The following is a 225,928-nucleotide window of genomic DNA, read 5'->3' on the forward strand; positions in this document are numbered from 1 at the left end:
GCGCCCGGCCCGCGCCGGCGCCGGGCGCGGGCGGGGGCGGGCGCCACGGCAACGCTGCCGTGCCGCGGCGAAGAGAGGCAGGACCGGAGAGGAGACACCCATGACGGGACAAGCGACGGGTCGAGCGACCACTCGCGCGCATCCCGGGCGGCCGGGCCGCCTGACGCGCAACCTCAGTGCCAAGATCGCATCCATCCCGATGATGCTGACCGCCGTCGTCGTCTTTCTCGGCGGGACGCTCTGGACGGTGCTCTATTCGTTCACGAGCTCGAAGCTCCTGCCGCGCCTCAAGTTCGTCGGCCTCGACCAGTACGAGCGCCTGTGGGCGGCGCCCCGCTGGCTCGTGTCGATCGAGAATCTCGCGATCTACGGCATCTTCTCGCTGATCTTCAGCATGGTGATCGGCTTTGTGCTGGCCGCGCTGATGGACCAGAAGATCCGCTTCGAGAACACGTTCCGGACGATCTTCCTCTATCCTTTCGCGCTGTCCTTCATCGTCACCGGGCTCGTCTGGCAATGGCTGCTGAACCCCGAGCACGGCGTCCAGTCGGTGGTGCGCGCCATGGGCTGGGCCGGCTTCTCCTTCGATCCGCTCTATAATTCCAGCATCGTCATCTACGGCATCCTGATCGCCGCACTCTGGCAGGGGACCGGGCTCGTCATGTGCCTGATGCTGGCCGGACTGCGCGGCATCGACGAGGACATCTGGAAGGCGTCGCGGGTGGACGGGATCCCGATGTGGAAGACCTATCTCTTCGTCGTCATCCCGATGATGCGGCCAGTCTTTGTCACTACGCTTGTCATCATCGCCAGCGGCATCGTCCGCGTCTACGACCTCGTCGTCGCCCAGACCAGCGGCGGGCCGGGCATCGCCTCGGAGGTGCCGGCGAAATACGTCTACGACTACATGTTCCAGGCGCAGAACCTCGGCCAGGGCTTTGCCGCCTCCACCATGATGCTGATCACGGTTGCGATCATCATCGTGCCCTGGGCCTATCTGGAATTTTCGGGAGGGCGCAAGCGTGTCTGATCGTGGCCAACTGAAGAAGACCGCTCACCTGTCGGAAATGCCCGCCGCGTGGGAGGCCGGGCCGAGGGGCGCGAAGCCCCGCCGGCTGGTGTCGACCCGCACCATCGTCGTCTACGGCACGCTGTTCGTGGCTGCGGCCTACTATCTACTGCCGCTCTACGTGATGATCGTCACCTCGCTGAAGGGCATGCCGGAGATCCGCGTCGGCAACATCTTCTCGCCGCCGCTGGAGATCACCTTCGAGCCCTGGGTGAAGGCCTGGTCGAGCGCCTGCACGGGGCTGAACTGCGACGGGCTGTCGCGCGGCTTCTGGAATTCGGTGATGATCACCGTGCCGTCGACGATCATCTCGATCGCTGTCGCCTCGATCAACGGCTATGCGCTGTCCAACTGGCGATTCAAGGGCGCCGACATCTTCTTCACGATCCTGATCGTCGGCGCCTTCATCCCCTACCAGGTGATGCTGTATCCGATCGTGATCGTGCTGCGCGAAATCGGGCTTTACGGCTCGCTCTCCGGCCTCGTCATCGTGCACACGATCTTCGGCATGCCGATCCTGACGCTTCTGTTCCGCAACTATTTCGCCGGCTTGCCGGAGGAATTGTTCAAGGCAGCGCGCGTCGATGGCGCCGGGTTCTGGGGGATCTACTTCAAGATCATGGTGCCGATGTCGCTGCCGATCTTCGTCGTGGCGATGATCCTGCAGGTCACCGGCATCTGGAACGACTTCCTGTTCGGGGTCGTGTTCACAAGGCCGGAATACTACCCGATGACGGTGCAGCTCAACAACATCGTCAACTCCGTCCAGGGAGTGAAGGAATACAACGTCAACATGGCCGCGACGATCCTGACGGGCGCCGTTCCGCTCCTCGTCTACTTCGTCTCCGGCCGGCTGTTCGTCCGCGGCATCGCCGCCGGCGCCGTGAAAGGCTAAGCGCATGACCAGCGTTTCCGTGAAAGACCTGAGACTGAGCTTCGGCCAGGTCACCGTCCTCGACCAGCTCAATCTCGATATCCAGGAGGGCGAGTTCCTGGTGCTGCTCGGCTCGTCGGGCTGTGGCAAGTCGACCCTGCTCAACTGCATCGCCGGGCTGCTCGACATCACCGACGGGCAGATCTTCATCAACGGCCGCAACGTCACCTGGGACGAGCCGAAGGACCGTGGCATCGGCATGGTGTTCCAGTCCTATGCGCTCTATCCGCAGATGACGGTGGAGAAGAACCTGTCCTTCGGCCTGAAGGTGGCGAAGATGCCGCAGGGCGAGATCGACAAGCGGGTGGCGCGCGCCGCCGAGATCCTGCAGATCGCACCGCTGCTGAAACGCAAACCCTCGGAGCTTTCCGGCGGCCAGCGGCAGCGCGTGGCGATCGGGCGGGCGCTGGTGCGCGACGTCGACGTGTTCCTGTTCGACGAGCCGCTCTCCAACCTCGACGCCAAGCTGCGCTCGGAGCTGCGCGTCGAGATCAAGCGGCTGCACCAGTCGCTGAAGAACACCATGATCTATGTGACGCACGACCAGATCGAGGCGCTGACGCTCGCCGACCGCATCGCGATCATGAAGGGCGGCGTCATCCAGCAGCTCGCCGATCCGAACACGATCTACAACGCGCCCGACAACATGTTCGTCGCAGGCTTCATCGGCTCGCCGTCGATGAACTTCCTGAAGGGCGAGATCGCCGCCGGCGCGGACGGCAAGCCCGTTTTCGCGGCCGGCGGCGTCACGTTCTCGCTTCACGGGTACAAGGCCGGCGAGGCGCTTGTGCCCGGCCGCAAGGTGGTCCTCGGCGTGCGGCCGGAGCATGTGGCGGTGGACGAGGCGGCAGCGGGCGGAGAACTGCACGAGGCCGTGGTCGACATCGAGGAGCCGATGGGGGCGGACAACCTCCTGTGGCTGAAGCATGCGGGGCATACGATGGCCGTGCGGACCGCCGGCGCGCGCCGCTTCAGCCCGGGCACGAAAGTGCGACTGACGTTCGACATGACGCTCGCCTCGCTGTTCGACGCTGCGACGGAGGAGCGGATCTGAGGGGGAGAATTACCCCCCCTCTGCCCTGCCGGGCATCTCCCCCTCAAGGGGGGAGATCGCGAGAGGCGCGCGATCACCGCTCCTTCTCATTATCGACGCGTGGCGAGGCAGTGCCACAGTCCGATCTCCCCCCGTGAGGGGGAGATGCCCGGCAGGGCAGAGGGGGGCGGACTTCCGCAGGAAAACAAGATTCTTGAGACCGAACCGATGACCGTAAGACCTGACATCACATCCATCGACCTCTCCGGCACTTGGCGGCTCTCGACGGTTGCGGGCGAGCATGCGGCTGCGATTGCCGTGCCCGGCGACGTGCATTCGGCGCTGATGGCCGCCGGGATCGTCGCCGACCCCTATGTCGGACGCAACGAGCTGGAGGCGCGCTGGGTGGCGGAGGCCGACTGGGCGATGGAGCGGACCTTCCTGGTGCAGCCGGAGATGCTGGAGGCAGGCTGGTATCTCGACATCGGCAGCATCGACACGGTGGCTTCCGTCTATATGAACGGCGTTCTGGTGCAGGATACCGACAACTGCTTCCGCCGCTACCGGCCCGACGTGACCGAGGCGCTGAAGGCCGGCGAGAACCACGTCCGCGTCGTCATCCACTCGGCGGTGGCGGCAGCGGCGGCCCGGCAGGCGGAACAGCCCTTCTTCGTGCCCTGGCACGAAGGCAATTCGCCGATCGCCAACGGCAATATGCTGCGCAAGCCGCAATGCCATTTCGGCTGGGACTGGAACCTCGCCATCGCCCCGCTCGGCATCTACGAGCCGATCGTGCTGCGCAGGCTGGAGATCGCGCGCATCGAGCACGTGACCACCCGGCAGTTCCACCATGCCGATGGTTCGGTCGATCTTTACGTCACCGCCACCTTCCATGCCGAGGAGCCCGGCATCCTGCCGGTGCATTTTTCGCTCGACGGCGAGCGGGTACGGCTCGACATCGGCGTCAATGCCGGCGAGACGGTGCTGACGCACCTCTTCCACGTCGACGATCCGGACCTCTGGTGGCCGGCCGGCAGCGGCGGGCAGCCATTGTCGCGCGTCACGGTGGAGACGCCGACGGAGACGGTGTCGCGCACCGTCGGCTTCCGCCAGGCCGAGCACCTGACCGACCGGGACGAGGCGGGGAGCCGTTTCGCCCTGCGGATCAACGGCCGCGAGGTCTTCTGCCGCGGCGCCAACTGGATCCCTGCGGACGCGCTCTTTTCCCGCGTCACCCGCGAGGGCGTGCGCGACCTGCTGCAATCGGCCGTCGATGCCAACATGAACATGATCCGCGTCTGGGGGGGCGGCTTCTACGAGCCCGACTGGTTCTACGATCTCTGCGACGAGATGGGGCTGATGGTCTGGCAGGACTTCATGTTCGCCTGCAACCTCTATCCCTCGACGCCGGAATTCCTCGACAACGTGGCCGCCGAGGTCGACTACCAGGTGCGCCGGCTGTCGTCGCATCCTTCGATCGTGCTCTGGTGCGGCGACAACGAGCTCGTCGGCGCGCTTGGCTGGTTCGACGTCTCGCGCAGGGACCGCGACCGCTACCTCGTCTCCTACGACCGGCTGAACCGCACGATCGAGCTGGCGCTGAAGAAGGCCGCGCCCGGCGCGACCTGGTGGCCGTCGAGCCCGGCCTCGGGCCCTATCGATTTCGGCGACGCCTGGCATGCCGATGGTTCGGGCGACATGCACTACTGGTCTGTCTGGCACGAGAACAAGCCGTTCGAGGACTATCGCAGCGTCCGGCCGCGCTTCTGCTCGGAGTTCGGGTTCCAGTCCTACACGTCGATGCCGGCGATCCGGACGTTTGCCGCAGATGGCGACCTCAACATCGCCTCGCCGGTGATGGAGTGGCACCAGAAGAACGCCGGCGGCAACGAGCGGATCGCGGCGACCATGTTCCGCAGCTTCCGGTTCCCGAAGGATTTTCCGGGCTTCGTCTATCTGAGCCAGATCCAGCAGGGGCTCGCGATCCGCACCGCGGTCGAATACTGGCGCTCGCTCAAGCCCCATTGCATGGGCACGCTCTACTGGCAACTCAACGACACCTGGCCGGTCGCCTCCTGGTCGAGCCTCGACCACGGCGGGGGATGGAAGGCGATGCACTACATGGCGCGCCGCTTCTTCCAGCCGGTGGCCGTCGCCGCCATCCCGTCGAAGGACGGCAAGCGCATCGATGTCTCGGTGGTGAATGACACGGCAGAGGCGGTCGAGGTGTCGTTCGTAAGCCGGCTGGTCAGCCTTTCCGGAGAGGCGAGCGCCTTCCGGACCGTTTCGGGGACCTGCGGGCCCGACCGGGCGGAGACGCTTCTTTCGATCGATGCGAGCGACATACCTCAGGACGCGGTGCTGTTCTGGTCGTTCCAGGCATCGAACGGCATGAGCGGCAGCGGACACCATTCGCCGGTGCCCTACAAGGCGCTCGACCTTGTACCGTCCGGCCTGGCGCTCACCGCCGCGCCGGGCGTGGACGGAACCTTCGACGTCACGGTCTCCGCGCAGGGGCTCGCCCTTCATGTGATGGTCGAGGCAAACGTTGCAGGGCGCTGGTCCGACAATGCCTTCGATCTTCTCGCAGGCGAGGAGAAACGGCTGGCCTTTTCGCCCGCGCAGCCGCTTGCGGCCGGCGAGAGACCCGCCTTCCACGCCTTGGATCTTCATTCCTGCCAGTCCGGTTCGGACGGCTAGACTTCAACCTGTGCCGCGTCCCCGCGTGCCATTCCCAGGAGCAAACCCAGTGCAGAAAGTCAGCTTCCAGCTCTATAGCGCCCGCAATTTCCAGCCCTTCTCGGACGTGTTCCGCCTCGTCTCGCAGGCGGGCTACAGCCAGGTGGAGGGATACGGCGCGCTCTACGCCGCGCTCGACAGCGCCGCGATCGCCTCGACCAAGGCCGAGCTCGACCGGAACGGGCTCGCCATGCCGACCGCCCATTTCGGCATCGACATGCTGGAGAACGAGCCCGAACGGGTGCTGGAAATCGCCCGCACGCTCGGCATCAAGGCGATCTACTGCCCCTATCTGATGCCGGAGGATCGCCCGAGCGAGGCGAAGGGCTGGCGCGCCTTCGGCGAGCGGCTGCAGAAGGCGTCGGTGCCCTACCGCAAGGCAGGGCTCGATTTCGGCTGGCACAACCACGATTTCGAGTTCGTCGCGCTGCCGGACGGCAGCTTTCCGCAGGACCACATCTTCGCCGGCGGGCCGGACCTCTCCTGGGAGGCCGACATCGCCTGGATCGTTCGCGGCGGCGCCGATCCGGTGGCGTGGATCAGGAAATATGCCGACCGGATCACGTCCGTCCACGTCAAGGACATCGCACCGGCGGGCGAGAACGCGGAAGAGGACGGATGGGCGGATGTCGGCCACGGCACGCTGCCCTGGGGCGAACTGATGAAGGTGCTGGCGGGAACCACGGCGCGGTACTTCATCGTCGAGCACGACAATCCGAAGGACCTGAAGCGGCTCGCCGAACGGTCCATCGCAACGATCAAGGCATTCTGAGGATGGACACCATGACCCAACAATCCGGGACCCAACAATCCGGGACCCAGCAACACGGGACGGAAGAGTACGGCGTCGGCATCATCGGCTGCGGGAACATCTCCGGTGCCTATTTCAAGCTGATCCCGCTCTACCGGAACCTGAGGCTCGTCGCCTGCGCCGACATCAATCCGGCGGCGTCGAAGGCCCGGTCGGAGGAATTCGGCGTGGCCGCGCAGGAAATCGACGATCTCCTGTCGAACCCCGCCGTCGACGTCGTCGTGAACCTGACGGTGCCGGAAGCGCACTATCCGGTCTCCCGGCGCGCGCTGGAGGCGGGCAAGCACGTCTATTCGGAGAAGCCCTTCGTGCTGACGCTGGAGCAGGGCGAGGACCTGCGCCGCATCGCCGAGGCAAAAGGCCTGAAGGTGGGATCGGCGCCGGATACCTATCTCGGCGGCTCCCATCAGTTTGCCCGCTACCTGATCGACAGCGGCAGCATCGGCAAGATCATGTCGGGTACGGCGCATGTGCTCGGCCCGGGCATGGAGAGCTGGCACCCGAACCCCGACTTCTTCTTCGCACCGGGCGGCGGGCCGATCCTCGACATGGGACCCTACTACGTCAACAACCTCGTCAACCTCGTCGGACCGGTCAAACGCGTGGTGGCGCTCGCCAACAAGGCGCGGGAGGAGCGGACGATCGGCAACGGTCCGCGTGCCGGCGAGAAGGTGCCGGTGATCGTTGCGACGAACATCCATGCGGTGCTCGAATTCGAGAACGGTGCGCAGATCTCCCTGATGAGCAGCTGGGACGTGTGGGCGCACCGCCACCAGAACATGGAGCTCTACGGCACCGAGGGTGCGATCTTCGTGCCGGATCCGAATTTCTTCGGGGGCGCGGTCGAGGTTGCGGGCATGGACCGCGAGCCGAAGGCGGTCGAGGTCTGGGATCATCCGCTGACGGCGAAGAACTATACCTTCGACTGGGGCGTGCAGGCGAACTACCGCGGTATCGGACTTGCCGACATGATGGCGGCGGTCGCGACCGGGCGCGACTATCGCTGCTCGCTCGACCGTTCGCTGCATACGATCGACGTGCTGACGGCGATCCTGCGCTCTGCGGAGGAGGGGCGGGCGATCGACATCGTCACCACCTGCACCCAGCCGGAAGCGCTCGGCATCGAGGAGGCGCGTGCGCTCCTTCGCGACGATATCGCCGCGCCGGCCGTCGAAGCGGCGGCGGAATAGCCGGGCTGCCAAGTCTGCATCTTGCGGGAACGACACGGGCGGGAGTATCCATTCCCGCCCAAGACATGAAATGGAGGACAGCCATGGCCTGGCAGCCCGCGGAAAACCGCTACGAGACCATGAAATACAACCGCCTCGGACGCTCCGGCCTGAAGCTGCCGGCGATCTCGCTCGGCCTGTGGCACAATTTCGGCGGCGACACGCCGCACGAGCGCAAGGTCGAGATGTGCCGCACCGCCTTCGACCTCGGCATCACCCACTTCGATCTCGCCAACAATTACGGGCCGCCGCCGGGTTCGGCGGAAACCGCCTTCGGCGAGATCCTGCGCACCGACTTCGCGGGCTATCGCGACGAACTGGTCATCTCGTCGAAGGCCGGCTACGACATGTGGCCCGGGCCCTATGGCGAGTGGGGCAGCCGCAAGTACCTGATCGCCTCCTGCGACCAGAGCCTGAAGCGGATGGGGCTCGACTATGTCGACATCTTCTATTCGCACCGCTTCGATCCGGAGACGCCACTCGAGGAGACCTGCGCCGCGCTCGACCATATCGTCCGCTCGGGGCGCGCGCTCTATGTCGGCATCTCGTCCTACAATTCGCAGCGCACGCGCGAGGCGGCGGCGATCCTGAAGGCGCTCGGCACGCCCTGCCTGATCCACCAGCCGAGCTATTCGATGCTCAACCGCTGGATCGAGACGGACGGGCTCGTGGATACGCTGGACGAACTCGGCATCGGCTCGATCGTGTTCTCGCCTTTGGCGCAGGGCATGCTGACGACGAAGTACCTGTCCGGCATCCCCGGCGACAGCCGGGCGGCGCAGAACCATTTCCTGAAGAAGGACTTCATCCGGCCGGAGACGATCGAGAACATCCGCAAGCTGAACGCGATCGCCGAGCGTCGCGGCCAGACGCTGGCGCAGATGGCGATCGCCTGGGTGCTGCGTGGCGGCCGGATCACCTCGGCGCTGATCGGAGCCAGCCGCGCCGCGCAGATCGTCGATTGCGTCAGGGCGCTGGACCGGCCCGACTTCACCGCCGAGGAGTTGGGGGAAATCGACACCTACGCCCGCGAGGCGGACATCAATCTGTGGGCGCGCTCGGCCGAACTGGTCTGACGGAAGCGAGAGGCCGCCCGGAACAAGTCGGGCGGCCTCTTTCAAAGACATTTCTGATGTACGTACAGCAGGCCGCATGTTGCCTGCCGGGGAGGAGAACCACGTGATCTGCAATCCGATCCTGCCGGGCTTCAATCCGGATCCGTCGATCTGCCGCGTCGGCGAGGACTATTACATCGCCACCTCCACCTTCGAATGGTATCCGGGCGTGCAGATCCACCATTCCCGCGACCTGGTGAACTGGCGGTTGGTACGCCGGCCGCTGGAGCGGGCGAGCCAGCTCGACATGCGCGGCAATCCCGACAGCTGCGGCGTCTGGGCCCCCTGCCTCTCCCATGCCGACGGACAGTTCTGGCTGGTCTACACCGACGTCAAGCGCTTCGACGGGAACTTCAAGGACGCGCACAACTACATCGTCACGGCGCCGACGATCGATGCGGAATGGTCCGATCCGGTGTACGTGAACTCCTCGGGCTTCGATCCGTCGCTGTTCCATGACGATGACGGGCGCAAGTGGTTCCTCAACATGCAGTGGAACCATCGCACGGAGAGCTACGGCGGCATGCCGAAGTCTCCCGCCTTCGACGGCATCCTGCTGCAGGAATGGGACCCGGCGGAAAGGCGGCTTGTCGGACCGGTGAGGAACATCTTCGCCGGAAGTCCGCTCGGGCTGGTCGAGGGGCCGCATCTCTTCAAGCGCAACGGCTGGTACTACCTGACGACGGCCGAGGGCGGCACCGGCTACGACCACGCCGTCACCATGGCCCGTTCGCGCAGCATCGACGGGCCCTACGAGATGCATCCGGACGTGCACCTGATCACGTCCAAGGACCATCCGGAGGCGGAACTGCAGCGGGCGGGGCACGGCCAGTATGTCGAGACGCCCGACGGGCAGGCCTATCACACGCACCTGACCGGGCGTCCGCTGCCGCCGAAGGGGCGCTGTACGCTGGGGCGAGAGACGGCGATCCAGAAATGCGTCTGGCGCGAGGACGACTGGCTCTATCTCGACGGTGGCGGGCCGGTGCCGCAGGTCGAGGTTGTGGCACCGTTCGCAATGCCGGCTGCCGGGCGGGCGTCCGAGGTCGCCTATCGCTTCGACGAAGCCGCGCTGCCGGACGATTTCCAGTGGCTGCGTACACCGAAGCCGGAGCGGCTGTTCTCGCTTGTCGAGCGTCCCGGCTTCCTCCGGCTGTTCGGCCGCGAGAGCATCGGCAGCTGGTTCGAGCAGTCGCTCGTGGCCCGGCGGCAGGAACACCACGATTTTTCCGCCGAGACGGTGCTGGCGTTCCGGCCGGCCAGCTACCAGCAGGTCGCTGGCCTCGTACACTACTACAACCGCCACAAGTTTCATGCGCTCGGGCTGACGCTGCATGAGACCCTCGGGCGCGTCCTGACCATCCTGTCCTGCCCGGGCGACCATGTGAACGGGCGGCTGGTGTTTCCTCTCGCCGGCGGCGTGCCGGTCGGCGAGGGTGCCGTCGCGCTCTCGATGGACGTGCGGGGAAACGATCTGCAGTTCTTCTGGCGGCAGGCCGACGATGGCGGCTGGAACGAGATCGGTCCGGTGCTGGATGCGGGCGTGGTATCGGACGAGGGCGGGCGCGGCGAGCACGGGTCCTTCACCGGTGCCTTTGCCGGCATGTTCGCCTTCGACACGTCCGGTCGCGCGCAAGTCGCCGATTTCGAGCGCTTCACGTATCGGGGCGGGGCGGCCAACGGGTAGGTATCATGTTTGTTCTCTACTCTATTTTCTGCTCGTAAACGGCTGATTACATTACATAAGTTTAATCTTATTTTCAGTTTCCGTTCATCGGCCGAGCCGTATCAAGGGGGTGTCCAGACGAAAGGAGACACCCATGAAAAAGCTCTTTGCAGCCCTGATCGCGACCTCGGTTCTCGCCACGTCTTTCTCGGTGGCGGAGGCCCGTGACAACCGGTATCCGGCCCAGCATCACCATGTCGACAAGCGCGTGGTGCATAAGAAGGTGGTGGTCGAGAAGCGGACGGTCGTCCGCAAGCGTCATTGGGCGAAGGGCAACAAGCTGTCGCGCGCCGAACGGCGGCAGATCATCAACGCCCGCGACTACCGTCGCCACCACCTGCATGCGCCGCGCCGCGGCGAGCAGTGGGTACGGGTCGACAACCAGTTCCTGCTGATCAGCGCCGCGACCGGCCTGATCGTCGGACTGGTCGCGGCGAACTGAACGGTCTGAATATTCGAGAGGGAAGGGCGGCTCAGGCCGCCCTTTTCCGTTTGTCAGCCCACCCGTTCCTTCGGCACTTCCTCTTCCTTCCGTCACCCCGGATTTGATCCGGGGGCCGGCAGTGCCGCGTCTGCGGCGCAAAAGATCTCTTCCTCACGCAAGGACTTGCGCGCACTGGAGTCCGGATCTCGTCTGGCATGACGCACACTATGCGGTCGGTGCGAAGGATAGGACGACTGGAACAAGGTTCTGCCAGCGGCCTGGGGAGACGGCACGTGCTGTCCCGTTCTCGCTGTCACGTCCTCTCAGCACTGCCGGCCTGTTCCGGCAAAAAGGGAGGGCGGTTCAGCGGCCGTGCCGATGCCGGTCAGCTTGCGGCGCCGACCACGCCGGCGTGGGCGGGGAAGAAGCGGTCCAGGCCGCGGCGCTTGCCGAACATGATGTCGTGCTGCAGGAAGCGGTAGTCGCGGACCAGCGGGTCGATGGTCTTTTTGCGCGACCAGTCGGTCGTGGCGTTGCCGTCGCTGCGGATCAGCTGGTAGCGGTCGATTATGTCGTAGCGCTCCTGCACCCGGCCGAGGAAGCCGGTGTAGTAGGGATGCTCGTAACCGGCTTCCTTGAGGATGTGATAGGGCAGCAGCGCAGGGCTGATCGTGCCGATCTCCTCCCTGACGCCGGTCTTGTTCGACCAGACGACGAGCGGCGTCTCGTGCTCGCGCTTCATCTGCTCGACCGGGCCGCGGCGCTCGGCCGTGATGTTGTTCATGTAACCGGTGGAGGTGTAGACCGTGTTGAGCGGCGGGAGGTGGTCGCCGAAGACCACGATGATCGTCTCGCGGTCGCGGTTCTTCGCCCAGTCCATCAGCATCTTCAGGCTGTCGTCGGCTTCCTTGACGCCCTGCGCATAGGTCGAAAGGATCTGGTTGTCGGCATAGGGAAGGCTGCCTTCGACCTTGATCGTGTTCTTCGCGTAGCGGTTGGCCTCGTAGGGGCCATGGCCTTGCAGGGTGACGGTGAAGAAGAAGAACGGGTCCTGCTGGGCATCGGCCTGGCGGATGATCTCCCGGGTCAGGTCCTCGTCGGAGGCGAAGATCCCGCGCTTGGTCATGGGCGGCATCGTCTCTTCGGTCTTGAAGGTCTCGAAGCCGAAGGACTTGTAGACGGAGGTGCGGTTCCAGAACCAGCCGGCGAAGGGGTGGATCGCGCGGGCCGTGTAGCCCTCGCCGCGGAAGAAGGTCGCAAGCGAGGGGATCGGGTCGCGCACATACTGCTGGTAAGGAATGCTGCCGGTCGGCAGGAAGGCGTTCGAGAAACCGGTCAGCGCCTCGAACTCGACATTCGCCGTCAGGCCGCCGAATTCCGGCGAGAAGATCGCCCCGGATTCGCTCTTGCGGATGAGCGGCATCGGATCGGGGCTGAGCTTGACGTTGGACAGCCGGGTCGGATCCCAGAGCGATTCGCTCATCACCACGATGACGTCCGGCTTGCCGCGGTGGCTGGTACCGGCCGGCAGCGGTTCCTGGTTGATGTGGTCGATCGCATCGGCGGAATAGCCGGCGGGCGCCTTCACGTTCGCCATCGGCACGTTGATGGCGAAGGCGAGCATGAAGCCGTTGTGGCGGTAGTTCTCGGTCTGGTCCCACATGATCGGGAAGACCTGCAGGCGGTCGCGCACCGGGGAATACTGGTTGTAGTCGAGGATGGAGCCGAAACCGGCCAGCAGCGGAACGGCGAGCGCCAGCCTGAGGGCGCGCTGCGTCAGGGTCAGCTGTCGGAAACGCTTCCAGGCGAAGACCCACAGGGAGATCAGGGCGCCGGCCGCCGCGATCGCCCCGATGACGATCCCGACGGCGGTCCAGGGCCGGTCGCGGACCAGCGCCGGCATCAGTTCCATGATCTGGCGGCCGAACAGGAGGTCCGTCGGATAGAGCGGGTCGGTCAGGAAGATCTGCTTCTGCTCGGAGGTCAGCGCCAGCAGGATGGCGAGCGGCCCGAGGATCAGGATCGCCTTGTGCTGGCGGCCGATCAGGCCGTCGAGCGCCAGGAGCGCCAGGAAGAACAGGCCGCAGGTGGTCCAGCCCGGCTGCGCCAGGGTGGTGAGGAAGGTGAACGTGGCGCCGGTGGACTGGCGCGTGATCAGTTCGACGGCGGCAACGGTGACGAAGGCGAAGACGAAGGTCAGCGCGACCGAGCGGACGGCGGTCGCTGCAATCGCAAGGCGGCGCGCGTCCGCGACCTCGGAAACGACCGTCTCTTGCACTGCTGTCACCGAAACGGCCGGGGCTGAGGTTCTCACGCGCTACTCCGAAATGTCATAAAACTTTCGCTCAATTGTCATATCGTTGTGATCTTGAACAGGGGATGAATGCCCGTTGTGTGGGGATAGCCGCCCCGGGCGGGCACGCCGCGAGGCCCCTCTGGACGCGGTCGCCGTCCGCGCGCGGCAAATCGAAAATCCCTTCATTTTCAAACCGCCCGTCATCATCTAAAGAACAGCCTTGCCCGAATGAACTTCGGACGATGCGGATCGAGGATCGACATGAACGGACAAAGCGACAGGACCACGCTTCGAATTGCGGTCGGCCAGCTCAACCCGACGGTGGGCGATGTTGCCGGCAACCTCGCCAAGGCGCGCGCGGCCCGGGCGGATGCCGCTGCGCAGGGGGCGGACCTCCTGCTTCTGACGGAGCTCTTCATTTCCGGCTATCCGCCGGAGGACCTGGTGCTGAAACCGGCCTTCCTGAAGGCGTGCCAGAAGGCGGTCGAGACGCTTGCCGAGGATACCGCCGATGGCGGGCCGGGCGTCGTCGTCGGCTTTCCCCGGCAGGGCGAGGCGGGGCGGCACAATTCCGTGGCCGTCCTCGACGGCGGGCGGATCCTCGTCTATCGCGACAAGCTGGATCTTCCGAACTATGGCGAGTTCGACGAGAAGCGCGTCTTCGTCGAGGGCGCCATGCCGGGCCCGGTCAATTTCCGCGGCGTCAGGCTCGGCATTCCCATCTGCGAGGAGATCTGGAACGACCTCGGCGTCTGCGAGACGCTGGCCGAGAGCGGAGCGGAGATCCTGCTGGTGCCGAACGGTTCGCCCTACTATCGCGGCAAGGTCGACGTGCGCCACCAGGTGGCGCTGAAGCAGGTGATCGAGACCGGCCTGCCGCTCGTCTTCGCCAACCAACTCGGCGGCCAGGACGAACTGGTCTTCGACGGCGCGAGTTTCGGGCTCAATGCCGACAAGACGCTGGCCTTCCAGATGAGCCAGTTCGAGGAGACGATCGCGCTCGTCACCTGGAAGAAGAACGCGGACGGCGACTGGTTCTGCGACGGCGGCCCGATGTCGAAGATCCCGGAGCGCGAGGAGGCGGACTACCGCGCCTGCGTTCTGGGCTTTCGCGACTACGTCAACAAGAACGGGTTCAAGAACGTGGTTCTCGGCCTTTCCGGCGGTATCGATTCGGCGATCTGCGCGGCGATCGCCGTCGATGCGCTCGGCGAGGAGCGCGTGCGCTGCGTGATGCTGCCCTACCGCTATACCTCCGAGGAATCGCTGAAGGATGCCGCCGCCTGCGCCAAGGCGCTCGGCTGCCGCTACGACATCGTGCCGATCGAGGCGCCGGTGACCGGTTTCCTCGACGCGCTCTCGGACATGTTCGAAGGCACCGAAGCCGGCATCACCGAAGAGAACCTCCAGAGCCGCACGCGCGGCACGATCCTGATGGCGATCTCCAACAAGTTCGGCTCGATGGTGGTCACCACGGGCAACAAGTCGGAAATGTCGGTCGGCTACGCTACCCTCTACGGCGATATGAACGGCGGCTTCAATCCGATCAAGGACCTCTACAAGATGCAGGTCTATGCGCTGTCGCGCTGGCGGAACACGACAGTGCCGCCGGGCGCGCTCGGGCCTTCGGGCGAGGTGATTCCGCGCAACATCATCGACAAGGCGCCTTCGGCCGAGTTGCGGCCGAACCAGACCGACCAGGATTCGCTGCCGCCCTATCCGGTGCTGGACGATATCCTGGAATGCCTGGTCGAGAACGAAATGGGGACGGAGGAGATCGTCGCGCGCGGCCATGACGAGGCGACCGTGCACCGCATCGAGCACCTGCTCTACATCGCCGAATACAAGCGCCGGCAATCGGCGCCGGGCGTGAAGATCACCAAGAAGAACTTCGGCCGCGACCGGCGCTACCCGATCACCAACCGTTTCCGCGACCGATAGGGGCAAGCATGCGCAGTTCGGTCGAGATCTACGACGTTGCAAGCGGGCAGGCCCGCGTGGTCTGGCAGACCGGGCAGCTCGTGGAGGCGCCGAACTTTGCGCGCGACGGACGCTCTCTGGTCATCAACGGCGACGGACTGGTCTATCGCCTGCCGCTCGACGGCGGTGCGCCTTCGCGCATCGACACGGGCTTTGCCGTCCGGTGCAACAACGACCACGGGCTCTCGCCGGACGGGCAGTGGCTCGCCGTCACCGACAAGACCGAGTTCGGCCGTGCGGCGATCTACATCCTGCCTGCGGACGGCGGCACGCCGCGGCTGGTGACGCCGCGGCAGTCGTCCTACTGGCACGGCTGGTCGCCGGACGGCAGCAGGGTCTGCTACTGCGGCATCCGCGACGACGTCTTCGACATCTACACGATCCCCGTCGAGGGCGGCGAGGAGATGCGGCTGACCTTCGGCGAGGGACGCAACGACGGGCCGGACTGGTCCTGCGACGGCTGGATCTACTTCAATTCGAGCCGCAGCGGGCGCATGCAGATCTGGCGGATCCGGCCGGACGGGACGGAGTTTGCCCGGATCACCGACAGCCCCTTCGGCGACTGGTTCGCCCATCCGACGCCCGACGGACGCGCCCTGCTGGTGCTGTCCTACGACGGCGATGTCTTCGATCACCCGCGCGACCATCAGGTCCGGATCCGGATGATGGATGCGGACGGGCGCAACGACCGGGTCCTGTTCGAGCTCTTTGGCGGGCAGGGGACGATGAACGTCCCCAACTGGTCGCCCGACGGATCGCAGTTCGCCTTCGTCCGCTACGCGCCGTAGGTTTCCGTCTTTGCGTGCAGCCGCCGCACGGTCTTTTCGGCCTGGAATATCCCCAGATTTGCACGGGTTAATTGTTTGGATACCAGTCCGGTTAAGTGAATATTCCTGCTTGCGCAATAACGTCCCTGCCAAGAACAACGCGGCGAACGGCCGCTAGCCTGTCAATGGGGATCGACATGGCGAATGCAGGGGCCGGCGTTCCGGCCACGCCCCGGGGGGGTGTCAGACTGGGGATCGGCATCGCATCGGCGGTGATCGTCCTCCTGTTCGCCAGCGCCAATTTCCTGGTCCTCGACTATTCCATCCGCCAGGCGAACGATTTCGTCGCCGAAACCGAAAAGACCCTGGTCAAGAGCGAGTTCCGCAACCAGATCGAACAGGTGGTGCTCTACCAGAGCGGCTTGTCGGTCTGGGACAAGAGTTTCGACGAACTGGCAAACGGGCGGCTCGGCGAGGACTTCATCCGGCGCGACCTGAGGGACTGGCTGTGGCGCGAGTCCGGCTTTTCCTGGCTCGTCTTCGCACGGCCGTCGGGAGAGACGGTCCTTGCCATGCACAACGGGATCGTCGTGCCGGGCGAGGAGGCCGACGGCGTCCGCTACTGGATGAGCGACCTCGTGAAGCGGGCCACGGAGAACTACTACGCCGCCTTGCGTCGTACCCGCGACGGCTGGATCGTGGCGAAGTCGATGTCCAACGCCAGCGCCAGCCATGGCGGCGTGCCGCAGATCAGCGCCACGGGCATGCGCGTGATCGAGCGGGTGATGAGCATCGTCGTGGTGCAGGCGGTGGTGCCGCGGCGGCTGTTCATTCCCGACGATCGCCGGAGTCCGGTCCTGATGATCACCGTGAAGCCGATCACGGCCGCCATGCTGGCGGATTCGGAGCGGCGCCTGGGGCTCACCGGCCTCGGCTTCTCGCCGATCACGACCGACGACGACAACCTGCTGACGACCGGCGTGGGCGGCGATGCCTATAACCCGATGGTGGCCTCCTGGCACCCCAACCGCCCGGGATCGTTCGTCTGGACCATGGCGGTGCCGCACATCGCCGCGCTGATTGCGATCTTCGTCGTGGTGATGGGTTTCGGCGCGCTCAAGTTCTCCTCGCTCGTGCGCGCGCTCGAGCGCAGCGAGGCGAAGAACGCCCATCTGGCCCGCCACGACGCGCTGACCGGGGTGCTCAGCCGTTCCGGGTTCGACCTCACGGTCAACGACCTTTCCGCGAAGGGGCAGAGGCCGTTCTCGATCATCGCCATCGACCTTGACCGGTTCAAGGCGGTCAACGACCGTCACGGCCACGCGGCCGGCGACGAGGTGCTGCGGGTCATGGCCGCCCGGTTCATGGCCCGGATTGGCGACCGCGGCGTCGTCGCGCGTCTCGGCGGCGACGAGTTCGCCGTCCTGCTGCCTGATATCGCCGACCGGGAGGACACCCTTCCGCTTGCGGAGAGCTTCGTGCGCGACGCGCAGGTCCCCGTACCCTTCGAGGGGCAGTTGCTCCAGCTCGGCGGCAGCGCCGGCATCGGCGCCTTTCCCGAACACGGCCGGACGCCGCATGCGATCATGCTCGCCGCCGACGCGGCCCTCTATGCGGCGAAGAACGCCGGCCGCAATCGCGCCCAGTACGGCGTGGCCCGCGCCACCGATGCGGCTTCGGACATCGAGGCCGCCTGAACGAGCGTCCCCACGAACGTCTCCTATGAACGCTCCCGCGGCACTGTCCGGCACACGCCGTCGTTCCGTCGCTCGCAGCCCTTGCGTCGCGGCCTGCGGCGTGTGCAAATGTATCTGCCAGGTGCCCCGCGAGAGAGCCGGGGAGAATCGGGAATCCGGTGGGGCTGCGGACGACGTCCGTGTCCTGAAGCCGGAACGTGCCCAACGCTGTGACGGGGACGGCAAGGCCGCGAGGGAGGGACCCTCGCCAGATCGCCACTGGTCGAAAGACCGGGAAGGCGGGCCCGGCCGGACGAACCGAAGTCAGAAGACCGGCCTGGCGCAATGGACCTGTCCGCGCGGACGGCGGAGGGGTCGCAAGCATTGTTGGGGAGTTGACGATGCGACCGTTCAAGCGGGACGAGCCAGTTCCCGTCCAGCCATTCACGCCGGCCGAACGGGCGGCCGTCTACCGCGCCATCGAGACGCGTCGCGACGTGCGCGACCAGTTTCTCGCCGATCCCCTGCCGGACGATCTGCTGGAGCGCCTGCTCGGGGCTGCCCACAACGCGCCGTCGGTCGGCTTCATGCAGCCCTGGAGTTTCATCGTCATCCGCGACCCGCAGGTGCGCGCCGGTGCGCACCTGGCGTTCCAGCGTGCCAACGAGGAGGCCGCCATGCTCTTTTCCGGCGAGCGGCAGGAACGCTACCGCACGCTGAAGCTCGAGGGGATCCTCAAGGCGCCGGTCAGTCTCTGCGTCACCTGCGATCCCGACCGGGCCGGCAGCGTCGTTCTCGGGCGCACGCACAATCCGCGCATGGACGTCTACTCGACGGTCTGCGCGGTGCAGAACCTGTGGCTTGCGGCGCGGGCGGAGGGCGTCGGCGTCGGATGGGTCAGCATCTTCCACGATGCCGATATCCGCGCGCTTCTCGGCATTCCCGAGCGGATCGAGATCGTCGCCTGGCTGTGCCTCGGCTTCGTCGACGCGCTCTACGAGGAGCCGGAACTGGCGGTGAAAGGCTGGCGGCAGCGGCTGCCGCTCGAGGATCTGGTGTTCGCCGACCGGTGGGGGCAGCGGCGCTGACACCGGCAGCGGATCGGCGGTTCAGTTCGTCCCGGCGGGATTGCGCAGGTCCAGCGCCGGCTGGTCGTCGGGCAGGAAGCTCGGCCCGACCATCCGCACCTTGTCCTTTACCGGATCGTAGGGCCGCTCGATGACCACCTTCTCGGAGGCCGTGGCGCTTGTGACGGGATGCATGCGGATCGTCGTGACCGACCCGACGTTCTTTCGGGTCGTGCCCGGCGCCGCGCCGGCGGTCGCTTCGGGCACGTTGCCGCCGCCGGCACCGGCCATCCTGCGGTGGTAGCCCGCAAGGTCGCAGCCGCAGGCCTTGTCGGCGGACCGGTCGCGGCTCTGGTAGGCATAGGCATTCGGCAGGGCGGAATAGGGCCGGCCGGTCAGCGTCGAGATCATGTCGCCGCTGCCCGGCGACTGCAGCGGCTGGTAGAAGAGTTCCGTCTCCGTCTGCGGGCACATCATCGAGCAGGTCCGCTGGTCGCGGCGGAAGTCGAGCGGGGTGGCGGCGGACGATATCGGGAAGAAGCCGCCGTCGCAGGTGCGCACGCACACCGTCCGCAAGGGACCCTCCTGCGGCGCTGCGCCCCAGTTGCCGAACGTCGTCGGCATCGCCGCATACGGATCGTCGGCCTCCGAAAGGTCGCCGCCCTCCAGGGCCAAACCGGCCTCCGTGGACGCCTCGAGCGCGACGGCCTGCCCGCAGCCGTTCTCCGACAGTTCAGCCAGAATACGGCTGCGCTCGGCCGGATCGCCGCCGACAAACGACATCTCGTTGCGCTTCTTCATCAGGACCTGGAGGTTGCGGTCCATCTGGTCGATCGTGGAGATGATCGAGGCACAGGCACCGGCGTTCTGGCCGCCGAAGACGGTGACGCTGCCGTTGCTGCAGCCGAGCCGGCGAAGGTCGCCTCTCGCCCGGCGAAGCTCCATGTTCTGCCGGGCGATCGCGCTCGAATAGCTGCGTACCTGCTCTGCGCTGTCGATCGCGCGCGGCAGGCTTGCAAGCTGTGACCGGAGATCGCCGCAGATCGCGGCCGTCGGGGACTGTTCCGCCGTCTGGGCTCGGGCCTGCGCGTGCGGCAAGGCGATCGCCAAGGCAATCGGCAGGGCCGTCGCAACAGCCCGAAACGCCACTTTCCCCCATCCCCACGGCACGTCGTCAACTCCTGTCGCGTTTCCTCTCGCGGCTCGGGTAACGCCGAATCGGTCCCTCGGTTCCGGCGGCGGACGGCAATCGGACGTTCCGCCGCAGCTCGGCGCTCCTGCCGGGCAAACCCGCTATCGATCATAGCTTCGAGGGGCGAATGAGCAATGTGCTCGTCGAAAAGTGATTAACGTCAATTATAGTTGAATTTGTCTTTCATGTTTTATGCACCGGAATTGCTATCGCCGTGCCCATGGTGTAGCAAATTGCTGGCTGCGGCGGCCCTGGGGCGGGTCATTTCGCCCGCCTTCCGGCGCCGCCATTCCGTCGAAAGCACCATAGGTTCCCGCATGCGCCTTTCCTCCGTTCTGCTCAGTCCGTTCTATGCGCTTCAGCTCGCCTCGGGGGCCAAGTCCTTCGCGGACAACCCGATCATCGGCAGCAAGACCCTGAACAGGATGGGCCTCCATGCCAAGCGGGTGTCGATCGCCATGGACATGGCCGACTGGCGGCGCAAGTCGCTGGCGCGGCTGGTGACGGCCGAACAGCGGCGCGAATACGACGAGAACGGCTTCGTGAAGATCGAGAACTTCCTGCCGCCGGAGGTGTTCGCGCAGGTGACGTCGGAGCTGGAAAACAGCGACTTCGACCGTTACGACATGCTGCAGGGAACGACGGTCACGCGGCGCGCGCTGATCGACGACAGCGACGTGGAACGCCTGCCGGGCTTCAAGGCGGCGCGCAACGACCCGCGCATGACCAATCTTCTGCGCTACGTCTCCTCCAGCGACGGCCAGCCGCTGCTGGTGGTGCAGGTGGTGATGGCGCTCGCCTCGACGCCGTCGAAGGAAGCGTCCGCCGACCCGCAGACCGCGCTCCACAGCGACACCTTCCAGCCGACCGCGAAGGCCTGGTTGTTTTTGAAGGACGTCGGCGAGGAGGATGGGCCGTTCTCCTACGTGCCCGGTTCGCACAAGATCACGCCGCAGCGGCTTCTCTGGGAGCAGCGCATCAGCGAAAGCGCCGATACGATCGAGAACAAGTATTCTGCCCGCGGCTCGCTGCGCATCATGCCGCACGAACTGACCGCGCTCGGCTACAGCCAGCCGGTGAAGATGGTGGTGAAGGCCAATACGCTGATCGTCGCCGACACCCACGGCTTCCACGCCCGCTGCCCGAGCTACAAGCAGACGACGCGCATCGAGATCTACGGTTCGCTGCGCCGCAACCCGTTCCTGCCGTTTACCGGCCTGCACGTCGCCTCGCTGCCCGTCATCAAGTCGCAGATGAACCGCCTGATCATCGGCGCCATGGGCCTGCGCGGCAAGCTCGGCCTCAAGGGCTCGCCCTGGGTCAAGGCCGGCCTCGGCAAGGCCGGCGAGTGGTCGAAGCGGCTGAAGCAGCCGGGCGGCTGACAGGCGCAGTTGCGGGGCGCGGCTGCCGGCACGGAACACGTGCACTGCGACCGGTCATCAAATTTTGTTCATCGGGAAAATTCAACGGGAGAGGGGCGTGCGCTTTTCCATACGGCGCCGTTGTGCTATCAGCGCGGCCGATAGAATTTTCTGACCGGACCGGAAGCAAACACGCCGATGCCTGACGAAGGCGACAGTACCAGCGAAAGTCGATACCGATCCGGGCTGGCATCGTTCCTGCGATGCCAGCGGAAATACAGTTCAATTCATTCTCCTAGATGCGCCGCTCGCCCTGGATCTTCCGTCCGGGGTTTTCGGCGTTTCCCCGTTATTCTCTGACAGGTCTCATCATGGAATTCCTCGCAGATCCCAACATTTGGATCGGCCTCGTTACCCTCATCGTGCTCGAGGTCGTCCTCGGCATCGACAATCTCGTCTTCATCGCGATTCTCGCCGACAAGCTGCCGCCGCATCAGCGAAACACCGCAAGGCTGGTGGGGCTTTCGCTGGCGCTCGCCATGCGCATCGTGCTGCTGTTTTCGATCTCCTGGATCGTGACGCTGACCCAGCCGCTCTTCAGTGCCGGCGGCCTGTCGTTCTCGGGGCGTGACATCATCCTGATCCTCGGCGGCGTGTTCCTGCTGGCAAAGGGCACGATGGAACTGCACGAGCGGCTGGAAGGCGCGCACAAGCCCAAAAACGGCAAGATCGCCCACGCCGTCTTCTGGCAGGTAATCGTCCAGATCGTCGTGCTGGATGCGGTCTTTTCGCTGGACAGCGTGATTACCGCCGTCGGCATGGTCAACAATCTCTGGGTCATGGTCACCGCCGTCTGCGTGGCGATGGCGGTGATGATGCTGGCCTCCAGGCCGCTGATGGCCTTCGTGTCCAAGCATCCGACGGTCGTCATCCTCTGCCTGGGCTTCCTGCTGATGATCGGTTTCAGCCTCGTGGTCGAGGGTTTCGGGTTTCATATCCCGAAGGGCTACCTTTACGCGGCGATCGGCTTCTCTGTCCTGATCGAAGCCGCCAACCAGATCGGCCGCCACAATCGCGAGAAGCGCATCACGACGGGGGACCTGCGGGAGCGCACGTCCGAAGCCGTGCTCCGGCTGCTCGGCGGCCGGGTCGGGGAGGAGACGCTCGGCGAGGCTGCCGACGTGATGGCCGAACAGTCGGCCCAGGGCGCGCTGTTCAAGCCGGAGGAGAAGGAGATGATCCGCGGCGTGCTGGACCTCAGCGACCGCCCGGTCAGCTCCATCATGTCGCCGCGCAACGAGGTGGAATGGCTCGACCTCAATGACGATCCGGAAGAGCTGAATGCTGCGATCCGGAAGTTGACGCACAGCCGGGTCATCCTGGCGCGCGATACGGTCGATGAGTTCGTGGGCGTCGCGATCACCAGGGAACTGCTCGATGCGCAGATCGACGGCAAGGCGATCGACTGGGCGCGCGTCGCCCGGCAGCCGGTCATCGTGCACGAAACCACGGACGTATTGCGGGTGATGGAGCAGCTTCGCCGTTCGCCGGTCCAGATGGCGATGATCGTCGACGAGCACGGCGCTCTCGAAGGCATTGCCACCCCGACCGACGTGCTCGAGGCGATCGCGGGTGAATTTCCCGATATCGGGGAAGAGGCTGCGATGCTCGAAGAGCAGGATGACGGCAGCTGGCTCGCCGACGGTTTCATCGACATCCGACAGTTCAGCAGCGCGATCGGCCACGATCTCGTCGACGAGGCGAACCGATATTCCACGCTTGGCGGCGACGTGATGACGCAACTCGGCCATCTGCCCGTCGCCGGCGAGACGGTTTGGCCGACGGGCTGGATTTCGAGATCGTCTCGCTCGACAAGCGCAGCATCGGCAAGATCCGGGTACGGGCCGTGGAAGAGGTAGTCGGCTGAGGATGGCTGCCCTGCCTCGCCCGGGTCGGGTCGGGCAGGGCGCCACGACGACGGCAAGGGCCGTGGCCGTTTGCTCAGCGTCCGTAACGGTCGATGACTTCCCCCAGCGGCACATGGCCTTGGCAGGCGCCTGAGCCTTCCGCCGCTTCGCCGTTCTCCAGTGCAAGTGCGTAGCGGACGGCGGGATCGTCCTCGAGCCGGCGTCGGAGGGCTGCGATTTTCGGCCAGCGATCCGGCGATGCCGCCTGATGGACCTCAAGCCACCGGGCAACGCCGACGAACAGGCCATCGGCGAGCGTCGGCCGGTCGCCGACGAGGTATGGCGTCTCGCCGATCATCGCCTCCAGCATGTCATGCCGCTGCAGCACCGCCTCCCGGCCGAAGCGGCGCAAGGCCGCCTCGTATGCCGGGTCGGGCCGGCCCAGTTCCAGCGCCGTCCAGAGCGGGCTGAAGGCGCCGGTGAAGCCGGTGTTGACGAAGGCCATCATCTGGAACATGCGGTCCGCTTCCTGCGAGCGCGGCGCGAAGCTGATGCGGTGGTCCTCGTCGCGCGCCGCCAGCCAGTGGGCGATCGCCATGGTTTCGGTAATGACACGGCCGTCGTCGGTCACCAGAGCCGGTGTCTCATGCCTGCCGTTTATCCGGGCATAGGATGGATCGCGCATCTCGCCGAGCATGTCGACGCGGCAGAGGCGATAGGGTTTGCCGAGCCATTCGAGCGCGGCGACAAGGCCCATGGAGCTTCCCGCGGGGAAGCCGTAGATAAGGATCGGTTCCATTGTCTTTCTCCGTGATTTCTGTCGATCACGCTGCGCAGCGACACTGGACCTATCCCCTGCCATTCCCCATGTAAATTACGCACATTTTTGTCACCATGCCGGAGAACGCCATGAAGGATCTCGTCTCGCGCTGCCCGATCGAGGAGGTCATGCAGGTTCTGAGCGGCCGTTGGCCGACGCTTTTGATCTACTACCTGAAGGATGGCACGAAGCGTTTTGCGGACCTGCGTCGCGACAATCCGACGGTCTCGCACCGCATGCTGACGCTGGAACTGCGCAAACTGGAAACCGCGGGGATCGTGCAGCGCACGGCGTTCGAGGGCTATCCGCTGCGTGTCGAATACGACCTGACGCCGGCGGGCCTTGCGCTGGTGCCGCTGATCGATGCCATCTCCGACTGGTGGGAGCAGACAGAGCCGGCCCGTACCAGGGCTTCGGGCGTGGCCGAGGTGCCCGCGCCGCAGGTTGCTTCTTGAGCATGGACGTCCGTGGTGGTCATAAAGACAAAAGGCGCGCCTGCTTGTGACGCGCCTTTTCATGAATGCCAGATGCGGCGTTCAGGCCGGGTAGGACGCCTCGACCACCGCCAATGCCGCCATGTTGACGACGCCGCGCGACGTCACCGACGGCGACAGGATGTGCGCGGGCATGGCGGCGCCGAGCAGGATCGGGCCGACGTGCAGGCCATCCGTCATCGTCTTCAGGATTCCGAGCGAGATGTTGGCGGCGTCTAGATTGGGGAACACCAGCAGGTTGGCCTCGCCGGTGAGCGTGCTGCCCGGCATGACGCGCTGGCGCAGCACCTCGGAGATCGCCGAATCGCCGTGCATCTCGCCGTCCGCTTCCAGGTCCGGCGCCTGTTCGCGGACAATCGCCATCGCCTGGCGCATCTTGAAGGCGCTGACGGAATCGCGCGAGCCGAAGTTGGAATGGGAGACCAGTGCTGCGCGCGGGGTGATGCCGAAGCGGCGGATTTCCTTGGCGGCCATCACCGTCATCTGCGCCACTTCCTCGGCGGTCGGGTCGAAGCTGACGTAGGTGTCGGTGAAGAAGGTGGCGCCGCGCTGGGAGATCAGCAGGCTGAGCGCGGAGAAATCGGTCACGCCCTCGCGCAGGCCGATGATCTGGCGGACGTCGCGCAGGTGCCTGGCATAGCGTCCCTCGACGCCGCAGATCAGCGCATCGGCCTCGCCGCGGCGTACGGCGAGCGCCCCGATCACGGTCTGGTTGGTACGCACGATGGTGCGCGCGGCTTCCGGGATCACGCCCTGGCGGCCGACCAGCTTGAAGTAGTCGTCGACGTAGTCGCGGTAGCGCGGGTCGTCCTCGGGGTTGATCACCTCGAATTCGCTGCCCGGGCGGATGCGCAGGCCGTAGCGCTTCAGGCGGGTCTCGATGATCTGCGGGCGGCCGATCAGGATCGGCCTGGCGGTGCCTTCCTCGAGCAGGACCTGGGCTGCCCGCAGCACGCGCTCGTCCTCGCCCTCGGCGAAGATCACGCGCTTCTTCTCGGCATTCCTGGCGGCGACGAAGATCGGCTTCATGATGAAGCCGGAGCGCCAGACGAAGCGGTTGAGCTGGTCGAGATAGGCGTCGAAATCGGCGATCGGGCGGGTGGCGACGCCGCTTTCGGCGGCCGCGCGGGCGACGGCCGGCGCGATCCTGAGGATCAGCCGCTGGTCGAAGGGCGAGGGGATCAGGTAGTTCGGGCCGAACACCGGCGTCTCGCCGGAATAGGCGCGCGCGGCGACGTCGGAGACTTCCTCGCGGGCCAGCGCCGCGATCGCACGCACCGCCGCCATCTTCATCTCCTCGTTGATCGTCCGGGCGCCGCAATCGAGCGCGCCGCGGAAGATGTAGGGGAAGCAGAGGACGTTGTTGACCTGGTTGGGGAAGTCGGAGCGGCCGGTGCAGATCATCGCATCGGGACGGGCCGCACGCGCCTCTTCCGGCATGATTTCCGGGTTCGGATTGGCCAGCGCCATGATCAGCGGCTTTTCGGCCATGCGGGCCAGGAGTTCGGGCTTGAGCACGCCGGCGGCGGACAGACCGAGGAATACGTCGGCGTCGTCGATCGTGTCGGCGAGGGCGCGCTTGTCGGTCTCCTGCGCGTAGACGGCCTTCCACTGGTCCATCAACGCCTCGCGGCCCTTGTAGACGAGGCCTTCGATGTCGTGGACCCAGATGTTCTCGGGCCTGGCGCCGAGGGTAACGAGCAGGTTCAGGCAGGCGAGGGCTGCAGCGCCGGCGCCCGAGGCGACGATCTTCGCCTTGGCGATGTCCTTGCCGGCGAGTTCCAGGCCGTTCAGGATCGCGGCGGCCACGATGATCGCAGTGCCGTGCTGGTCGTCGTGGAAGACGGGAATGTCCATCTTCTCGCGCAACTGGCGCTCGACCTCGAAACACTCCGGCGCCTTGATGTCCTCGAGGTTGATGCCGCCGAAGGTCGGCTCCAGCGCCGAGATGACGTTGACCATCTCGCCGACGCCCGCCGCGTCGATCTCGATGTCGAACACGTCGATGCCGGCGAATTTCTTGAACAGCACCGCCTTGCCTTCCATGACCGGCTTGGAGGCGAGCGGGCCGATATTGCCGAGGCCGAGGACGGCGGTGCCGTTGGAGATGACCGCGACGAGGTTGGCGCGGGCGGTGTAGTCGGCGGCCGTCTCGGGATTGTCGCGGATGGCGAGGCAGGGGGCGGCGACACCCGGCGAGTATGCAAGCGCCAGGTCGCGCTGGTTGCCGAGCGGCTTGGTCGGCTGGATCTCCAGCTTGCCGGGGCGGGGATGACGATGGAAGAACAGGGCCTGCTGGTCGATGTCGCCGCTCGCAGGCGTGGGTTTCGCTTTCGGTTTGTCGCCAGTCGTCATTTTCTTCCTGCCCGATTCCAGTCGATGTGGCCTTCTGGCACGGATGCGACGCGCCGTGAAGTTTGCCGTAGTCATAAAGCCTCAATTGCCGGTGCATGCAACCGCCAAATGCCGGGGTGGCCCGGACGCGGCACGCGGGGCGATCCGATTGTAAACAGGCCCTGTCATTCCCCTGAAACACGAGTCTGGTTTTGAGCTAGCGCGAAAGGCACCCAGACCGAAGCTCGATCGCCGGAGTAGACGACCATGAACGCCCACGCCCCAGAAGCGAATGTCCGGCGCGTCCGGACCCTGTTCCTGTCGGACGTGCATCTCGGCTCGAAGGCCGCGAAAGCCGACTTCCTGCTCGACTTCCTGCGCCATCACGAGGCAGCGACGATCATCCTCGTCGGCGACATCGTCGATGGCTGGCGGCTGAAACGCAGCTGGTACTGGCCGCAGAGCTGCAACGACGTCGTCCAGAAGCTCCTGCGCAAGGCCCGCAAGGGCACGCGCATCATCTACGTGCCCGGCAATCACGACGAATTCCTGCGCGACTTCCCCGGCGTGCATTTCGGCGGCATCGAGGTCGCCCAGCAGATCGTCCACGAGGCGGCGGACGGAAAGCGGTATCTCGTCCTGCATGGCGACGAGTTCGACGTGGTGGTGCGCAATGCCCGCCTGCTCGCCTATCTCGGCGACTGGGCCTATGACGCGGCGATCGTCGTCAACATCGCGCTGGCGGCCGTGCGGCGGCGGCTGGGCCTGCCCTACTGGTCGTTCTCCGCCTGGGCGAAGCTGCAGGTCAAGCATGCGGTCAACTTCATCGGCGCGTTCCAGAAGGTGGTTGCCGAGGAGGCCCGCAAGCATGGGGCGGACGGCGTCGTCTGCGGCCACATCCACCATGCCGTCATCGAGGACATCGACGGCATTCGCTACATCAACACTGGCGACTGGGTCGAAAGCTGCACGGCGGTGGTGGAGCATTGGGACGGGACGATGGAACTGATCACCTGGCAATCGCCCGCGGTGCCCGCGCCGATCACGGTCCTTCCGCGCGGCCAGGGCGTGCCGGAGGCGGCCTGAAAGCCGCGCTCACGGCACGGAAACAGGGGCAATGAAAACGTGATCCGGCGACATCGTACCGCTGTCAATTGACGGATTGGCGTACGTGCCTCGCCGTGCTAGGCGTGCTGCGTCCCTCTGTTCAGGTTTTCCGGAAATGAATGCGCCTTGCGGCATGGTCGGGAGCGGCGCTGCGCCGCGCCATTTCGTCCTGCGGACCGCCATCGTCTTCTGCGCGCCGATGCTGGTCAACGGCATCGCATTGCCCTTCTTCCCCGTCTGGCTGAACTCGCTGTCGATGAGCGACTGGGAGATCGGGGTGGTTCTGGCCGTGCCGCTGGTGGTGCGGGTGATCGCAGCCCCGATCGCCGGCATGATCGCCGACAGGATCGGCGACCGGGCGATCGTCCTGGTCTGGTCGGGGCTGATGTCGCTCGCGACGGCGATCGCGCTCCTGTTCGTGGAGCACTTCTGGCCGGTGCTGCTCCTCTATACGCTGCAGGGCATCGTCTACGCACCCTACCTGCCGATCACCGATGCGATCGCGCTCAGCGGCGTCCGTCGCTGGAATTTCGACTACAGCCGGATGCGCTTCTGGGGCTCGCTCGCCTTCATCTTTGCTACGATGGCCGGCGGCTGGCTTTCCGGAATCTTCGGCGGTGCCATGGTGCTGCCGGCGATGACCGTGGGGTTCGTGTCGACGGTCGTGTGCGCCTTCATCGCGCCGCGGATCGGCAAGCCCCGGCGGCCGTCTCCCATCTCCGCGCTGGCGGTGGCGCCGGCAGCACCCGTCAGGCAGGTCGACGTGCAACTGATGATGATCGGCGCGGCGCTGGTCAATGCCAGTCACGGCATGTTCTACGCCTTCGCCGCGATCCTCTGGGGCGCGGAAGGCTATTCGGGCACCGAGATCGGCCTGCTCTTCAGCGTCGGAGTGGCCGCCGAGATCGCCTTCTTCATCTTCTCCGCCCGCCTGCTGCGGCGCTTCAGTCTGTGGGCGCTGATCGTCTTCGGCAGTTCGGTCGCGGTCTTCCGCTGGATCGTCTTTCCGCATGCTTCGGGGTTTTCGGGATATGTCGCGCTGCAATGCCTGCATGCGCTGACCTATGCGAGCGTTCATGTCGGGGTGCAGGGGCGGATCGTCGAGCGCGTCGCCGAGGAGCGGGAGGCCTCCACGCAGGGGCTTTATTTCTTCTACAACGGCATCCTGATGGCGCTGACCACGTTTCTGTCCGGCACCCTGTTCTCCTGGTACGGGGTCGACGGCTTCCATGCGATGTCGGTGGTGGCGGCGCTCGGACTGTCGCTGACGGTGCTGGCGCGGGCGCTTCAGCCCCAGAGGCTGGCCTTCGGCGGGAACACCAGCGAGCCTTCGTAGCGCAGCGCCGGTTCCCGGTCGCGCGCAAGCAGCAGCGGCCCGTCGAGATCGACGAAATCCGCACCCTGCGCGAGGAGGACCGCGGGCGCCATGGCCAGGGACGAGCCGACCATGCAGCCGACCATGACCTTCAGGCCGAGGCGGCGGGCCTCGTCGCGCAGGGCCAGCGCCTCCGTCAGGCCGCCGGCCTTGTCGAGCTTGATGTTGATGGCGTCGTAGCGATCGGCAAGGGCAGCGAGATCGGCGCTGAGATGCACGCTCTCGTCGGCGCAGACGAGGACCTTGCGCTCGACGTGGCGCAGCGCTTCGTCATTGCCGGCGGGAAGCGGCTGCTCGACGAGGGCGATGTCGCATTCGGCGCAGATTGCCAGGTGGCGGGCGAGCGTTTCCTCGGCCCAGCCCTCATTGGCGTCGAGGATGATCCGCGACGCCGGCGCCGCGGCACGGACGGCGCGGATACGCGAGGTGTCGTCCGCCGTGCCGACCTTGACCTTCAGAAGCGCGCGATGGGCGTGCTGCGCCGTCTGCGCCGCCATCGCCTCAGGCTCGCCGAGCGAGATCGTATAGGCCGTGACCTGCGGTTGCGGTTCGGCGTCATTGATCCGCGTCCAGGCCGGCTCGCCGGCGCGCTTCGCCTCCAGGTCCCACAGCGCGCAGTCGACGGCGTTGCGGGCGGCGCCGGCACGCATGGTGCGGCCGAGTTCCTCGCGTGACAGCCCGGCCTCGATCGCCGGGCGCGCCGCCTCGATCTCGGCGAGCACGCTTTCGACCGATTCGCCGTAGCGCGGGTAGGGCACGCATTCGCCCTGGCCGGTGTATCCGTCCGCCGTGAGCCTGCAGGTGACGACGACGGCTTCGGTCTTGGAGCCGCGCGAAATCGTGAAGCTGCCGGCAATCGGGAAACGCTCGGTGGAAGAGGCGAGTTGTCGGCGCATATCTTTCGGTTTCCTCGCAAATTCGCGATCGGCGTGGTTGTGTTCCGGCTTCCGGCGGTGACAGATGACGGTCGAGCCGGTATGAGTCGCGATCGACGGTTCAGGACATCATTGGTTACATCGCCCGGGAAGAAGCAAGAGCATTGAAGCCTTCGGCCATCCCCTCCGCAGAAATCGAGGTCGCAGACGATCCGCAACACGGCTCGGTCTGGCGGCTCACGGGCGCGTGGCGGGCGCAGACGGCCGTCAGCGCGAAGCGCAGGCTCGATCAGCTCCAGGCGGGCAATTCCAACCAGGCGCTCCAGATCGACCTCAGCGGGATCGAGGGCATGGATACGGCCGGGGCCTGGCTCATCCGCCAGGCGATCGGCGAGCGGCAGGAGAAGGGCGCGCAGGTGGATCTCGTCGATCCGCAGGGGCGGTTTTCCGACCTGATCAATGCACTGCCCGCCGAAATTTCGGAGCCGGAGCCGGAGCGCGCCCCCCAGAGCCTGTTCGTCCGCTTCTTCACGCCGATCGGCCGCAACGTTGTGGAGATCTGGGGTGATCTGGTCGCGTCGATGTTCATCCTCGGCTCGGCGGTCCGCGGGGCACAGCTGAAGCTTGGCCGCCGCAGCGGCGTCTCGCCGGCGGCGATCATCAACCAGATCGACCGGATGGGCGTCAGGGCGGTGCCGATCATCGTTCTGATGTCGTTTCTGATCGGCGCGATCATCGCCCAGCAGGGCGCCTTCCAGTTGCGCTATTTCGGTGCCGAGGTGTTCGTGGTCGACCTCGTCGGCATCCTGCAGTTGCGCGAGATCGGCGTGCTCCTGACCGCGATCATGATCGCCGGCCGGTCGGGCAGCGCAATCACGGCCGAGATCGGCTCGATGAAGATGCGCGAGGAGATCGACGCGCTGAAGGTCATGGGGCTGTCGCCGGTCGGCGTGCTGGTGTTCCCGCGGCTGGTGGCGCTGACGATCGCCCTGCCGCTCCTGACCATCATCGCCAATTTCGCCGCCCTGCTCGGGGCTGCGGTGGTGGCCAATGCCTATTCGGGCATCACCTACGACACGTTCCTGTCGCGGCTGCGCGAGGCGATCGACATATCGACGATCGTGTCGGGAATGATCAAGGCGCCGTTCATGGCGCTGGTGATCGGCATCGTCGCCTCGGTGGAAGGGCTGAAGGTCGGCGGCAGCGCCGAATCGCTCGGCCTGCACGTCACAGCTTCGGTGGTGAAGTCGATCTTCGTGGTGATCCTGATGGACGGCCTCTTTGCCATGTTCTATGCGGCGATCGATTTCTGATGGGCGGGGCAGGCGTGGACGAGAGCGGGGTTACGGGCACAGGCGCCGGCAAGGAGGAAGCCGGGACGGACCGGGAAGTCATCCTGTCGGTCAAGGACCTGACCGTCGGCTTCGGCGACCATCTGGTGCTCGACAAGTTGAACCTCGATATCTATCGGGGCGAGATCCTCGGTTTCGTCGGCGCCTCGGGTGCCGGCAAGTCGGTGCTGATGCGCACGGTGCTTCGGCTTTTGCCGCGCCGCGGCGGGACGATCCACATCCTCGGCGCCGATTTCGACCAGGCGAGCGAGGCCGAGCGCCTGGCGCTGGACATGCGGCTCGGCGTGCTGTTCCAGCAGGGTGCGCTGTTCTCCTCGCTGACGGTTCTGGAGAACATCCAGGTGCCGATGCGCGAATATCTCGACCTGCCGCAGGCGATGATGGACGATCTGGCCCGGCTCAAGATCGAACTGGTCGGTCTTGCGCCCGAGGCGGCCGAGAAGTTTCCCTCCGAGCTTTCCGGCGGCATGATCAAGCGCGCCGCCCTTGCTCGCGCGCTGGCCCTCGATCCCGACCTCGTCTTCCTGGACGAGCCGACATCGGGCCTTGATCCGATCGGTGCTGCCGAATTCGATGAATTGATCGCCAAGTTACGAGACACCCTGGGGCTGACGGTCTATATGGTGACCCACGACCTGGACAGCCTGTTCTCCGTCTGCGACCGGATCGCGGTCCTCGGCAAGAAGCGGGTGCTGGTGGAAGGCACCATCGAGGACATGCTGGCCTTTGACGATCCCTGGGTGCAGTCCTATTTCAGGGGCAAGCGCGCGCGGTCCATCGTCCGAAACTGACGGGGCGGCTGGACGTGAGGGGCAGGGTACGGTTGAATTGACGGGTCCGGGGACCGATTCCCGGCTGTAGGATGTAGAGATTGTCGGGGCGGCGCAGGGTGCGCGTCTTCGACGAATGCGGGTGGACTGAGAGAACCATGGAGACCAAGGCCAACTACGCAATCGTCGGCTTCTTCACGCTGCTGGTCATCGCGGCCGCCTTCGGATTCGTCTACTGGATGTCGCAATACGGCCGCAGCGGCGAGATGGCGCCGCTCGCCATCCGCATCCCGGGCTCGGCGAACGGCCTCAGCGTCGGCTCGCCGGTCCGCTTCAACGGCATTCCCGTCGGTTCCGTGCGCAGCCTCGCCATCGATTCCGACGATCCGCGCTATTCGATCGCGCTGACGGAGGTGTCGACCGAGGCGCCCGTTAAGCAGTCGACGTCGGCAGTCCTCGAGGTGCAGGGGCTGACCGGGGCCGCTTATATCGAACTGTCCGGCGGCCGGGCGGAGGACCAGAACATCCTCAAGCTGGCGCTGGAATCCGAAGGCACGGCAGTGCTGATCGCCGAGCAGTCGAGCGTCACCAACCTGCTCGCCACCGCCGACAAGATCCTCAAGCGTGCCGACAGCGCGATTTCCGACGTGCAGGGCTTCGTCGCCGATGCTCGCGGGCCGCTGACGAACACGATCCGCAATGCCGAGAAATTCTCCGACGCGCTGACGCGCAACGCGGACAATATCGACAAGTTCCTGCAGAGCGTCGGCGGGCTTTCCGATACGTTCAGCAGCGTGTCCGGGCGGCTCGATTCGACGATGGCGGCGATCGATTCGCTGATCAAGGCGGTGGACGCCCAGAAGATCGACCGCGTGGTCTCGAACGTCGACAAGGTGACCTCCGACCTCGCCTCGGCCTCCGGGGACGTGAAGGGGACGATCGAGAGCTTCAAGCGGACGGCCGATACCTTCGAGGCCGTCGGCCGCAACGCCACGACCACGCTCGACAAGGTCGACAAGCTGGTGGCTGCCGTCGATACCCAGAAGGTGCAGCTGACGATCAACGACATCAACGCGGCCAGCGCGGACGCCCGCGAGGCGATCGCCTCGATCCGGCAGGTGGCCGACAGGCTCGGTGCGCGCCAGGAAGACATCGACCAGACCATCACCGACGTCCGCCAGATGGCGAGCAAGCTGAATGCGGCCTCGACGCGGGTGGACGGCGTGCTGGCCAAGCTCGACGGCTTCCTCGGCGAGGGCAACACGCAATCGCTCGTCACAGAGGCGAAGGCCACGCTGGAATCGTTCAAGCGGGCGGCGGATTCGCTGAACGCGCGGATCGGCCCGATCGCCGACAACCTGCAGCGCTTCTCCGGCGGCGGCCTGCGCAACGTCGAGGCGCTCGTCAGCGAGACGCGGCAGACGGTCCAGAGCCTGCAGAACACGATTTCCGACTTCGACAAGAATCCGAGCCGGCTGATCTTCGGTGGCGAGACCGTCAAGCAGTATGACGGCCGGACCCGGCGATAGCACGCAGGCGCAACCGCGCGCCTCTCGGCGTGCTGTGGTGGCGGACTGTGGCGGCAATTCCACAACCTTCGAAGCGATTGGCTTTCCTTGTGATTTGTGCCGTCCGTGAGCGGTGACAGCCCTGCGCGCCGCTGCTACAGATTGCACATCGGAGAGATTCGCACAGCATGACGACGAGTTCAGACAAGGCGCGGCGGGGTTACGGATGGGCGACGACAGTCGCCGTCGCACTGGTGTCGGCATCGGTCCTGTCCGCATGCGGGACCAAGGCGGTGAACGATACGTTCAGCCTGACCTCGGTGCCTGTGGTGGACGGGCCTTCGGCGCGCAACCGCCAGATCTTGGTGCCGGAGCCGACGGCGCTCAAGGCGCTCGGCAGCGACCAGGTCGTGGTGCGGCCGGCGACCTCCGAAATCCAGTATCTGGGCAAGGCCCAATGGGGCGATACCCTGCCGAAGATCGTGCAGTCGAAGCTGGTGCAGGCCTTCGAGGCGAGCGGCAAGCTCGGCGGCGTCGGCAAGCCGGGCGAGGGGCTGGCGATCGACTACCAGGTCCTGACCACGCTGCGCACCTTCGAGGTCCGCACGAACGGTCCCACGACCGCGGTGGTGGAGATCTTCGCCAAGATCGTCAACGACCGCAACGGCACGGTGCGGACCCAGCAGGTGTTCCGCGCCACGGCGCCGGTGAGCGGCCCCGGCAACACCGCCTTCGTCGCCGGCCTCGACGCGGCTTTTGCGAAGGTGACCGCCGATATCGTCGCCTGGACGCTCAGGTCCATCTGACGGCGCAGCCCGGCGCTCTGGTGCGAAGCACCGATCCCTGACGTTTGCAGGGACGCGTGCGGCTCCCCCATTTCTGTTCATGGACAAGCGAGTGTATCGCAGTCCTCCGGCCCGGCGGTTGGAGACGGGCCGGAGGTTCGTTGACGGGTTCGCGCGGGAGCATGCCGTTTCGGCGGCTACCCCGGAACGTGAGTCTCAGAGTCCGGTGGCGGCGATTTCCGCGTCGAGGCGGTCGCGCGCCTTCTTCGGCAGCTTCGCCGTCTTGACCGCCTCGGCATTGGCGGGGGCGTCATCGACCACGACGAGCGCGATCATGCCCATGCCGAGATGCGGCGTGCACTTGACGACATAGGCGCCGGACACGTCGAAGGTGACCTTGATGGTTTCGTTGATCTTGCCCTTGAACGGCTTGGCGCCCTCAGGGATGAGGTCCTTGACGCTTTCGGCGTTGTGGGACTTGTCGGTCGCGACGAAGGTGACGGTGTCGCCCTTGGCGATCTTCAGGGATGCCGGTTCGAAAACCATCGCCCCGTTCTGTCCCTTGTTCAGCATCTTGATTTCAAAGTCGGCGGCGGCGGCGGAACCGCCGAGAACGGCGGTGATGGCGAGGGCACCCGCCAGGGAACGAAGGATCATGCTCATGGTCTTTTTCTCCTGGTCCGGAAGCATCCGGCTTCTCCTGGAAGCAGGCGAGGCGGGCTCCGGAAACGCCCCTGATATAGCGCACCGGAGCGGCCGCTTCTGCACGCGACGGCTGCGGCATTCCTTCGCAGGTTGTGCGTAGCCGGGAGAGCCGCAGGGGCGGGGCATGCAACCGGCGTGTGCATAGGCTAATTCTTGCACTTGAAAACGGCCGGCACAGTGAATACGTCATTCATTCATTGTTAACCAACTGCCTTTTGATGGATCAATTTCGTGTTGCAGAGCCCAAAAGCCCGCCACTATCTCGCCGATCTCTATCCGGGCAACGAGACCGCCACCAACGAGCGCAAGGTCAATCTGGTCGCCCGCGCGCTGTTTCCGGCGCCGGGGTTGAAGTCGCTCCACAGCATACAGGTGCGTATCGTCCGGATTTCGGAGAGCGGCGCCTTGCTGGAATCGCGTGCGATCGACTATCTGCCGGATCACTTCTATCTCTGCTTCGGCGCGCGCGAGATCCTGATTACCTGCGCGAGGAAGTCTCTGGTGAAGGGCAGCGCCGCCGTCAGCTTTGCGCGAAACGAGAAGCCCGCCTTCATCGACGCACTGGCGCGGATCACCTTTCCTCTGGCGACGCTGAAGAAGCTCGGCGGCATCTGCCCGCTGGCGATCGAAGAGCGAATCACTCGGCCGGTCGCCACGAAATAGCGGCAGCGGGGCGGAGGTGCGCCTCGGACGATGCTCGGCTCCTGCACCATTCTGGTTCGCCTGGCGGGCCATTCGGGCCCGGGGTTGTGGGTGTCAATCTTTTGTTAACCCTGTCGGTCCCGCTTCCTGCGGTTCGGGTTGCGGCCCGCTGCGGTCATTCCTAACGCTACCCATCGCGGTAGTTAATTTTCTTTTCAGAGGAATGATGTGTCTTGAGCGATAATGGTGACGATAGTGAACGCGCATTCGCATGGGCTCCCTTCCAGGCAGGAGATTCCGGGCCTGATATGTCGGGCGGGAAAGACCCGCTGGGAGACGATCTGCCCTCCGGCGCCGCCCGCCAGGGCCAGGTGTTTCAAAGCGACCGGTCGGCGGACGCTTCCGTCTCTCGCCTGACCGAGGTGCCGCTTCACGTTGAGGCGGTGATCGGCGGCGTGAGCCTTTCGGTGGCGGACCTGACGCGCGTGCGCGAAGGGGATGCACTGGTGCTGGATCGCCGGTTCGGCGATCCGATCGAACTGCGCCTGAACGGACGCACGATCGGCTACGGCGAGATCGTCGCGGACAATGACGACAATCTGATCGGCATCCGGATGACCAAGCTGACGGGCATGCGGTAGGGCGTCGCCGGCCGGGCTTGCCCGGGCGGTCCCGCGTCCGCGCGCCAAAACGGCGCATCGTCGCACACTCCATGGCGGAGCGGGAACGGTCGCCACCTCTGCCGAACGTCGGAGCACTGGTGCAAAGACCCCCGAGACCGGCCGGCAGGAAATTCCCGGGCGATCATCTGCCAAACGAAAAGGGCCGCCTGCGCAGAGCGAAGGCGGCCCTTTCTCATTGATGCAAGCGCCTCAGTTGAAGCGGCCGGCCGCGTGGGCGAGCATGGTGTAGACCTTGCCGGTGTCCGAGGTCAGGTAGGACTGGGTCAGCACCTTGTCGCGGTCGTTGCGGGCCACGTCGGCGAGCAGCTTCTCGAAATCGCTGATGTAGCGGTCGACGGCGGTGCGGAACTCCGGCTCGCGCTCGTACTTGCGTTTGATTTCGTCGAAGGTCTGCTGGCCCTTGAGGGTGTAGAGGCGACGGGTGAAGACGTCGCGCTCGCCGCGCTGGTAGCGCCGCCACAGGTCGACCGAGGCGTCGTGGTCGATGGCGCGGGCGATGTCGACCGACAGCGAGTTCAGCGATTCGACCACATGGTGCGGGTTGCGCGTGTCGGTGCTGCGTTGCGGCTGGTTCTCTGCCCGCGGCTGGCCGAACTGCTGCTCCTCGCGCGAGGCGCCGCGCAGGAGATCGCGCATCCAGCCGCCACCTTCGGGCGCACGCGCCTGTTCGGTGATCTGCGAAGGCTGGGCCTCGCGGGCCGGCTGGGCCTCGCGGATTGTCGGGGCGGCCGGGCGTTCGATGCCGAGCGTTCCGCGCAGCGCCGGCGCGCTGTCTTCCTGGCGCTGCGGCGGCTGGGGTGCGGGCTGCGAGACCTGCTGGATCGCCTGGGCGACCGCCTGGGCGGCAGTCGGACGATGCTCGGCCGGCCGCGAGACCTCGAGGCTGTTGGCGGACTTGCCGATGATGTCGGACAGGTCCTGCAGCGCCTTGATCTGTTCGGCGACGGCGCGGCGCATGCTGGCCGCGTTTTCCTTCGCCTCTTCCGGCAGGTCGAAGGCACCGCGCTTCAGCTCGGTGCGGGTCTGGTCGAGCTCGCGGCGGATATCGGTCGCCGCGCGGCGGATCTCGTCGGTGGCGCCGGAGAACTTGCCGAGCGCGTCCTCGACCGCCTGGCGCAACTGCTCGCCCATCTGGCGGGTCGTGGCGTCGGACTTCTGGCCGGTCTCGGTCACGAGGCGATCGACGTCGGAGAGGGTCGCGCCGACACTGCCGCGCAGGCGGTTGGCAACCTCGCGGCTGCGCTCCTCCGCATTGGCGAAGGCGCCCTCGACGGCCTTGCCTGCCTCCTCGCCGGCTCGCGAGAGCGTGTCGCGGAGCGAGTTGGACGCGGACTGGGCGCGCTCCTCGGTCTCGCCCAGCAGGCGGCCGACATCGGCGAACGATGCCTGGATGCCGCTGCGCAGGTTGGCCGCGACCTGGTTCGAACGCTGCTCGGCGCGGGAGAAGGTCCCCTCGACCATGCCTTCCAGCGAACGCATGGCGTTCTCGATGTCTTCCGAGCGCTGGACGAGGCCGACGGACAGGTTGCGCAGCGCATCCTGGCGTTCCTCGAGCGTGCTGACGAGATTGGACTGGGCCGCGCCGAGGAGGTCGGAGGCCTGCGACAGGAGCTTGGAGTGATCCTCGAAGCGCCCGACGATGCCGCCGATCTGCGAAAGCGTGCCGCTGGAGATGTCCGAGAGGCGGTCGATCCTGCCTTCCAGCAGGCGCGACGCGGTCGAAACCATGTCGGCCGATGCGGTGAAGCGTTCGCTGGAGGTGCTGAGCTTCTCGTCGACCTGCGACAGGTTGGCCGTCGCCTCCTGGACGAGGGCGGAGATGGCGCTGTTGCTGCCGGACAGGCGCTCGATGAGGCTGAGGACGCTGCCCTGCAGGTCGGATTCGACCTGTTGCAGCGCGCTGGCGGCCTCCTGCGTCCGGCTGGCGATGGCGCCGAGCGTGTCGTTGGTGCGGGCGGAGATCGCTTCGAGCAGGGCGGCATTTTCCGAGCGCAGGCGCTCGCCGTTCTCCTGGGTGGCGGCCACGATGCGGTCCGCAGCCTCGCGACCCGTCGCCGCATATTCCTCGATGATCGGCTTTGCCTTCTCGTCGATCAGGCGGCCGAGCTCGGCCGAACGGCTCGACAGCATCGAGTTCAGCTCGCGGGTGCGCTCATCGAGCGTCGAGCGGATCGCGTTGCCGCGGGCGTCGAGCGCCTTCTCCATGTCGGTAAGGCCGGCGCGGATGGCCTGGCCGTGGCCTTCCAGGCGACCTTCGACCTCGGCGAAGCGGCTGAGCGTGCTGCCGGTCGTCTCCTCGACGGAGCGGGCGAAGGCCTCGTTGCGGGCGGCGAGCGCTTCCGTGAAGGCCTCGCCGGTCTTGGCGATGGTCTCGGCGGCGCGCTGCGCCTCGGAGCCCATGTCCTGGGCGGCGCGGGAAACCGCTCCGCGCAGCGACGTGCTCAGGCTTGCGAAATCCTCGCCGGTCTTGGCGAGCGACTGGGCCGAGCGAACGGCTTCGGCGTCCATGTCCTGCGCGGCCTGGGTGACCGCCTCGCGCAGGGTGTGCGCCAGGCCGGCCGCCTTGCCGTCGATGGTCCTGTGGACGTTCTCCAGGCCGATCGACAGCGCCTTGTCCATGGTGGACAGGCGTTCCTCGATCCGGCCGGTGCGCTCGTCGATCGTGCCGGCGATGCGGTTGGCCGCTTCCTCGGTGACGCGGTCGATCTCGGCGGTGCGGCCGGACAGGGTCGCGGCGATGCGCTCGGCGACGTTCTCGCTCGCGTGCTCCAGCGTGCCGATGCTGGTCGAAACGGCGAGGCCGAGGGCGTTGGCCGTTTCCGTCGAGGCGCGTTCGATCTGGTCGACATTGCCGGAGATGGCGAGGCTGATCGCGTCGGCCGACGACCGGGAGGCGCGCTCCAGGTCGCCGACGCTGCTGGCGACAGCGGTGCTGATGGTCTCGGAGGCATCGCTTGCGGCCCGCTCCAGGTCGCCGATGCGATCGGAGAGGGTCTCGGCGATCCGGTTTCCGGCGGAATCGACGAGGCCCGCCACATGCTCCACGCTATGCTGGATGCGGCCTTCGAGTGCGCCGAGATTGCTCTCGATCCGGCTACCGGTATCGTCGAGGCGGGTGTTGACGGTGTTCAGCGTCGCGTCCATGCGGCTGCCGAACGTATCGGCGGCACGGGCGATCTCGTCGGAGGTGGTGCTGAGGCGGTCGGCAATAGCGCCGGCGCCGTCGCGCATGCGCTTGTCGAGGGCCGCGGCACTGGTATCGATCGCCTTGCGGAAGTTCTCTTCCTGCTGTTCGAGGCTCATCTCCAGCATGCCGGCGCTGGTGGCGATCGAGGTGCCGATCGCGGTTGCCTGGTCGGAGAGGGTATCGGACAGCTGCTTCTGGCCATCGGCGATCGCGACGTTGATCGCGTTGATGCGGTCGTCGAGCGTCGAGCGGATCTGGTCGTGGGTGGTGACGAGCGAGCCGGCCAGTTCGGTGGCGCGCTCGGACAGGGTGCCGGCGATCTCGGCGGCGCGGCCGGAGAAGGCATCGGCGAACTCCGCGACCTGGCCGGAGAGCACGCCGCCGATCTGCCGGGTGCCCTCGGCGAGAACGCCTTCGACGCGGTCGGCCGCGGTGCGGACCGAGCCTTCGAGGGCGCCGCTCGTCTCGGTGAGCATGGTGGACAGGGCCGCCGTCCGTTCGGACAGGGCGGTGTCGATCCGGTTGTGGCTCGCCGCGATCGACGAGGTGATCTCGTCGGCCCGGGTCGCCAGCGCCTCCTCCATGCGGCTCTGGGCCGAATCGAGGCTGACGGCGAAGCCGAGCGTGCGGGTGTCGAGCGTGTCGATCAAGCGTTCCTCGCTGGCTGCCATGGTCGCCACGAGTTGGTCGGCCCGGGTGACGAAGCCGCTCTCGAGGCGCTCCTGTGCCTGCGACAGGCCGCCGATCAGGGCATCGGCACGCTGGTTCAGCGCCGACTGCATCTTCTCCTGTGCGTCGCTGAGCGAGCCGTGCATGCGCTTTTCGGCGTCGGACATGACGCCGCGCATCTGGTCGTGCGCGCCGTCGACGGATGCGCGGATCGAGGCCGCATGGTCCTTGACGGCGCTCTCGAACACTTCCTGGCCAGTACCCAGCGCCGTGGTCAGGGCGAAGGCCTGGTCGGTCAGCGTGGCGCCGATCCGTTCGATGCTGCTGTTGAGAATGCCCTCGATCGCCTCGTTGCCGCCGCTGACGGTTTCATTCAGGCGGCCGAGGCTTTCCATCAGCTTTGTGTCGAGCGAGCCGGCGCGCTGGTCGAACGCCTCGGCGAAGTCGACCAGCCGCTGGTCGAAGGCGCTTGCCACATGGCCGATCGTCGCCTGCAGCTTCTCGTCGAAGAAGCCGGAGCGGAGATCGAGGTCCATGATCGTGTCGTCGGTCGCGTTCTTGAGGTTCTGGCGGAACTGCGCGCCCTTTTCGTCCAGCGTCGCGTTCATCGTCTGGATGACGTCGTCGAGGCCGCTGGTGATGGCCTGCTGGCCGACCGTCAGGCTCTCGCTGATCTCGCGCGTGCGGGCGATCAGGGTTTCGTTGAGCTGGCGCGCGCGCTCGTTGAGCGCGGCATTGAGCTTTTCCGTGTTCGCGTCGAGCGAGGAGGCGCGGGTCTCGAACTGGTTCAGCAGCGTCTGGCCCTGCCGTTCGAGCGCCTCGGACAGGCCTTCGAGGCGGCTGTCGAATTCGTTCGCCAGCGCGAAGCCGGAGGAATTGAGCGTCGACAGCAGCGAATCCGTGCGGGCGGAGAGCATGGCGCCGATCGTCTGGGTGGCGCCGTCCGATTTCTCCATCAGCATCGCGGCCCGGGTGTCGATCATCGAGGCGAAGGCCTCGCCGGAGGTGGCGATGCGGGTGGCGATGTTCTCGCTCGCCGCTTCCAGGTCGTGCCGCAGCTGCTCGTTGGCTCCGGAGATCGTGGTGCGGATGCGCTCGGAATGGTTGACGATCGCCTCCCGCTCGGTTCCCAGTTCCTGCACGAGCGTGCGCACGCGGATCTCGTTGTCGGCGTAGCTGCGCTCAAGCGCGTTGACCTCGGAATGGACCAGGGTCTCGAGTTCGGTGGCACGCGCGATGGTGCGCTCGATGCCCTCGTTCATGGCGGAGACTTCGCGGCGGACGGCCTGGCCGACCGACATGATGCGTTCGGAGGCGACCGTTTCCGGCTCTGACAGGCGAAGGGCGACCTCGGCCATGGAGCGGGCGGCATTGCGCAGCTCCTGGGCGCGCGAAATCATCGTGGCGAAGGCGAAGAAGAGCATGATCGGCATGACGATCGCGACCAGCATGCCGATCGCGCCCGGCAGGGCGACGAGGTCGGCGACGGAGCGGATCTGCCAGATCTGCGGTGCATAGAGAAGGTTGGCGACGCCGACGCCGCCGATCACCCAGAGCGCCGAAATGATCGCCGCCATGCGGATGGCGGACCGGCTGGAACGCATCTCCAGCGTCCGCAGGATGGCGGCCGGCGACTTGCGCGAGGCGTCGTTGGCGGGCGTGAAGGCCGGGCTCTTCGGCGCGGGTTCGGGCGCGCTCTTGCGTTCGGGCTTGTCGGTTTTGTCGGGCTGTGCGGATGCGCGCGCCGTCGGCTTCGCGCCGCCTTCGGGGCCGCTGGCGGCAGCCGCTTCGTTGGCGGCGTTCGCGGGTGTCGCCGGTGCGAGATCGTCGAAGTCGATCTTCAGCGCTTCCTCAAGGGCCTGGAAAGCGGTGTCGTCGATCGACTCTGTGGTTTTCTTCGTCGCCATGCGAATACGCCTCGTTACATTGTACGGACGCTTTCCGGATGGGCCTGCCGCCAGCACAGGTTACCGGATCGCTTCCGATCGCGACGGCGCCCGGGCAGAGGCATCATGCCGACTGCGGGGCGGAACCGTCACTTCCTACTCCAAACGCGTTTGATAACCCCAAATCCTAAAGGCGCGTTACCCCAGGACACGGTTATCCACCAGGACCGGTCGCCGGTTCGGCACAATCCGTCCCTGATCGTATCGTAGTGACACATTCCCGTGTTCCACACAATTGACAGGCCCGCCGGCAGGCGCGGTTCCTAACAGAAAGTTAACGGCGATCCCCCCGGTATCATAGCGGAAAGACAGGAAAATCCCACATTTGGGTTACCGTTAACCATAGTTGGCGATTCTGGCCGCGATCGGTGCGGGATTTACTTCCTTCGGCGGGTCTCGGGACCACAATCGCCACCCGGTGGCGCAGGTTGCCGGGCGAGAGGCGTCCGGCCCGCATGGCGCCGTGCAACCCGCCCCGGGGAGGGCAAAGCCGATGAAGTCGCAGCCGATCGATCTCGAACACCTGTCCCGCCAGACCATGGGCGACCAGGAGGTGGCGGGCGAGGTGCTCGATCTCTTCGTCCGGCAGGCCGGCCGCTGCCTGGCCGAACTCGGCGCCGGTGGCGAGGATGAGGCCCAAAAGGCGGTCGCGCATCGCCTGCTGGGGGCTGCGCGGGGGATCGGCGCCGATGGCGTCGCCCGTGCGGCGCAGGCGCTGGAGGCCCGGCCGGCGGATGCCGGCGCGCTGGCCGCCCTGCGGATCGCCGTCGCCGAGGCCGAGGAATTCATCGCCGGCCTGGACCGCTGAGCCTGCCGGAATGCGTCGCCGTCGTCGGGGCGCAGACCGGCGGCGCGGCGGCGGATGAAGCGGACCCATCGCTGCTGGCGCTGTTGACTGTCCCTGGGATTTGTTGGAAGTAACCGGCAACGTGCAAACGCGCCCGACAGAGGGCGTTTGATGCAGATATTGAACAATCTCGTTCCGGAAATACACGATGACCAAACTTACGATCGTCGCATTCGATGGCACACCTCATGACCTGGAGGTCGCCAACGGTTCCACGGTGATGGAGAATGCGGTGCGCAATTCCGTCCCCGGGATCGAGGCGGAGTGCGGCGGCGCCTGCGCCTGCGCCACCTGTCATGTCTATGTCGACGATGCCTGGACCGCTGCAGTCGGCACGCCGGAGGCGATGGAAGAGGACATGCTCGACTTCGCCTACGACGTGCGGCCGACTTCGCGGCTGAGCTGTCAGATCAAGATGTCCGATGCGCTGGACGGGCTCGTGGTCCACGTTCCCGAGCGTCAGGGCTGATCGCAAGGCCGCGATCGCCGGCCGTTTCGGCCGGTGCGCGGCGGTGAGGAACGGTGAGGGGATGGCGAACCGCGGAAATGCCGATGTCCTGATCGTCGGAGCCGGCCCGGCCGCGCTGTTTGTGATCTTCCAGCTCGGCATCTACGGCTTTCGCTGCCATCTCGTCGACCGTCTGGACCGCGCCGGCGGCCAGTGCGCGGTGCTCTACCCCGACAAGCCGATCTACGACGTTCCCGGCTTTCCCGAAATCAACGGCGGCGAGCTGACGGAGCGACTGATGCGGCAGGCCGCGCCGTGCGCCCCCCGGTTCACCTTCGGACGCTCGGTCGTCGCGCTTGCGGCGACGGACGGCGGCGCCTGGCGGGTCGGCCTTGACGACGGTACGCCGATCGATGCGGGCTGCGTGATCCTTGCCACCGGGCTCGGACTGTTCGACAGGCCGCCCGGGGCATCCGCGGAAGAGCTCGTTCCCGGGCCCGTGGCGCAATGGCCGCTGGAGCGGAGCCGCGGCGGCATTGGCGTCGATCCGTCGACGTTCCAGGCTGCGCACGTCCAGACCGCGCAGCAGGGCCTCTTTGCGATCGGCGATGCCTGCGACTATCCGGGCAAGGTGAAGCTGATCCTGTCGGGCTTCCACGAGGCGGCACTGGCAACGCAGGAGATCCGCAGGCATCTCACCGGCAAGCGGCCGACGGTCGCCTACTCCACCACGTCGAAGCGCGTGCGCGAGCGTCTCGGGCGCGGCTGATCCGGATCATGGCTTTGAGGGGCAAAAAAGTGCCTCGCCGTCCGATGGACAAGCGAGGCGAGGAGGGCGCATCGCTAGCGGGCGAGGGAGGTTACACCTGCTGCATAAAGGGGACGCGCCAGGAGAAACTGCTGCATTTGCGACAGGGAAGTCTGTCTCAAGAACCTGTCATAAAGTTGCAATATAGATAGGCCGATTCCCGGCGCCGCGCCATCGCTAGATTTCACCATTCATTTGTGGTGGAAGGCTTTTCTGTTTGGCAACCCCTGGGATATACATCCGCCGCGCTTGCCGATTGGCCGGAGCTATTTCGACCGTTCCAGTCGATGGGTGAGGAGGCGCAGCATGCGCTCGTTGAAATTGTAGGATTCGACCCGGTCGAAGCGCGCCTGGTCCTTGTCATGCGCCTCCACCGCCGCCGCGGTGACGCGATCCACCTTCGCCTGGAGGCGGTCGCAATCCTTGTCCGGCCGCAGCGCCTTCAACTGCTTTTCCAGGTCGCGCGCATGGTTGCGGGCGATCTCGGCGTGGCGTTCCTCGTGCCGCTTGATGTCGCTCGAGAGCGTGTCCCACACCAGCCCGAGCGACTTGCTGGCGGTGCGGCGATGCTTCCAGCGCGGCAGGATGATGTTGGTGGACAGCGTCACCTTGGCATCGCCGACGTGGCATTTGCCGCCCCGCCTGACATAGGTGACGGAGCCGCCGAAGCGGATGCGTGTGGCGCCGGGATGGCGCGAGCCGGTGTTCTTCATCTTCGGACCGCGCTTGCTGAGCTCGTCGTCGAGTTCCGCCGCGGTCTTGCCGCCGACGGAGAAGTAGGAAAACGTCTTGTTGGTGAGGGTTTCCGCACGGGCGGTCGCTGCAGTGGCTGAAACGATCAGGAGCAGAAGGAGCGTCTTGGCGATGGCTGGCATTGTCTTCCTCGAGGTCCGCTCCATTTTGCGGACTGGTCCGGTGCAAGTCTAGGCTAGTTTGTTGCGAAATGGTTTAACGCAGGCGATGAAACCGCTTCCGGCCCGGGATGGCAAAGGCGGTTGAACTCGCCACGAGGTTCGGGCATAGCCCTGTCATGTGGCGCGGCGCTTTCCTGCGGTGTGCGCGCCCGCTGCCGATGGATGGTCCCATGTATTCTGCCTTTGCCCCGTTCCAATGGTCGCTTGCGCACGGTCGCAGCCTGCTACTGGGGCCTCAAGGCCTGATCATGGCGATCGTCAACGTCACCCCCGATTCCTTTTCCGATGGCGGCCTGCATGACACGGCGGCCAAGGCCATCGAGCATGCCCGCTTCTGTCTCGCGCAGGGTGCGCACATCGTCGACATCGGCGGCGAGTCCACCCGGCCGGGGGCGGCCATGGTCTCCGCCGCCGAGGAACAGGACCGGGTGCTGCCGGTGATCGAGGCGCTGGCGCGGGACGGCGAGGCGGCAATTTCGATCGACACCTATCGCGCCGAGACGGCCCGGCTGGCGGTGGCGGCTGGTGCGCACATCGTCAACGACGTGCATGGGCTGCAACGCGAACCGGCGATTGCCGGTATCGCGGCCGAGACGGGCGCGGGCCTGTGCATCATGCACACCGGCCGCGACCGCGAAAAGCTGCCCGACGTCATCGAGGACCAGTTCGCCTTCCTGGAGACCTCGCTTGCGATCGCCCATGATGCGGGCGTCGCCGACGAGACGATCGTGCTGGACCCCGGCTTCGGCTTTGCCAAGAACACCGAGGAGAACATTGCGCTGATGGCGCGCTTCGAGGAACTGCAGCGCTTTGAGCGGCCGTTGCTTGCCGGCACCTCGCGCAAGCGCTTCATCGGGTCGGTGACAGGGCGGGACACCGTCGAGCGCGACGTCGGCACGGCGGCGACGACGGTGCTGCTGCGGCTGGCAGGCGCGGCGATTTTCAGGGTGCACGATGTCGCATTCAACAGGGATGCGCTGCTCATGGCGGATGCTATGGTGGAGGCGCGGCTCGGGCGTGCAGCGCGCGCCGGCGATTGAGGACATAGCGGACATGACCACGACCTACACCATCACGATGAAGAACTGCGCCTTCTTCGCCCGGCATGGATTGCACGACGCCGAGGAATTTCTCGGCCAGCGCTTCTTCGTCGATGCGGAACTGGAGGTGGCGCCGTCCAGGCCGCTTTCGGACGACCAGATCGGCTCGACCGTCGACTATGGCGTCGCCTTCCAGGAGATCGAGGCGATCGTGACGGGGCGGCGACGTTTCCTCATCGAGGCGCTGGCCCAGGAGATCGCGACCGCGCTCTGTACCCGCTTTCCGCAGATCCGGCGTGCCCGGATCTCCGTCCGCAAGCCGAATGCGCCGGTCGTCGGCGTTCTCGACTATGTGGAGGTGACGGTCGACCATGCCGTCTGAACCCCTTCGCCATCGTGCAGCGCTGGGACTCGGGGGCAATATCGGAGATCCCGTGGCCGCGATGCGCCAGGCGCTGGCCGGGCTCGACGCCCGCGCCGACTGCGCGGTGACCGCGGTCTCCCGCCTCTACCGGACTCCACCCTGGGGCAAGACCGACCAGGCCTGGTTCTTCAACGCCTGCGCGCTGGTCGAGACCGCGCTTTCGCCGGAAGACCTGCTGGAGGCCTGCCTATCGATGGAGCGCGAGATGAAGCGGGAGCGCATCGAGCGCTGGGGGCCGCGCACGATCGACATCGACATCCTGACCTATGACGATCTGGTGCAGGCCGGCGAGAGGCTGGAAATTCCCCATCCGCGCATGACCGGACGCGGGTTCGTGCTGATGCCGCTTGCCGACATCGCCCCGGACGCGATCGTGCAGGGCAGGGCTGTGTCGTCCTGGCTGGCGGCGGCGGATGTCGGGGGCATCGAGCGCGTCGGCGATGACGGCAACTGGTGGCGGGCCGGCTAGCGCGCGTCCGTGCGCGCGGTTCGGCAACAAGGGCGACCCGCCGAATTCGGTCCTACTTGATCGAGCCGACCGCCATGGTATCGACCTTGCGGTTGAGCGACAGTCCGATGACGGGGATCATCTGGTCCTCGACCTTCACCGAGATGGTGATGTTCATGGTGTTGTCGTCCTGCAGGCGCGCGATCATCGCGCCGTTCAACTTCTGCCGGTTGATGGCGACGACGACCTTGTCGCCGGAGACCTTGCCGGAGAGGATGTCGAGGCCCTTGCCGGCCGCGCCGTCGAGGAACTTGCCCTTGTAGGTGCCGCCGGCGCGGGTGATCAGCGCCGACATCGGCTGCTTGAACACGCCGACGCGGCAATGGCCGTCGAGCTTGATGCCCTCGCCGCCGGCCGCCGCCGGGTCGCCGCTGAGGTTGCAGGTGAATTTCGTGCCCTTGTACTTACCGGCGACGATCTCGCCAGGACCCTGCCAGGTGCCGCTGACCTGGTCGAAGAAGGCCCTGTCGTTCGGGGCAGCCTGGACCGGGCTTGCGACGGTGGTTGCGGCGAGGAGTGCCGCTGCGATGCCGCGGGCGATCAAAGAGGTGCGCGAGTACATGAACGATCCTTGACGGGCTGGTCTGTTGGTCGCGTTCAGCCTTGCGCTAAAATGGTTAATGAAGGGTTTCCCGCCTGTGCCCGACGACCTGTTTTGGAGCGGGCCGCAGGGTTTCTCCACCGCTTTGGCGGTGGCGTCACGACGGGTCCTTGCCCTTGCCGCCGAGCGCGCCGGGTGCGAGGTCGGAGAGGAAATCGCCGATGCCCGGCCGCTTCAGCGCCCGGAACGGCATCGGCCGGCACAGGTCCATGGCGGCGATGCCGATGCGCGCCGTCATCAGGCCGTTGATGACGCCTTCGCCGAGGCGGGCGGAGAGTTTCGAGGCGAGGCCGTGGCCGAGCACCTGCTGGACAAGGCTGTCGCCGACGGCGATCGAGCCGGTGACGGCGAGATGGGCGATCACGTCGCGCATCAGCCGCAGCATGCCGAGGCTGCCCGGCCGCCCGCCATAGAGCTCGGCCATCGCCCGGATCAGCCGGCTGCTTTCGAAGAGGACGTAACCGAGGTCCACGAGCGCGCGCGGCGAGACGGCGGTGACGATCGAGACGCGCTTCGATGCGGCGAGGATCAGCGCCCGGGCCTCGCGGTCGAGCGGCGCGAGCATCTCCCGCTCCGCAAGGTCCAGAAGATGCGGGCCGTCGATGATGTCGCCCTCGGTCTCCTTCAGCCGGGTGCGGCCGCGCGCGGTCTGCGGGCGATCGGCAAAAAGATGCAGCAGGCGCGCGATTACCTTGCGGGCGGGGGCTGCGGCCGGTGCTGCGGCCGCCTCGAGCGTCTCCTGCTTGATGTCCTGGACGACCGCCAGCCGGCGCAGGCCGAAAAGCTCGCGGGCGACGACGCCGAAGAGGGCCGCGACGCCGATCCCGGCGGCACCCGCGGCCAGGTAGCCGAGCCAGTCGCTGCGGGCGAAGAGATCGCGGATCAGGCTGTCCAGCCAGAGCCCCAGCGCCAGCGACACCAGGATGCCGAAGGCGGTCGCGGCGATGCCGCCGAGCGTCAGCCGCCGGCGGCGCGGCTGCGCTTCCTCGACGGCCGGCAGCAGGGCCGGGTCGATCGTCGTCGCCGCAAAGGGATCTTCCGCATCCGTCGTGAGAACGACGCCCTCGTCGAATTGCGCGGGCGCGCGCGGAACCGTCCGGGCGGGGCGATCCGGCCCTTTCGGTTCGTCGGGGAGCTGGAAGGCCGCGGGGCGCCTGCCGTTTGGACGCTTGTCGTTCATGCCAGCCGGTCTCCGATCAGATACTGCATCGCGCGGTCGAGCCTGATGTGAGGGATCGAGAGCTTGAGCTCGCCGCCGGGGGCTTCCATCTCCGGCGGACGGAAGCGGACGAAATTGAGGGTGGGGGCGAGAGGAGCCTGCGAATCTGATTCAACGGCTTGAAAAAGTGAATCCGGATTCTCCGGCAAGTCCCCGGGAAATATGGCCGTTTTCCGGTTGCCGTCGAAGGTCTCGCCGTCGATGGTCTCGCCGGCGATCGGCGTGCCGACGATGACGGGCAGCGTCGCTCCGTCCTGCCGCACCGTCGCCTCGCGGGTGGCGCGGACGGAGGCGAGCGCCATGACCTCGACGCCCGCGCCGGAAAGGCCGATGCGGGCGATGGCGCGCTCGACGAGCCGCCGGGTCAGTGCCTCCAGGTGCGGATGGCTTTCGTGGTGCAGGTGATCCGCCTTGGTCGCCGCCACCACCACCCGGTCGATTCGCCGGGTCAGGAAGGAGGAGAGGAAGCCGTTGGCGCCGGGTCGGAAGCAGGCCATGACGTCACCGAGCGCGCGCTCGAGGTCCTGCACCGCCTCAGCACCGCGATTGACGGCCTGGAGCGCGTCGATCAGCACGATCTGCCGGTCGAGCCTGGCGAAATGCTCGCGGAAGAACGGCTTGACCACATGCGTCTTGTAGGCCTCGTAGCGCCGCTCCATCATCGCCCAGAGCGACCCCTTGGGGGCGCGGCCTTCCGGCAGGTTCGGCAACGGCGCGAAGGTCAGCGCCGGCGAGCCCTCGAGGTCGCCCGGCATCAGGAAACGGCCGGGCGGCAGGGTGGAGAGCGAGCGCTCGTCGGACTTGCACGCCCTCAGATAGGCGGTGAAGGCGTCGGCGAGCCGACGGGCATCGCCTTCGTCGGCGGCAGAGCGCGGATCGAGGAGGCCGTTCGCGGCGCGCCAGCCGGCGGAGAGGACCCTGCGGATGCCCGACTGCGCCAGCCCGACCGTGGCGGCGCTGAATTCGCGATAGTCCTGGCCGAGCAACGGCAGGTCCAGCAGCCATTCGCCGGGGTAGTCGACGATATCGACGGAAAGGCGCCCGGGCGACCACAGCCTGTTCCAGCCGCTGGCGCTCTCATAGTCGAGCGTCAGGCGCAACTGCGAGATGGCGCGGGTCGAATCGGGCCACAGGCGATCGCCGATCAGCGCACGGATATGGTCCTCGTACTGGAAGCGCGGTACGGCATCGTCCGGCTGCGGTTCCAGCCGGACGCGGGAGATCCGGCCCGAGCGCATCGGCTCGAACAGGGGCAGGCGGCCGCCGTTCAGGAGATTGTGGACCAGCGAGGAAATGAACACCGTCTTCCCCGCGCGCGAAAGGCCCGTCACGCCGAGCCGGATGGTGGGATTGACGAAGCTGGCGGCGCGATCGCCGAGATTGTCGAGGGCGATCAGCGCATCGTCTGCAAGGGTGGTGAGGGTCGGCAATCGCATTTCCCGCTTCGGTCAGGTCCAGTTGCGATATAGGTCGCGGCCCCGGCCGGAAAAAGACGAGGCGGTGAAATTGGCAAGGTGCCGTGTCTCAATGGCCCGAGCGCGGCGTCATGAAGCAGGAAAGCCGGCCGCCGGTATAGCTCCGGTCGCTCGGCTTCATGTCGAAGTCGATCGTCGCCAGGCCCGCGGTCGGGAAACCGTTCGGGGCGGCGGCGTCGGCGACGGGCTGGCCGACGACCAGCCGGAAGAATTCCTCCACCATCGGATTGTGGCCGACGATCAGGATGGAGGCCTCCGTTCTCTCGGCGAAGGCCACCTCCGCATAGGTATCGACCGAGCCGCGGTAGAGCGTGTCGACATATTCGATCGGCAGGTCCTCGCCGAAGGCGCGGCGCAGCGGCTCGGCGGTCTCGCGGCAGCGGACGGCGGTGGAGGAGACGACGAGCTGCGGCTGGTAGCCCTGGTCGGCCATTTCCGCGGCGATCAGCTCGGCCTCGGCATAGCCCTGGTCGTCGAGCGCCCGGTCGAAATCGGAACTTCCGGGGGCCGCCCAGCCGGCCCGGGCATGCCGCAGGAGGAAAAGTCGATAGACCCCAGTCGTCACCGTTGCCAAGCGTGAGCCCCCTTCGTCGCGAATGCTTCCTGCAAAGCCGTTTTCCATGGCCGTGCGGCAAAGATCAACCGAATTCGCCGGGGAGGCAAGCCAGGCAATCGAATTGGCCGCTCATCCGTTACTTGGGAAGATACCCGGATATTGCTTGCCCGGATCGCAACGAAGGCGGGTACGGAGAGAGCCGTCTATCGCACAGGCTGCCGGTAGGCCCAAGGGCGCCGGGCGGTGCGGCCCGGCGCGGCAGATGCCGGGAAGGGTCGGAACGCACGATCGTTATGTTGATGAAATATTAGCCGGATAGTCTCCGAAATGGGCAGATTCAAAATTCGGTGTGGCAAGTTTTGGCAGGCTTGAATCAGCCCATTCAGAGGGATATACAGCGCCCTTGAGATGTTCTTCAGGAGAATCGCGTTGAGTGAGAAGATCGATCTTAGTACCTTTGTCCTCAATGAAGACGAAGAATTCATGAGTGCCAGCCAGCGTGCATACTTCCGAGCGAAGCTTAACGCATGGAAGAACGACATTCTGCGCGAAGCGCGCGAGACGCTCGACCATCTGGCCGAAGAAAGTGCCAACCATCCGGACCTCGCCGACCGGGCTTCTTCCGAAACCGACCGTGCCATCGAACTGAGAGCCCGCGACCGGCAGCGCAAGCTGATCTCCAAGATCGACGCGGCCCTGCAGCGGCTCGATGAGGGCACATACGGCTATTGCGAGGAAACCGGGGAGCCGATCGGCCTGAAGCGACTGGACGCCCGTCCGATTGCGACCCTGTCGATCGAGGCCCAGGAGCGCCATGAGCGCCGCGAGAAGGTCTATCGTGACGAGTGATCGTCGCCGGGGGTCGTGATCCCGGGCGGCGATGCCCGCCGGGAACATGGTCCGGGCCTGGCATGGCTGCCATTGCTGGCGCCGTTTGAAACATCTGGCCTGCCGGCACCGTTCGGCAGGCCTTTTTTGTGCGTGGGATCGTACACCGTTCGAGGTCGGCGCCCGGACGAGTTGCTGACGCGCCTTGCGAGCGGAGCGCCGGAACAGGTCCTCAGGGCTTGCGGTTGGCGGAGAGTTCGCCGAGCAGCCTGCTCATTTCCGCCTCGGTTTCCTCGCGGGTCTTCGGCTGCTCGCCGGCCGGCTCGATTCGCAAGGCGGTGGCGCCGGGCCGGGTCGGGGATGGCGCAATCTCGGCCTCGAGCATCTTCTCGAATTCGCTGACGAGGGCGGCGTTGTCCGGCACGCTGCGCTGCGGCAGTCCGGCGGAGGCCCTGGCGGGGTTCCGGCCGGTATCGCCCACGGCCGTGACCTGTTCGCTGCCGATGCCGACCGGGTTGGTCAGGACACGGTCGCGGGCGCGGTCGAGCGCATCGATGGCATCGCGTTCGACGGGCGAGGGCGCCGGGGTGGCGGCCGGGACGGCACGCGCGACCGGCAGTTCCTGCGGCGGCGCAGGGCGCGCCGATGGTGTGACGGGGGCAGTCGGCGAAGCGGTCTCCCCTCCGTAAAGCACGCTGCCCATCGAGGAAATGCGGCTTGCCGGCGGCGGTTCGGCCGGCGCTGCTGTGGTGTGGCGCGCCGCGGGGACGGGCATGGGGATGGCGACCGGCGTGGGTACGGCCGGCGGCTCGATGGTGGCTCTCGGCGCAGGCGTCACGGTGGCGTCAGCGCGTTCGGCGGCCGCGGCCGGAACCGTGTGGACTGGGGCGGAGGGGGCCGGTTCGTCGGCCGCTTCGGTGACGGCGTTTCGGGACAGGGGCTGCGCTGCCGGCGCCTGTTCCGGCTGGTCGGCCGGTGCGGCGCTGACGATGCGGCTTTCGACGACGATGTCGGTCGGGCCGCCGATCATCAGGAGATGCTCGACGTCGTCGCGCCTGACGAGCACGAGCCGGCGACGGGTGTCGACGGCGGCCGCATCCAGCACCGACAGCCGCGGCTGCCGGTTGCGCCCGCCACGGATGAAGGGCGAGGAGGGACGGCGGCGGACGATCCAGAGCACCAGCGCCAGGCAAGCCAGGCCGAGCAGAACGGCCAGCGCGGCCACCAGGAACTTCGTGCCGTGTTGAGCGAGGATCTCATCGAACATGAAGGTCTACTCCTTGGCGAGAGGTTGCGTTCATTTGACGGCTTTTTTCGGGCCCGCACAAGCGCTGCGGCGGGCCTGTCGTGTACCGGCTGGGGGCGGGCGGCGCAACCGTTCGTGGCAGACAGGGGGTGCTGCCGGGATATTCCCTGTGAATTGGGGCCTTCCGCTTTCATTCCATTGCTTTTTGGGTTTCCCTCAAAACGCTAATAGTGATTCTGCACATGGCTGACGCGTCGCGCGGCCTTTGCGAATTCAGGCCAAGAGAGAGGGCGATGTCCAAGATCCGGCAGGACGTTCAGTATCACGCGCCGATCGTCGAGCGGAGCAGCCGCCCGGGCGTGATCCTGCGGATCGTGCTGCTCGCGATCGTGCTCACCGCATCGGCGGGCGCCTTCATCGTCTTCAAGAACCAGCTCGACAACGAGTTCGTGCTCGGCCTGCTCGGCGTGCTGGCGATGGTTGGCATCTTCTTCTTCGTCTCGGCGATGATCGGCTTCATCGAGATCATGCCGGCCTCGCGCCCGGACGAGCTCTCCCGCACCTTCGTCGACAGCCAGCCCGAAGGCACGCTGATCACCGACCGCAAGGGCCGCATCGTCTATGCGAACGCGGCCTATGGCGCCCTGACCGGGGCCACGCGCGAGAACGAGGCGCAGACGCTGGAGACGCTTTTCTCGCGTGACCGGGAGGCGACCGAATCGGTCTACCGGCTGACCAACGGACTGCACGAGGGCAAGGAGGGGGCCGAGGAATTCCGCCTGCTGAAGCCCCTTGCCGCTGCGGCCGGCGGCGGTGCCCGCTGGTATCGCCTGAAGGCGCGTGTGTTGCCCAGCCGCGAGAGCGGCGGTCCCGCTCTCTATGTCTGGCAGATCGCCGACATCACCTCGGAGCGCGACGATCAGGAGCGCTTCTTCAAGGAATTGCAGAACGCCATCGACTATCTCGACCATGCGCCGGCCGGCTTCTTTTCCGCCGGCCGCATGGGGGAGATCGTCTATCTCAACGCCACCCTTGCCGACTGGCTCGGGATCGACCTGACGAAATTCCACGCCGGGCAGCTTTCGATCGGCGACCTCGTTGCCGGCGAGGGGCTGGCGCTGGTGCAGTCGGTGCAGGCCGAGGCGGGGTCGAAGAAGACGGAAATGCTCGACCTCGACTTGCGCAAGTCGAACGGCCAGAGCCTGCCCGTTCGCCTGGTCCACCGGGTCAGCGCCGCGCGCGACGGGGCGCCGGGCGACAGCCGGACGATCGTCCTGGCCCGCGATGCGGCCGACGACGGCGACCAGTCCGCCTCCGCCGCGACGATGCGCTTCACCCGCTTCTTCAACAACACGCCGATGGCGATCGCGTCTGTCGACGGCGAGGGCCGGATCCTGCGCACGAACGCGCCGTTCCTCAGGCATTTTTCGGGTGTCGTCTCGCGCGACGAGATCGACAGGGGCGCGCGGCTGGAGGCGATCGTCCATCCGAGCGACAGGCTGCGGCTGGAGGCGGCGCTCGAGGCGGCGCGGGACAGGCAGGGAGACATCGCGCCGATCGATTCGCTGCTTCCGGGCGACGACGGCCGGCATTTCCGCTTCTATGTGAACGCCGTCATCGACCAGTCCGACCAGGCGCCGGAAGAGGCCGCGATCGTCTATGCCGTCGAGATTACCGAGCAGAAGGCGCTCGAAAAGCAGATGGCCCAGACGCAGAAGATGAACGCAGTGGGGACGCTCGCCGGAGGGATCGCCCACGACTTCAATAACGTCCTGACCGCCATCCTGCTGTCGTCCGACCACCTTCTTCTCTCCGCCCGCCCGTCGGATGCGAGCTTCGCCGACCTGATGGAGATCAAGCGCAACGCCAACCGCGCCGCCGTGCTCGTGCGCCAGTTGCTGGCGTTCTCGCGCAAGCAGACGATGCGGCCGACCGTGCTGCAGATGACCGACGTGATCGGCGACCTGCGCATGCTGGTCGACCGGATGACGGGCACGAACGTCAAGATCGAGGTCGACTACGGCCGCGACCTCTGGTCGGTGAAGACCGATCTCGGCCAGTTCGAGCAGGTGCTGATCAATCTCGCGGTCAATGCCCGCGACGCCATGCCCGATGGAGGCACGATCACTTTCCGTACCCGCAATGTCGCAGCCGGCGAGGTCTCAGCGCTCGGCTATCGCGAACTGCCGGTACAGGATTACGTCGAGATCGACGTGGTCGACCAGGGCACCGGCATTCCGCCGGAGATCCGCGACAAGATCTTCGAGCCCTTCTTCACCACCAAGGAGGTCGGAAAGGGCACCGGCCTCGGCCTGTCGATGGTCTATGGCATCATCAAGCAGACGGGCGGTTACATCTTCGTCGATTCGGAACTCGGCGAGGGCACCACCTTCCGCATCTTCATGCCGCGGCAGGTCGAGGAGATCGTCGTGGCCGAACCCGCGCCGGACGGCAGCCAGGACGTGTCCGCGGCACCTGCCGCTCCGGTGGCAGCGCCGCCGCAGGAGCCGCGCGACCTTACCGGCGGCTCGGCCGTCGTCCTTCTCGTCGAGGACGAGGAGGCGGTTCGCCGCGGCGGCAAGCGGATGCTGGAGACGCGCGGCTATACCGTGCACGAGGCGGGTTCCGGCGTCGAGGCGCTCGACATCATGGACGAACTCGGCGGCGCGGTGGACATCGTCGTCTCCGACGTGGTGATGCCGGAGATGGACGGCCCGACGCTTCTGACGGAACTGCGCAAGCGCTATCCCGACCTGAAGTTCATCTTCGTCTCCGGTTATGCCGAGGATGCGTTTGCCCGCAATCTGCCCGCCGACGCCAAGTTCGGCTTCCTGCCCAAGCCGTTCTCGCTCAAGCAGCTTGCCGAGGCCGTGCGGGAGATGCTGGACGGGTAGGCCTGCCGTCCCGCCCTCGACCGGGGGGACGTCAGGCTCTGCCCGGAAATCTGCCCTATCGGGTGGCCAAGGCTTCAGATGGCCAGGGCAACGGCGATCTCTGCCGCGAGACGGGCATTGTTCTCCACCAGCGCGATGTTCGTCGCCAGGCTGCGGCCGTCGGTGAGGCGGAAGATCGTATCCAGCAGGTAGGGCGTGACCGCCTTGCCGGTGATCTCGTCGCGCTCGGCGTGGTCGAGGGCGCGCTGGATGTAGATCTCCATCTCGCGGCGCGGGATCTCGCTCTCTTCGGGGACCGGATTGGCGATGAGCATGCCGCCGTCGATGCCGAGTTGCTCGCGCACCGTCTGGAAATGGGCGATGGCCGCAGGGCTGTTTAGCATCAGCGGGCTCGACAGGCCCGATTCGCGCGACCAGAAGGCGGGGAAATCGGGGCTGTCATAGGTGACGACCGGGACGCCGCGGCTCTCCAGAACCTCGAGCGTCTTGGGAATGTCGAGGATCGCCTTGGCGCCGGCGCAGACGACGATGACGCCGGTGCGGGCGAGTTCGTCGAGGTCGGCGGAGATGTCGAAGCTCTCCTCGGCCTTGCGGTGCACGCCGCCGATGCCGCCGGTGGCGAAGACGCGGATGCCGGCGCGGGCAGCAGCGATCATCGTCGCGGCCACGGTGGTCGCGCCGGTGCGCCGCTCGGCGATGGCGAAGGCGAGATCGGCGCGCGACAGCTTCATCGCGCCGGACGTCTGTGCTAGCGCCTCGAGTTCGGCATCGTCGAGGCCGACATGCAGCACGCCCTCGATCACCGCGATCGTGGCCGGGACGGCGCCTTCCTCGCGGATGATCCGCTCGACGCTGCGGGCCATTTCCAGGTTGCCCGGATAGGGCATGCCGTGGGTGATGATGGTCGATTCCAGCGCCACGAGCGGCGCGCCGCGCTCTTTTGCGGCCGTGACCTCGTCGGAATAGGCAATCGGCAGGAGAGGGGCTGATCTGGTCATCTTCTGATCCTCGGAAGGTGTCGGCTGGTGGTGCGGGCGGTCGCTTGCCGCCCGCACCGGTGTCATGACAGCATTTCGGCGTCCGGGACAAGTCCCATGACACGTGCGAGCAGGTCCGGTTCGAGCTCCTCGGCCACCGCCAGCGGCGAGCGAACGGCGATCAGGGCGGCTGCCGCCCCCTGGCGCAGCGCTTCGCCGAGCGGCCGGCCGGCAAGCTGCGCGGAGATGAAGCCCGAAGCGAGCGCGTCGCCGGCCCCGGTGACGTCGCCCAGAACCTCCAGCAAGGGCGGGGTCAGCATGGCGATCCCCGTCTCGTCGAAGGCGATGGCGGCGTGCCGGCCGCGGGTGACGACGCCGCGGGCGAGGCCTGCCGCGCGCAGCAGGTCCGGCCAGCGCCGCGGATCGTCGGGCTCAGAGCGGACCAGCGCGCGCGCTTCCGCCTCGTTCATGAACAGGCCCGACAGGTTCGGCAGGCATTCCTTGAAGCGCACCACCTTGGCCGGCGAAATGGCGATGCCGAAGGCCGGCCTGGCGCTGCTGCGCGCCGCGTCGGCAATCGCTGCGACCGTCTCGGCCGGCAGATTGGCGTCGGTGATGACGGCATCCGTCGCCGCAAACGCCTCGCGGACCGCGCGCTGCTGGATGCGGCGGGGGGAGAACAGGCGGTAGAGCTCCATGTCGGCGAGCGCGATCACCAGGTTGCCGTCGCGCTCGATGATCGCCGTGTAGCTCGGCGTGGTCCGGTCGAGGAAGGTGAAGGGCGTGTCCTCGACGCCGGCCTTCCAGGCCGCGGCGGCGACGATCTCGCCGTCCGGATCACCGCCCCGCGGGGAGATCAGGCGCACCGCATGGCCGAGCCGGGCAAGGTTGCGCGCCGCGTTGAAGGCGCCGCCGCCGGCCTCGACGAACCAGCTGCCCGGATTGCTGGCGCCGGGCGCCGTCTCGGCATGGATGCGGCCGCGCCGATCGACATGGGCGCCGCCGAGCGCGAGGATCCTGCTTGCCGTCATCGTGCCTGCCTCCCTGCGGTCCGATTCGCTGTGCGATTGCCGTCGCAACGGCGGGCGACATGGTGATACAATGTCGCAAGGGATCGCGGAAACGAAAACGGAACACGCCCTCGAATATCGAAACTATTCAATTGCATGGTGTGCTGTTGCCAAAAGAGAACAAAAAGTGTACATAGCTTCCATCGGCAGCTTCATTGCCTGTCTGGCCCCAATAACCTAAAGGTGGAGCAAATGGCACAAAACTCTTTGCGGCTCGTAGAGGACAAATCGGTGGACAAAAGCAAGGCACTCGAAGCGGCACTTTCTCAGATCGAGAGGTCGTTCGGCAAGGGCTCGATCATGAAGCTCGGCTCGAAGGACAGCGTCGTCGAGATCGAGACTATCCCGACCGGTTCGCTCGGCCTCGACATCGCGCTCGGAATCGGCGGCCTGCCGAAGGGACGAATCATCGAGATCTACGGTCCGGAAAGCTCGGGCAAGACGACGCTGGCGCTGCAGACAATCGCGGAAGCCCAGAAGAAGGGCGGCATCTGCGGTTTCGTCGACGCCGAGCACGCGCTCGATCCGGTCTATGCCCGCAAGCTGGGCGTCGACCTGGAAAACCTCCTGATCTCGCAGCCGGACAATGGCGAGCAGGCGCTGGAGATCACCGATGCGTTGGTGCGTTCCGGGGCGATCGACGTGCTGGTGATCGATTCGGTCGCAGCCCTGACGCCGCGCGCCGAAATCGAGGGCGAGATGGGTGACAGCCTTCCCGGCCTGCAGGCCCGCCTGATGAGCCAGGCGCTGCGCAAGCTGACCGCCTCGATCTCGCGCTCGAACACCATGGTCGTCTTCATCAACCAGATCCGCATGAAGATCGGCGTCATGTTCGGCTCGCCGGAAACGACGACCGGCGGCAACGCGCTGAAGTTCTACGCCTCCGTCCGCCTCGACATCCGCCGCATCGGCGCGGTCAAGGAGCGCGACGAGGTGATCGGCAACCAGACGAAGATCAAGGTCGTCAAGAACAAGATGGCGCCGCCCTTCAAGGAGGTCGAGTTCGACATCATGTATGGCGAGGGCGTCTCCAAGACCGGCGAACTGATCGACCTCGGCGTCAAGGCCGGCATCGTCGAGAAATCCGGTTCCTGGTTCTCCTACAACAGCCAGCGCCTCGGCCAAGGCCGCGAGAATGCCAAGCAGTTCCTGCGCGACAATCCCGATGCCGCACGTGAGATCGAGATGGCGCTGAGGCAGAATGCCGGGCTCATCGCCGACAAACTGCTTGACGGCAAGCCCGAGGATGACGACGGCGACAGCGCCGCCGAGATGTGATCGGCGCAGGCTTTTCCGATTTCCATTCGAAAGCCGGCCTTCGCGCGCGCGAAGGCCGGCTTTCTCGTCTGGACAGGGGAGAAGGCGGGCGATAAAAGCCATCAGTTTTCCAAGGTCCGGGGCAGGGCCGCCGAGGCCGATTGTGGGTGAGGCGGCGTGCGAACACGGTGGGCCGGCCGGCGATCGACCGCGACGTCGTCCGTCGGCGGTTCGGGACCGGGGAGCCGGATGACCGGGGGCCGGTGTCCAGGGGCAGGGTGTCCAGGGACAAGGGGACCGGAGGACGCGGCAGTGCCGCGGCGACGGGACCGATGACGCGGATGCCGGTGCCGGACAAGGGCCCGGACCGGCGGCGAACCCGTCGAAGTGTGGTTTATGGCGGGGCGCGCGGCCCTAACGCCTGCAAGTATGATAGGACGCAAGATGAGCGGCGTGAATGAGATCCGGTCGGCCTTTCTCGACTATTTCCGCAAGAACGGACACGAAGTCGTTTCGTCCAGCCCGCTGGTGCCGCGCAACGATCCGACGCTGATGTTCACCAATGCCGGCATGGTGCAGTTCAAGAACGTCTTCACCGGGCTCGAGCAGCGTCCCTATTCGACGGCGGCGAGCGCGCAGAAATGCGTGCGCGCCGGCGGCAAGCACAACGACCTCGACAATGTCGGCTATACCGCCCGCCATCACACCTTCTTCGAGATGCTCGGCAACTTCTCGTTCGGCGACTATTTCAAGGAGCGCGCGATCGAGCTCGCCTGGGGGCTGATCACCAAGGAATTCGGCATCGACAAGGATCGGCTGCTGGTCACCGTCTACCATACCGACGACCAGGCGTTCGACCTGTGGAAGAAGATCGCCGGCCTGCCCGACAGCCGCATCATCCGCATCGCCACCAGCGACAATTTCTGGGCGATGGGCGATACCGGCCCGTGTGGCCCGTGTTCGGAGATATTCTACGACCACGGCGACCATATCTGGGGCGGCCCGCCCGGTTCGCCGGAAGAGGACGGCGACCGCTTCATCGAGATCTGGAACCTCGTCTTCATGCAGTTCGAGCAACTGACGAAGGAGGAACGGATCGACCTGCCGCGGCCGTCGATCGACACCGGCATGGGGCTGGAGCGGATCGCGGCCCTGCTGCAGGGCAAGCACGACAATTACGACATCGACCTGTTCCAGGCGCTGGTCGCAGCCTCGGTCGAGGCGACGGGCGTCGACGCCAACGACCCGGAGCGCCGTGCCAGCCACCGGGTGATCGCCGATCACCTGCGCTCGTCCGCTTTCTTGATCGCCGATGGCGTGCTGCCCTCGAACGAGGGTCGCGGCTACGTGCTCCGCCGCATCATGCGCCGGGCGATGCGCCATGCGCAGCTGCTCGGCTCGCGCGAGCCGCTGATGTGGCGGCTGCTGCCGGCGCTGGTGCAGCAGATGGGCCGGGCCTATCCGGAGCTGGTCCGGGCGGAGGCGCTGATCTCCGAGACGCTGAAGCTGGAGGAGACCCGCTTCCGCAAGACGCTGGAGCGCGGCCTGTCGCTGCTCTCCGATGCGTCCGGCAACCTCCACAAGGGCGACATCCTCGACGGCGAGACGGCGTTCAAGCTCTACGACACCTATGGTTTCCCGCTCGACCTGACCCAGGACGCGCTGCGCAACCGCGGCATCGGCGTCGACCTTTCGGGCTTTTCGGATGCGATGGAGCGGCAGAAGGCGGAGGCCCGCAAGAGCTGGGCCGGCTCCGGGGACGCTGCGGCCGAGACGATCTGGTTTGAACTGCGCGAGAAGCACGGCGCGACCGAGTTTCTGGGCTACGACACGGAAACGGCGGAAGGCGTCGTGCAGGCGATCGTGCGCGACGGCGCCGCGGTCGAGGCGGCTTCGGCCGGCGACAAGGTCCAGCTCGTCGTCAGCCAGACGCCGTTCTACGGTGAATCCGGCGGCCAGATGGGAGATGCCGGCACGATCAGCCATGACCATGGCCGCCTGGACGTGACCGACACGCAGAAGAAGGCCGACGGCCTCTTCGTCCACAGCGCGGTCGTCGCCGAGGGGACGATCAAGGTCGGCGATGCGGTGGCGCTCGACGTCGACCATGCCCGCCGCGGCCGCCTGCGGTCCAACCATTCGGCGACGCACCTGCTGCACGAGGCGCTGCGCGAGGTGCTCGGCACCCATGTGACCCAGAAGGGCTCGCTGGTGGCGCCGGAACGGCTGCGCTTCGACGTCTCGCATCCCAAGCCAATGACGGCCGAGGAACTGAAGGTCGTCGAAGAGATGGCGAACGAGATCATCGTGCAGAACACGGCCGTGACCACCCGGCTGATGAGCGTGGACGACGCGATCGCCGAAGGCGCGATGGCGCTGTTCGGCGAGAAATACGGCGACGAGGTCCGCGTCGTGTCGATGGGCACCGGCATCCGCGGCGCGAAGGCCGGCAAACCCTATTCGGTCGAACTCTGCGGCGGCACCCATGTGGGGGCGACGGGCGAGATCGGGCTGGTCCGGATCGTCGGCGAGAGCGCGGTCGCGGCCGGCGTGCGGCGCCTCGAGGCGCTGACGGGCGAGGCCGCGCGCGCCTATCTGGCCGAGCAGGACGAGCGGGTGAAGACGCTGGCCGCCAGCCTCAAGGTACAACCGGGCGAGGTGCTGTCCCGCATCGATGCGCTGCTCGACGAGCGGCGCAAGCTCGAGCGCGAACTGACCGAGGCCAAGAAGAAGCTGGCGCTCGGCGGTGGCGGCGGCAATGGCGGTGATGCCGTCCGCGAGATCGCCGGCGTCAAGTTCCTCGGCAAGGTCGTGACCGGCGTCGAGCCGAAGGACCTCAAGGGCCTGGCCGACGAGGGCAAGAAGGGCCTCGGATCGGGCGTCGTTGCCTTCGTCGGTGTCTCCGCCGACGACAAGGCCAGCGCCGTCGTCGCCGTCACCGACGATCTCACCGGCCGCTTCAATGCCGTCGACCTCGTCCGCGTCGCCTCGGCCGCACTTGGCGGCAAGGGCGGCGGCGGACGGCCGGACATGGCGCAGGCCGGCGGCCCGGACGGCCAGCGCGCCGGCGAGGCCGTCGAGCAGGTCGCAGCCGCGCTCGCGGGCTGACAGGACGTCGAGACGGCGGGCATGCCGCGAGCGGCTGTCGCAGCGGGATCGGCCGGCAGGATGCCGTGGCCAGATCGCCATGCGGGGAAGGTCCGGTTTGCGGCATGTTCAGTTCGCCGCCTCCGACCGGCGGTGCGGCACGGGATCGGACCGGGCAGTCGATGCAAGATTTCGACGGGCGGGCCGGTTCGACGCCGGACGATTGAAGGCAGTGCATTCTGTATCGGATAGGCTTCGATGATTGCGTGGAATGTCAGTGAGGCGAAAATCGGCACCTTGTCGCAATGTGTTGCCGTTGCTCGCTATTTCGACCAGCATCCGGTCGACAAGGTTGTCGTTCCGGGTCGCGGTTTTCGCCGGATCTTCGATCCGCCGCTGTTCCGCCGGTCCGAGCCCCAGCCGCATCTGATCGTCTCCTGCGGCTTTCGGGCCGAGAAGCGGGTGATGAAGATCAAGGCAGCCTACGGGGGCAGGCCGCTGGCCGTTCACCTCCAGAAGCCGAAGATCGAGGGGTACGACCTCGTGTTCGTCTCGCGCCACGGCTGGACGCCCGAGATGGAGGGTCGTCCGGGCTACCATCAGATGCTGGGCGTGCCGCACCGCTTTTCCGCCGAGTTCTGGGAGGCGCGCCGGCCGGCGGCGCGCGCCGTCCATGCGCCGGCCGGCGAGAAGGTCGCCGCCGTCTTCCTCGGTGGGCCGAACGGCGCCTATGACTATGACGACGCCGCGCACCATCTGATCTTTGAGGCGGTCAGCGGGCTCGCCGAGCAGGGCTGGAAGGTCCTGATCTCCGTCTCGCGCCGCTCCAACGACGCTACCTTGCAGGCTGCATCGAAGCTGCGCTCGCAGAATGTGGTCGTGTGGGACCGGGTCAGCGACAATCCCTATCCCGACTACGTCGCGGCCGCGGACGCCTTCCTCATCGCCAAGGATTCCATCACCATGCCCTGCGAGGCGCTGTCGACCGGCCGGCCCGTCTATGCCCTCGATCTCACCGCCGTGCCCGGCGAGCGGCTCGACAAGTTCGAGTGGTACCACCGCGACCTGCAGGAATCCCTGCGGCTGACGCGCCCCTTCCGCGGCGAACTGCTGCCCTACTCCTACGAGCCGCCGCGCGAGGCCGAGCGGATCGCCGGCATCGTCAGGACCCGCCTCGAGGGCTGACGACCGCGCGGGGCATCGGCTGGCCCCCGCACGTCTGACAGCCGGCCCACATTGCCGCGCCACGCGCGCTTGTTCCCATTTGCCTGCTGCGCCAGGGCGCGCTCGGCCCTCATCGGGTCATGCGATCGTGGGAACGCGCGCGCGATCCTTCCGGGGCTGGGCGGCGAGAGCGGCGGGCAGGGGTGTCGCCAGGGCATCCCCTTATATTCATTTGCAAAGTCTTCAGTGTTCGGTGTTATTTTCCGGCCACCGAAGGGGTGTGATTCTTGCTCGACAACCTGATCAGCCTGCCGACCTTGATGGTCTGCACTTTCCTGTCGACGCTCGTCGTCGCCGTGTTCCTGGCCTTCCACTGGTTTGCCGGTCACAAGACCGTGGCCACGGGCTACTGGTGCGTGGCGATGTGGATCGGCTCGGCGGCGAGCGCGCTCCTCGGCCTGCGCGGCATCGTTGCGCCTGAGGTTTCGATCGGCCTCGGCAATGCGCTGGCAGCACTCGGCTACAGCCTGACCTGGGCCGGTTTTCGCGCCTTCGACGGCGAGCGCGTCTCGCGGCTGGCAATTGCGGCCGGGCCGACCGCCTGGGTCGCGGCCTACGCTTTCTCCGACCGGTTTGCCGCCGACATGAGCCTTCGGATCATCCTGATGTCGGTCATCGTCTCGGCCTATTCGCTGGCGATGGCGCGCGAACTCTTGCGCGGGCGCGAGCGGGAGGCCCTGCCGTCGCGGCGGGTGATCGCGCTGCTGCTGGCCACGCATGCGGTGTTCTATTCGGCGCGCATCCCGTTTGCCCTGCTCGCGCCGGTCTCCGACGGCGGCAGCCCGGCCGTCTCGTTCTGGTTTGCGGCGTTCGCGCTGGAGATCTTCGTGCATACGCTGGTCGTTGCGGTCGCCATCCTCGTCCTTCTCAAGGAACGCAGCGAATTCGTGTTCCGCCAGGCGGCGCGTTCCGATGCGCTGACCGGCGTGCTCAACAGGGGCGCGTTCATGGCGGAGGCGGCCGCTAGCCTCTCGCCCCGGCGCCCGGGCGGCGTGTTGCTGCTGCTCGATCTCGACCACTTCAAGACGATCAACGACACCTACGGTCACCAAGCCGGCGACAAGGTGTTGTGCCGCTTTACCGCGGCGATCACCGCGCGGCTGGAGGAGGAAATGATCTTCGGCCGCTTCGGTGGTGAAGAGTTCGCCTTGTTTGTGCCCGACCGGGACCTCGACGAAGCCATGGCCTTCGCCGACCGGCTGCGGGAGGATACGGCCGCGCTGTCGATCGGCCACTACGGCGCGCTGATTTCGGTGAGCGTGAGCATCGGGGTCGCTTCGGTGCTTTTGTGCGGCGGAGACCTCGACAGGCTGGTCGCGACCGCGGACAGCGCGCTCTACCGGGCCAAGGCGGACGGGCGAAACCGCGTCAGCGTGGCCGGCCCCGCCGAAAGCCTGCTGCAGGTGGCCGGGCGCATGCGCGACGCCGATGTCACGAACGTGTCGATCGCGCTGTAGTCTCCGAGAGAAATCCGCGGCCCGGTCCGGATCCGGCGATCTCAGCCTCGACGACAGCGCCCGCCGCGGCGGTCTCCGCCCTATCGTCCGCCGACCCTTGCCGACGCCGCGTGGCCGGGCGCCGCAAGATGTTCCAGTCCTTCGATTACACCATCGGCGCAGGGGCGCAGGGCCTGATAGTGGCGCGGCTCGTCCTCCGCAAGGCGCCGCAATTCGTCCAGCGCATTGCCGACCACGATGCCGCGCACGGATGGCAGCGTGAACATGTCGCGGTCGTTGCCCGTGTCGCCGGCAACGGCGACCTCGGCGAGGTCGATGGCGAGTTCGCGGCAGAGCCAGGCGAGGGCCGCGCCCTTGTTCGCCGTGCGCGGCAGCACGTCGAGATCGCGGTCGCTCGAATAGACGAGACGCGCCTCGATGCCGGCCTCGGCCAGGCTTTCCTCCAGTTCGGCGATGCGGTCGTCGCCGGCGCCGTGCAGGTGCCAGCTCAGCTTGTGGGCGTGCTGGAACGTCTCCTCCTGCAGGCGGATGCCGTCCACCTGCCGCATCACGCGCATCAGCGCCTCGCGGTCGAAGGGCGCGCCCAAGGTCGCGCCGAAACGCGCACGCCGGTCGTCGTCCAGCCGGCCGCCGATCATCGTGCCGACACCGCCGATGATGAAGTCGGGTTCCGGCAGGTCCGAGACGGCGAGCAGCGCCTCGATGTCATCGACCAGGCGGCCGCTGTTGTAGACGAGGACCGGGCGGGTGGCGGGGTTGAGCGCCGCCCAATAGGCGCGGAAGCGCTGCGTCGCCCGCCGGTCGCCGATCAGGGTCCCGTCCAGGTCGGAGGATAGGAGGCGGATCACGGTTTCAGTCCCCGTCGTTCCACGGCTCGGCCCAGTCGTCGGCGTCGAGCGCCTGGCGCATCGGCCGGCCTTCCACCAGTGCGATGAGCTGCTGGGCGATGCCGGTCCAGGTGAACAGGCTGCGGGCCTTGTGGGCGCCCATGCGCGACAGGCGATTGTAGAGGCGCGGATGCTTCAGCGGCTTCATCATGGTGATGCCGAGGTCATACTTGTCGAACGGGTCGGCAAAGAGCGCGTGGCGGCCGTAGCTGACCGAGCGGAACAGGCCGCCATGGACGGTGATGATCGTCGGCGTGCCGCTCGCCATCGCCTCGATCGCCGTCATTCCGAACGGCTCATAGCGGCTGGACAGGACGAACAGGTCGGCGGCGCGGTAGTAGTCGGGAAGGTCGTCGTCGGAGACGAAGCCGGAGAAGTCGATCCGGTCCTCAAGCCCGCGCTCGCGCGCCAGCTGCTTGAGCTGGTCGAGGATGGCCGTTTCCTGCTCGTCGATCGTCTCGCCGCCGACGGCAAGGTGCAGGCGCGCTTCCGGTTCCCGCTCGGCCAGGACCGAAAAGCCCTCGATCAGGAGATCGTAGCCCTTGTTGGTCGCAAGCCGCCCGAGCGCCAGCACGGTCTTGCCCCGGAAGCCGAAGCGCTGGCGCGCCATCTCGCGCGAAGCCGAGGAGACGGGGAAGAAGCGGTTGTCGTCATAGCCCGGCGGGATCATGTGCACCCGTTCCGGCTTCAGCCCGTAGTCGTTGACCAGCATGTCGAGCTGGATCGGCGTCGTGGCGATGACGAGGTTGCAGCTGCGGTAGACGATCAATTCGTGCTTGATGCGTTCGGAGAAGTTGAACTCGGTCTCGAAGGTGTCGGCCTTGTCCGGATAGTCGGTCTCCATCTGCCGCTTCTTCCAGATGCCGAGCGAATGCGGCGTATGGATATGCGGCACCGACAGCGCCTCGGACAGGCGCTGGCCGGCAACGCCTGCGTCCCAGTAATGGCTGTTGATGAAGAAATATTCGAGCTTGTTGGCCCTGATGAAGCGGATCGCCGCCTCGCACCAGGCCATCAGGTGGTTGTGCAGGTATTCCTTGGGAATGAAGTCGCGGCCGCCGCAGGGGATGCGGACGACCCGGACGCGATCGTCGACCTCGTCGAACTGGGGCTGGTCCTCGAACTGGCGCGTGTATATGTCGACCAGGAAGCCGAGGCGGCCAAGTTTTTTTGCCAGTTCCAGAACATAGACGACCTGGCCGCCTGTATCGGCCGCGCCAAGCGGAGGATTAGCTGCAACATAGCCGTGCGTCGAGACGAGGGCTATTCGTGGAAGGTTTTCAACATCAATCTTTTCAGTCATATCGGCTGACTAGGATAGGGCGGATGGCCGAGGCTTCAACCCCGGAACATGCACTTTTCGGTGAGATTCCGCGCGCGGTTATACTGATTTCGGCTGTGCTCCGCCGTGCGGCGGCTGTCTGCTGGCGCGGGTAGCAGGGCGCCGCGGCGCCCTCCGGTTCAATGGTCTCCGGCCGGTACGGAATGCTGTCGTAAGGCGCCGTTTCGTGGTAAATTCCGTGCGGTCCGGCGGCACATCCCGGACGTTCCGTGAATACGCCCGGGCAGGGCCTGTATTCCGAACGCTTCTCTCCATTTCGCATCTTCGGCATGCCCAAGAACGTCTTTGCCTGCGCGAACCCAGGAGGAGGGTGAAACATGAGTGCCTTGCGCAATATCTGCATGGGACTGCTATCGTCCACATTTGCATTTGCCCTGAACGCGCCCGTTGCCGCTCAAGAGCCGAAGCCCAACATCGTCGTCATCATGGGCGACGACGTCGGGTGGTTCAACATCGGCGCCTATCATCGCGGCATCATGTCCGGAAAGACGCCGAACCTCGACAGGCTGGCGTCGGAAGGGATGATGTTCACCGACTACTACGCCGAGGCGAGCTGCACGGCGGGCCGGGCGAGCTTCATCACCGGCGAGATACCCCTTCGGACCGGGCTGACGACCGTCGGCCAGGCCGGGGCGGATGTGGGCATGCCCGACAAGGCGGCCACCATCGCCGCGGCGCTGAAGGTGCAGGGATACGCCACGGGCCAGTTCGGCAAGAACCATCTCGGCGACCTGAACAAGTACCTGCCGACGCTGCATGGCTTCGACGAGTTCTTCGGCTATCTGTACCATCTGGACGCCATGTCCGATCCCTACTGGTACTCGTTCCCGAACGACCAGTCCTACCGGGACAAGGTCGGCCCGCGCAACCTGGTGCACAGCTTCGCGACGGACACCGACGACACGTCCGAGCAGCCGCGCTGGGGCAAGGTCGGCAAGCAGCGGATCGTCGACGAAGGGCCGCTGGCGCCCTATCCGGACATGTCGAACGTGCCGAACATGCACGACATCCTGCCGAAGGCGAAATACGACATGGGGACCTTCGACGAGGTGCTGGTGAAGGCCTCGTGTGACTTCATGGACAAGGCGAAGACGGACGGAAAGCCGTTCTTCGTCTGGCACAACACCACGCGCATGCACGTCTGGACCTTCCTGTCGCCGAAGTACCAGGCAATGATGAACAGCGACACCAATTACGGCCTCGAGGAAGCGGGCATGGCGCAGCTCGACGACAGTGTCGGGGCGATCATGAAATGCGTCGACGATGCCGGGGAAGCCGGCAATACGATCGTCATCTTCACGACCGACAACGGCGCGGAGGTGTTCACCTGGCCCGACGGCGGGATGACCCCCTTCAAGGGCACCAAGGGCACCGTTATGGAGGGCGGCTTCCGGGCGCCCGCCATCATCCGCTGGCCCGGCAAGGTCAGGGCCGGTGCGGTGGAGAACGGTATCTTCTCAGCGCTCGACTGGTTTCCGACGCTCGTGGCGGCTGCCGGCAATCCCGACATCACCGATCAGCTGTTGAAGGGCGTGCAACTCGGCGACCGGAGCTACAAGAACCATCTGGACGGATACAATCAGATGGACCTCCTGACCGGAAAGGGCCCGTCCGCCCGGCATGAGTTCTTCTATTTCGGCGGGCCGGAGCTGGGTGCCGTGCGGATCGACAACTTCAAGTTCCAGTTCTTCCAGCAGCCCCAGGGCTGGCCCGGACCGAAGGTGACGACCGACATGCCGACCATGGTCAACATCCGCCAGGACCCGTTCGAGCGGACGCCGTCAGTCGGCGGGCAGAGCCTCAACGACCTCGGCGGGGGATACATGAACGACTTCTTCGCCCGTGAATTCTGGCGGTTCGTCAGCGTCCAGCAGGAGGTCGCCAAGCTGGCGCTCACGGCGGTCGACTATCCGCCGATGCAGGATCCGGCCTCGTTCAACCTCGACGCCGTGAAGAAGCAGATCGACGCTGCGATCCGCAACAAGCCGGGCAATTGATGGACCGGAAGGCGGGCGGCTGCAAGGCCGCCCGCCGCGTTGTCGGAGCTTCCTTGAGGGCGGGCGGTCAGCCGGCCTGCGGGGCCAGCTTTACCGGGCCCGGCCGGTTGAGCAGCAGGACCGAGACCGCCGCGATCACGCACATCACCCCGGCGATCTGGAGTGCGGGCATGTAGGTGTCGAAGTCGCTGCGGAAATAGCCGGCGCCGAAGGCGGCGGTGGCCGCACCGAGTTGGTGGCCGGCGAAGACCCAGCCGAAGACGAGGCCTGCCTTCTCGCGGCCGAAGTTTTCCGCTGCGAGCTTCACGGTCGGCGGCACCGTCGCAACCCAGTCGAGCCCGTAGAAGACGGCGAAGATCGACAATTCCACGAAGCTGAAGCCGGAGAAGGAGAGGTAGATCAGCGACAGGCCGCGCAGGCCGTAGAACCAGAACAGCAGGAAGCGGTTGTCGTAGCGGTCGGAAAGCCAGCCGGCGAAGATCGTGCCGAAGAAATCGAAGATGCCGATGACGGCGAGCGTGCCTGCGGCCGTGACCGCCGCCATGCCGAAATCGCCGCAGATCGAGATCCAGTGCGTCTGGATGAGGCCGTTGGTCGACAGGCCGCAGACGAAGAAGGTGCCGAACAGGACCCAGAAGACGGCATTGCCGGAGACGCTCTTCAAGGTGACGAGCGGCGAGGCGAGGGTGGCGAGCAGCTTGTGGTCCTCTTTCGGCGGCTTGACGACCGCCGTCTCGCCATAGGCGGGCAGGCCGACGTCGGCGGGGTGGTCGCGCATGAGGAGCAGGACGAGCACCATGGCGAGCGCGATGACGGCCACGGTGAGCGTCAGCGCCATGCGCCAGCCATAGGCTTCCGTCAGGGCGGCGAGCGCCGGCAGGAACACGAGTTGACCGGTGGCGTTGCTCGCCGTCATCAGCCCGACGACGAGACCGCGCCGCTTTGAGAACCAGCGGCTGGCGACGGTCGCGCCCAGTACCAGCGCGGTCATCCCGGTGCCGACGCCGATCACGGCGCCCCAGAGCAGGAGGAGCTGCCACACCTCGGTCATGACGAAGGATACGGCGATGCCGCCCATGATGAGGCCGAGCGCGGTCGCGACGACCTGGCGGATGCCGAAATGGTTCATGAAGGCGGCCGCGAAGGGGCCGAGCAGGCCGAAGAGCACCAGCCGCACCGCCATGGCAGACGAAATGTCGGCGATGTCCCATCCGAATTCTTGGTGCAGCGGCTGGATCATCACGCCCGCCGAGCCCATGGCGCCGGCGGTCGCCAGCATGGTCAGGAAGGTGGTTGCGGCGACGACCCATCCGTAGTGAAGGTTCCGTCCGGCCATCCATCTGGCGAGGCTTGTGGAGAGCATGTCAAAGTCCCTTTCCTGATCGCCTCACGCGGGCGGAATTTGCGGGTATGTGCCCGTTTTGTGTGGGTATATACCCGCTTCTTGCCAAATAAACTAAAGAGCTGCGAGCAGTTCCTGCAGCTGCCTGGTCTTGTCCGGACCCAGCCGGGCCTCGATATCGTCCTGCACGCCGTCCCAGAGCGGTGCGCCCTGCTGGAGGGTCGCCTGTCCCGTCTGGGTGACCACCAGCATCGCCTCGCGCTGATCCTTGCCGTGGCCGATCGCGATCAGTCCGATGCGTTCCAGGACCTTGGCGTTGCGGCCGACCGTCGAGCGGTCGAGCTCGACCCGGGCGGCGAGATCCGTCAGCGACACCGGCGCCATGCGGTTGATGTTCCTCAGCAGGCTGAACTGGCCGATGTTCACACCGAGCGGTGCCAGCGCCTCGTCGTAGTAGGACGAGACCTTGCGGGAGGCCTTGCGCAGCAGGATGCAGTGGCAGGTATCGTTCGGCATTTCTCGGGTATATACCCGCATATTTTCCTGCACAAGATGGGAAGCGGACGAATTCTCGAGCGGAAGACAGAAAGACCCGGCGCGAGGCCGGGTCTTTCGGAGGTTGCAATTGCTCTTGCCGGTCACCCTGCCGATCAGGCAGCCATGGCCTTCTGCAGGTTCTCGTCGATCTTGTCGAGGAAGCCGGTGGTGGAGAGCCAGGGCTGGTCGGGACCGATCAGCAGCGCCAGATCCTTGGTCATGAAGCCGGCTTCGACGGTGTCGACGCAGACCTTTTCCAGCGTGGCTGCGAACTTCGCGAGCTCGGCGTTGTTGTCGAGCTTGGCGCGGTGGGCGAGGCCGCGCGTCCAGGCGAAGATCGAGGCGATCGAGTTGGTCGAGGTTTCCTCGCCCTTCTGGTGCTGGCGGTAGTGGCGGGTGACGGTGCCGTGGGCGGCTTCGGCCTCGACCGTCTGGCCGTCCGGCGTCATCAGCACCGAGGTCATCAGGCCGAGCGAGCCGAAGCCCTGCGCGACGATGTCGGACTGGACGTCGCCGTCGTAGTTCTTGCAGGCCCAGACGTAGCCGCCGGACCACTTCAGCGCCGAGGCGACCATGTCGTCGATCAGGCGATGTTCGTACCAGATCTTCGCTTCCTTGAACTTGTCGGCGAATTCCTTGTCGAAGACCTCCTGGAAGATGTCCTTGAAGCGGCCGTCATAGACCTTGAGGATGGTGTTCTTGGTCGACAGGTACACCGGCACCTTGCGCTGCAGGCCGTAGTTGAACGAGGCGCGGGCGAATTCGGTGATGGAATCGTCGAGGTTGTACATGCCCATGGCAACGCCGGCGGACGGGGCGTCGAAGACGTCGTACTCGATCTCCTTGCCGTCCTCGCCGACGAACTTCATCGTCAGCTTGCCCTTGCCGGGGAACTTGAAGTCGGTCGCGCGGTACTGGTCGCCGAAGGCGTGGCGGCCGACGATGATCGGCTTGGTCCAGCCGGGAACGAGGCGGGGCACGTTCTTGCAGATGATCGGCTCGCGGAAGATGACGCCGCCGAGGATGTTGCGGATCGTGCCGTTCGGCGACTTCCACATCTTCTTCAGCTTGAATTCCTCGACGCGGCCTTCATCCGGGGTGATCGTCGCGCACTTGACGCCGACGCCGTACTTCTTGATCGCATTGGCGGCATCGATCGTCACCTGGTCTTCGGTGGCGTCCCGGTTCTCGACGCTGAGGTCGTAGTACTTCAGGTCGACGTCGAGGTAGGGGTGGATCAGCTTGTCCTTGATGAACTGCCAGATGATGCGGGTCATCTCGTCGCCGTCGAGTTCGACGACCGGATTTGCGACCTTGATCTTTGCCATGGAATGCCTCGCTGCCTGATGAGGGCGGATTGCCCCGTTTCGTGAAGGTTGGATCGTGAGCGCCTATAGCATTGCGGGGCTGGAAGGCAAAGCCGAGCCGGCGCCGCCGGGCATAATTTTCGCTTTCCTGCCGCGCCGGAATGTGGACGCTGCCCCTGCACCGCCGGGGCGTGATTCGTGTCGCCAGAATTTGTCCCCATTGCCGGTGTTGTCTCACGCCGATGTGATTCCCTGTTACCGGCCGTCCGGCCCCCAGATCCGACCTGCTCGGGAGATTTTCATGATACGCCTGTGCCTTGCCGCCACCCTCGTCGTCCTGCCGTCTTTCGCGCTTGCCGCCGACGCCACCGCGCCCGTTCGCGAGATCATGGAGACGGTGACGAAGAACTGGGCCGACGTGGCCGACGACAACAACGATCCGCCGCCCTATGTCGACTATTTCAACGACGAGTTCCTGCAGCGGCTCTACAGCAAGGACTTCGTCGGCAAGTACCGCGAGGCCGCGAAATATCCGGCCTACGAGGATGGCGACTCGCCCTTCGACTACGACGTGATCGCCATGGGCCAGGACGGCTGCTCGCTCAAGGACCTCAAGATCGAGGCGCAGCCGCCGGTGGGTGGCGTGACGATGGTCAGGACCACCTTCGACAACACCCATTGCTTCGGCGAGCGCGAGCCGGACTGGAAGCCGGCCGAGGTCGACTTCAACGTGGTCGAGGAGGACGGCAAGGCGGTGATCGACGACATCCTGCGTCCGCAGGACGGCGATCCCGGCTCGTTGAAGACGGAAATGCAGGCGATCGCCAAAGAGGGCGCCAACCCGACGCCGGACGATGGCGAGATGCAGGAAGAGGTCTCTCCCGAATAGGGCTTCCTTTTCTTTTGGCGCGGGATGTGGCAGGGACCCGTCCTGTGGCGGCAGGCCCGGGCTGCAACAGGCCCGCCCGGTCGCTGCCGGAGAGAAAGGCGGCGGTCTGAAGCGATGGCGGGAACGAACAGCGAGCGGGAACTGATAGCGGAGGGGCCGGCGATCATCCTGGTCCATCCGCAGCTTGGCGAGAACATCGGCATGGTCGCGCGCGCCATGGCCAATTTCGGGCTGGCCGAACTGCGCCTCGTCAACCCGCGCGACGGCTGGCCGAGCGAGAAGGCAATCTCGGCCGCGAGCAAGGCCGACCATGTGATCGCCGCGACAAAGGTGTATTCGTCGCTGGAGGCGGCGGTCGCCGACCTCAACTTCGTCTATGCCACGACCGCCCGCGACCGCTACGGCTACAAGGAGGTGCGCTCGCCCGTGGTGGCGGCCGAAACGCTGCGCACGCGCTTCCGGGCCGGCGAGGCGACCGGCATCCTGTTCGGGCGCGAGCGCACGGGGCTGACCAATGAGGAGATCGCGCTCGCCGACGAACTCGTGACCTTTCCCGTCAATCCCGCCTTCGCCTCGCTGAACCTCGCCCAGGCGGTCCTGTTGATGAGCTACGAGTGGATGAAGACGGGCACCGGCTCGCTGGAGGAGACCGCCTTTTCCGCCCTGCCGCAGCGCCCGGCCAAGAAGGGCGAGTTGCAGGGCCTGTTCGATCATGCGGAGGAGGCGCTCGATGCGCGCGGCTACTTCCGCCCCGCCGCCAAAAAGCCGAAATTGATCGAAAACCTGCGTTCGGCGCTGACGCGTCCTTCCTTCACCGGCTCGGAAATCCAGGTCTTGCGCGGCATCATCTCCTGTCTCGACCGCTTCACCCGCGAGGCCCCCAGGGGCGTGGCGGCGCCCAACCGCACCCGCAACAGAAGGCCGAAGACCGAGCGTGACGACGAATAACGCCAGGCCCATCCTCGTGTTCGACAGCGGCATCGGCGGCTTGACGGTGCTGCGAGAAGCGCGCGTGATGATGCCGGAGCGGCATTTTACCTATGTCGCCGACGATGCGGGCTTTCCCTATGGCGGCTGGGAGGAGGGGGCGCTGAAGGCGCGGATCGTGACGCTGTTCGACCGGCTTTTGGTCGAGCACGACCCCGAGATCTGCGTGATTGCCTGCAATACCGCCTTCACGCTGGTCGGAGCAGACCTGCGCGCCGCCTTCCCGAAGATGGCCTTCGTCGGGACCGTGCCGGCGATCAAGCCTGCGGCGGAGCGCACGCGGTCGGGACTGGTTTCGGTTCTGGCGACGCCGGGCACGGTGAAGCGGGCCTATACGCGCGACCTGATCCAGTCGTTCGCCAGCCAGTGCCACGTGCGGCTGGTCGGGTCGGAAAACCTCGCGCGCATGGCGGAAGCCTATATCCGCGGCGAGACGCTTGCCGACGACGAGGTGCGGGCGGAGATCGCCCAGTGCTTCCTGGAGCAGGACGGCAGGAAGACCGACATCGTCGTGCTCGCCTGCACGCACTACCCCTTCATGGCCAACCTGTTCCGCAGGCTTGCACCCTGGCCGGTCGACTGGCTGGACCCGGCCGAGGCGATCGCGCGCCAGGCCCGGCGGCTCGTGCCGGCGCTCGAGGGCGTGGCACCGGACGGGATTGCGGCGGGCGAGGACATCGCCATCTTCACCTCCGGCAAGCCCGATTTCGCCACGCGCCGGCTGATGCAGGGCTTCGGCCTGCGGGTATAGCGCGCCCGGGCGACGGTTCGGGCCGCGTGAACGCACAACTTGCCTTTTCATTCAGTATTACTGACGGTTCTTTTTGGCGTATTCCGTAGTCACTTCGGGTGTTCTGCGGGATTTTGCGTAATTCCTTGTGATGTCGTCTTTGTTTTCGTTCCAGAAAACGAGAGTCCTTCAATATTGATGGTCTATAAGCGATCTATTATATTCGGTCAAATCTATATCATCTGCGACATTGGGGCTCGTCATGTTTAATTTGACTGAGGCGTCGATCGAACTGATGTGGAAGCGGTGCAACTATCCCATTCCTTCCGGTGGAATGGCCTTCTTCGGTCTCCGCGGCTGCCTGCCCGTCAACTATAACGGAACCGATTTCGCCGGCAGCCACGAAATGAACCTTCACGACGTGGATTACACGCATATGCGCTGCACGCTCGGCCAGTGGAAACCGGGCCACGGCTTTGCCGTGTTTCCGGCGAGTACGGTGCCCGAAGGGTCTTACGTCAGAAGCCGCATTCCGCATGGCGGCTACGGGGCCAATCAGCTGATGCTGGGCTGCTATACCTACCGGAAGGGCATCCACAAGCCCGGCAAGCCCACGGGGCATCGCGCCTTTCGCCAGCACGGCTTCTTCCCCGTGTGGCGCACGGCCGACGACGACGATTTCGATACGGCCGACTTCGTGGACATGCGCTCCGGCTTCATTGCCTGGGACAACCTCCATTGCGGCTGGAGCAACGGACCGGCGTCGCCGAGCTACGCCAGCGTCGGCTGCCAGGTGGTGGCCGGCTTCCCGAAGTGCGTCAAACGCGGCGCATCGAGCCGGGACGAGGGCCCCTGGAAGCAGTTCCTCGACAACGCCTATGCGGTGAACCAGGAGAATTTCCGCTATGCGCTGTTCAGCGGCTACGAGGCGCAGAGCATGGCCGTCGTCGGGAGCCAGCAGATGCGCCAGAGCCTTCGCTTCGGCTCGCACGGCGAAATCGTCCGCTCGATGCAGGCCAAGCTGAACGCGCTCGGATATGACGCCGGCGAGGTCAGCGGCGAATTCGGCTTCGACAGCCTCAACGCGCTGATGACGTTCCAGAAGCGGGTGCTCGGCACCGAGGACGCGGACGGCATCGTCGGACCGATGACGGCCGACGCGCTCGGCATCGATCTGCCCTATCTGGACGGCAGCGTGCCGGCGGTCGCGCTGTCCGGGGCAGTCGATGGCGACGAGGCGGTGGAGGGCGACGATGACGATGATGCCGATGAGGCCGGGCCCCTCCGTCCGCGCCCGGATGCCGAAGATGACGAGGCGCCCCTGTCTTTCGAGATCTCCAAGGAGGTGGATGGTGGCAGGACCCGCTACTATGCCAAGGCCAACGGCACCAAGGTCTTCATCGGTCGGCAGGTCAGGTACGAGCGCAACATCGGCCTGACGAATATCTATGACCTGTCCATGACGCCGGCCGGCGTCTACGACAACAACGACGCGGCGACGAGGCATGGCCAGTGGGCGCATTTCATCTGGCCGACGGCGATCGGCGAATCGAAGGCGCATTTCGCCTGCATCAATACCTATGACCGCGCGCGCTTCACGATCGGTTTTTCGCAACTGGCGGCGCACACGCCCGACGAAAACCTGATCGTGCTGTACCGGCGGCTGCTGGCGCTGCCGGATGCCGGGCGCTACTTCCCAGACCTGACACTGGTGAACGGCAAGGTGCACCAGAAGCTGCCCTCCGGCGGTACCCGGGACCTGGAGGTCGTCACCGATCGCGAACTCAAGCACTTCATGGCCTATCTCAATCCGGACCTTTCCGCGATCGACAACGCCGAGGTCGTCAGTGCTGCCCGCGCCATCTTCGGCATGATGGAATCCGAGGCGCACAGGGAACTGCAGATCGGCCTGACGATCGAGATCGCCAAGCGGAAGACGAAGCGGGCCGCGCAGAACGGCGTTCCTATCGTCGGCCGGAAACTGCGCTATGCGATATGGGTCTTCGACGTCCTCCACCAGGGTCGAGCCGGTCGCGGCGCCTATCCGAAGCTCAAGGCGGCGATCGAATCGTCCAATCCGGAGAGAGCCCTGATGCAGTTCGGCATGGCGGACCACGAGGACCGCATCCGTTCCGTCAAGGCCAGTATGGATCAGCTCCAGTCGGGCGGCATTCTCGACATCGACCGGGTGAAATACGGATCCGGCGAATTTGCTTGAGGGCAGGGAGGCGCCATCGTCTTTGCAGCTGTCGGCGAGGGCGCAGCTTCCTGTGGGTAGGTGCAATTCGCACGTCCGCGCCGCGACGTTTTCGTGCTAGGTCTCGCCCTAATTTCCCGGCCCGCGCTGCCGGACGAATCGGTTGGGTTGGCACGAGGGTCGCATGAAGGTCGGCATCGACATGGGAACGGCGCAGGGCGGCGCGCCGGCCACGCTCGATATCGAGGAACTGCTGGCCACCCGCCTTCTCGTCCAGGGCAATTCCGGATCGGGCAAGTCGCACCTGCTGCGGCGGCTGCTGGAACAGTCCGCGCCCTGGGTGCAGCAGTGCATCATCGATCCCGAAGGCGATTTCGTAACACTCGCCGACAAGTTCGGCCATGTCGTCGTCGAGGGCGAGCGTACGGACGCCGAACTCGTCGGCATTGCCACCCGCATCCGCCAGCACCGCGTCTCCTGCGTGTTGTCGCTCGAGGGGCTGGAGGTCGAGCAGCAGATGCGCACGGCCGGGATCTTCCTGAACGCGATGTTCGACGCCGACCGCGACTACTGGTATCCGGTGCTGGTCGTGGTCGACGAGGCGCAGATGTTTGCGCCGTCGGTCGCGGGCGACGTCGGCGAGGAGGCGCGCAAGCTCTCGCTTGGCGCGATGACCAACCTGATGTGCCGCGGCCGCAAGCGCGGACTTGCCGGCGTGATCGCCACGCAGCGGCTCGCCAAGCTCGCCAAGAACGTCGCCGCGGAAGCCTCCAACTTCCTGATGGGCCGCACCTTTCTCGACATCGACATGGCGCGCGCGGCCGATCTTCTCGGCATGGACCGCCGGCAGGCGGAGATGTTCCGCGACCTGAAGCGCGGCTCCTTCGTGGCGCTCGGGCCGGCGCTGTCGCGGCGGCCGCTGTCGGTGACGATCGGTACGGTCGAGACGTCGGCCCGCTCGACTAGCCCGAAACTGATGCCGCTGCCGGAGGCGCCGCAGGACGTCGAGGACCTGATCTTCACGCCGGATCCGGAGGAATTCACCCGGCCGCTCGTTCGCCGCGTCGCCCCGCAGCCGCGCCCGACCACCGACATCCTGGCAGAACTGTCGCGCGCTCGGCCGGAGCCGCTGTCGGTGGAACCCGCCCGGCCGGCGGCTCCGGAAATGCCGGCGGAGGAGCGCGAGGCGCTGCTCGACCACGTGCTCTCCGAGATCCTCGACAATCCGGGTGCGGCCTTCCGGGCGGACGCGGAGCTGTTCCAGGATTTCCTCGTGCGCTGCCGGATCCGCCGCGTGCCCGGCGCGCCGCTGTCGCTGCCGGCCTTCCGTCGCAAGATGGCGGTGGCCCGCTCCGGCGTCGATGCGGGAACGGCGGCCACTGAGGTCTGGGCGACCGCGCTGGACCTGTCCCGCTCCGTCACGGAGGATCTGCAGGGCGTGTTCCTGCTCGTGGCGCAATCGGCCGTCCGTGGCCTGCCGTGCCCGTCCGACGCTATGATCGCGCGCGCCTACGGCACGCACTCTGCCCGCCGGGCCCGGCGCCTGCTCGGCTACTTCGAGGAGCAGGGGCTGATCGTGGTGCACAGCGACGCGGCCGGGCTTCGGATCGTCGCGTTTCCGGACCTCGCCTGCGAGACGGCACCCGGCGACGCAAACGGGCCGGACCTGACCGAGACGCTGCGGCCGGCTGCGGAATAGGGCGATTTCTGCGCGTTTGCGATTGACTTTGCCGGGCGATCCTCCTATTCACCCGCTCGACGCCGGGCAGAGATGTCCGGTGTTTCATTTGACATGTCCCGTGGTCTCTCCGGTCGCGTATCGTGAGAAACCTGTCAGAAGGCCGAAAACGGCATTCAGAGGAGGGCGTGTTTCCTTGATCCGGTCTGGCAACGGACCGGTGTAACTGTTTGAAAGGAAATGCGATGAGCAAGCGCGCTGCATCGAAGTACAAGATCGACCGCCGTATGGGCGAAAACATCTGGGGCCGCCCGAAGTCCCCGGTCAACCGCCGCGAATACGGCCCCGGCCAGCACGGCCAGCGCCGCAAGTCCAAGCTTTCCGACTTCGGCGTGCAGCTGCGCGCCAAGCAGAAGCTGAAGGGCTACTACGGCGACCTGCGCGAGAAGCAGTTCCGCGCCACCTACGACGAAGCCAACCGTCGCAAGGGTGACACGGGCGAGAACCTGATCGGCCTGCTCGAGTCGCGTCTCGACGCAATCGTCTACCGCGCCAAGTTCGTTCCGACGGTCTTCGCCGCTCGCCAGTTCGTCAACCATGGCCACGTGAAGGTCAACGGCGTCCGCGTCAACATCGGTTCCTACCGTTGCAAGGCCGGCGATGTCATCGAAGTCCGCGAAAAGTCCAAGCAGCTCGTATCGGTCCTGGAATCGGTCCAGCTCGCCGAGCGCGACGTTCCGGAATACATCGAAGTCGACCACAACAAGATGGTCGCGACCTTCGCACGCGTGCCCAGCCTGTCCGACGTTCCGTACCCGGTCGTCATGGAACCGAACCTGGTCGTCGAATTCTACTCGCGCTGATTTCCGCGCGAACCTGACGATTGCGAGAGCCGCCCCGAAACGGGCGGCTTTTTCGTCTTTAGGACGTTATTGCCGGAGGATCGCCCATGCCTGACCTGCAGACGATCGTGGCCGACATTCACCGCGAACTTTCGCCGCGCTTCGGCGAGGGGCGGCTGCCCGACTATATCCCGCAGCTGGCGCGGGTTTCACCCGACCGGTTCGGCCTTGCCGTGGTGACCGTGGACGGCGCTGTGCATATGGCCGGCGATGCGGACACGGCCTTTTCCATCCAGAGCATCTCCAAGGTCTTCACGCTGACGATCGCGCTCGGAAAGCATGGCGATGCGATCTGGAAGCGGGTCGGACGCGAACCGTCCGGCTCGGCCTTCAATTCCATCGTGCAGCTCGAGCGCGAGGCGGGGATCCCGCGCAATCCCTTCATCAATGCCGGGGCGATCGCGATCAGCGATCTCCTGCTCGCCGGCCATCCGCCGAAGGAGGCGATCGGCGAGATCCTGCGCTTCGTGCGCTACCTCGCCGACGAGGAGGATATCGTCATCGACCGCGAGGTCGCTCGCTCGGAGGCGGCGACGGGCTACCGGAATGCTGCGCTCGCCAACTTCATGCGCTCATTCGACCGGCTGATCCATCCGGTCGACCACGTGCTCGGCGTCTATTTCCACCAGTGCGCGATTGCCATGAGCTGCCGGCAACTGGCGCGGGCCGGGCTCTACCTCGCCGCCGGCGGCACCAACCCGCTGACCGGTCACCGCGTCGTCTCGCCCCAGCGGGCGCGGCGCATCAATGCGCTGATGCTGACCTGCGGACACTATGACGGTTCCGGCGACTTCGCCTTCCATGTCGGCCTGCCGGGCAAGAGCGGGGTCGGCGGCGGCATCCTGGCGATCGCCCCCGGAAAAGCTTCGATCGCCGTGTGGTCGCCCGGCCTGAACGACGTCGGCAATTCCGCGCTTGGCACGGTCGCCCTGGAAATGCTGGCGGCCCGCACCGGCTGGTCGGTTTTTGGTGCTTGATTGTGCCGCCCGTTCGGGGCATTGCAACCTCGACGAATTGACCACGGAAGTTCCGATGACGCTTGCGCTCACGACCGACGACGATGCCGAGGACGGCGGCCGGCGCCATCCGCTGTTCGCCGACGCACCGCAATCGGTCTCCTTCAACAAGCTGCGCAAGCGGCTCTTGCGCCAGATCCGCCAGGCGATCGAAGACTTCTCCATGCTGAAGGGGCAGAAGCGCTGGCTGGTGGGCGTCTCGGGCGGTAAGGACAGCTACGGCCTGCTGGCGCTGCTGATGGACCTGAAATGGCGTGGTCTGCTGCCGGTGGAACTGATCGCCTGCAACCTCGACCAGGGGCAGCCGAATTTCCCGAAGCACATCCTGCCCGACTATCTGTCGTCGATCGGGGTCCGGCACCGCATCGAGTATCGCGACACCTATTCGGTGGTGAAGGAGAAGGTGCCGGAGGGGGCGACCTACTGCTCGCTGTGCTCGCGGCTGCGGCGCGGCAACCTTTACCGCATCGCCCGCGAGGAGGGCTGCGAGGCGCTGGTGCTCGGCCATCACCGCGAGGATATCCTCGAGACCTTCTTCATGAACTTCTTCCACGGCGGTCGGCTCGCCTCGATGCCGGCGAAGCTCGTCAACGACGAAGGCGACCTGATGGTGCTGCGCCCGCTCGCCTATGCGGCCGAGGACGACCTTGCCAAGTTTGCGACGGCGATGCGGTTTCCGATCATCCCGTGCGACCTGTGCGGCTCGCAGGACGGCCTGCAGCGCAATGCGATGAAGGCGATGCTCGCCGATATCGAGGCGCGCATGCCGGGCCGCAAGGACACGATGCTGCGGGCGCTGTCGCATGTGAACCCGTCGCACCTGCTCGATCCCGCGCTCTTCGATTTCTCCTCCCTCATGACGGTGCCTTCAGATGACGACCAACTTTGACATCAATGCCCTTGCCTTCCTCCTTAGCCAGGCGGCCGAGGTCGAGATCCGCCCGCGCTTCCGCGCGCTCGCCGATGGCGAGGTCCGCGTCAAGACGAGCGCGATCGACCTCGTGACCGAGGCCGACGAGGCGGCAGAACGCTTCATCAAGGCGGGGATGGATGCGATCCTGCCGGGTGCCCTGTTCGTCGGCGAAGAGAGTGTTGCGGCCGATCCGGCGCTGTTGCCGAAGCTCGCCGAGGCCGATCTCGCCGTGGTGATCGATCCGATCGACGGGACCTTCAACTTCGCCGCCGGCGTGCCGCTCTTCGGCGTGATGGCATCGGTGGTCGCCGGCGGCGAGACGATCGCCGGCGTCATCTACGATCCGATGGGTGACGACTTCGTGCTGGCGGAAAAGGGCGCCGGCGCCTGGCAGACGGGCGGGAACCGTCCCGCCGTCCGCCTCAAGGCGGCGGGCCCGGTTGCGCTGCAGGACATGACCGGCATGGCCTCCACCGGCTTCCTTTCGCCGGAAAAGCGCGCGGGCGTGATGGCGAACCTCGCCAAGGTCGCCTTCGCCTCGAACTATCGCTGCGCCGCGCACGAGTATCGCACGTTTGCCGCCGGTCACGTCCACTACCTGATGTACAACAAGCTGATGCCCTGGGATCACCTGGCCGGCACGCTGATCAGCCAGGAGGCCGGCGCCCATGCCGCCCGCTTCGACGGCTCGCCCTATCTGCCGCGTCACGTCGAGGGCGGTCTGCTGCTGGCGCCCGACCGGGAGAGCTGGGAGATGATGCGCCGCGAGGTGTTCGTCGTCGACTGAGCGGCGGCGCCGGGAAGGACAAAAGGCCGGACGAGCAATCGTCCGGCCTTTTTCATGTCTGCCGCGGCCATGCCGCCCGATGTCAGATCGCCGGATTGTGTGGCTGGAACAGCCGGCCGCGCTCGGCGATCAGCACGAAGACCAGGCCGATGATCGACAGGGCGAAGAAGCCGGAGACCAGCGGCACGGCGGTGCCGTTGAAGGACTGGCCGATGATGCCGCCGATGACGGCGCCGCCGGCGGTGCCCATGAAGCCGAGCACGGAGGAGGCGGTGCCGGCCACGTGGCCGAGCGGCTCCATGGCGAGCGAGTTGAAATTGGAGCCGATCCAGCCGAACTGGAACATCGACACCGCAAACAGCACGATGAAGGCCGCGAAGGGCAGTTGGTGGTCCTGTGCGGCGAGCGTCAGCGCGAGCCAGAGGCCGTTGACCGTGAGAAAGCCCAGCAGCGCCCCGTGGGACAGCCGGCGCATGCCGAAGCGGCCGACGAGGCGGGCGTTGACGAAGGACGACAGGGCCATGAAGGCGGCGACGCCGGCAAAGGCCACGGGAAACCAGACGCCGAGCCCGTAGACGCCGACATAGATCTGCTGGGCGGAATTGATGAAGCCGAACAACGCACCGAAGATGAAGGTGCTCGCCAGTGTGTAACAGAGAGCCACCCGGTTGGTCAGGACGATCTTGAACCCTTCCAGGATCGATGCAGGCGTGAATGGGCGGACGTCTTCCGGCGCCAGCGTTTCCGGCAGCCGCAGGTGCATCCAGGTGCCGACCGCGGCCGCGACGATACCCATGAAGATGAAGATCAGGTGCCAGTCGCCGAACAGCATGACGACCTGACCGATGCCGGGCGCCAGCACGGGAATGACCATGAAGACCATCATGATCAGCGACATGATCTCGGCCATGGCGCGGCCGCCATAGATGTCGCGCACGATCGAGATCGTGATCACGCGCATGGCCGCCGAGCCGATGCCCTGGACGAAACGCAGCGCCAGAAGGGCGGCGAAGGAGGGCACGACGACAGCCGCGAGCGCGGAGACGATGTAGATGCCGAGGCCGACGAACATCGGTATGCGGCGGCCGAAGCGGTCGGAAACCGGCCCGTAGAGGAGCTGGGCACAGGCGAAGCCGATCAGATAGGCCGAGATGACGTACTGGCGGTGGTTCTCGTTGACGACGCCGAGGCTCGCGCCGATCTCCTGCAGGCCGGGCAGCATGATGTCGATGGCGAGCGCGTTCAGCGCCATCAGCATCGCCATGAGGCCGATGAACTCACCTTTGCCCATGCCGTTGAGGCGCCGGGACGCCTCGGTCGAAATAGCAGTCATGATGAAATTCCAAAAAATGAGAGAAGGCGCCGTGGGTAGCGGCGCCTTGTAACGGTTTGATGATGTAATGCGGCAGGGGAGTCAGGCAGCGCCCTTGACCGAAATTCCCTGTGCCTGCAGATGCGACTGCAACTCGCCGGACTGGAACATCTCGCGGACGATATCGCAACCGCCGACGAACTCGCCCTTGACGTAGAGCTGCGGAATGGTCGGCCAGCTGGAATAGTCCTTGATACCCTGGCGCAGGTCGGCATCCGCCAGCACGTTGATGCCCTTGTAGTCGACGCCGACATAGTCGAGAATCTGTACGACCTGGCCGGAGAACCCACACTGCGGGAACTGCGGGGTGCCCTTCATGAAGAGCACGACGTCGTTGTTCTTGACCTCGTTGTCGATGAAATCGTTGATACCACTCATAGTCCGGTTCCTTTCCCGTCCGGGTTCAAGGTCCGGACTGCGTTGCCCCTAGATAGCATGCACAGGGCGATTTTCCATCACCCTGTGCTGAATTGTTCCATCAATTGTGCTGATGGCCGGCTTCCGGGGCAAAAGCACGTCGCGATCTTTCAGATTCGCTCCGGCGCTTTTTAGCCTTTGATCTTACGCATGTCGTCGTCGCAGAACCGCTGCCCACTTTTGCGCGACATGCGTTAACCAGTGCGGCGCTGCCTGCTGCGGGAAGCGGCGGTCCGGCGGCGGCTGGTCTGCTTGCGGGCGGGCTTCTTCTTCAGCGCCGCCTCGATGATGTCTGCGATGAGACCGCCGGATTTGGCTTTCGTCGTGCGCCGCCGCGTGCGCCGGGTGGTCTTCTTCACGCCGGACTTCTTCAGCACTTCCTTCAGCGCGCTGTTGACGACACCGGAGACGAAATCCTCGACAAGGCTGGCCATCGAGGACGTCTCACTCCGGCGCTGACGTCTGCAGGGCGAGCGCATGCAGGATGCCGCCCATGTTGCCCTTCAGCGCGTTGTAGACCATCTGGTGCTGCTGGACGCGGGTCTTGCCGCGGAAGGCCTCGGCGACGACCTCTGCGGCATAATGATCCCCATCGCCTGCCAGATCGCGGATCGTGACCTTGGCTCCGGGAATGCCGGCCTTGATCATGTCTTCGATTTCACCTGGTGCCATGGGCATATTGCGTGCTCCCTTTCTTGTTCTTTCGACTTCTATTCGGCGGCGGCTGCGGCGTTCGAGCTACCGTCCATGAAGTCAGGGAACCACGATTCATGGGTGTCGCGCAATTGTTCAATCGATACCCGCAGCAGATCGTCGATGACGAGGTCGGTGCCGCCGACCGTGCCGAGCCGCCGGAACGGCACGCCGGCCCCTTCCGCATTGGCGCAGAGGAAGTTCGCCATGTCGGCCGGCATGGCGACGACGTATCGGGCCTGGTCCTCGCCGAAAAGCTGCGCGTGAACAGGCGCATTGCTTTCCTTCAGGCTGATCTGCATGCCCTTGCCCGAAGCCATCGCCATCTCGGCAAGTGCGACCGCCAGGCCGCCGGAGGAGATGTCGTGGCAGGCGGAGAACTGGCCGTTGCGGATCGCCGAGCGGACGAAGTCGCCGTTGCGGCGTTCGACCACGAGATCGACTTCCGGCGCCGGGCCATCGACGATGCCGAGCACGTCGCGCAGATAGACCGACTGGCCGAGATGGCTGCCATCGGTGCCGATCAGCACGATCTGGTCGCCTTCGCCGGCGCCGCCGATCCGGGCCATGGCCGACCAGTCGGGCAGGAGGCCGACACCTGCGATCGTCGGTGTCGGCAGGATCGCGACACCGTTGGTCTCGTTATAGAGCGAGACGTTGCCGGAGACGATCGGGAAATCGAGCGCGCGGCAGGCCTCGCCGATGCCCTGGATGGCCTTGACGAACTGGCCCATCGTGTCCGGCTTCTCCGGATTGCCGAAATTGAGGTTGTCGGTGGCCGCCAGCGGCTCGGCGCCGGTCGCGGTGATGTTGCGCCAGCATTCGGCGACCGCCTGCTTGCCGCCCTCGAACGGATCGGCCTCGACATAGCGCGGGGTGACGTCGGAGGAGAAGGCCAGCGCCTTGGTCGGATGGCCCTCGACGCGGACGACGCCGGCGTCGCCGCCGGGGATCTGCAGCGAATTGCCCTGGATCAGCGTGTCGTATTGTTCGTAGACCCAGCGGCGGCTCGACTGGTTCGGCGAACCGACGAGCTTCAGCAGCGCCAGGCTGTAGTCATTGGGCTCGGCGACGAGCGAAGCGGGCAGGGGCGCCGGCGTGCCGGGTTCGCGCCAGGGGCGGTCGTATTCGGGGGCTTCGTCGCCCAGTTCCTTGATCGGCAGGTTTGCGACTTCCTCGCCCTGGTGCAGGATGCGGAAGCGCAGGTCGTCGGTGGTGTAGCCGACGATCGCAAAGTCGAGGCCCCACTTGACGAAGATCGCCTTGGCTTCCTCTTCCTTCTCCGGCTTCAGCACCATGAGCATGCGCTCCTGGCTTTCCGACAGCATCATCTCGTAGGCGGTCATGCGGTCCTCGCGGACCGGCACCAAGTCGAGGTTGAGTTCGATGCCGAGGTCGCCCTTGGCGCCCATCTCGACGGCGGAGCAGGTCAGGCCGGCCGCACCCATGTCCTGGATGGCGATGACCGCGCCGGTCTGCATCAATTCCAGGCAGGCTTCCAGCAGGCACTTCTCGGTGAAGGGATCGCCGACCTGCACCGTCGGGCGCTTCTCCTCGATGGATTCGTCGAACTCGGCAGAGGCCATCGTGGCGCCGCCGACGCCGTCGCGGCCGGTCTTGGCGCCGAGATAGACGACCGGGAGGCCGACGCCCTTGGCCTCGGAAAGGAAGATGCCGTCGCTCTTGGCAAGGCCGGCGGCGAAGGCGTTGACGAGGATGTTGCCGTTATAGCGGGGGTCGAACTCGACCTCGCCGCCGACGGTCGGCACGCCGAAGGAATTGCCGTAACCGCCGACGCCGGCAACGACGCCGGAGACGAGGTGGCGGGTCTTGGGATGATCGGGCGCGCCGAAGCGCAGCGCGTTCATGGCGGCAATCGGACGCGCGCCCATGGTGAAGACGTCGCGCAGGATGCCGCCGACGCCGGTCGCAGCCCCCTGATAGGGCTCGATGTAGGAGGGGTGGTTGTGGCTCTCCATCTTGAAGACCACGACGTCGCCATCATCGATGTCGACCACGCCGGCATTCTCGCCCGGACCCTGGATGACGCGCGGGCCCTTGGTCGGCAGCGTGCGCAGCCACTTCTTGGACGACTTGTAGGAGCAGTGCTCGTTCCACATGGCCGAGAAGATGCCGAGTTCGGTGAACGTCGGTTCACGGCCGATCAGCGACAGGATGCGCTCATATTCATCCGGCTTCAGCCCGTGGGCGGCAATGAGCTCCGGGGTGATCGGGCGGCTGTTGGAGATGGTCATCGTCTCTCGTCTTGTCCGTGAGGTGAGGGCTTTGCGGTCTCTTTAGCGCAAGCGGCAGCACGGCGCGACAGGAAAATGCCCGCTTCAACAAGGTGACGGGACCGGAGGGGTCAGAGAATCTCGTCCAGCCTTTCGACCGGGCGGCAGAGACGGGCGCCCTTGCCCGAGATCACGATCGGCCGCTCGATCAGGATCGGATTGGCCAGCATGGCGTCCATGATCTCGCGATCGGAACGATGCGGGTCGAGCAGGCCGAGTTCGCGTGCCAGCGGCTCCTTCGTCCGCAGGATGTCGCGCGGTTCGGCTTCCATCGCCACCAGGATGCCGAGCAGTTCCTCCCGCGTCGGCGGATGCTTCAGATATTCGACGATCTCCGGCTCATGGCCGGCGTCGCGGATCCGCGCCAGGACGTTGCGGGAGGTCGAGCAGCGGGGATTGTGGAGGATCTGTATGGTCATGGTGGCGGTCAACGGGATCGCGTCGGGAAGGCTCCCGGCACCGGCGATCATTTTGAGAGGGTCGGTGGGCGGAACTGGATGCGAGGGCGGCGGATCAGCTGCAGCCGGTGCCGCCGGCCGCCCAGCGTTTGACGTCAGTGGCGACGCGGCCGGACACCGGCTCGTCCATCAGCGGGCCGAAGGCGCTGAGCTTTGCCGGATGACCTTCCGCCTGCACGACGAGGAGCGGGCGGGATTCGGGCGAGCGGCGCGGGACGATGAGGATGCGCGGCTTGCCGGAGAAGGAGTTCAGTTCCGGCGCCAGGCGATAGGTCTTGAAGGCGGCGTCGTTCGACTTGAACCAGCAGGAATTGGCGCCGAGCGCGATCCGCTCCATTGTCGGCAGGGCGGCCGTGCTCGCCGCCGGTGTGGGCGGAGCCGACTGACAGGCGACGACGAGGATGGAGACGGCCATGACAGCAGCCGCATTGAGAGCCGTGGAAAAGGCAAAGGGGCGCATGAAGGGACTTTCAGACGGGACGGCGCCCTTGATGGAGGCTTGCGGTCAGGCGGCGATGACGTCGAGGGCGGAGGCGAACAGGCCGCGGCCGTCGGAACCGCCATGCGCGGCCTCGATCAGGTTTTCCGGGTGCGGCATCATGCCGAGAACGTTGCCCTTCTCGTTGATCACGCCGGCGATGTCGTTCATCGAGCCGTTCGGATTGGTGCCCTCGGCATAACGGAACACGACCTGGCCGTTGCCCTCGATCTTCGCCATCGTGTCGGCGTCGGCGAAATAGTTGCCGTCGTGGTGGGCGACCGGGCAGCGAAGGATCTGGCCCTTGGCGTAGGCGCTGGTGAAGGCCGTTTCCGCGTTTGCGACTTCCAGCCTGATCTCCCGGCAGACGAATTTCAGCGAGGCATTGCGCATCAGCGCGCCGGGCAGCATGCCGGCCTCGAGCAGGATCTGGAAGCCGTTGCAGACGCCGAGAACCTTCACGCCGGCATCGGCCTTCGCCTTGATCGCCTGCATCACCGGCATGCGGGCGGCGATCGCGCCGCAGCGCAGGTAGTCGCCGTAGGAGAAGCCGCCGGGGATGACGATCAGGTCGACGCCGGCCGGGATCTCCGTCTCCGTCTGCCAGACGGTCACGGGTGGCTTGCCGCCGATCTTGGTGAGCGCCGCGATCATGTCGCGGTCACGGTTCAGGCCTGGAAGCTGGACGACGGCTGACTTCATGGGTGTGGCTCAAACTTTGCCTGGGCCTCGGCGAGTTCGCGCAATTCGAGGCGGTTGTCGATACGGTCTAGGCGCTGGTCGATGCGATCCACGCGCAAGTAAATCTGATGCACGTCTTGCTGAGTGGCCACCAGGCTTCCACGCAAAGCAATCATCTCGCTCCGCAAATCAGACAAGCCCGAATCCAGCCTGTCCATCCGCACGTGCATCTGCTTCATCAGTTCGTAGATCAACTCGTTCTTGATCTCGGCCATCGCACGCTCCTTCAACCATCAGGCGAGGGCGATAGTATAATTCTCGATTACCGTGTTGGCCAGAAGCTTCTCGCACATGTCCTTCAGCTCGGCCTCGGCCTTCGCCTTGTCCGCGGTCTGCAGTTCCAGGTCGAAGACCTTGCCCTGGCGGACGTGGCCGACGCCGTCGAAGCCGAGGCTGCCGAGGGCGCCTTCGATCGCTTTGCCCTGCGGGTCGAGGACGCCGTTCTTCAGCGTGACCGTTACGCGTGCCTTGATCATGTGTTCCTCTTCAAACGCGTCCATGTGCGGCCCTGCCGGGCCGGCGGGAGATCCCGCCAAAACTACTTGACCAGAACGGGACCCGTGCCGCGGATCGGCTCGTTTTCGTTGATGATGCCGAGGCGCCTTGCCACTTCCTGGTAGGCTTCCAGCAGTCCGCCCATGTCGCGGCGGAAGCGGTCCTTGTCCATCTTCTCCTGGGTGTTGACGTCCCAGAGGCGGCAGCTGTCCGGCGAGATCTCGTCGGCGATGATGATGCGCATCATGTCACCCTCGTAGAGGCGCCCGCATTCGATCTTGAAATCGACGAGCTGGATGCCGACGCCGAGGAAGAGACCGGAGAGGAAGTCGTTGACGCGAATGGCGAGCGCCATGATGTCGTCGAGTTCCTGGGGGCTGGCCCAGCCGAAGGCGGTGATGTGCTCCTCGGAGACCAGCGGGTCCTCGAGGTTGTCGGCCTTGAAGTAGAACTCGATGATCGAGCGCGGCAGCATGGTGCCTTCCTCGATGCCGAGGCGCTTGGACAGCGAACCGGCGGCGACGTTGCGCACCACCACCTCGAGCGGGATGATCTCGACTTCCTTGATCAGTTGCTCGCGCATGTTCAGGCGGCGGATGAAATGGGTCGGGATGCCCATCTTGTTCAGATGGGTGAACAGGTATTCGGAGATGCGGTTGTTCAGCACGCCCTTGCCGTCGATGACGTCATGCTTCTTCTTGTTGAAGGCGGTGGCGTCGTCCTTGAAGAACTGGATCAGCGTGCCCGGCTCAGGACCCTCGTAGAGAATCTTGGCCTTGCCCTCGTAAATACGGCGGCGACGGTTCATGGATTTTTCTCTGTAGTTGGCGCTCTTGGGTAGCGCAGTATCAATTCTTTCCGGCGTCCATAAACGAATTGTACCGGTTTCACAATCGGCCAGTCGTCCGATCCCCTTATTTCCGGGCCTTGGCATTCCGCAAGCCATGCCGCAAACTTCACGTTGCACTTTCGACACGCTTTTGATTTATGGGTCGGCAGTCCCTCGGGGAACAGATTCAAATATACGGGAGTCGAGACATGACCGCCATGCAGGATCGCGAAAAGGCCTTCGAAGCCAAGTTCGCCAAGGACGAAGAGCTTCGCTTCAAGGCGGAGGCGCGGCGCAACAAGCTGCTGGGGCTCTGGGCCGGCGAACTGCTCGGCAAGAGCGACCTCGAAGCCTATGCGAAGGAGGTCGTGGCGGCCGATTTCGAGGAAGCGGGCCATGAGGACGTGGTGCGCAAGGTCAAGGCGGATTTCGACGCCGCCGGCGTCGCCAAAAGCGAAGACGATATCCGCCGCCAGATGATCGAGCTTCTCGGCGTTGCGATCGAGCAGGTCCAGAACAACTGAGATCCTGTCCTGCGGTCGCCCATGTCGGCGATCGATGGAAGCCAATAAAGAGAAAGGCGCGGTCCCGACCGCGCCTTTCTTCGTATCGAGACGGGCTCAGGCCTGTCCGAACACCCGCCTGAAGATCGTGTCCACGTGCTTGGTGTGGTAGCCCAGATCGAACTTCTCGCGGATCTGCTCTTCCGAGAGGGCCGCGCGCACTTCCTTGTCGGCGAGCAGTTCTTCCAGGAAGTCCTTGCCTTCTTCCCAGACCTTCATGGCGTTTCGCTGCACGAGGCGGTAGCTGTCCTCGCGGGAAACGCCTGCCTGCGTCAGCGCCAGCAGCACGCGCTGCGAATGCACCAGCCCGCGGAACTTGTTGAGGTTCTTCTCCATGTTCTCAGGGTAGACGACGAGCTTCTCGACGACGCCGGCAAGCCGGTTCAGTGCGAAGTCGAGGGTCACCGTCGTATCGGGGCCGATGGCGCGCTCGACGCTGGAATGGCTGATGTCGCGCTCGTGCCAGAGGGCGACGTTCTCCATGGCCGGGACGACCGACATGCGCACGAGGCGGGCGAGGCCCGTGAGGTTTTCCGTCAGCACCGGGTTACGCTTGTGCGGCATGGCGGAGGAACCCTTCTGGCCGGGGGAGAAGAACTCCTCTGCCTCCAGCACCTCGGTGCGCTGCATGTGGCGGATCTCGATCGCGACGTTTTCGATCGACGATGCGATGACGCCGAGCGTGGCGAAGAACATGGCGTGGCGGTCGCGCGGGATGACCTGCGTGGAGACCGGCTCGGGTGCGAGGCCGAGGGCGGCGCAGACGTGCTCTTCTACCTGCGGGTCGATGTTGGCGAAGGTGCCGACGGCGCCCGAGATCGCGCCGGTGGCGATTTCCGCGCGCGCTGCGACGAGGCGGGCGCGGTTGCGGTCCATCTCGGCGTAGAAGCGGGCGAGCGTGAGGCCCATCGTCGTCGGCTCGGCATGGATGCCGTGGCTGCGGCCGATGCGGACGGTGTCCTTGTGCTCGAAGGCGCGGGTCTTCAGCGCGGCCAGCACGCGGTCGAGGCCGGCGAGCAGGATGTCGGATGCGCGGACGAGCTGGATGTTGAACGTCGTGTCGAGCACGTCCGACGAGGTCATGCCCTGGTGGACGAAGCGGGCGTCGGGGCCGACGATCTCGGCGAGATGCGTCAGAAACGCGATGACGTCGTGCTTGGTGACCGCCTCGATCTCGTCGATGCGGGCAACGTCGAAGACGGCCTTGCCGCCCTTGTCCCAGATCGTCTTCGCGGCCTCCTTCGGGATGACTCCGAGTTCGGCCAGCGCGTCGCAGGCGTGCGCCTCGATCTCGAACCAGATGCGGAACTTGGTTTCGGGCGACCAGATGGCGACCATGTCCGGGCGGGAATAGCGGGGGATCATCGGCTTCGATCTTTCTTTCAAGGGGGCGTTGGCGCCCCTCTATCAAGAAAGGCCCCAAAGCTCAACGCATGGCTTTCGCGAGCCACAGGCTGACGGCTGCAAGCACGGGCAGCCCGACCGGGAGGTAAAGCCCGAGACCCAGTACGGCGAACTGGTAGACTGCCGAGGCAAACGTGCCGAAGACCTGGCGCAGGCCGGTCTTCGTCAGCAGCGGCTGGTGCCACTGCGAATAGAACAGCCGGTAGTCCATGGCGAAGAGAAAAGCCGTCATCGCGACCGTGCCTGTGGCCAAAAGGACAAGGCAGGCGGCGAAGCGGGTTTCGATGCCGGCGTTGCGGGCGACGAGACGGGCGGCGAAGACGACGAACGGCCAGGCGAGTATCCCGCCGGCAAGGTAGAGCACCAGCAACTGGGCGAGATGGTCGGTCTCGAGCCGGTTGCGAAAATAGAGGGATATGACAGCCGAGGCAGCCATCAGCGTGCCCCAGACGAGGGAGCCGGCTCCGAGTGCCACGGGCGACGGAAGCAGCGGCACCGAATGCGCCGCACCCCGGGGCTGCAGGCGCCGGCGTCCGGCCATCGTCAAGGTTTCAGCGGTACGGCGAGCCATCGCCCGTCGAGGCCCTCGAAGCCGAAACGGAGGACCATGACGAGCGCCATGTGGATCGGCTGCTGAGGTGCGTCGTAGGTGACGACGCCGGCGATGCGGTAGCCGGTCGGGCAACCACGGCTCTGCGGCGTCCGCTCTTCGGAATGGACGATCTCGTCGGCGGGCTGGCCGGACTTTTCCGTGAATGCAAGCGTGAAGCCGACGCCCTTTTCGACCAGCCCCTCGCAGGATGCGGGCACCGGTGCAGGCGTTTCGGTCAGCCGCAGCGTGTAGGGCTGGCCGACCCTTGGTTCGGCCGGAAAGGCATAGTAGCGTAGGGTATCGGCGGCCGGGCCGACTTCGCTATAGGGATTGAGCGCGACAAGCTGGCCCGGATTCTCGTTGAGGCTGTAGTGGGCGATCGCCGGGCTTGCCTTGGCCGCCGCCTCGGCGCGCACCCTGCGCAGGCTGGAATCGTTTTCCGGGGCCTGCACGCGAATGGGCGAGCCGGGGAGGTACTCGTCCTTGGTCGTGTCGATGAAAAAGATGTTGGCATAGGCGGAGCCCGAGCCGTCCTGGATGCCGAACTCCTCGAAGGCGAAGATCTTGCCGTCGCGGGAAAAGCCGATCGGACGCACCTGCGCGAAATCGCCGGCCGAAGCCGCGAACGGCGCAAGCCATGCGCCGATCATCATCGCAGTGGCGATTTTGCCGGATGTCGTCAATCGCGTGCCCCTTCCGCGTTCGCCCGCAGAGTTTCAATCGTTTTGCGATAGGCGTCAACATGGCCGCCACCGAAGATGGCGGATCCGGCGACGAAAACGTTGGCGCCGGCAGAGGCCGGGAGGGCGATCGTGTCGAGCGCGATGCCGCCGTCGACCTGCAGTTCGATCGGCCGATCGCCGATCATCCGGCGCACGCGCCTGATCTTCTCTTCCATCGCCGGAATGAACTTCTGGCCGCCGAAACCGGGATTGACCGTCATGACAAGGATCAGGTCGAGCTTGTCGAGCAGATATTCCAGCACCGCTTCCGGGGTCGCCGGATTGATCGAGACGCCGGCCTTCTTGCCGAGCGCCTTGATCGCCTGGATGGAGCGGTCGAGATGCGGACCGGCCTCGGCATGGACGGTGATGCCGTCGCAGCCGGCCTTGGCGAAGGCCTCGAGATAGGGATCGGCGGGTGCGATCATCAGATGGCAGTCGAAGAAGGCCTCGGTATGCGGGCGCAGCGCCTTGATGACGTCGGGGCCGAAGGAGATGTTGGGCACGAAATGCCCGTCCATGATGTCGAGATGGACCCAGTCGGCGCCGGCGGCGACGACGTCGCGCACCTCCTGGCCGAGCTTGGCATAGTCGGCGGCGAGAATGGAGGGGGCGATCCGGATGGGGCGGGTCATGTCGGGCTCCGAGGCATGTTGTTCTGCCGTGCCCATAGCATTGCCGACGGTATCGGACAACGACGGATCGCGCGGGGGGGCAGGGGCGGCGGCAGGCATCCTGGGCCGGCCGGTCAGCGCGGCCGTCCGTCGCTTCCGTCGCGCCAGCAGGCCACGAGGTCGCCCGTCTCGGGCGTGGCGTCGTGGACGCCGCGGGCAATGGCGCGGGCCATCGTCGAGGCGGCTGCGGCGCACAGTTCGATGAAGCCTTCCAGTGCCACCGTCCGGCCGCTCGTCCCGGTCGCGATCGCAAAGACCAGGTCGCCGTCGAGTGCGGTGTGCGACGGCCATAGCGCCCGGCTGAAGCCGTCATGCGCGGATATGGCGAGCCGCTTGGCCTCCGCCTTGGTCAGGACGGCGTCCGTGGCGATCACGGCGATCGTCGTGTTGGTCGGCGCATCCGTCGCGGCCCCGAGCTTGGTCCGCGGTTGCCGCGCCTCGGCGGGGATCGTCTGCGGCAGGCCGAGCCCGCCGAACTCGGAGCCTTCCTCGAAGGCTGCGGCCCAGAAATGGCGGGAGGAGCCGATGGTCGACGAGCCCAGCGCATTGGCGGCGACCAGCGCACCGACGGTGACGCCGCTTCCGAGCACCGTCGAGGCGGAGCCGAGGCCGCCCTTGAAGGTCGCCGTCGTCGCGCCGGCGCCGGCGCCGACGGTGCCGGTGGCGAAATCGGCGGCGGCCGTGAGCGTCGCGGCGTGGCCGAGTTCCCGGTAGGGTGGATAGCGTCCCCAGTCCTTGTCGCCGCCATTGGCGAGGTCGAAGAGGATCGCTGCCGGGACGATCGGGACGAGGTGGGGACCGACAGCGAAGCCGCGCCCCGTTTCGCGCAGGGCCGCCTGCACGCCCGAGGCGGCGTCCAGCCCGTAGGCAGAGCCGCCAGAGAGGCAGATCGCATCGATGGTCTGGACGGTGTTGTGGGCCTCCAGAAGATCCGTCTCCCGCGTGCCGGGCGCGCCGCCCAGCACCTGGACGGCGGCCGTTGCCGGCTTGTCGCACAAGACGACGGTGACGCCGGATTTCAGCCGCTGATCGGCGGCGTTGCCGACCAGGAGACCGCCGACGTCGGTGATGAGGTTGCGCGCTCCGGGCTTCATCTCATTCGCCTTCCGCCGTGCCGGCGACCGGATGGAAGCGGCCGTCGCGCCACTCCATTTGCCGATAGGGGTTGTCGCGCAGTTCGTGGTCGTCTCCGAAACCGATCGGGCCGAGGACGGTGGGGAAGGTCTGTTGCCGCAGCAGAGCCTCCAGCGGCTGGTTTGCGGTACCGGCGGCGGCCGCAGCGCGGCTGAGGACGGTGACGGCGGCATGGGCGGGGAAGACGTAGCCTTCGGCAACGACACCCGCCTCCTTCATCGCCGCCGTCAGGGCGATGCCTTCCGGTGTCACCCCGTCGGTCGGCAGGACGATCGCCTGTGCCCCATTGGCGAGCTTGATCTGGCTGTCGGCGGCCATCAGCATCTCTCCGCCCATGAAGGTCAGCGGCAGGCGTTCGGCCCTGGCGTCGCGCAGGATGATGGCCATGTCGCCGCGGTCGCCGCCGACGAAGACGTGCGTCGCGCCGGCCCGCGCCAGCCGCCGGACCAGCCCGATCTGCTGCTCCTGTGCCGGACGGTAGGTATCGACGAACACCGGCTTCATCCCGCGTTCCTCGAGCTTGAGGCGGACCGCCTCGACGAGTTCCCGGGCGTGGATCGTGCCGTCGTCGATGAGCGCGAAGGGCTCCGTCGCCCATTGCGCCGCGATCACGTCGACCGCCTTCTGCGCCTCCATGCCCGGCGCCGGCGCGAGCCGGAAGAGCGGCCATTTCCGCTTCAGCGCGTCCTCCATCAGCACGCCTGACCGCGCGGAAAGGGTGAGCACGGGGATGCCGGCTTCGGCAAGCGCGGGAAGGGCGGCTTGCAGGTCCTCGGTGCACAGAAAGCCGATCGCGGCCTGAGCCTGTGCCGAGAGGATCGCGGGCGCGACCGCGCTGTCGCCCTGCTCGCCGCAGGTCTCGCCGATCTCGACGATCTCGGCGCCGCTGGCCCGGGCCGCCGCGTGCGCGCCGGCGCGGATCTGGTCGCCCAGGATCGCGAGCGGGCCGGAAGCGGGGGCGACGACCGCGATCTTCGGCCCGGCGGCCACGGCGGGGCCGGCGAGCGCAATCAGCGGGAGGATGCCGAGAAGAATGCGGCGGAGCATGAATTCACCAGTGTCGTTTCGCTGCATGTTTGCACGACCGGATCGCCTCCGGTCAAATTTCGCATTGAAGGCTCGTCAGGACCCATTACATTCGTCCATTCCGTCCGGCTCCGTGGCTGACCCCATGGCGCCGTCGCCATTCCCGGGTTCTAAGATTGGAAAACGCCATTGCGGCGCTTACATTTTTCTTCATTGTTTCCATCTATCTCCCTTTTACAACAAGGGAGATCTTTGTGTTGGACCGATTGATGCTGGACCCGCCGCTCTATCGCGACGCCATGAGCCGGTATGCCGGGCACGTCCAGATCGTCACGACGGCATTCGAGGGCGAAAGGCGCGGGGTGACGATCACCGCGGCCTGTTCGGTTTCCGACAATCCGGCCATGGTGCTGGCCTGCCTGAACGTTTCCAATCCGCGCAACGAGATCTTCCGCAGGAGCGGGCATTTTGCGCTGAATGCGCTCGCCGCGGACCAGGCGGAACTCGCCAACGTCTTTTCCGGCCGCGATCCCTCCATCCCCGGCGACCGTTTCACCGAGGGACAATGGAGCGAACTCGTCACCGGCGCGCCGGTCCTGGAGGGCGCGCTGGCATCGTTCGATTGCCGGCTGATCGAGGTCAAGGTGATGTCGACGCACATGATCCTGTTCGGCGAGGTGCTCGGGGTGGTCTACGGCGCGCAGAAACCGGCCCTCATCTATATGGACCGGGGCTATCGCTCGCTGTAACCTCGCCCGAAAGCGGAGGAAGCATGACGGCCTACAGGAAGGGATCGGTCCCCCGGTCGATCGAAGAGACTGCGGAGATGCTGGCGGCGGAGAACTACCTGGCCGGCCGCGCGCTTGCGACCGTCCTGTTTTTGTCCCTGAAGATGAAGAGGCCGCTGTTTCTCGAAGGCGAGGCCGGCGTCGGCAAGACCGAGGTGGCCAAGGTGCTGGCGAAGGCGCTGGACCGGCCGCTGATCCGCCTGCAGTGCTACGAGGGGCTGGACGTCTCCTCGGCGGTCTACGAATGGAACTATCCCGCCCAGATGCTGGAGATCCGGCTGGCGGAGGCGGCCGGCACGACCGATCGCGATCGCATCGAATCCGACATCTTCTCCGACCGCTACCTGATCCGCAGGCCGGTGCTGCAGGCGCTGTCTTCGCCAGACGGGCGGGCGCCGGTCTTTCTGATCGATGAACTCGACCGGACCGACGAGGCCTTCGAGGCGTTCCTGCTCGAGGTGTTGTCGGATTTCCAGGTGACGGTGCCCGAACTCGGCACGATCCGCGCGGCCGAGCCGCCCATCGTCATCATCACCACGAACCGGACCCGCGAGGTGCACGATGCGCTGAAGCGCCGGTGCCTCTATCACTGGGTCGACTATCCGCTGGCTGCGCAGGAGCTGGAGATCATCCGGCGGAAGGCGCCGGGGTGCAATGCGGCGCTGTCGCGCGAGATCGTCGCCTATGTCCAGAAACTCAGGACGCTGGACCTGTTTAAGAATCCCGGCGTGGCCGAGACGATCGACTGGGCGACGGCCCTGACCGAGCTCGACCGCACCGCCCTCGACCCGGAGACGATCGCCGACACGCTCGGGACGCTTCTGAAATACCAGGACGACATCGCCCGGATCGAAGGCAGCGAGGGCCGCAAGCTCCTCGACGAGGTGAGGTCCGAACTGCGCGCGGCGGGCTGACCATGGCAATCACGGGGACCATGACCGGGGCCGGCCCGGACGGGATCGTCGCAGGGGGGCCACCTGGGGACGGGCGGCTCGCCGACAATATCGTCCATTTCGCCCGCGCACTGCGCAAGGCCGGCCTGCGGATCGGCCCGGCCGCCGTCGCCGACGCGATCGAGGCGGTTCAGGCGATCGGCATCGGCGACCGCGAGGAGTTCCATACCGCGCTCCACTGCACGCTGGTCACCCGTCACGAGGACCGGGCGATCTTCGACGAGGCGTTCCGGCTGTTCTGGCGGTCGCGCGACCTCGTCCAGAAGATGATCGCGATGATGTCGCCGGTGGTGCGCCGGGAGGTCGAGAAGGAGCGCAAGAAGGCGGGGGAGCGGCGGATCGCCGACGCGCTGTTCGCCGCGCCTGAGGACCGGCGGCCGCAGCGCGAGGAACCGGACGTGGAGATCGACGCCCGCTTCACCGCCTCGATCAGCGAGGTGCTGCGCCGGATGGACTTCGCGCAGATGAGCGCCGCCGAACTGCGCCGGGCGAAGCGCGCGATAGCCGGGCTGAGCCTGCCGATGGATGCGGTCAGGACGCGCCGCTTCCGGCCGAGCACGGGCCGCTCGAAGGTGGATCCGCGCGCGACGATGCGGAAGGCGATGCGCACCGGCGGCGCGCTGATCCTGCCACGCTACCGCGAGGCCCGGATGGTGCATCCGCCGCTCGTGGTGCTCGCCGACATTTCCGGCTCGATGAGCCAGTACACGCGTATCTTCCTGCATTTCCTGCATGCGCTGACCGACCGCAGGCGGCGCGTGCATACCTTCCTGTTCGGAACGCGGCTGACCAACGTCACCCGGCAGATGCGCCATCGCGACCCGGACGAGGCCGTGGAAGAGTGCGCGCGGGCCGTGGAGGACTGGTCCGGCGGGACGCGGATCGGCGAGACGCTGAAGGCGTTCAACAGGCTCTGGTCCCGACGCGTGCTCGGGCAGGGCGCCGTCGTGCTCCTGATCACCGACGGGCTGGAGCGAGAGGACATCGCGACGCTCGAGGCGGAGATCGACCGGCTGCACCGCTCCTGCCGGCGACTCGTCTGGCTGAACCCGCTCCTGCGCTTCGAAGGCTTCGAGGCGCGGGCGCGGGGCGTGCTCGCCATGCTGCCGCATGTTGACGAACTGCGTGCCGTGCACAATCTAGAAGCCATCGAGGATCTTGTCACGGCGCTTTCCGGCGAAGGCGGCGGACAGGCGGATCCCCGGCGGTTTCTCGCCGCACAAAGCTGAAGGAGGTTGCCATGGATGAAGCGACTGATACCCTCGATCCGCTGGCCGTGGCGGAGCGCTGGATGGATGACGGCCGCACCGTCGCGGTCGCCACCGTGGTCGAGACCTGGGGCTCGGCGCCGCGACCGGTCGGCAGCCACCTCGTCATCGATGCGGACGGCAATTTCCACGGATCGGTATCGGGCGGCTGCGTCGAGGGCGCGGTCATCACCGAGGCGCAGGACGTGATCGACAGCGGCGAACCGCGGATGCTCGAGTTCGGCGTCGCCGACGAGACGGCGTGGCGGGTCGGGCTTTCCTGCGGCGGCCGCATCCGCGTCTACCTGGAGCGGCTCGGCTGATGGATCCGCATTGTCTTCGCAAGCTCAATGCCGAGCGCCGCGCCCGCCGCGCCGTGGTTTCCCTGACGGATCTCGGCGACGGACGCGACCGGATCGTGCGCGAGGCGGACGCCGTGGTCGGGCCGCTGGGCGAGGCGATCGCGGCCGCGTTCCGCTCCGGCCGGTCGGGCGTGGTCGAGGTCGAGGGCCGCAGCTATTTCCTCAACGTCCACCTGCCGCTGCCGCGCATCGTCGTGGTCGGCGCGGTCCATATCAGCCAGGCGCTGGCAGCGATGGCGAAGGTGGCCGGATTCGATCTGTCGATCGTCGATCCGCGAACCGCCTTTGCCACCGAGGAGCGCTTTGCCGGCGTCGATCTTGTCGCCGACTGGCCGGAGGACGTCCTGAAGCGGCGGCCGCTCGATGCCTATACGGCGCTGGTGGCGGTGACGCACGACCCGAAGATCGACGATTTCCCGATCCGTACGGCGCTTGAGGCGGGCTGCTTCTATGTCGGCGCGCTCGGCAGCCGGAAGACGCATGCCAGGCGCGTGGAGCGGCTGCTCGGGGAAGGCATGGACGCGGCTGCGATCGAACGCATCCGCGCACCCATCGGTCTCGATATCGGCGCGGCAAGCCCGGCGGAGATCGCCGTCGCCATCCTCGCGGAAGTGATCGAGGCTTTCCGCCGGCGGGAACTCAATCGGGGGGCGTCATGATCTTCGGCGAGATGCCCGCCGGGGCGGCGGCCGGAACGATCCTGGCGCACGGCGTGCGCGGCGAAGGCGTGTCCTTCTCCAAGGGATACAGGCTCACCGAGGCGGACTGCCGGCTGCTGCTGGCCGTGGGCGTCGAGCATGTCTTCGCCGTGCGCCTGGAGCCCGGCGACCTCGACGAGAATGCCGCCGCAGCCCGGCTGGCTGCGGCGATCGGCCCGGATCACCTGACCTTCACAACGCCGGCGACCGGCCGCGTCAACATTCATGCCGCCGTCGACGGGCTGTTGATCGCCGACCGGGTCGCGATCGACAGTTTCAACCGCGTCGACCCCGCGATCACGATCGCGACCTTGCCCGATCACGCGACCGTGCGCCCGGGCGACATGGTGGCGACGATCAAGATCATTCCGCTGGCGGTGGCCGGGGACGCGGTCGAGCGGGCGACGGCGGCGCTCGCCGGTGCCGGCGCGCTCCTCGTCAAGCCGTTTGCGGCGCGCCGGGTCGGCCTGATCGCCACCGTGCTCCCGTCGCTGAAGCCGAGCGTGATGGACAAGACACGGCTGCTTCTGGAACACAGGCTGGCGCCTTCGGGAAGCAGGCTCGGCGGCGAGACGCGGGTGGCGCACGAGACGGCTGCCCTTGCAGATGCGCTCGGACCGGCATCGCGCGACAACGACCTCGTGATCGTCTTCGGAGCGTCGGCCGTTTCCGACGCGGACGACGTGATCCCGGCCGCGATCCGGCTGGCCGGTGGCCGCGTCGAGCAGGTGGGGATGCCCGTCGATCCCGGCAACCTGCTCGTCCTCGGCCATATCGGCGAAACGCCGGTGATCGGCGCGCCGGGCTGTGCGCGCAGTCCCAAGGAGAACGGTTTCGACTGGGTGCTCGCCCGCATCCTGGCCGGCGAGACGCCGGGACGGGCGGAACTGACGGGCATGGGCGTCGGCGGGCTGCTGGCCGAGATTCCGACCCGGCCGCGGCCGCGCGAGGTCAAGGGCGAGCGCCGGGGCGGCAGTGACGCCGCGCGGAACGTCGCGGTCGTCGTGCTGGCCGCCGGGCAGGCGCGGCGAATGGGCGCCGGCGGGCGGCACAAGCTGCTCGCCGAGTTCGATGCCATACCGCTGGTGCGCCGGTCGGTTGTGGCTGCCATCGAGGCATCGCCGTCGCGGGTGGTGCTCGTCACCGGGCACCGGGCCTGGGAGATCGAGGCGGCCGTCGCCGGCCTGCCGGCGGCAATTGTCCGCAATCCGCTCTACAGGGAGGGCATGTCCACGTCGCTGAACGCCGGCCTCGATGCGGCGGGGGCCGATTGCGACGGCGTGCTGGTCCATCTCGCCGACATGCCGGGCGTGACCGCGGCGGACCTGGCAAGGCTGATCGAGGCCTTTGCCGGCGCCGGCGGCAATGCGATCGTGCGGGCCGTCTCCGCCGGCAAGCGCGGTAATCCGGTGATCCTTCCGCGCGCGACTTTTTCGGCCGTTCGGGCGCTTTCCGGCGACGTCGGCGCGCGCCAGATCATCGAGACGTCCGGCCTCGACATCATCGACGTTGAGATCGGCCCGGCCGCGCATCTGGACGTGGACACGCCGGAGGCGATCGCCGAGGCCGGCGGCGTCCTGAAGGGATAGCGATGGACAACGATGCGATCGAGGAGATGTTCCAGTCGCTGGGACCGGTGACCATCAAGCGCATGTTCGGCGGCAAGGGGATCTATGCCGGCGACCTGATCGTCGCGCTCGAGGTGGATGGAGAGGTGCTGCTCAAGGCCGACGAGGTGACGATCCCCGAATTCGAACTCTCCGGCTGCCGGCAATGGGTCTATGAGGGCAAGAAGACCGGCGCGCCGCTGCGCATGCCCTACTGGAGCATTCCCGACGACGCCTTCGACGATCCGGACCTGATGGCTTGCTGGGTCCGGCTTGCGTTCGAGGCGGCCGTTCGCGCCGGTGTGAAGAAGTGAGGCGCAGCGAATCCTACCGCGCGCGGAGTGCGGCGGCGGCAGCGGCGGTAAAGCGCGACAGGGGCTGGGGCAGGTCGTTCAGGGCGAACCAGCCGAATTCCGGCAGCTTGTCCGGCTCCATCACCTGCGGCTCGCCGGAAAAGTCCTCGGTGACATAGATCAGCGACAGCCAGTGCTGGTTGTCCGCCGCGATGATCTGTTCCGACAGGCAAAGAAAATCGAGACGGCCGAAGGAGAGGCCGGTCTCTTCCTCGGCCTCGCGGCGGGCCGCGTCGCGCGAATGCTCCATGTGGTCGACCTTGCCGCCGACGATGTTCCAGTGGCCGGCTTCCGGCGCGCGCGTGCGGCGATAGAGCAGCAGCCGACCGTTTCGGACCACGGCGAGGCCGCAGCCGACGCCGGGAACTTCGGAGCCTGGAACGGGCACGGGAAGCGGATCAGGCCTTGCCGGCGATCAGCATGAAGGCCGGGATGTCGTCGCCGAAGCCGACCGGCGTCGGGCCGTCGTCCTCGTCGCGGCGATAGCGGCTGCGGCGGTCGCGGTTGTCGTCGTTGGCAGGACGCTGGTTGCGTACCGGCTGGCTCGGCCTCGTGTCGTTGTGGCGGTCGGCTTTCACGGTATCGCTCCCTTTGTCCGCTGCGATGGCATCCTTGCCATTGTCGTCGCGGCGGTTGTCGCTTTTATGACTGTTTCCACGCTCGCGATCACGATCCCGTTCGCGACCACGGCCGCCCTTGCGGGGCTTCTCGCGTTCGTCGGTTTCGGTCAGGACGGGAAGAGCGGAAAGATCGCCGTCCAGCCAGTCGACCTTCTTGTCGATCAGCTTTTCGATGGCGTCGGAGAACTTGGTGTCGCGCTTGGTGACGAGCGTGAAGGCGGCACCCGAGCGGCCGGCGCGGCCGGTGCGGCCGATGCGGTGGACATAGTCCTCCGCGTGGATCGGCACGTCGAAATTGAAGACGTGGCTGACGTCCGGGATGTCGAGGCCGCGGGCCGCGACGTCGGAGGCGACGAGCAGCTTGATGTTGCCGTCCTTGAAGTTCGCCAGCATGGTCATGCGCGAACGCTGGTCCATGTCGCCGTGCAGCGCGCCAACGGAGAAGCCGTGCCGGTCGAGCGAGCGGAAGAGATCGGCGACGTCCTTCTTGCGGTTGCAGAAGATGATCGCGTTCTTGAGGTCTTCCTGGGCGCGGATCAGATCGCGCAGCTTGGAACGCTTCTCGTAGTCCTTGGCGTGGGCAGCGACGAAGCGCTGGCTTACGGTCGCGGCGGTCGACGCGGGGCGGGCCACCTCGATGCGCTCGGGGTTCTGCAGGAAGCGGTCGGCCAGCTTCTGGATTTCCGGCGGCATGGTCGCGGAGAAGAACAGGGTCTGGCGGGTGAAGGGAATGAGCTTGGCGATGCGTTCGATGTCGGGGATGAAGCCCATGTCGAGCATGCGGTCGGCTTCGTCGATCACCAGCACTTCGACGCCGGTCATCAGGAGCTTGCCGCGCTCGCAATGGTCGAGCAGGCGGCCGGGGGTGGCGATCAGCACATCGGCGCCGCGCTCCAGCTTGCGATCCTGCTCGTCGAAGGAGACGCCGCCGATCAGGAGCGCGACGTTGAGCTTGTGATTCTTGCCGTACTTGTCAAAGTTCTCGGCGACCTGGGCCGCCAGCTCACGGGTCGGCTCGAGGATCAGCGTGCGCGGCATGCGCGCCCGGGCCCGGCCCTTTTCCAGGATCGTCAGCATCGGCAGCACGAAGGACGCCGTCTTGCCGGTGCCGGTCTGCGCGATCCCCAAGATATCCCGGCGCTGCAGCGCGGGCGGGATCGCTCCGGCCTGTATCGGAGTGGGAATCGTGTAGCCCGCGTCGGTGACTGCGGAAAGTACCTTTTGGCTCAGGCCAAGATCTGAAAAAGTGGTCAAAGGGAAATCTGTTTCCGTTCCGGTTCTTGCGAACGCTTGGTGTTTCAGCTGAAGGGATGCCCGCTGGATGCAGCGCACATAGTCCGAAAGCGCCGGAAAGTCAAGGAAACGGGCGATTCTTGCGGATCGGCAGGTGAAGCGAAGGTTAAGCCTGCCCGCCGGCTCGCGCCCGACCCCTCAATTCATATAGGTGGAAAGCTTGGTGCCGGCCGACAGAAAGCGGGCGGGATCGCTGGCACGACCGTTACGGCGGACCTCGTAATGCAGGTGCGGACCGGTCGAGCGGCCGGTGGAACCGGAGAGCCCGATCGTCTCGCCCGCGTCCACCGTGTCGCCGGCCTTGACCAGCACCCGCGACAGATGGGCGTAGCGGGTCGAAAGGCCGCTGCCGTGGTCGATTTCGACGAGATTGCCGTAGCCGCCGGTGCGGCCCGCGGTGACGACCGTGCCCGAGCCGGTCGCCTCGACGGCGCTGCCGACGGGCAGCCGGAAGTCGATGCCCGCATGCAGGGCCAGGCGGCCGAGGAAGGGATCGGTGCGATTGCCGAAGCGGCTCGATACCTGGCTGCCGGGCGAGGGGTTGGCGAAGGGCAGGCGGCGCACCGTTCCGCGCATCAGTTCCAGCCGGTTGAGGGCGGTGTCGAGCTGTCCGAGCGAGGTCTCGAAGCCGTCGCCGGTTTCCGGCTCGACGAAGGGACCGCCGATCGCGTCGCCGGCCGCTTCCGTGCCGCCTTCGGTCGGCACGGCGATGTCGTTACGGGCGAGGATCCGTTCGATCGCATCGGCCGTCTCGGCGGCGCCCGCCGTCAGGGATGTGATCCGGGAGAGCTGCTGGCGCTCGATGTCCTTCAGCGACAGCGTCACCTTCGAAAACATCCGGTCGGTGCGGTCGGCAACCGACTCGCCTGGAGCGGCATAGGCCAGGGCTGCTGCGGATGCCTGTCGCGGCGCGGCTGCGGCCGTGCTCCTGCCGAGCAGCCGATCGATCGCCTTCAGGCCGGGGGGGGCGGCCTCGGCGCGGCGGCCATAGGCCGGTTCGGCCGGCTGCAGGTCTGGCTCGACCGTGCCTGAAAGGCCGGCGTCGCCGGCGCGGTTCAGCAGCGTGTCGAGCTTGCCGTTGCGTTCGGTCAGTGCCAGTTGCTGCTGGAAGAGTTTTTCGACCTTCTCCTCGACCACCTGCTGGTCGAGAAGCTGCCGGCTCGTCACCCGGTCGACTTGGGCGCGGAGCGCCGAGATGCGGTCCTCGTAGTCGTGCTGCATGCGGGCCTGCCGGGCCATCGTGGCGCCGATCAGGCCGTCGCGCAGCACGAGATAGGAGGTGGCGGCGAGGTATCCGACGGTGAACATGCCGGCAAAGCAGAAGGCGACAGCCAGCATCCAGGGGCGGACGGTCATGTGGCGGATGCGGTCGCCGGAGGCGAGGATGATGATATGCTGCGGCTCTTTCCTGCCGAAGACCCGATTTTCAGGACGATCCGCCACCACAACCCCCGACAACCAATGCACTGCCCCTTGGTTGTCGGGAATTACACACGGTTAAGGTTAACAAAGCTTTGCGGGGGCGGGCGGATCGTTAACTCTGGCTGACGGAAACGAGGCTGCGATAGAAGGACGGCGTCAGCCCGGCCTCGGCGCGGGCGACATCGTTGAAGGGCGCCTTGAGCGATCCGCGGAAGTTGACGCGCACGAGCTGCTGGAAGGTCGCCGCGGGGTCCTTCCTCTCGCGGGCGCAGAGGAAGCGGAACCACTTCGCGCCGACGGCGACATGGCCCTTCTCGTCGTTGTAGATGACGTCGAGGATATCGGCGCTGTCGATGTCGCCGGTCTCGCGCATCTTCTCCTGCAGCACGGGCGTCACGTCCAGTCCGCGCGCCTCAAGGATCAGGGGGACGACGGCGAGGCGGGCGGTCAGGTCGTTGCGGGTGCTGTGGGCGGCCTGCCAGAGGCCGTCATGGGCCGGGAGGTCGCCGTAGTCGGCGCCGAGCGCGCGCAGTCTGTCGCGGATCAGGCGGAAGTGCTTGGCCTCCTCGAAGGCCACCTGCATCCAGCCGTCGAAGAAAGAATGGGGCACGCCTCTGGTGGTGAAGCGCGCGACGATGTCGAGCGCGAGGTCGATGGCGTTGAGCTCGATATGGGCCAGCGCGTGCAGGAGCGCGATGCGGCCCTTGAGCGTATGCAGCGAGCGCTTCTTCATGTTCTTCGGCGGCACCAGTTCCGGTCGATCCGGACGGCCGGGGCGATCGGGAAGCGGTGGATCGAGCGGAGAGCGGACGGAGAGCGTGCGCGCGAACCAGCGCCGCGCCGTTTCCTGCGTCATTTCCGTCTTTGCGTCGAGATCGGCGGAGCGGATTGCCAGCGTGGCGCCGCCGCGCAGGCTTTGGATCGATGGAAGCGATGCCGTTTCAGAAGTGTATGGCATTTTCCTAAAGTTCTTTCGCGCGCGCTAGCACGGCTTCCGCGTGACCCGCCACCTTCACCTTCGGCCAGATCTCGGCGATCTTTCCGTCCTTGTCGATCAGGAACGTGGTGCGCTCCACGCCCATGTAGGTGCGGCCGTACATGCTTTTCTGCTTCCAGACGCCATAGGCCTCGAGCACGTGATGGTCCTCGTCCGACAGGAGCCTCACCTTCAGGTCGTGCTTGGCCTTGAAGCGGTCGTGCTTGCGGACCGGATCCGGCGAGATGCCCAGCACCGCCACCCCCGCGGCGCCGAAATCGCCGATCAGCGCGGAGAAGGCGATGTTTTCCACAGTGCAGCCCTCGGTGTCGTCCTTGGGATAGAAGAAGAGAACCACCGGCTTTCCGCGCAGTCCGGCCAGCGATACCTCGCCGCCGCCGTCGGCGGGAAGGGAGAAATCCGGCGCGGGCGCGCCCGGAGACAATTCCGCCATGGTATTTCCTTTCTTTGGACAGGTTTTTGGGTCATGCGGAGCCGATCCCCGGTATATAGTGCCTGCAGGAATCGTCCAGTCGCATTCGGCCGGCGGGGCATCTGGCTGGCGAGGCGACGTCGGCGTGTCGACACGATGAACGGAACAACCGCGACATGAGCGACATCCGCGGCGAGAAGGTGAGGTTCGGGCGGGACGATATCGTGTCCCTGCACGCGCTTCCGTCCGCGCAGGCGCATGAGCCGGTGATCCTTCACTGCACCGACCGGCCCAGCCATTTCTCCGTGCTGACGCGGCTAGTCGCCTGCCTCGCGGGCATCACCGCCCTTGTCGTGCTTCTGGTCGTGGCAACGGTGGAAAGCGGACTGGTCGACAGCACGCTGAACACCCGTGCGCTGGCGGCGCTCAACCGCGCGGTCGGCCCCAGCTACACGGCCGAGGTGGAGAAGACGGTGATCCGCTTCTCCAGTTTCGGCGGGCTGGCGTTGCGGGCTGAGAACGTGTCCTTCGACCGCAAGGAGGATGGCGAGAACGTCGCCAATGCCAGCGCGGTGGGGATCGTGCTGGATCCGCTGGCGCTTCTGACCGGCCGGGTCGCGCCTTCGCGGCTGGACATAGACGGGGCGATGTTCAACCCGGCGATGCTGCCGAAGGGGCCGCCGATCGATTTTTCCACCCTGCGGCTCGACGCCGTGCCGTCCTACCAGGAGACGGCGTTTGCGGCGCTGGAGCGGTTCCGGACGATGGTGTCCGGCTCCGGCCTGTCGCGCGTTCGCGTCACGAACCTGTCGTTGCCGATCACCGGGGCCGAGGGACGACCGATGACGCTTGCTGTCGAGCGCCTCACCTTCGCCCGGGACAGGGGCGGAGACCTGTCGATCGAGGGGCGCTACCAGCTTGACGGCAAGGAAGGCCAGATCGACCTGATTGCCAGCGGCACGGGCCCCAAGGGCGAGATCCGCGGCGAGATTTCCGGCATCCCCACCGGCGGCTTCACCTTGCAGCACGCGGCGGAGGGCGAGATCCGCACCGGCGTGGACGCGCAGGCGACCGTCTCCCTGTCGGCGGCGCGCGGCGGCGAGGGGAGCAAGCCGCGGCTGGACCTTGCCGTTTCCACCGAGGGCGGCACGCTCTACCTCGGCGGCGGGGCGGCGGACATCGAGCCGAGCCGGATCGTGGCTTACTACGACTACGACCGCCGCGCGGTCGAGATCGGCAAGTCGGAGGTGCATGTCGGTGCGTCCTCCTTCCCCTTCACCGGCGGGCTTATCGACCTGGATCGCCTGCCTGGCCAGGCGGGGCCGGGTTTCGGCATCGACGTTCTCGTGGAGGACGCCGTCAGCGCGCCGATCGACACGGGTGCGACGCCCGTCCGCTTCGAGGCCAAGGCTTCCGGCCGGCTGCTGCCGCAGACGAAGCAGGTCCTGTTCGACGAACTCGGCGTCTCGACGCCGCGCGGCTCGCTTGCCGGCTCGCTCGGGATCACGTTCGGGGGACAGAAGCCGGCGGTGAATTTCGCCATGGTCGGCGACACGCTGGATGCCACCGCGGTCAAGCAGATGTGGCCCTACTGGCTCGGCCGGCGGGCCCGCCAGTGGGTGATCGCCAACATCTACGGCGGCACGGTGACGAACGGGCGCATCGAGGTGTCGATGGCTGCGGACCGGCCGGCCGATCCGGACGGCCGCCTGCAATTGCGCGAAGGCGAACTGACCATCACCTTCGACATTACCAACACGCGGCTCAATATCGCCGGCGACATCCCGCCGCTGCGGGACGCCGCCGGCCATTTCGAGCTGCATGGGCAACATCTCGACATCGCCCTGACCGGGGGCACCGCCTTCATGGGGTCGGGCCGGTCTGTGGCGGTCACCGGCGGCACGTTCCGGCTGCCGGACACCTACGAGCGGCCGCTGATGGCGGAGATGGACCTCGACATTTCCGGGGCGGGTGACGCGATCGCCGAACTGATCACCTACCGTCCGATCGACGTGCTCAAGAAGACCCCGTTCACACCCGGCGACTTTTCCGGTCCGGTGAAGGCGAATGTCAGGGCGCGCTTCGGGCTGGTGCGCGACCAGAGCCCGCCGCCGCCGCAATGGACGGCCGATATCGACCTGCTCGGCGTCGACCTGAAGACGCCGATCGCCGGCCGCACGATCACGGAGGTCGAGGGCAACCTCGTCGTCAATCCGGTGCGGGCCGACCTGAACGCCAAGGCGCGCATCGACGGGGTGCCGCTCGACGTCGCGCTCGTCGAGCCCGTCAGCCAGACGGCCGGATTGAAACGGGACCTGACCGTGACCGGCACGATTTCGGAGAAGGACCGGACCCGGCTGTTTCCGGGGGTGGCCGATCTGATCGCCGGTCCCGTCGGGATCGCGGTTTCGACCGAACCGGACGGCAGCCACAGGGTGGAGACGGATCTCGGCCGGAGCCTCGTGCAACTGCCGTGGATCGGCTGGGAGAAGGGCGCCGGCGTGCCGGCCAAGGCCACGTTTGCGCTGGGGACGCCGGTGGACGGCGTGACGCGCCTGTCCGATTTCGATTTCTCCGGCGACGGCTTCACCATCGCCGGCGACGTCTCGCTCAAGGATGGCGGCCTCAGTGCCGCCCGCTTCGACAAGGTCCGCCTCTCGGCGCAGGACAGCTACGCCCTCAACCTCGAACGGACCCGATCGGGCTATGCCGTCAAGGTGCAGGGCGATATGGCCGACGTGCGGCCCGTGCTCGCCCGGCTGAAGTCCAGCCCGGGCGGGGCGGGGGGCGGCGGCACCGGCGGCGTCTCTGTTTCCGTCCGCGCCGATATCGGCCGGGTCGTCGGTTTCAACGGGGAGGCGCTTCGCAGCTTCAAGCTCGCCTATGCGCACGACGGCACCCGGCTTTCCGGCCTCGACCTGACGGGCGTGACCGGCAGCGGCCAGGCCGTCGTGGCGAAGCTTTCGAAGGGCGGCGCGGAGCAGACGCTGGAAGTGACCACCGGCGATGCCGGGGCGCTCGCGCGGCTTTCGAACCTCTACCGGCACATGGGCGGCGGTCTGCTGAACATGAAGCTGAGGGGCGGCGCCGACGGCGCCTGGCGCGGGCCGGTCGACATCCGCCAGTTCCGGCTGGAGGGCGAGGAGAAGCTGCGCTCGATCGTCTCCACGCCGGCGGGTGGCAAGAGCCTGAACGAGGCGGTGCGAAGCGAGATCGACACGAGCTCGATGCGGTTCGAACGCGGCTTTGCCTTCGTCGTCTCCAAGGACGGTACGCTGCGGGTCGAAAACGGCGTGGTGCGGGGCGATGCGGTCGGGGCCACCTTCCAGGGCATGGTGCGAAACGCCAGCGGCCAGATGGAGATGACCGGCACGTTCATGCCGGCCTACGGGCTCAACCGGCTGTTCGCCGAGCTGCCGCTGATCGGCTTCATCCTCGGCAACGGCAGCGACCGCGGCCTGATCGGCATCACCTTCAAGCTCACCGGCCCGTTCGACCAACCGCGGCTGATGATCAACCCGCTGTCGGTCATCGCGCCGGGTGTGTTCCGGAACATCTTCGAGTTCTGAGGGCGCGGCAGCCGCCGACTTCGAGGTCGCGGCGCCCCCTCATCCGGCCTTCAGGCCACCTTCTCCCCAATGGGGAGAAGAGGGAACTGGCGGCTTGCTTGCCGAATAGCCCGCCTCAGGCGGGCCGCACCAGCATGTGCTTCTTCTTGCCGAGCGACAGTTTGACGACGCCGTCGGCCGTCACCTCGCCGGAGCCGATCGTCATGCGCTCGTCGTTGACGGCCTTGTCGTTGATCCTGACGGCGCCGCCCTGCACATGCCGGCGCGCTTCGCCGTTGGAGGCGGCGAGGCCGGCGCGGACGATCAGCGACAGGAGGCCGATTCCGGCTTCGAGCTCCGCCATCGGCACCTCGACCGATGGCAGGTTTTCGGAAAGCGCGCCTTCCTCGAAGGTCTTGCGCGCCGTCTCCGCCGCCTGCTCGGCATTCTCGCGGCCGTGCAGCATGGCGGTGATCTCGGTGGCGAGGATCTTCTTGACCTCGTTGATCTCCGAGCCGCCGAGCGCCGAGAGCCTGGCGATCTCGTCCATCGGCAGCGTCGTGTAGAGCTTGAGGAAGCGGGAGACGTCGGCGTCCTCGGTGTTGCGCCAGTACTGCCAGAAATCATAGGCCGACAGCATGTCCGGGTTCAGCCAGACGGCACCATTGACCGACTTACCCATCTTGGCCCCCGAGGCGGTCGTCAGCAACGGCGAGGTCAGCGCGTAGAGCTGCGGCGTGCCCATGCGGTGGCCGAGGTCGATGCCGTTGATGATGTTGCCCCACTGGTCGGAACCGCCCATCTGCAGGCGCGTGCCGGTACGCCTGTTCAGCTCGACGAAGTCGTAGGCCTGCAGGATCATGTAGTTGAATTCGAGGAAGGACAGCGACTGCTCGCGGTCGAGCCGCGTCTTGACGCTGTCGAAGGACAGCATGCGGTTGACCGAGAAATGGCGGCCGACGTCGCGCAGGAATTCGAGGTAGTTGATGCCGAGCAGCCAGTCGGCATTGTTGATCATCAGCGCGTCCTTCGGACCGTCGCCGTAGGTCAGGTAGCTGGAGAACACCTTCTTGATCGAGGCGATGTTGGCGGCGATCGTCTCCGGCGTCATCAGTTGGCGCGCCTCGTCCTTGAAGGAGGGGTCACCGACCATGCCGGTGCCGCCGCCCATCAGCGAAATCGCGCGGTGGCCGGTCTGCTGCAGCCAGTGCAGCATCATGATCTGGATCAGGCCGCCGGCATGCAGGCTCGGCGCGGTCGGGTCGAAGCCGATATAGGCCGTCACGGTCTCCTTGCAGAGCAGGTCATCGAGGCCGGTCTCATCCGAGATCTGGTGGATGAAACCGCGCTCGCTGAGCGTGCGGAGGAAATCTGACTTGAAACCCGACATTGGTCTTCTCTCTTGCAGGGGGAGATAAGCGAACGAATGGCGGGGCATCTAGCACTGTTTTTGCGCATAATCACTCCAAAAGTGATTCTGGATTTTCGCCATGGGACGCATACGAACCGCGATCGGATTGATGAGCGGCACCAGCATGGACGGCGTCGACGTCGCGCTCGTGAAGACGGACGGCGAGGGTGCCGTCGAGCGGGGACCGGCGATGGGCCTCGCCTACGATCCCGCCTTCCGCAAGCGGCTTCAGGCGGCGCTGGAGACGGCGAAGGCGATCGGGCGCAGGCAGGATCGGCCGGGCGATCTTGCAGAGGTCGAGCGCGAACTGACGCTGCGCCATGCGGCGGCCGTCGCGTCGTTCCTCGATGCCAAAGAGCTGAGGAAGGCCGATATCGACGTGATCGGCTTCCACGGGCAGACGGTGCTGCACCGGCCCGATGAGGGCCTGACGGTGCAACTCGGCGACGGGGGGCTGCTTGCACGTGAGACCGGCATCGACATCGTCTACGACATGCGGGCGAACGACATGGCCCATGGCGGGCAGGGCGCGCCGCTCATTCCCGTCTATCATGCGGCGCTCGCCCGCAACCTGCCTGATGGCTGCGCCTTTCCGGTCGTCTTTGTGAATATCGGCGGAATTTCGAACCTGACCTATGTCGGCGCGGACGGCGGGATCGCCGCCTTCGACAGCGGGCCGGGCAACACGCTGATCGACCAGTGGGTCGAGGCGCAAGCCGGCATTCCCTTCGATCAGGGCGGGATGATCGCCAGCGAAGGCCGGATCGTCGCCGGCCTTGCCGCCCGCTATCTCGACCATCCCTTCTTCACCGCGGCCGTGCGGCGTTCGCTCGACCGCAACGATTTTGCTCCGCCGGCAGGCGGGGACGCGACGCTGGAGGACGGCGCGCGGACGCTGGCCCATGTCACGGCCGCCGCCATCCTGAAGTCCGCCGGACATTTGCCGCAGCTTCCAAAGACTTACGTGGTCTGCGGCGGGGGGCGGCTGAACAAGGCCATCATGGGCGACCTCGGCGACCTTGCGGGCGAGCAGGGGGCGCGGGTGATCCCGGCGGAGGACGCGGGACTGGATGGCGACAACTTGGAAGCGGAAGCCTGGGCCTATCTGGCGGTGCGTGCGCTGGACGGGCTGCCGCTGACGTTTCCCGGGACCACGGGTGTGAAGGCGGCTGTTACGGGTGGGGTGGTGGTGCGTCGCGCAGCCCCAGCGTGATCACCGGCAATCAGGAAAGATCGTCAGAGATGGCGTCCGGGATCCTGTCGTATGCCGAGTATGCGCAGCACAAGGATATGGTCGAACTCGATGCGGTAGTAGATCGCGTGGCCGCGATGAATGAGCCGTCGGACATTCGGGCGAACGGCATAAAAGTCGATTCCGAGTGCGGGATGGTGCGGAAGATCGGCAAGCGCCGTCTTCAGACTGCGTTCATAGGAAACCCATTGCGCAGTGCCAAAATTCGCGACCGTATAGTCATAAGCTGCCGCGAGATCGTCTTCAGCCATCCGTGTGAACCGGAGGGCCTTCAACCTCAGCGTACCGTTCTTCTGCTGCCGGAACGCGCGAATTCGAGAACTTCGTCGAGCCCGCGCTCGCTGACGCCGCTGTCTTCCGCCTCGTCCAGAAGTTCCCGCAACTGTTCGACCGCGGCTTCCCGCTCGGCCATTTCCTTGGCGACGAGGTCTGCAAGATACTCACTCAGAGATGCGTAGTGACCGTCTGCCAAGCGTCTGCCGACATACTCGGCAATCGGTTCCGGCAGAGCGATGGTATGCTTGGTCATCAGGACTTCCCGCAATTGGTCCACGGAAAGATAGTCCATTTGGCTCGCCTGCTCAATGTGCGCCCAGGAAACGAAAAACCGCCGGATTTCTCCGGCGGTCGCATGACAGGTCCGATTGAATTGAGCGCTCTACCTGATCCGCTTGGCGGCAGGCTCCGGGGTCAGTTCGCCGGCGAGGCGGCGGTCGAGGTAGTCCTCGCATTCGGCCATCAGGGTCTCCGTCTGGCCGTTGAAGAAGTGGTTGGCGCCGGGGACGGTCTTGTGGGTGATCAGGATGCCCTTCTGCGCCTTCAGCTTCTCGACGAGCCCGTTGACGTCCTTCTCGGGGGCGACCTTGTCCGAATCTCCGTTGATGATCAGGCCGGAGGAGGGGCAGGGGGCGAGGAAGGAGAAGTCGTAGATGTTTGGCTGCGGCGCGATCGACATGAAGCCTTCGATCTCCGGCCGGCGCATCAGAAGCTGCATGCCGATCCAGGCGCCGAAGGAGTAGCCGGCGACCCAGCAGCTCTTGGAATCCGGATGCAGGCTCTGCACCCAGTCGAGCGCGGAGGCGGCATCGGAAAGCTCGCCGGCGCCGTGGTCGAATTCGCCCTGGCTGCGGCCGATACCGCGGAAATTGAAGCGCAGCGTGGTGAAGCCGCGCTTCTGGAACATGTAGAACAACTGGTAGACGATCTGGTTGTTCATCGTGCCGCCGAACTGCGGGTGCGGGTGCAGGATGATCGCGATCGGAGCGTTCTTCTGCTTGGAAGGCTGGTAGCGGCCTTCGAGGCGACCGGCGGGTCCGTTGAAGATGATTTCGGGCATTCGTACTCCGAGACGTTCTTTTGAGGATCAAAAACCGTTTCGATGGCGCTGGAAGTCTTGACGAAACCAGTCAGCTTTTCTAGAAACCAGTTTAGAACCGTTCGAAACTTTGCTACGCTGTCTGCGTGCCTGAGGTTCGTCTCATACGGCAAGCCCGGCGGAAATTTCAAGGAAAATGCTCGCCGCACTGCTTAAGACGCTATCGGAGCCTTATCGATCATGCCTGCGAGGGTGAGGACATATCTGGACTGGAACGCGACGGCGCCGCTTTCGGCTGCCGCCCGCCAAGCCGTGCTGGCCGCGCTCGAGCTCGACGGCAACCCGTCCTCCGTCCACGGCGAGGGCCGGGCGGCGCGGGCGCTGATCGATGCGGCGCGGCGCGACATCGCGGCCCTCACCGGGGCGGAGGCTGCGCACGTCACCTTCACCAGCGGCGCGACCGAGGCGGCCAATACGGTGTTGACGCCGGAATTCCGCATGGGCCGCACGCCGCTTTCGATCGGCCGTCTCTATGTCTCGGCGATCGAGCATCCGGCGGTGCGCGAGGGCGGCAGGTTCGCCGCCGACCAGGGCACGGAGATCGCGGTGACGCCGGCGGGCGTCGTCGATCTTGCGGCGCTGGAGGCCTTGCTCGACGCCCACGATACCGCGTCCGGCCTGCCGATGGTCGCCCTGATGCTCGCCAACAACGAGACCGGCATCGTCCAGCCGGTGGCCGAGGCGGCGGCGATCGTGCACAAGCGCGGCGGGCTTCTGGTGGTCGATGCCGTGCAGGGGGCCGGCCGGCTGCCGCTGTCGATGGCCGGGCTCGATGCCGACTTCCTGATCCTGTCGGCGCACAAGCTGGGCGGGCCGAAGGGGGCCGGCGCGCTGGTGTCGCGTGGCGAGGTGCTGATGCCGCGGCCGCTGATCCATGGCGGCGGGCAGGAGAAGGGCCACCGTTCCGGCACGGAGAACGCGGCCGCGATCGCGGGGTTTGCGGCGGCGGCGCGCGCGGCACTTGACGGGATGGCGGAGCGCGTTGGACAGATCGCGCGCCTGCGCGACCGGATGGAGGCGCGGATGGCCGAGATCGCCGCCGACGTCGTCATCCACGGCCGCGACGTTTCGCGCCTGTGCAACACGACCTTTTTCAGTCTACCGGGACTGAAGGCGGAAACGGGGCAGATCGCCTTCGACCTCGAGGGCATCGCGCTTTCCGCAGGATCGGCATGCTCGTCGGGCAAGGTGGGCGCGAGCCACGTGCTGACGGCGATGGGTTTCGACGCCGGGCTCGGGGCGTTGCGCGTCTCGCTCGGGCCCGAGACGTCGGAAGCCGAGGTGGAGCGCTTCCTCGAGGCGTTCGGACGCATTGCGGGGCGGCGGCGACGCGATGTCGCGGCCGCCTGACGAAAGTTGCGGAAACACAAGTTTCTGCTTGCCAAAAGGTGTGAAAAGCTCCTTCTGGCGCCTACATAACCGGCGGATACCCGCCACACGTTGACAAGCTGCCGGACCTTGGATCCGGCGAGATTGGAGAACGACATGCCTGCTGTGCAGGAAACGATCGATCAGGTCCGTCTGATAGACGTCGACCAGTACAAATACGGCTTCGAGACGACGATCGAGATGGAGAAGGCGCCGAAGGGCCTTTCCGAGGACATCATCCGCTTCATCTCGGCCAAGAAGAGCGAGCCCGACTGGATGCTGGAGTGGCGGCTGGAGGCCTATCGCCGCTGGCTGACGCTCGAGGAACCGACCTGGGCACGTGTCGACTATCCGAAGATCGATTTCAACGACCTCTACTACTACGCCGCGCCGAAGAACCAGGCGGGGCCGAAGTCGATCGACGAGGTCGATCCGGAGATCCTCAAGACCTACGAGAAGCTCGGCATTCCGCTGCGCGAGCAGGAGATCCTGGCCGGCGTCCAGACGTCGAAGATCGCCGTCGATGCCGTGTTCGATTCCGTCTCCGTCGTCACCACCTTCAAGGAAGAGCTGAAGAAGGCCGGCGTGATCTTCATGTCGATCTCGGAGGCGATCCGCGAGCATCCGGACCTGGTGAAGAAGTATCTCGGCTCCGTCGTGCCCACGACCGACAACTTCTATGCGACGCTGAATTCGGCGGTCTTCACCGACGGTTCGTTCGTGTTCGTGCCGAAGGGCGTTCGCTGCCCGATGGAGCTTTCGACCTATTTCCGCATCAACGAGAAGAACACCGGCCAGTTCGAGCGCACGCTGATCATCGCCGAGGAAGGCGCCTACGTGTCCTACCTCGAGGGCTGCACCGCGCCGCAGCGCGACGAGAACCAGCTGCATGCGGCGGTCGTGGAACTCGTCGCGCTCGACGATGCCGAGATCAAGTACTCCACCGTCCAGAACTGGTATCCGGGCGACAAGGACGGCAAGGGCGGCATCTACAACTTCGTCACCAAGCGTGGCGACTGCCGCGGCAAGAACTCCAAGATCTCGTGGACGCAGGTCGAGACCGGCTCGGCGATCACCTGGAAGTACCCGTCCTGCATCCTGCGCGGCGACGGTTCGCGCGGCGAGTTCTACTCGATCGCGGTGTCGAACGGTCACCAGCAGATCGACAGCGGCACCAAGATGATCCATCTCGGCAAGAACACGTCGAGCCGCATCATCTCGAAGGGCATTGCCGCCGGCGTATCGCAGAACACCTATCGCGGTCAGGTCTCGACCCACCGCAAGGCGGAGAACGCGCGCAACTTCACCCAGTGCGATTCGCTCCTGATCGGCGACCGCTGCGGCGCGCACACCGTGCCCTATATCGAGGCGAAGAATTCCTCGGCGCAGTTCGAGCACGAGGCGACGACGTCGAAGATCTCCGAGGACCAGCTGTTCTATTGCCTGCAGCGCGGCATCCCGGAAGAGGCGGCGATCGCGCTGATCGTCAACGGCTTCGTCAAGGAAGTGATCCAGGAACTGCCGATGGAATTCGCCGTCGAAGCGCAGAAGCTGATCAGCATCTCGCTGGAAGGCTCGGTCGGCTGAGGCTCGGCACGTCGTCATCCTCGGGCTTGTCCCGAGGATCCGGGGCAATGGCTTCGGTGCGGAAGCGATTCGAGTGGCGAGACGTGGTCAGATCCTCGGGACAAGCCCGAGGATGACGGAGTGAGGGAACGTTGTAAGGAGTGACCTGCGGAGGCGTGATTGACGGGCTTCGTATACATGATGAGCCATCGCCCTCGCGGCGTCATCTATACGGGCGTGACTTCGGATTTGCAGGGGCGGATCTGGGAGCATCGCAATCACGTGCACGAAGGGTTCACCTCGAAGTACGGAGTAGAAAAGCTGGTGTGGTTCGAACGGCATCCGAACATCGTTCTGGCGATCCAGCGGGAAAAGTCGCTGAAGCGGTATCGGCGGGAATGGAAGATGAAGCTGATCGAAGAGTTCAATCCCACCTGGATGGATCTGTTCGAGCAGGTTGGAGAAATGGACAATGTCTATCGTCCGCATCGAGGCACTCGCATGTGGGACGACTATAACTGAGACGTGGTCAGATCCTCGGGACAAGCCCGAGGATGACGGTGGCTCCGGGGTGATGAATTTCCGTTCGGAGGCGGCTGTGTCGGCCGTGCCCACCAGCGTCATCCTCGGGCTTGTCCCGAGGATCTGGAGCGGCAATTTGTGAGTGTATGAGACTGCCGCTGGCTCGATCGTTGGGTCGCCACTGGCCTGCTGAAGGAATTGGAAATGCTTGAAATCAAGAACCTGCACGCACGCATCGCCGAGGACGGCACCGAGATCATTCGCGGTCTGAACCTGATCGTCAACGACGGCGAGGTGGCCGCGATCATGGGGCCGAACGGCTCGGGCAAGTCGACGCTGTCCTACATCCTGTCGGGCCGCGAGGACTACGAGGTCACCGAGGGCGACATCCTTTATAACGGCGAGAGCATCCTCGAGCTCGATCCGGCCGAGCGCGCTGCCAAGGGTATCTTCCTGGCGTTCCAGTATCCGGTCGAGATCCCGGGCGTCGCCACCATGCAGTTCCTGAAGGTGGCCATGAACGAGCAGCGCAAGGCGCGCGGCGAGGACGAGCTGACGACGCCGGACTTCATGCGCCGGGTCAAGGAAGCGGCCAACGAGCTGCAGATCTCGCCGGAAATGCTGCGCCGGCCGCTCAACGTCGGCTTCTCCGGCGGCGAGAAGAAGCGTGCCGAAATCCTGCAGATGGCGTTGCTGGAACCGAAGCTCTGCGTGCTCGACGAGACCGACAGCGGCCTCGACATCGACGCGCTGAAGATCGTCGCCGACGGCGTCAACGCGCTGCGCTCGCCCGATCGCTCGGTCATCGTCATCACCCACTACCAGCGCCTGCTCGACTACATCGTGCCGGACACCGTCCACGTGCTCTACAAGGGCCAGGTGATCAAGTCGGGCGACAAGACGCTGGCGCACGAACTCGAAGCCAATGGCTATGCCGACATTATCGAGGCAGCCGCCTGAGCCGGGAAGGACGCGATCCATGAACATGCAAGCAGGGATCAAGTTGACGGCGGCGGAAGCGGCGCTGGTCGACATCTACAACGAGCAGCTGGGCGATCTCCCCGGCGACGGCGCGACCTTGCTCGCCCGCGACACGCTGCTCAGCGACCTGAAGAAGGCCGGACTGCCGACCCGCCGCGTCGAGGCCTGGCACTATACCGACCTCAAGGCGTTGCTCAGGGCCGTGCCGGCCTTCGTGCGGGGCGCCGATGCCGGCCGCGTCGATCCGATCGTGCCGGGCTCGGCGGTGCTGTCGGTCGTCAACGGCAAGGCACATGCCCGCGTGATGCAGGAAGGCATCACCGTCCGTTCCTACGGCGAGGCGCTGCTCGACGGTTCGGCCGCGACCGATCTCGTCGCCCGTGACAGCGACGACGTGATCGGCCGGATCAACGGCTCCTTCGTCCGCGACGGGCTTTCGATCGATTTCGAAGACGGGCTCGTTGTCGAGGGGCCGATCGAGATCCAGTCGGTGCAGAACTGCGGCCAGGTCAATACCCGCTTCCCGGTCCGCTTCGGCGCGGGCTCGAAGGCGACCGTAATCGAACGGCACCTGGCCGTGGGCGAGGCGGCGGCGCTCGTCACCTCCGTTACCGAGGTGACGCTCGCCGACGGCGCCGAGGTCACCTGGATCATCTTCCAGTCCGAAGGCGAGGCCGATACGCATCTGGCGCAGTTCAAGGCCGAACTCGGCGCCGATGCGAAGCTCAGGCTCTATGTCATCAACGGCGGCGGCAAGCTCGTGCGGCAGGAGATCCATATCGGCGTGACCGGCGAGGGTGCCGACCTGACGCTGCGCGGCATCAACCTGCTCGGCGGCGAGAGCCACACTGACGTGACCTTCACCGTCGGCCACGACGTTCCGCACACGACGTCCACCGAAGTGATCCGCAACGTCGTGCTCGACCGCGCCCGCGGCGTGTTCCAGGGACAGATCTGCGTCGCCCAGGATGCGCAGAAGACGGACGCGAAGATGTCGTGCAACACGCTTCTTCTTTCCGACGATGCGGAGTTTTCCGCCAAGCCGGAGCTGGAGATTTTCGCCGACGACGTCCAGTGCGGCCATGGCGCGACTGTGATCGACATCGACCACACCCAGTTGTTCTACCTGATGGCGCGCGGCATTCCGGAAAACCGGGCCCGTGCCATGCTGGTCAATGCCTTCGTCGCCGAGATCGTCGAGGAACTGGAAGACGAAACGCTGGTCGAGGCGCTGGAAGGCGTGATCTCCGACTGGCTGGAAAAGCACGCGTGATGGGATTGCCGAGATGAACCAGATCAAGCAGGTTTCCGCCTATGACGTCGAGGCCATCCGGCGGGACTTTCCGATCCTGTCGCGACAGGTCTACGGCAAACCGCTGGTCTATCTCGACAACGGCGCCTCGGCGCAGAAGCCGCAGGTGGTGATCGACGCGATCTCGGAGGCCTATTCGAACGAATACGCCAACGTCCACCGCGGCCTGCATTTTCTCTCCAACGCCGCGACCGAGGCCTACGAGGCCGCGCGCGAGAAGGTGCGCCGCTTCCTCAACGCGCCGTCGGTCGACGACATCGTCTTCACCAAGTCCTCGACCGAGGCGATCAATACGGTCGCCTATGGCTACGGCATGCCCCATATCGGCGAGGGCGACGAGATCGTGCTCTCGATCATGGAGCACCATTCCAACATCGTGCCCTGGCATTTCATTCGCGAGCGGCAGGGGGCGAAGCTTGTCTGGGCACCGGTGGACGACAGCGGTGCCTTCCATGTCGAGGACTTCGTCAAGTGCCTGACGGACAAGACGAAGCTGATCGCGATCACGCATATGTCGAACGCGCTCGGCACGATCGTGCCGGTCAAGGAGATCTGCAGGATCGCCCGCGAGCGCGGCATCCCGGTGCTGGTCGACGGCTCGCAAGGGGCCGTGCACCTGCCGGTCGACGTGCAGGACATCGACTGCGACTGGTACGTGATGACCGGCCACAAGCTCTACGGTCCCTCCGGCATCGGCGTACTCTACGGCAAGAAGGAGCGGCTGCGCGAGATGCGGCCGTTCCAGGGCGGCGGCGAGATGATCGTGGAGGTGACCGAGGACATCGTCACCTATAACGACCCGCCGCACCGCTTCGAGGCCGGCACGCCGCCGATCGTGCAGGCGATCGGGCTTGGCTACGCGCTCGACTACATGGACAAAATCGGACGCGCGGCGATCGCCGCACACGAGGCGGACCTGGCCGCCTATGCGCTCGAACGGTTGTCGTCGGTCAATTCGCTGCGCGTCTTCGGCACGGCACCCGGCAAGGGCTCGATCTTCGCCTTCGAACTCGAGGGTATCCATTCCCACGACGTCTCGATGGTGATCGACCGGGCAGGGGTGGCGGTGCGCGCCGGTACCCATTGCGCCCAGCCGCTCTTGAAACGCTTCGGGGTGACCTCCACATGCCGGGCATCGTTCGGCATGTACAATACGCGTGCCGAGGTGGATATCCTGGCCGACGCGCTCGACCATGCCCGCAAGTTCTTCGCCTGAGGAGTTGGAAATGTCTGTCGATGCCACCGATGACAAGGTCGATGCCCGCGAGGGGATCGTCACGTCCGCCATCCCGGCGGAGGAACTGGCGCGCCTGTCGGACGATGTCATTGGCGCGCTGAAGACCGTCTACGATCCGGAAATCCCGGCCGATATCTTCGAACTCGGCCTGATCTACAAGATCGACATCGAGGACGACCGGATGGTGAAGATCGACATGACGCTGACGGCGCCCGGCTGCCCGGTCGCCGGCGAGATGCCGGGCTGGGTGGAGAACGCGGTCGGCGCCGTCGAGGGCGTTTCCGGCGTCGAGGTCAGGATGGTGTTCGATCCGCCGTGGACGCCGGACCGCATGTCGGAAGAGGCGCAGGTCGCCGTCGGCTGGTACTGACGGGATCGGCCTGGCGCTATTGATCGCGCCGACGGCCCCCACTACATTGGATTCGGAAGCCGCCGGGCCTTGAACCCGGCCGGCGAAGGAGAACGGCCCATGGCCTTTGCAATCATGACGCTCACCGATGCCGCCGCCGATCGGGTCAAGGCGATCGTGGACAATGCCGGCGGCGACGCCAGGGGCATCCGCGTCGGCATCAAGAAGGGCGGCTGCGCGGGGATGGAATATTCCGTCGATCTCGTCACCGAACCGAACGCCAAGGACGATCTCGTCGAGCATGCCGGCGCCCGCGTCTGGGTGGCCCCGGAGGCGGTGCTCTACCTGCTTGGCACGCAGATGGATTTCGAGGTGACGACGCTGCGCTCCGGCTTCACCTTCAACAACCCCAACCAGACATCCGCCTGCGGCTGCGGCGAATCCGTCGAGCTGAAGCCCGCCGACCTGGCGGCGCTGGCGGCTGCCGGCGGCGCGACGGTGCGGGTCGGCTGAGGGCTCAGGTTCCGGATCCCGGGACTTTTGCCTGAAATGGGGCGGACGTGCCGGTGGCGGAGGCGCCATGGCCGGACCTGCCGGCGCAATCCTTGCGACCAGACCGCATGCATGCCCTTGACCGCCCGGTAGCGACGCGCTTTTCTTGCGCTGTGTCGACGATATCGGAGGTGGTTTCAACGGCATGCAATCGCCTCGTGATTTTTCCGAATCGCTCTACGAACTGCTGCCCTTCCCGGTCATCGTCACGGACCGCGAGGCTACGCGCTTCTTTCTCAACGAGGCCGGACGCCGCACGTTCGGCTGGGAGGGCAAGGGGGGCGCGCACGAGACGCTGCCCGCGGTGCTGCGCAGTGACGACGCAGCGCAACTGCTGCAGGGCCTTGCCGTCTCCGGCCGCGGCCACAGCCATGTCATGCCGTTCTGCCGGGCGGACGGGTCCGAGTTCGAGGCGTCCGCGCATGTGATCGCGCTCGACGGCGCCGATCGGGCGGGCGGCTATGCGCTCCTGTTGCGAAGCCTCGCCACCGGCGGCAGCCATGGCGAACAGGTCATGCTCGGCAGCCGGATCTATTCGGCGCTGGACAAGATTCCCGAGGGCGTCGTGATCTTCGACCGCAACGAAAGGGTGGTCGTCTTCAACCGTGCGTTTCGCGACAGCTGCGGTGCCGCAAAGCATGCCGTGCGCGTCGGCGTCACGCTGGAAAGCATTCTGAGGGCCAATGTCAGGGAAGGCATCTACAAGGGCGTCGTGGAAGGCACCCCGGAGGCCGAGGCCACGGTACAGGCGCGCCTGGCCCAACATCGCGAGCAGAGCGGGCTGCCGACGATCTTTGCGACGGGCGACGGGCGTTGGATCCGCGCGGAGTGCCATGCGACCGACAGCGGCGAGGTGATCGGGCTGCGGATCGACGTCACCGACCTGAAGACCATCGAGCAGGAGCTCGACGCAAGGCAGCGCCAGTATGCGGAATTGCTGCGGCTCCTGCCGGACCAGATCGTGCGTGCCGACAAGGACCTGATCATCCGCTTCTGCAACGAGCCATATGCCAGCTTTCGCGGCACGACGCCGGAGGCGCTGATCGGGCGGGGCCTGAAGGAGATTGAGGAGGACGCGAACCATGCGGCCGGCCTCAGGGCGCTCATGCGGATCACCCCGGAGGTTCCGATCCTGACGGGCGAGTTCAGGATGCACAATGCGCAGGGCGAGGAACGCTCGATCCTGTGGATCGCGACCGCGACCTTCGAGGGGACGCAGCCGGTGGAATTCGTCGCGGTCGGTCGCGACGTGACCGAAACCTGGCGACAGCACGAGCGGCTGGAGGAACAGGCGCTCGAACTGCAGAGGAAGAACGAGGCGCTGAACCAGTTCACGGCGACGGTGTCGCACGACCTGAAGGCGCCGATCAGGCACATCGCCTCCTTCGCCGAGATGATCGCCGAGGATGTGGAGCGGGGCGAACTGGACGAGCTCGCGCTGCATGCCGACTATGTGCGGCAGGCGGCCCGGCGCATGCAGCGGCTGGTCGAGCGCCTGCTGGAATATGCGCAGATCGCCTACAGCATCCGGCAGGTGGAACCGGTCTGCCTCGATGCCGTCGTCGGTGACGCGATGACGGTGCTGGCGGACCACGTTCGCGAGACGAAGGCCGAGATCGACGTCATGCCGCTGCCTTCCGCCCATGGCGACCCGGAACTCTTGCGGCGGCTGATGCAGAACCTGATCGGCAATGCCATCAAGTATCGCCATCCCGACCGGGCGCCGCGGGTGCGGATCTATGGCGAGACGACGGCCGACGGCGTACGGCTCGTCGTCGAAGACGAGGGGATCGGCATCGATCCGAAGCACGCCGAAGCCGTGTTCGGGCTGTTCCAGCGGCTGCACCAGGACGAAAAACACTATGGCGGCACCGGCATCGGGCTGGCGCTGGCCAAGCGGATCGTCGAAAGCCATTCCGGCAGCATTCTTCTCGACACGAGCTACCGCGGTGGCGCCCGCTTCGTGGTGACATTGCCGCAGGCTTGACGATTCGTCAGTTCCCGGCCGGCCTCAGGTGGATGGGAGAGCCTGAAAGCCTCTCACCCTAACCTTCTCCCCGCAGGCAGGGCGAGGGGACGTGCCCCGAATCGCGTCTGCTGAGGGTGCCGTGTATTTCCTTCTCCCCGCCCGCGGGGAGAAGGTCGCCCGAAGGGCCGGATGCCGGGCTTACTGCTGGTCCCGCGGCAGGACGATATGCCCGCGGAGCCAGCCTTTGCATCGTGCTACTCTGCCGCCTCGGCATAGTCCTCCAGCGGCGGGCAGGAGCAGACGAGGTTGCGGTCGCCGTAGACGTTGTCGACGCGGTTGACGGGCGACCAGTACTTGTCGACGCGGAAGGCGCCGGGCGGGTAGCAGGCCTGCTCGCGCGAATAGGGGCGGTCCCATTCGCCGACGAGGTCTTCCACCGTGTGCGGCGCGTTCTTCAGCGGGTTGTTGACCTTGTCCATCCGGCCTTCCTCGATGGCGCGGGCCTCCTCGCGGATCGCCAGCATCGCGTCGCAAAAGCGGTCGAGCTCGGCCTTCGTCTCCGATTCGGTCGGCTCGATCATCAGCGTGCCGGCGACCGGCCAGCTCATGGTGGGTGCGTGGAAGCCGCAATCGATCAGCCGCTTGGCGACATCGTCCACCGTCACGCCGGCGCTGTCGACGAGCGGGCGGGTGTCGACGATGCACTCGTGCGCCACGCGGCCCTTGGCGGACTTGTAGAGCACGTCATAGGCGCCCTTCAGCCGGGCGGCGATGTAGTTGGCGTTCAGGATCGCCACCTTCGTCGCCTGGGTCAGGCCTTCGCCGCCCATCATCAGGCAGTAGCTCCAGGAGATCGGCAGGATCGACGCCGAGCCGAAGGGGGCCGCCGAGACGGCGCCGGCCTCGGCCGTGCGGGGATCCTTCGGCAGGAAGGGGGCCAGATGCGCCTTGACGCCGATCGGCCCCATGCCCGGACCGCCGCCGCCATGCGGAATGCAGAAGGTCTTGTGGAGGTTGAGGTGGCTGACGTCGGAGCCGATGTCGCCGGGGCGGGCGAGGCCGACCATGGCGTTCATGTTGGCGCCGTCGAGATAGACCTGGCCGCCGTGGCCGTGGACGATCTCGCAGATCTCGCGCACGTTCTCCTCGAAGACCCCGTGGGTCGAGGGATAGGTGATCATGCAGCACGAGAGGTTTTCGGCGTACTGTTTTGCTTTCGCCCGGAAATCATCCATGTCGATGTCGCCGTCGTCACTGACCTTGACGACCACGACCTTCATGCCCGCCATTTGCGCGGACGCCGGGTTGGTGCCGTGGGCGGAGGTCGGGATCAGGCAGACGTCGCGATGCGCATCGCCATTGGCGATGTGGTAGTCGCGGATCGTCAAGAGGCCGGCATATTCGCCTTGCGCCCCCGAATTCGGCTGCATCGAGATCGCGTCGTAGCCGGTGACCGCGCAGAGCTTGGCGGAGAGATCGTCGATCAGTTCCTTGTAGCCTTCCGCCTGGTCGGCCGGCACGAAGGGGTGAATCTCGGCGAATTCCGGCCAGGTGATCGGCAGCATTTCCGCTGTCGCGTTCAGCTTCATCGTGCAGGAGCCGAGCGGGATCATCGAGCGGTCGAGCGCCAGGTCGCGGTCGGCGAGCCGGCGAATGTAGCGCGTCATCTCGCTTTCGGCGCGGTTCATATGGAAGATCGGATGCGTCAGGTAGGCACTGGTGCGCAGCATCTTCTCGGGAAGGCGGTAGTCGGCCTCGAAATCGGCAACCTTGAAGTCGCCGCCGAAGGCCCGCCAGATGGCCTCGAGCGTGGCCGGGCGCGAGCGCTCGTCGAGGCTGATGCCGATCCGGTCATCGCCGATCCTGCGCAGGTTGATCTCCTCGGCCACCGCTGCCTTGAGGATGATGCCCTGCAATTTGCCGACATGGACGGTGATCGTATCGAAGAACACATCGGGTTCGACCGTATAGCCGAGCTTCTCCAGCCCCTTGGCGGTCAGGACGGCCTTGCGATGAACCTGCTGGGCAATCGCCTTGATGCCCTGCGGGCCGTGGAAGACCGCATACATTGAGGCCATGACGGCGAGCAGCACCTGCGCGGTGCAGATGTTCGACGTCGCCTTCTCGCGGCGGATATGCTGCTCGCGGGTCTGCAGCGACAGGCGGTAGGCGCGGTTGCCGCGCGCATCGACGGAAACGCCAACGAGGCGGCCCGGCATGTTGCGCTTGTAGGCGTCCTTGACCGCCATGTAGGCGGCATGCGGGCCGCCGTAGCCGACGGGCACGCCGAAGCGCTGGGTGGTGCCGATGGCGATGTCGGCGTCCATGTCGCCCGGCGATTTCAGGAGCGCCAGCGCCAGCGGGTCGGCGGCGACGACGGCGATCGCGCCGGCCGCATGCAGGTCGGCGATGACGCCAGTGAAGTCGTGGACGTGGCCGTAGGTGCCGGGATACTGGAGGATTGCGCCGAAGACCTCGGCGGCGACCAGATCCTTCATGGGATCGCCGACCCTGATCGTCCAGCCGAGCGGCTCGGATCGGGTCTTGAGCAGCGCGATCGTCTGCGGGTGGCAGTTCTCGTCGACGAAGAAGGTGGTGGCCTTCGACTTCGAAACGCGTTCGGCCATCGCCATGGCTTCGGCCGCCGCGGTCGCCTCGTCGAGCAGCGAGGCGTTGGCGATGTCGAGGCCGGTCAGGTCACAGACCATGGTCTGGTAGTTGAGCAATGCCTCGAGCCGGCCCTGGCTGATCTCGGGCTGGTAGGGCGTATAGGCCGTGTACCAGGCCGGATTCTCCAGGATATTGCGCTGGATCACCGGCGGGGTGATGGTGCCGTAATAGCCCTGGCCGATCAGGGAGACGAGCTTGCGGTTCTTGTTGGCCGTCTCGCGCAGCTTGTCGAGCGCCTCGCGTTCGGACATCGGCGCACCCCATTCAAGCGGCGTCTTCTGGCGGATCGACTGCGGCACGGTGTCGTCGATCAGCGCATCGAGGCTGTCATAGCCGACCACCTTCAGCATCGCCTCCATCTCTGCCGGCGAGGGGCCGATGTGGCGGCGGTTGGCGAAGTCGTAGGGCTGGTAGTCGGTAAAAGTGAAGTCCTTGGGCAGGTTCATTAGCCGACGAGCTCCTTGTAGGCGGCCTCGTCCAGCAGCGCCTCGGCGTCTGCCTTGTTGTTCAGCTTCAGCTTGAAGAACCAGCCGGCGCCCTGTGGGTCGCTGTTGACGAGGGAGGGATCGTCGACGATCGCCTGGTTGACCTCGACGATCTCGCCGTCGAGCGGGCAGTAGACGTCAGAGGCGGCCTTGACGCTCTCGACGGTGGCGGCATCGCCGCCCTTGGAATGGGTACTGCCCACTTCGGGCAGTTCGACGAAGACGAGATCGCCGAGTTGCTCGGCGGCGTGCGTGGTGATGCCGACGGTGGCGACGTCGCCGTCGATCTTGAGCCACTCGTGTTCTGCGGTGAATTTCAGCATGTCGGTTCCTCTCTGGAAAATTCAGAAACTGTGTTGCTGCCCCTCATCCCCCTGCCGGGACCTTCTCCCCGCAGGCGGGGAGAAGGGGGCTGGGCGCTCCCCGTCGGTTCCCTCTCCCCGCTTGCGGGGAGAGGGTTAGGGTGAGGGGCGATCGCCACGCGCATCGGTCAGCGCTTGAAGCTGTTGGTGACGAAGGGCAGGGCGGCGACGGTGACGGGCAGGTATTTGCCGCGGACTTCGGCGAACAGCTGTGTCCCCGGGGCTGCGAGCGCGACCGGGACGTAGCCCATGGCGATGGGTGCCTCGATGCTGGGGCCGAAGCCGCCGGAAGTGACGTGGCCGACTTCGGTCTTGCCCTCGGCGTCGACAGAAAGTTTCGCCGGCGGGCGGACCGGGGCCTTGCCCTCGACCTTGAGCCCGACGCGACGGCGGGCGGCGCCGGAGGTGAGTTGCCCGAGGATGGTTTCTGCGCCCGGGAAGCCGCCGGCGCGATCGCCGCCGGTGCGACGCACCTTCTGCATCGCCCATTCGAGGGCCGCCTCGACCGGGGTGGTCGTCGTGTCGATGTCGTTGCCATAGAGGCAGAGACCGGCCTCCAGCCGCAGCGAATCGCGTGCGCCGAGCCCGATTGGCATCACGTCGGGATGATCGAGCAGGTGGCGACAGACCCGCTCCGCCCTGTCGGCGGGAATCGAGATCTCGAAGCCGTCCTCGCCGGTATAGCCGGAGCGGGTGACGATGCAGTCGGCATCGTGCAGGTCGCAGGCGCGGACGTCCATGAAGCGCATGCCGGCGATGTCCGCCCAGAGTTCGGCCAGCACCGTTTCCGCACGCGGGCCCTGCAGGGCGATCAGCGCGCGGTCCGTGAGCATCGTCAGCTCGCAGCTGTCGCCGATGTGCTTTTCGAGATGGGCGAAGTCCGCATCCTTGCAGGCGGCATTGACGACGACGAAGAAGTGGTCGCCGCGGTTGGCGATCATCAGGTCGTCGAGGATGCCGCCGTCCCCGGCGGTGAACAGCGCGTAGCGCTGGCGCCCCTCGCCGAGCCCGACGACGTCGACCGGCACGAGGCTTTCCAGCGCGCGGGCGGCGTCGGCATTGTCGCCGGAGCGGGCGCGCACGATCACCTGGCCCATGTGGGAGACGTCGAAGAGGCCGGCAGCCGCGCGGGTGTGCAGGTGCTCCTTCAGCACGCCTGCGGGAAACTGCACCGGCATCTCGTAGCCCGCAAACGGCACCATGCGGGCGCCGAGCGACACGTTGAGGTCGTGCAACGGGGTTCTTTTAAGGTCAGACACGACGTCCAAGGCGCCCTCCAGTCTTCTGGCGCTCGCGCGCCGGCCCATCACTGGCGCTTTCGCGCCGCTTTCATGAGCCCCCTCTGTCCTTGTCGCCTGAGATTGTTATCCCTTCGGCGGGCGCGTGAACGCCACTCTCCAGAGTCCTGTCGGCACCTTGCTGGTCCTTTTGCCTGAGAGTTTCCGGGGGCGGTTGCTCCTTCGGCACCGGTTCGAAACCGGTTTCTCCCAGCGAGGTCTTCGCCACATAAAGGCGTCGGCCGGAATTTGGCAAGAGCATAGCGTCGCGGCTGAACAAATATTTGTCGCCTGCCGCCATGTCGTCCGTCCCTCCGGCGCAAACGAAAAAGGCTCCCGCAGATACGGGAGCCCTCGGGGATGCGTGGCGGACGGATACGGCCCTCGTCAGTCCTCGCGGGTAGGCATGCCCTCGGGGGCCGCGATCAGGTCGCCTTCGGCCCCAATTTCGGCATAGGAGCGCGCGGCGGCCGCGAAGGTCGTATCGTTCTGGCGCTCCATCGTCAGCAGCACGAGCGCCAGCGCCGGCGGCTTCACGACCGTCAGGATTCCTCGGAGCTGAAAATTGTCGCCGATCCGGGCGGCATCCGCCCATGCCTCGATCTTCTGTTCGAAGAGCGTGGTCGGGCGGGTGGTCGCCTTGTATGCCTGCGCGGCATAGGCGGCGGTAGCGGGGGATACGGTTACGATCTGCGCCATGTCGTCTTCTGCAATTTCTGGTTCCCAATAGTCTCTTGTTAACACAATCGGCTTGCGCAAAATGTAACGCGGGCGGTTCGTTTTTAATCGAATTTTAGTGTTTCGTCGGGCGCATGCCGGTCGTGCGGCGCAAATTCCCGCAGGCCTCTTGCGTCGAAGCGGCGATCTCCGCCATAAGACCGCACATGACGGCCGGGTCCGGCCGGCTGGACAATCGCCGCCTTTTGCGGCGCGCGGAGTGAGCCGATGAAACCGATATTCGTGCAACTGCAATGCGCCCCCGGCAAGACCTACGAGGTCGCCGATGCCCTCTACGCCACCGAACTGATTTCCGAACTCTATTCTACCAGCGGCGAGTACGACCTGCTGCTGAAGGTCTATGTCGAGACCGAGGAGGACATCGGCAAGTTCATCAACGACCACATCGCCTCGATCCCCGGCATCGTCCGTTCGCTGACCACGCTGACTTTCCGGGCATTCTGACCCGCACGCCCGCAACTTCCCCTTTGCCGGGACATGCGTTAAAGCACGGCCCAAAGAAAGAAGGCGAAGATGGCAGGTATCGAACACAGGCAGGTGGACCAGGACGAGGCGGGTATGCGGCTCGACCGCTGGTTCAAGGTCCACTATCCGGGGCTGGGCTTCGGCCAGTTGCAGAAGCTCCTGCGCTCGGGCCAGGTGCGCGTCGACGGCGGCCGGGCGAAGACCGACATGCGCGTGCAGCCCGGCCAGACCGTGCGCATCCCGCCGATGGGGGTGGACGCCAAGGAGACGAAGGCGGGGCCGATCGGCGGCCGCGACCTGAAGCATTCTCCCGACGGCGAACTCCTGTCGCGCATGCTCCTGCATGAGGACGACAAGGTGTTCGTGCTGAACAAGCCGGCCGGCATCGCCGTGCAGGGCGGATCGGGCGTGACCCGGCATATCGACAAGATGCTGGAAGCCTGGACGAGCCAGAAGGGCGAGAAGCCGCGCCTCGTCCACCGCCTCGACCGCGACACGTCAGGCGTGCTGGTCATCGCCCGGACCCGAGGGGCGGCACAGAAACTGACGGCGGCCTTCCGCGAGCGCGACACGAAGAAGACCTACTGGGCGATCGTCAAGGGCGTGCCGCGCAAGCACGAGGACAAGATCTCGACCTGGCTGGTGAAGGAGCAGACACCGGACGGCGACCGCATGCGGATCGCCAGGCACGGCGAGGACGGCGCCGATCATGCCGTCTCCTACTACCGCGTCGTCGAGCAGGCCGGACAGAATTTCGCCTGGCTCGAGATGGAGCCCTATACCGGGCGGACCCATCAGCTCCGCGTCCATGCCGCCCATCTCGGCCATCCGATCATCGGTGATCCCAAGTATTTCGAGGCGGACGTCAACTGGACCTTTCCCGGCGGGGTGCAGAACCGCCTGCACCTGCATGCCCGGCACATCGACATCCCGCATCCCTCCGGCGGACGCCTGCGAGTGACCGCGCCGCTGCCGCAGCATATGGTGCAGACCTGGAGCGTGCTCGGCTTCGACCAGGCCGCCGCGGACGGGGACGCGTGATGCGGCTCGTCCTCTTCGATTGCGACGGCACGCTGGTCGACAGCGCGCACCTGATCCACGAGGTGATGGCGCGCACCTTCGAGGACTTCGGGCATGCCCGCCTCCAGCTTGCCGCTACCAAGAGCATCATCGGGCTGACCCTCGACATTGCCATTGCCCGGTTGCGGGGCAAGGCGCATGTTGACGAGGAGGCGCAGGCGATGGCGGCGCACTACAAGAAGATCTTCATGGGCGTGCGGGCGGAGCCGGGCTACCGGGAGCCGCTGTTTCCCGGGATCGAGCCGATGATGCGCCGGCTCGAGCGCGAGGACGACATGCTGATCGGCGCGGTGACCGGCAAGTCGCGGCGCGGGCTCGACGCGATCCGGGTGACGCACGGACTGGAGAAGACCTTCCTCGTCTCGCGCACCGCCGACGACTGCCCCTCCAAGCCTCATCCGGCCATGGTCAGCGAATGCTGCGCCGAGACCGGCATCGATGCATCGCGGACGGTTGTCATCGGCGATGCGATCTACGATATGCAGATGGCCAAGGCGGCCGGCGCGCAAGCCGTCGGTGTCGCCTGGGGCTATGCCAGCGTGCCCGAACTCGTCGAGGCGGGGGCGGACCACATTCTTAGGGAGCCGGCCGAACTGCTGCAGTGGCTGGAACTTGCCGATGCGTGACATTCTTTCCGACCTTTCCGATGCCATGAGCGATCCCGATCCGGTGCGCCGGGCGCAGATCCAGATGAAACGGCCGCTGCCGAAGCGGTTCTACAAGGACGTCTCGATCGGCGAGGGCGAGGGCGGCTTGACCGTCCTGCTCGACGGCCGTCCGGTCCGCACCCCGGCCAAGCGGCCGCTCGCCGTCGCCTCGGCGGGCCTTGCCGAACGGCTGCGGGCCGAATGGGATGCGCAGGGCGAGGAGATCGACCCGGCGAAGATGCCGGTGACGCGCCTTGTCAACACCGCGCTCGAGGGCGTCGCCGACAATGCGGACGCGGTCAGGGACGAGATCGTTCGCTTCGCCGGCACCGACATGATCTGCTACCGGGCCGACAGTCCGGAGCGGCTGGTGGCGATCCAGCAGGCGGCGTGGGACCCGGTGCTCGAATGGGCGGCGGATGTGCTCGGCGCACGCTTCATCCTGGCCGAAGGCGTCATCCACCAGGAGCAGCCGGCACAGGCGATGGAAGCCTTTGCCACCGCGCTGGAAAAATTCGGCTCTCCACTCGAACTCGCTTGTATTCATACCGTCACCACGCTGACCGGCTCGGCCATCCTGGCGCTCGCCTTTGCCCATGGCCGGCTGGACGCCGGGACCGTGTGGACGCTCGCCCATGTCGACGAGGACTGGCAGATCGAGCACTGGGGCACGGACGAAGAGGCGTTCCGCCGCCGCGAACTGCGACGGCAGGAGTTCGAGGTCGCAGCCGCGGCATTCGGCGACGTGACCGGCCGCTGAGGCGCCCCCGCGTCTCGCATTTACCATGGATTGCATCACGGGGTTGCCCCGGCGCGCCGGTTCGTGTCATGGCCATGGCATGGGCCGGGCCGATTCGGTTTCCCGGCGACTGTTGAAATACGGATGCAATTTCATGCTGATGACCTTCCTCCGTGTGCCGCTCGTCGCGCTTGCGATGGCGGCGATGTGCCTTGCCGCCCAGGCGGAGACGCTCAAGGATATCCGCAAGGTTTCGGTCGCCGGCGACGGTTCGGTCTCCAGGGACGTGGTGGCGTTGACGGGCCAGCAATTGAAGCGTTCGGTCCGCTCCACCCGGCGGCCGGTGGCGCTGCCGAAGGTCGTCATGGAAGTGCATCTCGCCAAGGAGATCCGCGGCGCGGGCGCACAAGCCGGCCGCAACTCGGCGGAGGTGACCGTGCTTCTCCGCGGCGGATCGGGCGCACCGGTCGCAAGCGAGCGCTTCATCGTCAACAGCTTCATGACGGGCAAGGCCGCCGACAGGGCGCTTGCCAACGCGATCTCGCAGCGCATCGCCGTGACCTACAGCCTCGCGCCGATCAGGGCCGCATCCACCGGATCGCGGGGCAGCGCGAAAGCCTACCGGAAGCACCAGCCGGCAGCCCGCCGGCAAGCGGCCCCGCAGGCGGCTGAAAAATCGGCCGGCCCGGCCGCCGAGCCGATCATCATCCCAAGCGAGGCGGCGCTGACCGTCAAGCCGCGCGTGCGCAAGCCGAAGGCGGAAACGAGCGCCGCAAAGACGCCGTCGCCCTGCGTGGTCACGGCGACCACGAATTGCAACTGACGGATTGCATTATCCGGGCAGCGGCGCCTCGGGCTGGCCCGTTTCGTCATCTTCTGTGTGTCGAGGACCGGACCTTCGGCATCCGGCCAATGCGAACTTGATTGTGAGGCGGGCGAGGCGCGATAATCCTGCGGCGGCCGGATGAGAGGCCGCATTTCGCAGGGAGACCACCATGTCCCTATCCGCGCGCCTGTCCTTCTACCAACCCCAGGCGCTCGCCGCGCTCAGGATCATGACCGCGCTGCAGTTCATCGAGCACGGCACGCAGAAATTCTTCAATTTTCCGCCGGCGGCCGAACCGTTCGGCGATCTGACGAACCTGATCGGCGTTGCGGGACTTCTGGAAATCGTCGGCGGGGGGCTCGTCCTTGTCGGCCTGTTCACGCGGCCTGCCGCCTTCGTGCTCTGCGGCTTCATGGCGGTCGCCTATTTCATGGCGCACATGCCGGTGGACTTCTGGCCGGTGAACAACCGCGGCGACGCGGCGATCTCGTTCTGCTTCATCTTCCTCTATCTCGTCTTCGCCGGGCCGGGCGCGTTCGCGCTCGACAACCGGCGAAGCTGAGACCAGATCAGGTGGCGAACTTCAGGCCCATGATGCCGGTGACGATCAGGGCGATGCAGCCGAGGCGGAGGGCCGTGACCGGCTCGGCGAAGAGCACGATGCCGAGGATGACGGTGCCGACCGTGCCGATGCCGGTCCAGATGGCATAGCCGGTCCCGATCGGCAGGTGGCGGACCGCAAGGCCGAGAAGGACGATGCTGATCACCATCGCACCCACCGTCAGCGCGGTGGGTAGCGGCCGGGTGAAGCCGTCCGTGTATTTGAGGCCGATGGCCCAGCCGATTTCGAAGAGGCCGGCAAGTACGAGCAATATCCAGGACATGTCCTGCTCCGTTTGAAAGGAGCGGGGCCGTCCCCGCGTTCGTCACCGCCGTCGTCCGGCGGCAGCAGCCGTCTGCCTTGGCCAGATATCGCAACGGACGCCCGAAAATCAAGAGGCCCCCGCGCAATTCAGCCATGCGCGGGGGCCTCGGAGCTGGATGTTGCGCGCGTCAGCCGAGCCGCGCGGCGTGCCACTTGAGGTGATCGTCCATGAAGGTCGAGATGAAGTAGTAGGAGTGGTCGTAGCGCTCGTGCATGCGCAGCGTCAGGCCGATCTCTGTGCCCTGGATCGCCTCGTCGAACAGCCAGGGACGCAGACCGTTCTCCAGGAAGCCGTCGGCCTTGCCCTGGTCGATCAGGAATTCGGGGAAGCGGGCGCCGTCCTCGACGAGGGCGCAGGCGTCGTACTGCCGCCAGTTGGCCTGGTCGGGGCCGAGATACTTCTCGAAGGAGCCGGAAGGCCAGTCGGCGGTCGAGGGCTGGACGATCGGCGCGAAGGCGGAGCAGCTCCTGAAGCGATCAGGATGCTTCAGTGCGATCGTCATCGCGCCATGGCCGCCCATCGAATGGCCGAAGATGCCCTGGCGATCCATGTCGACGCGGAAATGCTGGGCGACGAAAGCCGGCAGTTCCTCGGTGATGTAGGTGTACATCTGGTAGTGTTCGGCCCAGGGCTTCTCGGTGGCGTCGAGATAGAAGCCCGCACCCTTGCCCATCTGCCAGTTCGTCAGTTCGTCCGGCACGTCGTTGCCGCGCGGGCTGGTGTCGGGGCAGACGATGATGAGCCCGAGCTCGGCGGCCATGCGGCGATACTCGCCCTTCTCCATGACGTTGGCATGGGTACAGGTCAGGCCGGACAGGTACCACAGCACCGGGCAGGGCTCCGTGATCGCCTTCGGCGGAACGAAGACGGCAAAGGTCATCTCGCAATTGCAGGCGAGCGAATCATGGGCGTATACGCCCTGCATGCCGCCGAAGGCCTGGTTCTGGGATAGGACTTTCATGGGGAGCTCCAATGGTTTGGCGTCACGAGGCGAGCGCGACGGCCGCATTCACGGCGGCCGCGACGAGCACGGTGTTGAAGAAGAAGGAAACGATCGCATGCAGGAGGTTGAGCTTGCGCATCTGCGTGGTGGTGACGGCGACGTCCGAGGTCTGCGCGGTCATTCCGATGACGAAGGCGAAATAGAGGAAATCGAAGATGCCGGGCATGTCGGTCTGCGGGAAATCCAGCCCGCGTTCGCCCGGTTGCAGCGACTTGCCGCCCTGCGGGCGCCAGTAGACATGGGCGTAGTGGACCGCGGCCATCGTGTGGATCGTGAACCAGCCGAGCACCACCGATGCGAAGGAGAGGATCAGGTCCAGCGGCTCGACGACGTCGCCCTCGTTGAGGACGATGAAGAGGGAGGCGAGCGAGATCGCGAAGGCGCCGACGGTCACGAGCAGGATGATCGGCGCCGGCGTATCGGTGTCGACGGCATATTTCTTGAGGTAGCCGCCGGTGAGATAGGGCAGGCGCCGCCCGATCATCAGCAGGTAGAGCATGAAGAAGATGATGCCACCCAGCTGTGCTGCGACCCGCATCCGTAGCCACAGGGCTATCGGCAGGATCAGAAGGGCAGCGATGGCGGCAATGTAGAACGGGCGATGGCGGCTGTGCCCGGACGCTGCCCTTGCCGGCGCCTTTGCCGGCGTGCTCATGGCGCTGTGCCCGACGATTTCGCGCGGCGGCACAGGCGGTCGAGCGTCTCGAGAAAGGCCGAGCGGTCGCGTGGCGAAAAGGCGGCGTTGTAGCCCTTGCTTTCGCCGGTCTCGCGCAGATGCTGGCCGAGGTCGCGCATGGCGGTGGCCATGCCGATATTGGTCCGGTCGAAGATCCGCCCGGTCGGCCCGGTGACGAAGGCATCCCTGGCGACGCAGCGCCCGGCGAGCGGTACGTCGGCGGTGACGACGATGTCCGCGGGCTCGACGTGCTCGACGATCCAGTCGTCGGCGGCGTCGAAGCTACCCGAGACGATGACGTTCTTCACCATCGGGTCGCGCGAGGGCCTGAGGCCGGAATTGGCCACGAAGGTCACTTCGATGCCGTGGCGTTCGGCGACCTTCAGGATTTCCGGCTTGACCGGGCAGGCATCGGCATCGACGTAGATCATGGCGTACGTGCTTCCGCTGTTCTTCAGGCGTTTCCGGGCGACGGCGGCCGCAGCATGTCGACATGCGGAATGCCGTCTTCCAGATATTCCTCCGAAGTCGGAGAAAAGCCAAAGGCTTCGTAGAAGTGCGTCAGATGGCTCTGCGCGGAGAGCGCGATCGCCTCGTTCGGGTAAAGCCGCTCGCAAGCCACGATCGCCTCGCGCATCAGCGCATCGCCCAGGCGCTTGCCGCGATGGTCAGGCGACACGGCGACGCGCCCGATCCGCGGAAGCGCATCGGCCACCGGGCGCCAGAGCCTTGCGCAGGCGAGCAGGTCGGTGCCGTTCAGCAGGCGCAGGTGCCGGCAGGCCGGATCGTTGCCGTCGAGTTCGGGGTAGGGGCAGTTCTGCTCCACCACGAAGACGTCGACGCGCATCTTCAGCATGGCGTAGAGGTCGACGGCGGAGAACTCCTCCAGCCTCCGCACGTCGACCGTATAGGCGGGCGAAGTCGTCAATAGACCACCACGCCGCGGATGCTCTCGCCCTTGTGCATCAGTTCGAAGCCGTTGTTGATGTCTTCGAGCGGCATGGTGTGGGTGATCATCGGGTCGATCTGGATCTTGCCCTCCATGTACCAGTCGACGATCTTCGGCACGTCGGTGCGGCCGCGCGCGCCGCCGAAGGCGGTGCCCATCCAGTTGCGGCCGGTGACGAGCTGGAACGGACGCGTCGAGATTTCCTGGCCGGCGCCGGCGACGCCGATGATGACCGACTTGCCCCAGCCGCGATGCGAAGCCTCCAGCGCCTGGCGCATCACCTTGGTGTTGCCGGTGCAGTCGAAGGTGTAGTCGGCGCCGCCGATCAGGTCGCCGTTGCGCTTCGTCATGTTGACGAGATAGGGCACGATGTCGTCGCCGACCTCCTTCGGGTTGACGAAATGCGTCATGCCGAACTTCTCGCCCCATGCCTTGCGGTCATTGTTGATGTCGACGCCGATGATCATGTCGGCGCCGGCAAGGCGCAGCCCCTGCAGCACGTTCAGGCCAATGCCGCCGAGACCGAAGACGATCGCGGTCGAGCCGATCTCGACCTTTGCCGTGTTGATGACAGCGCCGATACCGGTGGTGACGCCGCAGCCGATGTAGCAGATCTTGTCGAAGGGCGCGTCCGGGTTGACCTTGGCGAGCGCGATTTCCGGCAGGACCGTGTAGTTGGCGAAGGTGGAGCAGCCCATGTAGTGGTGGATCTTGTCCTTGCCGATCGAGAACCGGCTGGTGCCGTCCGGCATCAGGCCCTGGCCCTGCGTGGCCCGGATCGAGGTGCACAGATTGGTCTTGCGCGACAGGCAGGAATAGCACTCGCGGCATTCCGGCGTGTAGAGCGGAATGACGTGGTCGCCCTTCTTGACCGAGGTGACGCCCGGACCGACGTCGACGACGATGCCGGCGCCCTCGTGGCCGAGGATGGCCGGGAACAGCCCTTCCGGATCGGCGCCCGAGAGGGTGAAGTCATCGGTGTGGCAGATGCCGGTGGCCTTGACCTCGACCAGCACCTCGCCGGCCCGCGGGCCCTCCAGTTGCACGGTCATGACCTCCAGCGGCTTTCCGGCCTGAACGGCGACAGCGGCGCGTACGTCCATGATCTCTCTCCTTAACTCCAATGGAACCTGATTCGATGCGGACCATTGCAGAGCCCGGGCGGGCACTCAAGTCCATCTCGACTACGGGGGTGCTCAATCGTCGCCTCGACGACCGCGCATACCCAGCCGGGCGATCTCGGCCTCGAGCGCGTCGATCGCTTCGCCGGTCCGGGCATGCAGGCGACGGACCTCCTCCAGCCGCTCGAAAAGAGGGTGGGTGGAGGTTTCCGGGCCCGTCTCGGACGGAGCCTCGCCGATCCCGGCGATCAGCCAGGACGGCGATACGCCGAGGATGCCGGCGAGCATGAACAGGGCCTGCGTGCGCGGCTCGGCATGGTCGCGCTCCCAGTCTCCGACGGTGTCCTCCGGGAGCCCCATCCGTGCCGCGAGTTCGCCGAGCGACAGGTCGAGGGCGTCGCGCGCGCGCCAGATGCGGCCGCCGAGCGTGTCGCCATCGGCACGGGGCGAGCGGAAGGGGATGGTGTTGTCATCGCCGGACTTTGCCATGACGGCCTCCGTTTTCTTCAGCGAAATCTTAAGGATGGAAGTGCTGCATGGCTACCCCAAATGCGCCGCGCCCCGCCGCAGCACCCTGCGGCGCCCCTTGACCGCGCCGTGTACGATGCGGTTGAAACGGCCGACCGCTCGATGATTCCGGGCCGGTCACGTCGCCCCATCGCATCGCTCCAGGGTTCATCCATGCAACCGTCGACGGACCATTTCAGGCAGCACGTGATGCAGGGGATGGCGTTGATGGCCTTTGCCATGACGATCCTTCCCGGCATGGATGCGATCGCCAAGTACATGGCGACCTACGAGGGCATGTCGCCGGGGCAGGTGACCTTCTATCGTTTCTTCTTCCAGCTCGTCTGCACGCTGCCGCTGCTGTTGACGGTGATGGGCCGCGACGCCTTCCGGGCGAAGAGGCCATGGATGAACCTACTGCGCGGGGTGCTGCACGGTGCGGCGAGCCTGCTGTTCTTCGTCGCCGTGAAATACATGCCGCTCGCCGACGTCTTTGCCATCTACTTCGTCGAGCCGTTCATGCTGACGGCGATGTCGGCGGTCTTCCTCGGCGAAAGCGTCGGCTGGCGGCGATGGCTGGCGATCGCAGTCGGTTTCTGCGGGGCGCTGATCGTCATCCAGCCGAGCTTTGCGATCTTCGGCTGGACCGCGCTGCTTCCGGTCGCCTGCGCCTTTCTCTACACGCTCTACCTGTTTCTCAACCGGGCGATCGGGGAGGGCGATTCGCCCCTGACGATGCAGACGATCTCCGGCTTCGGCGGCATGATGTTCATGGCCGGCGCGCTTGCGGTCGGAAACGGCTCGGGGCTGGAGAATTTCGCGCTGTCGCTGCCGCAATCGCCGTTGGCCTTGGGGCTGCTGCTGATCCTCGGTTCGCTTTCCGGATATGCCCACCTTCTGGTCGTGCGTGCCTTCCGCATGGCGCCGCTGTCGCTGCTGGCGCCGTTCCAGTATTTCGAGATCATCTCGGCCACGATCCTCGGCTATGCCCTGTTCGGCGATTTTCCCAATCTGTGGAAATGGGTCGGCATCGCCATCATCGTCGGTTCGGGCCTGTTCATCATCTGGCGGGAGCGGATGGCCGCCAGAAACGTCGGCCCGGTGGCGCCGGATTGAGACGGCTGTGCCTTTTCGGGACGGACCGGGCGGGAAGCGCCCGCGGGACCACGTTCTGCCGGATGCGTTTCTTAACATTTGAAGCATAGCGTGGGACCGGCGTACTGCTGACGGGTCAGACGCGGTCCGCAGGTATCGTTTGTGGAATTCCGCCCCGGGCCGCTCCGGCTTCCGGCGCGGCTGTCAGGTGGCTCGGGGAGCGTTTGCGTGTCGCCGGAACTGTCGGTTGTCATCCTGCTCGGCATCAATCTCGGCCTGGTCTGGCTGCTGCTGGCCGCCCCGATCGGCCGGCGGACCCTTCGCCTGCGCCGGACCTACGATGCGGATGCCATGAAGATCTGGTCGGCGGTCTTCCCGCTCGGTGCCAACGCGGACTGGCACCACGCCGTCATCTCCAGCACGCGGATCGGCGACGGCCGTGTCCGGCAGGCCTATGGGCATGTGGACAGGACGGGAAAGCCGATCCTGCGCACGCTCCAGCTGAGCGACGTCACGGCACAAGGTCAGGAGCCGGGGCAGGAGCGCCTCGCCTATAGCGCCCGGGTCGTCGACGACAGCGCGCTGGATCCGTCATTCTGGCGGCATTACCGCGAGCGACGCTCGCTGTCGGCGACGGCCTCCGGCAGCGTGCTGACGATCGAGCAGACGGACCACTATCGCGGGCTCGCCTTCCTGCTCTTCCGGTATTTTTCGCTGCGGCGCGAGACCCGCGCGCTGGAGCAATGGTTGCGAAAGGGTGTGTCGGTACCGAACGGGCTGTTCGAGCGATCGCCGGTGCAGGCGGGGCTCGCGGTGCTCTCGACGCTGCTGCTCTGGCCTTTCTTCGGCCTCCACCTCTACGGCCTGATGCTGTCCGTGATGCTGACGGTCGTGATCGTCCTGCACGAACTCGGCCACATGGCCGCCTACCGGGCTTGCGGGCATCGGCATGTGCGCATGATCTTCATTCCCTTCCTGGGCGGGGTCGCGATCGGCGGGCGGCCCTACAATTCCCTGTTCGAGGTCGCCTTCTGCGCCCTGATGGGGGCCGGACTGTCGGCCTTCCTGGTGCCAGTGCTGTCGGCATTGCATGTCCTGCTCGCCCGGGATGGCGCTTTCCACGCGGAGGCCGGGCGGATCGTACTCGTCTTCCTTGCCATCCTTGGGGCGTTCAATCTCCTGAACCTCCTGCCGATGCATCGCTTCGACGGCGGGCAGGTGCTGCGGCAGGTGTTCTCCTCGCGGCCGGCGCTGGTCGCCGCCAGTTTCGCGGTGGCGCTCCTCGTTCTCGCCATCGGCTGGCGGGTCGGCCTGCCGCCGATGGCGCTGCTTGCGGGACTTGCGGTGTTCACGCTGCTCAGCATGCTCGGCAGCCGGAGTGCGGTGAAGCCGCGGCACTCGCTGGTGCCGATGACGAACGGGGAGAGGGTCCTGGCCGGCTGCGGGCTCTATGCGGCCGTCGGGCTGCACGGATCGGCAATCGTCTACGCCTGCAACCGCCTGTTCGGCTGAGGCTGGCTCGGACAAGCCTGCCGATCGTCCGGGGGGAGCGCTGCCACCGGGCCGAACACCGTCTCGAAGGCGTCCTTCAGGAAGATGTCGACGTCGCCCATCGCGACGGGCAGGCCGAGATCGACGAGGCTGGTGACGCCGTAGCCGCGGATGCCGCAGGGGACGATGCCGCCGAAATGGTCGAGTTCCGGATCGACGTTCAGCGACAGGCCATGGAAGCTGACCCAGCGGCGCAGGCGAATGCCGATTGCGGCGATCTTGTCCTCCGCCGGCGAGCCGTCGGGCAAGGGCGGGCGTTCCGGGCGTCGCACCCAGACGCCGACTCGGTCCTCGCGGCGTTCGCCGCGGACGTTCATCTGCGCCAGCGTCTCGATGACGACGTCCTCGAGGGCGGCAACGAAGGCGCGCACGTCCTGCCGGCGCCGCTTCAGGTCGAGCATGACGTAGACGACCCTTTGCCCCGGGCCGTGATAGGTGTATTCGCCGCCGCGCCCGGTCTGGAACACCGGGAAGCGATCCGGATCGACGAGGTCCGCGCCGTCGGCGCTGGTGCCGGCCGTATAGAGCGGCGGATGCTCGACCAGCCAGACGAGCTCGTCGGCCTCGCCGGCGGCAATTGCCGCAGCCTCGCGCTCCATCGTCTCCACCGCCACGTCATAGGGGACGAGTCCGGGCTCGATGCGCCAGCGGATCGGCGGCGAGCCCGCGGTTGCGTGCATGGATTTTTCGAGTTCTGCGCGTTGCATGGTACGGTCCTTCGGGCCCTTCTCTGCCAATATAGGCCGGCCGATGCAAGGTTTTGAGGGCCGAAATCGCCCGTCCGCGGGGGCTGTTGAAATTGTTGTCTTTGCCGTCAGATTTCTGTTGCAATGGCCTTGTGCACCCACAGGGCTTTTGCTACATGCAGCCCCGCCGGCGCAAATCGGCACCTACCACGATGCGGTCGTGGCGGAATTGGTAGACGCGCAGCGTTGAGGTCGCTGTGGGGCAACCCGTGGAAGTTCGAGTCTTCTCGACCGCACCAAGAACCCGGCTCAGGCCGGGTTTTTTGTTTTTATTCAGCGATTTGAAGTTTGCGATCTCCTTGAGGAGGCATGCGCAGGGACGCTCTTTCGCGCGAGGTCGTTGGTGGCCTGATTTGGCTTGCTGCGCCCCGACTACGCTTCCGTCTTTGCCGCGGCGGCGGGATACGCGCGGGTTGTGGCCTGGCCGGTCTTCTTCCGGGTACTTCCGGCCTTCCGCTGGTTCTTGCGCAGATCGACATAGGACGGCATCTCTCCGGCATTGTGGTAGTAGGCGATCAGGCGCCGGCCCTTGGCAAGCTTGCGCAGCGGCTCCTCCACGACGATGCTGTAGTCGGGTGTCCGGCCGAACCAGCCGCTCAGCTTCTCAAATCGACCGGGTCGTGCACATGATGCCTGCAACTGCCCTTTGGCCACAGAAAGGGGACGGAGACGAGCACCCGGTCCGCCATCTGCGTCAGGTGATGCGCGAAGGCGGCCGCGTCGGGAATATGCTCGAGAACCTGGAAGCAGGACACGAAGTCATATTTCTCCTCCGGTTGAAAGGTGAAGAAGTCCTGCTCGAAGCCGATCACGTTCGGCGATGAATAGGGATGGCGGATGTCGACCGTGTGGCGGACGGGAATCCAGCGGAAACGCTCGATGTATTCGGCATTCGAACTGCCGACATCGAGATAGGACCTTGCGTCGGACGCCAGCACAGACACGATCTGCTCGACGTATCTGTAGTAGAGAAAATTCCTGCGCTTGGAGAAATAGCCCTTCGCCATGTGATGTCCTCAACGGGCGCCGGTCGTCTCATGACGGTGACGAGGATATCATCTTTCGGGTGCGATCGCATCCGCCGGGAGAGAGCAGCAGCCCGTTGAAGTCAGGCCATTCCTCAGGCTTGCGACAGGCCGGGCCGTAGGCTGCGCAACCCGGTCCTGCCTTTGCTGCGCCGGGACATGTCCGCCTTCGGCCCTCCGGTTCGATCCGGTCGACCGCAGACAGGTTGCTCGCCCGCGATCTGCCTGTGTGCGCATCTTCGACGTAGAGGCTCTGCGACCGCCGTCGGATATCAATTGATGAAGCGGATTGCCAGCATCAGGCGGTCGCCACGGGTGGGCGGGGATGCGCGGTGGTAGCAGGAGGTGTCCTCCACGAAGCCGGTCCCCGCCGGCCCTTCGATGACGAGCTCCTTGTCGCGCCCGAATTCCTTGTAGACGGCCTCCTGGCTGGCGCGGGCCGATCCCAGCAGCATCCTGAGCGGCTTGCCCTTGTGCGAGCGCCTGATCATGACGTGGGCGCCGGAATGGCGATCGGTGTCGGTGATGTAGAAGCTGGCATAGAGGAAATCGTAGCCGCCGACGTCGTAGTGATAGTCGATGACGTGGTGCTTCAGCTGGCGCCGTTCCTCGTCGCTCATCGAAGAGCCGAAGCTCCAGTCGAGGATCGTCGTGATCTTGCGCGGTGCGTGTCCGAGATAGCCGCGAACGATCGCTCGCAGAACGGGATCGTTGATGATCTCCCGGACCTCCGGGCAACGGGCCGGGTCGGTGATGCCGCCGATCGGCATCTTCCGCCCGTCGGCCGCCACGCCGTTCAAGACCTCTGCATAGCGGAAGGTCGGCCCCTTCGGATCGTAGATCGCATGCAGCGGCTCCGTCAGCGCAAAGGCCCTGATCGCCTCGATGCTCCTGGGGGGGAGGTCGAGGCCGACGAACACGGCTTCGTCGCGAATGCTGCGGATGATGCCGTTCACGTCGGCATTCGGAAAGAGGGTCGATGCATTGCCTGATGTGGCACGCGAGGCCGGCCGCATCGCTTCCAGCGCGCGACGGACGGTTCCGTAGGCGCTGCGAACGGTGCGAAATCGCCCGAACACATAAGAGAAGTCGTGGGCCAGGACTCTGTTGACAACGCCTGCCATGTTCATGAGGTCACCTCTTGAAGCGGGGGCAATACTTGACGAAGAAAGTATATGTTTTCGGTGGCGATGGTCAGTCGTGCCTGACAGTGAAATGGTGGTATGCGGTAGCAATCTTAGTGCGTAGGTTGCATCCAGCCCGTCGAGACCGGTTACATGCCCGGCCTAGATCAGGAGTTGTATGTATGGTGGTATTCCACGGGATTTCGACGTAGGGCGGGATGACGGACTGACCGATCATTCCCAGCGCGGCCCGATCTTCGTCGGCCGACGCGATCAGGGTGCCGCCAACGAGAGGCCTGAGTGCGGCATATGCAAGGTATATCAGCTGTTTGTGGAAACTATCTAAACCGACATCGAGAACGGCGCGGACGACCGGTCTCCTTCGCGCTCAGGGTTGCAGCTTGCGGAACTTCCTGACGATGCGTTCGCGCTTCAGCCGCGACAGCCGGTCGATCCAGAAGATGCCGTCCAACTGGTCGATCTCGTGCTGCAGGCAGACGGACAGGAGCCCGTCGGCTTCCTCGGTCAGGCGGTCGCCGGTGAGGGACTGGTAGCCGACCCTGACCCTCGCCGGGCGTTCGACTTCCTCGGTCAGCCCCGGCATCGACACGCTGCCTTCGACGTGCCTGCGGGTCTCCCCGGAGAACCACTCGATCTCGGGGTTGACGTAGATACGCGTCGAGGCCGGCCCGTCGAATTCGATCACCGTCAGCCGCTGCAACGCGCCGACATGGGCGGCGGTGATGCCGATGCCGGGCGCGGCGCGCATCGTCTCGGTAAGGTCGGCCGCAAGGGCCGCGAGCGTGTCGTCGAACCGCGTCACGGCTGCGCAGGGTGTCCGCAGCCGGGCGTCGGGAAAGCGAAGGATCGGGCGTATCGTCATGAAGGTTCCCCGGTTTGTCTGTGACCGACGTAGCGGGCCGGGCGGCAATTGGGAAGCCCCGGTCTGGACCGCGCCGGGGGACCGCGTCGCCACAGCAGGCGGCCGCTTCCAATCGGGTTTGGGCCATCGGCAACAGTCGCAGAATTTTGCCGCGAACACGGCCGGAATTGCCGTGGGCGGTGTGGACCATGTCAATGCTTTCCGCTAGCACGGAACCGGCTGCAGGGATGCCCGTTCCCTGTTCGTCGGCAAATCGGCGCAGATTCCATTTCCCGTCCCGTTCGCGTTTCAGGCTGGCGCGTTGCCGGGACATGCATCTTGTAGGAGCGGCTCGGATGACGGACACCGGCGAAGACGATCGCGAGCGCGCCCGCCCTGCCGAGGCGCAGGTCGCCGACGTCGACGACATCTATGCGCCGGACGGCTCCGTCCGCAGCGATTTCCTCTTGCAGGTCGGGGCTGCGGTCGCCGATCGCGACATCCTGTTCCTGCGCCGCCACGTCGCCCACCTGCACGAATCGGAGATGGGCGACCTGCTGGAGGCGATCCAGCCGGACCAGCGCCGCGCGCTCGTCTCGCTGCTCGGCTCTGATTTCGACCTGGCGGCGCTGACCGAGGTCGACGAGGCGATCCGTCTCGATATCGTCGAGCACCTGCCCAACGAGCAGATCGCAGCGGCGATAGGCGAGATGGATTCGGACGATGCCGTCTACATCCTGGAGGACCTCGACCAGGAGGACCGGGAGGAGATCCTCGCCAAGCTGCCGTTCACCGAACGCGTGCGCCTGCGCCGCTCGCTCGGCTATCCGGAGAGCACGGCCGGCCGGCGCATGCGCTCGGATTTCGTCGCCGTGCCGCCGTTCTGGACGATCGGCCAGACGATCGACTACATGCGCGAGGACGAGGATCTTCCCGACAGCTTCACCGAGATCTTCGTGATCGACCCGACCTTCCGCCTGCTCGGCGTCGTCGAGCTCGACCGAGTGCTGCGCTCCAAGCGCGACGTCAAGGTCGAGGCGGTCATGCGTCAGACCAGCCATCCCATCCCGGCGCTGATGGACCAGGAGGAGGCGGCGCAGGTCTTCGAGCAGTACGACCTGCTTTCGGCCGCCGTCGTCGACGAGAACGGCCGCCTCGTCGGCGTGCTGACGATCGACGACGTGGTCGACGTCATCCAGGAGGAGGCCGAGGAAGACCTGATGCGGCTTGGCGGCGTCGGGGACGAAGAGCTTTCGGACACGGTGCTCGAGACATCGCGCTCGCGCGTGCCCTGGCTGCTCGTCAATCTCTTCACCGCCTCGATCGCCGCATCCGTCATCTCGCTGTTCGAGGCGACGATCGAGCAGATCGTGGCGCTGGCGATCCTGATGCCGATCGTGGCCGGGATGGGCGGGAACGCCGGCTCGCAGACGATGACGGTGACCGTGCGCGCGCTCGCCACGCGCAACCTCGACATTCACAACGCCTGGCGCGTCGTGCGCCGCGAGGCGGGCGTCGGGCTGCTCAACGGCATGCTGTGCGGGACGCTGATCGGCTTGGTCGCCGGGCTCTGGTTCCAGGATGCGGATATCGGCGGGATCATCGCCACCGCGATGCTGATCAACATGATGGCCGCGGCACTGGCGGGGATCCTGATTCCGTTGGTGCTGGACAAGGTCGGCGCGGACCCCGCGGTGTCCTCGGCGGTGTTCGTGACCGCGGTGACCGATACGACCGGATTCTTCTCGTTTCTCGGGCTTGCGACCTGGTGGTTCGCGATCGCGTGAGCCGCAAAAATTGACTTTCACGTAAAAGTAAATAAAATTGCGCCGACAGAAGATATCGGAGCCGGCGTGAACAAGTACTACACCATAACAGAGCTGACGCGCGAGTTCGGCGTCTCCACCCGGACGCTGCGCTTCTACGAGGACGAGGGCCTGATCCATCCCGAGCGTCGCGGGCGCACCCGCCTGTTCCGCCCGGCAGACCGGCATCTGATCAAGGAAATCCTGCGCGGGCGCCGTATCGGCTTCACCATTTCCGAGATCCGCGAGATCATCCAGGTCTACAAGGATCCTCCCGGCGAAATGGGCCAGTTGCAGCTTCTCATGCAGAAGGTCAGCGTGAAGCGCGACGATCTCAGACAGAAGCGGCGCGACATCGACGAGACGCTGGCGGAACTCGACAATGTCGAGGAAGCCTGCCTGACGCGGCTGGCCGAGATCGGCGTCGGGACCTGACGGGTTCCTATTCTTCGGGAGGCGTCGTCGTCGAATAGGCCTCGACGGTGCATTGCTGCGAGATCTCGGCGATGCGGGCGTCGGCCATGTTGACCGTGCCCCGGTTCAGCGCATCGAGCAGGTTGCCTTGCACCAACCGATCGAGCGTGCAGTCGCAGAAGGTGCGGCAGAAGCCGGCATCCGTGTCCCTGCTGCAGGCCGCGACGCAGCTGTTGCGATAGCTCTCGACCGGTTCGGCTGCCGGCGGCGGCACGACCAGCGAAAAGAGATAGACGAGCGCGATCAGTACGGGCTGGTGGATCAGGTAGATCGGCAGGCTATGCCTGCCGGCTGTCCCAAGCAGCGAAACGGCCCGGTTTTCGGCGCGCCGGTCCGATGTCGCGGGCAGGGGCTTCGACCACTTGCCATAGAGCTGAGCAGCCGCCATGCCGAGGAGGAACGCGCCGAACCAGGGTAGGAGCGGCACATAGTCGTTCGACCGGGGCGGCGTCAGCGACAGCCCGATCCACCAGAGCATGGGATGGTCGAAGACGGGACTGCGCAGCAAGTGCGGCGCTGCGAAGGCTGCGGCCGAGCACAGCAGCACGATGGCGACCGGCAGGCGCAGGAACGGCAGGCCGAGCAGGCTTGCCGCGGCGATCAGGTGCAGGATGCCGAAGAAGATGAAGCTGGACGGGAAGATGAAATAGGTCGCGACCGTGATCGCGAGCGCGGCAAGGACGATCTTCGCCATCCGGATCCAGAACGGCCGCCAGCGAATGGCCGGGCGATGGCCGAGGACGAGGCCGAAGCCGGCGAGGAAGATGAAGCTGCCGGCGATCAGGCGGGCAAAGATGCGAAAGCCGCCGGTGGCCGCGGTGCCCGGGGCGATGTAGCCGAAATAATCGAGATCCCAGCTGAAGTGGTAGATCGCCATGGCGACCAGCGCGATCCCGCGCGCCGCGTCGAGCCAGGCGAGCCGCCGGGCGGGAACCTTGCCGCCCACGCGTGCAGTCGCGGAATCCTGAGTCTGTTCGGTGGTGGTGGGCGTCTGTCGGTCGGTCATGGGGGCCTGTCTACGCAGAATCTGGCTGAACTGCATGGCTAGAGGAGGGAGCGCCCCGTCGCAACCGGTATCGGCCGGCCTTGCCGGGTTCAGTCGGCCTGTTCCAGCACGGTCCGGCGCGCCTCCGAATAGAACTGCCGGCGAATGAGAACGAAGATGATGAAGGAGGTGGTGACCATGAAGAGGTAGGGGCTGACGAACCAGCCGAGGTAGCCGATCGACAGGAAGATGGCCCGCAGCCCGGCATTGAAGTGGCTGGCGGCAAGGATGTTCATGCGGATCACCTTGTCGGCGGCAAGGTCGGCTCCGGCCGGGTCCTTGTGGATGTCGCCGGCCATCGGCACGGCGCCGAGAAGGATGGTGCAGTAGTTGAACAGGCGGTAGGACCAGCCGAACTTGAAGAAGGCATAGCCGAAGATGCAGGCGAGTCCGCCGACCTTCAGCTCGAAGCCCGCGCGCCCCGCCTGGAACACCAGCGGCAGGTCGCCGAAGATCATGAAGACCTGTTCGGTGGCGCCCAGCAGGGCGAAGCAGCCGCCGAGCGCGAGTATCGAGGTGGAGGCGAAGAAGGCGGTGCCGTTCTGCAGGCCGGCCATGATCTGCGTATCGATCATGCGCAGGTCCCGGCGCATGGCATTGCGGATCCAGGCGGCGCGCTGGGCATTCATCGCCCGCGTCAGGCTCACGCGGTCGCGAAAGCGCCGGTTGTCCGTGATCCTGGCATAGGCCAGCCACAGCAGGATGAAGAAAACGAAGGCGATCGGATCGGCGATGGTCATGGTTGGAGATTTGCCACGGATTGGGCATCTTGCAAACCGGTGCCAGGCTGGATGGGGCGCGATTTTCATATTGCCGGCTATTGTGTGGCGGGCAGACATGCAGCCTGCACATGTCTCCGAAGGTCAACCTGTTGATTTTTAATAATATGCTATGTATATAAAATACCGTCACTGTGCATCTGCCATGGTTTGGCCATTTTTCCGCATTGCCTTTTCATCTTTCCTTCACTAATGAGGGGCCGTCGGCGGGCGATTGGCACCGTACGGCATGTCGTTCACCATTTTGGGGAAATCATGGAAAGTTCCGTTCAGAAGGCCTGCTGGGGCCTTACGTTCCGCATGGTTCTCGGTTTTGCAGGCTTTCTCGGCCTTGTGTATCTCTTCGGCGGCAACTGAGAGAGTTCACTGATAGAGACTTGAAAGGGCGCGCCGATCCGTGGCGCGCCTTTTTTGTTGGCCCGCCTTTCTGGGCCTGCCGTGCGCTCGATGGCGGCCTGTCGGGGATGTCGCATGCGTATCAGCGAATGTCGGGTCGCTGCCTTGTGCCCTTCCTGCTATCGCGTAGCTTCGTTCAAGGGTTTCACGTATTGCCGTCCGCGCCTGTCGTCGCCATCTAACAGGTGAGTTCGGGCTGCGATGCGGTCCAGGGTTTCGGCAGGTCCACGGCATGTTTCTTTCCGTCTTCGACGTCTTCAAGATCGGTATCGGCCCCTCCAGTTCCCATACGATGGGACCGATGTCGGCGGCCAACCGCTTCCTCGACCTGATCCTGTCTTCGGACTGGCCGCGACCGGCCGGGGCTGCCGTCGCGGCGATCCGGATGAGCCTGCATGGTTCGCTGGCCTTCACCGGCGTCGGCCACGGCTCCGACCGTGCCGTCATCCTCGGGTTGATGGGGGAGCGCCCGAACCTGGTTGATCCCGACCGGATGGATGAGATCGTCGCCGAGGTGGAGCGCACCGGCCGGATCACGCCGCCCGGCCATCCGTCCTATGCCTTTCAGCCGAAGCACGACCTGGTGTTCGACAAGAAGACGCCGTTGCCCGGCCATGCCAACGGCATGACCTTTTCCGCCTATGATCGCGACGGTCGGCAGCTGTTGAAGCGCATCTACTATTCGGTCGGCGGCGGCTTCGTCGTCACCGACACGGAACTGGAGGCGATGCGCGCCACCAAGGCGCAGGCGAGCGAGCGCAAGGTGCCGTTTCCGTTTGCGACCGCCAGCGAGATGCTGGAGATGGCGCAGCGTTCCGGCCTGACGATCGCCCAGATGAAGCGGGCGAACGAGGAGACGGCGATGTCGCGCGCCGAACTCGACGCCGGCCTCGACGCGATCTGGACCGCGATGACGAACTGCATCGACCGCGGCCTGCAGGGCGAGGGCATCATGCCCGGCGGACTGAAGGTGAAGCGCCGCGCCCGCATGATCCACGACAAGTTGCATGCCGAATGGCGTTCGAACAAGTCCAATCCGCTCTTGGCCAACGACTGGCTCAGCGTCTATGCGATGGCGGTCAACGAGGAGAACGCCGCGGGCGGCCGGGTCGTCACGTCTCCGACCAACGGCGCCGCCGGCGTCGTCCCGGCGACGATCCGCTACTACCTGCATTTCCACGAGGACGCCGATGCCGACGGCATTCGCGACTACCTGCTGACCGCCGCCGCGGTCGGCGGCATCATCAAGCACAACGCGTCGATCTCCGGCGCCGAGGTCGGCTGCCAGGGCGAGGTGGGTTCGGCCTCGGCGATGGCGGCCGCAGGCCTTGCCGCGGTGATGGGCGGCACGCCGGAGCAGATCGAGAACGCAGCGGAAATCGCGCTGGAGCACCATCTTGGCATGACCTGCGATCCGGTGGCGGGCCTCGTGCAGGTTCCCTGCATCGAGCGCAACGCGCTGGGCGCGGTGAAGGCGGTGACCGCCGCGTCGCTGGCGATCAAGGGCGACGGCACGCACTTCGTCCCGCTTGACGCCTGCATCGAGACGATGCGCCAGACGGGCGTGGACATGAACGAGAAGTACAAGGAGACCTCGACCGGCGGTCTCGCCGTCAACGTCGTCGAATGTTGACGGCGGCTGCGGCTGTGGAGCGGTTTCGTCCGGCTTGACGCCGGCTGCGGAAAGGCGTTGAAGGGGCCATGGCCCTGCATCTCATCAAGCTTTGTGTCGGCGCGGATTCGATCGAGGACCTGCGCGAGTGGGTTTCCAGGCGGGCGCTGGTGGCGATGGCCGCCGGCCTCGAGCCGAGTTCGAGCCATACCACCCGGATGGTGCCGAAGCGCGCCGCAGAACTGCTCGACGGCGGCTCGCTCTACTGGGTGATCAAGGGACAGGTGCAGGCGCGGCAGCCGCTGCTCGACCTGAAGACCTTCACCGACGCGGACGGGATCGGCCGCTGCGAACTGGTGCTCGGGCCGGAAGTGATCGAGACGGAGTTTCAGCCGAAACGGGCCTTCCAGGGCTGGCGCTACCTGAAGGACGAGGAGGCGCCGCGCGACCTCAAGAGCCTCGGGGCCGATGGCGCCGAACTGCCGATGGATTTGCGCCGCGAACTCGCCGAACTCGGTCTGCTATAGGCCGCTGAGGCCGCCCGGGCAGCATCCGCCCGGCGCGATTCCCCGGTCAATGGGCGGTATAGGCGCCGTCCACCAGATGGCAGCTGCCGGTGATGAAGCTCGCCTCGTCGGAGAGGAGGAAGCTGACGAGGGTTGCCACCTCTTCCGGCGTGCCGCGACGGCCCATCGGCTGCAGCGCTTCCAGCCGCTTGTTGGCGGCGAGCTTGGCATGCTCCGACAGGAGCGGCGTCTCGATCCAGCCGGGCGCGACGGCATTGATGCGCACGCCGTGCCGCGCATACTCGATCGCCGCGACCTTGGTCAGGCCGACCACGCCATGCTTGGCCGCCGTATAGGCCGCGGTCGCCGGAAGGCCGACGCAGCCGAGCACGGAGGCCATGTTGACGATGGCGCCGCCGCCTGCGGCCAGCATGGCGTTGATCTCGTACTTCATCGAATAGAAGACGCTGTTGAGGTTCACGTCGATCAGCTTGCGCCAATTGTCGAGCGGGTAGTCCGCCGTCATGGCGAGGCTGCCGTGGAAGCCCGCATTGTTGACCGCAAGATGAAGTCCGCCACAGTTGGAAACGGCAAATTCCACAAGCCGTTCGACCGCTTCCGCATCGGTGACGTCGACTGCGACATCGCTTGCCTCGCCGCCGTTCTCCCGAATCGCGGTCGCGACCTCGCCGGCCGCTTCCGAATCTATGTCGGCGACGACGACCTGTGCGCCGTCCGAGGCGAGGCGCCGGCAGACAGCCGCGCCGATTCCCGATCCGCCGCCTGTGACGAGCGCCACTTTTCCGGAAAAGCCAGAGGTCATTTTCTCCCTCCCATCCATTGTTTTTACCCAGTCGAACAGAGGCCGCTAAGGGAAGCAAGCCATTTCGACCCTGGCCGGAAGTGCGGTGTGGACAGCACACAGCATCTCCTAATGCGGATCGCGGTGCGCAGGTTCCGGCCGTCCCTGTTGCTACGAGGCTTGGCCAATCGGCAACGTGATGCTAATTCTAGCTGCAGGGGTTGGTCTGATCGCTGACAGGTGCTCATGAAAAAAGACTTCTCTTCCAGCCGCCGGGCCCTGCTGCTCGCCAGCCTTGGGCTTCTGGCCACCGGCGCCTCCGGCTGCCGTTCGATATATTCCCGCTACATGCCTTCGGACTATTCCAGCTATCGCGTCGACCGGCAGTATCGCCGCAAGAGCGTGGCCTATGACGGCTACGAGCCGGCGGGCACGATCGTCGTCAACACCTATGAGCGCTACCTCTACCATGTCGAGGGCGGCGGACGGGCGACTCGCTACGGGGTCGCCGTCGGTGAGGAAGGGCTTACCCTCAAGGGAGAGGCGAGCGTCGGCCGCAAGGCCGAATGGCCGTCCTGGACGCCGACTGCGTCGATGATCCGCAGGAAGCCGCACCTGGCGCAATATGCCGGCGGCGTCGAGGGCGGGCCGAACAATCCGCTGGGGGCTGCCGCGCTCTATCTCTACCGAGGCGGACAGGACACGCTGTTCCGGCTGCACGGCACCAACGAGCCCTGGTCGATCGGGCGGGCGGTCTCGAACGGTTGCGTGCGGCTGACGAACGACGACATCGTGCATCTCTACAACCGGACCCCGATCGGGGCCCGGGTCGTCATCATCTGACATCCGGCCGAGGGCACCGGAACGGAAGCGCACGCCGACGATCCCAAGCCGGCTCACGAGCGGCCAAACCTGCAAGAATTCGATTCGCCCGGGCAAATATCGTCCGGGGCGAACAGGTCCGTCCGCGCAGACGGCGGGTACAGCCCACGCTCATCACGCAATTGCTACAAGCCGTTGAAAAATCTGATCTTGGCCGCTCTTCCGACGAATTAACTTTGTGGCGCTTCTGCACTATGCCTTTGTTGTTTTTGCGGCTATTACTAAGGTGTTGCCTTCGAAAACCTATTCCGAATCAAGGAGAGGACACATAGATGAGCAGACTTTTCATTCTGGCAGTAGCAGTGCTTTCCGTGGCCGGCCTCACGGCATGTGACACGGTCGGCAAGGGCAAGGGCAAGGCTCCGCCTCCGGTCGAACAGCCGGCCCCGGTCTACAAGTAAAGACTGATCTTGGTCCGGGGAGGCGCCTTGCGGTGCCTCCCCGTCCAGCTTGAAATGCGTGCTCCGGCCCGGAGTGCACAAGGCAATCCCAGAACAGTGCAGGCCTACGACTTACGTGGCATGCGATGGAGCGTGTTCATGACGCTGGGCAAGAGCCATACATCGCTTTTGATCCTCTTTTCCCTGGCACTCGCCTCCTGTCAATCGGAGGACAAGCCGCCACTTCCCCGCTACACATCCGAATTTCGCGGCTACGCCGGCGCGCCAGAGGCGAACCGGAGTGCGGCGCGCTACTACATCGAATTCCGGTCGCGCTATGCGCTCACCTACGGCCATTCCTACGTCGTCTTTGGCCAGATGGGGAAGGGCGGCAAGCCGGCCACCCAGGAAGTGGCGGGCCTTGCGCCGGCCTCGAACGACCCCACCCCCTACGTACTCGGCCATTTCGTGCCCGTGCCGGCGGAGACCGGCGCCAGCGACGGCGACCTGGAAGAAGAGTACAGGTCGGCAAGCTGGCGTGTTATGCTGACGGAGGCGGAGTACCGCAAGACGGTGGCCTTCATCCGGCAATTGCAGGCGAAATCCAAGGTCTGGCAGGCTTCCGTCTACAACTGCAACGCCTTCGTGGCGGAGATCGCCCGTTCCATGGGCTACAAGGCACCGGCGATCTGGCTCCGGCCGCAGCAGTTCATCACGAAGCTTCGTGAGATGAATGGGGGATAAGACCATGACCGATCGGGAGACGTCGACGCCGCGGCCGGGCGAGGGCTTGCGGTGAACGGCATGGGTATGTCTGTTGCGACCCTGGGTGCGGTCCTCTGGGTGCTGGGCGGGATCGCCTGGTACGTCATCCGCTATCCGTTCGAGCGTCGCGCGCGGCGCACGCGGGTCGTCTTGAACCGGCGCTCGCCGGTCGACATGTGCGGCCTGGGGGCTGCGATGCTGGGGATGGGGCTGGTGCCGGCGATCTATGTCGCCACCGGCTTTCCGGCATCCGCCGACTATCCGGCCGGCGCTTTCCGGATCGTCCTCGGTGCCGCCCTGTTCTTCGCCGCCGTCTGGCTCTTCCGCAGGACGCACAAGGAACTCGGCAAGAACTGGTCGATCACGCTCGAGATCCGCGACAAGCATAAGCTGGTGTCCGGCGGGCCCTATGCGCTCGTCCGCCATCCGATGTATACCTCGTTCCTGATGATGGCGGTGGGGCAGGCGCTCCTGCTCGCCAACTGGTTCGTCGGGCTGGCGGGGCTCGCGGGTTTCGCGCTGCTGTTCTTCCTGCGGGTGGACCGGGAGGAGCGGATGATGCTCGACACCTTCGGCACCGAATACCGGACCTACATGGACAGGACGAAGCGAATCATACCGTTTGTCTACTAGGACGCGCCACGGGCTTTCAGGTCGTTCGCTGCACTCCGGGTGACGGTTTCCACCATGTCGTGACCGCAGGCGAACAGGCGCGGGTTTCGGAGGAACGATGCGAGGCAGGGCCCTCAAGATTTCGGCGCCGCGGCGGCTCGTCTGCGATCTGATGCGCTTTTCGATCGGTATCCCGCGGGTGACCGTGCAGCGGCAGATGAACATTGCGCCGCTTCTGGCCGCGCGCGCGGCACGGCCGGAACGGCCCTCGTGGAGCGTCCTCTTCGTCAAGGGCTACGGGCTTCTTTCGCAGGAGGTGCCGGAACTCAGGCGCGCCTATGTCAAGCTGCCCTGGCCGCATTTCTACGAATATGCGCTCAGCGTCGCCTCCGTCGCCCACGAGCGCGAATTCGAGGGGGAGCGGATCGTGCTGCTGGGTTCCATCAAGGGGCCGGAGCGGCGGACGATCACCGAGCTCCAGGCGATGATGGAAGCCGCCCGGACGCGCCCGGTGCTGGAGAACAAGGAATTCCGCCGCGCGCTGAAGATCGCGCGGCTGCCGGGCCCGCTGCGTTGGCTCCTGATGTGGCTGGGGCTCAATCTGCCCCGGCGGCGCGGCCGCCATTTCGGCACCTTCCAGTTCTCCGTCTATTCGGGGCTCGGTGCGGAATCGCTGAACCCGCTGACGCCGCTGACGACGCTGCTCAATTACGGCCCGATCCGCGAAGACGGCACGGTGACCGTGCGCATTCTCTACGATCACCGCGTGATGGACGGGGCGAACGTCGCCCGCGCGCTCGAGCGCTTCGAGGCGATCCTGAACGGGGAGGTGGCGTCCGAGGTCAACGGCATGCCGGGCGGCGACGCGTCTTCGGCGGGGGCCGGTCACCGTCCGGCGGCGAGGACGACGGGATGATCGATGTCTCTGCCGTAAACAGGCCGGCCGTGGTCGTCGTCGGCGCTTCCCGCGGCATCGGCCGGTCGATCGCCCGGGTGGCCGCGCGCGAGGGCGGGCCGATCGTTCTCGTCGCCCGGTCCCGGGAGGGGCTTTCCGACGTGGCGGCGGAGATGCGTGCTGCGGGGGCGGAGCCGTTCACCGTCACCCTCGATCTGATGGCCATGGACGCAGCGCAGCGGCTGCAGGCGGAACTGGACCGCAACGGGCTCTACTGCGACGTTCTCGTCAACAGCGCCGGGATCGGATTGCGGGGCGCTGCGACGCTCCTGTCCGTCCAGGACCAGATCGGCATCGTCGATCTCAACATCCGTGCACTCAGCGAACTGACATTGCATTTTTTGAAAGGGATGGCGGCCCGCAAGCGCGGCGGCGTGCTCAATCTCGGCTCGATCGCCAGCTTCACGCCGGGCCCCGGCATGGCGATGTATTATGCCAGCAAGGGTTTCGTCCGCTCCTTCTCCGAAGCGCTGCACACCGAGATGCGCCCTATCGGCGTGACGGTCACCTGCGCCTGCCCAGGGCCGGTCGCGACCGAGTTCCTCGAATTGTCGGGGGCAGGCAAGTCGATGCTGTTCAAGGTGCTGCCGCGGCTTGAGCCGGACTATGTGGCGGAACGCGCCTGGCGCGGGTTCCGGACCGGGCGCCGGCTCGTCATCCCCGGCATTTCGGCCAAACTGACGGCATTGGCGTCATCGGTGGTGCCGTCCGCCCTGATGCTGCCGTTGATCGCCCGGTTGCAGCGGCGCAGCGGCGATCTCTGCCCCTGCGGTTCCGGCAAGCGCTACGGCAATTGCTGCGGCAAATAGGCGGCCGGCGGGGCTGTGACCCGACGGCGGGAGGGAAGGGCGTGGCCCCTCCTAGCGGACGCGCATCCGGATGGGATGGCTGCGGCCATTGCGATGCACATGCAGGTGGATGCCGACCTCCGGCTGCGCGGTGCGCCAGGCACGGGCGCCGTGTGCGAGCAGCATGCCGACCAGATCCTTGGTTCGGGCGCGCGAACGATTGAGCCCGATGTCGGCGATCCGCAGCGCCGCCTCGTGCAGCGGGTGCAGGCTGCTCCTAAGATCCCGCCTGGCTCCTTGCCTCGTACCGGTGACGTTCTCGTTCATGGCCTTATTGTCCCTCGTACGCAAAACCCAATCGAGGTCGACGGATGCCTTGAAGCGGCTCCGCCCGCCCGGTCTCGGTCGCCGGGCAACAAACCCGTCCGGCGAATGCCTCGACCGAGGCTGAATTTCCAACGCCGCTGGTCCATTTGTTATCGTGTCCCTGCGTCGTTCATGCTGTTACTGTTGGCTCGCCCAGCAGGCGAAGCCCTTTTTCTTCAATGCCTTGCAGGCATTGACGGCGCTGTCCTGACCGGAGAAGCCGGCAAAGCGGGCCCGGTAGAGCTGACCGTTGCCCTCGCCGACGGCGACGGTGAACGGTTGGGCGCCGCGCAGAGCCTTGCCGCCACGGTCCTTGGCATTGTCGAGCAGGATCTGCGCCTGGCTGCGGTCCGGCGTCGCCCCGATCTGGATCACCCAGCCGGACTGTGCCGACAGTTCCGACGCTGCGGCAGCAGTGGACGAGGTGGTCAGCGCATCGACCGAATTGTCGGCGTCGCCCTGCTCGATCACATCTTCGATCGCCGGCTGCGGCGTTGCGACCTGACGCTGGATGCGCAGGGTGGCGGCGAGCGCGTCCTTGCCGACGACACCGGCAGCGTTGCCGGTGGAGGTGGCGGCATAGGCCGTCTCGATCCGGGTCTCCTCGTAGCGGTAGGTCGGGACCGGGCCGTTGTCGGGAAGATCGAAGACGGCGGCGGCAGAGGCGACATTCGCGGACACGGCCTTTGCGGCGGCACCGGCGGTCAGCGTCGGTGCATCGGCGGTTTCGGCGATCAGATTGCCGCTGCCGCGACGCGATGCCTTCGGCATGTAGCTGGCGATCAGCTTCTTCATCTGCTGGTCGCGCGAACCGCCCGAACGGCCGCCGATGACGACGCCGACGACGCTGCGGCCATCGGCCTGCGCGGAGGTGACGAGGTTGAAGCCGGAAGCGCGGGTATAGCCGGTCTTGATGCCGTCGACACCGCGGACGGCACCGAGCAGCCGGTTATGGTTGCCGATCGTCTGCTTGCCGTAGCGGAAGCTGCGGGTGCTGAAATAGTCGTAATACTGGGGAAAGTGCTGGCGCAGCGCGAGGCCGAGGCGAGCCTGGTCGCGCGCGGTGGTGACCTGCGCCGTGTTGGGCAGGCCGTGCGCATTGCGATAGACGGTGCGCGTCATGCCGAGCGCGCGCGCCTTCTGCGTCATCATGCGGGCGAAGCGGTCTTCGGAGCCGCCGAGAAATTCGCCGAGGGCGGTGGCTACGTCGTTCGCAGAACGGGTGACGAGCGCCTGGATGGCCTGGTCTACGGTGAGCTTGCTGCCGGGGCGGACGCCGAGCTTGGAGGGCGGCTCGCCTGCGGCATGCTTGGAGACGGGAACCTGCGTGTTCTTCCTGATCTTGCCGGCCTCGAGCGCCTCGAAGGTCAGGTAGAGCGTCATCATCTTGGTCAGCGAGGCGGGGTAGCGCAGCTCGTCGGGGGCTTCGCTATAGAGGACCTTGCCCGTTTTCGCATCGATGACGATGCCTGCATATTTCGGATTTGCCTGTGCTGTGGCGGCCGTGGCCGCCGCGACGGCGCCCGCCACGAACAGGCATTTTGCCGTTGCACCTGCAAGACCGGCCGCGCGCGAAAGGAGGACGGAAAATACGGAACGGAACACGCTGTTACTCTTCAAGTCTCTGATTGCTGTTTCGTTCGGACCAGGAGGCGAACGACGATTTGAGCGATCCTATCGGTCCAGGGTTACCAATCGGTTTATGATGAATCATTGGTTGAACGTTTCTGTCGCATTTTGGTGTTCGGGGCGGCGAGGGGAGAGGTGCCCCTTTTCGGCCAGGTTCGCGCCGGCGAAGGTTCTGATGGCCTGCTCCATCGCCCGCCACTGCGGCAAAAGTCTGCTCGAGAACCGGTAGAGGAGCGACAGATCGTCGCCGATGTGGATATCGCGCTGGCAATCGGCGCTGGTGGTGGCATGCTCGGGTTCCGGCAGGATGCAGCGCACGGCATAGGTGGAGCCGTCCGGCAGAGGGGCGGTGAGGAGTACTTCCTGCTCGTAGCCGGAGCTTGCTTTCAGCCGGCGCAGGGTCAGGCCTGCCGGCGCGTCTTGCGGTGCGCCGTCGAAGAGGTGCGAATAGATCGGCCCGACCCGCCCGGACATGTCGCGCGACATCGTGCTCTGCGAGAGCTGCAGGAAAATCAGGCTTTCCGGCCTTGCCACGTCGTTGAATCGGCTTCGATTGGCGGCCGTATAGCCCTCCATCTCGGGCCAGGTCAGGTAGAGATCGATCCGGTCGGTCGGACCGCTCACGCGCTGGTCCTCGAAGCGGATGGCATTGGCGGGCAGGTGCAGGAGGTCCTGGCCGATCAGCACGTTGACGTTCGTGCGGTCCTCGGTGTGCCCGGCCAGCGCGATGTGTTCGCCGATCGTCCGCCCGCCGATGCTGATCGCGACGGTCAGGCCGGCAAGGGCTGCAACGCCGAGCGTCAGTCGCTTGAGGAAGCGGGGCGAAACGAGGGTGTCCGCTTCGGTGTCCATGGCATGGGGGCTTGTTTGCATGATCGTCCCGTAGCGACCCTGGGGAGGGAGAGGGCCAGGCGAGACGCTACCGGGCGGACCCGGCGCGGAGCTTGCCTGCATGCAACCGAAGGTGTTTCGGATATGGTTTATATTCGGTTAACGGGTGGCCGCAGACGGTGCAGGTGCCCAAAAAACGGCGGCCGGCCCAAGGGACAGAGAGCCGACCGCCAGGGCCGTGGTCGGGACGGGATTGGGACTGACCGGGCCCTTACTCTTGCCTGAAGCCGTAGCCCTTCCGAAGAAGGGCGTCCGGGATCGACGGCTACTTGTTCACGCTGCCGACGGCGACCGTTGCGCGGCCGTCTTCGAGCTTTACCCATCGGCCAGCATGGCGCTCGGACTGGCGCTTGAGGAAGCGATACTCGGTCTCCGACCAGAGCAGGACCTTGTCGCGCATGTTGTCCAGGACCAGGTCGCCGCGGTCGGTGCGGACGGTGAGGACGGCATGGCCTTCGCCGTTCGGCTGCAGGACCACGGTGATCAGCAGGTCGGAGGCGGAGAAGCCGGCCTCGATCAGGCGCTTGCGCTTCAGCAGAACATAGTCCTCGCAGTCGCCGGCGCTGCCAGGGTAGCTCCAGCGCTCCTCCACCCCGTAGATCTCCTGGTCGGTCATCGGTTCGACGGCGCTGTTGACGCTGTAGTTGATCTCGAGGATCTGCTTCCAGCTCTTTTCCGTCAGCACCATCGGGCGGTCCGCCTCCATGGCGGTGCATTCGTCGGCGTGCTGCTTGCAGAACTCGTAGTGGCCGATCGGCTGGTTCGTCGGCCCCGCGACCGACATGCTCGCCGGCGCAGCGAAGGCGGCGGTGCCGAAAGCGAAGGAAATCAGAACTGCGAGTGTCCCTGTCCAGGAAGTCTTCTTGATCATTGCCGTGTCCCTGTGTTGAGGGAACAATGGCATCAATCTTTTTATTCCACGCGAAGTCTCGAAGTATAATTGAGATCAATGTTTCGACGAATAAGAATAAAATCAGAAATACATTCGATTTATATTTGAAGAAAATTTAAGTAAAATTCTATCTATTTTCGGGGTCGCGGAAGGGCGTTCCGGACCGGAAGATTCCTGTCAGGTCATTGTATTTTATGGAGTTTTCAGCGAGCTGGTGTTGTTGCGAGTGCCGGCGCGGCGCGGGTGGCCCCTGGGCGGCGCCGCGGTCGGGTGGCCGATTCGGGGCGGTTCGCGGCGCTTCGATCGCGCTCGGTGTCGGCAAATCGAAATTGCGCCCGGCGACAAATTTCACAGGACGACCTGGGAGAGGTGGGGTTTCGGATCAGAGGAAGGCTGTCAGGGCTTCCTTCGACTGCACGCTCGAAAACTCGATCGCGACGCCTTCCTGGAAATGGCGGACGACCCGGCCGCGCATGTTACCGAGCTGGACCGGGGTGCCCACGGCCGGGCGGACCTCGATGTCGATCGCAGCACCGGAGAGCGAGAGGTCGATGATGCGGCAGGGATAGTGGCGGCCGTCGTCGAGGGACAGTTCGGTGCGGCCGTTCCGCGGTGTCAGGCGATCGTGCTGGCGGTCTTCGGGCAGGCCGAGTTCATGCTTGTTGGCGATCCAGGTGAGCTGGGCAGCGAGCTTCTCGCGCTTGCGTTCGGTCGCGTTGACGAGGATGATGAAGCCGTCGTCGGTGCTCTTGCTGACGGTGCCCTCGATGCGGCCGAGGTGATCGACATAGGCGATGATCCGCTCGCCGGCGCGCGGACGCGCGTGGCAGGCGAAAAACACATCGCCCGGCGACATGTCGATGACGGTGCATTCGTATTCGTCATGGTTGGGCAGCATGAGGCGGCCCGGGAGATTGACGGAAACGCGCTGGAAGCTCCGCTGGTCAGGCTGTGTTCGATGGGGCGCCGGCGACGTTTGCTGAAACGAATACATGGGCGGACGGAGGCCTGATTAATCTCTCTTTCCAACTCCTAACCTTTCGAAGTTAACAGTCCGTTCCCGTGTCGTTGCAACTGTTGGGAATTGGAATGATTTAGGGTTGCAGACCTCATACCAACCTGCACTGATATTGACCGATTGCGTGGGACCGCCTGCGGTCATCCGGCAAGGAGCATACCGCAGAGCGATGCCTGGGCATCGGTCGAGGATTGCGACGCCGCCGGTGGCCGATAGACGGCCCACCCGGAGGGCCGGGCGCTTTTGGCCTGCGGACGGCGTCGAAAATCCTCGCCGGACCGACAGGTCCGGCTGCGGTTTTCTCCTGGCCGCAGGCCAAAAGCGCTCCGGCGCAATCGGTCAATATCAGTGCAGGTTGGTATCAGCGGCCGCCGTCGAACACCTTGAGGTGAAGGACACGCCGGACGGCCTGGCCGAATTCGTGGCGCCGAACGGCGACGACGGTGGTCGCCGGAGCGGCGGGCGTGGACGCGGGCAGTGCGCCGGACAGGGGCGCTGTGCTCTCCCCGGCTTCTTCGAGCGCCAGCGGAATGGCCTCCACCGTCTTCAGCAGCAGGTGGCGGAGCGGCATGTCCAGCGGCTGGACAGCAGTGAGGGGACAGAAGGCGCCGAAGACGCGGTCGGCGCGCGAGCCGTGCGAGGTCATTGGCAGCAGCGCGATCTCGACAGGCGTTGCCTGGACCGAGCGCCCATAGGCGGCCGCGTGCAGGATGGCGGGCGTACGCTGGTTCATGATGTTGTGGCAGATCCTGAGGATGCGGGGACGCAGGTCGGCAGGAAACAGGCGCTCGAAGCTCGTGGTCCGCAGTTCGCGGCCGAACAGGGTGCAAAGCCGCGTGCCGGCGAGCCGGAACGACACACCGCCACCTGCGAGCTGTTCCAGGATGAAAAGGTCGGGCAGAAAATGCTGGAGTGCCGCCGGTGCGATGTCGCGCCGGTTGGGGATGTCGCGGTTTCCTTTCACCGCCGACCAGTGTTGAAAGATCGCTGTCGTCGTCGCCTGCATCGGTATTCCATTCCGTGCTGTGTCAAACCGGCACGTCATGTGCCGGCGTCCGCCGGTTCGGAATTACCAAGCGAAGATCGTGCCAGCCCCAGCATTAAGGTTAACCATTGGTTTCGATTGTGTGTTCCGTCCGGACATGGCACAGGATGGTCATCACTTCATGAGGGGAAACCTTCAGCACACATTTCAGGGCCGGGGTTGGGGGCTCGGGGCCGTATGGCGAAAGCTGTACGGCCCTTATTTTATCTGTATAAGCGCTGGTCACCTGTTTTCTTATTGGCGGATTTTATGAGTGATACCGACGACAGCGGGCTCGTGCTCGCCGGACAGGCCAGGAAACGGGAACCGGCCTTCAACCTGCCGGGCAGCCTTGTCGCAGCCCTTGCCCTGCTGACGTTCATCCATGTCGTCCGGACCTACCTCCTGACGCCGCAGCAGGATGAGTGGGTGCTGCTGCAGTTCGCCTTCATTTCAGCCCGCTACCTGCCGCAGTTCATGGCGGCGGACTGGGCCTGGCTGTGGACGCCGGTGACCTATTCCTTCCTTCACGGCAGTTGGGAGCACCTGATCTTCAACGGCTTCTGGATGGTGGCGTTCGGGGCGCCGGTGGTCCGCCGGATCGGCACCCGGCGTTTCCTCGCTTTCTGGTGCCTGTCGGCGGCCGCGTCGGTGGCGCTGCACTGCGCGTTTCACTGGGGCGAGGTGGTCGTGGTGATCGGCGCGTCCGGCGTCGTTTCCGGCCTGATGGGGGCGGCCGCCCGCTTCGTCTTCTCGCCAAGCGGGCGAATCAGCCGGCAGTTCGCCCATCTGAACCGGCGGCTGACGATCCGCGAGGCGTTCTCGAACCGCTCCGTCCTGGTCTTTTCGGCGATCTGGTTCCTGACCAATTTCGCCATCGGTTTCTTCCAGCTGTTCGGCGGCGGGGAGGGGGCGTCGATCGCCTGGGAAGCCCATATCGGCGGCTTCCTGTTCGGCTTCTTCTTCTTTCCCCTGTTCGACCCGCCGCTCCCCGACGCGGACCCGGAGCGCCGGGCCGGTTAAGGCTAAGCGCGCTCCGGACTTGCATTCCACCGCCCCCTGGCGCACGATTGCCCTGTTCCGGCTGGCACATGCACGCCGGAACGCGGGTGGAAATGTCGATGACAGGTCCACCGGTTGGCAGGGTGTCCCTGTCCGGAACCCTGCCTCTCTGCGGCATGATGCACACGGGAGGAATGCATGTATGTAAAGTCCATTCTTGACGAAAAGGGCCGAAACGTCGTCACCGCCGGTTCGCAGCTCACCGTTCGTCAGGCTGCTGTCTATCTTCATGACAATCACATCGGCGCGATCGTCATCGTCGACCGTACCGACCGGATCTCCGGAATCCTGACAGAGCGCGACATCGTCGCCGCGATCGCCAAGAGCGGGGCCGATTGTCTCGACAGACCGATCTCGTCCATCATGTGGGGCAATGTGCATCGTTGCGGCGAAGCTGCGACGGTCGAAGAAGTGATGGAAATGATGAGCACGCTGCGCTCCCGCCATATCCCGGTCGAAAAGGATGGTCGCCTTGTCGGCATCATCTCGATCGGCGACGTCGTGAAGGCGCATATCCGCTCGATCGAACGCGAGGCGGCCGAGATCAAGGCCTATATTGCCGGCTGATCGAACAAGCCTGCAAACGTCGCGACGGGGCGCCGGCGGTGCCTCGTCCCGAGGGCTTGGAACACTCCGAAAGCGAAGCAGGCGTCAGCGCGACAGCACTTCCTGCATCCGCTTGACTTCCGAGATCTTGGATTTGGCCTCGAGATAGCCCCGGTCTATCGCCTCTCCGGCGCGGTGGAATTCCGACAGGCCGATGTCGCTAAGACGGGGCAGCAGCGACAGGTCCGGCGGATCGCCGGCCAGGCGGGCGCGGGCGATCCGGTCCTGAATGATGTTGAACGCCTGCACCATGACGCCCGTCAATCCGAGCCGGGCCTCGCTGTTTTCCTGCCGCGGCGCGCCGTCGAGGTCCTGGATGCTGGCGGTATGCTTGATCACCGCCGAGCGGCCGTAGAGATCGTAGTTGAGGTTGACGGCGACGACGAGCGGCTCTTCGTGCGCACGGCAGACGGAGACGGGGACGGGATTGACCAGTGCGCCGTCCACCAGCGTGCGGCCGTTGCACTTGATCGGCTCGAAGATGCCGGGCAGGGCATAGGACGCACGGATCGCCGTGATCAGCGAGCCGCGGGTGATCCAGACCTCATGGCCGCTGTTGATCTCGGTCGCGACGGCGACGAAGGGACGGTCGAGTTGCTCGATCGAATGGTTTTCGAGGTGCTCCTGCATGCGCTTGGTCAGCCGCATGCCGCCGAACAGGCCGCTGCCGCGGATGGTGAAATCGAGCAGGCTGGCGATGCGGCGCATGGTCAGCGACCGGGCGAAGCTCTCGAGTTCGTCGAGCTTGCCGGCAAGATAGCAGCCGCCGACGAGCGCGCCGATCGAGGTGCCGGCGATCATGCTCACCTCGATCCCCTCTTCGTCGAAGGCTCGCAGGACGCCGATATGCGCCCAGCCGCGGGCCGCACCGCCGCCCAGCGCCAGCGCGATGCGCGAACGGGACTGACGCCCTTCCGTTGCGGGAAGCTGCATATGATTCATGGAGGGACCATCCGGCACCGACGCATCTGCCGTCACCATACCCCGGTTTAGACTCCAGTTCAGCATATAAGGCCTCCGACGCAGAGAGAACTTCGTCCCCCTGCCTTCAGTTCCGGCGCCGCGTCAAACTGTCCTGCACAATGAGCCGCGAGCCCAGTCGCGGCAGGGTCAAGAATAGCAGGCGAGCGAGGAGCGGTGAGCCCGTTCCTTTTGCTCTGGCTCATCAATTGGGCGTAGTCGGGGCAGGGCGGCGGCAATGCCCGCCTTGTCGCGTTTGCGTCCTGCGGTGTCCGGGTGGTTGCTGGCGTGAGGATTGGCATGGCCGGTTCGTACGCTGCGTCTTTGCTGCTGACGTCACTACAGGCCGATTTCCTTGCCAAATCGTAAATTTCGCGCCGATACGGGACGCTGCCTTACTCCGTCCCGCCCTTCCGATAGACCTCGGTGGGGTCGAACTGGATGCGGTCGTCGGCGATCGCGAGCCGTGCCTCGCCGCCGTCACGGTTGACGGTGCGGTAGAAGCAGGAGCGGCGGCCGGTGTGGCAGGTGGCGTCGTGGCCGGCGACCCTGACCTTGAGCCAGACGGCGTCCTGGTCGCAGTCGGTCCGCATCTCGATCACCGTCTGGAGGTTGCCGGAGGTCTCGCCCTTCTTCCACAGCGCCTGACGCGAACGGCTCCAGTAGTGGGCGATGCCGGTCTCGACGGTGAGCGCCAGGGCGTGCGCGTTCATGTGCGCGACCATCAGCAGTTCTCCGTCGCCGGCATCCGTCACCACGGCGGTGACGAGCCCGTGCTCGTCGAAGCGGGGCGTGAAGGCGCCGGCCGCTTCGAGTTCGCGCTTGTCTTTCGAAGGAGGGGGAAAGGCGATGGCCATCGTCGGCTCCGTCTGCCGGAGCCTACGGCGTCAGCCGCGGCCCCGGATCATGGTCATGAAGCGCGCCTGCTCGGCGGGCTCGGATTTGAACGTACCGGTAAAGGTGGTCGTCAGCGTTGTCGAGCCCTGCTTCTGGATGCCGCGCATCGCCATGCACATATGCTCGGCCTCGATCATCACGGCGACGCCGCGCGGACGCAGCGTCTCGTCGATCGCGGTGGCGATCTGCGCCGTCATCGTCTCCTGCGTCTGCAGCCGGCGCCCGAAGATCTCGACGACACGGGCGATCTTGGACAGGCCGAGCACGCGCCCGTTCGGCAGGTAGGCGACATGAGCGCGGCCGATGATCGGCACCATGTGGTGCTCGCAATGCGAATAGAAGGAGATATCCTTCACCATCACCATGTCGTCAAAGCCGCCCACTTCCTCGAAGGTGCGGCCGAGAACGTCTTCGGGGTCCTGCGTATAGCCGGAGAAGAGCTCCCTGTAGGCCTTGGCGACGCGGGCAGGCGTATCGAGCAGGCCCTCGCGGGAGGGGTCGTCACCGGCCCAGCGCAGGAGCACGCGGACGGCGTCTTCCGCTTCCTTCTGGGTCGGACGGCCGTCCTTGTCGTCGCCGACGGGAAAATTCTTGATGATGGCGTCCATGGTGCCACACCCTTTCTGCAGGTTGACTTCCGTCAATGTCGGACTCGCCATTGGCCATTGCCTAACCCTGCAGGCTTGGGTTCCGTTGGCGGGCTCCGGGGCTTTCGGATCGCGACGTCTTTACACGCCCGATCGTCCGGCACGGTTTCCCAAACAACAGGCAAACGTTTCTGTTGCAAAACGGTCGCCCCAACACGACATAGCATATAGTATCGCCCGATAGCTGTGGAAGAGGCCAGCGGCGACACGGAATGCTTTTTTCGCGGAAACGATGGAATATCGTGCCCGGATCCGTCAGAAATGCAGAAACCCATGAAAACGTGGACAATTCCTTATGGATGACATCTATAACAGCCGCATTCTCGAATTCGCCGGCAACATTCCGCGGACCGGCACGCTCGAGAACGCCGACGCGGAGGCGAGCGCCCATTCCAGGCTCTGCGGCTCGCGGGTGAAGATCTGGCTGAAGATGGACGGCGACCGGGTGAGCGATTTCGCCCACGAGGTGAAGGCCTGCGCGCTCGGCCAGGCCTCGTCCTCGATCATGGCGCGCCACGTCATCGGCGCCACGGCCGCCGAAGTGCGCAAGGCCCGCGAGGACATGCTGGCCATGCTGAAGGCGGACGGCGAGGGCCCGGAGGGCCGCTTCGAGGACATGCGTTTCCTGCGCCCGGTGCGCGACTACAAGGCCCGCCACGCCTCCACCATGCTGACCTTCGACGCGGTGGTCGACGCGATCGGGCAGGTCGAGGCACGGCGGCTGGAGAAGGCGGGGTGAGCGATGCGCGCGCCACCGCCTTCTACGTCATCCCGGCCCCGAGCCGGGATCCAGCGCGCTCAAGTCCTTGAGCGCAGGGGATTCTTTTGCGCCGCGGACGCGCCGCTGCTGGATGCCGGCTCGTGGGCCGGCATGACGGAGGCGCAGGGGACGGGGCAGGCCGGGGGGTGGGTTGGTGTGTAGCGCTCCAGAATGCAACCACGGTAGCGGCGATCGCTCCGCCGCTCGTCCGCTATACCGCGGCCGCAACTGGTCCGGCCCGTTCCGCAAGACCCCGGGCCGCCTGTTCGGCATGGCCTTCATTCGCCTCTACCAGCTGACGCTCTCCGGCTTCATCGGCAATTCCTGCCGGCACATGCCGACCTGCTCGGAATACGGCTACGAGGCGATCGCCCGCCACGGCCTGTGGTCCGGCGGATGGATGACGCTCTTCCGCGTCGTCCGTTGTGGGCCCGGCGGAACGAGCGGGTTCGATCCGGTGCCGGAGCGGCTGGCCTCCGGCGTCAGGTGGGCGCCGTGGCGGCTGTGGCGGGTGTCGGCGGCTGGGAAGTCGGACGAGAAGCCGGCGTGCAAGGTGTCGCCCTGAGCCGGAAATGGTGGCCAACGCCGTGTGCACATAGAACCTATGGAGCTTCGGTGGCGTCCGCGGCAGCCTGGGATAGCAGTTCGTAAGTTCCCCACCTCTTCCAATCCTCCCGTTTTCCCCCTATACCGCGCAGCGCATGCGCCCGCATTCCGGCGCTTTCCTCGCATACCACCCGCATTCGTTGGCGGGACTGGATAGGAGAATTTCATGTCTGCACCTGTTTCCCTCACTTTTCCCGATGGTTCCGTCCGCGATTATCCCGCCGGTTCGACCGGGCGCGATGTCGCCGAGGCGATTTCGAAGTCGCTGGCGAAGAAGGCCGTGGCGATCGCGCTCGACGGCGAGTTGCGCGACCTGTCCGACCCGGTTTCGAGCGGCCGGCTGGAAATCGTCACCCGTGACGATCCGCGCTCGCTGGAACTGATCCGCCACGATGCCGCACACGTGATGGCCGAGGCCGTACAGGAGCTGTGGCCGGGGACGCAGGTGACGATCGGCCCGGTGATCGAGAACGGCTTCTATTACGATTTCAAGCGCATGCATCCCGACAGCGGCGAGGACTGGCCGTTCACGCCGGACGACCTGCCGAAGATCGAAAAGCGGATGAAGGAGATCATCCAGCGCAACAAGCCGTTCACCAAGGAGATCTGGTCGCGCGAGAAGGCGCGCGAGGTCTTTGCCGGCAAGGGCGAGAGCTACAAGGTGGAGTTGGTCGACGCCATCCCGGAAGGCCAGGACCTGAAGATCTACTACCAGGGCGACTGGTTCGACCTCTGCCGCGGGCCGCACATGGCCTCGACGGGGCAGATCGGCACGGCCTTCAAGCTGATGAAGGTGGCCGGCGCCTACTGGCGCGGCGACAGCAACAATCCGATGCTGACCCGCATCTACGGCACCGCCTGGCATACGCAGGAAGAGCTCGACACCTACCTCAACATCCTGGCCGAGGCCGAGAAGCGCGACCATCGCCGGCTCGGCCGCGAGATGGACCTGTTCCACTTTCAGGAGGAAGGGCCGGGCGTCGTCTTCTGGCACGGCAAGGGCTGGCGGATGTTCCAGACGCTGGTGGCCTACATGCGCCGCCGGCTCGCCAACACCTACCAGGAAGTCAACGCGCCGCAGGTGCTGGACAAGTCGCTCTGGGAGACCTCGGGCCACTGGGGCTGGTACCGCGACAACATGTTCAAGGTGACCGTCGCCGGCGACGATACCGACGACGACCGCGTGTTCGCGCTGAAGCCGATGAACTGCCCCGGCCACGTCCAGATCTTCAAGCATGGCTTGAAGTCTTACCGTGAACTGCCTGTGCGTCTTGCGGAATTCGGTAACGTCCACCGTTACGAGCCGTCCGGTGCGCTGCACGGGCTGATGCGCGTTCGCGGCTTCACCCAGGACGACGCGCACGTCTTCTGCACCGACGAGCAGATGGCGGCCGAGTGCCTGCGCATCAACGACCTGATCCTGTCGGTCTACGAGGACTTCGGCTTCACCGAGGTGGTCGTGAAGCTTTCGACCCGTCCCGACAAGCGCGTCGGCTCGGACGAGCTCTGGGACCGCGCCGAGAGCGTGATGACGGATGTCCTGAAGCAGATCGAGGCGCAGTCGGGCGGCAAGATCAAGACCGGCATCCTGCCGGGCGAGGGCGCGTTCTACGGGCCGAAATTCGAATATACGCTGAAGGACGCGATCGGCCGCGAATGGCAGTGCGGCACGACGCAGGTCGACTTCAACCTGCCGGAACGCTTCGGCGCCTTCTACATCGACCAGGCCTCGGAGAAGCGGCAGCCGGTGATGATCCATCGCGCCGTCTGCGGCTCGATGGAGCGTTTCCTCGGCATCCTGATCGAGAACTTCGCCGGCCACATGCCGCTGTGGATCTCGCCGCTGCAGGTGGTGGTCGCGACCATCACCTCGGAAGCCGACGACTATGCCCGCGAGGTGGCCGAGAAGCTGCGCGACGCGGGCCTCGCCGTCGAGACCGATCTTCGCAACGAGAAGATCAACTACAAGGTCCGCGAGCATTCGGTGACCAAGGTTCCGGTGATCATCGTCTGCGGCAAGCGCGAGGCTGAGGAGCGCTCGGTCAACATCCGCCGGCTCGGTTCGCAGAACCAGACGGCGATGTCGCTCGACGAGGCGATCGCCTCCCTGATCGACGAGGCGACGCCGCCGGACGTCAAGCGCAAGGCCGCGGCCCGCGCCGCCGCCTGAGGATTGCCGCGCGAGGGGTGCATCCGTGCCCCTCGTGCCTGTCTTCGTCCTCTGCCGCTCGTCGTCTGCCTCTGTCAGATGATTGCAACAAAACTGTCGTAGACAGGTCATCGAACGCCGAAGTGCAGGGGAAGACGGTGCGGTTCAAGGAACTGTCCTACGCCAACGAGAACGATCCGCGGCTGAAGCGCTGGTTCATCCGTTCGATAGAAGGGCTCTCGGGCCGCAACCGCTATGCCGCGCTCTATGAGCGCTGGCGGGCCGAGAGCGTCGGCAGCAGCCAACGCGTCTTCGGCGAAATGCTCGACATCATCGACGTGAAGATGGACGTTCTGGGCAACTGGCCGCCGCGCGACCTGCCCGAGGCGCCGCTCGTCATCGTCGCCAACCATCCCTTCGGCATCGGCGACGGGATCGCGGTGCTGGCGCTGGCGGAACAGCTTGGACGGCCGTTCCGGGTGATGATCCACAAGGATCTCCTCAAGGTTCCGGAGATGGAGCCCTATTCGCTGCCGGTCTCCTTCGAGGAGACCAAGGAGGCGCTCGCGATCAACATGCGCACGCGCCACGAGGCCGTGCGGCTGCTCAGGGAAGGCGTGACCATCATCGTCTTTCCCGCAGGCGGGGTGGCGACCGCGAAGCGCGGCTTCGGCCGGGCCGAGGACCTGCCGTGGAAGATCTTCCCGGCCAAGCTGATCCAGGCGGCGCAGGCCAATGTCATCCCGGTCTTCTTCGAGGGACAGAACGGAGCGCTGTTCCACATCGCCAGCAAGATCTCGCTGACGCTCAGGTTGTCGCTGCTGATCCGGGAATTCAAGCGGCTGTCCGGCTCGACGATCTCGGTGCGCATCGGCGCCATGATCGGCTGGGACCAGTTGAGCGCGATCCCGGACCGCAAGGATCTCCTGACGCGGATCTACGATGCCGTGTTTGCCATGCAGCCGCCGCGGCGGCCGCGGTTCAAGCGGGCGGGTTGATTGAGCCAGGTTTGACGGGGGGGGCGACCCGCGCTCCGTCCGCTGCTCAGTCCGCTTCGGTGGCGATCTGCGCCTGCTGGTCGGCGTTCTCGGTCAGCATCACCTCGACATCGGTGTTCTGCCCGGCGGTGACGGTGAAGTCGCGCTGGTAGATCCTGTTCTTGTTGCGGGCGACGGCCGTGTACTGGCCTTCCGCGAGCACGAGCGTCGGGAAGGCGCCGACGCTTTCGCTGACGACGTCGCCCGACGAGGTGAGGATGGACCAGGCGGTGTCGGCGATCGCCTCGCCGCCCTCCTCGGAAACGAGCTTCAGGGTGAGCTTGGCCGCGCGGTGCTGGATCGTGGCCTCGATCAGCTTGCCGGCCTCGACCTGGATGTCGGCGCGGATCACGGCATTGACCGTGCCGTAGTCGGAGACCACGTGGTAGGTGCCGGCATTGAGCCGCACCACGGTGTTCGCCTTCACGTTCGGCACGACGAGGCTGCGCTCGCCGTCTTCGCCGATCTCGGAGGCGTAGATCGAGAAGGTGAGCTCGTTCGGCGGAATGCGCACGTCCGATCCGGAGACGGCGTTGAGCATGATGCCGCCGGCATCGAGGACCATCACCTGGGTTTCGACCGGCCCGCTCTCGGGGACCAGAAGCTTCTTCGTCGCGGCGGCGCGGCCGAAGGCGACATTGACGAAATATTCGCCAGGAACGAGCTGGAACGCGGCCGAGCCGCCTTCGGAGGAGGCCAGCAGCGGCAGCTTGCCGTCGGCGTCGGGAATGGGAGAGAACACCCGCCAGCTGAGCCCGTGCTGCATCGGCTTGCCGTCCTTGGTCAGGAGCGCCTCGCAGAGGATGTCGCGCAGGTTCTTCGGCTCCGCCTCGCCGGTGACGAGCGGATTGAAGGAGGTGAGCTTGCTGCTCTTCTTCGGGGTGGTGATCTGGGAAAAGCTGTCCAGCGTCTCCTGGGCCTGTGCCGGAAATGCCGCGCCTGCCGCCATACAGAGGCAGGCGATCCTGGCAAAAGCGGAAATGCTTGGGGTGGGCATGGCGAAGGTTGACTTCCTTAATCGTTGGTTCCACTTCAATGCCCGGCAAATGGCATTTTCATGGCCGACCGATGGCCCGCACGTTAGTGGAACTTCCGCCTTATGAAAACCGATATCAGACTTATCGACTATCTTTCCAACCGCCGTTCGATCCCCGCCTTCCAGATGGCCGCGCCGGGACCCGAGCGGGCGGAAATCGAGCAGATGCTCCGGCTCGCTTCGCGCGTGCCGGACCACGGCAAGCTCGCGCCCTGGCGCTTCATCGTCTATCGCGGCCCGGAGCGGGAGCGAATCAGCGCCGAACTGGCAAGGATCGCGATCGCCGACAGGCCCGACCTGTCGCAGGAGATGGTGACGGTGGAGAACACCCGGCTGACGCGCGCGCCGGTGGTGGTCGCGGTCGTGAGCACGGCGGCGCCGCACGTCAAGATCCCCGAGTGGGAGCAGCTGATGTCGGCGGGTGCCGTGTGCCTCAACCTTCTGATGGCGGCCAATGCGCACGGCTACGCTTCCAACTGGCTGACGGAGTGGTTCGCCTTCGACGCGCGCGCCTATCCGATCCTCGGGGTGAAGCCCGGAGAGAAGGTGGCCGGCTTCATCCACATCGGAACCGCTATGGTGCCGCCCACCGAAAGGCCGCGGCCGGATATTAAGGAGATCGTCTCCTGGGTCGGCGAAGAGGCGTGAGGGCGCAAGCGATGTTCTACGACACGGCCGCGAATGCGCATGGCCTCGCCCACGATCCGTTCAAGGCCATCGTCTCCCCGCGGCCGATCGGCTGGATCGGCACACGGGGCGAGGGCGGGATCCACAATCTCGCCCCCTATTCCTTCTTCAACGCCATCAGCGACAAGCCGAAGCTCGTCATGTTTTCCTCCAGCGGGCACAAGCACAGCGTCCGCAATATCGAGGAGACGGGCGTCTTCACCTGCAGCTTCGTCGGCCGCGACCTGATGGAGCAGATGAACATGACGTCGCTGACGGCGCCCTACGAGGAGAGCGAGTTCGAGCTGGCCGGCCTGACACCGCAGCAGGCCAATCTCGTCGACGCCCCCTTCGTCGCCGAGGCGCTCGCGGCGCTCGAATGCCGGATGACGGAGGTGATGCGCCCGCGCGACGTGGACGGGACGCTCTCGGAAAGCTGGGTGGTGTTCGGCCAGGTGGTCGGGATCCACATCAGGGACGAGGCGATCCGCGACGGACGCTTCGACATGGCGGCGGCGCGGCCGATCGGTCGCATGGGCTACATGGACTATTGCGACGCCGGCGACGTCTTCGAGATGATGCGGCCGCAGCGGCGTTAATTCAGGCCGGGGCACTTCAGAGTGGTGAGAACGCCCGGTTGATGATCGCGATCTGGCCGGCATCCGTGGCAACGCGGCCGTCGAAGCCGTCGGCGCGGGCATGGCGGCAGTCGGCCGAAAGTTCGCTGCCGCCTTCTACCACCTCGTAGGCGGAAACGCCGGCGGCTTTCGCCGACATCAGCGTTGCCGCGCGCGCGCCGGCAAAGGTCGGGGTCCAGCAGCCGTGGTCGTCGCGGCAGCGCGAGGCGCCGAGGAGGCGCGCCAGCGGCCGCCAATCCCAGACGAGGCCGCAAAGTCGCGCCGACTTTCCGTGGAACCCGGCTTCGTCGAAGGGGGCGGGCAGCAGGCCGTCGGTCCAGGCCAGAATGCGTGTCGTGCCCGGTTCCACACCTTTGACAGCCTCCGCGACCGACAGCAGGACATCCAGCCGCTGGACGTCGGCACCGGAACGGCAATCCATGAGCGCGAGCGCAAACGGCCGCAGGCGAACTACCTCACAAAGGGTGCTCTCGCTCTCGTCCGCGGGAACAAGGATGATGCGGCAGCCGGGCTCGGGCGGCGGCGCGGCGCTGCAGATCAGGGCGTCGGCCGCGGCGATCGTTTCGGCCGAGGTGTCATCGGTCCATTCGAGGAGGGAATGCAGGCTTCCGGTCATCGTTCCTTGTAGGCCGGCTGCGATATCACCGCAATCCGGCTGCCCGGCAGGCGTTAAGGAACATGGTGAACCAAACGTAAACCATTTATCGCTAACGTTTCCTCATCGCACAGAATTCCTGAGACGCTGGGGCACATCTTGATCATCAACGCCTTTCTCCGATGGGTGGAAACCGCCAAGGCGGGCGATCGGGCGCGGGCGGCGGGCGCACTGGCGCGTGCCTATGCCAACGCGTCGATCGGCAACGACGAACGTCATGCTGCGGAAATGGCGATGATCTTCCTGCTCGACGATCCCGCGCCGAAAGTCCGCCTCGCGCTGGCGGAGGGGATCGCGGATCATCCGGACGCGCCGCGCGCGGTCATCGTGCCGCTGTCGGAGGACCAGCCGGAGATCGCCGCCCAGGTCATCCTGCGTTCGCCGGTCCTTACCGATGCCGATCTCGTCGACCTTGCCGCACGCACCAGCGACATGACCCGCGCGCTGATCGCCCACCGGCAAAGTGTCTCCCGCGCGGTGTGCGCGGCGGTGATAGAGGTCGGCAATCTCTTCGACGCGCTGACGCTGCTCGAGAACGACGGCGCCTGCATCGGCGCCCGCAGCCTCAAGCGGATCTGCGAGAGGCATGGGGACGATGCCGAAATCCGCGCCGTTCTTCTCGATCGCGACGATCTTCCCTGCGACGCGCGGCATGCGCTCGTCGAGAAGGTGGGAGCGGCACTCGCGGGCGACGCCCTCGTGCAGGCGATGGTGGGCAGCGGCCGGATCGAACGGGTCGCGCGCGAGGCCTGCGACGTGGCGACGATCGCGCTCGCCGCGGAACTGGAGACGGGCGAGACGGAGCAACTGGTCGAGCATCTGCGCGCATGCGGCCGGCTGACGCCGGTGCTTCTGATGCAGGCGCTCTGTGCCGGCCGGATCGCGTTCTTCGCTGCCACCATGGTCAACCTTTCGGGGCAGAGCGAGAAGCGCGTGCGCTCAATCCTGGCCGATGGCCGCCGGCAGGCGATCTGCGCGCTGTTCGAGATGGCTGGGCTCGGGCGCGACATCAGCGCGCTCTTTGCCGAGGCCGTGCTGCTGTGGCGCAACGATGCGCGCGACGGTGCCGGGCGGATGACGGTGACGGCAAGGCTTGCGATGCGCACGCGCGAAGCGCGGGGGGCGGCGTCTGCCGCCCTGCTGGAAATGATCGAGGGTCTTGCGATCGCCGAGCAACGCCAGTCCGCCCGCAGCTTTGCGCTGCTGGCCGCGCAGGACGCGGCGTAGATCTGGCAGGTCCGATGGCGCCGGCGGCGCTTCGGCGGGCTCAGTCGGCGAACTTCCGCACAACCCAGCTGTAACCGTCCTCGGCATAGCGGAACGGCTTCGTCACCGTGTTGCGAATGGCGCCCGCATCCGGGAGGTTGCGGCGGAGCATGGCGATGGTGCGGGCGGTGACGCCGCCTTCCTTCGCTGCGGACTGCGACGGTTCCGGCGGGGCGGGCACGGCCGGCTCGACCGCGGGAGAGGGAAGGGCGTCCGCCTGGGCGCCGGGTTGCGGTGCCGGTGCTTCCGGCACCCCGGCGTTCTGCTGGTCGCTCCTGCTTTCGCAGACGGCGACGACCACGGGGTAGTTGGCGTTCTGGTAGCGCGTCATCTGCGCTTCGGACTGGGTATCGCACAGCGCCACCGACTGCCAGGTGCTGTCGACGGTGTCGATGTAGTGGCACTGCGTGACCGAATCGTCGCAGCCGAGGATGGTCATGACGATGAGTGCGGCCTTCATGCGCGTCCTTCCTGTCCGGGAAATTGACCGCAGCCGGCCCCGAAATGTCTTCGCCGATTCGCAGAAGCTGCGCCGGTCCCGCCCTTAAAGGAGGCCAATGGCACGGAATTGTGGCGCGCGATCCTGCAATCAGATGTCGAGGTTGTCGGCGAAGACCGCGCGTTCCTGGATGAAGCGGAACCGGGCGTCGGCCTTGGTGCCCATCAGGTTGTCCACCGCATCGCGGGTGCCCTCGAAATCGACGTCGTCGATCTCGACCTTCAGCAGCGTCCGCTTTCTCGGATCCATCGTCGTTTCCTTCAACTGCGCCGGCAGCATCTCGCCGAGGCCCTTGAAACGGCCGATCTCGACCTTGCCGCGACCGGAAAACTCCGTCCGCATCAGTTGCTCGCGGTGGGCGTCGTCGCGCGCATAGGCGACCTTCGCGCCCTGGCTGAGGCGATAGAGCGGCGGGACGGCGAGGTAGAGGTGGCTGCCGCGGATCAGTTCGGGCATCTCCTGGTAGAAGAAGGTGATGAGCAGCGAGGCGATATGGGCGCCATCGACGTCGGCGTCGGTCATCACGATGACGCGTTCGTAGCGCAGGTCCTCCTCGCGATACTTCGAGCGCGTGCCGCAGCCGAGCGCCTGGATCAGGTCGGCGAGCTGCTGGTTGGCGCCGAGCTTCTCGCGGCCGGCGCTGGCGACGTTGAGGATCTTGCCGCGCAGCGGCAGGATCGCCTGGTTGGCGCGATTGCGCGCCTGCTTGGCCGAGCCGCCGGCCGAATCGCCCTCGACGATGAAGAGTTCGGCGCCGGCTGCGGAGTTCTGCGAGCAGTCGGCAAGCTTGCCGGGTAGGCGCAGCTTGCGCACCGCCGTCTTGCGGTTAACTTCCTTCTCCTTGCGCCGCCGCAGCCTTTCCTCGGCGCGCTCGATCACCCAGTCGAGCAGCTTGGCCGCTTCGGCCGGATTGTCGGCGAGGTAGTGGTCGAAGGGGTCGCGCAGCGCGTTCTCGACGATGCGCTGGGCCTCGACCGTGGCGAGCTTGTCCTTGGTCTGGCCGACGAATTCCGGCTCGCGGATGAAGACCGACAGCATGCCGGCGGCGGAAATCATCACGTCATCGGTGGTGACGATCGCTGCGCGCTTGTTCTGCGTCAGATCGGCGTAGTTCTTCAGGCCCTTGGTCAGGGCGATGCGCAGGCCCGCCTCGTGCGTGCCGCCGTCGGCGGTCGGGATGGTGTTGCAGTAGGAATGGATCATGCTGTCGCCGCCATACCAGGTGACGGCCCATTCCAGCGCTCCGTGGCCGCCGGATTTCTCCGTCTTGCCGGCGAAGATTTCGCGGGTGACGGTGTGCTCCTTGCCGAGCGTCGCCTGCAGATAGTCCTTCAGGCCGCCGGGGAAATGGAAGACGGCCTTGTCCGGCGTCTCCGAACCTTCCTGCAGCAGCCCCGGATCGCAACTCCAGCGGATCTCGACGCCGCCGAACAGATAGGCCTTTGAGCGGGCCATGCGGAAGACGCGGGCGGGATCGAAGCGGGCATGCGGCCCGAAGATTTCCGGGTCGGGATGGAAGCGCACCTTCGTGCCGCGACGGTTCTGAATGTCGCCGATCTCTTCCAGCGGGCCCTGCGGCACGCCGCGGGAGAAGCGCTGGCGGTAGAGCTTGCGGTTTCGGGCAACCTCGACCTCGAGATCGTCGGACAGCGCGTTGACGACGGAGACGCCGACGCCGTGCAGGCCGCCCGAGGTCTCGTAGGCCTTGCCGTCGAACTTGCCGCCTGCATGCAGCACCGTCAGGATCACCTCCAGCGTCGACTTGCCCGGCATCTGCGGGTGGTTCTCCACCGGGATGCCGCGGCCATTGTCGGTCACCGACAGGTAACCCTCGGCGTCGAGCGAGACTTCGATGAAGTTGGCATGTCCGGCGACCGCCTCGTCCATCGCGTTGTCGATCACTTCGGCGAAGAGGTGATGCAGCGCCTTCTCGTCCGTGCCGCCGATATACATGCCTGGCCGCATGCGGACCGGCTCCAGCCCTTCGAGCACGCGGATGGCGGAGGCATCGTAATTGCCGCCGTCGGCAGCCGGCGATGCCGGGCGCGGGGCAGCCGCGGGGACGGGCGCGGTAGCGGCCGGCGCTTGCGGCGCGGCGCGGCTCTCCGCGGCGGCAGGGGCGGACTTCGGCGTGCTGTCGATATTGGCGAAGAGATCGTTGTTGTCGTCCATCGGGCTTTTCAGACTTCTAAGCTTGCGGCCGTGGGAGGCTGCCTCGGGAGATAGGCCGTCTCGGCTTGGAATTTCAAGGGTTCGCACCGGATTAGCGAATCACCGGCAGTTTGCCAGATTTCGGCCGGTTTCGCGATTCGTTCTCGTCCGAGGCCGGCATCGCGCCGATGAAATCGTCGCCCGAGGATTGCGTCGCCGGATCCGGAATGGCAAGACTTGCCGCCCGAGGGGAGCCAGACTTGATGCCGCAGTCCACAATTCATTGCCGCGCAAGGGCCGTTTTCGCACGGTCGCGGCTTGTTCTGGCCGCAATCGTCATGTTCGCGCTGCCCGCCGTCTCCGCGCCCGCCGCCGAACTTGCGCCCTGGAAGGACGCACTCTTCGCCTATCCGGCCGTCATCGAGAGCAGCGACGGCGGGGCGCTTCGCGTCGTCGACTATCAGGAAATGCGCGACATCAACGGTCGCGACCAGGTGCCGGAGCGGCGCGCCAAGGCGGTCTATGTCTCGACATCGGTGAAGCGGCAGCAGGAGAGCCTGACGATCCAGACGCCCGCCGGGCCGGTCGACGTCGCCGTCACCGGCAAACAGCAGGGGGCCGCCTTCTCCGTCATCTTCATCCACGGCCGCGGCGGCGACCGCAGGCTCGGGAACAACGACTGGAGCTTCGGCGGCAACTTCAACCGCCTCAAGAACCTCGCCGTCCGCAATGGCGGTGCCTACTATTCCGCCAGCGTCACGAGTTTCGACGAGAAGGGGGCGGCGCGGATCGCAGGTCTGATCGCGGAGGTGCGGAAGAATTCCCCGGGGACGCCGGTCATTCTTTCCTGCGCTTCCATGGGGAGCTTCATCTGCTGGCAGATCGCCCGCGATCCTGCGGCGGTGGAGAACCTCGCGGGCATGATCGTCATGGGCGGCGCAACCGACCCCGCCTATGTCGGCAGCGCCGCCTACAAGGCGAAGCTGCCCGTCTATTTCACCCATGGCGAGGCCGACAAGGTCTATGCCGCGCAGGACCAGGTCGCCCTGTTCCGCAAGCTGCTGGGCGCGGGGATCCCGACCCGGTTCGTTCTTTTCCGCACCGGATCGCACGGCACGCCGGTCCGCATGACCGACTGGCGCGAGACGCTGAACTGGATCTTCGCGCATTGACATGCGGGGGCCTCGGCTGGCTGGCGCCCCTTACTTTGACCGCGTCCATCTGCTAGGGCGCGCCCTTAGCCGAACGTAACCTTGAGGAGGCAAGATGACCCCGGATGTGACACCGCTGGTGGCGGGAAACTGGAAGATGAACGGGACCCGCGAATCGCTGAGCGAGATCAAGGCGATGGCCGAAGGCGTGAAGGGACCGCTTTCGGAAAAGGTCGAGACGCTGATCTGCCCGCCAGTGACGTTGCTCTATGTCTCCACCGCGCTTTGCGAGGACAGCCCGCTTCTGATCGGCGCGCAAGACTGCCATGAGAAGGTGTCCGGCGCGCATACCGGCGATGTCTCCGCCGAGATGATCGCCGACTGCTTCGGCACCCATGTCATCGTCGGCCATTCGGAGCGGCGTACCGACCATGGCGACAGCGACCGGCTGGTGCGCGCCAAGGCGGAGGCCGCGCATGCGGCCGATCTGGTGGCGATCGTCTGCATCGGCGAGACCGAGGCCGAGCGCAAGGGCGGCAGGACGCTCGACGTTCTCAAGTCCCAGCTTGAAGGCTCGGTTCCCGACGGCGCCACCGCCGCCGACACGGTGATCGCCTACGAGCCGGTCTGGGCGATCGGCACGGGGCTGACGCCGACCGTGGCCGACGTCGCGGAGGCGCATGCCTTCATGCGCGCCGAACTGAAGGCGCGGTTCGGCGGGGAGGGGGCGAAGATACGTATCCTCTATGGCGGCTCGGTGAAGCCCGCAAATGCCAGGGAACTGATGGCGGTGGAGAATGTCGACGGTGCCCTGGTCGGCGGTGCGAGCTTGAAATCCGTTGATTTCCTTGCCATCTACCGCGCTTACGAAGAACTGGTGGCCTGAAGGCGGCAATTGTCGCGCAGGGCTTGGAATGGCCGGCGGCTTGGTATATTGAGCCGCCAATCTCCTCGTTTGTGCCTTCGGGCAGGATCTTACTCATGCAGACCATATTGCTTGTCATCTATCTCATGGTCGTCGTGGCGCTGATCGGCATCGTGCTGGTCCAGCGGTCCGAAGGCGGCGGCCTCGGCATCGGCGGCGGCTCCGGCTTCATGTCGGCGCGCGGCGCGGCCAATGCCCTGACCCGGACGACGGCGATCCTTGCGACGCTGTTCTTCGTGCTGGCGCTCGCCATGGGCATCCTGTCGCGCTACGAGACGCAGCCGACCGACATTCTCGACCGGATTCCCGGAACGACGGGCACCGGCAACGGCGTGCTGGATTCGCTCGGCGGCGAGGCTACGCCCTCGACCGAGCAGCCGGCCCCGGCAACTCCGGCCGCACCTGCTGCACCGGCCAATGACGGCGTGCCGACCGATAGCGGTGCGGCGCCGGCGACCGGCGGTGCTGCCGCTCCGGCGGCGCCCGCCCCGAACACGGGCGTGCCGACAGGACAGTGATCGTCGGAAACGACGTGAACCGGCCGGCGGGCGAAAAGTCCGCCGGCCTTCTTTTTGTGTAGACCAGTGACGTTCCTCCACGGAAAGATTCCCGCTTGGGCGATTTTTCGGTGGCGGAATCATTTTTGAAAAGGTATCCGGTGACTCCCATGGCGCGATATGTATTCATCACTGGCGGCGTGGTTTCTTCCCTCGGAAAAGGAATTGCCGCCGCCGCTCTCGGAGCGTTGCTGCAGGCCCGTGGTTATCGGGTCCGCCTGCGCAAGCTGGACCCCTATCTCAATGTCGATCCGGGCACGATGAGCCCGACGCAGCATGGCGAGGTGTTCGTCACCGACGACGGGGCGGAAACCGACCTCGACCTCGGCCACTACGAGCGCTTCACCGGGCGCTCGGCGACGAAGACCGACAACATCACCACCGGCCGCATCTACAAGAACATCATCGACAAGGAGCGGCGCGGCGACTATCTCGGCGCCACCGTTCAGGTCATCCCGCACGTCACCAACGAGATCAAGAACTTCGTCATCGAGGGTAACGAGGACTACGACTTCGTCATCTGCGAGATCGGCGGCACCGTCGGCGACATCGAGGCGATGCCGTTCATGGAGGCGATCCGCCAGCTCGGCAACGACCTGCCGCGCGGCACCGCCGTCTACGTGCACCTGACGCTGATGCCCTATATCCCGGCGGCCGGCGAACTGAAGACCAAGCCGACGCAGCATTCGGTGAAGGAACTGCAGGCGATGGGCATCCATCCCGACATCCTGCTCGTGCGCGCCGACCGCGAGATCCCGGAAGCCGAGCGCAGGAAGCTGTCTCTGTTCTGCAACGTGCGCCCCACCGCCGTGATCCAGGCGCTGGACGTGGCCTCGATCTACGACGTGCCGCTCGCCTACCACAAGGAAGGCCTCGACGACGAGGTTCTGGCCGCCTTCGGCATCGAGCCGGCGCCGAAGCCGCGGCTGGAGGCCTGGCAGAACGTCTCCGAACGCATCAAGACGCCGGAAGGCGAAGTCACGATCGCGATCGTCGGCAAGTACACCGGCCTGAAGGACGCCTACAAGTCGCTGATCGAGGCGCTCCACCACGGCGGCATCGCCAACCACGTCAAGGTCAAGCTCGACTGGATCGAATCGGAAGTATTCGAGAAGGAGGACCCGGCGCCCTATCTGGAGAAGGTGCACGGCATCCTCGTTCCCGGCGGCTTCGGCGAGCGCGGTTCGGAAGGCAAGATCAACGCGGCGCGCTTCGCCCGCGAGCGCAAGGTTCCCTATTTCGGCATCTGCTTCGGCATGCAGATGGCGGTCGTCGAGGCGGCGCGCAATCTGGCCGGCATCGAAAAGGCGTCCTCGACGGAATTCGGCAAGACCGAGGAGCCCGTCGTCGGCCTGATGACCGAGTGGGTGAAGGGCAACGAGCTGCAGAAGCGCACCGCATCGGGCGACCTCGGCGGCACCATGCGGCTCGGCGCCTACCGCGCATCGCTGAAGTCCGGTACGAAGATTGCCGACGTCTACGGCTCCACCGACATTTCCGAGCGCCATCGCCATCGCTACGAGGTCAACGTCGACTACAAGGACCGGCTCGAAAGCTGCGGCCTGGTCTTTTCCGGCATGTCGCCGGACGGCGTGCTGCCGGAGACAGTCGAATATGCCGACCATCCCTGGTTCATCGGCGTGCAGTATCATCCCGAACTGAAGAGCCGCCCGCTCGATCCGCATCCGCTGTTTGCAAGCTTCATCGAGGCGGCACTGGAGCAGTCGCGACTGGTGTAGCCTTCCGCCGACAAGGCCTTGCCCTGGGCGCCCGTGCCTTCGAACTGGCCACCAACACTCCCGTCATACCGGCCGCGAGCCGGTATCCAGCCCGCGCAAGTCCTTGCGCGAAAAGAGTATTTTCCGCACCGCGGACGCGGTGCTGCTGGACCCCGGATCAAGTCCGGGGTGACGGAGGAAAGGGAGGACCCGACAGGCGCGGGGTTGTCGACAGGCTGGCGGCCCGGCGGGCGGTTTTCCCGTCCAGGCGCCGGTGGCGTCCTTGCGGCGTCAGCCGCCGTTGCGCAGCCTGCGGACCAGCGTGCGGCCGCGCCGGAGCGCGGTGAGCGCTGCGCCCACGGCGACGATCCAGAGGGCTGCCTCGATGATCGCCTGCTGCCGGTCCCAGGCGACCGCGAGCGCCGAGAGGACGGCAGCCGCCGTCATGACCGCCATGCGGTGCTGCTTGGCCATCGGGCCGGAGAATTCGCCGGGGGCGCCGCTGGCGCGGCCGAGTTCGCGGACGTAGGCAGTCAGGACGGCGAAGGCGGCGGCCGACCAGCCGAGTGCGGGCAGGCCGATACCGTAGCCGGCGCCGGCAAGGATGAGGATGTCGGCGATCCGGTCGGGGAACTCGTTCCAGAAGGGGCCGTCGGCCTCGGCCTTGCCGCCCTCGACGGCGACCATGCCGTCGAAGAGATTGCAGAGCAGGCGCAACTGGCAGAAGAGGGCTGCTCCGAGCAGCAGAATAACGGCGAGGGTGCCTTCCTGCGGTGGCGCGAGCCAGAAGCAGGCGCCGGCGAGGGCGGCCGCGGCCATGCTGGCCTGCGAGATGCGGTTGGGCGTGATCGACCGGGCGGCGAGCGCGCGTGCGATCGACCTCGCCCATTGCGTATCGCGGCTGGAAAGGGGGCGACGGTCTCCGCTGGCGGTCATGGCGTGCGCTGCTCCTTGCGGTAGAGCGAATAGCTGTAGAGGGCGGCATAGCCCGTCGAGACGAGCAGGGGAAGGGCGATCGTGCCCGCCAATTCCGGCGTGCGGGCGAGCAGGTGGACCGCGAGCAGCAACGTGGCCGATACGGCGATCGCGACGGCGGGCGGCGCAAAGAGCGCTGCCGCACCCTCAAGGTTTCGGGCGAGCCGTTCGATCATGGACTTGAGGAACAGCGTGATCAGCGCCGAAAGCATGCCCTGCGCGGCGCCGGCCGTCAGCATCCGGGACAGGCCGTGATCGCGGTTGGCGAACAGGGCCCAGCCGCCCATGGCAAGAAAGGCACCCGCCATGTGACCAAGGCTGCTGCCGGCCAGCCGGCGGATCGCGCCGGTCATGCCAGCGACCAGCCGTAGCGGACGATATGGAAGAAGACCGGTGCGGAGAAGATCACCGAATCGAGCCGGTCGATCAGCCCGCCGTGACCCTCGACGATATGGCCCCAGTCCTTGACGCCGCGGTCGCGCTTGATCGCCGACATGACGAGCCCGCCGAAGAAGCCCATCAGCGTGATGACAAGTGCGAGAAACCCGGCCTGCAGCGGCGTGAACGGCGTGATCCACCAGAGCGCGGCGCCGATCAGCGTTGCGCTCGCCACGCCGCCGAGGAAGCCCTCGACGGTCTTGGAGGGCGACAGGCGCGGGGCGATCCTGGTGCGGCCGAAAAGCTTGCCCCAGACATATTGCAGCACGTCGCTCATCTGGACGACGATGACGAGGAAGGCGATCAGCAGGACGTTGCGCCCCTCGTAGCCCGGGATCTGCAGCGTCAGCAGGGCCGGCACGTGGGAAATGCAGAAGACGCAGATCATCAGGGCCCATTGCACCTCGGCGACCCGGTCGAGGAACCGCTCCGTGTCGCCGCGCAGGACCGCTGCGATCGGCATCAGCAGGAAGGCATAGACGGGGATGAAGATCGCATAGAGGCCGTACCAGTCGGTCGCCACCAGATAATATTGCACCGGCAGCACGACGAAGAAGGCGGCGGCCAGCGCCCAGTGGTCGGCGCGGCGGGTGCGGGTCAGCGTCACGAATTCGCGCAAGGCTGCGAACGAGCAGAAGGCGAAGAGGACGATCACGCCGGCGCGACCGGCCAGAAACGCAATCCCGATCAGCGCCACCATGACCCACCAGGCGTTGATGCGCGCGTTCAGGTTCTCGATGGACGCATTGCTGCGGTCCGGCGACAGCCGGCGCTGCAGCACCTGACCGATGACAGTGGCGACGATCAGGAAGGCGCAGATGCCGAGCACGAGCGTGAGGAGATCGGAGCGGGCCTCGGTCATGCGGCGGTGTCCGTGTGCGGCGAGAGCGACAGGAGGGCGGCGCGGGCGCGGTCGAGAAAATCCTGCTTGGGCTCGTCGGCGTGGACGCGCAGCGGCTCGCCGAAGGTCACGGTGCAGATCAGCGGGATCGGCACGAACTCGCCCTTCGGCATGACGCGGTTGAGGTTGCTGATCCAGACGGGGACGAGCTCGACGTCCGGCCGCAGCCTCGACAGATGATAGAGCCCGCTCTTGAACGGCAGCAGAGGATCGTCGGTCTGGTTGCGGGTGCCTTCGGGGAAAAGGATCAGCGAGGCGCCTTCGTCGAGCGTGCTGGCCATGCGGGCGACCGGATCCTCGCTGCGGGTCTCCTGCTGGCGCTCGATCAGCATCGCGTTGAAGACGTCGCGGCCGATGAAGCGCGTCATCCGCGATTTCAGCCAGTATTCCGCGCCGGCCACCGGCCGTGTCCGGCGGCGCTCGCGCGGCGGCAGGACGGTCCAGATCAGGATGAAGTCGCCATGGCTGCTGTGGTTGGCGAAATAGACGTGCTGGCGCGCCGGCGGGCCGGCGGGCGACCAGTTGGCGCGGACGGCGGTGATCGCACGGGCAAACAGCAGGATTAGCGTCGAGACGGGACCGGCGATCGGGTGGCGGCCGCGGCGGCGCGCGTGGCCGGATGTCTGGTCAGGGGATGCCACGTCTGTGTCTGTCGCCATCTTGCTCGTGTTTCTGGTCCGGGCCCGGCCTGCGTCTTTTTCTGGCCAGCCGGGGTCTTTCGCTCTCACGTTTGAGACGGCCGGATTATTCCGGCAAAAAGTCGCCCGCTGGTCGATCAGGACCGGCGGGCGATCTTATGATAAACGTTGCCGGCGGGAGACGTCATGTCCCCCGCCGGCAATCCGGCTGGCTTCACTCAGCCGGCGGCAACTCGCTGACATCCATCGTCTGCAGCCTGTCGCCGATTGCTGGCGCGTCACCCGGTGCGGCACGGCCGCGCCGGGAATTCTCGGAGATATCGATGATCGGTTGCGACGCCCCGCTGCGCGCCATCGAAGGCACCGGTTCGAGGTCGCTCTCCTGGAGGAGTGTCGCGGGGCCATTGCCGGCGCGGTCGCCGCGGGCTGCTTCCAGCTGACCCGTCAGGATCGCCCGATCGGTGCGCAACTGGCGGATCTCAGATTTGGCGATCTCGAGGCTCGTGCGCAACTGGCTGATCTCGTGGCGGTCGGTATCGGCGCGCGTCTCCATGTCACGGCGCGCCTCATCCCAGTCGCGGTCGCGCTGGTTGCGCGCACCCTCGAATTCGCGCAGCTTCAGCGTGAGTTCGCCGTTCTGCATGGCGAGGTCGCGGCGGGCATTCTCGCTTTCGCTGCCGACGGCACGGGCGCGTGCCAGTTCGTCCGCCAGCCGTTCGGCGCGGGCGGTGGTCGACTGCATCTCGCTCTTGGTTCGTTTCAGCTCGGCCCGCGTCGTGCGCAGTTCCTCGTCCGTCATGCGGTTGCGGCCATTGGCGGTCGCCAGCAGCTTCTCGGCCAGCTCCGCCTTGGAGCCGATCGCCTCCTGACGCGTGTTCATGTGCGCGATCTGCAGCGCGGTCGCGTTCTGGACGCCCTCCAGCTCCTCTTCGAGGTTGCGGTTCTTCTCCTCCAGAACGGTGATCTCCTGGCGAAGACCGGTGACGTTCGCCTGCAGGCTGCGAACGAGGGATTCCTGCTGGGTCAGCGTGTTCCTCAGCTGACCCTTTTCCTCGTTCTGGCGCGTCAACTCGCGCGCCTGCGCGGCCGTCTCCCGGCGCGAGGTCTCGATCAGCAACTGGTGGGCGGTGGATTCGACGTCGAACTTCTCCCGCAGCGCCGAGAGTTCGCGGCTGCGGATCTCCAGCTCCCTCTGGGTGCGCTTCATCAGCGCGTTCGCCTCGTCAAACTGGCCGCTTCTGTCGGACATCTCGCGTTCGGCATCGGCCAGCCGCATCTCCACGATGGAGAGCTCCTCGCAGGTCACACCGTGCAGTGCCTGGAGCTTGACGAATTCCTGCCGGATCGCGTCGATCTCGACACGCAACTGGGCGTTGCTGGCGCGGACCTCCTTGTTGTCGGAGGCAAGCCGGCCGTTGTCCTGTTCGAGCCTCTTGCGGGTTCCGGTCTCGTGCTCCAGAAGCGACCCGAGCCGGTTGCATTCGGACCGCAGCCCGCCGACTTCGGACAGCAGGCGCGCATGGCCGGTGACGAGCGTCGATACGCGATCCTGCACGTGGACGAGCGTCGTGACGAGTTCCTCGGAGGATTGCTTGTTTTCCTCGAGCGCCAGGCCGAAGGCCTCGAAGTCGAGCGGATCGGCGGATGCGGCAGGCGCCATCGGATCGACGGGCGGCGAAGCAGCTACGGACGAGCCGCCCGCGGCAAGTCCGTCCGGCCCGTACCGGGTTGCAGGATTGGCGGCATGCCGGCCGCTGTCCTCACTACGACGAAAAAGGTTCATGACCATCCCTCAGCCCCTGGGCGACGTCAAACTGTCCTGCAACCCGTCACCCCGCCCCAGGGGCCTCGAACTGCGCATTTGCTTCCGTATTTCAGCATGTTCGCATGGTTGGCCCGCTTCCGGGCCCTGTCGCGAGCAGGTAAGCCGCTCGCGGCAAAATTGTCAAAACGGGACGATGCACCGAACGAGGCAGCTGGGGGTAATCAACAGCTTTATTTTGTACCGCCGAGGCAGGTTGCAACCTGACGTTACGGTAGTTTAGCGACTGCTTCTCCGCCCCCGCGCCCGCCCGCATGCGCCGCCCTTGCAATGCGGTTCCAAAAAGGGCAAAGCACGGGCCAATGGATGAGCCCCGGATCCCCTTCATGCGTGCGAAGCCAAAGACAGCGCGTCCGATCGATCACCTGGTCCTGCCGGTCAGCGAGATCGCGGCGGCGCGGCAACGGCTGACCATGCTGGGTTTCACCGTCGCAGCCGATGCGCACCATCCCTTCGGCACGGAAAACTGCTGCGTCTTTCTTGCCGACGGCAGCTATCTGGAACCGCTCGGGATCGCCAACCGGGAGGACTGCGAGGCGGCGGCGCGGGCGGGCAACGTCTTCGTCGGACGGGACCAGGCCTTCCGCTTCCGCCGCGGCGTCGAAGGGTTTTCGGGGATCGCCATGGCGAGCGAGGACGCGCGCGGCGACTATGCCCGCTATCGTGCCGAGGGCCTTTCTGGCGGCGGGATGCTGGAATTCTCGCGCGACATGCTTCTGCCCGACGGCAGCAGCGCCACCGGCAGCTTCCGTCTCGCCTTTGCCGCCGATGCGCGCTCGCCCGATTTCTTCTTCTTCGCCTCGCAGCGGCTCGTCGCTCTGCCGTCGGACCGCAAGGCGCTGGAGCGGCATCCCAACGGTGCCGTTGCGCTGTCGGAAGTCGTGCTGTCGGAGCAGAACCCGACCGATTTCCAGTATCTGCTGCAGACGGTCGCAGACGAGCGCGAGGTCGAGGCCCATTCCTTCGGCATGAGCGTGGATACGCCGCGTGGCCGCATCAGCGTGCTCAATTTCGCCGGGATGCAGGGCTTCTATGGCATCGAGCCGAAATCGACCGATCGCGGGCTGAAGGGCGAGGCGGTGGTGTTCCGGGTGGAGGATCTCGGTCGCTGCCGCAGGCATCTGGAAGACAACGCCATCGAATATGTGGAGCGCGGCGGCCGCCTGCTGGTGCCGGCCGCGCCGGGGCAGGGTGCCCTTTTCGTCTTTGGAGATTGATATGGAAACCAACGCAGTCGTCACCGCCGGGGAAGGCAAGGGCAAGGTCACGTTCTCGCAGAAGGAGCGGCTGACGCTGATCGCCGGTCCCTGCCAGATGGAGAGCCGCGACCATGCCTTCATGATCGCCGGCACGCTGAAGGAACTGTGCGGCAAGCTCGGCATGGGCCTCGTCTACAAGTCGTCGTACGACAAGGCGAACCGCACCTCGCTTTCGGGCAAGCGCGGTATCGGCCTGGAGAAGGCGATGGAGATCTTTTCCGACCTGAAGGCGGAATTCGGCTTTCCGGTCCTGACCGACATCCACACCGAGGAACAGTGCGCGCTGGTGGCGCCGACCGTCGATGTCCTGCAGATCCCGGCCTTCCTGTCGCGCCAGACCGACCTGCTCGTCGCGGCCGCAAAGACCGGGCGCGTCATCAACGTCAAGAAGGGGCAGTTCCTGGCGCCCTGGGACATGAAGAACGTGCTGGCGAAATTCACCGACAGCGGCAATCCGAACGTGCTGCTCTGCGAACGCGGCGCCTCCTTCGGCTACAACACGCTCGTCTCCGACATGCGCTCGCTGCCGATCATGGCCTCGCTCGGCGCGCCGGTCGTGTTCGACGCCACCCATTCGGTGCAGCAGCCGGGTGGGCAGGGAGGCTCGTCCGGCGGCCAGCGCGAATTCGTCGAGACGCTGGCGCGGGCAGCGGTCGCCGTCGGCGTCGCCGGCGTCTTCATCGAGACGCACGAGGATCCGGACAACGCGCCCTCGGACGGACCGAACATGGTGCCGCTGAAGGACATGCCGCGGCTTCTGGAAAAGCTGCTGGCCTTCGACGCCGTCGCCAAGGGCTGACCGTGTATCGTGGCGCCGTCATCACGATGGTGTCACAAGGCTCGGTTAGCCGGAGACGGCGCGCTTGCAATTCCGTCGGCTTCGACTAAGAGCTTTCAATCGATTAGATCACCGCTGACCCGCTCATACACAGGGAAGAAAACCATGACCGCAATCATCGACATCATCGGCCGCGAGATCCTCGACAGCCGCGGCAATCCGACCGTCGAAGTGGACGTTCACCTCGAGGACGGCAGTTTCGGCCGCGCCGCGGTTCCCTCGGGCGCCTCCACCGGCGCGCATGAGGCGGTCGAACTGCGCGACGGCGGCACCCGCTACCTCGGCAAGGGCGTCGAGCGCGCCGTCGATGCGGTCAACGGCGAAATCTTCGAGGCGATCGGCGGCCTTGAGGCCGAGGACCAGATCGCGATCGACGAGGCGATGATCGAGCTCGACGGTACGCCGAACAAGGCACGCCTGGGCGCCAACGCCATCCTCGGCGTCTCGCTTGCCGTCGCCAAGGCGGCTGCGGCCGCTTCCGGCCTGCCGCTCTACCGCTATGTCGGCGGCCCGAACGCCCGCGTTCTGCCGGTGCCGATGATGAACATCATCAACGGCGGCGCGCATGCCGACAACCCGATCGACTTCCAGGAGTTCATGATCGTGCCGGTCGGCGCCGACACCATCCGAGACGCCGTCCGGATGGGCTCGGAAGTGTTCCACACGCTGAAGAAGCAGCTCGCCGCCGACGGCCACAACACCAATGTCGGCGACGAGGGCGGATTCGCGCCGGGGCTGGCGTCGGCACCGGCCGCGCTCGACTTCATCATGAAGTCGATCGAGAAAGCCGGCTACAAGCCGGGCGACGACATGTTCATCGCGCTCGACTGCGCCTCGACCGAGTTCTTCAAGGACGGCAAGTACGTGCTCGAAGGCGAAGGCCGCACGCTGGAGCCGGGCGCCATGGCCGACTATCTGGCCGAACTGTCCGGCAAGTACCCGATCTTCTCGATCGAGGACGGCATGGCCGAAGACGACTGGGACGGCTGGAAGACGCTGACCGACAAGATCGGCTCCAAGGTCCAGCTCGTCGGCGACGACCTGTTCGTGACCAATTCGGCCCGCCTGCGCGACGGCATCAAGATGGGCGTCGCCAACTCGATCCTCGTCAAGGTCAACCAGATCGGATCGCTGTCGGAGACGCTGGACGCGGTCGAGACCGCGCACAAGGCCAGCTACACCGCGGTCATGTCGCACCGCTCGGGCGAGACCGAGGACTCCACCATCTCCGACCTCGCCGTCGCCACCAATTGCGGTCAGATCAAGACCGGCTCGCTGGCCCGCTCCGACCGGACCGCGAAGTACAACCAGCTGATCCGCATCGAGGAGCAGCTCGGCCCGCAGGCCAGGTACGCCGGCCGCTCGATCCTGCGCGGGTGATGACCAGGTTCCGGTGAGGCAGCTTGCCCCTCACCCTCACCCTCTCCCCGCAAGCAGGGAGAGGGGACGAGGCAGGAGCCGCAGGCCTTGCGCCATTCCCGTCGCCGGATCGTTGGGCAACTGCCGCATCCACCGGCCTTGCCTTGAACGATGAACCGGGGCAGGGCATTTGCCACGCGCTTCCTTCGCCCCGCTTGCGGGGAGAATGTGCCGGCAGGCGGATGAGGGGCGATCGTCCGGCATTTCCAATTCCATCATGGTCAACGCTCGGTTAACCGATCGACGCTAGAGTGTCTCCGTACTGCGTATCGGGACTTTTCCATGTGGACCAAGCATCACAAGAAGCGCCGGCTCGGCCGGTTCATCGTTCCGGCGATCACCGTCGCCTTTCTCTCCTATTTCAGCTATCATTCCGTCCACGGCGATTTCGGCCTGCGGGCGATGGAGCGGTTCGAGCGCACCCGGGTGACGCGGCAGGCCAAGCTCGACGTGCTGGTCGGCGAGCGCAGGCGGCTCGAGCGCGAGGTGGCGCTGATGAGCGACGGCTCGCTGGAAAGGGACATGCTGGACGAAAAGGCGCGCTTCGCACTGAACATGTCCCGGGTCGACGAAATCGTGATTTTTCACTGATTTCGGCGATTAACCTGAAATAAGTTAATTTCAAATATTTGAACAATTTCAAATATTTAGAGCGAATGCTAGCCATGCATTTATGGCATTGCTGAGGCCGCTTTCTTCCCCTATGTTGCCGCCAATGGCAGAAACTCGGGAGGATTGTATGGCTCCGCGCAAGACCGCGACCGTATCGAGCCGCAAAACAGCGGCAAAACCTGTCAAGAAAGACTTCAACGGCGGTACCATCGTCGACTTTTCCAAGGAACAGGATCTGAACGCCTACCGCGAAATGCTGCTGATCCGGCGTTTCGAGGAGAAGGCGGGCCAGCTTTACGGCATGGGCTTCATCGGCGGTTTCTGTCACCTCTACATCGGCCAGGAAGCCGTCGTCGTCGGCATGCAGATGGCGCTGAAGGACGGCGACCAGGTCATTACCGGCTACCGCGACCACGGCCACATGCTGGCCTGCGGCATGAGCGCACGCGGGGTGATGGCGGAACTGACCGGACGCCAGGGCGGCCTTTCCAAGGGCAAGGGCGGCTCCATGCACATGTTCTCCAAGGAGAAGCACTTCTACGGCGGCCACGGCATCGTCGGCGCGCAGGTGTCTCTCGGCACCGGCCTCGCCTTCGCCAACCGCTACCGCGGCAACGACAACGTCTCGCTCGCCTATTTCGGCGATGGCGCGGCCAACCAGGGCCAGGTCTACGAGAGCTTCAACATGGCCGCTCTCTGGAAGCTGCCGGTGATCTACATCATCGAGAACAACCGCTACGCCATGGGCACAGCCGTCTCGCGCGCGTCCGCCCAGACCGATTTCTCCCAGCGCGGCGCCTCCTTCAATATTCCGGGCTACCAGGTGGACGGCATGGATGTCCGCGCCGTCAAGGCTGCCGCCGACGAGGCGGTCGAGCATTGCCGCGCCGGCAAGGGGCCGATCATCCTGGAAATGCTCACCTACCGCTATCGCGGCCACTCCATGTCCGACCCGGCGAAGTATCGCACCAAGGACGAGGTGCAGAAGATGCGCTCCGAGCACGATCCGATCGAGCAGGTGCGGGCGCGCCTCCTGGAGAAGAAGTGGGCTTCCGAGGACGAGTTGAAGCAGATCGACAAGGACGTCCGCGACGTGGTTGCAGATTCGGCCGATTTCGCCCAGTCCGATCCGGAGCCGGATGTCTCCGAGCTCTACACCGACATTCTGATCTGACCCGGGCGGAGGAAACACCATGCCAATCGATATTCTCATGCCCGCCCTGTCGCCGACGATGGAAGAGGGCACGCTGTCCAAGTGGCTCAAGAACGAGGGCGACAACGTCAAGGCCGGCGACGTGATCGCCGAGATCGAGACCGACAAGGCGACCATGGAAGTGGAAGCCGTCGACGAGGGCACGATCGCCAAGATCGTCGTGCCCGCCGGTACCGAGAACGTGAAGGTCAATACGCTGATCGCACTGCTCGCCGAGGAAGGCGAGGACGTAGACCAACTCGGCAAGGGTGTCGGCGAGGACGAGGTCGAGGCCGGGCCGAAGGGTGCCGAGGTCGAGGCACCGAAGCCGGCGCCGGCCGCCGCGGCACCGGTCCCGGCCGCACCGAAGGTCGAAGTCGCCGCCGATCCGGACATTCCGGCCGGCACCGAGATGGTCTCCACCACCGTTCGCGAAGCACTGCGCGACGCCATGGCCGAAGAGATGCGCCGCGACGGCGACGTCTTCGTCATGGGCGAAGAAGTGGCCGAATACCAGGGGGCCTACAAGATCACGCAGGGTTTGCTGCAGGAATTCGGCGCCAACCGCGTCATCGACACCCCGATCACCGAGCATGGCTTCGCCGGCGTCGGCGTCGGTGCGGCGATGACCGGCCTGAAGCCGATCGTCGAATTCATGACCTTCAACTTCGCCATGCAGGCGATCGACCAGATCATCAATTCCGCCGCCAAGACGCTCTATATGTCCGGCGGCCAGATGGGGGCGCCGATCGTCTTCCGCGGCCCGAACGGTGCTGCGGCCCGCGTCGCCGCCCAGCACTCGCAGTGCTATGCCGCCTGGTACAGCCACATTCCGGGTCTCAAGGTCGTCATGCCCTATACGGCGGCCGACGCCAAGGGCCTGCTGAAGGCTGCGATCCGCGATCCGAACCCGGTCATCTTCCTGGAAAACGAGATCCTCTACGGCCAGCACTTCGACGTGCCGAAGCTCGACGATTTCGTGCTGCCGATCGGCAAGGCGCGCATCCACAAGGCCGGCAAGGATGTGACCGTCGTTTCCTTCGGCATCGGCATGACCTATGCGACGAAGGCGGTCGCCGAACTCGAGAAGGACGGCATCGACGTCGAACTGATCGACCTGCGCACCATCCGTCCGATGGACCTGCCGACGATCATCGAATCGGTGAAGAAGACCGGCCGCCTCGTCACCGTCGAGGAAGGCTATCCGCAGAACTCGGTCGGCACCGAGATCGCCACCCGCGTCATGCAGCAGGCGTTCGACTATCTGGATGCGCCGATCCTGACGATCGCCGGCAAGGACGTGCCGATGCCGTATGCGGCCAACCTCGAGAAGCTCGCGCTTCCGAACGTCGGCGAAGTCGTCCAGGCGGTGAAGACCGTCTGCTACAAATAACGGGAGGGTGAGACATGCCGATCAATATCACCATGCCTGCCCTGTCGCCGACCATGGAGGAGGGCAATCTCTCCAAGTGGCTCGTGAAGGAGGGCGACACCGTCAAGTCCGGCGACGTGATCGCCGAGATCGAGACCGACAAGGCGACCATGGAAGTGGAAGCCGTCGATGAGGGTGTCGTCGCCAAGATCGTCGTTCCGGCCGGCACCGAGGGCGTGAAGGTCAATTCGCTGATCGCGGTTCTGGCTGCGGACGGTGAGGATGTGAAGGCTGCGGCAAGTGGTGCGGGCAGCGCTGCTCCGGGACCGAAGGCGGAGGCAACTCCGGCCGCCGCACCAGAGCCTGCCGCAAAGAGTGAGGCAGCGCCCGCCCAGCCGGCCCCGGCGCCTGCCACGGCTGCTCCCGCCGCCAAGGCTGACGGCAATCGCACTTTCTCTTCTCCGCTGGCCCGTCGTCTGGCGAAGGAAGCCGGGATCGACATTTCGGCCGTTGCCGGCTCCGGCCCGCATGGCCGCGTGGTGAAGGCCGACGTCGAGGCTGCCGTTTCCGGCGGCGGCGCGAAGAAGGCTGCGACGCCTGCTGCTGCCGCGACGGCACCTGCCGCCCCGCTGGCCAAGGGTGCGTCCGACGACACGGTCCTGAAGCTGTTCGAGGAAGGTTCCTACGAGCTCGTGCCGCATGACGGCATGCGCAAGACGATCGCCCGCCGGCTGGTGGAATCCAAGCAGACCGTGCCGCATTTTTATGTCTCGGTCGATTGTGAGCTCGACGCGCTGATGGCGCTGCGGGCGCAGTTGAACTCCGCTGCGCACGAGAAGGACGGCAAGCCAGCCTACAAGCTGTCGGTCAACGACATGGTGATCAAGGCCATGGCGCTCGCCCTGCGCGACGTTCCGGACGCCAACGTATCCTGGACCGACGCCGCGATGGTCAAGCACAAGCATTCCGACGTCGGCGTCGCCGTATCGATCCCGGGCGGCCTGATCACGCCGATCATCCGCCATGCCGAGACCAAGAGCCTGTCGGCCATCTCCAACGAGATGAAGGACCTCGGCAAGCGGGCGAAGGAACGCAAGCTGAAGCCCGAGGAATACCAGGGCGGCACGACCTCGGTCTCCAACATGGGCATGATGGGCGTGAAGAACTTCGCCGCCGTCATCAACCCGCCGCATGCCACGATCCTGGCGGTCGGTGCAGGCGAGCAGCGCGTCGTGGTAAAGAGCGGCGAGATGGTCATCGTCCAGGCGATGACGGTCACGCTCTCGACCGACCACCGCTGCGTCGACGGTGCGCTGGGTGCCGAGTTGCTGCAGGCGTTCAAACGCTACATCGAGAGCCCGATCGGGATGCTGGTCTGAAATTGGTCAAACGCACTGGAAGCTATCTTGGTGGATCAACACAGTGGCAGTTGACTGCCACTTCCCCAGGCGCGCTGGCGGATAAGAAGAAGCAAAAACGTTCACAGAAGAAGGTGTTGCAAGGTGTTCTGGTGTCGTTTGGAGTGAGTATATCCAGACTAGAGAGTAGCCTTGAGATTGCGGCGAAAGGTCAGTTCGGCGTAAAATTTTATGCTCTCGACGTTTCTTCTCGATGTGATTTTTTAAGGAAAATCATAAGGAAAGACGCAGAAAGACTTTGTTGCTCGAGAAATTTGCACAAGGCTGTCGAGTTATATGAGCGTATGCTTCGGCAACAGTTTGGTGTCAATAAATGGTGAAAACGGTCCTCTGCTATGGCGACAGCCTCACCTGGGGCTATGACGCGGAGACGTTCGGGCGCCATGCGCCGGAGGACCGTTGGCCGAGCGTGCTTGCAAAGGCGCTCGGGCCCGGCGTGCAGGTGATCTCCGAAGGCCTGAATGGGCGGACGACTGCCTATGACGACCATCTCGCCGATTGCGACCGGAACGGCGCGCGCATCCTGCCGACGATCCTGCACAGCCACGACCCGATCGATCTCGTCGTCCTCATGCTCGGCGCCAACGACATGAAGCCGATCGTCTGCGGCACGGCCTTCGGTGCGATGCGGGGCATGGAGCGGCTGGTCGATCTCGTGCGGCATCATGCCTGGTCGTTCGAGGGCACGGAGCAGCCGGAGATCCTGATCGTCTCGCCGCCGCCGCTCTGCGAGACGGCGAACGCGGCCTTTGCGGCGATGTTTTCCGGTGGCGTCGAGCAGTCGGCGATGCTGGCGACGCTCTATGCGGACCTCGCCGACGAGAAGGGCTGCGGCTTCTTCGATGCGGGCTCGGTGGCCAGGACCGCGCCGCTCGACGGCGTGCATCTGGACGCGGAGAATACGCGCGCCATCGGACGCGGGCTGGAGCCGGTCGTGCGCATGATGCTCGGGCTTTGAGAGGCGCAATGCCATCAACCGTTGCGAAGAGACGTTTGATGGGGATCAAGGAGTGAAAGCCCCGGGGAGCTAGGCTTGTTGCATCGACGCCAAGAAGGAGATGCGCCATGTCGAATACCCCGCACAAGCTGGCAGACGAATTCCCCGAATATGTCGGCGCGATCCGGCATCTGCGGGAGGTCGATGGTCACTTCAACCGCATCGCCGACGCGTACGACGCGGTGAATCGGGCGATCCATCGGGCCGAGACGGATATCGAGCCGGTGGACGACTTTCGCATGACGGACATGCGCAAGGAACGGATGCGGCTGAAGGACGAAATCTACGGGTTGCTCGGGCGTTTCGAGGCCTTCGAAGAGCAGCCCTGAGGGCGGAAGACCGCTTCCGCTCCTGCGACAACGACGGATGGTTCTCGCAAACGGGGATCGCCGCAGAAGAAAAGAGGAGTGGAAGCGCTCATGTCGAATGCCTACGACGTCATAGTCATCGGTTCGGGTCCAGGCGGCTATATCGCCGCGATCCGCGCCGCCCAGCTCGGATTGAAGACCGCGATCGTCGAGCGCGAGCACCTGGCCGGCATCTGCTCCAACTGGGGCTGCATCCCGACCAAGGCGCTGTTGCGCTCGGCCGAGATCTTCCATTACGCCCAGCATCCGGGCGACTACGGCATCAAGATCGAAGGCAGCGTGACGCCCGACCTGAAGGCGATCGTCGCCCGCTCGCGCGGCATCGCCCAGCGCATGAACGGCGGCGTCGGCTTCCTGATGAAGAAGAACAAGGTCGACATCATCTGGGGCGAGGCGAAGCTTTCGAAGCCCGGCGAGATCGTCGTGTCCAAGTCTTCCAAGAAGCCGGTCGAGCCGCAGGCGCCGCTGCCGAAGAACGTGCTGCCCGAGGGCACCTATACCGCCAAGCACATCATCGTCGCGACCGGCGCCCGCCCGCGCGCGCTTCCCGGGATCGAGCCGGACGGCAAGCTGATCTGGACCTATTTCGAGGCGATGAAGCCGGCCGAAATGCCGAAGTCGCTGCTGGTCATGGGCTCGGGCGCGATCGGCATCGAATTCGCCTCGTTCTACCGCACGCTCGGCGTCGACGTCACCGTCGTCGAGGTGATGAAGACGGTCATGCCGGTCGAGGACGCGGAAATCTCGGCGCTCGCCAAGAAGCAGTTCGAGAAGCAGGGCATGAAGATCCACCTGGAGGCCAAGGTCACCAAGGTGGAGAAGGGTGCCAATTCCATCACCGCCCATGTCGAGATGAAGGACGGCAAGATCGAGAAGATCACGGCCGACCGTATGATCTCGGCCGTCGGCGTCCAGGCCAATGTCGAGAATATCGGGCTGGAGGCGCTCGGCGTGAAGACCGACCGCGGCTTCATCGCCATCGACGGCTACGGCAAGACCAACGTGCCGGGCATCTATGCGATCGGCGACGTCGCCGGTCCGCCGATGCTGGCCCACAAGGCCGAGCACGAGGCGGTGATCTGCGTGGAAAAGATCGCGGGCCTGCCGAACGTCCATCCGATGGACAAGCTGAAGATCCCGGGCTGCACCTACTGCCATCCGCAGGTCGCCTCGGTCGGGCTGACGGAAGCCAAGGCCAAGGAGCAGGGCCGCGACATCCGCGTCGGCCGCTTCCCCTTCGTCGCCAACGGCAAGGCGATCGCGCTCGGCGAGGACCAGGGCCTCGTCAAGACGATCTTCGACAAGAAGACCGGCGAATTGCTGGGCGCGCATCTTGTCGGCGCCGAGGTGACCGAACTGATCCAGGGCTTCGTCGTCGCCATGAACCTCGAGACGACTGAGGAAGAACTGATGCACACCATCTTCCCGCACCCGACCATCTCGGAGACGCTGAAGGAAAGCGTGCTCGACGCATACGGGCGGGCGCTGAACGCTTAAGGGGAGGCACGGGGCCCTCGGGCTGCCCCTCACCCTAGCCCTCTCCCCGCAAGCGGGGAGAGGGGATGCGCCAGGTCTGATGTCGACGGAGGCGTTGCAGCATCCGTCCTTCTCCCCGCCAACGGGGAGAAGGCGCCGGCAGGCGGATGAGGGGCGCGGACGCAGGTTCTCGCGGTTGGGGCAATGCGGTCAGCCGCTCTCGATCGTCATCCCGGACTTGATCCGGGATCCAGCAGCGCCGCGTCTGCGGCGCGGAAATGCTCTTCTCGCGCAAGGACTTGCGCGGGCTGGATGCCGGATCAAGTCCGGCATGACGGAAGGTGAGGCGGTCTTGCGCGTCACCCGGCGGAAGCTAGCCGGCGCACGGGAACGCATTGTGCACGGCGCGGTCGTGCCCATATGACGAAGGGGCGATGCGGTCGCCCAACAGATGCGAAGGAACGGACGGCATGGAAGTGGGCTGGTTTGCGGGGATCATCATCGGGGGGCTGGCGGGCTGGCTCGCCGGCAAGCTGATGGATATCCGGTTCGGCATCTTCATGAACATCGTGATCGGCATGGTCGGCGCGGTGGTGGCGAATGCGGTCTTCGATGCCGCCGGCATCCATGTCGCCAGCGGCTGGCTGGGTTACCTAGTGCAGGGTTTCGTCGGTTCGTGCATTTTGCTATTTGTCGCCAAACTCGTCAGGCGTTGACGAAAAATCCCGCTCGGACGCGTGTCGCGCAAGAGGCTCCGACATGCGGTTGAAAGAAGCGGCTGAAGGCAGGTTTTGATGGTCACCATTCTCGACAGGACGGTCCCCGGCGAAGAAAAGCGCCTCCGGCATCCGGAAAAGGCGCATCGCCCCGACAACGAGGTCATGCGCAAGCCGGACTGGATCCGCGTGCGTGCGCCCGTCTCCAAGGGCTACCAGGAGACGCGCTCGATCGTGAAGGAAAACAAGCTGGTGACGGTCTGCGAGGAAGCGGGCTGCCCCAATATCGGCGAGTGCTGGGACAAGAAGCACGCCACCTTCATGATCATGGGCGAGATCTGTACGCGCGCCTGCGCGTTCTGCAACGTCGCCACCGGCAAGCCGAACGCGCTGGACATGGCCGAGCCGGAGAACGTGGCCAAGGCCGTCCGGGAGATGGGGCTCAGCCACGTCGTCATCACCTCGGTCGATCGCGACGACCTGGAGGACGGCGGCGCGGAGCATTTCGAGAAGGTGATCTGGGCGATCCGTGCGGCATCGCCTTCCACCACCATCGAGATCCTCACGCCTGACTTCCTGAAGAAGCCCGGCGCACTGGAGCGGGTCGTTGCCGCCAAGCCCGATGTCTTCAACCACAACATGGAGACGGTCGCCGGCAATTACCTGACGGTCCGCCCGGGCGCGCGCTATTTCCACTCCATCCGCCTCCTGCAGCGGGTGAAGGAACTGGATCCGACCATGTTCACCAAGTCCGGCATCATGGTCGGCCTCGGCGAGGAGCGCAACGAGGTGCTGCAATTGATGGACGACCTGCGCACCGCAGACGTCGACTTCCTGACGATCGGCCAGTACCTGCAGCCGACCCGCAAGCACCACAAGGTCGAGGCGTTCATCACCCCGGATGAGTTCAAGTCCTACGAGACGGTCGCCTACACCAAGGGCTTCCTGATGGTCGCCTCGAGCCCGTTGACGCGCTCGTCGCACCATGCCGGCGACGACTTCGCCCGCCTGCGGGCCGCCCGTGAGAAGAAACTTCTGGCTGCAGCCGAATAGACATCCGCGCTGTTATCCCTTAAAGCCCCGCCCTCCATCCGACGGCGGGGCTTTTCTGTTCGGGAGCAGGCGATGACGGTTTCGATCACGATCGACGAGGCGGCCGTTCGGCTGCGCCGGGCTGAACGGGTGCTCGTCATCGGCTGCTCGGGCAGCGGCAAGAGCACGCTCGCCCGGCGGCTATCCGGAACGCTCGGCTTGCGCCACGTCCCGATGGACCGCGAGATCTTCTGGATGCCCGGCTGGCGGATGCGCCCGCGGGACGAGGCGCTGGCGCGTCTGAGGGAGGTCTTGGCTGCCGACGCCTGGATCGTCGACGGCACCAGCCCCGGCACGCTGCCGTTGCGGCTGCCGCGCAGCGACCTCGTCATCTGGATGCGGCCGCCGCGGCGGGTCTCGCTCTGCGGAGTGCTGGGGCGCTGGCTGAAATGCCGGGGCCGGACGCGCCCGGACATGGCCGATGGCTGCCCGGAGCGGATCAGCCTGGAATTTCTGCGCTACGTCTGGAATTTCGAGCGGACGGAGAGCCCGGAGATCGAGGCGCGGCTGGGCGAGCACGCCACGGTGCCCGTGGTCGTGTTGCGCTCGCGGCCGGAGGCGGACAGGCTGGCGGTGGCGGTTGCGACGACGACCGGCGATGCCCGGGTCCTCATCGATCGGGGCATTTCCCGCAGCGTGCCGGCACGGCGCCGGACGCCATCGTCACATTAGCAATCGCGCAAAGAGATTGTCGGCTGCCGCTTGCAGGCGTAGGCTGTGCGGACCGCGCGCCGGGGGAGGCGGGCGGCGAACCGGGCCCGGCCTATTCCGGCGGGGCGGTCCTCAATCCGCAGGGAGGATTGCGGATGGAAGTCGACAGCCTGTTCCATCTGGCGGCGGCCGAGGCCGCGCGCTTCCGCAACGCCGTGGCCGAGCGGCCACATCGGCCGATGCGCGGCTATGCCGATAGCGTCGCGATGTTTTCCGAGCCGTTGCCCGATGCCGGCGCCGACGCCGAGGGTGTGATCATGCAACTTGTCGTCATGGCCGAGCCGGGGCTCCATCTGATGACGGGGCCGCGCTTCTTCGGCTGGGTGATCGGCGGTTCGCATCCCGCCGGCGTCGCTGCCGACATGCTGACCTCGGCCTGGGGGCAGAACGCCGGCAATCATGCTGCGGCGCCCGCCGCGGCTGCCGCCGAGGTCGTCGCGGCGCGCTGGCTGCTCGAACTGCTCGATCTGCCGCGCGAAAGCTCCGTCGGCTTCGTCACCGGCGCCACCGTCGCCAATTTCACCTGCCTGGCTGCGGCACGCGGCGCGGTTCTTCGCGCGCACGGCTGGGATCCGGATTCGCGCGGCCTGTTCGGGGCGCCGCCGCTGACCGTCCTGATCGGCGACGACGCGCATACCACGGTGTTCTCGGCGCTGCAGTTTCTCGGGCTCGGCCACGACCGCGTGGTGCGGATCGAGACGGACGGGGAGGGACGGATACGCCCGGCCGCCTTCGAACGGGCCCTGGCAAAGTGCCGCGGCCCGGTGCTGGCTATCCTGCAGGCCGGTCAGATCAACACCGGCGCCTTCGATCCCTTCGCCGTGCTGATCCCGCTCGCGAAAGCCGCCGGCGCGTGGGTGCATGTCGATGGCGCATTCGGGCTCTGGGCGCGCGCCAGCGCCGACAGGCGTGCGCTCGCCGAAGGTGTCGAACTGGCCGACAGCTGGGCGACCGACGGGCACAAATGGCTGCAGACGCCCTATGACAGCGGCTATGCGATCGTCCGGGACGAGATGGCGCACCGCCGGGCGATGACGATCGCGGCGAGCTACCTGCCGCTGGCGGAGGCGGGCGAGCGTGACCCGAGCCACTATGTGCCGGAACTGTCGCGCCGGGCGCGGGGCTTTGCCACCTGGGCGATGATTCGCCACCTTGGCCGCAGCGGCATCGCCGCCATGATCGAGCGGAACTGCCGGGCCGCCGCGACGCTGGCCGGACGGCTGGGCGAGCACAACGGCATTGCGGTGCTGAACAGGGTGCAACTGAACCAGGTGGTGCTGCGGTTCGGAGCGAAGCTCTCGCCGGACGCCGGCGACCGGCTGACGCAGGCGGTGATCGCGCTGGTGCAGAAGGATGGGCGGGTCTTTGCCGGCGGTGCGGTCTGGCGGGGCCGGCAGGTCATGCGGCTGTCGGTCTGCAACTGGCAGACCGACGAGCAGGAGGCGCAGCTTGCCGCCGACGCCATCCTGTCGGCCTATGAGCGGGCGACGGATGACGCCGGCTGAGGCCTATGCCTGGGCGAAAGCGTCGCGATCGGTGCGCGCCATCTTGTTTCGCGGCGCGTGTTTCAATATCTCCAGCCCATGCCAAAGTTCGAAACCCGGCGGCCGGTGCCGCACAGCCCGGAACAGATGTATGCCCTCGTCGCCGACGTGGAGCGCTATCCCGAGTTCCTGCCGCTCTGCGAGGGGCTCGCCATCCGCTCGCGCAAGGAGCGCGACGGCAGGGAACTGCTGGTGGCGGACATGACGGTCGGCTACAAGGCGATCCGCGAGACCTTCACCACGCAGGTGCTGCTCAACCCCGCCGAAGAGGCGATCGACGTCAAGTATCTGGACGGTCCGTTCCGCTATCTCGACAATCGCTGGCGGTTCGAGCCCTTGGGCGAGGGCAGGTGCAACGTGCACTTCTTCATCGACTACGAGTTCAAGAGCCGGATTCTCGGCGCGCTGATGGGCTCGATGTTCGACCGCGCCTTCCACATGTTCTCCGAAGCCTTCGAGAAGCGCGCCGATACGATCTACGGCAGCTGAACAAATCGCCCGCCTCATCCGTCACGACTGCAAGGGTCGGGGGATGCTGGAGTTTCGGGCATGCAGAGATGGCTTCTTGCACTGAACGTCCTGTCGCTGGCCGTCGCCGCCTTTCTCGTCTTTGCAGACCAGAAGGGTGTTGCCGGCAGCGGCGCCTCGTCCGTCTCTGCGTCGATGGCGGGTGCGCCGGCTCCGGGCGCACGCCGCTTCGCGCCGCAGCGTTGAAGCAAACGGGCGTTCAGTCGGTTCCGATTTCGGCCAGCATCGCCAGCGCGGTGCGAACCGTGGCAAGGCGGATTTTGTGGCGGCCGATCTCGCCATAGCGCATCGCCCGGTGCAGCACGCGGCCATCGCGGCGTGCCGCCGCGAGGTGCACGAGGCCGACGGGCTTTTCCGGCGATCCGCCGCCGGGACCGGCGATGCCGGTAACGGCGACAGTGCAATCGGCCTTCGAGGCCGAAAGCGCCCCTTCGGCCATCTCCCGCGCCGTCTGTTCGGAGACGGCGCCATGCGCCGACAGCGTCTCCGGCCGGACGCCGAGAAGTGCGGTCTTCGCCTCGTTGGAATAGGTGACGAAGCCGCGGTCGACGACCGCCGACGAGCCGGCGATCTCGGTAAGTGCGCCGGCGATGAGGCCGCCGGTGCAGGATTCGGCCGTCGCGACCAGAAGCCCGCGCGCGGTGAAATCGGAAATCAGCCGGGCGGCCGCCTTTTCGATATCGTCAGGCCACATGCTCATGACGCCTGTCCGCGGTAGACGACGGTGGCGGTGGCGATCGCGGCGATCCCCTCGCGGCGGCCGACGAAGCCGATCGTCTCGTTGGTCGTCGCCTTGACCGAGCAGCGCTCGATCGCGATGCCGAGGACTTCGGACAGCCTGCGGCGCATATCCTCCCGGTGCGGTCCGATCTTCGGCGCCTCGGCGATCAGCGACACGTCGGCATTCATGATCGTGCCGCCGCGCGCGCGGACGAGCCTTGCCGCATGCTCGATGAAGATGCTGGACGCCGCCCCCTTCCATTGCGGATCGGAGGGCGGGAAATGATCGCCGATGTCGCCGGAGCCGCAGGTGGCAAGCAGCGCGTCGGTCAGCGCATGCAGCGCCACGTCCGCATCGGAGTGGCCCTTCAGCCTCTGGTCGTGCGGGATGAAGATGCCGCAAAGCGTGACGCCGTCGCCGGGCTCGAGCTGGTGGACGTCATAGCCGTTGCCGGTGCGTACGTCTGGAAGCGGCGCGGAGAGCCGTTCGTCTGCCATGATCAGGTCCTTCTGCAGGGTCAGCTTGACGTTGGCGGCCGATCCCTCGACGAGCCGGACGGGGACGCCCGCCCACTCGGCGATCGCCGCATCGTCGGTGAAGTCGTCGCGACCGTCCTCGGCGGCGCGCCGGTGGGCGTCGCGAATGGTGGCGAAATGGAAGGCCTGCGGTGTCTGGGCGGCAAAGAGGCCGGTGCGCGACACCGTCTCCAGCACGTGGCCGGCGGCATCGGAGCGCTTGAGCGTGTCGGCGACGGCGACCACCGGCAGGACGGCGTACTCGCCCGATGCAAGCGCGGCCGCGATCCGGTCGAGCAGGGCCTTCTCGATGAAGGGCCGGACGGCATCCTGGATGAGCACCTGGTCGACGTCGAAGGGCGACAGCGCCTCGAGGCCGGCGAGCACGGACTGCTGTCGCGTGCGGCCGCCGGTCACGGCGATGATCCGGTCCCGGCCGCCCTCCAGATGGTCCAGCGCGGCGTCGAACAGGTCGCGGTCGTCGGGATGGATAACGACGACGATCCGGCAGGCGGGGTCCCATTTGACAAAGGCGTCGAGGGTATGGGAAATAACGGGCCTTCCGGCGATCCGGCGATATTGCTTCGGGCCGTCCGGATGCGATCCGGCCCGTTCGCCGCGCCCGGCGGCGACGACGATCACGCCGCAATTGATCGGTTTCTGTGCGCCCATCCTGTCCTGGTTCCCTCACGGTAGAGCCGTTCCGGCCGGTTTAGAACGATCGCCGCCGCTTTGCCAGCCGCGTTGCGGAAAATTGCGGCACTCCGCCGAAACGACTTGGCAAGCGGCATAAATATGGCTAAAAATAATGCAGGCTTTAATATTGCTTGAAAGATAAGCATTTGGTTTCGGCGTTCCTTTCAGATCCCCTGACGATCGGGTGGCAAGTGCTGCGAAACCGCGTCGTGCTTGCGCCCATGTCCGGCGTCACGGATCTGCCCTTTCGCGAACTGGCCTGGCGCTTCGGTGCGGGCCTCGTCGTCACGGAAATGATCGCGAGCCGCGAGCTTGCCGCCAATGCGCCCGAATCCTGGGCGCGGATTCGCAACCGCGGCATTCGCCCGCACATGGTGCAACTGGCCGGACGCGATGCCGGCTGGATGGCCGAGGCGGCGAAGCTTGCCGAGGCCAATGGTGCGGACATCATCGACATCAACATGGGATGCCCGGCGAAGAAGGTCATCGGCGGCTATTCCGGTTCGGCGCTGATGCGCGAACCCGACCATGCGCTGAGGCTGATCGAGGCGACGGTCGCGGCGGTCAAGGTGCCGGTGACGGTCAAGATGCGGCTCGGCTGGGATCACGACAGCCTGAACGCCCCGCAGATCGCCGCCCGCGCGGAAGCCGCCGGCGTGCAGATGGTCACGGTGCACGGGCGCACGCGCATGCAGTTCTACGAAGGCAGGGCCGACTGGGATGCGATCCGAGCCGTCCGCGAGGCGATCACCGTGCCGCTCGTCGCCAATGGCGACGTCGAAACGGCCGAGGACGCGGCCGAAATCCTGCGGCGTTCCGGAGCCGATGCCGTCATGGTCGGGCGTGCAGCGCAGGGGCGCCCCTGGCTGCCTGCGGTGCTGGCCGGTGCCTGTGTGCCGCCCCGCGGTGCAGCTCTTGCGGCCGTTGCCGTCGAGCACTACCGGATGATGCTGGATTTCCACGGCGCCGTCGCCGGGCTCCGGCATGCGCGCAAGCACGTCGGCTGGTATCTGGATCGCCATGCGCCCGGGCTGGAGCCTGCGGCGAAGGCCGCGCTGATGACGTCGACGGACAGCGGCTTCGTCGCTGACCGGCTGGCTGCGGCCCTGATCGAACACGGCACGGCGATGCGACCGGAAGAGAAGGCGGCATGACCAGCACAGACGACGAACGTCGGCAGTCCGACGGCAATGGACTGGCCATGGCGGTGCTGAACGCCATCCAGCATCCCGTCATCCTCGTCGATGCGGAGGGGCATATCGCCTTCGCCAACTGGGAGGCGGAATCCTTCTTCGGCGCCAGCGCCAGCCATCTGTCGCGGCATAATGTCAGCAATTTCATACCCTTCGGAAGCCCTCTTCTCACATTGATCGATCAGGTGAGGGAACGACTGGCGGCGGTCAACGAGTACCGGGTCGATCTCAGCTCGCCACGGCTGGGCGCCGACAAGCTCGTCGATCTCTACGTGGCGCCGGTGACGACCGCGCCGGGCTCGGTGGTGATCGTGCTGCAGGAGCGCTCGATGGCCGACAAGATCGATCGCCAGCTGACCCATCGCGCCGCCGCCCGCTCGGTGACCGGGCTCGCCTCGATGCTGGCGCACGAGATCAAGAATCCGCTCTCCGGCATCCGCGGCGCGGCCCAGTTGCTGGAGACCTCGGTACAGGACGACGACCGCGCCCTGACGCGGCTGATCTGCGACGAGACGGACCGCATCGTCTCGCTGGTCGACCGCATGGAGGTTTTCTCCGACGAGCGGCCGGTCGACCGGGTGGCGCTCAACATCCATTCCGTGCTCGACCACGTGAAGGCGGTGGCAAGCGCCGGCTTTGCCCGAAACATCAAGATCACCGAGAACTACGATCCGTCGCTGCCGCCGGTCTATGCCAATCGCGACCAGCTCGTGCAGGTGTTCCTCAACCTGATCAAGAACGCGGCCGAGGCCGTCGGCGACCGGCCGGACGGCGAGATCCAGCTGACCACGGCCTATCGGCCGGGCATCCGCCTGTCGGTGGCCGGCACGCGCGAGAAGGTCTCGCTGCCTCTGGAGTTCTGCGTGCACGACAACGGGCCGGGTGTTCCTCCCGATCTCCTGCCGCACCTGTTCGATCCGTTCATCACCACCAAGACCAACGGATCCGGGCTCGGGCTGGCGCTCGTTGCCAAGATCATCGGCGGCCATGGCGGCATCATCGAGTGCGACAGCCAGGGCCACCGCACGACGTTCCGCGTGCTGATGCCCGCCTCCAAGGGGCTGCACGAAGACGACGATACCTCCCGAGAGCAGAGGAAATAGCAGATGACAGGCGCCACAGTCCTTGTTGCCGACGACGATGCGGCGATCAGAACGGTCCTCAACCAGGCGCTGAGCCGGGCAGGCTATGATGTCCGCATCACCTCCAATGCGGCAACGCTCTGGCGCTGGATCGCCGCCGGCGAGGGCGACATCGTCGTCACCGACGTGGTCATGCCGGACGAGAACGCCTTCGATCTCCTGCCGCGCATCAAGAAGGCGCGCCCGGACCTGCCGGTGCTGGTGATGAGCGCGCAGAACACTTTCATGACGGCGATCAAGGCATCCGAGCGCGGCGCCTACGACTATCTGCCAAAGCCGTTCGACCTGACGGAACTGATCGCGATCGTCGGCCGCGCTCTGGCCGAGCCCAAGAAGAAGCCGGCGCGACTCGACGACGACACCCAGGACGGCATGCCGCTGGTCGGCCGATCGGCCGCCATGCAGGAGATCTACCGGGTTCTCGCGCGGTTGATGCAGACCGACCTGACGCTGATGATCACCGGCGAATCGGGCACCGGCAAGGAACTGGTGGCGCGCGCGCTGCACGACTACGGCAAACGCCGCAACGGACCTTTCGTGGCGATCAACATGGCGGCGATCCCGCGCGACTTGATCGAATCGGAACTGTTCGGCCACGAGAAGGGGGCTTTCACTGGCGCGCAGAGCCGTTCGACCGGGCGTTTCGAGCAGGCGGAAGGCGGAACGCTGTTCCTGGACGAGATCGGCGACATGCCGATGGATGCGCAGACGCGGCTTTTGCGCGTGCTGCAGCAGGGCGAGTACACGACAGTCGGCGGGCGCACGCCGATCCGCACCGACGTGCGCATCGTCGCCGCCACCAACAAGGACCTGAAGCAGTCGATCAACCAGGGCCTCTTCCGCGAAGACCTCTACTACCGGCTGAACGTGGTGCCGCTGCGGCTGCCGCCGCTGCGCGACCGCGCCGAGGACATTCCCGACCTCGTCCGTCACTTCGTCCAGCAGGCGGAGAAGGAGGGGCTGGACGCGAAGCGATTCGACCAGGAAGCGCTGGACCTGATGAAGGCGCATCCCTGGCCGGGCAACGTGCGCGAACTGGAGAACCTCGTGCGGCGGCTGACCGCGCTTTATCCACAGGATGTCATCACCCGCGAAATCATCGAGACGGAGCTGCGCGCGGATATCCCCGACAGCCCGATCGAGAAGTCGGCCGCCCGCAGCGGCGCGCTTTCGATCTCGCAGGCGGTGGAGGAAAACATGCGCCAGTACTTCGCCAGTTTCGGCGACGGCCTGCCGCCGCCGGGCCTCTACGACCGGGTTCTGGCCGAAATGGAGTATCCGCTGATCCTCGCCGCCCTGACCGCCACCCGCGGAAACCAGATCAAGGCGGCCGACCTCCTCGGGCTCAACCGGAACACCCTGCGCAAGAAGATCCGCGAGCTCGGCGTTTCGGTCTACCGCAGCTCGCGACTGGCTTGATTTCACCCGGAACTGCGTTGCATTTTCGCCACAATGTGTTGCATGGTGGTAACAGATGCGCGCGGGCGCGAATAGGCGTCGATCCTTCCTCGTTCCCTCCGCAGACGTCCCGCAGTTTCCACCCGCGGGTCCGTGCTTCTGCCTGAATGAGTGTATCGGCCCGCCTGCGGCCGGTCGGAGTGAGTGCTTCGGATGAACGAGAATGCGACCCTCATCGGAGGGGGAGACGACGCCGCCGGCAATGGACGCGACCGCAGGGCCTCGTTCGCGCTTCCCGGCCTCCTGCTCGCTGGCGGCGCTCTCGTCGCGGCGACCCTGTCGCTGTTCATCCTGCTGGGGCTGACGCCGATCAAGCCGGAGGCGAACGTGATCATCGCCTCGGTGGCGGTGAACGTGATCTTCGTCATCGGCCTGATCATCCTGATCGCCCGCGAGATCACCCGCCTGCTCAAGGCCCGCTCGCGCGGCCGCGCCGCCGCGCGCCTGCACGTGCGGATCGTCGCGCTGTTTTCGATCGTGGCGATCACGCCGGCGATCCTGGTCGCCATCTTCGCCTCGATCACGCTCGACGTCGGGCTCGACCGCTGGTTCTCGATCCGCACGCAGTCGATCGTCAGCTCGTCGCTGAACGTGGCGCAGGCCTATGTGCTGGAGAATGCGAGCTACCTGCAGGGCCAGACCGTGTCGATGTCGAACGACCTGGAGCGCAACCGCCAGCTCTACAGCCTCGACCGCACCGGCTTCAACGACCTCATCACCCGCCAGGCGCGCGGCCGCGGCATGCTCGGGGCGTTCCTGGTGCGCGGCGACGGGTCGCTCGTCCTGCAGGCCAACATCCCGACGGAGAAGCCGCTACCGGCGGTTCCCGAGGAGGCGCTGACGTCTGCCGCCGCCGGCCAGCCGACGCTCATTCCGCCGGGGACGACCAATCTCGTCGGCGCGGTGATCAAGCTCGACAACATACCCGACGTCTACCTCTACACGATCCGCACCGTCGATCCCGAAGTGATGCGCTCGATGCGGATGATGGAGGACAACACCGCGGAGTACCGGGCGCTCGAGGCCGGCCGGACGTCGCTGCAGGTGGCGTTCGGCGTGCTGTATCTCGGCTTTGCGCTGATCGTGCTCCTGGCGGCGATCTGGACGGCGATCGCGGTGGCCGACCGCATCGTGCGGCCGATCCGGCTGCTCATCGGGGCTGCGGATGCCGTCGGTTCCGGCAATCTCGACGTGCACGTGCCGGTCAGGGCGGCCGACGGCGACGTCGGCCATCTGTCGCGGACCTTCAACAAGATGATCGCCGAGATCCGGGCACAGCAGGGACAGATCCTCGACGCCAAGGACGAGATGGAACAGCGCGGGCACTTCATCGAGGCGGTGCTCTCCGGCGTCACGGCCGCCGTGATCGGCGTGGAGGAGGGCGGCCGGCTGACGATCGCAAATTCCTCGGCCGAACTCCTGTTCGGACGCGCGGCGGGGGCGCTCGTCGGTGCGCAACTGGCCGAAATCGCGCCCGAGGTCAACGAGGTGCTGCAGGAAGCCACGCACCGCTTCCGCAACGAACATCGCCGGCAGATCAACATCATGCGTGGCGGCACCGAGCGGACGCTGAATGTACAGGTGACGCGCGAGGAGGCGAAGGACGCCAAGGAATCCTACGTCATCACCATCGACGACATCACCGACCTCGTCATCGCGCAGCGCTCGACGGCCTGGGCCGATGTCGCCCGCCGCATCGCCCACGAGATCAAGAATCCGCTCACCCCGATCCAGCTCTCGGCCGAGCGCATCCGCCGTCGCTACGGCAAGCAGATCAACCAGGACGACCGCTCGGTGTTCGACCAGTGCACGGACACGATCGTCCGCCAGGTCGAGGATATCGGTCGCATGGTTGACGAGTTCTCCGCCTTTGCCCGCATGCCCAAGCCGACCAAGGACCGGTCGGACCTGCGCGCGATCCTGAAGGACGCGGTGTTCCTGCGCGAGATGGGCAACACGCACGTCGCCTTCATGAAGGACTTCGAACAGCAGCCGCTCGTCGGCCACTTCGATTCCCGCATGCTCGGGCAGGCTTTCGGCAACATCATCAAGAACGCGGTGGAGGCGATCGAGGCCCTGCCGGCGGACGTCCAGCGCGACGAGCGCAAGGTCCTGGTGCGCGCGGGACGCGACGGTGCCAGCGGGCATTTCGTCGTCGATGTGATCGACAACGGCAAGGGCCTGCCGACCGAGAACCGGCACCGGATCCTGGAACCCTACATGACCATGCGCGAGAAGGGCACCGGGCTAGGGCTGGCGATCGTCAAGAAGATCATCGAAGACCACGGCGGGCAGCTGGAACTGCACGACGCGCCGCCGGACTTCGACAACGGCCACGGGGCGATGATCCGCGTGATCCTGCCCGCCGAGGACACCCCGGCCGTCGATGCGGAAGAAGAAGACAAGGAACTGACCCATGGCCTCTGACATTCTGGTGGTGGACGACGAGGAGGATATCCGCGAGATCGTCTCCGGGATCCTCTCCGACGAGGGACACGAGACGCGGACCGCCTATGACAGCGACAGCGCGCTGCAGGCGATCAGCGACCGCGTGCCGCGGCTCGTCTTCCTGGATATCTGGATGCAGGGGAGCCGGCTGGACGGGCTGGCACTGCTCGACGAGATCAAGAGCCGCTATCCCGACCTGCCCGTCGTGATGATCTCCGGCCACGGCAATATCGAGACGGCTGTGTCGGCGATCCGCCGCGGCGCCTACGACTTCATCGAGAAGCCGTTCAAGGCGGACCGGCTGATCCTGATCGCCGAACGCGCGCTGGAGAACTCCAAGCTGCGTCGCGAGGTGACTGAACTCAAGCGCCGCTCGGGCGATGCCGTCGAGCTGATCGGCACGTCGGTCGCCGTCTCGCAATTGCGCCAGACGATCGAGAAGGTGTCGCCGACCAACAGCCGCATCATGATCCTCGGCCCGTCCGGCTCGGGCAAGGAACTGGTGGCGCGGATGATCCATCGCAAGTCGAGCCGCGCCAACGGTCCGTTCGTGGTTCTGAACGCGGCGGCGATCACGCCGGAGCGTATGGAGATCGCGCTGTTCGGGACCGAGGGCGGCGGCGGCGGGCAGCAGCGCAAGACGGGCGCGCTGGAGGAGGCCCACGGCGGCATCCTCTATCTGGACGAGATCGGCGAGATGCCGCGCGAGACGCAGAACAAGATCCTGCGGGTGCTGGTCGACCAGCAGTTCGAGCGCGTCGGCGGCTCGAAGCGGGTGAAGGTCGACGTCCGCATCATCTCGTCGACGGCCTATAATCTCGAGAGCCTGATCGCCGAGGGTGCGTTCCGCGAAGACCTCTATCACCGCCTTGCCGTCGTGCCCGTGCGCGTGCCGCCGCTGGCCGAGCGGCGCGAGGACATTCCCTTCCTGGTCGACATGTTCATGCGGCAGGTCAGCGAGCAGGCCGGGATCCGGGCGCGGAAGATCGGCGACGATGCGCTGGCGGTGCTGCAGGCCCACGACTGGCCCGGCAACATCCGGCAGCTGCGCAACAACATCGAACGCCTGATGATCCTTGCCCGTAGCGACGGTCCGGACAGCGCGATCACCGCAGACATGCTGCCGACCGATGTCGGCGACATGCTGCCGAAGGTCTCCAGCCAGGGTGACCAGCACATCATGACCCTGCCGCTGCGCGAGGCGCGCGAAATGTTCGAGCGCGACTACCTGATCGCCCAGATCAACCGGTTCGGCGGCAATATCTCGCGCACGGCCGAGTTCGTCGGCATGGAGCGATCGGCGCTCCATCGCAAGCTGAAATCGCTGGGTGTCTGACGAAGGCATGCGGGCTTCGGGGTACGGCACATGAAGGTCATCATCTGCGGCGCGGGCCGGGTCGGCTACGGCATCGCCGAACGGCTGTCACAGGAAGACAACGACGTCTCGGTCATCGATATCTCGCCCGCGCTGATTGCGGCGATCACCGAGACCCTCGACGTCAGCGGCGTGGTCGGCCACGGCGCCCATCCGGAAGTGCTGGCGCGCGCCGGCGCGGAGGCGGCGGAGATGATCATCGCCGTCACCCTGCACGACGAGATCAACATGGTGGCCTGCCAGGTCGCCCATTCGCTGTTCAAGGTGCCGACGAAGATCGCGCGCATCCGGGCGCAGAGCTATCTGGCGCCGGAATATTCCGATCTCTTTTCGCGCGACGACATGCCGATCGACGTGGCGATCTCGCCGGAGATCGAGGTCGGCAAGATGGCGCTGCGCCGGATCTCCTATCCCGGCGCCACCGACGTCGTCCGCTTCGCCGACGACAAGATCGTCATGCTTGCGATCGAGTGCATGGAGGACTGCCCGGTCGTCAATACGCCGCTGCAGCAGTTGACGGAGCTCTTTCCCGACCTGAAGGCGACGGTCACCGCAGTCTATCGCGACGGCAAGCTGTTCGTGGCAAGATCCGCGGACGAACTCCAGACCGGCGACCTCGCCTACGTCGTCTGCGACGCCGCGCATGTCAGGCGCACCCTGTCGCTGTTCGGCCACGAGGAACAGGAGGCAAGGCGCATCGTCATCGCCGGCGGCGGCAATATCGGCCTCTTCGTCGCCAGGACGATCGAGCAATTCCAGCCGCGGACGCGCATCAAGATCATCGAGAACAACCGAGAGCGGGCGGTCCATATCGCCGACCAGCTGCGCAACACGGTGGTGCTGCACGGCTCGGCGCTGGACCAGAAAATCCAGCAGCAGGCCGACATGGAGAATGCCGACCTGTTCGTGGCGCTCACGAACAACGACCAGATCAACATTCTCGGCAGCGTCATGGCCAAGAGCCTCGGCTGCAGGCAGAGCCTGGTGCTCCTCAACGACCCGGCCTTCCACGACCTGATCGACAGCATGGACATCGACGCCCACATCAATCCGCGCGCGGTCACGATCTCCGGCATCCTCCAGCACGTGCGCAAGGGGCGCATCCGCTCGGTCTATGCGGTGCAGAAGGGATCGGCCGAGGTGATCGAGGCCGAGGCGCTGGAAACCTCGCCGCTGGTCGGCACGGCGCTACGCGACCTCGACCTGCCGGAAGGCATTCGCATCGGGGCGATCTACCGCGACGGAACGGTGCTGGCACCGGGCGGCGAGCTGCGCATCAAGGCCAAGGACCGGGTGGTGCTGCTTGCGACCGGCGACGCGATCCGCCACGTCCAGCAGCTCTTCCGCGTCAGCATCCAGTATTTCTAGGGTCTGTCATTCGTCCGTTCCCGGCGTTGCGGCAGGGAAGTGGTATGATGATTTTTCGACATTGCGGAGAAGTCTGCGATTTGATACCTAAACCGACGGATGGGCGAGATGTGCGTCGCCTGTCGTCGGGGCATCAGTGTTTCAGTCAACCGGTCGGCAGGACCGGCAATCAAGAAAGAAGCGGCGCGATGGCGGAACGTTCTCAGAATCTGCAAGACCTTTTCCTTAATACCGTTCGCAAGCAAAAGATTTCCCTTACAATCTTCCTGATCAACGGCGTGAAGCTGACGGGCGTCGTGACGTCCTTTGACAATTTCTGTGTGCTCCTGCGGCGCGACGGCCACTCGCAGCTCGTCTACAAGCACGCTATCTCCACCATCATGCCCGGTCAGCCGCTGCAGATGTTCGAGAGTGAAGAAAGCGCCTCCTGACAAGGTGAAGGCCGATTAGCAAACGCGATACATCTCAGGATTCGATCGTCCCGGAGCTCGAAAAGCGCCGCGACGATTCGCGTGCCGTCGTCATCGCCCCGGTCATCAAGAGGGGCAGGGCGGATGCCAACGGCGTCACCGTGCGCTCGGACGAGGCGCGGCTGGCCGAGGCGATCGGGCTCGCCCGCGCCATCGATCTGGACGTCGTGTTCTCGGCGGTGGTGCCGGTGAGCCAGCCCAAGCCCGGCACGCTGCTCGGCACCGGCAAGATCGAGGAGATCAAGACGGCGCTGGACGCCAACGACGCCGGGCTGGTGATCGTCGATCATCCGCTGACGCCGGTGCAGCAGCGCAATCTCGAGAAGGAATGGAACGCCAAGGTCATCGACCGGACCGGGCTCATCCTGGAAATCTTCGGCCGCCGGGCCTCCACCAAGGAAGGCACGCTGCAGGTCGAGCTTGCCCATCTCAACTACCAGAAGGGCCGGCTGGTCCGCAGCTGGACCCACCTGGAACGCCAGCGCGGCGGTGCCGGCTTCATGGGCGGCCCGGGTGAAACCCAGATCGAGGCCGACCGCCGGCTGCTGCAGGAGCGGATCGTGCGGCTGGAGCGCGAGCTGGAGCAGGTGCGCCGCACCCGCCAGCTGCACCGCGCCAAGCGCAAGAAGGTGCCGCACCCGATCGTGGCGCTGGTCGGCTATACGAATGCCGGCAAGTCGACGCTGTTCAACCGGATCACCGGGGCGGGCGTGCTGGCCGAGGACATGCTGTTTGCCACGCTCGACCCGACGCTCAGGCGCATGAAGCTGCCGCAGGGCCGCACCGTGATCCTGTCCGATACCGTCGGTTTCATCTCCGATCTGCCGACCCACCTCGTCGCTGCCTTCCGCGCGACGCTGGAGGAAGTGCTGGAGGCCGATCTGATCCTGCACGTGCGCGACATGTCCGACCCCGACAACGGTGCCCAGGCCTCCGACGTGCTGCGAATCCTGGCCGACCTCGGCATCGACGAGAAGGACGGGGCGGAACGGATACTTGAGGTCTGGAACAAGATCGACGACCTGCCGGTGGAGGCACGCGAGGCGCTGGTGCAGAAGGCCGACACCACGCCGAACACGATCGCCGTCTCCGCCCTGACCGGCGAAGGCGTCGATGCGCTGATGAACGAGATCAACCGGCGGCTGTCAGGGGTTCTCGTCGACCGCGACGTGGTGCTGCCGGTCGACAAGCTGCAATTGCTGCCCTGGCTCTACGATCATTCGATCGTCGACGAGCGCGAAGACCAGGAGGACGGCAGCGTGCGCGTCTCCGTGCGGCTGACCGAGACGGAAGCCTCCGAGCTGGACCGGCGTCTTGGCCATGGCGCCAGGCGCCCGCTCGAGGACTGGGAACGATAGGCGCGCAAGACGCGCCTAGGGTCTTGCCCGTTACCCGCCTTATCCGAGTTGCCGCTCGATCGCCTTTGCGGCCTGCCAGAGGTCTTCCATCCGCTCCAGCGTCGCCTGTTCCAGCGTTTCGCCGGCGGCCTGAAGCTCCGTCTCGATATGGGCGAAGCGGCGGCGGAACTTCGCGTTGGTGCCGCGCAGCGCCATCTCCGCATCCGTGTCGGTGTGCCGGCCGATATTGACGACGGCGAAGATCAGGTCGCCGAGTTCGTCGGCCACCCTGGCGCGGTCGCCGGTGCGCAGCGCCTCGCGCAGTTCGCCGATCTCCTCTTCGATCTTGTCGAGGATGGGCTCCGGCTCCGACCAGTCGAAGCCGACCTTGGCGGCGCGTTCCTGCAATTTCAGGGCCTCCACCAGAGCCGGGAAGGAGCGCTGGACCGAGCCGAGATAGCCCTCGTCGCTCTCGGGCGGCAGCCCGCGGCCGGCGCGCCGTTCGCTGCGCTCGCGCTTTTCGGCCTTCTTGATCGCATCCCACTGCGCCTTGACCCGTTCGGGCGTGTCGGCGTCGGACTGGTCGAACACGTGCGGGTGGCGGCGGATCATCTTCCTCGTGATCGCCTCGACCACGTCGTCGAAGGAAAACGCGCCGGCTTCCTCGGCGATCCGGGCATGGAAGACGACCTGCAGCAGGAGGTCTCCGAGCTCGTCGCAAAGGTCGTGCATGTCGGCGCGCTCGATCGCGTCGGCCACCTCGTAGGCCTCCTCGATCGTATAGGGCTTGATGGTGTCGAAGGTCTGCACCACGTCCCAGGGGCAGCCGGTCTCGGGCTGGCGCAACGCCGCCATGATGTCGAGAAGGCCCTTGATGTCGCGGGACGGCTGCATGCGCTTTTCTCCGTCTGCCGCTCAGTTGAGCGGGATCGTGTTGTCGTCCTTGCCGGACTGGTAGGTCTGCGACAGCGCGTCATAGGCGCGACGGATGCGGGCGTCCTGCGCCTTCAGTTCCGCCTTTTCAGGCTCCGCGGCGGTCGCGATCAGGTCTCCGATCGCGGCCGATCGCCAAAACGCGTTCGTCTTCGCATAGCCGCCCGGCTCGAGCCGGAAGACTTCCTTCAGGATCTTCAGGTCGTGCGGGATCGCGAAGGCGTCCCGGGAATCCTCATGGGTGAAGAAATAGTAGAAATTGTCGAAGCCCGCCCAGGTGATGGCCGAGAGGCACATGGAACAGGGCTCGTGCGTGGACAGGAAGATCAGGTCCTTCGGATCGGGCTTGTCCGCCTGCTCGTGGAACCGCTTCAGCGTATGGACCTCGCCGTGCCAGAGCGGGTTCTCCGTCTCGTTGTTGGTTTCGGCGATCACGAGCGAGAGATCGGATTTGTGCAGGATCGCCGCGCCGAAAATCTTGTTTCCGGCGGCGACGCCCTTTCTTGTCAGAGGGAGAATATCCGTCTCGATGACGTCGAGCAGGCGTCCTGCCAGGGCCGCTTGATCCATGGCGCTTTCCTCGCTGGTGATGATCCGCGCCAACCTTTAGCGGGGCGGCGCGCATGGACGCAAGGGGCAAGAGCCCAACGGAGAGATTTGCTCGAAATGCCCGGGAGGCGAGCAAAAGAATACGCCGCCCCGATGGGCCGCGAATTTCTGTTCCTTTAAATTTTGTCCCGTATTGGCGATATTGCGCCTCACTCGAACCGGACCATGAGATGCAGCAGGCCAGCAACAAGCTTTCGGTATTCCCCGCCTTTTTCCGCGTCAGCGGCAAGAGGGTGGTGGTCGTGGGCGGTGGTGACGAGGCCTATGCCAAGGTCCGGCTGCTGCGCAATACCGATGCGGAAATCACCGTCGTCGCTGCCGATCCGGTGGCCGACTTTGCCCGCTATCTCGAGGCCGAGGCGATCGAGGTGATGGCCGCGACGGTTTCGGCCGATATGCTCGCCGATGCAGTCCTCGTCTTCGCCGCAACGGGTGACGCCGCCGCCGACCGCGAGATCGCGGCTCTTGCGCGTGAACTGCGCATACCCGTCAATGCCGTGGACCAGCCCGACCAGTGCGATTTCTTCACGCCCGCACTCGTCAACCGTGCGCCGGTCGCCGTCGCGATCGGGACCGAGGGGGCGGGGCCGGTGCTGGCGCAGATGATCCGCGGCCAGATCGACCAGATCCTTTCGCCCTCGCTCGGCAAGCTCGCAGCCCTGGCCGCCTCCTATCGCGAGGCGGTGGAGGCCATCGTGCCGCGCGGTGTGACGCGCCGCCTCTTCTGGCGTCGGTTCTTCCAGGGGCAGGTGGCGGACGCCATCGGCGCCGGCGACGAGGAACTGGCGCGTCGGAAGGCGAGCGAGCTTCTGTCCCGCGCCCGCAAGGTGGAGGGCCATGTCTGGCTCGTCGGCGCCGGTCCGGGCGCAGAGGACCTTCTGACGCTGCGGGCGCAGCGGGTGATGATGGAGGCCGATGCGATCGTGTTCGATGCGCTGGTGCCGCAGGCGATCGTCGACATGGGGCGCCGCGATGCCGAACGGATATCCGTCGGCAAGCGCAAGGGCTGTCACTCCAAGTCGCAGGAGGAGATCAACGATCTCCTGGTCGAGCTCGGCCGCGCCGGCAAGCGTGTCGTGCGACTGAAGTCGGGCGATCCGCTGGTCTACGGCCGGGCCGCCGAGGAGATGTCGGCGCTGCGCGAGGCAGGGATCACCTACGAGATCGTGCCCGGCATCACGTCGGCCTTCGCTGCCGCTGCGGACTTCGAGCTGCCGCTGACCCTGCGCGGCGTCGCCTCGTCGCTGGTCTTCACCACCGGCCACGACCTGACCGGCGCCGTCCTTCCTGACTGGGCACGGCTTGCCGTTTCGGGGGCGACGATCGCGGTCTATATGGGCCGCACGGTTGCCGCTTCCGTTGCAGGGCGGCTGATGCAGGCGGGCCTGCCGGCGGAGACGACCGTCGCCGTCATCGAGAATGCCAGCCGCGCCGACAGGCGGCTTCTGCACGGGACGCTGAAGGACCTGCCGGACCTGCAGCATCGCGACGAACTGACCGGTCCGGTGATGGTCATCATCGGCGATGCGGTCGCTGGCGCCAATTTCGAACATTCCGTTCCGCTCGTCCGCAGCCGCGCGACCGCGGACGCCGCATATCTGGGAGCATGACATGACAGACAAGGTCCTGACCGCGAACCGGCTGTCGGACGGCATTTCCGTCTGGCTCGATGCCGCAGGCAACTGGAACACATCGTTGCAGGAAGCCTTCGTGGCGCGCCACAAGGAAGCCGTCGAAGCACTCGAGGCGACCGGCAAGCAGGCGTTTGCCGACAACAAGGTGGTTGACGTCAACGTCGTGGACGTCGAAGAGGTCGACGGCGTGCTGCGCCCGCTTCGCATGCGTGAACGCATCCGGGCCGGCGGCCCGACGATCCCCTATGCCGCCGGATTTTCCGGCCTGAACGCGACCCGCGCAGTCGTGGCCTGAAGGACAAGACATGTATCGCTACGATGAATTCGACCACGCCTTCGTCAATGACCGCGTCGCCCAGTTCCGCGACCAGGTCGCCCGCCGGCTGTCGGGCGAACTGGCGGAAGATGCGTTCAAGCCGCTGCGGCTGATGAACGGCGTCTACCTGCAACTGCACGCCTACATGCTGCGCGTCGCCATTCCCTACGGCACGCTGAACAGCCGGCAGATGCGGATGCTTGCCCATATCGCGCGCAAGTACGACCGCGGCTATGGCCATTTCACCACGCGCCAGAACATCCAGTACAACTGGCCGGCCCTGTCGGAGGTCCCCGATGCGATGGCTGATCTCGCCTCTGTCGAGATGCACGCGATCCAGACCTCGGGCAACTGCATCCGCAATGTCACCGCCGACCATTTCGCCGGTGCGGCCGCCGACGAGGTCGCCGACCCGCGGCCCTATGCGGAAATCCTGCGCCAGTGGTCGTCGGTGCATCCTGAGTTTTCCTATCTGCCGCGCAAGTTCAAGATCGCCGTTACCGGTGCGGAGCGCGACCGCGCGGCGATCCAGGTGCACGACATCGGCCTGCACCTGAAGAAGAACGACAAGGGCGAGATCGGCTTTGCCGTCTATGTCGGCGGCGGGCAGGGACGGACGCCGATGATCGCCAAGAAGATCCGCGACTTCCTGCCGGAGGAGGACCTGCTCTCCTATACGACCGCTGTCATGCGCGTGTACAACCTGCACGGCCGTCGTGACAACAAGTACAAGGCCCGCATCAAGATCCTCGTGCACGAGACCGGCGCCGAGGAACTGGCGCGCCAGGTCGAGGTCGAATTTGCCGATCTGAAGAATAGCGAACTGAAGCTGCCCGACGCCGACATCCAGGCGATCGGCGCCTATTTCGCCCCGCCGGCGCTGGAGCCGCGCGCCGAAGGCTGGGCAAATCTCGCGCAGTGGAAGAAGGCGGATCCCGATTTCGCCCGCTGGGTGCAGCAGAACGTCCAGCCGCACAAGCATCCCGACTACGGCATGGTGACGATCTCGCTGAAGCCGATCGGCGGCATTCCGGGCGACGCGACCGACGCTCAGATGGAGGCCGTTGCCGATATCGCCGAGGACTATGCCTTCGACGAGATCCGCGTCAGCCACGAGCAGAACCTGATCCTGCCGCATGTGGCGCTCTCCGACCTGGAACCGGTCTACCGGGCGCTCGTCGCAGTCGGGCTTGCGACCGCCAATGCCGGCCTGATCACCGACATCATCGCCTGTCCGGGGCTCGACTATTGCGCGCTCGCGAACGCCCGCTCCATTCCGGTGGCGCAGGAGATCTCCAACCGTTTCGCCTCGCCCGAGCGGCAGGCCGAGATCGGCGAGTTGAAGATCAAGATCTCCGGCTGCATCAATGCCTGCGGACATCACCATGTCGGCCATATCGGCCTGCTCGGTGTGGAGAAGAAGGGCGAGGAACTGTACCAGATCACGCTTGGCGGCTCCGGTGACGAGAACACGTCGATCGGCGAGATCATCGGGCGCGGCTTCGAGCCGGAGAAGGTCACCGATGCGATCGAGGTGATCGTGGAGACCTATCTCGGCCTGCGGCTCGATCCGTCGGAGAACTTCCTCGCCGCCTATCGCCGCGTGGGGCCGCAGCCGTTCAAGGATGCGCTTTACGGCGATACGGCGAAGGCGGCTTGAGGGAAGGGCGTATCATGACGAGAATCTGGAAGGAAACCGGCTTCGTCAACGACGATCCGTGGGTCGTCGAGAGCGAGGAGACCAAGGCGGGATCGAACGAGAAGGCGATCATCGGCATCGATGATTTTCTCGCCCGGTTCGCAGAGGGTGAGGACGGGGGCTTCGGTGTCCTCGTCAATCCGGCAGACGATGTGCGGCGGCTTGCCGGGCATCTGGATCGCATCGCGCTCGTGGCCGTCGCGTTCCCCGCCTTCAGCGACGGCCGGGCGTTCAGCCATGCTTCGCTTCTGCGCTCGCGGCTCAGCTATGCGGGCGAGGTGAGGGCGGTCGGCGACGTGCTGATCGACCATATCCCGCTGATGCTCCGCTGCGGCATCGACAGCTTCGCGGTGACGAACGCGACGGCCCTGAAGCGGCTGTCGGAAAACCGCCTGCCGGGGATCGACAACCACTACCAGCCGACCGCACGGCCGGCTGCCGAGGCGAAATCCTACAGCTGGCGCCGCGTCGGCTGACGCATATTGTCGCGAAAGGGCCAGTTTTCCGGCTTTTGGCCGAGGCGGGCCTTTCTTCTTGCTGCGCCGCACATTATATGAGGTCCGTGACCGGACGACGACCGATGGAATGCAAATTGCGCATGGCCGCTTCCTTTGGAACGCGATGCCTTTCGTCGGCAACCGCAGTATAATATCTGCCTATGCGACATTCAGTAGAGACCGCAGGAACCGACCACGAATGAACGCGCCCGCAAAGACCGAAGACCTTGCAGCCACCGTTCCCGCCGGCGTCTATGCCGAGACGGTGACGAGCGTGCAACACTATACCGACCGCCTTTTCCGCTTCCGCATGACGCGTCCGGACGGCTTCCGGTTCCGCTCGGGCGAATTCGCCATGATCGGGCTGATGGTCGACGGCAAGCCGGTCTACCGCGCCTATTCGATCGCGAGCCCGGCCTGGGGCGAGGAACTGGAGTTCTTCTCCATCAAGGTTCCGGACGGCCCGCTGACCTCGCACCTGCAGCAGATCAAGCAGGGCGACCAGGTGCTGATGCGCAAGAAGCCGACGGGCACGCTGGTGCTCGACGCACTGACCCCCGGCAAGCGCCTCTACATGTTCTCCACCGGCACGGGGATCGCGCCGTTCGCGAGCCTGATTCGCGACCCGGAGACCTATGAGAAGTTCGACGAGGTGATCCTCACCCATACCTGCCGCGAAATCTCGGAACTGAAATACGGCTTCGACCTGGTCGAGGAGATCGCCAAGGACGAACTTCTGTCGGAGGTCGTCGGCGGCAAGCTGCGCCATTATGCGACCGTCACCCGCGAGCCTTTCCCTTACCAGGGCCGCATCACCGACCTGATCAGCAACGGCAAGATGTTCGCCGATCTCGGCGTCGCCCCCTTCGACCCGGCGGTCGATCGCGCGATGATCTGCGGTTCGGCAGCGATGCTGAAGGAAACCAAGCTTCTGCTCGAACAGGCGGGGCTTACCGAGGGCGCCAACAGCAAGCCCGGGGAATTCGTCATCGAGCGCGCCTTCGTCGACTGAGGCCGGCTCGATCGCACGGTCATGAAAAAGGGGCGATGCCGCGCGCATCGCCCCTTTTGTTTTTCCGGTCCGCAGGTCGGCGATGGTGCCCCCCTGCGCGTTTCTGCACTCAGGCGAGGATGAAGTCGCTTGCGCCGAGATCGGCGATATCGAACTCCTTCAGGACCAGGATATCCGTCGCCGCGAACTTGAAGCGGACGTCGTCATCGACCTGGGTCGCCTTGGCGAGCACCGACGAGACGGAGGAGAAATGGTAGCTGCGCAGGTCGATCTGGTCGACGCCATCGGTGAAGCTCTGCACCGTGTCGTTTCCGTAGCCCTTGCCGAAGACGAAGTCGTCGTTGCCCTTTCCACCGAAGAGCTTGTCGTTGCCCTTGCCGCCATCGAGGACGTCGTTGCCGTCGCCGCCCTTGAGCACGTCCTTGCCGTTGTCGCCGAAGATGCGGTTGGCGGCGCTGTTGCCCGTCAGGTTGTCGGAATGGCTGCTTCCGACCAGACGCTCGATCGACGAGTAGCTGTCGCCCCTGGCCTCGCCAGTGTTGGCCGAGCGTGAGCCGAGGTTGACGGTCACGCCGGACGACGCGCTCTGGTAGCTTGCGGTGTCGCTGCCGCTGCCGCCGATCAGCCGGTCGGCGCCGGCGCCGCCGATCAGCGTGTCGTTCCCTGACCCGCCGTTGAGCGTGTCGTTGCCCTTGCCGCCGTTCAGGCGATTGGCGGCGCTGTTGCCGGTCAGCTTGTCGGCATAGGCGGAGCCCAGCAGTTGCTCGATCGAGGAATAGCTGTCGCCGGCGGCGTCGTTGGTGTTGATCGAGGGCTTGGTGAGGCTTGCCGTCACGCCGGCGCGGGCCGTGGAATAGGAGGCGGTATCGGTGCCGCTGCCGCCGATCAGCCGGTCGCCGGCGGCCCCGCCGATCAGCGTGTCGTTTCCGCTGCCGCCGTCGAGCGTATCCTTGCCGCTGTTGCCGTAGAGCGTGTCCTTGCCGGTCAGGCCGTAGAGCCTGTCGTTGCCGCTGTTGCCTGTCAGCGTGTTGGCAGCCTGGTTGCCCCTGATGGTGTCTGCGCCCGCGCCGCCCTTGGCGTTCTCGATGAGGGAGCGCGTGTCACTGTTATAGAGCATGGCGTTGTAGATGTTGCCGCCGGCGTAGTGATTGTTGCCGAGATGGGCGAGCTGCCGGTCGCTGAATTCAGAGCTGGAGCCGGGAGCGAGATCGATGTCGACGCCTTCGGAATAGGCGGAGAGGTCATAGGTGTCCTTGCCGCCGCCGTCCCAGATCGTGGCAAAGATCCGGTTGGCGCCGGGGGCGATGGCGATCTCGCCGTTGACGTAGGTCCTGCCGCCGTCCGGGTTCCATTTGTAGGTGGTGTTTCCGGAATTCGTCGTGAAGTCGGCGCCGTACATGCGCTGGAGCGCTGCGATGTCGGCCATCATGAAGGTCTGCGGGGCGCCGAACGCCTCATAGGTATACGCCTGCGAGGTACTGCCCCGATAGCTGTGGTAGGTCATCACGGTATATTCGACGCTGTCGTAGGAGGCGGGAATCTTGCCGAAGCCTTCGTCCGTGTGAGCATGTTCCAGGCCGAGCGCGTGGCCGAGTTCGTGCGTCAGCGTGTGCCAGCCGTAGTTGCCGGCCTGCGGGCTGCTGAGGTTGCTGCCGTTCCCGAACCAAAGATCGCCGGCTTCGTCGTAAGTCCCCGGGAAGTAGGCCTTGGCCGTGGGGTTGTCGTAAGTCGATTTGGCGAAGCGGAGGTTTGCGCTCGTCTGCGAACCCGCAGAAAGATTGAGACCGGTGAAACCCTCCACCGAAAATCCGTCATTGGCCCTGGAGCCGTAGGACTGCTCCATCGCAAAGAGCGCGGCTTCCTTCACCTTGGCCGAGACGGCGCCGAAACCCTGGCTCGGTTCGTATTGCGAATAGCCATAGGCGGATTGGCTCGTCGGGAACGCATAGGTGACGGTACCGCTCCAGGCCGTGTCGCCGAGCACGGCGTCGATGACGTCGTTTCCGGTCGCCGAGACGGTCTTGGTGCTCTTGTTGATGCCTGTCATTCGGATGTCCTTGTTCGGTATCGTGGAAAAAGCGTCATCGGCCGGCATTTCCGTTATGCGTGTACAGGCAAAGCCTCAACAACTCATGACGTCCGGAGAGACGGAACGCAAATGGTGCGGAGCCGTCTTAGGCGGCCTTGCGGGGTTCGTCGTGGTTGCCATGCTGAGAGCTCTCCCGCTTGACTTCGCGGCCGGAGCGCCGCCGGGTGGTCCCGGCCCAGGGCAGGGTGTCGGGGGACCGAACGCGAGGGAGGCGATAGCGGCAGAATATGCCCGTCTCATGGCAGGCAGGGCCAGGAAGGCCCGCGGAGGCGTGTTGTCCCCGGTTTGCAGGCCGGGCCGCCGACGCCTTTCCGGAATGTTTTCTGCAATGCGGACATTGGATTTTCGTTCTGAAACGTTGATGTCTCGAGGGTGACGAAATCACATGCGCGACACACGATGCGGACCGGCGGCCGAAAGGCGCGCGCCATCCGGTCGTGGCCACAGCGCGGCGAATTCGCCGCCGGCGCGGGCACATACAGGCATCATCGGGTCTTCAACGGGCCGTGCTGATATAGGCGCGGGCAGAGCCGGGCTCAGGGCAGCGATACGAGGCGCCGGGAC

General features: G+C 65.8%; 213 protein-coding genes, 1 tRNA gene, 1 pseudogene and 3 riboswitches. Of the genes and pseudogenes, 127 read left to right on the top strand and 88 right to left on the bottom strand.

Annotation, left to right across the window (positions count from 1 at the left end; genetic code table 11):
- The first annotated feature begins 100 nt into the window (after positions 1-100).
- The 9 genes from OCK02_RS14170 (at position 101) to OCK02_RS14210 (ending at position 11,098) form a co-directional block, all read left to right on the top strand.
- The gene (locus OCK02_RS14170) at positions 101-1,030 is read left to right on the top strand and encodes a carbohydrate ABC transporter permease (protein ID WP_230805174.1); all 930 of its coding nucleotides are present in this window, start codon (positions 101-103) and stop codon (positions 1,028-1,030) included.
- Positions 1,031-1,067: 37 nt separating this feature from the next.
- Positions 1,068-1,964 (top strand): carbohydrate ABC transporter permease, encoded by an 897-nt coding sequence (locus OCK02_RS14175; protein WP_263813854.1) that lies wholly within the window; start codon positions 1,068-1,070, stop codon positions 1,962-1,964.
- Positions 1,965-1,968: 4 nt separating this feature from the next.
- Complete coding sequence (locus OCK02_RS14180) at positions 1,969-3,057, top strand: ABC transporter ATP-binding protein (protein ID WP_263813629.1); 1,089 nt, start codon at positions 1,969-1,971, stop codon at positions 3,055-3,057.
- 207 nt (positions 3,058-3,264) lie between these two features.
- Positions 3,265-5,736, top strand: a complete 2,472-nt coding sequence (locus tag OCK02_RS14185) for a beta-mannosidase (RefSeq protein ID WP_263813630.1) — start codon at positions 3,265-3,267, stop codon at positions 5,734-5,736.
- A 49-nt stretch (positions 5,737-5,785) separates the two neighbouring features.
- Entirely contained in the window at positions 5,786-6,547 is a 762-nt protein-coding gene (locus OCK02_RS14190; protein ID WP_263813631.1) for a sugar phosphate isomerase/epimerase family protein, read from the top strand.
- 11 nt (positions 6,548-6,558) lie between these two features.
- Positions 6,559-7,776, top strand: a complete 1,218-nt coding sequence (locus OCK02_RS14195) for a Gfo/Idh/MocA family protein (RefSeq protein WP_263813632.1) — start codon at positions 6,559-6,561, stop codon at positions 7,774-7,776.
- Positions 7,777-7,859: 83 nt separating this feature from the next.
- A complete protein-coding gene (gene mgrA / locus OCK02_RS14200; RefSeq protein WP_263813633.1) occupies positions 7,860-8,891 on the top strand; it encodes an L-glyceraldehyde 3-phosphate reductase in 1,032 nt (343 codons plus the stop codon).
- Positions 8,892-8,994: 103 nt separating this feature from the next.
- Positions 8,995-10,617: a glycoside hydrolase family 43 protein gene (locus OCK02_RS14205; protein WP_263813634.1), complete on the top strand. Its 1,623-nt coding sequence runs from the start codon at positions 8,995-8,997 to the stop codon at positions 10,615-10,617.
- A gap of 133 nt (positions 10,618-10,750) precedes the next feature.
- A complete protein-coding gene (locus tag OCK02_RS14210) occupies positions 10,751-11,098 on the top strand; it encodes an RcnB family protein (protein ID WP_263813635.1) in 348 nt (115 codons plus the stop codon).
- Positions 11,099-11,465: 367 nt separating this feature from the next.
- Here OCK02_RS14210 and OCK02_RS14215 read toward each other — a convergent pair whose 3' ends face one another.
- Complete coding sequence (locus OCK02_RS14215; RefSeq protein WP_412178840.1) at positions 11,466-13,358, bottom strand: LTA synthase family protein; 1,893 nt, start codon at positions 13,356-13,358, stop codon at positions 11,466-11,468.
- Between the two features lie 279 nt (positions 13,359-13,637).
- On the opposite strand from OCK02_RS14215, the gene OCK02_RS14220 reads away from it, so the two are divergent.
- From OCK02_RS14220 to bluB, 4 genes are all read left to right on the top strand, one after another.
- Complete coding sequence (locus tag OCK02_RS14220; RefSeq protein ID WP_263813637.1) at positions 13,638-15,317, top strand: NAD+ synthase; 1,680 nt, start codon at positions 13,638-13,640, stop codon at positions 15,315-15,317.
- 8 nt (positions 15,318-15,325) lie between these two features.
- On the top strand, positions 15,326-16,144 hold the full coding sequence (locus OCK02_RS14225) for a TolB family protein (protein WP_263813638.1): 819 nt from the start codon (positions 15,326-15,328) through the stop codon (positions 16,142-16,144).
- Positions 16,145-16,320: 176 nt separating this feature from the next.
- Positions 16,321-17,820, top strand: coding sequence for a diguanylate cyclase domain-containing protein (locus OCK02_RS14230; protein ID WP_263813639.1), 1,500 nt, complete (start codon positions 16,321-16,323; stop codon positions 17,818-17,820).
- Positions 17,821-17,922: 102 nt separating this feature from the next.
- Positions 17,923-18,155: riboswitch (cobalamin riboswitch) on the top strand.
- A 45-nt stretch (positions 18,156-18,200) separates the two neighbouring features.
- Positions 18,201-18,887 (top strand): 5,6-dimethylbenzimidazole synthase, encoded by a 687-nt coding sequence (gene bluB, locus OCK02_RS14235; protein WP_263813640.1) that lies wholly within the window; start codon positions 18,201-18,203, stop codon positions 18,885-18,887.
- A gap of 21 nt (positions 18,888-18,908) precedes the next feature.
- Here bluB and OCK02_RS14240 read toward each other — a convergent pair whose 3' ends face one another.
- A complete protein-coding gene (locus tag OCK02_RS14240) occupies positions 18,909-20,015 on the bottom strand; it encodes a DUF2865 domain-containing protein (RefSeq protein WP_263813641.1) in 1,107 nt (368 codons plus the stop codon).
- Positions 20,016-20,375: 360 nt separating this feature from the next.
- Between OCK02_RS14240 and OCK02_RS14245 the strand changes: the two genes are divergently transcribed.
- Together OCK02_RS14245 and OCK02_RS14250 are read left to right on the top strand one after the other, a co-directional pair.
- Complete coding sequence (locus tag OCK02_RS14245; RefSeq protein ID WP_263813642.1) at positions 20,376-21,440, top strand: phytanoyl-CoA dioxygenase family protein; 1,065 nt, start codon at positions 20,376-20,378, stop codon at positions 21,438-21,440.
- Between the two features lie 350 nt (positions 21,441-21,790).
- Positions 21,791-23,346, top strand: a pseudogene (locus OCK02_RS14250) (TerC family protein).
- A gap of 74 nt (positions 23,347-23,420) precedes the next feature.
- Here OCK02_RS14250 and OCK02_RS14255 read toward each other — a convergent pair.
- Positions 23,421-24,125, bottom strand: coding sequence for a glutathione S-transferase family protein (locus OCK02_RS14255; RefSeq protein ID WP_263813643.1), 705 nt, complete (start codon positions 24,123-24,125; stop codon positions 23,421-23,423).
- Positions 24,126-24,235: 110 nt separating this feature from the next.
- Between OCK02_RS14255 and OCK02_RS14260 the strand changes: the two genes are divergently transcribed.
- A complete protein-coding gene (locus OCK02_RS14260; protein ID WP_263813644.1) occupies positions 24,236-24,601 on the top strand; it encodes a winged helix-turn-helix transcriptional regulator in 366 nt (121 codons plus the stop codon).
- Positions 24,602-24,682: 81 nt separating this feature from the next.
- Here OCK02_RS14260 and OCK02_RS14265 read toward each other — a convergent pair whose 3' ends face one another.
- A complete protein-coding gene (locus tag OCK02_RS14265; protein WP_263813645.1) occupies positions 24,683-26,995 on the bottom strand; it encodes an NADP-dependent malic enzyme in 2,313 nt (770 codons plus the stop codon).
- Between the two features lie 246 nt (positions 26,996-27,241).
- Between OCK02_RS14265 and OCK02_RS14270 the strand changes: the two genes are divergently transcribed.
- Together OCK02_RS14270 and OCK02_RS14275 are read left to right on the top strand one after the other, a co-directional pair.
- A complete protein-coding gene (locus OCK02_RS14270) occupies positions 27,242-28,060 on the top strand; it encodes a UDP-2,3-diacylglucosamine diphosphatase (protein ID WP_230805218.1) in 819 nt (272 codons plus the stop codon).
- A gap of 136 nt (positions 28,061-28,196) precedes the next feature.
- Positions 28,197-29,417 carry an MFS transporter gene (locus OCK02_RS14275; protein ID WP_263813646.1) on the top strand — a complete coding sequence of 407 codons (1,221 nt, stop codon included), beginning with the start codon at positions 28,197-28,199 and terminating at the stop codon, positions 29,415-29,417.
- Here OCK02_RS14275 and dgcA read toward each other — a convergent pair.
- Positions 29,369-30,352: an N-acetyl-D-Glu racemase DgcA gene (gene dgcA / locus OCK02_RS14280; RefSeq protein ID WP_263813647.1), complete on the bottom strand. Its 984-nt coding sequence runs from the start codon at positions 30,350-30,352 to the stop codon at positions 29,369-29,371. The two genes, OCK02_RS14275 and dgcA, sit on opposite strands and share 49 nt — an antisense overlap.
- A 158-nt stretch (positions 30,353-30,510) precedes the next feature.
- Here dgcA and OCK02_RS14285 point away from each other — a divergent pair, with 158 nt between their 5' ends.
- The 4 genes from OCK02_RS14285 to OCK02_RS14300 all read left to right on the top strand — a co-directional run bounded on the left by OCK02_RS14285 (position 30,511) and on the right by OCK02_RS14300 (position 34,767).
- Positions 30,511-31,644: an ABC transporter permease gene (locus OCK02_RS14285; RefSeq protein WP_263813855.1), complete on the top strand. Its 1,134-nt coding sequence runs from the start codon at positions 30,511-30,513 to the stop codon at positions 31,642-31,644.
- Positions 31,644-32,474, top strand: coding sequence for an ABC transporter ATP-binding protein (locus tag OCK02_RS14290; RefSeq protein WP_263813648.1), 831 nt, complete (start codon positions 31,644-31,646; stop codon positions 32,472-32,474). Before OCK02_RS14285 ends, OCK02_RS14290 begins: the two co-directional genes overlap by 1 nt.
- Positions 32,475-32,611: 137 nt before the next feature.
- Positions 32,612-33,982, top strand: coding sequence for an MlaD family protein (locus OCK02_RS14295; protein ID WP_230805226.1), 1,371 nt, complete (start codon positions 32,612-32,614; stop codon positions 33,980-33,982).
- A 167-nt stretch (positions 33,983-34,149) separates the two neighbouring features.
- Entirely contained in the window at positions 34,150-34,767 is a 618-nt protein-coding gene (locus OCK02_RS14300; protein WP_263813649.1) for an ABC-type transport auxiliary lipoprotein family protein, read from the top strand.
- Between the two features lie 195 nt (positions 34,768-34,962).
- Here the strand turns inward: OCK02_RS14300 and OCK02_RS14305 are convergent, their stop codons facing one another.
- Entirely contained in the window at positions 34,963-35,409 is a 447-nt protein-coding gene (locus tag OCK02_RS14305; protein ID WP_412178833.1) for a pseudoazurin, read from the bottom strand.
- A gap of 273 nt (positions 35,410-35,682) precedes the next feature.
- Here OCK02_RS14305 and OCK02_RS14310 point away from each other — a divergent pair, with 273 nt between their 5' ends.
- Together OCK02_RS14310 and OCK02_RS14315 are read left to right on the top strand one after the other, a co-directional pair.
- Positions 35,683-36,114, top strand: a complete 432-nt coding sequence (locus OCK02_RS14310) for a hypothetical protein (protein ID WP_263813650.1) — start codon at positions 35,683-35,685, stop codon at positions 36,112-36,114.
- Positions 36,115-36,401: 287 nt separating this feature from the next.
- Positions 36,402-36,734 carry a FliM/FliN family flagellar motor switch protein gene (locus OCK02_RS14315; protein WP_263813651.1) on the top strand — a complete coding sequence of 111 codons (333 nt, stop codon included), beginning with the start codon at positions 36,402-36,404 and terminating at the stop codon, positions 36,732-36,734.
- Between the two features lie 231 nt (positions 36,735-36,965).
- Here the strand turns inward: OCK02_RS14315 and OCK02_RS14320 are convergent, their stop codons facing one another.
- Positions 36,966-42,539, bottom strand: coding sequence for a hypothetical protein (locus OCK02_RS14320; RefSeq protein WP_263813652.1), 5,574 nt, complete (start codon positions 42,537-42,539; stop codon positions 36,966-36,968).
- 532 nt (positions 42,540-43,071) lie between these two features.
- On the opposite strand from OCK02_RS14320, the gene OCK02_RS14325 reads away from it, so the two are divergent.
- The 3 genes from OCK02_RS14325 to OCK02_RS14335 all read left to right on the top strand — a co-directional run bounded on the left by OCK02_RS14325 (position 43,072) and on the right by OCK02_RS14335 (position 44,642).
- Positions 43,072-43,386, top strand: coding sequence for an Hpt domain-containing protein (locus OCK02_RS14325; RefSeq protein WP_263813653.1), 315 nt, complete (start codon positions 43,072-43,074; stop codon positions 43,384-43,386).
- Between the two features lie 187 nt (positions 43,387-43,573).
- On the top strand, positions 43,574-43,894 hold the full coding sequence (locus tag OCK02_RS14330; RefSeq protein WP_230805240.1) for a 2Fe-2S iron-sulfur cluster-binding protein: 321 nt from the start codon (positions 43,574-43,576) through the stop codon (positions 43,892-43,894).
- Between the two features lie 61 nt (positions 43,895-43,955).
- Positions 43,956-44,642 (top strand): NAD(P)/FAD-dependent oxidoreductase, encoded by a 687-nt coding sequence (locus tag OCK02_RS14335; protein ID WP_263813654.1) that lies wholly within the window; start codon positions 43,956-43,958, stop codon positions 44,640-44,642.
- Positions 44,643-44,947: 305 nt separating this feature from the next.
- Here OCK02_RS14335 and OCK02_RS14340 read toward each other — a convergent pair whose 3' ends face one another.
- Positions 44,948-45,556 carry a DUF922 domain-containing Zn-dependent protease gene (locus OCK02_RS14340; RefSeq protein WP_230805244.1) on the bottom strand — a complete coding sequence of 203 codons (609 nt, stop codon included), beginning with the start codon at positions 45,554-45,556 and terminating at the stop codon, positions 44,948-44,950.
- A gap of 209 nt (positions 45,557-45,765) precedes the next feature.
- Here OCK02_RS14340 and folP point away from each other — a divergent pair, with 209 nt between their 5' ends.
- The 3 genes from folP to folK are packed head-to-tail and all read left to right on the top strand — an operon-like array spanning position 45,766 to position 47,528.
- Positions 45,766-46,635, top strand: coding sequence for a dihydropteroate synthase (gene folP / locus OCK02_RS14345; RefSeq protein WP_263813655.1), 870 nt, complete (start codon positions 45,766-45,768; stop codon positions 46,633-46,635).
- 13 nt (positions 46,636-46,648) lie between these two features.
- Entirely contained in the window at positions 46,649-47,017 is a 369-nt protein-coding gene (gene folB, locus OCK02_RS14350; protein WP_263813656.1) for a dihydroneopterin aldolase, read from the top strand.
- Positions 47,007-47,528, top strand: a complete 522-nt coding sequence (gene folK, locus OCK02_RS14355) for a 2-amino-4-hydroxy-6-hydroxymethyldihydropteridine diphosphokinase (protein ID WP_263813657.1) — start codon at positions 47,007-47,009, stop codon at positions 47,526-47,528. The genes folB and folK overlap by 11 nt, the downstream gene beginning before the upstream one ends.
- Positions 47,529-47,580: 52 nt before the next feature.
- Here folK and OCK02_RS14360 read toward each other — a convergent pair whose 3' ends face one another.
- The 4 genes from OCK02_RS14360 to OCK02_RS14375 all read right to left on the bottom strand — a co-directional run bounded on the left by OCK02_RS14360 (position 47,581) and on the right by OCK02_RS14375 (position 51,436).
- Positions 47,581-48,129, bottom strand: a complete 549-nt coding sequence (locus tag OCK02_RS14360; protein WP_263813658.1) for a hypothetical protein — start codon at positions 48,127-48,129, stop codon at positions 47,581-47,583.
- 136 nt (positions 48,130-48,265) lie between these two features.
- Positions 48,266-49,348, bottom strand: coding sequence for a YcjF family protein (locus OCK02_RS14365; protein WP_263813659.1), 1,083 nt, complete (start codon positions 49,346-49,348; stop codon positions 48,266-48,268).
- On the bottom strand, positions 49,345-50,817 hold the full coding sequence (locus tag OCK02_RS14370) for a YcjX family protein (RefSeq protein ID WP_263813660.1): 1,473 nt from the start codon (positions 50,815-50,817) through the stop codon (positions 49,345-49,347). Before OCK02_RS14370 ends, OCK02_RS14365 begins: the two co-directional genes overlap by 4 nt.
- Before the next feature lie 94 nt (positions 50,818-50,911).
- Positions 50,912-51,436, bottom strand: a complete 525-nt coding sequence (locus OCK02_RS14375) for a SixA phosphatase family protein (RefSeq protein ID WP_412178834.1) — start codon at positions 51,434-51,436, stop codon at positions 50,912-50,914.
- A 411-nt stretch (positions 51,437-51,847) separates the two neighbouring features.
- Here OCK02_RS14375 and dksA point away from each other — a divergent pair, with 411 nt between their 5' ends.
- Positions 51,848-52,267: an RNA polymerase-binding protein DksA gene (dksA, locus tag OCK02_RS14380; protein ID WP_230805258.1), complete on the top strand. Its 420-nt coding sequence runs from the start codon at positions 51,848-51,850 to the stop codon at positions 52,265-52,267.
- Positions 52,268-52,478: 211 nt separating this feature from the next.
- Here dksA and OCK02_RS14385 read toward each other — a convergent pair whose 3' ends face one another.
- Entirely contained in the window at positions 52,479-53,513 is a 1,035-nt protein-coding gene (locus OCK02_RS14385) for a flagellar biosynthetic protein FliO (RefSeq protein ID WP_263813661.1), read from the bottom strand.
- Positions 53,514-53,785: 272 nt separating this feature from the next.
- Between OCK02_RS14385 and cckA the strand changes: the two genes are divergently transcribed.
- Positions 53,786-56,386 (top strand): cell cycle histidine kinase CckA, encoded by a 2,601-nt coding sequence (gene cckA, locus OCK02_RS14390; protein ID WP_263813662.1) that lies wholly within the window; start codon positions 53,786-53,788, stop codon positions 56,384-56,386.
- A gap of 74 nt (positions 56,387-56,460) precedes the next feature.
- On the opposite strand, the gene OCK02_RS14395 is transcribed toward cckA, so the two are convergent.
- Both OCK02_RS14395 and OCK02_RS14400 read right to left on the bottom strand, forming a co-directional pair.
- Positions 56,461-57,384: a pseudouridine-5'-phosphate glycosidase gene (locus OCK02_RS14395; RefSeq protein ID WP_263813663.1), complete on the bottom strand. Its 924-nt coding sequence runs from the start codon at positions 57,382-57,384 to the stop codon at positions 56,461-56,463.
- Between the two features lie 62 nt (positions 57,385-57,446).
- The gene (locus OCK02_RS14400) at positions 57,447-58,394 is read right to left on the bottom strand and encodes a carbohydrate kinase family protein (RefSeq protein ID WP_263813664.1); all 948 of its coding nucleotides are present in this window, start codon (positions 58,392-58,394) and stop codon (positions 57,447-57,449) included.
- A 231-nt stretch (positions 58,395-58,625) separates the two neighbouring features.
- Between OCK02_RS14400 and recA the strand changes: the two genes are divergently transcribed.
- The 4 genes from recA to OCK02_RS14420 all read left to right on the top strand — a co-directional run bounded on the left by recA (position 58,626) and on the right by OCK02_RS14420 (position 65,458).
- Positions 58,626-59,711: a recombinase RecA gene (gene recA / locus OCK02_RS14405; RefSeq protein ID WP_263813665.1), complete on the top strand. Its 1,086-nt coding sequence runs from the start codon at positions 58,626-58,628 to the stop codon at positions 59,709-59,711.
- Between the two features lie 423 nt (positions 59,712-60,134).
- The gene (gene alaS, locus OCK02_RS14410) at positions 60,135-62,798 is read left to right on the top strand and encodes an alanine--tRNA ligase (protein ID WP_263813666.1); all 2,664 of its coding nucleotides are present in this window, start codon (positions 60,135-60,137) and stop codon (positions 62,796-62,798) included.
- Positions 62,799-63,035: 237 nt separating this feature from the next.
- Complete coding sequence (locus OCK02_RS14415) at positions 63,036-63,962, top strand: mitochondrial fission ELM1 family protein (RefSeq protein WP_263813667.1); 927 nt, start codon at positions 63,036-63,038, stop codon at positions 63,960-63,962.
- Positions 63,963-64,228: 266 nt separating this feature from the next.
- A complete protein-coding gene (locus OCK02_RS14420) occupies positions 64,229-65,458 on the top strand; it encodes a GGDEF domain-containing protein (RefSeq protein ID WP_263813668.1) in 1,230 nt (409 codons plus the stop codon).
- 80 nt (positions 65,459-65,538) lie between these two features.
- Here the strand turns inward: OCK02_RS14420 and OCK02_RS14425 are convergent, their stop codons facing one another.
- Together OCK02_RS14425 and OCK02_RS14430 are read right to left on the bottom strand one after the other, a co-directional pair.
- Positions 65,539-66,306 carry an HAD family hydrolase gene (locus tag OCK02_RS14425; protein ID WP_263813669.1) on the bottom strand — a complete coding sequence of 256 codons (768 nt, stop codon included), beginning with the start codon at positions 66,304-66,306 and terminating at the stop codon, positions 65,539-65,541.
- 4 nt (positions 66,307-66,310) lie between these two features.
- Complete coding sequence (locus tag OCK02_RS14430; protein ID WP_263813670.1) at positions 66,311-67,648, bottom strand: glycosyltransferase family 4 protein; 1,338 nt, start codon at positions 67,646-67,648, stop codon at positions 66,311-66,313.
- A gap of 356 nt (positions 67,649-68,004) precedes the next feature.
- On the opposite strand from OCK02_RS14430, the gene OCK02_RS14435 reads away from it, so the two are divergent.
- On the top strand, positions 68,005-69,684 hold the full coding sequence (locus OCK02_RS14435) for an arylsulfatase (RefSeq protein WP_263813671.1): 1,680 nt from the start codon (positions 68,005-68,007) through the stop codon (positions 69,682-69,684).
- A 67-nt stretch (positions 69,685-69,751) separates the two neighbouring features.
- On the opposite strand, the gene OCK02_RS14440 is transcribed toward OCK02_RS14435, so the two are convergent.
- The 3 genes from OCK02_RS14440 to OCK02_RS14450 form a co-directional block, all read right to left on the bottom strand.
- A complete protein-coding gene (locus OCK02_RS14440) occupies positions 69,752-71,047 on the bottom strand; it encodes an MFS transporter (protein ID WP_263813672.1) in 1,296 nt (431 codons plus the stop codon).
- Between the two features lie 93 nt (positions 71,048-71,140).
- On the bottom strand, positions 71,141-71,542 hold the full coding sequence (locus OCK02_RS14445) for a MarR family winged helix-turn-helix transcriptional regulator (RefSeq protein ID WP_263813858.1): 402 nt from the start codon (positions 71,540-71,542) through the stop codon (positions 71,141-71,143).
- A 134-nt stretch (positions 71,543-71,676) separates the two neighbouring features.
- The gene (locus tag OCK02_RS14450; protein WP_263813673.1) at positions 71,677-72,891 is read right to left on the bottom strand and encodes an NADP-dependent isocitrate dehydrogenase; all 1,215 of its coding nucleotides are present in this window, start codon (positions 72,889-72,891) and stop codon (positions 71,677-71,679) included.
- 280 nt (positions 72,892-73,171) lie between these two features.
- Between OCK02_RS14450 and OCK02_RS14455 the strand changes: the two genes are divergently transcribed.
- The 9 genes from OCK02_RS14455 (at position 73,172) to OCK02_RS14495 (ending at position 82,969) form a co-directional block, all read left to right on the top strand.
- Positions 73,172-73,759, top strand: coding sequence for a hypothetical protein (locus tag OCK02_RS14455; protein ID WP_230805288.1), 588 nt, complete (start codon positions 73,172-73,174; stop codon positions 73,757-73,759).
- 114 nt (positions 73,760-73,873) lie between these two features.
- Positions 73,874-74,707, top strand: a complete 834-nt coding sequence (locus OCK02_RS14460; protein ID WP_230805290.1) for an RNA methyltransferase — start codon at positions 73,874-73,876, stop codon at positions 74,705-74,707.
- Complete coding sequence (gene murI, locus OCK02_RS14465; protein ID WP_263813674.1) at positions 74,694-75,497, top strand: glutamate racemase; 804 nt, start codon at positions 74,694-74,696, stop codon at positions 75,495-75,497. Before OCK02_RS14460 ends, murI begins: the two co-directional genes overlap by 14 nt.
- A 241-nt stretch (positions 75,498-75,738) precedes the next feature.
- Positions 75,739-77,694: a peptidoglycan-binding domain-containing protein gene (locus OCK02_RS14470; protein WP_263813675.1), complete on the top strand. Its 1,956-nt coding sequence runs from the start codon at positions 75,739-75,741 to the stop codon at positions 77,692-77,694.
- Positions 77,695-77,857: 163 nt separating this feature from the next.
- Positions 77,858-79,372: an ATP-binding protein gene (locus OCK02_RS14475; RefSeq protein WP_263813676.1), complete on the top strand. Its 1,515-nt coding sequence runs from the start codon at positions 77,858-77,860 to the stop codon at positions 79,370-79,372.
- Between the two features lie 224 nt (positions 79,373-79,596).
- The gene (gene rpsD / locus OCK02_RS14480) at positions 79,597-80,214 is read left to right on the top strand and encodes a 30S ribosomal protein S4 (protein WP_263813677.1); all 618 of its coding nucleotides are present in this window, start codon (positions 79,597-79,599) and stop codon (positions 80,212-80,214) included.
- Between the two features lie 86 nt (positions 80,215-80,300).
- Entirely contained in the window at positions 80,301-81,230 is a 930-nt protein-coding gene (locus tag OCK02_RS14485; RefSeq protein ID WP_263813678.1) for a glutaminase, read from the top strand.
- A 55-nt stretch (positions 81,231-81,285) separates the two neighbouring features.
- Entirely contained in the window at positions 81,286-82,158 is an 873-nt protein-coding gene (gene ttcA, locus OCK02_RS14490) for a tRNA 2-thiocytidine(32) synthetase TtcA (protein ID WP_263813679.1), read from the top strand.
- Positions 82,142-82,969, top strand: a complete 828-nt coding sequence (locus OCK02_RS14495; protein ID WP_263813680.1) for an inositol monophosphatase family protein — start codon at positions 82,142-82,144, stop codon at positions 82,967-82,969. The genes ttcA and OCK02_RS14495 overlap by 17 nt, the downstream gene beginning before the upstream one ends.
- Positions 82,970-83,051: 82 nt before the next feature.
- Here the strand turns inward: OCK02_RS14495 and OCK02_RS14500 are convergent, their stop codons facing one another.
- The 11 genes from OCK02_RS14500 to purC all read right to left on the bottom strand — a co-directional run bounded on the left by OCK02_RS14500 (position 83,052) and on the right by purC (position 90,725).
- A complete protein-coding gene (locus OCK02_RS14500) occupies positions 83,052-84,260 on the bottom strand; it encodes a multidrug effflux MFS transporter (protein ID WP_263813859.1) in 1,209 nt (402 codons plus the stop codon).
- Between the two features lie 123 nt (positions 84,261-84,383).
- Positions 84,384-84,719 (bottom strand): Grx4 family monothiol glutaredoxin, encoded by a 336-nt coding sequence (grxD, locus tag OCK02_RS14505; RefSeq protein ID WP_230805303.1) that lies wholly within the window; start codon positions 84,717-84,719, stop codon positions 84,384-84,386.
- 233 nt (positions 84,720-84,952) lie between these two features.
- A complete protein-coding gene (locus OCK02_RS14510; RefSeq protein WP_263813681.1) occupies positions 84,953-85,192 on the bottom strand; it encodes a hypothetical protein in 240 nt (79 codons plus the stop codon).
- 10 nt (positions 85,193-85,202) lie between these two features.
- Complete coding sequence (locus tag OCK02_RS14515; RefSeq protein ID WP_112599856.1) at positions 85,203-85,436, bottom strand: BolA/IbaG family iron-sulfur metabolism protein; 234 nt, start codon at positions 85,434-85,436, stop codon at positions 85,203-85,205.
- Between the two features lie 32 nt (positions 85,437-85,468).
- Complete coding sequence (gene purL, locus OCK02_RS14520) at positions 85,469-87,706, bottom strand: phosphoribosylformylglycinamidine synthase subunit PurL (RefSeq protein ID WP_263813682.1); 2,238 nt, start codon at positions 87,704-87,706, stop codon at positions 85,469-85,471.
- Positions 87,707-87,816: 110 nt separating this feature from the next.
- Positions 87,817-88,164 carry an arsenate reductase (glutaredoxin) gene (gene arsC, locus OCK02_RS14525; protein WP_263813683.1) on the bottom strand — a complete coding sequence of 116 codons (348 nt, stop codon included), beginning with the start codon at positions 88,162-88,164 and terminating at the stop codon, positions 87,817-87,819.
- A gap of 94 nt (positions 88,165-88,258) precedes the next feature.
- Complete coding sequence (locus tag OCK02_RS14530; RefSeq protein ID WP_412178841.1) at positions 88,259-88,618, bottom strand: hypothetical protein; 360 nt, start codon at positions 88,616-88,618, stop codon at positions 88,259-88,261.
- Between the two features lie 90 nt (positions 88,619-88,708).
- Entirely contained in the window at positions 88,709-89,383 is a 675-nt protein-coding gene (gene purQ, locus OCK02_RS14535) for a phosphoribosylformylglycinamidine synthase subunit PurQ (RefSeq protein ID WP_263813685.1), read from the bottom strand.
- Entirely contained in the window at positions 89,380-89,637 is a 258-nt protein-coding gene (locus OCK02_RS14540) for a hypothetical protein (RefSeq protein ID WP_263813686.1), read from the bottom strand. The genes purQ and OCK02_RS14540 overlap by 4 nt, the downstream gene beginning before the upstream one ends.
- Positions 89,638-89,655: 18 nt before the next feature.
- On the bottom strand, positions 89,656-89,898 hold the full coding sequence (purS, locus tag OCK02_RS14545; protein WP_097140943.1) for a phosphoribosylformylglycinamidine synthase subunit PurS: 243 nt from the start codon (positions 89,896-89,898) through the stop codon (positions 89,656-89,658).
- 62 nt (positions 89,899-89,960) lie between these two features.
- Positions 89,961-90,725, bottom strand: a complete 765-nt coding sequence (gene purC, locus OCK02_RS14550) for a phosphoribosylaminoimidazolesuccinocarboxamide synthase (RefSeq protein WP_263813687.1) — start codon at positions 90,723-90,725, stop codon at positions 89,961-89,963.
- Positions 90,726-90,955: 230 nt separating this feature from the next.
- Here purC and OCK02_RS14555 point away from each other — a divergent pair, with 230 nt between their 5' ends.
- Positions 90,956-91,270 (top strand): DUF1476 domain-containing protein, encoded by a 315-nt coding sequence (locus tag OCK02_RS14555; protein WP_263813688.1) that lies wholly within the window; start codon positions 90,956-90,958, stop codon positions 91,268-91,270.
- 96 nt (positions 91,271-91,366) lie between these two features.
- On the opposite strand, the gene purB is transcribed toward OCK02_RS14555, so the two are convergent.
- The 6 genes from purB to OCK02_RS14585 all read right to left on the bottom strand — a co-directional run bounded on the left by purB (position 91,367) and on the right by OCK02_RS14585 (position 96,882).
- Positions 91,367-92,674: an adenylosuccinate lyase gene (gene purB, locus OCK02_RS14560; protein WP_263813689.1), complete on the bottom strand. Its 1,308-nt coding sequence runs from the start codon at positions 92,672-92,674 to the stop codon at positions 91,367-91,369.
- A 61-nt stretch (positions 92,675-92,735) separates the two neighbouring features.
- Positions 92,736-93,254, bottom strand: coding sequence for a hypothetical protein (locus OCK02_RS14565; RefSeq protein ID WP_263813690.1), 519 nt, complete (start codon positions 93,252-93,254; stop codon positions 92,736-92,738).
- A 2-nt stretch (positions 93,255-93,256) separates the two neighbouring features.
- Positions 93,257-93,988: a DUF2259 domain-containing protein gene (locus OCK02_RS14570; protein WP_263813691.1), complete on the bottom strand. Its 732-nt coding sequence runs from the start codon at positions 93,986-93,988 to the stop codon at positions 93,257-93,259.
- The gene (rpe, locus tag OCK02_RS14575; protein WP_263813692.1) at positions 93,985-94,662 is read right to left on the bottom strand and encodes a ribulose-phosphate 3-epimerase; all 678 of its coding nucleotides are present in this window, start codon (positions 94,660-94,662) and stop codon (positions 93,985-93,987) included. The genes OCK02_RS14570 and rpe overlap by 4 nt, the downstream gene beginning before the upstream one ends.
- A gap of 113 nt (positions 94,663-94,775) precedes the next feature.
- Positions 94,776-95,795, bottom strand: coding sequence for a P1 family peptidase (locus OCK02_RS14580; RefSeq protein ID WP_263813693.1), 1,020 nt, complete (start codon positions 95,793-95,795; stop codon positions 94,776-94,778).
- Between the two features lies 1 nt (position 95,796).
- Positions 95,797-96,882 carry an ABC transporter substrate-binding protein gene (locus OCK02_RS14585; protein WP_263813694.1) on the bottom strand — a complete coding sequence of 362 codons (1,086 nt, stop codon included), beginning with the start codon at positions 96,880-96,882 and terminating at the stop codon, positions 95,797-95,799.
- Positions 96,883-97,115: 233 nt separating this feature from the next.
- Here OCK02_RS14585 and OCK02_RS14590 point away from each other — a divergent pair, with 233 nt between their 5' ends.
- Genes OCK02_RS14590 through OCK02_RS14620 form a run of 7 tightly spaced genes read left to right on the top strand, consistent with a single transcriptional unit; the run spans position 97,116 to position 102,830 of the window.
- Complete coding sequence (locus OCK02_RS14590) at positions 97,116-97,610, top strand: flavin reductase (RefSeq protein WP_412178836.1); 495 nt, start codon at positions 97,116-97,118, stop codon at positions 97,608-97,610.
- Positions 97,611-97,633: 23 nt separating this feature from the next.
- A complete protein-coding gene (locus OCK02_RS14595; RefSeq protein WP_263813695.1) occupies positions 97,634-98,563 on the top strand; it encodes an AAA family ATPase in 930 nt (309 codons plus the stop codon).
- A 20-nt stretch (positions 98,564-98,583) separates the two neighbouring features.
- The gene (locus OCK02_RS14600; RefSeq protein ID WP_263813861.1) at positions 98,584-99,831 is read left to right on the top strand and encodes a vWA domain-containing protein; all 1,248 of its coding nucleotides are present in this window, start codon (positions 98,584-98,586) and stop codon (positions 99,829-99,831) included.
- Positions 99,832-99,842: 11 nt separating this feature from the next.
- Entirely contained in the window at positions 99,843-100,172 is a 330-nt protein-coding gene (locus tag OCK02_RS14605) for an XdhC family protein (RefSeq protein ID WP_263813696.1), read from the top strand.
- Positions 100,172-100,870, top strand: coding sequence for an XdhC family protein (locus tag OCK02_RS14610; RefSeq protein WP_263813697.1), 699 nt, complete (start codon positions 100,172-100,174; stop codon positions 100,868-100,870). The genes OCK02_RS14605 and OCK02_RS14610 overlap by 1 nt, the downstream gene beginning before the upstream one ends.
- Positions 100,867-102,498 carry a molybdopterin-binding/glycosyltransferase family 2 protein gene (locus OCK02_RS14615; RefSeq protein WP_263813698.1) on the top strand — a complete coding sequence of 544 codons (1,632 nt, stop codon included), beginning with the start codon at positions 100,867-100,869 and terminating at the stop codon, positions 102,496-102,498. The genes OCK02_RS14610 and OCK02_RS14615 overlap by 4 nt, the downstream gene beginning before the upstream one ends.
- A gap of 2 nt (positions 102,499-102,500) precedes the next feature.
- On the top strand, positions 102,501-102,830 hold the full coding sequence (locus OCK02_RS14620; protein WP_263813699.1) for a TfoX/Sxy family protein: 330 nt from the start codon (positions 102,501-102,503) through the stop codon (positions 102,828-102,830).
- Between the two features lie 13 nt (positions 102,831-102,843).
- On the opposite strand, the gene OCK02_RS14625 is transcribed toward OCK02_RS14620, so the two are convergent.
- From OCK02_RS14625 to bcp, 5 genes are all read right to left on the bottom strand, one after another.
- Positions 102,844-103,257: an NUDIX domain-containing protein gene (locus OCK02_RS14625; protein ID WP_263813700.1), complete on the bottom strand. Its 414-nt coding sequence runs from the start codon at positions 103,255-103,257 to the stop codon at positions 102,844-102,846.
- Positions 103,258-103,267: 10 nt separating this feature from the next.
- Complete coding sequence (locus tag OCK02_RS14630) at positions 103,268-104,743, bottom strand: DEAD/DEAH box helicase (protein ID WP_263813701.1); 1,476 nt, start codon at positions 104,741-104,743, stop codon at positions 103,268-103,270.
- Between the two features lie 177 nt (positions 104,744-104,920).
- Positions 104,921-106,225 carry a M23 family metallopeptidase gene (locus tag OCK02_RS14635; protein WP_263813702.1) on the bottom strand — a complete coding sequence of 435 codons (1,305 nt, stop codon included), beginning with the start codon at positions 106,223-106,225 and terminating at the stop codon, positions 104,921-104,923.
- A gap of 91 nt (positions 106,226-106,316) precedes the next feature.
- Positions 106,317-107,162 (bottom strand): ferritin-like domain-containing protein, encoded by an 846-nt coding sequence (locus tag OCK02_RS14640; RefSeq protein WP_263813703.1) that lies wholly within the window; start codon positions 107,160-107,162, stop codon positions 106,317-106,319.
- A 4-nt stretch (positions 107,163-107,166) separates the two neighbouring features.
- Positions 107,167-107,634, bottom strand: a complete 468-nt coding sequence (gene bcp / locus OCK02_RS14645; protein ID WP_263813704.1) for a thioredoxin-dependent thiol peroxidase — start codon at positions 107,632-107,634, stop codon at positions 107,167-107,169.
- Between the two features lie 155 nt (positions 107,635-107,789).
- Here bcp and OCK02_RS14650 point away from each other — a divergent pair, with 155 nt between their 5' ends.
- On the top strand, positions 107,790-111,182 hold the full coding sequence (locus OCK02_RS14650; RefSeq protein ID WP_263813705.1) for a DUF3971 domain-containing protein: 3,393 nt from the start codon (positions 107,790-107,792) through the stop codon (positions 111,180-111,182).
- 115 nt (positions 111,183-111,297) lie between these two features.
- Here OCK02_RS14650 and tyrS read toward each other — a convergent pair whose 3' ends face one another.
- The gene (tyrS, locus tag OCK02_RS14655) at positions 111,298-112,551 is read right to left on the bottom strand and encodes a tyrosine--tRNA ligase (RefSeq protein WP_263813706.1); all 1,254 of its coding nucleotides are present in this window, start codon (positions 112,549-112,551) and stop codon (positions 111,298-111,300) included.
- Between the two features lie 100 nt (positions 112,552-112,651).
- Between tyrS and OCK02_RS14660 the strand changes: the two genes are divergently transcribed.
- A complete protein-coding gene (locus OCK02_RS14660; protein ID WP_263813707.1) occupies positions 112,652-113,785 on the top strand; it encodes an anhydro-N-acetylmuramic acid kinase in 1,134 nt (377 codons plus the stop codon).
- 23 nt (positions 113,786-113,808) lie between these two features.
- On the opposite strand, the gene OCK02_RS14665 is transcribed toward OCK02_RS14660, so the two are convergent.
- The 3 genes from OCK02_RS14665 to OCK02_RS14675 form a co-directional block, all read right to left on the bottom strand.
- The gene (locus OCK02_RS14665; protein ID WP_263813708.1) at positions 113,809-114,099 is read right to left on the bottom strand and encodes a type II toxin-antitoxin system RelE/ParE family toxin; all 291 of its coding nucleotides are present in this window, start codon (positions 114,097-114,099) and stop codon (positions 113,809-113,811) included.
- 2 nt (positions 114,100-114,101) lie between these two features.
- Entirely contained in the window at positions 114,102-114,353 is a 252-nt protein-coding gene (locus OCK02_RS14670) for a type II toxin-antitoxin system ParD family antitoxin (protein WP_263813709.1), read from the bottom strand.
- Between the two features lie 129 nt (positions 114,354-114,482).
- Positions 114,483-115,160, bottom strand: coding sequence for an alpha/beta hydrolase (locus tag OCK02_RS14675; RefSeq protein ID WP_230805350.1), 678 nt, complete (start codon positions 115,158-115,160; stop codon positions 114,483-114,485).
- 219 nt (positions 115,161-115,379) lie between these two features.
- Here OCK02_RS14675 and OCK02_RS14680 point away from each other — a divergent pair, with 219 nt between their 5' ends.
- The 9 genes from OCK02_RS14680 to OCK02_RS14720 all read left to right on the top strand — a co-directional run bounded on the left by OCK02_RS14680 (position 115,380) and on the right by OCK02_RS14720 (position 125,073).
- Positions 115,380-116,549 (top strand): cysteine desulfurase family protein, encoded by a 1,170-nt coding sequence (locus OCK02_RS14680; RefSeq protein WP_263813710.1) that lies wholly within the window; start codon positions 115,380-115,382, stop codon positions 116,547-116,549.
- 135 nt (positions 116,550-116,684) lie between these two features.
- A complete protein-coding gene (sufB, locus tag OCK02_RS14685; protein WP_263813711.1) occupies positions 116,685-118,154 on the top strand; it encodes a Fe-S cluster assembly protein SufB in 1,470 nt (489 codons plus the stop codon).
- Between the two features lie 159 nt (positions 118,155-118,313).
- Positions 118,314-118,655: a GIY-YIG nuclease family protein gene (locus OCK02_RS14690; protein WP_263813712.1), complete on the top strand. Its 342-nt coding sequence runs from the start codon at positions 118,314-118,316 to the stop codon at positions 118,653-118,655.
- A gap of 204 nt (positions 118,656-118,859) precedes the next feature.
- Positions 118,860-119,615: a Fe-S cluster assembly ATPase SufC gene (gene sufC, locus OCK02_RS14695; RefSeq protein WP_263813713.1), complete on the top strand. Its 756-nt coding sequence runs from the start codon at positions 118,860-118,862 to the stop codon at positions 119,613-119,615.
- A 19-nt stretch (positions 119,616-119,634) separates the two neighbouring features.
- A complete protein-coding gene (gene sufD / locus OCK02_RS14700; protein WP_263813714.1) occupies positions 119,635-120,909 on the top strand; it encodes a Fe-S cluster assembly protein SufD in 1,275 nt (424 codons plus the stop codon).
- A gap of 13 nt (positions 120,910-120,922) precedes the next feature.
- Entirely contained in the window at positions 120,923-122,164 is a 1,242-nt protein-coding gene (locus OCK02_RS14705; protein ID WP_263813715.1) for a cysteine desulfurase, read from the top strand.
- Between the two features lie 10 nt (positions 122,165-122,174).
- The gene (locus tag OCK02_RS14710; RefSeq protein WP_263813716.1) at positions 122,175-122,555 is read left to right on the top strand and encodes an SUF system Fe-S cluster assembly protein; all 381 of its coding nucleotides are present in this window, start codon (positions 122,175-122,177) and stop codon (positions 122,553-122,555) included.
- Between the two features lie 99 nt (positions 122,556-122,654).
- Positions 122,655-123,047 (top strand): Fe-S cluster assembly scaffold SufA, encoded by a 393-nt coding sequence (gene sufA / locus OCK02_RS14715; protein WP_230805363.1) that lies wholly within the window; start codon positions 122,655-122,657, stop codon positions 123,045-123,047.
- A gap of 184 nt (positions 123,048-123,231) precedes the next feature.
- Positions 123,232-125,073: an ATP-binding protein gene (locus tag OCK02_RS14720; RefSeq protein ID WP_263813717.1), complete on the top strand. Its 1,842-nt coding sequence runs from the start codon at positions 123,232-123,234 to the stop codon at positions 125,071-125,073.
- Positions 125,074-125,309: 236 nt separating this feature from the next.
- Here the strand turns inward: OCK02_RS14720 and gcvP are convergent, their stop codons facing one another.
- The 4 genes from gcvP to OCK02_RS14740 form a co-directional block, all read right to left on the bottom strand.
- Entirely contained in the window at positions 125,310-128,171 is a 2,862-nt protein-coding gene (gene gcvP / locus OCK02_RS14725; protein WP_263813718.1) for an aminomethyl-transferring glycine dehydrogenase, read from the bottom strand.
- Positions 128,171-128,533 carry a glycine cleavage system protein GcvH gene (gcvH, locus tag OCK02_RS14730; protein WP_230805368.1) on the bottom strand — a complete coding sequence of 121 codons (363 nt, stop codon included), beginning with the start codon at positions 128,531-128,533 and terminating at the stop codon, positions 128,171-128,173. Before gcvH ends, gcvP begins: the two co-directional genes overlap by 1 nt.
- Positions 128,534-128,700: 167 nt before the next feature.
- Positions 128,701-129,879 (bottom strand): glycine cleavage system aminomethyltransferase GcvT, encoded by a 1,179-nt coding sequence (gene gcvT, locus OCK02_RS14735; RefSeq protein WP_412178837.1) that lies wholly within the window; start codon positions 129,877-129,879, stop codon positions 128,701-128,703.
- A gap of 25 nt (positions 129,880-129,904) precedes the next feature.
- Positions 129,905-129,983: riboswitch (glycine riboswitch) on the bottom strand.
- Between the two features lie 3 nt (positions 129,984-129,986).
- A riboswitch (glycine riboswitch) is annotated at positions 129,987-130,072 on the bottom strand.
- A 164-nt stretch (positions 130,073-130,236) separates the two neighbouring features.
- Complete coding sequence (locus tag OCK02_RS14740) at positions 130,237-130,548, bottom strand: hypothetical protein (protein ID WP_263813720.1); 312 nt, start codon at positions 130,546-130,548, stop codon at positions 130,237-130,239.
- Positions 130,549-130,794: 246 nt separating this feature from the next.
- Here OCK02_RS14740 and OCK02_RS14745 point away from each other — a divergent pair, with 246 nt between their 5' ends.
- The 6 genes from OCK02_RS14745 to OCK02_RS14770 all read left to right on the top strand — a co-directional run bounded on the left by OCK02_RS14745 (position 130,795) and on the right by OCK02_RS14770 (position 134,906).
- On the top strand, positions 130,795-131,031 hold the full coding sequence (locus OCK02_RS14745) for an Lrp/AsnC ligand binding domain-containing protein (RefSeq protein WP_230805372.1): 237 nt from the start codon (positions 130,795-130,797) through the stop codon (positions 131,029-131,031).
- A gap of 69 nt (positions 131,032-131,100) precedes the next feature.
- Positions 131,101-132,093 carry an RluA family pseudouridine synthase gene (locus tag OCK02_RS14750; RefSeq protein WP_263813721.1) on the top strand — a complete coding sequence of 331 codons (993 nt, stop codon included), beginning with the start codon at positions 131,101-131,103 and terminating at the stop codon, positions 132,091-132,093.
- A complete protein-coding gene (locus OCK02_RS14755; RefSeq protein ID WP_263813722.1) occupies positions 132,093-132,758 on the top strand; it encodes an HAD-IA family hydrolase in 666 nt (221 codons plus the stop codon). The genes OCK02_RS14750 and OCK02_RS14755 overlap by 1 nt, the downstream gene beginning before the upstream one ends.
- Positions 132,751-133,539: an ATP12 family chaperone protein gene (locus OCK02_RS14760; RefSeq protein WP_263813723.1), complete on the top strand. Its 789-nt coding sequence runs from the start codon at positions 132,751-132,753 to the stop codon at positions 133,537-133,539. The genes OCK02_RS14755 and OCK02_RS14760 overlap by 8 nt, the downstream gene beginning before the upstream one ends.
- A 133-nt stretch (positions 133,540-133,672) precedes the next feature.
- Positions 133,673-134,341, top strand: a complete 669-nt coding sequence (locus OCK02_RS14765) for a hypothetical protein (RefSeq protein WP_263813724.1) — start codon at positions 133,673-133,675, stop codon at positions 134,339-134,341.
- Between the two features lie 172 nt (positions 134,342-134,513).
- Entirely contained in the window at positions 134,514-134,906 is a 393-nt protein-coding gene (locus OCK02_RS14770) for a DoxX family protein (RefSeq protein ID WP_263813725.1), read from the top strand.
- A 7-nt stretch (positions 134,907-134,913) separates the two neighbouring features.
- On the opposite strand, the gene sugE is transcribed toward OCK02_RS14770, so the two are convergent.
- From sugE to OCK02_RS14805, 7 genes are all read right to left on the bottom strand, one after another.
- Positions 134,914-135,228 (bottom strand): quaternary ammonium compound efflux SMR transporter SugE, encoded by a 315-nt coding sequence (sugE, locus tag OCK02_RS14775; protein ID WP_230805380.1) that lies wholly within the window; start codon positions 135,226-135,228, stop codon positions 134,914-134,916.
- Positions 135,229-135,397: 169 nt separating this feature from the next.
- Entirely contained in the window at positions 135,398-136,231 is an 834-nt protein-coding gene (gene fghA / locus OCK02_RS14780) for an S-formylglutathione hydrolase (RefSeq protein WP_263813726.1), read from the bottom strand.
- 22 nt (positions 136,232-136,253) lie between these two features.
- Positions 136,254-136,928 carry a DUF1345 domain-containing protein gene (locus OCK02_RS14785; RefSeq protein ID WP_263813727.1) on the bottom strand — a complete coding sequence of 225 codons (675 nt, stop codon included), beginning with the start codon at positions 136,926-136,928 and terminating at the stop codon, positions 136,254-136,256.
- Complete coding sequence (locus tag OCK02_RS14790) at positions 136,925-137,380, bottom strand: YaiI/YqxD family protein (protein ID WP_263813728.1); 456 nt, start codon at positions 137,378-137,380, stop codon at positions 136,925-136,927. Before OCK02_RS14790 ends, OCK02_RS14785 begins: the two co-directional genes overlap by 4 nt.
- A 23-nt stretch (positions 137,381-137,403) precedes the next feature.
- Positions 137,404-137,877, bottom strand: a complete 474-nt coding sequence (locus OCK02_RS14795; protein ID WP_263813729.1) for a GNAT family N-acetyltransferase — start codon at positions 137,875-137,877, stop codon at positions 137,404-137,406.
- Positions 137,874-139,001: an S-(hydroxymethyl)glutathione dehydrogenase/class III alcohol dehydrogenase gene (locus OCK02_RS14800; protein ID WP_230805386.1), complete on the bottom strand. Its 1,128-nt coding sequence runs from the start codon at positions 138,999-139,001 to the stop codon at positions 137,874-137,876. The genes OCK02_RS14795 and OCK02_RS14800 overlap by 4 nt, the downstream gene beginning before the upstream one ends.
- A gap of 93 nt (positions 139,002-139,094) precedes the next feature.
- Positions 139,095-139,508: a helix-turn-helix domain-containing protein gene (locus OCK02_RS14805; protein WP_230805387.1), complete on the bottom strand. Its 414-nt coding sequence runs from the start codon at positions 139,506-139,508 to the stop codon at positions 139,095-139,097.
- A 192-nt stretch (positions 139,509-139,700) separates the two neighbouring features.
- Between OCK02_RS14805 and OCK02_RS14810 the strand changes: the two genes are divergently transcribed.
- Together OCK02_RS14810 and OCK02_RS14815 are read left to right on the top strand one after the other, a co-directional pair.
- Positions 139,701-140,642: a DMT family transporter gene (locus OCK02_RS14810; protein WP_263813730.1), complete on the top strand. Its 942-nt coding sequence runs from the start codon at positions 139,701-139,703 to the stop codon at positions 140,640-140,642.
- Positions 140,643-140,849: 207 nt separating this feature from the next.
- On the top strand, positions 140,850-142,133 hold the full coding sequence (locus OCK02_RS14815) for a hypothetical protein (protein ID WP_263813731.1): 1,284 nt from the start codon (positions 140,850-140,852) through the stop codon (positions 142,131-142,133).
- Here OCK02_RS14815 and lipB read toward each other — a convergent pair.
- Positions 142,106-142,879 carry a lipoyl(octanoyl) transferase LipB gene (gene lipB / locus OCK02_RS14820; protein ID WP_263813732.1) on the bottom strand — a complete coding sequence of 258 codons (774 nt, stop codon included), beginning with the start codon at positions 142,877-142,879 and terminating at the stop codon, positions 142,106-142,108. The two genes, OCK02_RS14815 and lipB, sit on opposite strands and share 28 nt — an antisense overlap.
- Positions 142,880-143,072: 193 nt before the next feature.
- On the opposite strand from lipB, the gene OCK02_RS14825 reads away from it, so the two are divergent.
- Positions 143,073-143,157 (top strand) — tRNA-Leu (locus OCK02_RS14825).
- A gap of 133 nt (positions 143,158-143,290) precedes the next feature.
- Here the strand turns inward: OCK02_RS14825 and OCK02_RS14830 are convergent.
- The 4 genes from OCK02_RS14830 to OCK02_RS14845 all read right to left on the bottom strand — a co-directional run bounded on the left by OCK02_RS14830 (position 143,291) and on the right by OCK02_RS14845 (position 145,950).
- On the bottom strand, positions 143,291-143,476 hold the full coding sequence (locus tag OCK02_RS14830) for a hypothetical protein (RefSeq protein ID WP_263813733.1): 186 nt from the start codon (positions 143,474-143,476) through the stop codon (positions 143,291-143,293).
- Positions 143,477-143,514: 38 nt separating this feature from the next.
- Entirely contained in the window at positions 143,515-143,925 is a 411-nt protein-coding gene (locus OCK02_RS14835; protein WP_263813734.1) for a methyltransferase domain-containing protein, read from the bottom strand.
- Between the two features lie 290 nt (positions 143,926-144,215).
- Positions 144,216-145,073 (bottom strand): hypothetical protein, encoded by an 858-nt coding sequence (locus OCK02_RS14840; RefSeq protein ID WP_263813735.1) that lies wholly within the window; start codon positions 145,071-145,073, stop codon positions 144,216-144,218.
- Between the two features lie 382 nt (positions 145,074-145,455).
- The gene (locus OCK02_RS14845; protein ID WP_263813736.1) at positions 145,456-145,950 is read right to left on the bottom strand and encodes a peptide deformylase; all 495 of its coding nucleotides are present in this window, start codon (positions 145,948-145,950) and stop codon (positions 145,456-145,458) included.
- A gap of 335 nt (positions 145,951-146,285) precedes the next feature.
- On the opposite strand from OCK02_RS14845, the gene mgtE reads away from it, so the two are divergent.
- Both mgtE and OCK02_RS14855 read left to right on the top strand, forming a co-directional pair.
- Positions 146,286-147,716, top strand: coding sequence for a magnesium transporter (gene mgtE / locus OCK02_RS14850; protein ID WP_230805394.1), 1,431 nt, complete (start codon positions 146,286-146,288; stop codon positions 147,714-147,716).
- A 66-nt stretch (positions 147,717-147,782) separates the two neighbouring features.
- Positions 147,783-148,169 carry a MerR family transcriptional regulator gene (locus OCK02_RS14855; protein WP_230805396.1) on the top strand — a complete coding sequence of 129 codons (387 nt, stop codon included), beginning with the start codon at positions 147,783-147,785 and terminating at the stop codon, positions 148,167-148,169.
- A 7-nt stretch (positions 148,170-148,176) separates the two neighbouring features.
- Here the strand turns inward: OCK02_RS14855 and OCK02_RS14860 are convergent, their stop codons facing one another.
- On the bottom strand, positions 148,177-149,214 hold the full coding sequence (locus tag OCK02_RS14860; RefSeq protein ID WP_263813737.1) for a heparan-alpha-glucosaminide N-acetyltransferase: 1,038 nt from the start codon (positions 149,212-149,214) through the stop codon (positions 148,177-148,179).
- Positions 149,215-149,303: 89 nt separating this feature from the next.
- Positions 149,304-149,993, bottom strand: a complete 690-nt coding sequence (locus OCK02_RS14865) for a DUF599 domain-containing protein (protein ID WP_263813738.1) — start codon at positions 149,991-149,993, stop codon at positions 149,304-149,306.
- Between the two features lie 667 nt (positions 149,994-150,660).
- On the opposite strand from OCK02_RS14865, the gene OCK02_RS14870 reads away from it, so the two are divergent.
- The gene (locus OCK02_RS14870) at positions 150,661-152,061 is read left to right on the top strand and encodes an L-serine ammonia-lyase (protein WP_263813739.1); all 1,401 of its coding nucleotides are present in this window, start codon (positions 150,661-150,663) and stop codon (positions 152,059-152,061) included.
- 68 nt (positions 152,062-152,129) lie between these two features.
- Entirely contained in the window at positions 152,130-152,567 is a 438-nt protein-coding gene (locus OCK02_RS14875; protein ID WP_263813740.1) for a DUF1489 family protein, read from the top strand.
- A 46-nt stretch (positions 152,568-152,613) separates the two neighbouring features.
- Here the strand turns inward: OCK02_RS14875 and OCK02_RS14880 are convergent, their stop codons facing one another.
- On the bottom strand, positions 152,614-153,369 hold the full coding sequence (locus OCK02_RS14880) for an SDR family NAD(P)-dependent oxidoreductase (RefSeq protein WP_263813741.1): 756 nt from the start codon (positions 153,367-153,369) through the stop codon (positions 152,614-152,616).
- A 225-nt stretch (positions 153,370-153,594) separates the two neighbouring features.
- Between OCK02_RS14880 and OCK02_RS14885 the strand changes: the two genes are divergently transcribed.
- The 6 genes from OCK02_RS14885 (at position 153,595) to OCK02_RS14910 (ending at position 157,751) form a co-directional block, all read left to right on the top strand.
- Positions 153,595-154,191: a L,D-transpeptidase gene (locus OCK02_RS14885; protein ID WP_263813742.1), complete on the top strand. Its 597-nt coding sequence runs from the start codon at positions 153,595-153,597 to the stop codon at positions 154,189-154,191.
- A gap of 311 nt (positions 154,192-154,502) precedes the next feature.
- The gene (locus OCK02_RS14890; RefSeq protein WP_230805408.1) at positions 154,503-154,631 is read left to right on the top strand and encodes an ABC transporter; all 129 of its coding nucleotides are present in this window, start codon (positions 154,503-154,505) and stop codon (positions 154,629-154,631) included.
- A 138-nt stretch (positions 154,632-154,769) separates the two neighbouring features.
- Positions 154,770-155,354: a hypothetical protein gene (locus OCK02_RS14895; protein ID WP_263813743.1), complete on the top strand. Its 585-nt coding sequence runs from the start codon at positions 154,770-154,772 to the stop codon at positions 155,352-155,354.
- A gap of 66 nt (positions 155,355-155,420) precedes the next feature.
- Positions 155,421-156,008 (top strand): protein-S-isoprenylcysteine O-methyltransferase, encoded by a 588-nt coding sequence (locus tag OCK02_RS14900; protein ID WP_263813862.1) that lies wholly within the window; start codon positions 155,421-155,423, stop codon positions 156,006-156,008.
- 97 nt (positions 156,009-156,105) lie between these two features.
- Complete coding sequence (locus OCK02_RS14905; RefSeq protein ID WP_263813744.1) at positions 156,106-156,903, top strand: 2-oxo acid dehydrogenase subunit E2; 798 nt, start codon at positions 156,106-156,108, stop codon at positions 156,901-156,903.
- Positions 156,900-157,751 carry an SDR family NAD(P)-dependent oxidoreductase gene (locus OCK02_RS14910; protein ID WP_263813745.1) on the top strand — a complete coding sequence of 284 codons (852 nt, stop codon included), beginning with the start codon at positions 156,900-156,902 and terminating at the stop codon, positions 157,749-157,751. Before OCK02_RS14905 ends, OCK02_RS14910 begins: the two co-directional genes overlap by 4 nt.
- A 51-nt stretch (positions 157,752-157,802) precedes the next feature.
- Here the strand turns inward: OCK02_RS14910 and OCK02_RS14915 are convergent, their stop codons facing one another.
- The 6 genes from OCK02_RS14915 to OCK02_RS14940 form a co-directional block, all read right to left on the bottom strand.
- Positions 157,803-158,057, bottom strand: coding sequence for a hypothetical protein (locus OCK02_RS14915; protein WP_263813746.1), 255 nt, complete (start codon positions 158,055-158,057; stop codon positions 157,803-157,805).
- Between the two features lie 177 nt (positions 158,058-158,234).
- Complete coding sequence (locus OCK02_RS14920) at positions 158,235-159,701, bottom strand: D-alanyl-D-alanine carboxypeptidase (RefSeq protein WP_263813747.1); 1,467 nt, start codon at positions 159,699-159,701, stop codon at positions 158,235-158,237.
- Between the two features lie 105 nt (positions 159,702-159,806).
- Entirely contained in the window at positions 159,807-160,598 is a 792-nt protein-coding gene (locus OCK02_RS14925; protein ID WP_263813748.1) for a hypothetical protein, read from the bottom strand.
- A gap of 283 nt (positions 160,599-160,881) precedes the next feature.
- Complete coding sequence (locus tag OCK02_RS14930) at positions 160,882-161,487, bottom strand: transglutaminase-like cysteine peptidase (RefSeq protein WP_263813749.1); 606 nt, start codon at positions 161,485-161,487, stop codon at positions 160,882-160,884.
- A 403-nt stretch (positions 161,488-161,890) separates the two neighbouring features.
- Positions 161,891-162,502, bottom strand: coding sequence for a PilZ domain-containing protein (locus tag OCK02_RS14935; RefSeq protein WP_263813750.1), 612 nt, complete (start codon positions 162,500-162,502; stop codon positions 161,891-161,893).
- A 385-nt stretch (positions 162,503-162,887) separates the two neighbouring features.
- Complete coding sequence (locus OCK02_RS14940; RefSeq protein WP_263813751.1) at positions 162,888-163,532, bottom strand: PAS domain-containing protein; 645 nt, start codon at positions 163,530-163,532, stop codon at positions 162,888-162,890.
- Between the two features lie 288 nt (positions 163,533-163,820).
- On the opposite strand from OCK02_RS14940, the gene OCK02_RS14945 reads away from it, so the two are divergent.
- Both OCK02_RS14945 and OCK02_RS14950 read left to right on the top strand, forming a co-directional pair.
- Positions 163,821-164,573 (top strand): rhomboid family intramembrane serine protease, encoded by a 753-nt coding sequence (locus OCK02_RS14945; protein WP_263813752.1) that lies wholly within the window; start codon positions 163,821-163,823, stop codon positions 164,571-164,573.
- 177 nt (positions 164,574-164,750) lie between these two features.
- A complete protein-coding gene (locus OCK02_RS14950; protein ID WP_230805425.1) occupies positions 164,751-165,179 on the top strand; it encodes a CBS domain-containing protein in 429 nt (142 codons plus the stop codon).
- A gap of 84 nt (positions 165,180-165,263) precedes the next feature.
- On the opposite strand, the gene OCK02_RS14955 is transcribed toward OCK02_RS14950, so the two are convergent.
- The 3 genes from OCK02_RS14955 to folE all read right to left on the bottom strand — a co-directional run bounded on the left by OCK02_RS14955 (position 165,264) and on the right by folE (position 167,683).
- Entirely contained in the window at positions 165,264-166,160 is an 897-nt protein-coding gene (locus OCK02_RS14955; protein ID WP_263813753.1) for a patatin-like phospholipase family protein, read from the bottom strand.
- Positions 166,161-166,573: 413 nt separating this feature from the next.
- Positions 166,574-167,035 (bottom strand): phosphoribosyl-AMP cyclohydrolase, encoded by a 462-nt coding sequence (gene hisI, locus OCK02_RS14960; RefSeq protein ID WP_263813754.1) that lies wholly within the window; start codon positions 167,033-167,035, stop codon positions 166,574-166,576.
- A 30-nt stretch (positions 167,036-167,065) separates the two neighbouring features.
- The gene (gene folE / locus OCK02_RS14965; protein WP_263813863.1) at positions 167,066-167,683 is read right to left on the bottom strand and encodes a GTP cyclohydrolase I FolE; all 618 of its coding nucleotides are present in this window, start codon (positions 167,681-167,683) and stop codon (positions 167,066-167,068) included.
- Positions 167,684-168,017: 334 nt separating this feature from the next.
- On the opposite strand from folE, the gene OCK02_RS14970 reads away from it, so the two are divergent.
- The 4 genes from OCK02_RS14970 (at position 168,018) to OCK02_RS14985 (ending at position 172,235) form a co-directional block, all read left to right on the top strand.
- Positions 168,018-168,461: an iron-sulfur cluster assembly scaffold protein gene (locus OCK02_RS14970; protein ID WP_263813755.1), complete on the top strand. Its 444-nt coding sequence runs from the start codon at positions 168,018-168,020 to the stop codon at positions 168,459-168,461.
- Between the two features lie 175 nt (positions 168,462-168,636).
- Positions 168,637-169,047 carry a membrane protein insertion efficiency factor YidD gene (gene yidD / locus OCK02_RS14975; protein WP_263813756.1) on the top strand — a complete coding sequence of 137 codons (411 nt, stop codon included), beginning with the start codon at positions 168,637-168,639 and terminating at the stop codon, positions 169,045-169,047.
- Between the two features lie 207 nt (positions 169,048-169,254).
- Positions 169,255-171,258: a threonine--tRNA ligase gene (gene thrS, locus OCK02_RS14980; protein WP_263813757.1), complete on the top strand. Its 2,004-nt coding sequence runs from the start codon at positions 169,255-169,257 to the stop codon at positions 171,256-171,258.
- Positions 171,259-171,395: 137 nt separating this feature from the next.
- On the top strand, positions 171,396-172,235 hold the full coding sequence (locus OCK02_RS14985) for a lysophospholipid acyltransferase family protein (RefSeq protein ID WP_263813758.1): 840 nt from the start codon (positions 171,396-171,398) through the stop codon (positions 172,233-172,235).
- Between the two features lie 46 nt (positions 172,236-172,281).
- Here OCK02_RS14985 and OCK02_RS14990 read toward each other — a convergent pair whose 3' ends face one another.
- On the bottom strand, positions 172,282-173,271 hold the full coding sequence (locus tag OCK02_RS14990) for a hypothetical protein (protein WP_412178838.1): 990 nt from the start codon (positions 173,269-173,271) through the stop codon (positions 172,282-172,284).
- 102 nt (positions 173,272-173,373) lie between these two features.
- Here OCK02_RS14990 and OCK02_RS14995 point away from each other — a divergent pair, with 102 nt between their 5' ends.
- Both OCK02_RS14995 and OCK02_RS15000 read left to right on the top strand, forming a co-directional pair.
- Positions 173,374-173,958: a nitroreductase gene (locus OCK02_RS14995; protein WP_263813759.1), complete on the top strand. Its 585-nt coding sequence runs from the start codon at positions 173,374-173,376 to the stop codon at positions 173,956-173,958.
- A gap of 11 nt (positions 173,959-173,969) precedes the next feature.
- Complete coding sequence (locus OCK02_RS15000) at positions 173,970-174,575, top strand: flavin reductase family protein (protein ID WP_263813760.1); 606 nt, start codon at positions 173,970-173,972, stop codon at positions 174,573-174,575.
- 16 nt (positions 174,576-174,591) lie between these two features.
- On the opposite strand, the gene OCK02_RS15005 is transcribed toward OCK02_RS15000, so the two are convergent.
- A complete protein-coding gene (locus OCK02_RS15005; RefSeq protein ID WP_263813761.1) occupies positions 174,592-175,230 on the bottom strand; it encodes a hypothetical protein in 639 nt (212 codons plus the stop codon).
- A 138-nt stretch (positions 175,231-175,368) separates the two neighbouring features.
- On the opposite strand from OCK02_RS15005, the gene OCK02_RS15010 reads away from it, so the two are divergent.
- A complete protein-coding gene (locus tag OCK02_RS15010; RefSeq protein ID WP_263813762.1) occupies positions 175,369-176,496 on the top strand; it encodes a DUF2336 domain-containing protein in 1,128 nt (375 codons plus the stop codon).
- Positions 176,497-176,536: 40 nt separating this feature from the next.
- On the opposite strand, the gene OCK02_RS15015 is transcribed toward OCK02_RS15010, so the two are convergent.
- Both OCK02_RS15015 and parE read right to left on the bottom strand, forming a co-directional pair.
- Positions 176,537-176,995 carry a hypothetical protein gene (locus OCK02_RS15015; RefSeq protein ID WP_263813763.1) on the bottom strand — a complete coding sequence of 153 codons (459 nt, stop codon included), beginning with the start codon at positions 176,993-176,995 and terminating at the stop codon, positions 176,537-176,539.
- A gap of 129 nt (positions 176,996-177,124) precedes the next feature.
- Positions 177,125-179,206, bottom strand: coding sequence for a DNA topoisomerase IV subunit B (gene parE, locus OCK02_RS15020; protein WP_263813764.1), 2,082 nt, complete (start codon positions 179,204-179,206; stop codon positions 177,125-177,127).
- 206 nt (positions 179,207-179,412) lie between these two features.
- Between parE and OCK02_RS15025 the strand changes: the two genes are divergently transcribed.
- From OCK02_RS15025 to OCK02_RS15040, 4 genes are all read left to right on the top strand, one after another.
- Complete coding sequence (locus tag OCK02_RS15025; RefSeq protein WP_412178839.1) at positions 179,413-180,357, top strand: alpha/beta hydrolase; 945 nt, start codon at positions 179,413-179,415, stop codon at positions 180,355-180,357.
- A gap of 94 nt (positions 180,358-180,451) precedes the next feature.
- Entirely contained in the window at positions 180,452-181,222 is a 771-nt protein-coding gene (gene tpiA, locus OCK02_RS15030) for a triose-phosphate isomerase (RefSeq protein WP_263813766.1), read from the top strand.
- 95 nt (positions 181,223-181,317) lie between these two features.
- Complete coding sequence (gene secG, locus OCK02_RS15035) at positions 181,318-181,779, top strand: preprotein translocase subunit SecG (RefSeq protein WP_263813767.1); 462 nt, start codon at positions 181,318-181,320, stop codon at positions 181,777-181,779.
- 149 nt (positions 181,780-181,928) lie between these two features.
- A complete protein-coding gene (locus tag OCK02_RS15040; RefSeq protein ID WP_230805455.1) occupies positions 181,929-183,557 on the top strand; it encodes a CTP synthase in 1,629 nt (542 codons plus the stop codon).
- Between the two features lie 270 nt (positions 183,558-183,827).
- Here OCK02_RS15040 and OCK02_RS15045 read toward each other — a convergent pair whose 3' ends face one another.
- From OCK02_RS15045 to OCK02_RS15065, 5 genes are all read right to left on the bottom strand, one after another.
- The gene (locus tag OCK02_RS15045; protein WP_263813768.1) at positions 183,828-184,472 is read right to left on the bottom strand and encodes a CDP-alcohol phosphatidyltransferase family protein; all 645 of its coding nucleotides are present in this window, start codon (positions 184,470-184,472) and stop codon (positions 183,828-183,830) included.
- Positions 184,469-184,864 carry a hypothetical protein gene (locus OCK02_RS15050; RefSeq protein WP_263813769.1) on the bottom strand — a complete coding sequence of 132 codons (396 nt, stop codon included), beginning with the start codon at positions 184,862-184,864 and terminating at the stop codon, positions 184,469-184,471. The genes OCK02_RS15045 and OCK02_RS15050 overlap by 4 nt, the downstream gene beginning before the upstream one ends.
- The gene (locus OCK02_RS15055; RefSeq protein ID WP_263813770.1) at positions 184,861-185,811 is read right to left on the bottom strand and encodes a phosphatidate cytidylyltransferase; all 951 of its coding nucleotides are present in this window, start codon (positions 185,809-185,811) and stop codon (positions 184,861-184,863) included. The genes OCK02_RS15050 and OCK02_RS15055 overlap by 4 nt, the downstream gene beginning before the upstream one ends.
- Positions 185,808-186,509 carry a lysophospholipid acyltransferase family protein gene (locus tag OCK02_RS15060; RefSeq protein ID WP_263813771.1) on the bottom strand — a complete coding sequence of 234 codons (702 nt, stop codon included), beginning with the start codon at positions 186,507-186,509 and terminating at the stop codon, positions 185,808-185,810. The genes OCK02_RS15055 and OCK02_RS15060 overlap by 4 nt, the downstream gene beginning before the upstream one ends.
- Before the next feature lie 193 nt (positions 186,510-186,702).
- Entirely contained in the window at positions 186,703-188,271 is a 1,569-nt protein-coding gene (locus tag OCK02_RS15065; protein WP_263813772.1) for a hypothetical protein, read from the bottom strand.
- A 365-nt stretch (positions 188,272-188,636) separates the two neighbouring features.
- Here OCK02_RS15065 and OCK02_RS15070 point away from each other — a divergent pair, with 365 nt between their 5' ends.
- The 17 genes from OCK02_RS15070 (at position 188,637) to OCK02_RS15150 (ending at position 204,038) form a co-directional block, all read left to right on the top strand.
- Positions 188,637-189,527, top strand: coding sequence for a VOC family protein (locus tag OCK02_RS15070; protein WP_263813773.1), 891 nt, complete (start codon positions 188,637-188,639; stop codon positions 189,525-189,527).
- A 1-nt stretch (position 189,528) separates the two neighbouring features.
- Positions 189,529-190,368, top strand: a complete 840-nt coding sequence (gene kdsA, locus OCK02_RS15075; RefSeq protein ID WP_263813774.1) for a 3-deoxy-8-phosphooctulonate synthase — start codon at positions 189,529-189,531, stop codon at positions 190,366-190,368.
- A 144-nt stretch (positions 190,369-190,512) separates the two neighbouring features.
- A complete protein-coding gene (gene eno, locus OCK02_RS15080) occupies positions 190,513-191,787 on the top strand; it encodes a phosphopyruvate hydratase (RefSeq protein ID WP_263813775.1) in 1,275 nt (424 codons plus the stop codon).
- A gap of 321 nt (positions 191,788-192,108) precedes the next feature.
- Positions 192,109-192,417 (top strand): FtsB family cell division protein, encoded by a 309-nt coding sequence (locus OCK02_RS15085; protein WP_230805473.1) that lies wholly within the window; start codon positions 192,109-192,111, stop codon positions 192,415-192,417.
- 148 nt (positions 192,418-192,565) lie between these two features.
- Complete coding sequence (pdhA, locus tag OCK02_RS15090; RefSeq protein WP_230805475.1) at positions 192,566-193,612, top strand: pyruvate dehydrogenase (acetyl-transferring) E1 component subunit alpha; 1,047 nt, start codon at positions 192,566-192,568, stop codon at positions 193,610-193,612.
- Positions 193,613-193,670: 58 nt separating this feature from the next.
- Positions 193,671-195,023 carry a pyruvate dehydrogenase complex E1 component subunit beta gene (locus OCK02_RS15095; RefSeq protein ID WP_412178842.1) on the top strand — a complete coding sequence of 451 codons (1,353 nt, stop codon included), beginning with the start codon at positions 193,671-193,673 and terminating at the stop codon, positions 195,021-195,023.
- Between the two features lie 14 nt (positions 195,024-195,037).
- Positions 195,038-196,381: a pyruvate dehydrogenase complex dihydrolipoamide acetyltransferase gene (locus OCK02_RS15100; RefSeq protein ID WP_263813777.1), complete on the top strand. Its 1,344-nt coding sequence runs from the start codon at positions 195,038-195,040 to the stop codon at positions 196,379-196,381.
- Between the two features lie 2 nt (positions 196,382-196,383).
- Positions 196,384-196,740, top strand: coding sequence for a hypothetical protein (locus OCK02_RS15105; RefSeq protein ID WP_263813778.1), 357 nt, complete (start codon positions 196,384-196,386; stop codon positions 196,738-196,740).
- Complete coding sequence (locus OCK02_RS15110) at positions 196,734-197,378, top strand: SGNH/GDSL hydrolase family protein (protein ID WP_263813779.1); 645 nt, start codon at positions 196,734-196,736, stop codon at positions 197,376-197,378. The genes OCK02_RS15105 and OCK02_RS15110 overlap by 7 nt, the downstream gene beginning before the upstream one ends.
- A gap of 107 nt (positions 197,379-197,485) precedes the next feature.
- A complete protein-coding gene (locus OCK02_RS15115) occupies positions 197,486-197,746 on the top strand; it encodes a YdcH family protein (protein ID WP_263813780.1) in 261 nt (86 codons plus the stop codon).
- A gap of 90 nt (positions 197,747-197,836) precedes the next feature.
- Positions 197,837-199,282 carry a dihydrolipoyl dehydrogenase gene (gene lpdA, locus OCK02_RS15120; RefSeq protein WP_263813781.1) on the top strand — a complete coding sequence of 482 codons (1,446 nt, stop codon included), beginning with the start codon at positions 197,837-197,839 and terminating at the stop codon, positions 199,280-199,282.
- Positions 199,283-199,731: 449 nt separating this feature from the next.
- On the top strand, positions 199,732-199,977 hold the full coding sequence (locus OCK02_RS15125) for a GlsB/YeaQ/YmgE family stress response membrane protein (protein WP_230805487.1): 246 nt from the start codon (positions 199,732-199,734) through the stop codon (positions 199,975-199,977).
- Between the two features lie 78 nt (positions 199,978-200,055).
- Positions 200,056-201,030 (top strand): lipoyl synthase, encoded by a 975-nt coding sequence (gene lipA / locus OCK02_RS15130; RefSeq protein ID WP_263813782.1) that lies wholly within the window; start codon positions 200,056-200,058, stop codon positions 201,028-201,030.
- Between the two features lie 72 nt (positions 201,031-201,102).
- Positions 201,103-201,741, top strand: a complete 639-nt coding sequence (locus OCK02_RS15135; RefSeq protein WP_263813783.1) for an AAA family ATPase — start codon at positions 201,103-201,105, stop codon at positions 201,739-201,741.
- A 134-nt stretch (positions 201,742-201,875) separates the two neighbouring features.
- Complete coding sequence (locus OCK02_RS15140; protein ID WP_263813784.1) at positions 201,876-203,285, top strand: pyridoxal phosphate-dependent decarboxylase family protein; 1,410 nt, start codon at positions 201,876-201,878, stop codon at positions 203,283-203,285.
- 78 nt (positions 203,286-203,363) lie between these two features.
- Positions 203,364-203,813 carry a type II toxin-antitoxin system RatA family toxin gene (locus tag OCK02_RS15145; protein WP_230805494.1) on the top strand — a complete coding sequence of 150 codons (450 nt, stop codon included), beginning with the start codon at positions 203,364-203,366 and terminating at the stop codon, positions 203,811-203,813.
- Between the two features lie 60 nt (positions 203,814-203,873).
- On the top strand, positions 203,874-204,038 hold the full coding sequence (locus OCK02_RS15150) for a hypothetical protein (protein WP_230805496.1): 165 nt from the start codon (positions 203,874-203,876) through the stop codon (positions 204,036-204,038).
- 13 nt (positions 204,039-204,051) lie between these two features.
- Here OCK02_RS15150 and OCK02_RS15155 read toward each other — a convergent pair whose 3' ends face one another.
- Entirely contained in the window at positions 204,052-204,546 is a 495-nt protein-coding gene (locus tag OCK02_RS15155; protein WP_263813865.1) for a CinA family protein, read from the bottom strand.
- Between the two features lie 2 nt (positions 204,547-204,548).
- On the bottom strand, positions 204,549-205,760 hold the full coding sequence (locus tag OCK02_RS15160) for a bifunctional 2-C-methyl-D-erythritol 4-phosphate cytidylyltransferase/2-C-methyl-D-erythritol 2,4-cyclodiphosphate synthase (RefSeq protein ID WP_263813785.1): 1,212 nt from the start codon (positions 205,758-205,760) through the stop codon (positions 204,549-204,551).
- 170 nt (positions 205,761-205,930) lie between these two features.
- On the opposite strand from OCK02_RS15160, the gene dusB reads away from it, so the two are divergent.
- The 8 genes from dusB to hflX all read left to right on the top strand — a co-directional run bounded on the left by dusB (position 205,931) and on the right by hflX (position 216,596).
- The gene (gene dusB / locus OCK02_RS15165) at positions 205,931-206,938 is read left to right on the top strand and encodes a tRNA dihydrouridine synthase DusB (RefSeq protein WP_263813786.1); all 1,008 of its coding nucleotides are present in this window, start codon (positions 205,931-205,933) and stop codon (positions 206,936-206,938) included.
- Positions 206,935-208,080 (top strand): two-component system sensor histidine kinase NtrB, encoded by a 1,146-nt coding sequence (locus tag OCK02_RS15170; RefSeq protein WP_230805502.1) that lies wholly within the window; start codon positions 206,935-206,937, stop codon positions 208,078-208,080. Before dusB ends, OCK02_RS15170 begins: the two co-directional genes overlap by 4 nt.
- A gap of 3 nt (positions 208,081-208,083) precedes the next feature.
- Positions 208,084-209,538, top strand: a complete 1,455-nt coding sequence (ntrC, locus tag OCK02_RS15175) for a nitrogen regulation protein NR(I) (RefSeq protein WP_230805504.1) — start codon at positions 208,084-208,086, stop codon at positions 209,536-209,538.
- A gap of 192 nt (positions 209,539-209,730) precedes the next feature.
- Positions 209,731-212,004, top strand: coding sequence for a sensor histidine kinase NtrY-like (locus OCK02_RS15180; RefSeq protein WP_263813787.1), 2,274 nt, complete (start codon positions 209,731-209,733; stop codon positions 212,002-212,004).
- A complete protein-coding gene (locus OCK02_RS15185) occupies positions 211,994-213,361 on the top strand; it encodes a sigma-54-dependent transcriptional regulator (RefSeq protein WP_230805508.1) in 1,368 nt (455 codons plus the stop codon). Before OCK02_RS15180 ends, OCK02_RS15185 begins: the two co-directional genes overlap by 11 nt.
- Positions 213,362-213,391: 30 nt before the next feature.
- Entirely contained in the window at positions 213,392-214,768 is a 1,377-nt protein-coding gene (gene trkA, locus OCK02_RS15190; RefSeq protein WP_263813788.1) for a Trk system potassium transporter TrkA, read from the top strand.
- A gap of 188 nt (positions 214,769-214,956) precedes the next feature.
- Positions 214,957-215,199: an RNA chaperone Hfq gene (gene hfq / locus OCK02_RS15195; RefSeq protein WP_183799062.1), complete on the top strand. Its 243-nt coding sequence runs from the start codon at positions 214,957-214,959 to the stop codon at positions 215,197-215,199.
- Between the two features lie 44 nt (positions 215,200-215,243).
- Positions 215,244-216,596, top strand: a complete 1,353-nt coding sequence (gene hflX, locus OCK02_RS15200; protein ID WP_263813866.1) for a GTPase HflX — start codon at positions 215,244-215,246, stop codon at positions 216,594-216,596.
- A 39-nt stretch (positions 216,597-216,635) separates the two neighbouring features.
- Here hflX and mazG read toward each other — a convergent pair whose 3' ends face one another.
- Together mazG and OCK02_RS15210 are read right to left on the bottom strand one after the other, a co-directional pair.
- Positions 216,636-217,469 carry a nucleoside triphosphate pyrophosphohydrolase gene (gene mazG / locus OCK02_RS15205; protein ID WP_263813790.1) on the bottom strand — a complete coding sequence of 278 codons (834 nt, stop codon included), beginning with the start codon at positions 217,467-217,469 and terminating at the stop codon, positions 216,636-216,638.
- A 21-nt stretch (positions 217,470-217,490) separates the two neighbouring features.
- A complete protein-coding gene (locus tag OCK02_RS15210; RefSeq protein WP_263813791.1) occupies positions 217,491-218,078 on the bottom strand; it encodes a nucleoside deaminase in 588 nt (195 codons plus the stop codon).
- A gap of 209 nt (positions 218,079-218,287) precedes the next feature.
- Between OCK02_RS15210 and cysG the strand changes: the two genes are divergently transcribed.
- The 5 genes from cysG to OCK02_RS15235 all read left to right on the top strand — a co-directional run bounded on the left by cysG (position 218,288) and on the right by OCK02_RS15235 (position 223,275).
- The gene (gene cysG / locus OCK02_RS15215) at positions 218,288-219,727 is read left to right on the top strand and encodes a siroheme synthase CysG (RefSeq protein ID WP_263813792.1); all 1,440 of its coding nucleotides are present in this window, start codon (positions 218,288-218,290) and stop codon (positions 219,725-219,727) included.
- Position 219,728: 1 nt separating this feature from the next.
- Positions 219,729-220,046: a DUF2849 domain-containing protein gene (locus OCK02_RS15220; RefSeq protein WP_263813793.1), complete on the top strand. Its 318-nt coding sequence runs from the start codon at positions 219,729-219,731 to the stop codon at positions 220,044-220,046.
- A 10-nt stretch (positions 220,047-220,056) separates the two neighbouring features.
- Positions 220,057-221,727 (top strand): nitrite/sulfite reductase, encoded by a 1,671-nt coding sequence (locus OCK02_RS15225; protein WP_263813794.1) that lies wholly within the window; start codon positions 220,057-220,059, stop codon positions 221,725-221,727.
- 14 nt (positions 221,728-221,741) lie between these two features.
- Positions 221,742-222,242, top strand: coding sequence for a DUF934 domain-containing protein (locus OCK02_RS15230; RefSeq protein WP_263813795.1), 501 nt, complete (start codon positions 221,742-221,744; stop codon positions 222,240-222,242).
- Between the two features lie 220 nt (positions 222,243-222,462).
- The gene (locus OCK02_RS15235) at positions 222,463-223,275 is read left to right on the top strand and encodes a ferredoxin--NADP reductase (RefSeq protein ID WP_230805524.1); all 813 of its coding nucleotides are present in this window, start codon (positions 222,463-222,465) and stop codon (positions 223,273-223,275) included.
- Positions 223,276-223,384: 109 nt separating this feature from the next.
- Here the strand turns inward: OCK02_RS15235 and OCK02_RS26145 are convergent, their stop codons facing one another.
- Positions 223,385-225,322 carry a M10 family metallopeptidase gene (locus OCK02_RS26145; protein ID WP_318530102.1) on the bottom strand — a complete coding sequence of 646 codons (1,938 nt, stop codon included), beginning with the start codon at positions 225,320-225,322 and terminating at the stop codon, positions 223,385-223,387.
- Positions 225,323-225,928 lie beyond the last annotated feature (606 nt).

Source organism: Rhizobium sp. TRM96647 (genome assembly GCF_025780115.1).
GTDB lineage: Bacteria > Pseudomonadota > Alphaproteobacteria > Rhizobiales > Rhizobiaceae > Mycoplana.

Excerpts from the sequence above, each read along its gene's own strand:
- sufA (WP_230805363.1), top strand. The coding sequence starts at position 122,655 with ATGGCCTTTGCAATCATGACGCTCACCGATGCCGCCGCCGATCGGGTC.
- purC (WP_263813687.1), bottom strand. The coding sequence starts at position 90,725 with ATGAACCGTCGCCGCCGTATTTACGAGGGCAAGGCCAAGATTCTCTAC.
- OCK02_RS14845 (WP_263813736.1), bottom strand. The coding sequence starts at position 145,950 with ATGACGATACGCCCGATCCTTCGCTTTCCCGACGCCCGGCTGCGGACA.
- eno (WP_263813775.1), top strand. The coding sequence starts at position 190,513 with ATGACCGCAATCATCGACATCATCGGCCGCGAGATCCTCGACAGCCGC.
- lpdA (WP_263813781.1), top strand. The coding sequence starts at position 197,837 with ATGTCGAATGCCTACGACGTCATAGTCATCGGTTCGGGTCCAGGCGGC.
- tpiA (WP_263813766.1), top strand. The coding sequence starts at position 180,452 with ATGACCCCGGATGTGACACCGCTGGTGGCGGGAAACTGGAAGATGAAC.
- OCK02_RS14620 (WP_263813699.1), top strand. The coding sequence starts at position 102,501 with ATGGACAACGATGCGATCGAGGAGATGTTCCAGTCGCTGGGACCGGTG.
- OCK02_RS14710 (WP_263813716.1), top strand. The coding sequence starts at position 122,175 with ATGTCTGTCGATGCCACCGATGACAAGGTCGATGCCCGCGAGGGGATC.
- ttcA (WP_263813679.1), top strand. The coding sequence starts at position 81,286 with ATGACGCTTGCGCTCACGACCGACGACGATGCCGAGGACGGCGGCCGG.
- OCK02_RS15135 (WP_263813783.1), top strand. The coding sequence starts at position 201,103 with ATGACGGTTTCGATCACGATCGACGAGGCGGCCGTTCGGCTGCGCCGG.
- OCK02_RS14440 (WP_263813672.1), bottom strand. The coding sequence starts at position 71,047 with ATGCTCTCCACAAGCCTCGCCAGATGGATGGCCGGACGGAACCTTCAC.
- rpe (WP_263813692.1), bottom strand. The coding sequence starts at position 94,662 with ATGACCCGCCCCATCCGGATCGCCCCCTCCATTCTCGCCGCCGACTAT.
- OCK02_RS15155 (WP_263813865.1), bottom strand. The coding sequence starts at position 204,546 with ATGTGGCCTGACGATATCGAAAAGGCGGCCGCCCGGCTGATTTCCGAT.
- mazG (WP_263813790.1), bottom strand. The coding sequence starts at position 217,469 with ATGCAGCCGTCCCGCGACATCAAGGGCCTTCTCGACATCATGGCGGCG.
- OCK02_RS15070 (WP_263813773.1), top strand. The coding sequence starts at position 188,637 with ATGCGTGCGAAGCCAAAGACAGCGCGTCCGATCGATCACCTGGTCCTG.
- OCK02_RS14400 (WP_263813664.1), bottom strand. The coding sequence starts at position 58,394 with ATGACGGCAAGCAGGATCCTCGCGCTCGGCGGCGCCCATGTCGATCGG.
- OCK02_RS15050 (WP_263813769.1), bottom strand. The coding sequence starts at position 184,864 with ATGACCGGCGCGATCCGCCGGCTGGCCGGCAGCAGCCTTGGTCACATG.
- folE (WP_263813863.1), bottom strand. The coding sequence starts at position 167,683 with ATGGACGCCATCATCAAGAATTTTCCCGTCGGCGACGACAAGGACGGC.
- OCK02_RS14360 (WP_263813658.1), bottom strand. The coding sequence starts at position 48,129 with ATGTACTCGCGCACCTCTTTGATCGCCCGCGGCATCGCAGCGGCACTC.
- OCK02_RS15230 (WP_263813795.1), top strand. The coding sequence starts at position 221,742 with ATGACGAGAATCTGGAAGGAAACCGGCTTCGTCAACGACGATCCGTGG.
- OCK02_RS14435 (WP_263813671.1), top strand. The coding sequence starts at position 68,005 with ATGAGTGCCTTGCGCAATATCTGCATGGGACTGCTATCGTCCACATTT.
- OCK02_RS14555 (WP_263813688.1), top strand. The coding sequence starts at position 90,956 with ATGACCGCCATGCAGGATCGCGAAAAGGCCTTCGAAGCCAAGTTCGCC.
- sugE (WP_230805380.1), bottom strand. The coding sequence starts at position 135,228 with ATGTCCTGGATATTGCTCGTACTTGCCGGCCTCTTCGAAATCGGCTGG.
- OCK02_RS14990 (WP_412178838.1), bottom strand. The coding sequence starts at position 173,271 with ATGCCCACCCCAAGCATTTCCGCTTTTGCCAGGATCGCCTGCCTCTGT.
- fghA (WP_263813726.1), bottom strand. The coding sequence starts at position 136,231 with ATGAAAGTCCTATCCCAGAACCAGGCCTTCGGCGGCATGCAGGGCGTA.
- OCK02_RS14210 (WP_263813635.1), top strand. The coding sequence starts at position 10,751 with ATGAAAAAGCTCTTTGCAGCCCTGATCGCGACCTCGGTTCTCGCCACG.
- OCK02_RS14330 (WP_230805240.1), top strand. The coding sequence starts at position 43,574 with ATGACCAAACTTACGATCGTCGCATTCGATGGCACACCTCATGACCTG.
- OCK02_RS14785 (WP_263813727.1), bottom strand. The coding sequence starts at position 136,928 with ATGAGCACGCCGGCAAAGGCGCCGGCAAGGGCAGCGTCCGGGCACAGC.
- OCK02_RS14615 (WP_263813698.1), top strand. The coding sequence starts at position 100,867 with ATGATCTTCGGCGAGATGCCCGCCGGGGCGGCGGCCGGAACGATCCTG.
- OCK02_RS14890 (WP_230805408.1), top strand. The coding sequence starts at position 154,503 with ATGAGCAGACTTTTCATTCTGGCAGTAGCAGTGCTTTCCGTGGCCGGC.
- cysG (WP_263813792.1), top strand. The coding sequence starts at position 218,288 with ATGCAGCAGGCCAGCAACAAGCTTTCGGTATTCCCCGCCTTTTTCCGC.
- OCK02_RS14745 (WP_230805372.1), top strand. The coding sequence starts at position 130,795 with ATGAAACCGATATTCGTGCAACTGCAATGCGCCCCCGGCAAGACCTAC.
- parE (WP_263813764.1), bottom strand. The coding sequence starts at position 179,206 with ATGGACGACAACAACGATCTCTTCGCCAATATCGACAGCACGCCGAAG.
- OCK02_RS14895 (WP_263813743.1), top strand. The coding sequence starts at position 154,770 with ATGACGCTGGGCAAGAGCCATACATCGCTTTTGATCCTCTTTTCCCTG.
- OCK02_RS14300 (WP_263813649.1), top strand. The coding sequence starts at position 34,150 with ATGACGACGAGTTCAGACAAGGCGCGGCGGGGTTACGGATGGGCGACG.
- OCK02_RS14995 (WP_263813759.1), top strand. The coding sequence starts at position 173,374 with ATGAAAACCGATATCAGACTTATCGACTATCTTTCCAACCGCCGTTCG.
- purS (WP_097140943.1), bottom strand. The coding sequence starts at position 89,898 with ATGATCAAGGCACGCGTAACGGTCACGCTGAAGAACGGCGTCCTCGAC.
- OCK02_RS14295 (WP_230805226.1), top strand. The coding sequence starts at position 32,612 with ATGGAGACCAAGGCCAACTACGCAATCGTCGGCTTCTTCACGCTGCTG.
- OCK02_RS14195 (WP_263813632.1), top strand. The coding sequence starts at position 6,559 with ATGACCCAACAATCCGGGACCCAACAATCCGGGACCCAGCAACACGGG.
- OCK02_RS14810 (WP_263813730.1), top strand. The coding sequence starts at position 139,701 with ATGCAACCGTCGACGGACCATTTCAGGCAGCACGTGATGCAGGGGATG.
- folK (WP_263813657.1), top strand. The coding sequence starts at position 47,007 with ATGCCGTCTGAACCCCTTCGCCATCGTGCAGCGCTGGGACTCGGGGGC.
- sufB (WP_263813711.1), top strand. The coding sequence starts at position 116,685 with ATGCCTGCTGTGCAGGAAACGATCGATCAGGTCCGTCTGATAGACGTC.
- lipA (WP_263813782.1), top strand. The coding sequence starts at position 200,056 with ATGGTCACCATTCTCGACAGGACGGTCCCCGGCGAAGAAAAGCGCCTC.
- OCK02_RS14175 (WP_263813854.1), top strand. The coding sequence starts at position 1,068 with ATGCCCGCCGCGTGGGAGGCCGGGCCGAGGGGCGCGAAGCCCCGCCGG.
- OCK02_RS14680 (WP_263813710.1), top strand. The coding sequence starts at position 115,380 with ATGCCTGCGAGGGTGAGGACATATCTGGACTGGAACGCGACGGCGCCG.
- OCK02_RS14585 (WP_263813694.1), bottom strand. The coding sequence starts at position 96,882 with ATGCTCCGCCGCATTCTTCTCGGCATCCTCCCGCTGATTGCGCTCGCC.
- OCK02_RS14760 (WP_263813723.1), top strand. The coding sequence starts at position 132,751 with ATGCGTGACATTCTTTCCGACCTTTCCGATGCCATGAGCGATCCCGAT.
- arsC (WP_263813683.1), bottom strand. The coding sequence starts at position 88,164 with ATGACCATACAGATCCTCCACAATCCCCGCTGCTCGACCTCCCGCAAC.
- OCK02_RS14530 (WP_412178841.1), bottom strand. The coding sequence starts at position 88,618 with ATGGCCGTCTCCATCCTCGTCGTCGCCTGTCAGTCGGCTCCGCCCACA.
- OCK02_RS14885 (WP_263813742.1), top strand. The coding sequence starts at position 153,595 with ATGAAAAAAGACTTCTCTTCCAGCCGCCGGGCCCTGCTGCTCGCCAGC.
- OCK02_RS14580 (WP_263813693.1), bottom strand. The coding sequence starts at position 95,795 with ATGAAGCCCGGAGCGCGCAACCTCATCACCGACGTCGGCGGTCTCCTG.
- OCK02_RS14970 (WP_263813755.1), top strand. The coding sequence starts at position 168,018 with ATGGATGACATCTATAACAGCCGCATTCTCGAATTCGCCGGCAACATT.
- OCK02_RS15065 (WP_263813772.1), bottom strand. The coding sequence starts at position 188,271 with ATGAACCTTTTTCGTCGTAGTGAGGACAGCGGCCGGCATGCCGCCAAT.
- OCK02_RS14455 (WP_230805288.1), top strand. The coding sequence starts at position 73,172 with ATGATACGCCTGTGCCTTGCCGCCACCCTCGTCGTCCTGCCGTCTTTC.
- OCK02_RS15055 (WP_263813770.1), bottom strand. The coding sequence starts at position 185,811 with ATGACCGAGGCCCGCTCCGATCTCCTCACGCTCGTGCTCGGCATCTGC.
- OCK02_RS14605 (WP_263813696.1), top strand. The coding sequence starts at position 99,843 with ATGGATGAAGCGACTGATACCCTCGATCCGCTGGCCGTGGCGGAGCGC.
- gcvP (WP_263813718.1), bottom strand. The coding sequence starts at position 128,171 with ATGAACCTGCCCAAGGACTTCACTTTTACCGACTACCAGCCCTACGAC.
- cckA (WP_263813662.1), top strand. The coding sequence starts at position 53,786 with ATGTCCAAGATCCGGCAGGACGTTCAGTATCACGCGCCGATCGTCGAG.
- hfq (WP_183799062.1), top strand. The coding sequence starts at position 214,957 with ATGGCGGAACGTTCTCAGAATCTGCAAGACCTTTTCCTTAATACCGTT.
- OCK02_RS15185 (WP_230805508.1), top strand. The coding sequence starts at position 211,994 with ATGGCCTCTGACATTCTGGTGGTGGACGACGAGGAGGATATCCGCGAG.
- OCK02_RS14265 (WP_263813645.1), bottom strand. The coding sequence starts at position 26,995 with ATGACGACTGGCGACAAACCGAAAGCGAAACCCACGCCTGCGAGCGGC.
- kdsA (WP_263813774.1), top strand. The coding sequence starts at position 189,529 with ATGGAAACCAACGCAGTCGTCACCGCCGGGGAAGGCAAGGGCAAGGTC.
- OCK02_RS15040 (WP_230805455.1), top strand. The coding sequence starts at position 181,929 with ATGGCGCGATATGTATTCATCACTGGCGGCGTGGTTTCTTCCCTCGGA.
- thrS (WP_263813757.1), top strand. The coding sequence starts at position 169,255 with ATGTCTGCACCTGTTTCCCTCACTTTTCCCGATGGTTCCGTCCGCGAT.
- OCK02_RS26145 (WP_318530102.1), bottom strand. The coding sequence starts at position 225,322 with ATGACAGGCATCAACAAGAGCACCAAGACCGTCTCGGCGACCGGAAAC.
- OCK02_RS14875 (WP_263813740.1), top strand. The coding sequence starts at position 152,130 with ATGGCCCTGCATCTCATCAAGCTTTGTGTCGGCGCGGATTCGATCGAG.
- OCK02_RS14945 (WP_263813752.1), top strand. The coding sequence starts at position 163,821 with ATGAGTGATACCGACGACAGCGGGCTCGTGCTCGCCGGACAGGCCAGG.
- OCK02_RS15045 (WP_263813768.1), bottom strand. The coding sequence starts at position 184,472 with ATGACCGCCAGCGGAGACCGTCGCCCCCTTTCCAGCCGCGATACGCAA.
- purB (WP_263813689.1), bottom strand. The coding sequence starts at position 92,674 with ATGATCCCCCGCTATTCCCGCCCGGACATGGTCGCCATCTGGTCGCCC.
- OCK02_RS14750 (WP_263813721.1), top strand. The coding sequence starts at position 131,101 with ATGGCAGGTATCGAACACAGGCAGGTGGACCAGGACGAGGCGGGTATG.
- alaS (WP_263813666.1), top strand. The coding sequence starts at position 60,135 with ATGAGCGGCGTGAATGAGATCCGGTCGGCCTTTCTCGACTATTTCCGC.
- dgcA (WP_263813647.1), bottom strand. The coding sequence starts at position 30,352 with ATGCGCCGACAACTCGCCTCTTCCACCGAGCGTTTCCCGATTGCCGGC.
- OCK02_RS14430 (WP_263813670.1), bottom strand. The coding sequence starts at position 67,648 with ATGACTGAAAAGATTGATGTTGAAAACCTTCCACGAATAGCCCTCGTC.
- OCK02_RS14315 (WP_263813651.1), top strand. The coding sequence starts at position 36,402 with ATGTCGGGCGGGAAAGACCCGCTGGGAGACGATCTGCCCTCCGGCGCC.
- OCK02_RS14950 (WP_230805425.1), top strand. The coding sequence starts at position 164,751 with ATGTATGTAAAGTCCATTCTTGACGAAAAGGGCCGAAACGTCGTCACC.
- OCK02_RS14915 (WP_263813746.1), bottom strand. The coding sequence starts at position 158,057 with ATGAACGAGAACGTCACCGGTACGAGGCAAGGAGCCAGGCGGGATCTT.
- OCK02_RS14185 (WP_263813630.1), top strand. The coding sequence starts at position 3,265 with ATGACCGTAAGACCTGACATCACATCCATCGACCTCTCCGGCACTTGG.
- OCK02_RS14275 (WP_263813646.1), top strand. The coding sequence starts at position 28,197 with ATGAATGCGCCTTGCGGCATGGTCGGGAGCGGCGCTGCGCCGCGCCAT.
- sufD (WP_263813714.1), top strand. The coding sequence starts at position 119,635 with ATGAACATGCAAGCAGGGATCAAGTTGACGGCGGCGGAAGCGGCGCTG.
- OCK02_RS14925 (WP_263813748.1), bottom strand. The coding sequence starts at position 160,598 with ATGCAAACAAGCCCCCATGCCATGGACACCGAAGCGGACACCCTCGTT.
- rpsD (WP_263813677.1), top strand. The coding sequence starts at position 79,597 with ATGAGCAAGCGCGCTGCATCGAAGTACAAGATCGACCGCCGTATGGGC.
- OCK02_RS14765 (WP_263813724.1), top strand. The coding sequence starts at position 133,673 with ATGCTGATGACCTTCCTCCGTGTGCCGCTCGTCGCGCTTGCGATGGCG.
- OCK02_RS15160 (WP_263813785.1), bottom strand. The coding sequence starts at position 205,760 with ATGGGCGCACAGAAACCGATCAATTGCGGCGTGATCGTCGTCGCCGCC.
- OCK02_RS15125 (WP_230805487.1), top strand. The coding sequence starts at position 199,732 with ATGGAAGTGGGCTGGTTTGCGGGGATCATCATCGGGGGGCTGGCGGGC.
- OCK02_RS14445 (WP_263813858.1), bottom strand. The coding sequence starts at position 71,542 with ATGCCGAACGATACCTGCCACTGCATCCTGCTGCGCAAGGCCTCCCGC.
- OCK02_RS15170 (WP_230805502.1), top strand. The coding sequence starts at position 206,935 with ATGACCAGCACAGACGACGAACGTCGGCAGTCCGACGGCAATGGACTG.
- OCK02_RS15110 (WP_263813779.1), top strand. The coding sequence starts at position 196,734 with ATGGTGAAAACGGTCCTCTGCTATGGCGACAGCCTCACCTGGGGCTAT.
- OCK02_RS14600 (WP_263813861.1), top strand. The coding sequence starts at position 98,584 with ATGACCGGGGCCGGCCCGGACGGGATCGTCGCAGGGGGGCCACCTGGG.
- OCK02_RS14940 (WP_263813751.1), bottom strand. The coding sequence starts at position 163,532 with ATGCAGGCGACGACGACAGCGATCTTTCAACACTGGTCGGCGGTGAAA.
- OCK02_RS14230 (WP_263813639.1), top strand. The coding sequence starts at position 16,321 with ATGGCGAATGCAGGGGCCGGCGTTCCGGCCACGCCCCGGGGGGGTGTC.
- OCK02_RS15225 (WP_263813794.1), top strand. The coding sequence starts at position 220,057 with ATGTATCGCTACGATGAATTCGACCACGCCTTCGTCAATGACCGCGTC.
- folB (WP_263813656.1), top strand. The coding sequence starts at position 46,649 with ATGACCACGACCTACACCATCACGATGAAGAACTGCGCCTTCTTCGCC.
- OCK02_RS15180 (WP_263813787.1), top strand. The coding sequence starts at position 209,731 with ATGAACGAGAATGCGACCCTCATCGGAGGGGGAGACGACGCCGCCGGC.
- OCK02_RS15100 (WP_263813777.1), top strand. The coding sequence starts at position 195,038 with ATGCCGATCAATATCACCATGCCTGCCCTGTCGCCGACCATGGAGGAG.
- hisI (WP_263813754.1), bottom strand. The coding sequence starts at position 167,035 with ATGGCCATCGCCTTTCCCCCTCCTTCGAAAGACAAGCGCGAACTCGAA.
- OCK02_RS14860 (WP_263813737.1), bottom strand. The coding sequence starts at position 149,214 with ATGACCGACCGACAGACGCCCACCACCACCGAACAGACTCAGGATTCC.
- OCK02_RS15210 (WP_263813791.1), bottom strand. The coding sequence starts at position 218,078 with ATGGATCAAGCGGCCCTGGCAGGACGCCTGCTCGACGTCATCGAGACG.
- OCK02_RS14595 (WP_263813695.1), top strand. The coding sequence starts at position 97,634 with ATGACGGCCTACAGGAAGGGATCGGTCCCCCGGTCGATCGAAGAGACT.
- mgrA (WP_263813633.1), top strand. The coding sequence starts at position 7,860 with ATGGCCTGGCAGCCCGCGGAAAACCGCTACGAGACCATGAAATACAAC.
- OCK02_RS14170 (WP_230805174.1), top strand. The coding sequence starts at position 101 with ATGACGGGACAAGCGACGGGTCGAGCGACCACTCGCGCGCATCCCGGG.
- OCK02_RS14670 (WP_263813709.1), bottom strand. The coding sequence starts at position 114,353 with ATGACCAAGCATACCATCGCTCTGCCGGAACCGATTGCCGAGTATGTC.
- OCK02_RS14865 (WP_263813738.1), bottom strand. The coding sequence starts at position 149,993 with ATGACCATCGCCGATCCGATCGCCTTCGTTTTCTTCATCCTGCTGTGG.
- OCK02_RS15115 (WP_263813780.1), top strand. The coding sequence starts at position 197,486 with ATGTCGAATACCCCGCACAAGCTGGCAGACGAATTCCCCGAATATGTC.
- trkA (WP_263813788.1), top strand. The coding sequence starts at position 213,392 with ATGAAGGTCATCATCTGCGGCGCGGGCCGGGTCGGCTACGGCATCGCC.
- gcvT (WP_412178837.1), bottom strand. The coding sequence starts at position 129,879 with ATGGGCCGGCGCGCGAGCGCCAGAAGACTGGAGGGCGCCTTGGACGTC.
- OCK02_RS15060 (WP_263813771.1), bottom strand. The coding sequence starts at position 186,509 with ATGGCGACAGACACAGACGTGGCATCCCCTGACCAGACATCCGGCCAC.
- OCK02_RS14905 (WP_263813744.1), top strand. The coding sequence starts at position 156,106 with ATGCGAGGCAGGGCCCTCAAGATTTCGGCGCCGCGGCGGCTCGTCTGC.
- OCK02_RS14640 (WP_263813703.1), bottom strand. The coding sequence starts at position 107,162 with ATGCCATACACTTCTGAAACGGCATCGCTTCCATCGATCCAAAGCCTG.
- OCK02_RS14460 (WP_230805290.1), top strand. The coding sequence starts at position 73,874 with ATGGCGGGAACGAACAGCGAGCGGGAACTGATAGCGGAGGGGCCGGCG.
- mgtE (WP_230805394.1), top strand. The coding sequence starts at position 146,286 with ATGACGGACACCGGCGAAGACGATCGCGAGCGCGCCCGCCCTGCCGAG.
- OCK02_RS14675 (WP_230805350.1), bottom strand. The coding sequence starts at position 115,160 with ATGCCCGAAATCATCTTCAACGGACCCGCCGGTCGCCTCGAAGGCCGC.
- OCK02_RS14415 (WP_263813667.1), top strand. The coding sequence starts at position 63,036 with ATGATTGCGTGGAATGTCAGTGAGGCGAAAATCGGCACCTTGTCGCAA.
- OCK02_RS14650 (WP_263813705.1), top strand. The coding sequence starts at position 107,790 with ATGAGCGACATCCGCGGCGAGAAGGTGAGGTTCGGGCGGGACGATATC.
- bluB (WP_263813640.1), top strand. The coding sequence starts at position 18,201 with ATGCGACCGTTCAAGCGGGACGAGCCAGTTCCCGTCCAGCCATTCACG.
- OCK02_RS15145 (WP_230805494.1), top strand. The coding sequence starts at position 203,364 with ATGCCAAAGTTCGAAACCCGGCGGCCGGTGCCGCACAGCCCGGAACAG.
- OCK02_RS14510 (WP_263813681.1), bottom strand. The coding sequence starts at position 85,192 with ATGGCCAGCCTTGTCGAGGATTTCGTCTCCGGTGTCGTCAACAGCGCG.
- OCK02_RS15005 (WP_263813761.1), bottom strand. The coding sequence starts at position 175,230 with ATGACCGGAAGCCTGCATTCCCTCCTCGAATGGACCGATGACACCTCG.
- OCK02_RS14180 (WP_263813629.1), top strand. The coding sequence starts at position 1,969 with ATGACCAGCGTTTCCGTGAAAGACCTGAGACTGAGCTTCGGCCAGGTC.
- recA (WP_263813665.1), top strand. The coding sequence starts at position 58,626 with ATGGCACAAAACTCTTTGCGGCTCGTAGAGGACAAATCGGTGGACAAA.
- secG (WP_263813767.1), top strand. The coding sequence starts at position 181,318 with ATGCAGACCATATTGCTTGTCATCTATCTCATGGTCGTCGTGGCGCTG.
- OCK02_RS14470 (WP_263813675.1), top strand. The coding sequence starts at position 75,739 with ATGTTTAATTTGACTGAGGCGTCGATCGAACTGATGTGGAAGCGGTGC.
- folP (WP_263813655.1), top strand. The coding sequence starts at position 45,766 with ATGTATTCTGCCTTTGCCCCGTTCCAATGGTCGCTTGCGCACGGTCGC.
- OCK02_RS14565 (WP_263813690.1), bottom strand. The coding sequence starts at position 93,254 with ATGGCCGGACGCCGGCGCCTGCAGCCCCGGGGTGCGGCGCATTCGGTG.
- OCK02_RS14385 (WP_263813661.1), bottom strand. The coding sequence starts at position 53,513 with ATGTTCGATGAGATCCTCGCTCAACACGGCACGAAGTTCCTGGTGGCC.
- OCK02_RS14720 (WP_263813717.1), top strand. The coding sequence starts at position 123,232 with ATGCAATCGCCTCGTGATTTTTCCGAATCGCTCTACGAACTGCTGCCC.
- OCK02_RS14320 (WP_263813652.1), bottom strand. The coding sequence starts at position 42,539 with ATGGCGACGAAGAAAACCACAGAGTCGATCGACGACACCGCTTTCCAG.
- purQ (WP_263813685.1), bottom strand. The coding sequence starts at position 89,383 with ATGAAGTCAGCCGTCGTCCAGCTTCCAGGCCTGAACCGTGACCGCGAC.
- OCK02_RS14880 (WP_263813741.1), bottom strand. The coding sequence starts at position 153,369 with ATGACCTCTGGCTTTTCCGGAAAAGTGGCGCTCGTCACAGGCGGCGGA.
- tyrS (WP_263813706.1), bottom strand. The coding sequence starts at position 112,551 with ATGTCGGGTTTCAAGTCAGATTTCCTCCGCACGCTCAGCGAGCGCGGT.
- OCK02_RS15000 (WP_263813760.1), top strand. The coding sequence starts at position 173,970 with ATGTTCTACGACACGGCCGCGAATGCGCATGGCCTCGCCCACGATCCG.
- OCK02_RS14500 (WP_263813859.1), bottom strand. The coding sequence starts at position 84,260 with ATGGGCAAAGGTGAGTTCATCGGCCTCATGGCGATGCTGATGGCGCTG.
- OCK02_RS14610 (WP_263813697.1), top strand. The coding sequence starts at position 100,172 with ATGGATCCGCATTGTCTTCGCAAGCTCAATGCCGAGCGCCGCGCCCGC.
- OCK02_RS15150 (WP_230805496.1), top strand. The coding sequence starts at position 203,874 with ATGCAGAGATGGCTTCTTGCACTGAACGTCCTGTCGCTGGCCGTCGCC.
- OCK02_RS14335 (WP_263813654.1), top strand. The coding sequence starts at position 43,956 with ATGGCGAACCGCGGAAATGCCGATGTCCTGATCGTCGGAGCCGGCCCG.
- OCK02_RS14395 (WP_263813663.1), bottom strand. The coding sequence starts at position 57,384 with ATGACCAGATCAGCCCCTCTCCTGCCGATTGCCTATTCCGACGAGGTC.
- OCK02_RS14220 (WP_263813637.1), top strand. The coding sequence starts at position 13,638 with ATGAACGGACAAAGCGACAGGACCACGCTTCGAATTGCGGTCGGCCAG.
- OCK02_RS14340 (WP_230805244.1), bottom strand. The coding sequence starts at position 45,556 with ATGCCAGCCATCGCCAAGACGCTCCTTCTGCTCCTGATCGTTTCAGCC.
- OCK02_RS14770 (WP_263813725.1), top strand. The coding sequence starts at position 134,514 with ATGTCCCTATCCGCGCGCCTGTCCTTCTACCAACCCCAGGCGCTCGCC.
- OCK02_RS14805 (WP_230805387.1), bottom strand. The coding sequence starts at position 139,508 with ATGGCAAAGTCCGGCGATGACAACACCATCCCCTTCCGCTCGCCCCGT.
- OCK02_RS14290 (WP_263813648.1), top strand. The coding sequence starts at position 31,644 with ATGGGCGGGGCAGGCGTGGACGAGAGCGGGGTTACGGGCACAGGCGCC.
- OCK02_RS14840 (WP_263813735.1), bottom strand. The coding sequence starts at position 145,073 with ATGAACATGGCAGGCGTTGTCAACAGAGTCCTGGCCCACGACTTCTCT.
- OCK02_RS14495 (WP_263813680.1), top strand. The coding sequence starts at position 82,142 with ATGACGACCAACTTTGACATCAATGCCCTTGCCTTCCTCCTTAGCCAG.
- gcvH (WP_230805368.1), bottom strand. The coding sequence starts at position 128,533 with ATGCTGAAATTCACCGCAGAACACGAGTGGCTCAAGATCGACGGCGAC.
- OCK02_RS14800 (WP_230805386.1), bottom strand. The coding sequence starts at position 139,001 with ATGGACGTACGCGCCGCTGTCGCCGTTCAGGCCGGAAAGCCGCTGGAG.
- purL (WP_263813682.1), bottom strand. The coding sequence starts at position 87,706 with ATGACCATCTCCAACAGCCGCCCGATCACCCCGGAGCTCATTGCCGCC.
- OCK02_RS14870 (WP_263813739.1), top strand. The coding sequence starts at position 150,661 with ATGTTTCTTTCCGTCTTCGACGTCTTCAAGATCGGTATCGGCCCCTCC.
- OCK02_RS15235 (WP_230805524.1), top strand. The coding sequence starts at position 222,463 with ATGAACGCGCCCGCAAAGACCGAAGACCTTGCAGCCACCGTTCCCGCC.
- OCK02_RS14485 (WP_263813678.1), top strand. The coding sequence starts at position 80,301 with ATGCCTGACCTGCAGACGATCGTGGCCGACATTCACCGCGAACTTTCG.
- OCK02_RS14515 (WP_112599856.1), bottom strand. The coding sequence starts at position 85,436 with ATGCCCATGGCACCAGGTGAAATCGAAGACATGATCAAGGCCGGCATT.
- OCK02_RS14305 (WP_412178833.1), bottom strand. The coding sequence starts at position 35,409 with ATGAGCATGATCCTTCGTTCCCTGGCGGGTGCCCTCGCCATCACCGCC.
- OCK02_RS14260 (WP_263813644.1), top strand. The coding sequence starts at position 24,236 with ATGAAGGATCTCGTCTCGCGCTGCCCGATCGAGGAGGTCATGCAGGTT.
- OCK02_RS14930 (WP_263813749.1), bottom strand. The coding sequence starts at position 161,487 with ATGATCAAGAAGACTTCCTGGACAGGGACACTCGCAGTTCTGATTTCC.
- OCK02_RS14660 (WP_263813707.1), top strand. The coding sequence starts at position 112,652 with ATGGGACGCATACGAACCGCGATCGGATTGATGAGCGGCACCAGCATG.
- OCK02_RS14900 (WP_263813862.1), top strand. The coding sequence starts at position 155,421 with ATGTCTGTTGCGACCCTGGGTGCGGTCCTCTGGGTGCTGGGCGGGATC.
- OCK02_RS14755 (WP_263813722.1), top strand. The coding sequence starts at position 132,093 with ATGCGGCTCGTCCTCTTCGATTGCGACGGCACGCTGGTCGACAGCGCG.
- OCK02_RS14705 (WP_263813715.1), top strand. The coding sequence starts at position 120,923 with ATGAACCAGATCAAGCAGGTTTCCGCCTATGACGTCGAGGCCATCCGG.
- OCK02_RS15085 (WP_230805473.1), top strand. The coding sequence starts at position 192,109 with ATGTGGACCAAGCATCACAAGAAGCGCCGGCTCGGCCGGTTCATCGTT.
- OCK02_RS15095 (WP_412178842.1), top strand. The coding sequence starts at position 193,671 with ATGGAAGAGGGCACGCTGTCCAAGTGGCTCAAGAACGAGGGCGACAAC.
- OCK02_RS14790 (WP_263813728.1), bottom strand. The coding sequence starts at position 137,380 with ATGATCTACGTCGATGCCGATGCCTGCCCGGTCAAGCCGGAAATCCTG.
- OCK02_RS14325 (WP_263813653.1), top strand. The coding sequence starts at position 43,072 with ATGAAGTCGCAGCCGATCGATCTCGAACACCTGTCCCGCCAGACCATG.
- OCK02_RS14475 (WP_263813676.1), top strand. The coding sequence starts at position 77,858 with ATGAAGGTCGGCATCGACATGGGAACGGCGCAGGGCGGCGCGCCGGCC.
- OCK02_RS14255 (WP_263813643.1), bottom strand. The coding sequence starts at position 24,125 with ATGGAACCGATCCTTATCTACGGCTTCCCCGCGGGAAGCTCCATGGGC.
- OCK02_RS15140 (WP_263813784.1), top strand. The coding sequence starts at position 201,876 with ATGGAAGTCGACAGCCTGTTCCATCTGGCGGCGGCCGAGGCCGCGCGC.
- pdhA (WP_230805475.1), top strand. The coding sequence starts at position 192,566 with ATGGCTCCGCGCAAGACCGCGACCGTATCGAGCCGCAAAACAGCGGCA.
- OCK02_RS14835 (WP_263813734.1), bottom strand. The coding sequence starts at position 143,925 with ATGGCGAAGGGCTATTTCTCCAAGCGCAGGAATTTTCTCTACTACAGA.
- OCK02_RS15025 (WP_412178839.1), top strand. The coding sequence starts at position 179,413 with ATGGCAAGACTTGCCGCCCGAGGGGAGCCAGACTTGATGCCGCAGTCC.
- OCK02_RS15220 (WP_263813793.1), top strand. The coding sequence starts at position 219,729 with ATGACAGACAAGGTCCTGACCGCGAACCGGCTGTCGGACGGCATTTCC.
- OCK02_RS14245 (WP_263813642.1), top strand. The coding sequence starts at position 20,376 with ATGCGCCTTTCCTCCGTTCTGCTCAGTCCGTTCTATGCGCTTCAGCTC.
- OCK02_RS14225 (WP_263813638.1), top strand. The coding sequence starts at position 15,326 with ATGCGCAGTTCGGTCGAGATCTACGACGTTGCAAGCGGGCAGGCCCGC.
- OCK02_RS14935 (WP_263813750.1), bottom strand. The coding sequence starts at position 162,502 with ATGTATTCGTTTCAGCAAACGTCGCCGGCGCCCCATCGAACACAGCCT.
- bcp (WP_263813704.1), bottom strand. The coding sequence starts at position 107,634 with ATGGCGGAATTGTCTCCGGGCGCGCCCGCGCCGGATTTCTCCCTTCCC.
- ntrC (WP_230805504.1), top strand. The coding sequence starts at position 208,084 with ATGACAGGCGCCACAGTCCTTGTTGCCGACGACGATGCGGCGATCAGA.
- OCK02_RS15015 (WP_263813763.1), bottom strand. The coding sequence starts at position 176,995 with ATGAAGGCCGCACTCATCGTCATGACCATCCTCGGCTGCGACGATTCG.
- OCK02_RS14955 (WP_263813753.1), bottom strand. The coding sequence starts at position 166,160 with ATGAATCATATGCAGCTTCCCGCAACGGAAGGGCGTCAGTCCCGTTCG.
- OCK02_RS14910 (WP_263813745.1), top strand. The coding sequence starts at position 156,900 with ATGATCGATGTCTCTGCCGTAAACAGGCCGGCCGTGGTCGTCGTCGGC.
- OCK02_RS14270 (WP_230805218.1), top strand. The coding sequence starts at position 27,242 with ATGAACGCCCACGCCCCAGAAGCGAATGTCCGGCGCGTCCGGACCCTG.
- lipB (WP_263813732.1), bottom strand. The coding sequence starts at position 142,879 with ATGCAACGCGCAGAACTCGAAAAATCCATGCACGCAACCGCGGGCTCG.
- OCK02_RS14740 (WP_263813720.1), bottom strand. The coding sequence starts at position 130,548 with ATGGCGCAGATCGTAACCGTATCCCCCGCTACCGCCGCCTATGCCGCG.
- grxD (WP_230805303.1), bottom strand. The coding sequence starts at position 84,719 with ATGAGTGGTATCAACGATTTCATCGACAACGAGGTCAAGAACAACGAC.
- OCK02_RS14450 (WP_263813673.1), bottom strand. The coding sequence starts at position 72,891 with ATGGCAAAGATCAAGGTCGCAAATCCGGTCGTCGAACTCGACGGCGAC.
- OCK02_RS14365 (WP_263813659.1), bottom strand. The coding sequence starts at position 49,348 with ATGAACGACAAGCGTCCAAACGGCAGGCGCCCCGCGGCCTTCCAGCTC.
- sufC (WP_263813713.1), top strand. The coding sequence starts at position 118,860 with ATGCTTGAAATCAAGAACCTGCACGCACGCATCGCCGAGGACGGCACC.
- OCK02_RS14540 (WP_263813686.1), bottom strand. The coding sequence starts at position 89,637 with ATGGCCGAGATCAAGAACGAGTTGATCTACGAACTGATGAAGCAGATG.